This is a genomic window from Pseudoalteromonas sp. AOP31-A2-14 (genome assembly GCF_052378035.1).
Lineage (GTDB): Bacteria > Pseudomonadota > Gammaproteobacteria > Enterobacterales > Alteromonadaceae > Pseudoalteromonas.
Window position 1 is genome coordinate 1,312,462 of record NZ_JBQSXI010000001.1, and the last position, 230,686, is coordinate 1,543,147.

202 protein-coding genes and 11 tRNA genes (2 of these 213 running past the window's edge) are annotated in these 230,686 nt (G+C 39.0%); 149 read left to right on the forward strand and 64 right to left on the reverse strand.

All coding sequences use genetic code 11. From position 1 onward, the window contains the following. From nagA to ACT3S9_RS06160, 7 genes are all read left to right on the forward strand, one after another. Positions 1–372, forward strand: the final stretch of a protein-coding gene (gene nagA, locus ACT3S9_RS06130) for an N-acetylglucosamine-6-phosphate deacetylase (RefSeq protein WP_441834997.1). 747 nt of this gene lie to the left of the window's left edge; only the last 372 of its 1,119 coding nucleotides appear in the window; its start codon lies off the left edge, out of view; it ends in the stop codon at positions 370–372. A gap of 848 nt (positions 373–1,220) precedes the next feature. Next, on the forward strand, positions 1,221–2,015 hold the full coding sequence (gene nagB, locus ACT3S9_RS06135; protein WP_441834995.1) for a glucosamine-6-phosphate deaminase: 795 nt from the start codon (positions 1,221–1,223) through the stop codon (positions 2,013–2,015). Between the two features lie 128 nt (positions 2,016–2,143). Continuing rightward, on the forward strand, positions 2,144–3,067 hold the full coding sequence (gene nudC / locus ACT3S9_RS06140) for an NAD(+) diphosphatase (RefSeq protein ID WP_441834994.1): 924 nt from the start codon (positions 2,144–2,146) through the stop codon (positions 3,065–3,067). A 22-nt stretch (positions 3,068–3,089) separates the two neighbouring features. Further along, the gene (locus ACT3S9_RS06145) at positions 3,090–4,271 is read left to right on the forward strand and encodes a cystathionine beta-lyase (protein WP_441834993.1); all 1,182 of its coding nucleotides are present in this window, start codon (positions 3,090–3,092) and stop codon (positions 4,269–4,271) included. Positions 4,272–4,390: 119 nt separating this feature from the next. Continuing rightward, positions 4,391–5,209: an ABC transporter permease subunit gene (locus tag ACT3S9_RS06150; protein WP_441834992.1), complete on the forward strand. Its 819-nt coding sequence runs from the start codon at positions 4,391–4,393 to the stop codon at positions 5,207–5,209. Next, positions 5,206–6,120 carry an ABC transporter ATP-binding protein gene (locus ACT3S9_RS06155; RefSeq protein WP_441994566.1) on the forward strand — a complete coding sequence of 305 codons (915 nt, stop codon included), beginning with the start codon at positions 5,206–5,208 and terminating at the stop codon, positions 6,118–6,120. Before ACT3S9_RS06150 ends, ACT3S9_RS06155 begins: the two co-directional genes overlap by 4 nt. Positions 6,121–6,484: 364 nt before the next feature. Continuing rightward, entirely contained in the window at positions 6,485–7,273 is a 789-nt protein-coding gene (locus tag ACT3S9_RS06160) for a putative porin (protein ID WP_444750812.1), read from the forward strand. A gap of 102 nt (positions 7,274–7,375) precedes the next feature. Here the strand turns inward: ACT3S9_RS06160 and ACT3S9_RS06165 are convergent, their stop codons facing one another. From ACT3S9_RS06165 to ACT3S9_RS06180, 4 genes are read right to left on the reverse strand one after another with little or no spacing between them, the layout of a single operon-like run. Next, the gene (locus tag ACT3S9_RS06165) at positions 7,376–7,858 is read right to left on the reverse strand and encodes a glycine zipper 2TM domain-containing protein (RefSeq protein WP_444750813.1); all 483 of its coding nucleotides are present in this window, start codon (positions 7,856–7,858) and stop codon (positions 7,376–7,378) included. An 18-nt stretch (positions 7,859–7,876) separates the two neighbouring features. Further along, entirely contained in the window at positions 7,877–8,500 is a 624-nt protein-coding gene (gene lpoB / locus ACT3S9_RS06170) for a penicillin-binding protein activator LpoB (protein WP_441993280.1), read from the reverse strand. A 31-nt stretch (positions 8,501–8,531) separates the two neighbouring features. After that, positions 8,532–8,957: a YcfL family protein gene (locus ACT3S9_RS06175; RefSeq protein ID WP_444750814.1), complete on the reverse strand. Its 426-nt coding sequence runs from the start codon at positions 8,955–8,957 to the stop codon at positions 8,532–8,534. Between the two features lie 8 nt (positions 8,958–8,965). Continuing rightward, positions 8,966–10,339 (reverse strand): COG3014 family protein, encoded by a 1,374-nt coding sequence (locus ACT3S9_RS06180; RefSeq protein WP_444750815.1) that lies wholly within the window; start codon positions 10,337–10,339, stop codon positions 8,966–8,968. Between the two features lie 519 nt (positions 10,340–10,858). On the opposite strand from ACT3S9_RS06180, the gene ACT3S9_RS06185 reads away from it, so the two are divergent. Then, the gene (locus tag ACT3S9_RS06185; protein ID WP_444750816.1) at positions 10,859–11,725 is read left to right on the forward strand and encodes a DMT family transporter; all 867 of its coding nucleotides are present in this window, start codon (positions 10,859–10,861) and stop codon (positions 11,723–11,725) included. Here ACT3S9_RS06185 and ACT3S9_RS06190 read toward each other — a convergent pair whose 3' ends face one another. The 5 genes from ACT3S9_RS06190 to ACT3S9_RS06210 are packed head-to-tail and all read right to left on the reverse strand — an operon-like array spanning position 11,726 to position 14,616. Continuing rightward, on the reverse strand, positions 11,726–12,421 hold the full coding sequence (locus ACT3S9_RS06190) for a M15 family metallopeptidase (protein ID WP_441993272.1): 696 nt from the start codon (positions 12,419–12,421) through the stop codon (positions 11,726–11,728). Beyond that, complete coding sequence (gene dapE / locus ACT3S9_RS06195; protein WP_444750817.1) at positions 12,418–13,548, reverse strand: succinyl-diaminopimelate desuccinylase; 1,131 nt, start codon at positions 13,546–13,548, stop codon at positions 12,418–12,420. Before dapE ends, ACT3S9_RS06190 begins: the two co-directional genes overlap by 4 nt. After that, positions 13,545–13,892: an ArsC family reductase gene (locus tag ACT3S9_RS06200; RefSeq protein WP_444750818.1), complete on the reverse strand. Its 348-nt coding sequence runs from the start codon at positions 13,890–13,892 to the stop codon at positions 13,545–13,547. Before ACT3S9_RS06200 ends, dapE begins: the two co-directional genes overlap by 4 nt. Before the next feature lie 54 nt (positions 13,893–13,946). Continuing rightward, a complete protein-coding gene (locus tag ACT3S9_RS06205; RefSeq protein ID WP_444750819.1) occupies positions 13,947–14,246 on the reverse strand; it encodes a hypothetical protein in 300 nt (99 codons plus the stop codon). Then, positions 14,239–14,616, reverse strand: a complete 378-nt coding sequence (locus ACT3S9_RS06210; protein WP_444750820.1) for an ACT domain-containing protein — start codon at positions 14,614–14,616, stop codon at positions 14,239–14,241. The genes ACT3S9_RS06205 and ACT3S9_RS06210 overlap by 8 nt, the downstream gene beginning before the upstream one ends. Before the next feature lie 218 nt (positions 14,617–14,834). Here ACT3S9_RS06210 and ACT3S9_RS06215 point away from each other — a divergent pair, with 218 nt between their 5' ends. Then, on the forward strand, positions 14,835–17,321 hold the full coding sequence (locus ACT3S9_RS06215) for a putative bifunctional diguanylate cyclase/phosphodiesterase (protein WP_444750821.1): 2,487 nt from the start codon (positions 14,835–14,837) through the stop codon (positions 17,319–17,321). Positions 17,322–17,788: 467 nt separating this feature from the next. Continuing rightward, a complete protein-coding gene (gene yfbV / locus ACT3S9_RS06220; protein WP_444750822.1) occupies positions 17,789–18,235 on the forward strand; it encodes a terminus macrodomain insulation protein YfbV in 447 nt (148 codons plus the stop codon). Between the two features lie 8 nt (positions 18,236–18,243). Here yfbV and rlmA read toward each other — a convergent pair whose 3' ends face one another. Genes rlmA through xthA form a run of 3 tightly spaced genes read right to left on the reverse strand, consistent with a single transcriptional unit; the run spans position 18,244 to position 20,522 of the window. Then, positions 18,244–19,044 (reverse strand): 23S rRNA (guanine(745)-N(1))-methyltransferase, encoded by an 801-nt coding sequence (rlmA, locus tag ACT3S9_RS06225; protein WP_444750823.1) that lies wholly within the window; start codon positions 19,042–19,044, stop codon positions 18,244–18,246. Beyond that, a complete protein-coding gene (locus ACT3S9_RS06230) occupies positions 19,041–19,712 on the reverse strand; it encodes an energy-coupling factor ABC transporter permease (RefSeq protein ID WP_444750824.1) in 672 nt (223 codons plus the stop codon). The genes rlmA and ACT3S9_RS06230 overlap by 4 nt, the downstream gene beginning before the upstream one ends. A gap of 3 nt (positions 19,713–19,715) precedes the next feature. Then, the gene (gene xthA / locus ACT3S9_RS06235) at positions 19,716–20,522 is read right to left on the reverse strand and encodes an exodeoxyribonuclease III (RefSeq protein ID WP_441993394.1); all 807 of its coding nucleotides are present in this window, start codon (positions 20,520–20,522) and stop codon (positions 19,716–19,718) included. A gap of 581 nt (positions 20,523–21,103) precedes the next feature. Between xthA and ACT3S9_RS06240 the strand changes: the two genes are divergently transcribed. Continuing rightward, positions 21,104–21,625 (forward strand): EF-hand domain-containing protein, encoded by a 522-nt coding sequence (locus ACT3S9_RS06240; protein ID WP_444750825.1) that lies wholly within the window; start codon positions 21,104–21,106, stop codon positions 21,623–21,625. A 16-nt stretch (positions 21,626–21,641) separates the two neighbouring features. On the opposite strand, the gene ACT3S9_RS06245 is transcribed toward ACT3S9_RS06240, so the two are convergent. Next, positions 21,642–22,526 carry an IS982 family transposase gene (locus ACT3S9_RS06245; RefSeq protein ID WP_444750803.1) on the reverse strand — a complete coding sequence of 295 codons (885 nt, stop codon included), beginning with the start codon at positions 22,524–22,526 and terminating at the stop codon, positions 21,642–21,644. A 240-nt stretch (positions 22,527–22,766) separates the two neighbouring features. On the opposite strand from ACT3S9_RS06245, the gene scpB reads away from it, so the two are divergent. From scpB to ACT3S9_RS06265, 4 genes are all read left to right on the forward strand, one after another. Beyond that, positions 22,767–23,357 (forward strand): SMC-Scp complex subunit ScpB, encoded by a 591-nt coding sequence (gene scpB, locus ACT3S9_RS06250; protein ID WP_444750826.1) that lies wholly within the window; start codon positions 22,767–22,769, stop codon positions 23,355–23,357. Then, entirely contained in the window at positions 23,354–24,223 is an 870-nt protein-coding gene (gene rluB, locus ACT3S9_RS06255; protein ID WP_444750827.1) for a 23S rRNA pseudouridine(2605) synthase RluB, read from the forward strand. Before scpB ends, rluB begins: the two co-directional genes overlap by 4 nt. Before the next feature lie 90 nt (positions 24,224–24,313). Then, a complete protein-coding gene (locus tag ACT3S9_RS06260; protein ID WP_444750828.1) occupies positions 24,314–24,814 on the forward strand; it encodes a transposase in 501 nt (166 codons plus the stop codon). Then, the gene (locus tag ACT3S9_RS06265; protein WP_444511517.1) at positions 24,811–25,656 is read left to right on the forward strand and encodes an IS3 family transposase; all 846 of its coding nucleotides are present in this window, start codon (positions 24,811–24,813) and stop codon (positions 25,654–25,656) included. The genes ACT3S9_RS06260 and ACT3S9_RS06265 overlap by 4 nt, the downstream gene beginning before the upstream one ends. A 73-nt stretch (positions 25,657–25,729) precedes the next feature. Here ACT3S9_RS06265 and ACT3S9_RS06270 read toward each other — a convergent pair whose 3' ends face one another. Next, positions 25,730–26,473, reverse strand: a complete 744-nt coding sequence (locus ACT3S9_RS06270) for a YciK family oxidoreductase (RefSeq protein WP_444750829.1) — start codon at positions 26,471–26,473, stop codon at positions 25,730–25,732. 249 nt (positions 26,474–26,722) lie between these two features. Here ACT3S9_RS06270 and ACT3S9_RS06275 point away from each other — a divergent pair, with 249 nt between their 5' ends. Next, the gene (locus ACT3S9_RS06275) at positions 26,723–29,155 is read left to right on the forward strand and encodes a VolA/Pla-1 family phospholipase (RefSeq protein ID WP_444750830.1); all 2,433 of its coding nucleotides are present in this window, start codon (positions 26,723–26,725) and stop codon (positions 29,153–29,155) included. Between the two features lie 98 nt (positions 29,156–29,253). Next, positions 29,254–30,270, forward strand: coding sequence for a protease SohB (gene sohB, locus ACT3S9_RS06280; RefSeq protein ID WP_441995114.1), 1,017 nt, complete (start codon positions 29,254–29,256; stop codon positions 30,268–30,270). Between the two features lie 76 nt (positions 30,271–30,346). On the opposite strand, the gene ACT3S9_RS06285 is transcribed toward sohB, so the two are convergent. Beyond that, the gene (locus ACT3S9_RS06285; RefSeq protein WP_441995116.1) at positions 30,347–31,678 is read right to left on the reverse strand and encodes a dicarboxylate/amino acid:cation symporter; all 1,332 of its coding nucleotides are present in this window, start codon (positions 31,676–31,678) and stop codon (positions 30,347–30,349) included. Positions 31,679–31,891: 213 nt separating this feature from the next. On the opposite strand from ACT3S9_RS06285, the gene ACT3S9_RS06290 reads away from it, so the two are divergent. Together ACT3S9_RS06290 and topA are read left to right on the forward strand one after the other, a co-directional pair. Next, complete coding sequence (locus ACT3S9_RS06290) at positions 31,892–35,302, forward strand: hypothetical protein (protein ID WP_441995117.1); 3,411 nt, start codon at positions 31,892–31,894, stop codon at positions 35,300–35,302. A gap of 250 nt (positions 35,303–35,552) precedes the next feature. Then, positions 35,553–38,258 carry a type I DNA topoisomerase gene (topA, locus tag ACT3S9_RS06295; protein WP_441836513.1) on the forward strand — a complete coding sequence of 902 codons (2,706 nt, stop codon included), beginning with the start codon at positions 35,553–35,555 and terminating at the stop codon, positions 38,256–38,258. Between the two features lie 96 nt (positions 38,259–38,354). On the opposite strand, the gene ACT3S9_RS06300 is transcribed toward topA, so the two are convergent. Further along, positions 38,355–38,597, reverse strand: a complete 243-nt coding sequence (locus tag ACT3S9_RS06300; protein WP_441836512.1) for a hypothetical protein — start codon at positions 38,595–38,597, stop codon at positions 38,355–38,357. Between the two features lie 208 nt (positions 38,598–38,805). On the opposite strand from ACT3S9_RS06300, the gene ACT3S9_RS06305 reads away from it, so the two are divergent. Continuing rightward, entirely contained in the window at positions 38,806–39,354 is a 549-nt protein-coding gene (locus tag ACT3S9_RS06305; RefSeq protein WP_441836653.1) for a TIGR00645 family protein, read from the forward strand. On the opposite strand, the gene ACT3S9_RS06310 is transcribed toward ACT3S9_RS06305, so the two are convergent. Both ACT3S9_RS06310 and ACT3S9_RS06315 read right to left on the reverse strand, forming a co-directional pair. Then, positions 39,351–39,806 (reverse strand): hypothetical protein, encoded by a 456-nt coding sequence (locus tag ACT3S9_RS06310; protein WP_441836654.1) that lies wholly within the window; start codon positions 39,804–39,806, stop codon positions 39,351–39,353. The genes ACT3S9_RS06305 and ACT3S9_RS06310 overlap by 4 nt on opposite strands. Before the next feature lie 208 nt (positions 39,807–40,014). Further along, on the reverse strand, positions 40,015–40,920 hold the full coding sequence (locus ACT3S9_RS06315; RefSeq protein WP_441836655.1) for a M14 family metallopeptidase: 906 nt from the start codon (positions 40,918–40,920) through the stop codon (positions 40,015–40,017). Positions 40,921–41,398: 478 nt separating this feature from the next. On the opposite strand from ACT3S9_RS06315, the gene ACT3S9_RS06320 reads away from it, so the two are divergent. Together ACT3S9_RS06320 and ACT3S9_RS06325 are read left to right on the forward strand one after the other, a co-directional pair. Continuing rightward, the gene (locus tag ACT3S9_RS06320; protein ID WP_441993432.1) at positions 41,399–41,662 is read left to right on the forward strand and encodes an Arm DNA-binding domain-containing protein; all 264 of its coding nucleotides are present in this window, start codon (positions 41,399–41,401) and stop codon (positions 41,660–41,662) included. A gap of 47 nt (positions 41,663–41,709) precedes the next feature. Continuing rightward, positions 41,710–43,253 (forward strand): IS3 family transposase gene (locus ACT3S9_RS06325; protein WP_110957763.1). Its coding sequence is split into 2 segments (ribosomal slippage): positions 41,710–42,175 and positions 42,175–43,253, totalling 1,545 coding nucleotides; the frame shifts between segments, so codons are not numbered across the junction. 64 nt (positions 43,254–43,317) lie between these two features. On the opposite strand, the gene ACT3S9_RS06330 is transcribed toward ACT3S9_RS06325, so the two are convergent. From ACT3S9_RS06330 to ACT3S9_RS06360, 7 genes are all read right to left on the reverse strand, one after another. Beyond that, a complete protein-coding gene (locus tag ACT3S9_RS06330) occupies positions 43,318–43,803 on the reverse strand; it encodes a DUF305 domain-containing protein (RefSeq protein ID WP_441835638.1) in 486 nt (161 codons plus the stop codon). 159 nt (positions 43,804–43,962) lie between these two features. Beyond that, the gene (locus ACT3S9_RS06335; protein ID WP_024591412.1) at positions 43,963–44,481 is read right to left on the reverse strand and encodes a DUF411 domain-containing protein; all 519 of its coding nucleotides are present in this window, start codon (positions 44,479–44,481) and stop codon (positions 43,963–43,965) included. 10 nt (positions 44,482–44,491) lie between these two features. Beyond that, positions 44,492–44,980, reverse strand: coding sequence for a YybH family protein (locus ACT3S9_RS06340; RefSeq protein WP_165723891.1), 489 nt, complete (start codon positions 44,978–44,980; stop codon positions 44,492–44,494). A gap of 23 nt (positions 44,981–45,003) precedes the next feature. Then, positions 45,004–45,912, reverse strand: coding sequence for a copper resistance D family protein (locus ACT3S9_RS06345; RefSeq protein ID WP_441835639.1), 909 nt, complete (start codon positions 45,910–45,912; stop codon positions 45,004–45,006). Positions 45,913–45,923: 11 nt separating this feature from the next. Beyond that, the gene (locus ACT3S9_RS06350) at positions 45,924–46,331 is read right to left on the reverse strand and encodes a copper resistance CopC family protein (RefSeq protein ID WP_010558009.1); all 408 of its coding nucleotides are present in this window, start codon (positions 46,329–46,331) and stop codon (positions 45,924–45,926) included. Positions 46,332–46,353: 22 nt separating this feature from the next. Next, on the reverse strand, positions 46,354–47,217 hold the full coding sequence (locus ACT3S9_RS06355) for a copper resistance protein B (RefSeq protein WP_441835640.1): 864 nt from the start codon (positions 47,215–47,217) through the stop codon (positions 46,354–46,356). After that, positions 47,214–49,037: a copper resistance system multicopper oxidase gene (locus tag ACT3S9_RS06360; RefSeq protein WP_192540503.1), complete on the reverse strand. Its 1,824-nt coding sequence runs from the start codon at positions 49,035–49,037 to the stop codon at positions 47,214–47,216. The genes ACT3S9_RS06355 and ACT3S9_RS06360 overlap by 4 nt, the downstream gene beginning before the upstream one ends. 166 nt (positions 49,038–49,203) lie before the next feature. On the opposite strand from ACT3S9_RS06360, the gene ACT3S9_RS06365 reads away from it, so the two are divergent. Continuing rightward, complete coding sequence (locus ACT3S9_RS06365; RefSeq protein WP_002963239.1) at positions 49,204–49,890, forward strand: heavy metal response regulator transcription factor; 687 nt, start codon at positions 49,204–49,206, stop codon at positions 49,888–49,890. Beyond that, entirely contained in the window at positions 49,880–51,277 is a 1,398-nt protein-coding gene (locus tag ACT3S9_RS06370) for a heavy metal sensor histidine kinase (RefSeq protein ID WP_024594350.1), read from the forward strand. Before ACT3S9_RS06365 ends, ACT3S9_RS06370 begins: the two co-directional genes overlap by 11 nt. A gap of 942 nt (positions 51,278–52,219) precedes the next feature. Here ACT3S9_RS06370 and ACT3S9_RS06375 read toward each other — a convergent pair. Next, positions 52,220–52,296 (reverse strand) — tRNA-Pro (locus ACT3S9_RS06375). Between the two features lie 76 nt (positions 52,297–52,372). Next, positions 52,373–52,996, reverse strand: coding sequence for an arylesterase (locus tag ACT3S9_RS06380; RefSeq protein ID WP_441835647.1), 624 nt, complete (start codon positions 52,994–52,996; stop codon positions 52,373–52,375). On the opposite strand from ACT3S9_RS06380, the gene ACT3S9_RS06385 reads away from it, so the two are divergent. The 20 genes from ACT3S9_RS06385 to ACT3S9_RS06480 all read left to right on the forward strand — a co-directional run bounded on the left by ACT3S9_RS06385 (position 52,997) and on the right by ACT3S9_RS06480 (position 66,521). Then, positions 52,997–53,716 (forward strand): ABC transporter ATP-binding protein, encoded by a 720-nt coding sequence (locus ACT3S9_RS06385; protein WP_441835642.1) that lies wholly within the window; start codon positions 52,997–52,999, stop codon positions 53,714–53,716. Then, on the forward strand, positions 53,706–56,207 hold the full coding sequence (locus tag ACT3S9_RS06390) for an ABC transporter permease (RefSeq protein WP_441835643.1): 2,502 nt from the start codon (positions 53,706–53,708) through the stop codon (positions 56,205–56,207). Before ACT3S9_RS06385 ends, ACT3S9_RS06390 begins: the two co-directional genes overlap by 11 nt. 94 nt (positions 56,208–56,301) lie before the next feature. Then, the gene (gene ruvC / locus ACT3S9_RS06395; protein ID WP_441835644.1) at positions 56,302–56,826 is read left to right on the forward strand and encodes a crossover junction endodeoxyribonuclease RuvC; all 525 of its coding nucleotides are present in this window, start codon (positions 56,302–56,304) and stop codon (positions 56,824–56,826) included. A gap of 1 nt (position 56,827) precedes the next feature. Beyond that, complete coding sequence (ruvA, locus tag ACT3S9_RS06400; RefSeq protein WP_441835645.1) at positions 56,828–57,448, forward strand: Holliday junction branch migration protein RuvA; 621 nt, start codon at positions 56,828–56,830, stop codon at positions 57,446–57,448. 7 nt (positions 57,449–57,455) lie between these two features. Continuing rightward, positions 57,456–58,466 carry a Holliday junction branch migration DNA helicase RuvB gene (gene ruvB / locus ACT3S9_RS06405; RefSeq protein WP_441835646.1) on the forward strand — a complete coding sequence of 337 codons (1,011 nt, stop codon included), beginning with the start codon at positions 57,456–57,458 and terminating at the stop codon, positions 58,464–58,466. A gap of 811 nt (positions 58,467–59,277) precedes the next feature. Beyond that, the gene (gene tolQ / locus ACT3S9_RS06410; RefSeq protein WP_441836468.1) at positions 59,278–59,982 is read left to right on the forward strand and encodes a protein TolQ; all 705 of its coding nucleotides are present in this window, start codon (positions 59,278–59,280) and stop codon (positions 59,980–59,982) included. Beyond that, on the forward strand, positions 59,969–60,400 hold the full coding sequence (tolR, locus tag ACT3S9_RS06415; protein ID WP_441836467.1) for a protein TolR: 432 nt from the start codon (positions 59,969–59,971) through the stop codon (positions 60,398–60,400). Before tolQ ends, tolR begins: the two co-directional genes overlap by 14 nt. Positions 60,401–60,403: 3 nt before the next feature. Then, positions 60,404–61,309, forward strand: coding sequence for a cell envelope integrity protein TolA (gene tolA, locus ACT3S9_RS06420; protein ID WP_441836466.1), 906 nt, complete (start codon positions 60,404–60,406; stop codon positions 61,307–61,309). Positions 61,310–61,318: 9 nt separating this feature from the next. After that, positions 61,319–62,677, forward strand: a complete 1,359-nt coding sequence (gene tolB, locus ACT3S9_RS06425) for a Tol-Pal system beta propeller repeat protein TolB (RefSeq protein ID WP_441836465.1) — start codon at positions 61,319–61,321, stop codon at positions 62,675–62,677. A 35-nt stretch (positions 62,678–62,712) separates the two neighbouring features. Next, positions 62,713–63,252, forward strand: coding sequence for a peptidoglycan-associated lipoprotein Pal (gene pal / locus ACT3S9_RS06430; protein WP_441836464.1), 540 nt, complete (start codon positions 62,713–62,715; stop codon positions 63,250–63,252). A gap of 13 nt (positions 63,253–63,265) precedes the next feature. Continuing rightward, on the forward strand, positions 63,266–64,021 hold the full coding sequence (gene ybgF, locus ACT3S9_RS06435; protein ID WP_441836463.1) for a tol-pal system protein YbgF: 756 nt from the start codon (positions 63,266–63,268) through the stop codon (positions 64,019–64,021). A 168-nt stretch (positions 64,022–64,189) separates the two neighbouring features. After that, positions 64,190–64,265, forward strand: a tRNA-Lys gene (locus tag ACT3S9_RS06440). A 68-nt stretch (positions 64,266–64,333) separates the two neighbouring features. Next, positions 64,334–64,409 (forward strand) — tRNA-Lys (locus tag ACT3S9_RS06445). Positions 64,410–64,476: 67 nt separating this feature from the next. Then, a tRNA-Lys gene (locus tag ACT3S9_RS06450) sits at positions 64,477–64,552 on the forward strand. Between the two features lie 67 nt (positions 64,553–64,619). Further along, positions 64,620–64,695 (forward strand) — tRNA-Lys (locus ACT3S9_RS06455). Positions 64,696–64,759: 64 nt separating this feature from the next. After that, positions 64,760–64,835: transfer RNA gene (locus ACT3S9_RS06460), tRNA-Lys, on the forward strand. Positions 64,836–64,898: 63 nt separating this feature from the next. Continuing rightward, positions 64,899–64,974: transfer RNA gene (locus ACT3S9_RS06465), tRNA-Lys, on the forward strand. A 66-nt stretch (positions 64,975–65,040) separates the two neighbouring features. Further along, positions 65,041–65,116 (forward strand) — tRNA-Lys (locus tag ACT3S9_RS06470). Positions 65,117–65,240: 124 nt separating this feature from the next. After that, a complete protein-coding gene (gene nadA, locus ACT3S9_RS06475; RefSeq protein ID WP_444750831.1) occupies positions 65,241–66,281 on the forward strand; it encodes a quinolinate synthase NadA in 1,041 nt (346 codons plus the stop codon). A gap of 150 nt (positions 66,282–66,431) precedes the next feature. After that, positions 66,432–66,521 (forward strand) — tRNA-Ser (locus ACT3S9_RS06480). 19 nt (positions 66,522–66,540) lie between these two features. On the opposite strand, the gene ACT3S9_RS06485 is transcribed toward ACT3S9_RS06480, so the two are convergent. Beyond that, positions 66,541–66,927 carry a DUF2750 domain-containing protein gene (locus tag ACT3S9_RS06485; protein WP_444750832.1) on the reverse strand — a complete coding sequence of 129 codons (387 nt, stop codon included), beginning with the start codon at positions 66,925–66,927 and terminating at the stop codon, positions 66,541–66,543. Between the two features lie 208 nt (positions 66,928–67,135). On the opposite strand from ACT3S9_RS06485, the gene ACT3S9_RS06490 reads away from it, so the two are divergent. From ACT3S9_RS06490 to recD, 4 genes are all read left to right on the forward strand, one after another. Beyond that, positions 67,136–68,179: an alkene reductase gene (locus tag ACT3S9_RS06490; RefSeq protein ID WP_444751106.1), complete on the forward strand. Its 1,044-nt coding sequence runs from the start codon at positions 67,136–67,138 to the stop codon at positions 68,177–68,179. A 534-nt stretch (positions 68,180–68,713) separates the two neighbouring features. Beyond that, a complete protein-coding gene (gene recC, locus ACT3S9_RS06495; RefSeq protein ID WP_444750833.1) occupies positions 68,714–72,070 on the forward strand; it encodes an exodeoxyribonuclease V subunit gamma in 3,357 nt (1,118 codons plus the stop codon). Beyond that, on the forward strand, positions 72,057–75,662 hold the full coding sequence (gene recB, locus ACT3S9_RS06500) for an exodeoxyribonuclease V subunit beta (protein WP_441835864.1): 3,606 nt from the start codon (positions 72,057–72,059) through the stop codon (positions 75,660–75,662). The genes recC and recB overlap by 14 nt, the downstream gene beginning before the upstream one ends. Next, positions 75,659–77,653 carry an exodeoxyribonuclease V subunit alpha gene (recD, locus tag ACT3S9_RS06505; protein WP_441835863.1) on the forward strand — a complete coding sequence of 665 codons (1,995 nt, stop codon included), beginning with the start codon at positions 75,659–75,661 and terminating at the stop codon, positions 77,651–77,653. The genes recB and recD overlap by 4 nt, the downstream gene beginning before the upstream one ends. Positions 77,654–77,903: 250 nt before the next feature. Here the strand turns inward: recD and ACT3S9_RS06510 are convergent, their stop codons facing one another. After that, on the reverse strand, positions 77,904–78,530 hold the full coding sequence (locus ACT3S9_RS06510) for a trimeric intracellular cation channel family protein (RefSeq protein WP_441835862.1): 627 nt from the start codon (positions 78,528–78,530) through the stop codon (positions 77,904–77,906). 283 nt (positions 78,531–78,813) lie between these two features. Between ACT3S9_RS06510 and ACT3S9_RS06515 the strand changes: the two genes are divergently transcribed. From ACT3S9_RS06515 to ACT3S9_RS06540, 6 genes are all read left to right on the forward strand, one after another. Further along, complete coding sequence (locus ACT3S9_RS06515; protein WP_008466968.1) at positions 78,814–79,950, forward strand: ISAs1 family transposase; 1,137 nt, start codon at positions 78,814–78,816, stop codon at positions 79,948–79,950. A 2-nt stretch (positions 79,951–79,952) separates the two neighbouring features. After that, positions 79,953–80,099, forward strand: a complete 147-nt coding sequence (locus ACT3S9_RS06520; RefSeq protein WP_441836560.1) for a hypothetical protein — start codon at positions 79,953–79,955, stop codon at positions 80,097–80,099. Between the two features lie 115 nt (positions 80,100–80,214). Next, positions 80,215–80,718 carry an Mpo1 family 2-hydroxy fatty acid dioxygenase gene (locus ACT3S9_RS06525; RefSeq protein ID WP_441836559.1) on the forward strand — a complete coding sequence of 168 codons (504 nt, stop codon included), beginning with the start codon at positions 80,215–80,217 and terminating at the stop codon, positions 80,716–80,718. Between the two features lie 97 nt (positions 80,719–80,815). After that, positions 80,816–80,989: a hypothetical protein gene (locus tag ACT3S9_RS06530; protein ID WP_441836558.1), complete on the forward strand. Its 174-nt coding sequence runs from the start codon at positions 80,816–80,818 to the stop codon at positions 80,987–80,989. Positions 80,990–81,152: 163 nt separating this feature from the next. Beyond that, on the forward strand, positions 81,153–82,148 hold the full coding sequence (locus ACT3S9_RS06535; RefSeq protein WP_441836557.1) for a branched-chain amino acid aminotransferase: 996 nt from the start codon (positions 81,153–81,155) through the stop codon (positions 82,146–82,148). 443 nt (positions 82,149–82,591) lie between these two features. After that, complete coding sequence (locus tag ACT3S9_RS06540; RefSeq protein ID WP_444750834.1) at positions 82,592–84,766, forward strand: prolyl oligopeptidase family serine peptidase; 2,175 nt, start codon at positions 82,592–82,594, stop codon at positions 84,764–84,766. Between the two features lie 244 nt (positions 84,767–85,010). On the opposite strand, the gene ACT3S9_RS06545 is transcribed toward ACT3S9_RS06540, so the two are convergent. Further along, on the reverse strand, positions 85,011–86,306 hold the full coding sequence (locus ACT3S9_RS06545) for an anti-phage deoxyguanosine triphosphatase (RefSeq protein WP_441835333.1): 1,296 nt from the start codon (positions 86,304–86,306) through the stop codon (positions 85,011–85,013). A 157-nt stretch (positions 86,307–86,463) separates the two neighbouring features. Between ACT3S9_RS06545 and ACT3S9_RS06550 the strand changes: the two genes are divergently transcribed. The 3 genes from ACT3S9_RS06550 to ACT3S9_RS06560 all read left to right on the forward strand — a co-directional run bounded on the left by ACT3S9_RS06550 (position 86,464) and on the right by ACT3S9_RS06560 (position 88,471). Next, positions 86,464–87,273 (forward strand): glucosaminidase domain-containing protein, encoded by an 810-nt coding sequence (locus tag ACT3S9_RS06550; RefSeq protein ID WP_441835330.1) that lies wholly within the window; start codon positions 86,464–86,466, stop codon positions 87,271–87,273. Next, positions 87,266–87,931: a DUF2987 domain-containing protein gene (locus ACT3S9_RS06555; protein ID WP_444750835.1), complete on the forward strand. Its 666-nt coding sequence runs from the start codon at positions 87,266–87,268 to the stop codon at positions 87,929–87,931. Before ACT3S9_RS06550 ends, ACT3S9_RS06555 begins: the two co-directional genes overlap by 8 nt. A gap of 63 nt (positions 87,932–87,994) precedes the next feature. Beyond that, on the forward strand, positions 87,995–88,471 hold the full coding sequence (locus tag ACT3S9_RS06560; RefSeq protein ID WP_441835332.1) for a transcription elongation factor GreAB: 477 nt from the start codon (positions 87,995–87,997) through the stop codon (positions 88,469–88,471). Positions 88,472–88,574: 103 nt separating this feature from the next. On the opposite strand, the gene ACT3S9_RS06565 is transcribed toward ACT3S9_RS06560, so the two are convergent. Next, entirely contained in the window at positions 88,575–89,585 is a 1,011-nt protein-coding gene (locus ACT3S9_RS06565) for a GlxA family transcriptional regulator (protein WP_441835328.1), read from the reverse strand. Between the two features lie 127 nt (positions 89,586–89,712). On the opposite strand from ACT3S9_RS06565, the gene ACT3S9_RS06570 reads away from it, so the two are divergent. The 6 genes from ACT3S9_RS06570 to ACT3S9_RS06595 all read left to right on the forward strand — a co-directional run bounded on the left by ACT3S9_RS06570 (position 89,713) and on the right by ACT3S9_RS06595 (position 98,571). Beyond that, on the forward strand, positions 89,713–91,611 hold the full coding sequence (locus tag ACT3S9_RS06570; protein WP_441835327.1) for a beta-ketoacyl synthase: 1,899 nt from the start codon (positions 89,713–89,715) through the stop codon (positions 91,609–91,611). A gap of 170 nt (positions 91,612–91,781) precedes the next feature. Further along, on the forward strand, positions 91,782–93,626 hold the full coding sequence (locus ACT3S9_RS06575) for a M14 family metallopeptidase (protein ID WP_441835326.1): 1,845 nt from the start codon (positions 91,782–91,784) through the stop codon (positions 93,624–93,626). Between the two features lie 288 nt (positions 93,627–93,914). Continuing rightward, on the forward strand, positions 93,915–94,373 hold the full coding sequence (locus ACT3S9_RS06580; protein WP_441835325.1) for an Lrp/AsnC family transcriptional regulator: 459 nt from the start codon (positions 93,915–93,917) through the stop codon (positions 94,371–94,373). 143 nt (positions 94,374–94,516) lie between these two features. Further along, positions 94,517–96,073 carry a SulP family inorganic anion transporter gene (locus tag ACT3S9_RS06585; protein ID WP_441835324.1) on the forward strand — a complete coding sequence of 519 codons (1,557 nt, stop codon included), beginning with the start codon at positions 94,517–94,519 and terminating at the stop codon, positions 96,071–96,073. A gap of 140 nt (positions 96,074–96,213) precedes the next feature. Next, on the forward strand, positions 96,214–96,831 hold the full coding sequence (locus ACT3S9_RS06590) for an NUDIX hydrolase (RefSeq protein WP_441835323.1): 618 nt from the start codon (positions 96,214–96,216) through the stop codon (positions 96,829–96,831). Positions 96,832–96,957: 126 nt separating this feature from the next. After that, complete coding sequence (locus tag ACT3S9_RS06595; protein ID WP_441835322.1) at positions 96,958–98,571, forward strand: ABC-F family ATPase; 1,614 nt, start codon at positions 96,958–96,960, stop codon at positions 98,569–98,571. Positions 98,572–98,632: 61 nt separating this feature from the next. On the opposite strand, the gene ACT3S9_RS06600 is transcribed toward ACT3S9_RS06595, so the two are convergent. Next, positions 98,633–99,064, reverse strand: coding sequence for an MgtC/SapB family protein (locus ACT3S9_RS06600; RefSeq protein ID WP_441835321.1), 432 nt, complete (start codon positions 99,062–99,064; stop codon positions 98,633–98,635). A 555-nt stretch (positions 99,065–99,619) separates the two neighbouring features. On the opposite strand from ACT3S9_RS06600, the gene ACT3S9_RS06605 reads away from it, so the two are divergent. After that, positions 99,620–99,937, forward strand: coding sequence for a hypothetical protein (locus ACT3S9_RS06605; protein ID WP_444750836.1), 318 nt, complete (start codon positions 99,620–99,622; stop codon positions 99,935–99,937). Here the strand turns inward: ACT3S9_RS06605 and fghA are convergent. Both fghA and ACT3S9_RS06615 read right to left on the reverse strand, forming a co-directional pair. Then, on the reverse strand, positions 99,934–100,770 hold the full coding sequence (fghA, locus tag ACT3S9_RS06610; protein ID WP_441835319.1) for an S-formylglutathione hydrolase: 837 nt from the start codon (positions 100,768–100,770) through the stop codon (positions 99,934–99,936). The two genes, ACT3S9_RS06605 and fghA, sit on opposite strands and share 4 nt — an antisense overlap. Before the next feature lie 53 nt (positions 100,771–100,823). Further along, positions 100,824–101,945, reverse strand: a complete 1,122-nt coding sequence (locus ACT3S9_RS06615) for an S-(hydroxymethyl)glutathione dehydrogenase/class III alcohol dehydrogenase (protein ID WP_441835318.1) — start codon at positions 101,943–101,945, stop codon at positions 100,824–100,826. Positions 101,946–102,046: 101 nt separating this feature from the next. Here ACT3S9_RS06615 and ACT3S9_RS06620 point away from each other — a divergent pair, with 101 nt between their 5' ends. The 5 genes from ACT3S9_RS06620 (at position 102,047) to ACT3S9_RS06640 (ending at position 107,470) form a co-directional block, all read left to right on the forward strand. Continuing rightward, on the forward strand, positions 102,047–102,922 hold the full coding sequence (locus tag ACT3S9_RS06620) for a LysR family transcriptional regulator (protein WP_441835317.1): 876 nt from the start codon (positions 102,047–102,049) through the stop codon (positions 102,920–102,922). Positions 102,923–103,238: 316 nt separating this feature from the next. Beyond that, a complete protein-coding gene (locus ACT3S9_RS06625) occupies positions 103,239–104,456 on the forward strand; it encodes a lipoprotein-releasing ABC transporter permease subunit (protein ID WP_441835316.1) in 1,218 nt (405 codons plus the stop codon). Then, complete coding sequence (gene lolD, locus ACT3S9_RS06630) at positions 104,449–105,147, forward strand: lipoprotein-releasing ABC transporter ATP-binding protein LolD (protein WP_441835315.1); 699 nt, start codon at positions 104,449–104,451, stop codon at positions 105,145–105,147. The genes ACT3S9_RS06625 and lolD overlap by 8 nt, the downstream gene beginning before the upstream one ends. Then, positions 105,137–106,381, forward strand: coding sequence for a lipoprotein-releasing ABC transporter permease subunit (locus ACT3S9_RS06635; RefSeq protein WP_441993059.1), 1,245 nt, complete (start codon positions 105,137–105,139; stop codon positions 106,379–106,381). The genes lolD and ACT3S9_RS06635 overlap by 11 nt, the downstream gene beginning before the upstream one ends. A 645-nt stretch (positions 106,382–107,026) precedes the next feature. Then, positions 107,027–107,470: a DUF4826 family protein gene (locus tag ACT3S9_RS06640; RefSeq protein ID WP_444750837.1), complete on the forward strand. Its 444-nt coding sequence runs from the start codon at positions 107,027–107,029 to the stop codon at positions 107,468–107,470. Positions 107,471–107,547: 77 nt separating this feature from the next. On the opposite strand, the gene ACT3S9_RS06645 is transcribed toward ACT3S9_RS06640, so the two are convergent. From ACT3S9_RS06645 to ACT3S9_RS06695, 11 genes are all read right to left on the reverse strand, one after another. Next, positions 107,548–108,006, reverse strand: a complete 459-nt coding sequence (locus tag ACT3S9_RS06645; protein WP_441836125.1) for a GNAT family N-acetyltransferase — start codon at positions 108,004–108,006, stop codon at positions 107,548–107,550. Between the two features lie 10 nt (positions 108,007–108,016). After that, positions 108,017–109,162: a JmjC domain-containing protein gene (locus ACT3S9_RS06650; RefSeq protein ID WP_441836124.1), complete on the reverse strand. Its 1,146-nt coding sequence runs from the start codon at positions 109,160–109,162 to the stop codon at positions 108,017–108,019. Between the two features lie 77 nt (positions 109,163–109,239). Next, positions 109,240–110,610, reverse strand: a complete 1,371-nt coding sequence (gene purB, locus ACT3S9_RS06655) for an adenylosuccinate lyase (RefSeq protein WP_441836123.1) — start codon at positions 110,608–110,610, stop codon at positions 109,240–109,242. A gap of 35 nt (positions 110,611–110,645) precedes the next feature. Further along, positions 110,646–111,248: a high frequency lysogenization protein HflD gene (hflD, locus tag ACT3S9_RS06660; RefSeq protein ID WP_441836122.1), complete on the reverse strand. Its 603-nt coding sequence runs from the start codon at positions 111,246–111,248 to the stop codon at positions 110,646–110,648. Further along, the gene (gene mnmA, locus ACT3S9_RS06665) at positions 111,248–112,348 is read right to left on the reverse strand and encodes a tRNA 2-thiouridine(34) synthase MnmA (protein WP_441836121.1); all 1,101 of its coding nucleotides are present in this window, start codon (positions 112,346–112,348) and stop codon (positions 111,248–111,250) included. Before mnmA ends, hflD begins: the two co-directional genes overlap by 1 nt. A gap of 157 nt (positions 112,349–112,505) precedes the next feature. Next, positions 112,506–113,156 carry a pseudouridine synthase gene (locus ACT3S9_RS06670; protein WP_441836120.1) on the reverse strand — a complete coding sequence of 217 codons (651 nt, stop codon included), beginning with the start codon at positions 113,154–113,156 and terminating at the stop codon, positions 112,506–112,508. Further along, positions 113,157–113,486: a TusE/DsrC/DsvC family sulfur relay protein gene (locus ACT3S9_RS06675; protein ID WP_441836119.1), complete on the reverse strand. Its 330-nt coding sequence runs from the start codon at positions 113,484–113,486 to the stop codon at positions 113,157–113,159. It abuts the gene before it with no gap. Positions 113,487–113,489: 3 nt separating this feature from the next. Continuing rightward, positions 113,490–113,756: a DsrH/TusB family sulfur relay protein gene (locus ACT3S9_RS06680; RefSeq protein WP_441836118.1), complete on the reverse strand. Its 267-nt coding sequence runs from the start codon at positions 113,754–113,756 to the stop codon at positions 113,490–113,492. After that, positions 113,753–114,109, reverse strand: a complete 357-nt coding sequence (gene tusC / locus ACT3S9_RS06685; RefSeq protein WP_441836117.1) for a sulfurtransferase complex subunit TusC — start codon at positions 114,107–114,109, stop codon at positions 113,753–113,755. Before tusC ends, ACT3S9_RS06680 begins: the two co-directional genes overlap by 4 nt. Continuing rightward, entirely contained in the window at positions 114,106–114,459 is a 354-nt protein-coding gene (gene tusD / locus ACT3S9_RS06690; RefSeq protein ID WP_441836116.1) for a sulfurtransferase complex subunit TusD, read from the reverse strand. Before tusD ends, tusC begins: the two co-directional genes overlap by 4 nt. A 55-nt stretch (positions 114,460–114,514) precedes the next feature. Then, positions 114,515–115,180: a Bax inhibitor-1/YccA family protein gene (locus ACT3S9_RS06695; protein ID WP_441836115.1), complete on the reverse strand. Its 666-nt coding sequence runs from the start codon at positions 115,178–115,180 to the stop codon at positions 114,515–114,517. A gap of 210 nt (positions 115,181–115,390) precedes the next feature. On the opposite strand from ACT3S9_RS06695, the gene ACT3S9_RS06700 reads away from it, so the two are divergent. The 22 genes from ACT3S9_RS06700 to ACT3S9_RS06805 all read left to right on the forward strand — a co-directional run bounded on the left by ACT3S9_RS06700 (position 115,391) and on the right by ACT3S9_RS06805 (position 147,898). Further along, entirely contained in the window at positions 115,391–116,527 is a 1,137-nt protein-coding gene (locus tag ACT3S9_RS06700; protein WP_008466968.1) for an ISAs1 family transposase, read from the forward strand. Between the two features lie 153 nt (positions 116,528–116,680). Next, positions 116,681–116,771: transfer RNA gene (locus tag ACT3S9_RS06705), tRNA-Ser, on the forward strand. Positions 116,772–116,824: 53 nt separating this feature from the next. Next, a tRNA-Ser gene (locus ACT3S9_RS06710) sits at positions 116,825–116,915 on the forward strand. Positions 116,916–117,685: 770 nt separating this feature from the next. Next, positions 117,686–118,960, forward strand: a complete 1,275-nt coding sequence (gene ltrA, locus ACT3S9_RS06715; protein ID WP_086960535.1) for a group II intron reverse transcriptase/maturase — start codon at positions 117,686–117,688, stop codon at positions 118,958–118,960. A 223-nt stretch (positions 118,961–119,183) separates the two neighbouring features. After that, entirely contained in the window at positions 119,184–119,588 is a 405-nt protein-coding gene (locus ACT3S9_RS06720; protein ID WP_441833906.1) for a hypothetical protein, read from the forward strand. A 116-nt stretch (positions 119,589–119,704) separates the two neighbouring features. After that, positions 119,705–120,166, forward strand: coding sequence for a GAF domain-containing protein (locus tag ACT3S9_RS06725; RefSeq protein ID WP_441833905.1), 462 nt, complete (start codon positions 119,705–119,707; stop codon positions 120,164–120,166). Next, on the forward strand, positions 120,163–120,441 hold the full coding sequence (locus ACT3S9_RS06730) for a hypothetical protein (RefSeq protein ID WP_441833904.1): 279 nt from the start codon (positions 120,163–120,165) through the stop codon (positions 120,439–120,441). The genes ACT3S9_RS06725 and ACT3S9_RS06730 overlap by 4 nt, the downstream gene beginning before the upstream one ends. A gap of 15 nt (positions 120,442–120,456) precedes the next feature. Continuing rightward, complete coding sequence (gene proQ / locus ACT3S9_RS06735) at positions 120,457–121,107, forward strand: RNA chaperone ProQ (protein ID WP_441833903.1); 651 nt, start codon at positions 120,457–120,459, stop codon at positions 121,105–121,107. 26 nt (positions 121,108–121,133) lie between these two features. Then, entirely contained in the window at positions 121,134–123,191 is a 2,058-nt protein-coding gene (gene prc / locus ACT3S9_RS06740; protein WP_441833902.1) for a carboxy terminal-processing peptidase, read from the forward strand. Between the two features lie 177 nt (positions 123,192–123,368). Next, positions 123,369–124,832: a Na+/H+ antiporter NhaC gene (gene nhaC / locus ACT3S9_RS06745; RefSeq protein WP_441833901.1), complete on the forward strand. Its 1,464-nt coding sequence runs from the start codon at positions 123,369–123,371 to the stop codon at positions 124,830–124,832. A 75-nt stretch (positions 124,833–124,907) separates the two neighbouring features. After that, a complete protein-coding gene (gene pepN, locus ACT3S9_RS06750; RefSeq protein WP_441833907.1) occupies positions 124,908–127,526 on the forward strand; it encodes an aminopeptidase N in 2,619 nt (872 codons plus the stop codon). A gap of 475 nt (positions 127,527–128,001) precedes the next feature. Then, complete coding sequence (locus tag ACT3S9_RS06755; RefSeq protein ID WP_441833900.1) at positions 128,002–130,086, forward strand: DUF1302 domain-containing protein; 2,085 nt, start codon at positions 128,002–128,004, stop codon at positions 130,084–130,086. Between the two features lie 10 nt (positions 130,087–130,096). Continuing rightward, on the forward strand, positions 130,097–131,461 hold the full coding sequence (locus tag ACT3S9_RS06760) for a DUF1329 domain-containing protein (protein ID WP_441833899.1): 1,365 nt from the start codon (positions 130,097–130,099) through the stop codon (positions 131,459–131,461). A gap of 128 nt (positions 131,462–131,589) precedes the next feature. Further along, positions 131,590–132,600, forward strand: a complete 1,011-nt coding sequence (locus ACT3S9_RS06765) for a WD40/YVTN/BNR-like repeat-containing protein (protein ID WP_441833898.1) — start codon at positions 131,590–131,592, stop codon at positions 132,598–132,600. Then, a complete protein-coding gene (locus tag ACT3S9_RS06770) occupies positions 132,600–134,921 on the forward strand; it encodes an efflux RND transporter permease subunit (RefSeq protein ID WP_441833897.1) in 2,322 nt (773 codons plus the stop codon). Before ACT3S9_RS06765 ends, ACT3S9_RS06770 begins: the two co-directional genes overlap by 1 nt. 212 nt (positions 134,922–135,133) lie before the next feature. Continuing rightward, entirely contained in the window at positions 135,134–139,972 is a 4,839-nt protein-coding gene (locus tag ACT3S9_RS06775; protein ID WP_441833896.1) for an NAD-glutamate dehydrogenase, read from the forward strand. Positions 139,973–140,115: 143 nt separating this feature from the next. Beyond that, on the forward strand, positions 140,116–141,126 hold the full coding sequence (gene pyrD / locus ACT3S9_RS06780; RefSeq protein ID WP_441833895.1) for a quinone-dependent dihydroorotate dehydrogenase: 1,011 nt from the start codon (positions 140,116–140,118) through the stop codon (positions 141,124–141,126). Positions 141,127–141,247: 121 nt separating this feature from the next. Further along, positions 141,248–141,778, forward strand: a complete 531-nt coding sequence (locus ACT3S9_RS06785) for a cell division protein ZapC domain-containing protein (RefSeq protein ID WP_441833894.1) — start codon at positions 141,248–141,250, stop codon at positions 141,776–141,778. A gap of 87 nt (positions 141,779–141,865) precedes the next feature. Further along, positions 141,866–143,983, forward strand: coding sequence for a bifunctional 23S rRNA (guanine(2069)-N(7))-methyltransferase RlmK/23S rRNA (guanine(2445)-N(2))-methyltransferase RlmL (gene rlmKL / locus ACT3S9_RS06790; RefSeq protein WP_441833893.1), 2,118 nt, complete (start codon positions 141,866–141,868; stop codon positions 143,981–143,983). Next, entirely contained in the window at positions 143,976–144,221 is a 246-nt protein-coding gene (locus ACT3S9_RS06795) for a glutaredoxin family protein (protein ID WP_441833892.1), read from the forward strand. The genes rlmKL and ACT3S9_RS06795 overlap by 8 nt, the downstream gene beginning before the upstream one ends. 6 nt (positions 144,222–144,227) lie before the next feature. Then, positions 144,228–146,141, forward strand: coding sequence for an ATP-binding cassette ATPase Uup (gene uup / locus ACT3S9_RS06800; protein ID WP_441833891.1), 1,914 nt, complete (start codon positions 144,228–144,230; stop codon positions 146,139–146,141). Positions 146,142–146,155: 14 nt separating this feature from the next. Further along, positions 146,156–147,898, forward strand: a complete 1,743-nt coding sequence (locus ACT3S9_RS06805) for a DUF3466 family protein (RefSeq protein ID WP_441833890.1) — start codon at positions 146,156–146,158, stop codon at positions 147,896–147,898. Positions 147,899–147,983: 85 nt separating this feature from the next. Here ACT3S9_RS06805 and ACT3S9_RS06810 read toward each other — a convergent pair whose 3' ends face one another. Beyond that, a complete protein-coding gene (locus ACT3S9_RS06810) occupies positions 147,984–148,490 on the reverse strand; it encodes a DUF2062 domain-containing protein (RefSeq protein ID WP_441833889.1) in 507 nt (168 codons plus the stop codon). A gap of 225 nt (positions 148,491–148,715) precedes the next feature. Between ACT3S9_RS06810 and ACT3S9_RS06815 the strand changes: the two genes are divergently transcribed. From ACT3S9_RS06815 to tcdA, 7 genes are read left to right on the forward strand one after another with little or no spacing between them, the layout of a single operon-like run. Beyond that, positions 148,716–150,767 (forward strand): DNA internalization-related competence protein ComEC/Rec2, encoded by a 2,052-nt coding sequence (locus ACT3S9_RS06815; RefSeq protein ID WP_441833888.1) that lies wholly within the window; start codon positions 148,716–148,718, stop codon positions 150,765–150,767. 58 nt (positions 150,768–150,825) lie between these two features. Further along, a complete protein-coding gene (gene msbA, locus ACT3S9_RS06820) occupies positions 150,826–152,571 on the forward strand; it encodes a lipid A export permease/ATP-binding protein MsbA (RefSeq protein WP_441833887.1) in 1,746 nt (581 codons plus the stop codon). Continuing rightward, positions 152,568–153,548: a tetraacyldisaccharide 4'-kinase gene (gene lpxK / locus ACT3S9_RS06825; protein WP_441833886.1), complete on the forward strand. Its 981-nt coding sequence runs from the start codon at positions 152,568–152,570 to the stop codon at positions 153,546–153,548. The genes msbA and lpxK overlap by 4 nt, the downstream gene beginning before the upstream one ends. Then, positions 153,538–153,735 carry a Trm112 family protein gene (locus ACT3S9_RS06830; RefSeq protein WP_441833885.1) on the forward strand — a complete coding sequence of 66 codons (198 nt, stop codon included), beginning with the start codon at positions 153,538–153,540 and terminating at the stop codon, positions 153,733–153,735. Before lpxK ends, ACT3S9_RS06830 begins: the two co-directional genes overlap by 11 nt. Beyond that, positions 153,723–154,508 (forward strand): 3-deoxy-manno-octulosonate cytidylyltransferase, encoded by a 786-nt coding sequence (gene kdsB, locus ACT3S9_RS06835; protein ID WP_441833884.1) that lies wholly within the window; start codon positions 153,723–153,725, stop codon positions 154,506–154,508. Before ACT3S9_RS06830 ends, kdsB begins: the two co-directional genes overlap by 13 nt. Continuing rightward, positions 154,509–155,183, forward strand: coding sequence for a TIGR01621 family pseudouridine synthase (locus tag ACT3S9_RS06840; RefSeq protein ID WP_441833883.1), 675 nt, complete (start codon positions 154,509–154,511; stop codon positions 155,181–155,183). It abuts the gene before it with no gap. Continuing rightward, the gene (gene tcdA, locus ACT3S9_RS06845; protein WP_441833882.1) at positions 155,184–155,984 is read left to right on the forward strand and encodes a tRNA cyclic N6-threonylcarbamoyladenosine(37) synthase TcdA; all 801 of its coding nucleotides are present in this window, start codon (positions 155,184–155,186) and stop codon (positions 155,982–155,984) included. It abuts the gene before it with no gap. Here tcdA and ACT3S9_RS06850 read toward each other — a convergent pair. The 3 genes from ACT3S9_RS06850 to ACT3S9_RS06860 form a co-directional block, all read right to left on the reverse strand. Beyond that, positions 155,981–156,397 carry a SufE family protein gene (locus ACT3S9_RS06850; RefSeq protein ID WP_441833881.1) on the reverse strand — a complete coding sequence of 139 codons (417 nt, stop codon included), beginning with the start codon at positions 156,395–156,397 and terminating at the stop codon, positions 155,981–155,983. The two genes, tcdA and ACT3S9_RS06850, sit on opposite strands and share 4 nt — an antisense overlap. A 13-nt stretch (positions 156,398–156,410) precedes the next feature. Next, a complete protein-coding gene (locus tag ACT3S9_RS06855) occupies positions 156,411–157,625 on the reverse strand; it encodes an aminotransferase class V-fold PLP-dependent enzyme (RefSeq protein ID WP_441833880.1) in 1,215 nt (404 codons plus the stop codon). A 121-nt stretch (positions 157,626–157,746) separates the two neighbouring features. Further along, complete coding sequence (locus ACT3S9_RS06860) at positions 157,747–159,027, reverse strand: citrate synthase (RefSeq protein WP_441833879.1); 1,281 nt, start codon at positions 159,025–159,027, stop codon at positions 157,747–157,749. 407 nt (positions 159,028–159,434) lie between these two features. Here ACT3S9_RS06860 and sdhC point away from each other — a divergent pair, with 407 nt between their 5' ends. From sdhC to sucD, 8 genes are all read left to right on the forward strand, one after another. Next, positions 159,435–159,812 carry a succinate dehydrogenase, cytochrome b556 subunit gene (gene sdhC, locus ACT3S9_RS06865; protein WP_441833878.1) on the forward strand — a complete coding sequence of 126 codons (378 nt, stop codon included), beginning with the start codon at positions 159,435–159,437 and terminating at the stop codon, positions 159,810–159,812. Continuing rightward, positions 159,803–160,150: a succinate dehydrogenase, hydrophobic membrane anchor protein gene (gene sdhD, locus ACT3S9_RS06870; protein WP_441833877.1), complete on the forward strand. Its 348-nt coding sequence runs from the start codon at positions 159,803–159,805 to the stop codon at positions 160,148–160,150. The genes sdhC and sdhD overlap by 10 nt, the downstream gene beginning before the upstream one ends. Further along, positions 160,151–161,923: a succinate dehydrogenase flavoprotein subunit gene (sdhA, locus tag ACT3S9_RS06875; RefSeq protein WP_441833876.1), complete on the forward strand. Its 1,773-nt coding sequence runs from the start codon at positions 160,151–160,153 to the stop codon at positions 161,921–161,923. It abuts the gene before it with no gap. Positions 161,924–161,933: 10 nt separating this feature from the next. Then, on the forward strand, positions 161,934–162,650 hold the full coding sequence (locus ACT3S9_RS06880; RefSeq protein WP_441833875.1) for a succinate dehydrogenase iron-sulfur subunit: 717 nt from the start codon (positions 161,934–161,936) through the stop codon (positions 162,648–162,650). 88 nt (positions 162,651–162,738) lie between these two features. Then, positions 162,739–165,558 carry a 2-oxoglutarate dehydrogenase E1 component gene (sucA, locus tag ACT3S9_RS06885; RefSeq protein ID WP_441995875.1) on the forward strand — a complete coding sequence of 940 codons (2,820 nt, stop codon included), beginning with the start codon at positions 162,739–162,741 and terminating at the stop codon, positions 165,556–165,558. Positions 165,559–165,561: 3 nt separating this feature from the next. Further along, on the forward strand, positions 165,562–167,130 hold the full coding sequence (gene odhB / locus ACT3S9_RS06890) for a 2-oxoglutarate dehydrogenase complex dihydrolipoyllysine-residue succinyltransferase (RefSeq protein ID WP_441833872.1): 1,569 nt from the start codon (positions 165,562–165,564) through the stop codon (positions 167,128–167,130). A 174-nt stretch (positions 167,131–167,304) separates the two neighbouring features. Beyond that, positions 167,305–168,471: an ADP-forming succinate--CoA ligase subunit beta gene (gene sucC / locus ACT3S9_RS06895; RefSeq protein WP_441833871.1), complete on the forward strand. Its 1,167-nt coding sequence runs from the start codon at positions 167,305–167,307 to the stop codon at positions 168,469–168,471. Then, positions 168,471–169,343: a succinate--CoA ligase subunit alpha gene (sucD, locus tag ACT3S9_RS06900; RefSeq protein ID WP_441833870.1), complete on the forward strand. Its 873-nt coding sequence runs from the start codon at positions 168,471–168,473 to the stop codon at positions 169,341–169,343. The genes sucC and sucD overlap by 1 nt, the downstream gene beginning before the upstream one ends. A 562-nt stretch (positions 169,344–169,905) precedes the next feature. Here the strand turns inward: sucD and ACT3S9_RS06905 are convergent. After that, the gene (locus ACT3S9_RS06905; RefSeq protein ID WP_441833869.1) at positions 169,906–170,967 is read right to left on the reverse strand and encodes a DUF3083 family protein; all 1,062 of its coding nucleotides are present in this window, start codon (positions 170,965–170,967) and stop codon (positions 169,906–169,908) included. Between the two features lie 230 nt (positions 170,968–171,197). Between ACT3S9_RS06905 and glnS the strand changes: the two genes are divergently transcribed. Then, complete coding sequence (gene glnS / locus ACT3S9_RS06910) at positions 171,198–172,862, forward strand: glutamine--tRNA ligase (protein WP_441833868.1); 1,665 nt, start codon at positions 171,198–171,200, stop codon at positions 172,860–172,862. A 118-nt stretch (positions 172,863–172,980) separates the two neighbouring features. Here the strand turns inward: glnS and fur are convergent, their stop codons facing one another. The 5 genes from fur to ACT3S9_RS06935 all read right to left on the reverse strand — a co-directional run bounded on the left by fur (position 172,981) and on the right by ACT3S9_RS06935 (position 175,494). Further along, entirely contained in the window at positions 172,981–173,421 is a 441-nt protein-coding gene (fur, locus tag ACT3S9_RS06915; protein WP_441833867.1) for a ferric iron uptake transcriptional regulator, read from the reverse strand. 164 nt (positions 173,422–173,585) lie between these two features. Next, complete coding sequence (gene fldA, locus ACT3S9_RS06920) at positions 173,586–174,113, reverse strand: flavodoxin FldA (RefSeq protein ID WP_441833866.1); 528 nt, start codon at positions 174,111–174,113, stop codon at positions 173,586–173,588. A 14-nt stretch (positions 174,114–174,127) separates the two neighbouring features. Next, positions 174,128–174,406 carry a LexA regulated protein gene (gene ybfE, locus ACT3S9_RS06925; RefSeq protein WP_441833865.1) on the reverse strand — a complete coding sequence of 93 codons (279 nt, stop codon included), beginning with the start codon at positions 174,404–174,406 and terminating at the stop codon, positions 174,128–174,130. A gap of 2 nt (positions 174,407–174,408) precedes the next feature. Continuing rightward, positions 174,409–174,630, reverse strand: a complete 222-nt coding sequence (locus ACT3S9_RS06930) for a DUF2788 domain-containing protein (RefSeq protein ID WP_441833864.1) — start codon at positions 174,628–174,630, stop codon at positions 174,409–174,411. 99 nt (positions 174,631–174,729) lie between these two features. Further along, on the reverse strand, positions 174,730–175,494 hold the full coding sequence (locus tag ACT3S9_RS06935; RefSeq protein WP_441833863.1) for an alpha/beta fold hydrolase: 765 nt from the start codon (positions 175,492–175,494) through the stop codon (positions 174,730–174,732). Between the two features lie 130 nt (positions 175,495–175,624). Between ACT3S9_RS06935 and seqA the strand changes: the two genes are divergently transcribed. The 10 genes from seqA (at position 175,625) to ACT3S9_RS06985 (ending at position 187,922) form a co-directional block, all read left to right on the forward strand. Beyond that, positions 175,625–176,209: a replication initiation negative regulator SeqA gene (seqA, locus tag ACT3S9_RS06940; RefSeq protein WP_441833862.1), complete on the forward strand. Its 585-nt coding sequence runs from the start codon at positions 175,625–175,627 to the stop codon at positions 176,207–176,209. Between the two features lie 8 nt (positions 176,210–176,217). Continuing rightward, positions 176,218–177,855, forward strand: a complete 1,638-nt coding sequence (gene pgm, locus ACT3S9_RS06945; protein ID WP_441833861.1) for a phosphoglucomutase (alpha-D-glucose-1,6-bisphosphate-dependent) — start codon at positions 176,218–176,220, stop codon at positions 177,853–177,855. A gap of 92 nt (positions 177,856–177,947) precedes the next feature. After that, a complete protein-coding gene (astE, locus tag ACT3S9_RS06950) occupies positions 177,948–179,000 on the forward strand; it encodes a succinylglutamate desuccinylase (RefSeq protein ID WP_441833860.1) in 1,053 nt (350 codons plus the stop codon). A gap of 200 nt (positions 179,001–179,200) precedes the next feature. Beyond that, entirely contained in the window at positions 179,201–180,337 is a 1,137-nt protein-coding gene (locus ACT3S9_RS06955) for an ISAs1 family transposase (protein ID WP_008466968.1), read from the forward strand. 174 nt (positions 180,338–180,511) lie between these two features. Further along, positions 180,512–181,726: a thiamine pyrophosphate-dependent dehydrogenase E1 component subunit alpha gene (locus ACT3S9_RS06960; protein ID WP_441836586.1), complete on the forward strand. Its 1,215-nt coding sequence runs from the start codon at positions 180,512–180,514 to the stop codon at positions 181,724–181,726. Then, positions 181,726–182,703: an alpha-ketoacid dehydrogenase subunit beta gene (locus ACT3S9_RS06965; RefSeq protein ID WP_441836587.1), complete on the forward strand. Its 978-nt coding sequence runs from the start codon at positions 181,726–181,728 to the stop codon at positions 182,701–182,703. The genes ACT3S9_RS06960 and ACT3S9_RS06965 overlap by 1 nt, the downstream gene beginning before the upstream one ends. Before the next feature lie 8 nt (positions 182,704–182,711). Continuing rightward, positions 182,712–184,298 carry a dihydrolipoyllysine-residue acetyltransferase gene (locus tag ACT3S9_RS06970; RefSeq protein ID WP_441836588.1) on the forward strand — a complete coding sequence of 529 codons (1,587 nt, stop codon included), beginning with the start codon at positions 182,712–182,714 and terminating at the stop codon, positions 184,296–184,298. 790 nt (positions 184,299–185,088) lie between these two features. Beyond that, positions 185,089–186,363, forward strand: a complete 1,275-nt coding sequence (gene ltrA / locus ACT3S9_RS06975) for a group II intron reverse transcriptase/maturase (protein WP_086960535.1) — start codon at positions 185,089–185,091, stop codon at positions 186,361–186,363. A gap of 244 nt (positions 186,364–186,607) precedes the next feature. Further along, the gene (locus tag ACT3S9_RS06980) at positions 186,608–187,576 is read left to right on the forward strand and encodes an IS30 family transposase (protein WP_086959932.1); all 969 of its coding nucleotides are present in this window, start codon (positions 186,608–186,610) and stop codon (positions 187,574–187,576) included. A gap of 97 nt (positions 187,577–187,673) precedes the next feature. Continuing rightward, complete coding sequence (locus tag ACT3S9_RS06985) at positions 187,674–187,922, forward strand: DUF4282 domain-containing protein (RefSeq protein WP_441836296.1); 249 nt, start codon at positions 187,674–187,676, stop codon at positions 187,920–187,922. 66 nt (positions 187,923–187,988) lie between these two features. On the opposite strand, the gene ACT3S9_RS06990 is transcribed toward ACT3S9_RS06985, so the two are convergent. Then, positions 187,989–189,158: a putative manganese transporter gene (locus ACT3S9_RS06990; protein ID WP_441836295.1), complete on the reverse strand. Its 1,170-nt coding sequence runs from the start codon at positions 189,156–189,158 to the stop codon at positions 187,989–187,991. A 70-nt stretch (positions 189,159–189,228) separates the two neighbouring features. Next, a complete protein-coding gene (locus ACT3S9_RS06995) occupies positions 189,229–190,854 on the reverse strand; it encodes a M28 family peptidase (protein ID WP_441836294.1) in 1,626 nt (541 codons plus the stop codon). Between the two features lie 107 nt (positions 190,855–190,961). Here ACT3S9_RS06995 and ACT3S9_RS07000 point away from each other — a divergent pair, with 107 nt between their 5' ends. The 3 genes from ACT3S9_RS07000 to ACT3S9_RS07010 are packed head-to-tail and all read left to right on the forward strand — an operon-like array spanning position 190,962 to position 193,763. After that, positions 190,962–191,783: a DUF3025 domain-containing protein gene (locus ACT3S9_RS07000; RefSeq protein ID WP_441836293.1), complete on the forward strand. Its 822-nt coding sequence runs from the start codon at positions 190,962–190,964 to the stop codon at positions 191,781–191,783. After that, the gene (locus ACT3S9_RS07005) at positions 191,780–192,568 is read left to right on the forward strand and encodes an ABC transporter ATP-binding protein (protein WP_441836292.1); all 789 of its coding nucleotides are present in this window, start codon (positions 191,780–191,782) and stop codon (positions 192,566–192,568) included. Before ACT3S9_RS07000 ends, ACT3S9_RS07005 begins: the two co-directional genes overlap by 4 nt. Continuing rightward, a complete protein-coding gene (locus tag ACT3S9_RS07010; protein WP_441836291.1) occupies positions 192,561–193,763 on the forward strand; it encodes an ABC transporter permease in 1,203 nt (400 codons plus the stop codon). Before ACT3S9_RS07005 ends, ACT3S9_RS07010 begins: the two co-directional genes overlap by 8 nt. Positions 193,764–193,778: 15 nt before the next feature. Here the strand turns inward: ACT3S9_RS07010 and ACT3S9_RS07015 are convergent, their stop codons facing one another. Beyond that, complete coding sequence (locus ACT3S9_RS07015; RefSeq protein WP_441836290.1) at positions 193,779–194,615, reverse strand: OmpA family protein; 837 nt, start codon at positions 194,613–194,615, stop codon at positions 193,779–193,781. A 194-nt stretch (positions 194,616–194,809) separates the two neighbouring features. On the opposite strand from ACT3S9_RS07015, the gene ACT3S9_RS07020 reads away from it, so the two are divergent. The 20 genes from ACT3S9_RS07020 to ACT3S9_RS07115 all read left to right on the forward strand — a co-directional run bounded on the left by ACT3S9_RS07020 (position 194,810) and on the right by ACT3S9_RS07115 (position 215,224). Next, positions 194,810–195,322, forward strand: coding sequence for a response regulator transcription factor (locus tag ACT3S9_RS07020; protein WP_441836289.1), 513 nt, complete (start codon positions 194,810–194,812; stop codon positions 195,320–195,322). 88 nt (positions 195,323–195,410) lie between these two features. Then, a complete protein-coding gene (locus tag ACT3S9_RS07025; RefSeq protein ID WP_441836412.1) occupies positions 195,411–195,689 on the forward strand; it encodes a Flp family type IVb pilin in 279 nt (92 codons plus the stop codon). A gap of 19 nt (positions 195,690–195,708) precedes the next feature. After that, on the forward strand, positions 195,709–196,008 hold the full coding sequence (locus ACT3S9_RS07030; RefSeq protein WP_441836413.1) for a Flp family type IVb pilin: 300 nt from the start codon (positions 195,709–195,711) through the stop codon (positions 196,006–196,008). Positions 196,009–196,057: 49 nt separating this feature from the next. Then, positions 196,058–197,419, forward strand: a complete 1,362-nt coding sequence (locus ACT3S9_RS07035) for a Tad domain-containing protein (protein WP_441836414.1) — start codon at positions 196,058–196,060, stop codon at positions 197,417–197,419. Positions 197,420–197,426: 7 nt separating this feature from the next. Beyond that, positions 197,427–198,344 carry a hypothetical protein gene (locus tag ACT3S9_RS07040; RefSeq protein ID WP_441836415.1) on the forward strand — a complete coding sequence of 306 codons (918 nt, stop codon included), beginning with the start codon at positions 197,427–197,429 and terminating at the stop codon, positions 198,342–198,344. Then, positions 198,341–199,012, forward strand: a complete 672-nt coding sequence (locus ACT3S9_RS07045; protein WP_441836416.1) for a hypothetical protein — start codon at positions 198,341–198,343, stop codon at positions 199,010–199,012. The genes ACT3S9_RS07040 and ACT3S9_RS07045 overlap by 4 nt, the downstream gene beginning before the upstream one ends. Next, positions 199,002–199,241: a hypothetical protein gene (locus ACT3S9_RS07050; RefSeq protein WP_441836417.1), complete on the forward strand. Its 240-nt coding sequence runs from the start codon at positions 199,002–199,004 to the stop codon at positions 199,239–199,241. Before ACT3S9_RS07045 ends, ACT3S9_RS07050 begins: the two co-directional genes overlap by 11 nt. A 16-nt stretch (positions 199,242–199,257) precedes the next feature. Further along, positions 199,258–200,139: a Flp pilus assembly protein CpaB gene (gene cpaB / locus ACT3S9_RS07055; protein ID WP_441836418.1), complete on the forward strand. Its 882-nt coding sequence runs from the start codon at positions 199,258–199,260 to the stop codon at positions 200,137–200,139. 23 nt (positions 200,140–200,162) lie between these two features. After that, on the forward strand, positions 200,163–201,458 hold the full coding sequence (locus tag ACT3S9_RS07060) for a type II and III secretion system protein family protein (RefSeq protein ID WP_444750838.1): 1,296 nt from the start codon (positions 200,163–200,165) through the stop codon (positions 201,456–201,458). Positions 201,459–201,468: 10 nt separating this feature from the next. After that, positions 201,469–203,187: an ATPase, T2SS/T4P/T4SS family gene (locus ACT3S9_RS07065; protein ID WP_444750839.1), complete on the forward strand. Its 1,719-nt coding sequence runs from the start codon at positions 201,469–201,471 to the stop codon at positions 203,185–203,187. Continuing rightward, positions 203,180–204,028 (forward strand): type II secretion system F family protein, encoded by an 849-nt coding sequence (locus ACT3S9_RS07070; protein ID WP_444750840.1) that lies wholly within the window; start codon positions 203,180–203,182, stop codon positions 204,026–204,028. Before ACT3S9_RS07065 ends, ACT3S9_RS07070 begins: the two co-directional genes overlap by 8 nt. Positions 204,029–204,036: 8 nt before the next feature. Then, complete coding sequence (locus tag ACT3S9_RS07075; protein ID WP_444750841.1) at positions 204,037–204,897, forward strand: type II secretion system F family protein; 861 nt, start codon at positions 204,037–204,039, stop codon at positions 204,895–204,897. After that, on the forward strand, positions 204,887–205,237 hold the full coding sequence (locus tag ACT3S9_RS07080; protein WP_444750842.1) for a DUF192 domain-containing protein: 351 nt from the start codon (positions 204,887–204,889) through the stop codon (positions 205,235–205,237). Before ACT3S9_RS07075 ends, ACT3S9_RS07080 begins: the two co-directional genes overlap by 11 nt. A gap of 11 nt (positions 205,238–205,248) precedes the next feature. After that, entirely contained in the window at positions 205,249–205,698 is a 450-nt protein-coding gene (locus tag ACT3S9_RS07085) for a tetratricopeptide repeat protein (protein WP_256826006.1), read from the forward strand. A gap of 12 nt (positions 205,699–205,710) precedes the next feature. Further along, complete coding sequence (locus ACT3S9_RS07090) at positions 205,711–206,478, forward strand: TadE/TadG family type IV pilus assembly protein (RefSeq protein WP_444750843.1); 768 nt, start codon at positions 205,711–205,713, stop codon at positions 206,476–206,478. Positions 206,479–206,507: 29 nt separating this feature from the next. Next, entirely contained in the window at positions 206,508–210,743 is a 4,236-nt protein-coding gene (locus tag ACT3S9_RS07095; RefSeq protein ID WP_444750844.1) for an IPT/TIG domain-containing protein, read from the forward strand. A gap of 3 nt (positions 210,744–210,746) precedes the next feature. Next, positions 210,747–211,187: a hypothetical protein gene (locus ACT3S9_RS07100; RefSeq protein WP_441830632.1), complete on the forward strand. Its 441-nt coding sequence runs from the start codon at positions 210,747–210,749 to the stop codon at positions 211,185–211,187. A gap of 131 nt (positions 211,188–211,318) precedes the next feature. Next, entirely contained in the window at positions 211,319–212,458 is a 1,140-nt protein-coding gene (locus tag ACT3S9_RS07105; protein WP_441830633.1) for a hypothetical protein, read from the forward strand. A gap of 506 nt (positions 212,459–212,964) precedes the next feature. Next, positions 212,965–213,939, forward strand: a complete 975-nt coding sequence (locus ACT3S9_RS07110) for a transposase (protein ID WP_441835954.1) — start codon at positions 212,965–212,967, stop codon at positions 213,937–213,939. 238 nt (positions 213,940–214,177) lie between these two features. Next, the gene (locus tag ACT3S9_RS07115; RefSeq protein ID WP_444750845.1) at positions 214,178–215,224 is read left to right on the forward strand and encodes a hypothetical protein; all 1,047 of its coding nucleotides are present in this window, start codon (positions 214,178–214,180) and stop codon (positions 215,222–215,224) included. 9 nt (positions 215,225–215,233) lie between these two features. Here the strand turns inward: ACT3S9_RS07115 and ACT3S9_RS07120 are convergent, their stop codons facing one another. Then, positions 215,234–216,202 (reverse strand): IS30 family transposase, encoded by a 969-nt coding sequence (locus ACT3S9_RS07120; protein ID WP_086959932.1) that lies wholly within the window; start codon positions 216,200–216,202, stop codon positions 215,234–215,236. Positions 216,203–216,266: 64 nt separating this feature from the next. Between ACT3S9_RS07120 and ACT3S9_RS07125 the strand changes: the two genes are divergently transcribed. The 9 genes from ACT3S9_RS07125 to ACT3S9_RS07165 all read left to right on the forward strand — a co-directional run bounded on the left by ACT3S9_RS07125 (position 216,267) and on the right by ACT3S9_RS07165 (position 225,220). After that, on the forward strand, positions 216,267–217,235 hold the full coding sequence (locus tag ACT3S9_RS07125; RefSeq protein ID WP_444750846.1) for a hypothetical protein: 969 nt from the start codon (positions 216,267–216,269) through the stop codon (positions 217,233–217,235). A gap of 61 nt (positions 217,236–217,296) precedes the next feature. Continuing rightward, a complete protein-coding gene (locus tag ACT3S9_RS07130; protein ID WP_441830636.1) occupies positions 217,297–217,791 on the forward strand; it encodes a hypothetical protein in 495 nt (164 codons plus the stop codon). 98 nt (positions 217,792–217,889) lie between these two features. Beyond that, entirely contained in the window at positions 217,890–218,318 is a 429-nt protein-coding gene (locus ACT3S9_RS07135) for a hypothetical protein (RefSeq protein ID WP_441830637.1), read from the forward strand. 710 nt (positions 218,319–219,028) lie between these two features. Continuing rightward, complete coding sequence (locus tag ACT3S9_RS07140; protein WP_441830638.1) at positions 219,029–219,439, forward strand: hypothetical protein; 411 nt, start codon at positions 219,029–219,031, stop codon at positions 219,437–219,439. Between the two features lie 315 nt (positions 219,440–219,754). Beyond that, the gene (locus ACT3S9_RS07145) at positions 219,755–219,886 is read left to right on the forward strand and encodes a hypothetical protein (RefSeq protein WP_444750847.1); all 132 of its coding nucleotides are present in this window, start codon (positions 219,755–219,757) and stop codon (positions 219,884–219,886) included. Positions 219,887–220,000: 114 nt separating this feature from the next. Beyond that, positions 220,001–220,141, forward strand: a complete 141-nt coding sequence (locus tag ACT3S9_RS07150; protein ID WP_441830639.1) for a hypothetical protein — start codon at positions 220,001–220,003, stop codon at positions 220,139–220,141. A 262-nt stretch (positions 220,142–220,403) separates the two neighbouring features. Further along, positions 220,404–220,898: a hypothetical protein gene (locus ACT3S9_RS07155; RefSeq protein ID WP_441830640.1), complete on the forward strand. Its 495-nt coding sequence runs from the start codon at positions 220,404–220,406 to the stop codon at positions 220,896–220,898. A gap of 244 nt (positions 220,899–221,142) precedes the next feature. After that, entirely contained in the window at positions 221,143–221,922 is a 780-nt protein-coding gene (locus tag ACT3S9_RS07160; protein ID WP_441830641.1) for a hypothetical protein, read from the forward strand. A gap of 250 nt (positions 221,923–222,172) precedes the next feature. Next, positions 222,173–225,220: an ATP-binding protein gene (locus tag ACT3S9_RS07165; RefSeq protein ID WP_441830642.1), complete on the forward strand. Its 3,048-nt coding sequence runs from the start codon at positions 222,173–222,175 to the stop codon at positions 225,218–225,220. 270 nt (positions 225,221–225,490) lie between these two features. On the opposite strand, the gene ACT3S9_RS07170 is transcribed toward ACT3S9_RS07165, so the two are convergent. The 5 genes from ACT3S9_RS07170 to ACT3S9_RS07190 form a co-directional block, all read right to left on the reverse strand. Beyond that, positions 225,491–227,215 carry a proline--tRNA ligase gene (locus ACT3S9_RS07170; protein WP_444750848.1) on the reverse strand — a complete coding sequence of 575 codons (1,725 nt, stop codon included), beginning with the start codon at positions 227,213–227,215 and terminating at the stop codon, positions 225,491–225,493. A gap of 108 nt (positions 227,216–227,323) precedes the next feature. After that, positions 227,324–228,028, reverse strand: a complete 705-nt coding sequence (tsaA, locus tag ACT3S9_RS07175; RefSeq protein WP_441836662.1) for a tRNA (N6-threonylcarbamoyladenosine(37)-N6)-methyltransferase TrmO — start codon at positions 228,026–228,028, stop codon at positions 227,324–227,326. A gap of 91 nt (positions 228,029–228,119) precedes the next feature. Further along, entirely contained in the window at positions 228,120–228,692 is a 573-nt protein-coding gene (locus ACT3S9_RS07180) for an outer membrane beta-barrel protein (protein ID WP_441836661.1), read from the reverse strand. A 235-nt stretch (positions 228,693–228,927) separates the two neighbouring features. Then, positions 228,928–229,398 carry an acyl-CoA thioesterase gene (locus ACT3S9_RS07185; protein WP_441836660.1) on the reverse strand — a complete coding sequence of 157 codons (471 nt, stop codon included), beginning with the start codon at positions 229,396–229,398 and terminating at the stop codon, positions 228,928–228,930. Between the two features lie 100 nt (positions 229,399–229,498). After that, positions 229,499–230,686, reverse strand: partial view of an electron transfer flavoprotein-ubiquinone oxidoreductase gene (locus ACT3S9_RS07190; protein ID WP_444750849.1) — the 3' portion only. The gene runs 492 nt beyond the window's last position; only the last 1,188 of its 1,680 coding nucleotides appear in the window; its start codon lies beyond the right edge, outside the window; its stop codon occupies positions 229,499–229,501.

Below are 230,686 nucleotides of genomic sequence, written 5' to 3' on the forward strand. Positions count from 1 at the left end.
AAATTAGCTATTCGTACCAAGCAGCGCGGTAAAATTATGCTTGTAACGGATGCTATGCCACCAGTAGGCACTGATGACATGGAATTTGATTTTTTTGATGGCCGTAAAGTAATTCGTACTGGCGGTAGACTCAATTCGAGCACCGGAGAGCTTGCCGGTAGTGTACTTGATATGGCAAGTGCCGTACGCAATTCGGTAAACACCCTAGACATTAGTTTAGGTGAAAGCTTACGTATGGCTGCGCTTTATCCGGCACAATATTTAAGTTTGGTCAAAAAAGGTCGTTTAATCGACGGCTTTGACGCTGATTTTGTGGTGCTAGATGAGCATCAATATGTCACAAAAACGTATATTGGTGGGCTAGCAACTTAGCCTGTTCCTGAAAAACGTCGTGTATCGGATATGGCTATAGATCTTGCGCTTAAGTCGATAGATTGAACGCAAAATATATTATCGTAAAACACGTAAATTGCGACTGCTCTTGGGCTAGTTGTAGGTTATTAAGTTTTGCTGTGTTTATTGCGATACCGGCTGGTAGCACTGAGGATTTAAGTGCAACAGGAAGTTGGAAGGCATCGTTTGATTAATACTTTTTATCGGGTATTAGTTATAAAAATACACTGGTTTACCCAAAAGGTGTGATATCCATTTTACTCGCTATTATTAATGCTAGGATCGGTGCGTTTGCTGGTCAGTTAATACCCAGAGGAAACCAAATAGGTGGCGTAAAGGTTCGCTATAATATTTTCTTCAGGCGTTTTGAGAGTTTATTTTGGCTCGCTCTGGGATTTTCGGCTTCCAGTCAATAAAGAGCTGTGGACAAGTTATTTCGCGGTTGTCACCGTTGTTTGGAGCGCTAAAGTATTAGCAGTATGTGAGTTAGTCGATTGGGGATATATCAGCCTGAGCGTGTTTAGTGTTGTTATTGATGCAGTTGCAGTGCAATACAGTTATTACGCTGAATGTATAAAAGAAAAATATTCGTCAGTGTGTAATGGTTATATTGGTATAAAATAGATATACCCATTTATTAAAAAAGTGAAAGATAATTCACTTTTACTTTACAAGTACAATTAAATCGGAGATTATGACAGCGTTGTCATAATGGTGTTGACTAAACTTTCGTATCTGGTTTAGTTTGATCTAAGCTCCAATTCGATTGCACATGGAATTGGGCTTAGATCCCATTTTTAATCAACTATTAATGTGAGCGATTATATATGCAAATAGTTATTTTAAATGATGCAGCAGAAGTAGCATCATACGGCGCGAATATTTTCGCAACACAATTACAAAAAAAGCCAACCTCTGTATTAGGTTTAGCCACTGGCTCAACGCCTGTTGCGTTATATCAACAGCTCATTGCAAAGAGCAACGCAGGCGATATTACATTTAGCCAAGCTACTTCATTTAATTTAGATGAATATTTAGGTTTAACAGGCCAGCACCCACAAAGTTACCGCTATTTTATGAATAAGCAATTATTTGACTTTGTTGATATCAATAAAGATAACACCTTCGTACCGGAAGGTGACGCTAAAAACCCAGTTCAAGCATGCGAGCAATACGAACAAAAAATAGCTCAAGCGGGTGGCATTGACGTTCAACTATTAGGAATTGGGCGTAACGGTCATATTGGTTTTAATGAGCCATCTTCAGGTTTACGTTCGCGTACCCGTGTAAAAACGCTGACAAAAGCTACAATTGATGACAATGCGCGTTTTTTTAAAGCCGATGAATACCAGCCACACTTATCGATTACGATGGGGATTGGGACGATTTTAGAAGCAACAAAAGTGGTGTTACTGGCTACTGGCAAAAATAAAGCTGATGCAGTTCATGCCATGATTGAAGGCCCTCTAATGGCAGCTTGTCCTGCTTCCGCTTTACAATTACACCAGGATGCGGTCATTGTTATAGATAAAGCGGCTGCGAGCAAGCTTGCAGATATTGATTTTTATCAACATATTGAGTCAGAAAACCAAAAGTTACAGGCGTATTTAACTGACCGATAACGGTTTAAATTTATGATGTGATTAAAGCCCTTTGGGCTTTTTTTATGTCTGTTTTAATGTCAGTAATAAATTGGGTTTATGCTAGGCTTGTGGTAGTTTTAGCCATCTAGAAATAAAAGAGGATGTGCATGCTTCACTATAGCAATATGGCCTTAAACCGCGCCTCAAACCAACGCAAAGATGCTAATTGGTTAGCATCGCAAGTAAACGAGCAAAGTCGTTGGTTATTAATTAATAACAACCATACCTTATTTGATTTAAACAATTTTGCCATTTCGTTTTTAAAGTATAGTCAAATCAAGCATCTTGATTTAAGTAATGCTATTTTTTTAGGTTTAGATGAGCATCAGGTCAGTCACTTTTCATTAGATGTAAGTGAGCTTAATGATTATAGTTTAAAGCCACTGATTGCTGAGCGTGAATTTATTGATATTCGCCGCCATGGTGTGAATATTGAAATAAAACAAGGGTCAATGGCCGCATTAGCGCGCGGCTTATGTTATTGGCATGCAACTCACCGTTTCTGTGGCCGTTGCGGCGCCGAGAACCGCTTGATTGAGGCAGGCCACTCACGGTTATGTACAAACTCAATGTGCTTACATCAAACTTTTCCACGAACCGATCCTGCGGTTATCATGGTGGTAACTCGTACCTTTGCTGATGGCGTTGAACGTTGTTTATTGGGGCGCCAAGCAGCGTGGCCTGTTGGCATGTATTCTTCTTTAGCGGGTTTTGTTGATCCTGGTGAAACCCTTGAGCAGGCCGTAGCCCGTGAAGTAATGGAAGAAGCCGGTATTACGGTTGATAATGTGCAATATGTAGCCTCCCAACCATGGCCGTTTCCCTCATCGATTATGTTAGGCTTTTTTGCAAACGCCACTACAGATCATATTCAAGTCGATAAAGATGAAATAGATGACGCCCTTTGGTTTAGCCGTGAAGATCTTAATAAAAGTGGTGACTGGCATGATGAAGGCGAGCACTTAAAGTTACCCAGAACAGATTCTATTTCACGCTATTTAATTGATCATTGGCGTAACTTACAAGATTAATGAACGATTTTAAGGATTAATAATGACGAGCAACAGTAAAAAAAATACGCAGTTAGTGAGCGCAGGGCGCAGTAAAAAGTATACCCATGGCGTTGTTAACCCGGTTGTGCAACGCGCATCGACAATTGTATTTGATTCCGTCGCTGAACTAAAAGAAGCCGGAAAAACGCGTGGTGATAAAACACTTTTTTATGGTCGTCGCGGCACAACGACACACTTTGCACTACAAGAAGCGATTACTGAATTAGAAGGCGGTGAAGGCTGTGCGCTTTACCCTTGTGGTGCGGCCGCTATTAGTAGTGCCTTATTATGTTTTTTAAAAGCCGGCGATCATCTATTAATGGTTGATAACGTCTATGAACCGACCCGCGAGTTTTGCAACAAAATTTTAGCCGGACTTGGCATTGAAACCACCTATTACCCGCCAAGTATCGGCGCTGATATTAGCGATTATATAAAGGACAACACACGGGTATTGTTTTTAGAATCTCCAGGCTCTATTACCATGGAAGTTCAAGATGTGCCGGCTATGGTTAATGCGGTAAAAGAGCAAAGTGTGATAACCATGCTTGATAACACTTACGGCAATGGTTTACATTTTCGCCCACTTGAACACGGTGTAGATATCAGCATTCAAGCAGCAACCAAATACATCGTCGGTCATTCAGATGTCATGATGGGAGCGGCTGTAGCTAATAAAAAATATTGGCCAGTGCTTCGTGAAAATTCATATTTACTAGGGCAGTGTACGTCTGCTGATGATGCGTATTTAGCGCTTCGAGGCCTACGCACTATGGCTGTACGCTTAAATCAACATGAAAAAGCGGCGATCGAAGTCGCTAAGTGGCTTGAACAGCATCCATTGGTTGATCATATTCGCCATCCTGCATTTGAGACTTGCCCAGGACATGAGTTTTTTAAACGTGACTTCGATGGTAGTAATGGCTTATTTTCATTTGTAATGAAAGAAGGCAACCAGCAAGCCATTGATGCCTTTTTAGATGGCTTAACGCACTTTAAAATGGGCTTCTCATGGGGTGGTTTCGAGAGCTTAGTAACTGCGAATCTGACAATGAAAGGGCAGCGCCCAACTACCGGTTGGCAGCTAGGACCGGTGATCCGTTTACATATCGGTCTTGAAGATGTTGAAGACTTAATTGCCGATTTAAGCCAAGCGTTAAGTACCTATAAACAATATTTATAAATAGCAATTACTGCTGGCTAAATCATTTAATAAACTGTTTCTATGTAGGTTTTTTGCTAGTAATTCAAGGCGTTTGCACTTAGTGTAAGAAGATGAAATGTATTTTTTAAGGAACAGCTATGACACAACTAAATCCACAGCGATTATTGAGTATTATTCAGTTTGAGCTGTCACGGTTATTTTTAACTAAACGCGGTTTACTTGCCGTTGCTGCATTTACGCTGTGTTGGCTATTAATTTTACGTTACCCCATTGGTGAAGCTGTCAACTTTATGAGTTCACCAGATTTGGCGGAATTAGCGCATAATTTATTAGGGGCTATTGGGCTTAGTAAGCTTTTTGATTGGCCTGAAGCCGAACTTGCCATGTATTGGTTAATCGCTTTATATAGTTTTCCTAGTTTTTGTTTATTTTTATGTAGTGATCAAATAGTGGGTGACAAAGTCCGCGGTACGCTGAGATTTTTATCACTTAGAGCAACACGTAGTGAAATTCTATTCGGGCGTTTTCTTGGGCAGGTATTAATTCTTGCGTTGTTATTAATTATCACTTTAGTGGCAACCTTAGCAGTATTAGGCTTTCGTGATCCGACCTTACTCGGCAGTGGTATTAGTCGTAGTGTGATGGTGTTCTTTTATTTATTAATTGCTGTATTACCGTTTATTGCTTTAATGACGCTATTTAATACCTTCGCACGCTCAGCGCGTTTATGTGTTGTCTTAGCGGTGTTGTTTTTTACCGCAGGGGGAATTATTGCCAGTATCTTGAGTTGGCAAATACCCGCCTTAGTGGTACTTGATTATATATTTCCGGGCGTACAATTTGAACAAATGGCAGGACAAAATGCAGGATTATTTAAAAGTATAGGTGTGCCTCTATTACAAACTGCAGTGATGCTAACTGTTGCAAAGCAGATATTTGCCAGGAGTTCATTATGAGCACATTAATAAAAGCCCATGGTTTAAGTAAATACTATGGCAGTAAGTTAGCACTTGACCAAGTCAACTTTGAAATATACAAAGGAGCGCCTGTTGCGCTTGTTGGTCCCAACGGGGCGGGTAAAACCACACTATTTAGTTTGTTGTGTGGCTACCTATTACCGAGTAAGGGGGAGTTAAGCATAATGGGTAAGAGGGCAGGCCATAGCGCATTATTTGGTAAGCTCAGTGCATTACCACAAGATGCGCAACTTGATCCACGTTTTAGTATTGCCCACCAATTAGGTTTTTACGGACAACTGCAAGGACTTTCAACAAAGCAGAGTCAAATAGAAGCATTTAGGGTGTTAGAGCTAGTTGGTTTACGAGATGTTGCCAGTCAGCGATCGGATGATTTATCTCATGGTATGCGCAAGCGTGCGACAATCGCACAAGCCTTAATCGGTCAGCCTGAAATTGTCATGCTTGATGAGGCAACCGCGGGGCTAGATCCTATTCATGCACGGGAAGTACGCCAATTAGTGTCGAACTTAAGTAATGAAGCAACATTCATTCTTAGCTCTCATGATTTAACTGAACTTGAACGATTATGTGGCCAAGTTCTTCACTTAAACAAAGGTAAGCTGACTGAGCATGCCACGCAGAGTAATAGTACAGCCACAAATATGCATTATATGACGCTGCTATTAAGTGAAGAATATTCAAATGTTGAACAAAGCTTACAAGGTATTACTGGCGTAAGTAAGGTGTATAAAAGCCAAGCGAAAGAATATGTTATTGAGTATACGCACAGTACAACTGTTTTTGATATATCCCTATTACAGCACTGCCATCGAGAAGGTTGGCGTTACCGCCAATTAGTAAATGGCCATACATTGGAAAACCAAATATTTAAACAGGAAGTAACCTAGTTAGGATGTTTATTAGGTTAAAGGGCTGTGTAAATGAAGGCTGTAAGTACTAATTATTAGGAGCCTTAGCTGATTTAGTAATTAGAAGCTTAGGTTAAAAAAAGGATTCTACCCAACCGTATAGAAGAGGGAATAAGCAAGTGACAGTATTAAAGAGGTGTATTGTATATAAAGAACATATTCAATTTAGAGGCTTCTCTTTTAAGTTTCACAATTAAGTTGCATGGTTTTTACAATTTATCACAAAATAGTAATAAAATACATGCACTTAGTTAAGTTTTCATTCAGTTTGATCAGAGTAGCATGTGCGCGTCCTAGTCAATCGGCTATGGCGATGAAACAATGTAAATAGGGAAATCTAATTATGAAAAAGTTAGCAGTTATAATTTCGAGTATTCTTCTTTCTGGCGCCGCGACTGCTGCGGATAGCTATAACTCTATCAGCCACGTAGGATACAGTGATACTGATGGCAATGACACGGCAAGTGTTGATTCAAAATATTACTTTTCGCCTAAATCAACACTAGGTCCTTATGACCAGTTTGAATACATAAACAAACAAACAAATGTATATGGTTCTTATGCTGATGATGATTTCGGTGATACAACGGCCGTTGGCGGTGAGTATTTTGTTAAAGATTTCGTTGTAGGCGCTGAATACACTAATTCAGACTACGGTACTAATAACGAAGCTTATAAAATTTCAGCAGGTTACTTCTTCAACCCTGACCTATTAATGAAAGCAACATTAGTTGAAAATAAAGATGGCGAAGACTTTGCGTTATTTGACCTTGCGTACAACCATAAGTTAAACAGCACAGATTATATCGGTTTTACAGTAACATCAGACGATGATTTTGATTACCGTGCAGTAAACGCTAAATATTTCATGGATCTTAAGCAAGGCAACTACTTAACGGTAGAAGGTACTATTTCAGATACTGACGATTTTGGTAGTTCTTGGGAGCTAGGTTCTAATTACTACTTTACAAAAGCAACTTCAGCATTCGTTACTTTTGATAAAGAAGATAACTACAGCTTTGGTGCACAACATTACTTTAACCGCAATGTTGGTTTAAAAGCAGGTTACGGAAACAACTGGGATGACTCTGGTTCTGACGCATACTTTGCAAATGTAAGCTTACAGTTTTAATTAAACTGGGTATGAAATAAGTTTTATCAATATAAAAAGCGGGCTGACTTAAAAAAGTGAGCCCGCTTTTTTGTGGCTTAAATATACGATAATTAATAAAAGTTAATAAGCCGTATCCACACGCACTGTGTTATCTGATAAATAGACTAATCGTACATTATCCCCTGTACTAAAGCGCATTTTGTTATCGCGTTCCTGAACCACCATAAACTGATCACCGTTTTCAACTTCAATCATTAGTTCTACTAAATAATATTCATTATAATATTGCTCTTGCTGACGATTATATGCAATGCTGCCACCTAGCACTGAGCCTAAAATAGTGGCAGCTGTACGCCCACTGCCGCCGCCAAACTGATTACCGATAACACCGCCAAGTAAGGCGCCACCGAAGGTTTTCCATCCGCTGTTTTTGTCTTCTACAAGTTCTTGTTCAGTAATGTCGCGTACTGATTTTATTTCACCAAACAAGACTTGTTGCACAGGAACTGCTTTATTTCGCTCATAAGCCGCAAAGCTTGGACTGGCAAAAAGTAGGGTGGTACACATTCCTAAAGTAAGCAGCCCTAAAGTAAGTAATTTCATTGTAACCTCCCTAGCTGATTACCAACCAAAGGTTGATTTTTCACGGGTTTTGCGAATTTCAGTTTCGTCAGCCCACTCAACTAAGCCGCTTTTTAAATCCATTAAACGCATGGTAAATTTATAATAAACATCGGCTTTATCTGTATTGGATTTGACAATGCTTGATAGGTTCCCATACAGCATATACTGCGCGCCGATTTGATTACCGAATGCAACAGCTGTTGAGGGATCTACGAGTGCATCAGTGTTTTGAAAGTTAAGTTGTTCACGAACGGCTTCCACTCGGCTCATATCAACAAAACGAAATTTACCGCTGCGTAATAACTGAGTTGAAATTGAATCAGTAATTGATTCAGTATCAATATGCTCACTGGTTTTATTCTTAATGCGCTCTACAAATACTACAGGGCGAGAATTGGCTGTCATAGTGCCAACCACAGGAGAAGAAAGTAACGAGTCTGTCATTTGACTGGCTACTTTTTGTAGGTCGGTAGAGCCAAAATTTATATCGGTGGTTTCAACTGCTTGCGCATCGCCATAACTCACTACGGCTTTATTAGCACAACCGCTTAACGCGAGTGCACTTAAGCCGACGAGTGCGTAGCTTGTAAGTTTTTTTACTGTTAATGTTTTATTTATCATAGTGTTCATAGCGATTCCTTAAATTAGTTCTTTAATCTTCAAACTCTTGTGCTTCTGTCGATACTTCTCTTACCGCCAGTGAAAAAGTGACTGCCTCTGAGGTGGGAGCAAGACCTGGTAATTGGGTTTTAGCAAAGCCGAATAGAGTAATTGCTTGCCACGGTGAGTGATTTCCTTTTATCACAAAGCCTTCGCTGTCATACCAAGTAAATTGGTACTGTAAGTATTGTGACTTTTTGTATTCGCTTGCAAGGGTCACGACAACATCAGTGAGTTGATTTCTTTGACGAGTCTTAACATCAGTAATTGCTAAGCGCTCACCTAATTTGGGGTTATCAACACGTAGTTGTTGATTATATTGACTGCTATTTTGTTCAACCGCGACACCTGAAGTTGTTGGTCTTCCTGCACATGCGGATAAAACTATAACGGATATTATTGGCACTAAGTATTTCATAGCGGCTCCTAAAGCTGAACTACATGAGAGTTAAAGTAGTTGTTAATAGAGGTTAGGTAAATTAAGGTTAACCCTTGCTTACTAACCGTAAAATCGACGCTATGCTTGGCATCGAGTGTTAATGAGTGCGCCCCTTCGCTTACAAAGCTACGAGCAACGCTTATTTGATTTGGTAGCGTGAGCCAACTACGAGTATCAGCTTGCTCTGAGGCAAGGTTATAAAGGTTGGCTAAAATATTCCCCACATCACCACCGCTTCGAGCCAGTTCAGCGCGTACTTTTTCTTTAGCTACTAAGCGCAATACTTGACGCGATACGCGTGCAGGGGTTTGTTCTTCTAAAGTTTTTGCTGCTAGTGCCTCTATGTGTACTAGCGGTTTTAACGGCAGTGCTTGTTCGGCTAGCTCTATTTTGTCAAACTTTTCAGCGTACGGGGTATTTTTATAAACAGGTAAGGCTACGCTGTAAAAACGGGCATCGCCTTTGGATGTAAATATAGGTAAGCGAAGGGTAAATTCTTCTTTTTTTGGCACTAAGCCTTGCTCAACTAATACGATAACCTCTCCTTGACCATTTACCGTATTTTTTAACTTACCAAAACGCTTTTCAAATTGTGCATAATCATCGTCAAAGCCTTGGCGTTTGGCTAAACGTAAAATTGTTTGTTGCAGATAACTGTTTTCTGGATTGATTTCAAGAGCTTTCTTATAGTCTATATAGGCGTCATCATACTGTTTACTGCTTTCATACAATAAGCCAGAAAGGTAAAATGTGAATGCATTTTGAAAGCCATTTTTAACGTCTTTCATTAATGCGCCCATATCTGGGTATTGCTGTTGGGCGGCTTTTAACGCGTCATCAATAGTTCCTTGGTTTTCATTAAGAGCGTCAGTTTGCACTTTATTTGCACGACGTACCTCAACCAAAGCTCCTTCTATATCGTTTTGATAAACATAGTTCAATGCTTTGTAGCTGTGTAGCATACTCATTTCGTAAGGTGCAGGCGTATAAGCAATGACAGAGTCATTCGTGAGTAGCGCATTGCTTTGCTCTAGACTGCTACCAAGTTGTACCTTTGCTTTCTGACGCTTAACCTGCATCTGTTGATAAACCGACTCAAATTGACTTTGTGCATTTTTATCGCCATTAAGGTCGTTAACTCGCGCATGCTCAAGCTGATTGAGTAAATAGTTACTGTGTGATTCACTATTCGTCGGTAAAGATTGCTTTGCCGTATTTAGCTGATTATTCGTAATAGCTTGGCGGACAGGGGTAAGCTGGCTGGCATAATTAGTAAATAAATCGCTAAAGCCTACGGTGCTGCAACCGCTTAAGTTACTTAATAATAGTAAACAAAACCCAAAAACAACACGCTTTCGCACTTAAAACTCCTTATAGTTTATTTTTAAATAATAGCATAGCCTGATTAATGCACGCTGATAAAGATTGTAAAAAAACGTAGCAACATGATGGGAGTTATTGGCTAATTAGTAGTCTATCCGACTAACTCATTAGGCTAATATCACTACAACTAATGAGTCGTGTAAATATGTGGCTTTGATAAAGTGATGTAACAATATTGTTAACTAGTCAAGTGGGGAGCATGATAAAAGTTTACAGAGCACTTAATAACGTTCAAAAGAGTAGGTTGTAATGGTTAAAAAAGCCTTTACCATGATAAGTTTAGTGAAATAAATGCATAACGACTTTTTGTATTGATATGATGTAGATGGTAGTTGCATAATTCTTTAAAATAGCCGGTGACTTTTCACCGTTGTATCAACCTTGCTTGTGAGGCTATTGGCTGAAAAAAAACATTGGTTTTTACTGAAAGGTAAGCGGCGGCTCGAAGCTAGGGCCGGCAGTTAAGTAATACTAACAATCTTGAATAAGGTTATATATTGAAAGCTTTTTTATATACAACGCTCGCTTTGGTTGCATTTGCTGCAAATTCATTGTTATGTCGGATGGCATTAGCGCAAGGCTATATTGATGCGTGGAATTTTACTGCCATAAGGTTACTCAGCGCAGCTGTTTGTCTTGCTGTTATTTTATTGGTTAGAGCTAAAAAAGTACCGGTTGCAGTAGCGCATTCACAAATTGATAGGGGAAGTTGGTTTAGTAGTATCAGCTTAGTGGTATATGCTTTGTGTTTTTCAATTGCTTATGTGGAGTTAGATACAGGAACGGGCGCACTGATCTTGTTCTGCGCTGTTCAGCTAACCATGATTGGCTGGGGGATTGTTAATAAAGAACGTTTATCTACACTACAATGGACTGCGTTTATTATTGCTTTGTTAGGGTTTATTTATTTAATGCTACCGTCGGCTGCTGTGCCATCATTTATTCCGGCTATATTAATGTCTGTAAGCGGTGTCGCATGGGGAGTATATAGTATCCGGGGGAAAGTTTGTGACTCACCACTTAGAACCACATCTTTTAACTTTTTTAGAAGTTTGTTGATCTTACCTTTATTACTAATTATTGGTTTTAGCAGCATTGAACAGCTTAATTGGCAAGGTATATTATTAGCATGTGCCTCTGGGGCGCTAGCATCTGGAGTTGGTTATAGTATTTGGTATATTGCATTACCACTTTTAAAAAGTAGTCAAGCAGCGATAGTACAGCTGTGTGTACCGGTACTTGCTGCACTTGCTGGCGTTTTGTTTTTAGGCGAGCAATTAACCATACGCTTTGTTATTGCCAGTGTGGTTATTCTTGGCGCGGTGTTGGTTTTTTTACTCGCTAAGCAACCGAAAAAACGTTGATTATGCGGGGCTAAGGTTTACGACATAACGCTGATAAAGCGCCGGTAAATGTTCTAAAATACTCTCTTTACCGCACAGTTCACTGTCAGAAATAGCACACTTTAATGCCTCTATAGTTAATAGCTTTGCGAGCTTTTCCGACTCTGTAATATGGCTGATATGCCAAGGCTCTGGGGCAACCCCACCGAGGTCATGTTGGTAAGGGCGATAAAAACCAAACTGAGTAAGGTTATCATCAAGCCATTTAGTTAGCGGTGCAAAAGGGCCGCTTTTTTGGTATTCGTCAGCTTCTAGCTTTAGCTTATAATCATCAGGCACGGCGCCCGCGTCGAAGATATCTAAGTCAGTACCAAAATGATGACGACTCGCGCCAGGCAGAGCGGAGTACAGCATGATCGCGTGACATTTTTCAATGTCGCTTAAAGCTGCTAAATCAACGGCTTTATTCTGCTTATCAAGCACTGCACGCTTAGCATTAAACTTGTTATTCCAAATAAGTGATTGGCGATTAAAACCCCTAAAGCTTGATGCGATCGCGATATGAAATCCGGCTTCGCGGGCGGCATTTTGTAGCAAGTTAAAATCACTAATAATATCTTTATGTAACTTATGACCTTGGTACGGGGCGAGCAGTCGCTCGCTTTTCCCGCAAGCACATGCTACTAATTGTTTTAATGTTAAGGGCGTTACATTCACGTTAAAAGGCGCTCTAAAATTAGTTCATAAATTTCAGCAAGGGCAACTAGATCATCACAACTTACGCATTCATTAACTTTATGAATAGTATCGTTGCGCGGGCCAAGCTCAATTACTTTTGCACCTGTTTGCGCTATAAATCGGCCGTCTGAAGTCCCTCCGGTGGTTTCAAGCGCGGTATCGCGTCCTGTTACGGCTTTGATCGCTTCAACCGTGGCATCAATAAGTGGACCACCTTCGGTAATAAATGGCTGGCCATTGACTATCCAATCAAGACTATAGTCAAAATCATACTTAGCTAGAATGTCGTTCACTCTTTTTTGCAACTGTGCATGGGTAACTTCGGTACTAAAGCGAAAATTAAACTGTACTTCAAGTTCACCAGGTATCACATTACTTGCACCAGTTCCGCCATTGATATTTGATATTTGAAAGCTGGTGGCGGGGAAAAAGTCATTGCCATTATCCCAACTTGTTTGGCTAAGCTCGGTCAGTGCTGGCGTGGCTGAATGAATCGGGTTTTTAGCTAAATGCGGATAAGCAACGTGGCCTTGTATACCGTTAACTTTTAAAAAGCCGGTTAATGAACCGCGGCGACCATTTTTAACTACATCGGCGAGCACATCACGTGAAGAAGGTTCGCCTACTAAGCACATATCAATTTTTTCGTCGCGTGCTTCAAGTGTATCAATTACCCGCGTGGTACCATTTATAAAAGGGCCTTCTTCATCTGAAGTGATCAAAAATGAAATAGAGCCTTTATGATCTGGATTTTTGTCCACAAAGCGCTCTGCTGCGATTAACATGGCGGCTAATGAGCCTTTCATATCTGCGGCGCCGCGTCCATGTAACATGCCATCTTTAATAAGACCCGAAAATGGCGGATGCTGCCAGTTGGCCTCTGGGCCGGTAGGCACCACATCGGTGTGGCCTGCAAAACAAAAATGCGGCGAACTATCACCTTTACGGGCCCAAGTGTTAAGGGTGTCGGTAAAAAAAAGTGATTCTATATTAAAGCCTTTTTTTGCAAGTCGTTGATTTATCAATTCTTGGCAACCTGCGTCTTCTGGCGTTATTGAGCGACGTTGAATTAATGCTTGAGCAAGTTCAATAACAGGGTCTTTCATAAGGCAAAAATCTCATCGTATTGGTCTGCTTTAAAGCCTAAATGATAGCTATTATTATAAACTAGCACAGGACGTTTTATCATCGCAGGTTGCTCAGTTAATAGTGCTAATGCACTATCTTTATCTAAGTTTTTCTTTTGCTCATCACAAAGCTTGCGATAAGTGGTGCCGCGTTTATTAATAAGCTCTTGCCAATCAATATGCTCTGCAAAATCTAAAAGTAGTTTTGAGGTAATGCCATCTTTTCGATAATCATGAAAGTTAAAAGCAAGGTTCTTACCAGTTAAGTACTTCTTGGCTTTTTTTATGGTGTCGCAATTGCTAATGCCGTATAGAGTAATCATAAATTTACTTCTTGGTTAACGTTAATAAAATATCTTCACCCGCATCAACATAATTTAGTGAATAAAAACATTGTTGCTTTTTAGGGCATTTAAAATAGTGAGGCTTGCCAGTAACGGCCGTTTAAATTGTCGAAGATCAAAATAGGCTAGTTGTTGGCCGTGCGTTATTTTGCTGGTATTAATTTGCGCTAAGTAAGTGTGTTCCGGGAGCGCGAGACTTTGCTTAACATAGAGGTTAAAAAGTACTTTTAAGCCATTATTGGCTTGTAAAATAAACTCGGTACTAGCATTTTTTACTTGGACGAGTTTACCGTCAAACGGCACTAGGATTTTATGCTTATTCAATTTAACCATAATACCGAAACCTAAGATACCAAATTGAATAATCAAGTAAATGGCAGCATTCATTGTTAAGTATTTTTGTAGCTTTAGTTATGGCATTTTTTTTGATTAAGCTATAGCCTCTCTCATAAGTAGGTAAGATAAAAATAGTTATGCTTAATTGAGCTAATACTCTAGCTATATTGGACATAACCCCAGCAAGCGAAAAGCTTAATGATTCGACAGATTCAAGCGTTTCGGTGCTAATAGTTGAAAGTTCATCAGTTGTTTTATCAGTAGAAATATTTTTTTGTGTAAACATCGACTTGGGTATTTCTGAACTAGCAACTAAGCTATGGTGCGCAAAGGTTGTTGCGCTCAGTTGTAATGTTGGCTTTGCCATAAGCACCTACTTAATAGCTCGTTGTTTCATAGTATAAAAAATAAGCTTTGCGTTGATGATAAAGCTTAATCTAACTAATACTATAGGTAATCTTTGTTAAGTGAAAGTTTTACCCAGCCAATTTCATTAATCAAGACTAAGAAATAAAAGTACATTGCATAAACGGCATTACTTACTAATTATTGGGGACTCTATTGGAAGTTTACTATACAACAGTTATGACCTTGAATCTTATGTGTGCAGTACTGATTTTTTTATCAGGTGTGCATCAACGACAAGTTTATCTGTTTAGCTTAGTTGTATTAAATATTGTTATATTTTTCTTTCATTTAATCAGTTGGAAGTTACATACTGCAATTAATTTAGCTGAAGCAATGACTTACAGCGATATCCATAGTGGTTTAGTCTTGCTAGCAATTCCAATTATATTTTTTACTTTTAGTCGTTGGTGTGAGTTTAAATACAGCAATTCACTTACCATTTTATTAATAGTGATAGTGGCAACCTTATTGGCTGTAAGTAGCTTCACTTCTTATTCAATTCGTTACGATGAATCGATAAAATTAGTAAATTATAAAAGTATTTTTAACGATAATGTGGCGTTACTCAGTGGTGTTAAAAGTAATATTTCAATGCTTTTCTATGGTATTACTTTTGTTACTTGGGGGTGTCTATTACTATTTGCCATTAAGTTTTATAAGCAACAGCAAAGCGTTGTAGCGAGTGCATTAGTGCTGCTTTTAATCACACAAGGCAGTGTGAGTTATGTAGGCTATAAAATAGATCAGTTAGAGTTAGCACTGTTTTACATCGGGGGGTTACCGTTAACTGTATTTTCTGTGTTCTATACATTATTTATTTTTTCTTCTTATAAGCAAAAAAGCGCTTCCCTTATCTATGAAAAGCAAAGTAATTTACACCTTCAACAAGCGATTACAAAGCTTGCAGAAGGCCTTTCTGGTATAGACAGTAGACACTTTTATGAAGAGATTGCAAAAATACTTTATGATTTTTCTAAAGCAAATTACATCTTAATTAGTACGATTAAGCAACGAGAGCAACGCTGTATCGATACTTTAGTGGCGTTAAAAGATGGCCAGATAATTAATAATTTTTCATATGCTTTATGTGGCTCCCCCTGTGAAATAGTCGCCTCAAATGAAATATGTATTTACTCTGATAACGTTGCGAGCTTATTCCCTGAAGATAAAATGCTTAATGATGAATCCATAGTCTCTTACATAGGATCTCCGCTACTTGATGAAAGTAATAACGCCGTTGGTGTACTTGCATTGCTTTATAATCATGCTTATAAGCCAAACAGTGATGTGCTAAACGCAATGAAAGTATTTTCATCACGTGCGGGTTCTGAGATCCGTCGGAGTAACTTACAAAAACGCCTCGAAAGAATGGCTTATTTCGATTATGAGTCTAAATTGCCGAATCGCGCTCGGTTACTTGAAGTGATTAATGAAAAGTATATTGAATGCAAAAAAAATAACACTAACGCTATGTTTATGTTGATTGACTTAGATTGCTTCGGTGATATTAATCGAAAGTATGGCGATGATGTTGGGGATCAAGTGATTAGGCAGCTAGGGCTCAGGTTGGGCCATTATTCGTCGAAAGATAAGTTTATTGCTCGTAATTCAGGTGACGAATTTGCGATGGTGTTGTCTAATGTAAAAGGCGAAACATCATCAGTGCTCAATGTTCATTGGCAAGCCATTAAAGCTATTTTGAGCGAACCGTGCATTGTTGGTGAAAGGCAAATCAAAATAAAATGTAGTATGGGAGCTGTCTTGTTTCCGGCGCAAATAGACAATCGTTTTGATGTAATAAGTTCAGCTGAACATGCTATTTTTCGCGCTAAAGAAAGTGGCAGAAATCAATGCGCACTGTTTGATCCAGACATACTCGCCAAAATTGATTTTCAAAAAGAACTAGCAGCTGACTTAGCGCAAGCATTAAACTCTGATGGTCAGTTAAGTATTGCTTATCAAGCTAAAGTAACTGCGCAAGGTGAAGTAATTGGCTCAGAGGCTTTAATAAGATGGCAGCATCCGCAAAAGGGTAATATTCTGCCTAGTGAGTTTATTGATATTGCTGAGGACTGTGGTCTTATTCACGCTTTGGGGCGATGGGTTACTAATGAAGTGTGTAAGCAGATAAGGCAGTGGATCAATGATGATAAACCGGTATATAAAGTGTCTATTAATATTGCGGCGATGCAGTTTGATAATCCTGATTTTATAGCTTTTATTTGCCGCACGCTTGAACAGTACCAATTGGCATCGAAATACATAGAAATTGAATTAACCGAATCAGGTTTACTGACCGATATTACTCGTGCTGTCAGTAATTTAAATAAGCTCAGAAATATAGGTATTAGTATTGCGCTTGATGATTTCGGCACTGGGTATTCGTCACTATCTTACTTACAGGACTTACCGTTAGATGTACTAAAAATTGATAAGTCATTTATTGATAACTTATCACAAGCACGCAGTGCTGAATTAGTGCGTTCAATAATTTCAATTGGAAGTCATATGAATCTAGTAACAGTGGCAGAAGGAACTGAAAATATTGAACAAGTTAATGCGCTAAAAGCAATGGGGTGTGATTATTTTCAAGGCTTCTACTTTTGTAAACCCTTGTCTGCGGATGAATTTATGAATTATTGCATTAATATTAAAAAGCGATAATTTTTACTTTACTATTTTGTCCACAATTTCTGTGGATAAGTGTGGGAGTTATCGGGTATTGAAAATATAAGTTATTAAATTTAATGATGAAAATCACCATAGTTCAAATTGTTCATTTTTGGTTCAGTATATTTCTAGTTTGCATTATCTTGCTCCGCCTAGTTAGAGGATAAAGCTGAGTAATAGGCTTGAAGAATCTTCACGAGGCAATAAGTATTACTTTTAATACCTGCTGAACTACGGGCATTTAGCCGACAAATGCCCAAGCGATAGTAACGTGTGGTTTACCCTATATGTTTTAGCTTACCTTTGCTTAATGGTTATTAAATTACTTGATTTAATAAAGTGTATGAACGTAAAAAGGCGTGTGAAATTTAAAGTGATTGTTACTTGAAGGTATAATATCCTCAAGATAAGATATGTTATAATCAACGGGTCATAATAACCCAGCCATATTAGGAGCTATGATGCAAAAAAGTGTGATATCACAAGTTCAAATTGGTCGTGAATATGCAAAAAAATGGCCAATGCGTAAAGAATTAGCACCGCTGTTTGCTGAATTTAGGGTAATAAAAGCAACCGAATTGGCTATTACTATCATGCCTATTTTGGCTATGTTAACGCTGTTTATGCAAATAAACTATTTAGGTAGCGATTTTTTACCGCAAGCAATTGCTATGGCGCTGTTTTTTCTATCGTTGCCTCTACAAGGTTTATTGTGGCTTGGTAAACGCGCTGAAACTAAGTTAGATCCTGCTATGGAACATTGGTATAAAGAACTTTACAACAAAATGATTGCTAATGGTTACCAAGGCAAAGCAGCTAAAAACAAACCTAAATATGTAGAGCTTGCCCATTTACTCAAAGATATGTTTGATAAAATGGACCGCGCTTTCACCAAAGAAAACCTTTAACTTTTGTATTAAGTACTGCGTTTAAATTGGCTGATATAAAAGGACAGGGTGACATGCTGCTCGCCTTGCTCTTTTAATGCTTGCCAATGTTCAGGGCGAAACTTCCACGCGAACGGAGTCATGGTAATAAGGTTCTTAAGTTCATCAAATCCTAAGCTCACCTGTCGCTCTAATAAATCCTGCTCTATCGGCTCAAACCGATTAGGCGCTGCAATTGGCGTATGGGCTTTGACATCACGGTAAATTTTTTGTTTTAACTCTTTCAAATGCCAAGGCCCTGGGCTAGCTATGATTAAAACACCATCACTTTTTGCTAAGCGCGCTAACTCATTCTCAAATAGTGGGGCGAAAATACTTACTAATGCATCAGCCATTCCTTTTTGAAAAGGGGCTTGGCTAATAGAAGCAACACTAAAATGGCATTGTGGGTAGCGTTTTGCTGCGTATTTTATTGCTGACTTTGAAATATCAACACCATAGACGTTTGCATTACTAAGTTTTGCGATTTCTTGCGTGTAAAAACCTTCACCGCAACCTAAATCGATAATGGTTCTTGGTGTATGTTTTTGTACAATTTTGGCTATTGCCGATTGCAAAAATTGATAGTGTCCGGTGCTTAAAAAAGCGCGGCGAGCCTGCACCATATCAAGGTTGTCACCGGGTTGTTTAGAGTTTTTTTGCTGTACTGGTAATAAGTTAACATAATTTTCTTTCGCAAAATCAAAGCTATGGTTATTGCTACACTTTAAGCTGTTGTTTGTTAAGTTAAGCGTTTGTTGGCACAACGGGCATTGATAATTCAGACTCATGAGTCTAGGTAGTCCTTGTCATAAAAAGTTTTTACCCAATGAGGGCGATAGGTAATCAATACGGTAATAGCCATACCGTTTAGCATGGCTTCTGGAAACCAAATAATGGCGCATAAATAAAGATAATTTTCAGTTAGCTCAAAGCCAGTGTAGTTACCTGTTAAATAATAAAAAGCGGATATAAGTACAATTTTAAAACACGCTATTAAGGCCGCACATAAAAAAGCACAAACAAAAATATAAATGAAAAAATGCCGAGGTAAAAAATGATAGCAGAGCACAAATATCCCATAGCTAAGCAGAATAGGTAAATAAGCCCCAAGTAAAAGTGAAGCGGGCAGCGAGTTGACTGATATTTGTGAAAAAGCCGTGAGCAACAAGCCTGCAAGCGTTGCGCTCACTAAAGCAAAGCGCCAACCCAAGGTTAAAGTAACCGCAGTAATTCCCAGAATATGTAGATCGAGGCCAGGTAAAATCCCAGCCTTGATACGCCATAAAATTGTAAATACTAAGGCGCATGCAAGTAAACCTGTTTGGCGTTCAGGGGTTGTAATAAGCCCCTGATACTGTACTTTACTAAAGCTTAAATACAACACCACAGCAATGCTAAACCACAACATTAACTGTATTGGCATCGATATTAATGGCTGTGCTGCTAGATCGCTCATAAACTAGTTAAAAGTAGACCAAATGGGTGCATGATCAGAGGGCTTCTCAATGCCACGTAATTCATAATCAATGCCTGCATCAATACAGCGCTTAGCAAGTTCTTCGGTTGCTAATACGACATCGATACGTAAGCCTCGGTTATCAACAAAACCTTTTGAGCGGTAGTCAAACCATGAATATTGCTCAGTTGTTTTAGGATGAAGCTCACGAAATGTGTCTTTAAAGCCCCAATCGAGTAAGTTTGCTAGCCATTGACGCTCTTCAGGCTGAAATGAACACTTACCGGTTTTTAACCAGCGCTTGCGATTTGGTTCACCGATACCAATATCTAAATCTGAGGGGGATATATTTATGTCGCCCATAACAATAACGTCATCACAAGGTTCATAATTAGTGTTTAAATGCGTCATTAAGTCTTGATAAAATTGACGTTTGTAAGGAAATTTAGTTTCATGAGCAATATTATCCCCTTGCGGAAAGTAACCATTCATAATGGTTAAATCACGACCGCTTTGTTGTGGGATAGTAACGCTGATCATCCGTTTTTGTGATTCTTCGGTATCGCTGACAAAGCCCTTAAAAACCGACTTAGGCTCACTTTTACAGAGTATTGCTACGCCGTAATGCGCTTTTTGGCCATGAAAATAAACGTGATAACCCATTTTTTGCACATCTTCTAGAGGGAAAGCCTCATCATGTACTTTTATCTCTTGTAAACCGATAACATCTGGCTTGTGCTTATCAATAATAGCTTGTAATTGGTGAAGGCGAGCGCGCAGCCCATTTATGTTAAATGAAATAACTTTCATACAGTGGCCTTAAGTGGTTATGTTTTTCTGTCTGTGTTGGGCAAATTCTACCATTAAATAACGCTGGGTACAGGACGATATTTATAAAATAGTGATGCATTCATGTCGAACAAGTGATGAGCAATTGTTAGGTGTTGATCATTTGATATGCAACAAGTTTATAAATAAAAAATCTAGTACTTTGCCTTCTCTGAGATATATAGCTCGAGCCATTCGGTAAATAATGTACTTACCTTGGACTTTCATGAAAACTAAAATATTAGCACTTTTGATAATTACTGCGTCATGAACCCAAGCTCTGAGTGCAGCGCGGCGGTGAAAGGTCAAACTTGTGGCTTGAGTTTACTTGAGTGTAATGACGAAAAGATAACTGAGTTTGTTCAGTGGTACACAATAGAGCCATTTAGCTGAAATCGGATAGATCGCTTGAAAAATTTACGAACAGCCCTGCAAGGCGTGCAATAAAAGAGGCATCCTGAGGTGTTTTAAGTTTAAATGAACTTTAAATTCAAAAGCTTATGTTTTTGGCATTTTATTTGTATATTAAACGTTGAAACTAATATACTACAAGGAAACGTCTTATGAACAAGTTAACTTTAGCATCAACAATTTTAGCTGCTTTAAGCCTATCAGCATGTTCTGCAAATCCGTCTATCGATAATATCGACAGTGATTTTGGCAGTCTAGATAATGATAGTGATGGCTATATTTCAAAAGTAGAAGCTGATGACGATAGCATTTGGCAACACTTTTCAAATATTGATACCAATATGGATGAGCAAATAAGCCAAACCGAGTTTAATGCCTACATGCAATTAAATACAGGTAAAGTGGCTGATGGGAGTGATGTAACAGATTCCGCCTTTAAAGCTGGAATAGCTAAATTTGAACCGATTGAAAATAGTTTTAAATCGTTAGATAACGATAATAACGGTTATATTTCTGTAAAAGAAGCCAATGATGACGATATCTCAAAGCACTTTGGTTATATAGATAACAATAAAGATAAGCGTATCAGCCGCGATGAATTTGTTAACTATATTCAAACTCACGGTAAAGATGTCGCTGAAGATGAGGCTCTTGAAATGATTAAAAAGAGCTAATTAACCTGAGATCTGCTTAAGCGATAACTAATGCATTGCGCTCTACATCAGTTAAATTAAGGTGTGGTTTATTTTCTTTCAAGCAATAAGCCACCAATCCAGCGACTAAATTTAACATAAAGCCGTTCATACTCCGATGCCTCGAATGTTCAATGAAGGATATATTCTTGAGTTGGTCATTAATTGTTTCAATTATAAAGCGCTTTGAAAGCATCGCTCTATCCCATAGTGACATCGCTTTTGCCTTCATGTTTTTGCGAGCCGTCGTAATGAGCTTTACCCCTTTATCGAGTAAATCGGCTTCTAAAGCTTTACTTAAATACCCTTTGTCACCATATAATTTATCCGTCAGACAGCTCGCTAATTCACGCACTGGCTGTGTATCATGCACATTACCTGTTGTCACCTTTGCAGCAACAATTTCACCGTGATGATTAACAATTAAATGCAACTTGAAGCCATAAAACCAACCCATTGTTCCTTTGCCTCGCTGGGCTATTCCATCAAAGGTTTTGTGCCTGGGAATACGAATGTTATGGCATACCTTAATACATGTAGAATCAATGAATTCAACACCTGTAGGCTTTCCTTTAAGCGAAGTGAAATAGGCGCACATCGGCACAAGTACCCTCGGCATAACGGCTAAAAATCGGGTATAACTGAGCAAGTTAGGAAATTCACTTTTGTACATAAGTGAAACATAACCAAGATAGTAATTTTTAAAATCACGGTGATGCGACATATGGAAACTGATGACAATAGTCATAATTTCACTGGTCGTCATACGTCCTGCTCGCTGACGTTTTTGGGTACCATCTTCGAGTAATTGTTGTTCCCATTGAGGTATAAATACTTTGCAAAAATCATCGACATCGCAAAACAATTCAACTAATTTAATCATGCCTGTTCCTTGTCTATCCAATCGTTCTTGGTCGAAAGATCGGATCTCGGAACAGGCATTTAGTTCAATTTCTTAAACGAGATTCAGGTTAATTATTAATCAAAGCTCATATATACTTAATACCAGCAGTGCTACTGCTGGTATTTTTAGTTTTTACATATAATAAATTTTCCAACCTTCATCTTGATCTGTCATAATGACTCGTTAATTATAGTTTTTTTCAATGTGCGGTTAAATGACATGGCGACAAAGCGTGTAAGTGATGAACAACTTATTGAAATCATTGAAGCTGCGATTTTTGTGGCGGGTAAGCCCCTATCTAAACGCCACTTGAAAGACATTGTATTAACTGATTTAAACGTGTCTATGGTGAGATTAAATCAAGCGATTGAACAAATCCAAACACATTATATGACTCGTGGTATTCGTTTAGTTGAAGTAGGCAGTGGTTATCGCTTTCAAGCGTGTGCAAGTTTGGCACCTTGGCTTAATAATTTATGGCAAGAACGAGCCCCTAAATATTCTCGGGCCTTGTTAGAAACCTTGTCGTTAATTGCCTATCGACAGCCAATCACTCGCGGCGAGATTGAGCAAGTACGAGGAGTCGCAGTGGGCTCAGGTATTATTAAAACCTTGCTTGAGCGTGAGTGGATAAAAGTAGTAGGACATAAAGAAGTGCCAGGGCGACCTGCCTTGTATGTAACCACTAAACAATTTTTAGATTATTTTTCGTTAGCTGCCCTTGATAATTTACCGGCGCTGCCTGAACAGCAACAAAGTAAAATAGATCAGCTATTGAGTGATCCTTCTGTGAGAGAACTATCAACATGAGTATACAAGGTGAAAAGTTACAAAAAGTCTTAGCCCGCGCAGGCGTAGGTTCAAGACGTGAAATGGAAAAACAAATTGATGCAAACCGTGTTAGTGTCAATGGTAAAGTGGCTAAATTAGGTGACCGGGTTGAAGAAACTGACAAAATTCGCATCGATGGTCATATCGTAAAAATTGAAGAAAAAGCGGATCGTATTTGTCGCGTGATAATGTACAACAAACCTGAAGGGGAGTTGTCAACACGTAAAGATCCAGAAGGGCGTAGAACCGTGTTTGATCGCCTTCCGCGTATTGACGGTGAACGTTGGATCGCTGTAGGGCGCTTAGATGTTAATACTGCTGGCTTGATGTTATTTACTAATGACGGAGAGATGGCGAACCGCTTGATGCATCCAAGTTATGAAGTTGAGCGCGAATACTCTGCTCGGGTGTTTGGAGAAGTAACAAACGAAACAATAAAAAATTTAACCAAAGGTGTTGAGCTTGAAGATGGCCCTGCCAAATTTTTAAGTGTTAAACCAATGGGCGGTGAAGGGATTAACCGTTGGTATAATGTAACGTTGACTGAAGGGCGTAATCGTGAGGTACGTCGTTTATGGCAATCACAAGAAGTAGAAGTATCACGTTTAATACGTATTCGTTACGGTAAGCTTGAACTTGATAAACGCCTGCCACAAGGTGGGTGGGTGGAACTTGATTTAGAAACTGTTAACTACTTACGTAAAACAGTTAAATTAGGTCGTGAAACACAAACTAAGTTATCGGTGATGCCAGAGAAGCGTAAAGATAAGCGAGCTAAAATAAATCAGATACGTAAAGCGGTTAAAAAGCACAATACCCGTGTGAAACAAACTAAGCGTCGTTAATATCACCTCTCATAACATATAAATATAAAAAAGCCGCAACATTGAAGTGACCCCCAATAGTTGGACAGTCCAATTACTGGGGGTCTTTTTATGTCCAAACATCATCGAGCTTTTAAGCTCAAAGTAGCTGAGTTCGCTTTATCTGAAAGCTCTCTGGCGATAGGTAATAGATTTAATGTTACACAAAGGCAGGTCCGATATTGGACCGCTGTTTATCGAATTCATGGCGCTGAAAGCTTCAGGTCTGTTCACAAACCTTATTCTCAAGCATTTAAGATAGAAGTGTTAAAATCGATGGCAGCTAACAGTTGGTCACTCAGCTATACCAGTGCGTTCTTCGATTTATCGTCCCCAGGTATTCTTTTTCAATGGCAAAAGCTTTATGCTCGCGATGGTATATCCCGTCTCCAACCACAGAAAAAAGGTAGGCCAACCATGACAAATAATTCTTCTTCATCAAAACCAGTAGAGCAAATGACTGAGGAGGAGTTACGAGAAGAGTTAGCATACTTACGAGCAGAGAATGATGTGCTAAAAAAGTTAGAAGCCTTGGCTCAAGCCAGAAAGAAAAAAGCAAAGACAAGACGATAGTCGTCGAAGAGTTCAAGGCAAAACATAGCTTACGACATCTATTAAAGGCCACGGGGTTGGCGAAGAGTGTCTACTATTATCATCGAACTACATGTGAGCAGCCCTGCGCCAACAGTGATTTACTCGTAAAAATACGTGATATCTATCACACGCATAAAGGGCGATATGGCTATCGCAGAATTACGAGTGCCCTAAGAAAAATGGGGGTACTCGTTAATCATAAGCGCGTTCAACGTCTAATGAATGAGTTAGGCCTTAAGTCAAAAGTAAGGCCTAAGCGCTATAAATCTTACAAAGGTGAAGTGGGTAAAATCGCAGAAAATACGCTTAACCGCGAGTTTACTGCGCAGAAGCCTAATCAAAAATGGGTAACGGATGTGACGGAGTTTAAAGTGGATAATGAGAAGGTATATCTATCGCCTATGATTGACTTATTCAACCAAGAGATAATCAGTTACGAAGTAAGAAAATCCGTTGCGCTTCCCTTGGTAACTGACATGCTTAAAACCGCAACGGCTAAGTTGAAGCCGAACGAGAAGCCGATAGTACACTCAGACCAAGGATGGCAATATCAAAACAAGCAATATCAAAAGCACCTTAAAGAAAAAGGGTTAAAACAAAGTATGTCTAGAAAAGGAAACTGTTTAGATAACGCTGTTGCTGAAAATTTCTTTGCCATACTGAAAAGCGAGATGTATCACAACGAAACGTTCAAGGACGCGAATGAACTCATTGAAAACATCAAAGAATATATCCACTATTATAACAATGAGCGTATTAAGCTGAAACTAAAAGGCCTGAGTCCGATACAATATCGAAATCAGGCCTTGGCTGCCGCTTAGAAATGAGTCCAACTTTATGGGGTCACTTCACATTAACGTTAGCGGCTTTTTTGCATTTTTATAGACAAAAAAGTTACTTTGTTTGTGCGTCGAGAGATTGACCATTTACATCAACGGAGTCATCACTCATTAGGTATAAATAGGTAGCCATTAAATCTTCAGGTGTGGCTAGTTTATCTCTATCTTCACCTGGGTATGCACTTGCACGCATTGAGGTACGCGTTGCGCCTGGATTAATACAGTTAACACGAATATTGGTTTTACCCACTTCACATGCCCACGTTTGCATCATGCCCTCTACGGCAAATTTTGATATTGCATAAGCGCCCCAAAATTCACGGCCTTTACGGCCCACACCAGATGAAGTAAAAATAATTGACGCATTAGGCGATTTACGTAGTGCTGGGAATAAATATTTGGTGATCATTGCTTGTGCAGTAACATTCACTTTCATGATGTTATCAAAGGTCGAGGCGCAAAAGTGTTCAAGTGGGCCGAGTGAACCTAATATACCTGCATTATTTAATAAGCCGTCAAGCTTACCAAATTGCTGTTCTATAGTTGCGCCTAAATCACGGTAATTTTGTTTTGTCGCGCCTTTTAAATCCATGGGGACAATGGCGGGCTTTGGGCCGCCTAATGCAATGATTTCGTCATAAACTGCTTCTAGTTTACTCGTAGTTCTTCCCAATAAAATAACCGTAGCGCCATGTTCTGCATAGGTTAGCGCCGCAACGCGACCAATTCCATCACCGGCTCCGGTGATCAAAATAACTTTATCGTTAAGTGCATTTTTTGTTGCTTGATAAGTGTTCATAAAAATACCAATTTAAACAATTTTTTGGATTTTAACATAGCAAAACGTCAAGTTATCGAATTTATTGCGAAATAAGGTGGCGAAAATGAAAACTTTACGTTAAATTTAACTGGTCTAATGTCTCATTAATATTCTGGTTACATAAAATTAACTGGTTTTTGAGCCGTGAAATTAATAGATTATGCTATTTTTAATCTTAATTCGTCATCAACACACAATAAAAAGAAGATTCTGCGCGGAGCAATTAATATGAAAAAAATGCTACTCTCACTTGCAGTTACAGCAGGCCTTACTGGTTGCGGCGGCGGTGAAACCTTAGAAGATGTCAAAGAAGATTCTACTCCAGTAGTACCGGCTGCAACGGTTAAGTTTGACCCGGCACAAGGGATATTATCTGTCCCTAATGATCTACTGATGCAAGGTACTAAAGATGGCACACTGAATATTCCAGATGAGCTTGACGAAGAAACTGGTGAGTCTATTACTCGTGCAGAATATGCAGATCCACAGTTTGCATTAGGTGCTCTTGATGGCTGGTCCTCACAAGCTCCTTATGCTATCGATTTAGTTTTCCCGCCGAATATAACGCTTGATGAAACGTCCGCAGGTACACCCGGTGCCGTGCGCATTTTTGAAGTGGTAATGGGCGCAAGTTTAACTGATGCTGACTGCTCAAGTGTACCTGCAGGTATCGCTTGTAAAGGTTTAAGTGAACTTACCTTTGGTATTGATTTTATAACTAAAGCTAGCGGCGATGCTGTAGCGGTAATTCCGCTCAAACCATTTAAAGCCGGTAGTTCATATATTAATGTGTTAACTACAAGCTTAATGGATTCTCAAGGACGTTCTATTGAACCTTCTGCTACTTATGGTTCAGTAAGCGCAGAAATACCGCTTATTACTGATGAACAAAAATCATTACAGGCTGTTGTAAACAGTTATGAAAATGTAGTGACAAGTTTAGGTGATATCACTAAAGACGATATTATCTTTTCCGGGGCAATGACTATTCAGTCTGCAGGAACTACACTCGATACGATTAAAAAATTATTGGCGGCAAGCTTAACTGAAGACAGCATTCCTACCCCGACAGTACAAGTGCCTGAGCAACCAATGCTGACGGTAAGAGAGGTTCTTGGTTTGCCTGATGCACCAAGTACAGCAGCATTTGCAGGCGTACAGTACGAAAAAGGTAGCATTATGCTACCAATGTACTTATCAACACCCGCGGGGAAAGAAATTTCAGATTTAGCTGATCTATACTGGCAAGGCATGTGTGATAGCGCAGTTGCTGTACTTGGTTATAAAGCACAAGCGGGAGATGCTTTCCCAGAAGACCCAATAAGTGCTAATGATGCTACCTGCGCAGCTCTTAGTGACGGTCAACAACGTGATTTAGGCCTAGATAGCACAAAGCATTTAACTAAATATAATAGAATCCCAAAAACACAAAGTGTCGCTAATATTCCAGTGCAGCTTACTAAACCAATTTTACCGGTTATTAATGGTGTACGCACAGAGCTTGGATTAGCTGAAATAGCGATGCCAGATACGGGTTGGCCGGTGGTTATTTTACAGCACGGTATAACCTCTAAAAAAGAAGATATGCTGGCCTTAACAGCAAGCTTGTCTATTCAAGGTTTTGCCACCGTTGCTATTGATCACCCCGTTCATGGCGAGCGCGGCATAGATGTTGATGCAGATGGGGAGGATGACTTTAATGCTTCTACTGGTTCGGTACTTGCGTATATGAACTTGCAATCATTATTGGTTGCGCGTGATAATTTACGCCAATCAGCAGCTGACTTATTAGGATTACGCTTTGGCTTAAATTTTACTAATGATACCAGCTTAAATACGCAAGATGTAACATATGTTGGTCATTCACTAGGCGCTATTGTTGCTCCTGCATTTTTAGCAACCACTAATACTGGGCTTGATCCACAAATAGATGCACTGTTTAATGTTAATACAGCAGCGCTTGCTAATGGTGGTGGCGGTATTGCAAGTTTCTTGCTTGAGTCAGCTACGTTTGGCCCATTTGTACAGGGCTCAGTATTATCAGCTGCAGAAACGTCTGAGTCTGATGAGTTTAATGCCTACTTAAGTGGTGGTGCAGTATCTAATTGTGGCCAGTTTAGTGAAAATCAGCAAGCGTATGTTACATGTGCTTATAATGAGTTCACAGCCTCACTAACAATGGCGGGCGAAACGCAAAAACTTACCAATATCCAAAGTGTAATGACGCAGTTTGCTTTTGCAGCACAAACTGCACTTGATGGCGGCGATCCCACTAACTATGCAAGCACGGTTAATGCACTAGGCACACCTGTTTACATGAGTGCAGTAGTAGGGGATGGTGAAAATAACAAAGCTGATCAAGTCATCCCACCTGCAACCATGAATAATCCAATCTCTGGTACGCTGCCATTGGCAAACTTAATGGGAACAACAACAGTAAGTGAATCTCAAGGTCCAACAGTTGATGGTATGAACTATTTAGTGAAATTTACTACGGGCCATCATGGTTCAATATTAACGCCGGCACAAGATGAAGGTAAAAGCTCAACCATTGAAGGAAGCGCCGCAGCAAATACTGAAATGCAGTTACAAATAGCGACTTATTTAGCGAGTCGCGGGAAAATGTTAGTTATTACTAATGCAGACATTGTGACTGATTAAACAATAATTTCCACCAATAACCGAAAAGCCACTGCAAAGTGGCTTTTTTTTGTTTGAAAGCATGTTAAATTGTGGCAAATTTATTTAGGAGCAAACCGTTGGAATTTATCTACGACTATGGCTTATTTTTTGCCAAAACTATTACCTTTGTAGCCGCATTTGCAGTTATTGTTGCGCTTATTGTTGGCACTGCTGTTAAACCAAAAGCAAAGAAAGGTGAAATTGAAATAGACGACTTATCGGCGCAATTAACCTCACTTAAAGATGATTTTCTTGAAAATACCTTATCTAAAAAAGAGTTGAAAACGCACCAAAAACAGCAAAAGCAATTAGCCAAAAAAGAGGATGATAAAACACCTAAGTCTAAGCTCTATGTAATTGATTTTACCGGTAGCATGGATGCACATGAAGTGGATAGTTTACGTGAAGAAATAACCGCTATCTTACTCATTGCTAATAAAGAGCAAGACGAAGTACTCGTGCGCCTAGAAAGTGGTGGTGGTGTTGTGCATGGGTATGGGTTGGCTGCATCGCAATTACAGCGTTTAAAAGATGCTGGAATTAATCTAACGGTAGCTATAGATAAAGTAGCTGCGAGCGGCGGTTACATGATGGCCTGTGTTGCAGATAAGATTATTGCTGCCCCGTTTGCAATTGTAGGCTCGATTGGTGTAATTGCACAAATCCCTAACTTTAATAAAGTTCTTAAAAAGAATGATGTTGATTTTGAACAAATAACAGCAGGTGAATTTAAGCGAACGCTAACTCTGTTCGGTGAAAATTCAGAGAAGGCTCGTGAAAAATTTCGTGATGAAATTGAACAAACGCATGATCTATTTAAAACCTTTGTTAGTACCCAAAGACCGACTTTAGATATAAATAGTGTTGCTACAGGGGAGCACTGGTTTGCTACACAAGCTATTGAAAAAGGGTTAGTTGATAGCATTCAAACCAGCGATGACGCATTATTAGCAAGCCGTAATGAGCGTCAAATATATAAAGTTCATTATAAAATTAAAAAGGGCTTGAGTGATAAATTTGCACTTGGTATGAGCTCAGGTTTAAACCGCGCTGGTGTAAATTTAATATCACGTTTTAAATCCTTACAACCGTAATTAAACAGTTTTAATTACGAGTTTATAAAAAACCCGCGATTTACGCGGGTTTTTTATTAATATTATTTAGCAACTATTACTCAGTTGATTTGTGATAATCTTCTAAGTCTTTTGCCGCGTCAGGATCGTTAAAGATTTGCTCATCAAGCTGACCTTCTGACTTTGCGACTACACAGGTAACCATACAATCACCTGTCACGTTAACTGCGGTTCGGATCATATCTAGTAGTCTATCGACACCGATGATAATTGAAATCCCTTCAACAGGTAAGCCAACTTGGTTTAGCACCATGGCCAGCATTATTAAGCCAACACCAGGTACACCCGCAGTCCCAACAGAAGCAAGTGTCGCAGTGAGAACAACCATTAGGTAATCTGACAAAGCCAAGTCGACATTATACACTTGTGCAATGAAGACCGTCGCCACACCTTGCATAATTGCGGTGCCGTCCATATTGATTGTTGCACCTAAAGGAATCGTAAATGATGCAACTGAGTTATTTACACCTAACTTTTTGGTTGCCGTTTCAAGTGTAATTGGCATTGTCGCACTTGAACTTGATGTACTAAATCCAAATAAGCAGGTGTGCTTCATTTTCTTTAAAAAGATAACAGGGTTTAAGCCAGTAAATAGTTTTAATAAAATGCTGTAATTTACAAAGGCATGAATAGCTAGCGCGGCAACAACAACAGCAAAGTATTTTGCTAAGCTTAGTATTAACTCAACTTGTATGGTGGTGAATAATTTTGCCATTAAACAAAAAACACCATACGGTGCCACGTTCATTAGTAGTGTAACTAGCTTTAAAATAATCGTGTTAAGATCTTCAAAAACGGCTGCTACTCGATTACCTGCTTTCCCACTTAATGCCATTGCAATACCAAACAAGAGCGAAAAAACAATTACTTGTAGCATATTGCCACTTGCCATTGCATCAATAGGGTTAGTGGGGAACATATTAATAATAACTTGGGCTAAAGTCGGCGCTTCTTTTGCGTCGAAACTAGCATTGGTTGGAAGCTCAACGCCATCACCAGGGCTAATTAGTATAGCTAAAGTCATCGCTACGGTGATCGCAACCCCAGTTGTAATTAGGTATAGGCCAATCGATTTCCCACCTAAACTCCCTAATTTTTTAGGGTCACTTAAACTGCAGGTACCAGAAACAAGTGACACAAATACTAACGGCACAACTAGCATTTTCAAACTGGCAATAAATATTTGCCCACCGATATGAAATAAGCCATCAACTAGAAAGCTCTTAATAGGTATAGATAATAACCCGGGAGGAATGATGAACTTTTCTTCACCTATTACGATAGCTTGAAATAAAAAGCCCACGGCAACACCTAGAATCATACCAATCATGATCCGAGTGGTTAAACTCATTGAACGGATTTTTGACATACTAATAATCTATTTTTTATAAATTTGTCATAGCCTAACAGCATGCAGATTTTTATACACAAAAAATCGATAAATTTTTTAATTTATCTCGTTAAAAAACATCGAAATAATACGATGGTGCGCCAAAAAATATGATTTTAGTATTGGTTATAGGTTAATATAAGGTTAAGGTTTACATATGTTATTAAACAATAAAATTACAGGGAGAGGTCAATGCCTTTAATGCGCTGGCTCAATATTGTGTTATTTAGTTTTTTTCTCGCGGCATGCGGCGGCGGTGGTTCACTTGAAAAAGAGGGTGGCTCACTTGATGGTGGAGATGACGGTACTATTGATGAACCTATTTATACTCTATCTGCTCAAGGTTATGTAAAAGAAAGCGACGAAACTAGTAATGCAGTAACCGAGATTGATCCGATAGATATTAAAGTCACTCTATTAAAAAATGATGAACCAGTTGATGGGCAAAGAATTACTTTTACTTTGGCTGATGATATCGGCGCTGTAAATGTAAATTCTGCTCTTACTAATAGCGAAGGGATTGCGACTGTTGAGCTTTCAGCAGGAGTACAAGCCGGTGCTGGCGAAATAACTGCGACCTTTGTGGGCGGTGACGGTGACATCAATGTTACCGAACGCTTTGCTTTTACATCATCAGGTGGGCAAGGGGGTAATGCAGGGATTATTGGTAGTATTACCCTTGAGCTAAGTGTTGTAGACCAAAATAATCAAAGATTTACTGAAACAAATCCGGTAAGTAAAGATAATAAAGGTCAAGTAATTGCAACACTAAAAGATGATGGTGAGCCACTGAGCGAGCAACTAATTAGCTTTAATACTAATTTTACTGGCAAAATCATCCCAGAACTTGGTACGGCGTTAACAAATGAAAATGGTTTAGCGAGCGTGACTTTAAGCAGCGGTGACTTAAAAGGCGCAGGCCAAGTTATTGCCAGTTACCAAGCAGAAAGTGGTGAAACTATTACTAAAATAGCGGGTTTTATTTCAAGTGGTGATGATGCTTCTGTTGAAACTGCGCTCGCTAATATCGACATTAAACTATTAAAAGATTGTACAGATGGTTGGGATGCAAATAGGAATAATACATCCCTAGAACAATCATTAGCTTCATCTGGTTGTGAAATTGTAAATCAGTTCTCATCAGATGAATTGATAGATGTGCTTGTTAAAGTGACCGATAATAGCTCAGGAGATGGTTTTTCTGGGATTATCAGTGAAGTTTCCACAGATCTTGGGCGACTTTTACCTGACTCAGGCAAAGCATTAACAGATAACTTTGGTTTTGCACTATTAAAATTACAACCCGGTGCGAATAGCGGGGCGGGTGAAATAACGGCGGCTTCTAAATCGGCTTCGAGCCAAAAAGCATTTGAAATTTCCACAGCAGAACTAAACATTGATATTAGTAATGGCTTATTTAATAAATTAGATGCAAGTGGTAATCCTATTGAGGATGAATACTTACCACTTGCAGCAGGTGCTACGACAGTCATAACAATTGAAATATTTGATACAGAAGGTAATTCGGTTGTTTCGCCTTTAGATGTTGAATTTACATCAGGTTGTGTACAAGCCGGTTTATCCGTCATGGATCAAACAGCCACCAGTATTAGTGGTATAGCGACGACGACTTATCGTACAAATGGTTGTAGTGCGGCTCAAGGCGATACCGTAACAGCAACAGTATTAACTGGTGGTGCACCAATTGTTAAATCAATAAACATTCCTGTTTCAACAGCACCTATTGAATCGATAGAATTTATTGATGCCACAGAGTCAGTTATCGCATTAAAGGGCACTGGTGGACAGGCACGCGATGATATTTCTGAAATTACTTTTAAGCTTAAAGATAAAATAGGTCAAGATGTTAAAAGTAGTCGTATAGATTTTCGTTTAAGCTCAACTAACGGTGCAATTAGTTTATCACACCCAAGTGTAGTTACAGACGGTGATGGACTTGCGCGCGTGCAAGTAATCGCAGGCTACATTCCAATGGCTGTTAGGGTGCAAGCATGCTTTGTTCCTGACGATCAAATTCCCGAAAATCAAAATGATAACGTAACTTGTTGGCAAAATGTTTATGCTGAATGTCAAAAGTCAGCCGAAGAGCGCGATGAAAATGTTGCTTGTCCTGCAGGTGAGTTATCGTTACTAGCACTTGATGAACAAGTTATTACGGTATCGGATCTCGTGTCAATTAGCTCTGGTTTGCCTGATGGTAATAGCTTTACCGCAGGCGCTGAAACTATCAATATTGAAGGGCTTGATTCTATCGGTGATATTAACGAGGTATCAGTTTATTTAGCCGATCATTTTAATAACCCTGTGCCAGATGGTACTGCTGTATATTTAACCACTGAAGGCGGAGCAATTGGTACGTTAAACGGCAGTGCATTTGACCCACAATTAGAGTGCCGCACTATTGATGGCCAGTGTAATGCGCAGTGGCGAAATCAAAATCCAAAACCATTTACCGATAGCATGTGGAATAATCGCATAGATTCTACTAATCCTAGGACTAACCAGATAAACTGTGACTCATATTTTGGTGTTGCCGCACCTTGTATAAATGGTATTAACAATGCGGCGGAAAATACAGATGGAGTACCTTTAGGTGGTCGTATTACGGTACTGGCTACAGCAAAAGGACAAGAGTCGTTCATAGATATTAATGGTAACGGACGTTTTGATACAAATGAGTATTTTAGTGGTTATGATTTAACTGAGGCCTATGTTGATCATAATGAAAATGGCAAGTATGACGGGTTAGCCGCAATTTATGATCCCGTAACCGCTCAAATTACTAAAGAAGCTGACTTTTGCCGCGAAGGTGATACAGGTGACCCATGTAGCCCTGTAAATACAAATGGTGGCCACTTTGAAGAAAGCTTCGATATTGATTTAAATGAAATGCACACTTTAGCAGATGGAAAATATAATGGCTTATTGTGTACTGAGCAGGCAACAAACCCGCCAGCTGATGCAACGTTTGCAAGTTTATGTGAGAAAGATCTAGTTGATATCAGAGAGTCATTTCAAATTATATTATCAGGTAGCACAGTTTATAGTCGTTTTGTTGTATCAAAGGAAGATCTTAACAGTGAATATGCTACACAATTAGCTGCAACAGGTGATGAAGTTAAAACTGACAATGCAGAAGGTTTGAAGTCAAATATAGAAAATTGCAAGAATATTTACACAGAACACAAAAAAGATGGTGACAAAGCTGATGATGCTACGACTGTTCTACGCATAGAGCTTTCTAGTGATGATAATTTTTGTGATGTAAGTTTGGTTGATCTAAGTACGGGTGGTGTTAATGCACTGGAAAGTCTGCGTTTAAGTACTTATTACTCTGATAGGTACAACAACCCAATCCCTGAAGGAACTTCTGTTTCAATTGCCACAACTAATGGTAAGTATGATGGCCGCGATAGTTTTAACATGCTTGAAACTAGTCGAACAACGGCTGCTTCTGAAAGCTTTACAATTAGCCGTGAAACAGATCCGAATGATGCATCAACGGGTTTATTAACAGTCACATTTGATACACCCAAAGGTGTGCAAACGGTGGCTTCTTTAACGATTAATGATGATGGTTGATAATTAATATTTTAATTAAATGCCAACCTCAAGGTTGGCATTTTTGTATCTATTCTATATATTCCACCACAAAATGAATAAAACAGGCTTATTGATTAATTTAACGACAGAAATTGTTCAATTAATCAATAAAAGCTAAAAAGTTTGTATTAAAAGCTTGTAACAATAGGTGTTTGTAGATATACCTATAAATATTCGCGCCCAAAAAGGGCTAAACACATTTAAAATATTTGGTTAGAAATAGGCAACTATGGGTAAATCGCTAGTAATTGTAGAGTCTCCTGCTAAGGCTAAAACAATTAATAAATATTTAGGAAAAGACTTCATTGTTAAGTCCAGTGTTGGACATGTACGTGATCTTCCTACCTCAGGCTCTGGCAAAAGTAAAAGTGCGGCGACTAAAACACCTGCCGAAGTCCGTAAAATGGCGCCTGAAGATAAAGCTGCTTATAAAAAACAGCGAGATTATACTAACTTAGTTACGCGTATGGGTATAGATCCTGAAAAGGGTTGGGAGCCGCATTACGAAATTCTGCCAGGTAAAGAAAAAGTAGTTCAAGAGCTAAAAAAATTAGCTGAAAACGCTGACCAAATCTATCTTGCAACGGATTTGGACAGAGAAGGGGAAGCCATTGCATGGCACCTCGAACAAATTATTGGTGGTGATCCACAAAAATACAAACGTGTGGTTTTTAACGAAATCACTAAAAACGCGATTCAAGCGGCTTTTAAAACACCGGGTGAACTTAATACCGATATGGTATATGCCCAACAAGCACGCCGATTTTTAGACCGTGTGGTCGGCTTTATGGTGTCTCCTCTATTGTGGGCTAAAGTTGCGCGTGGTTTATCAGCAGGACGTGTACAGTCTGTAGCCGTTCGCTTACTGGTTGAGCGTGAGCGAGAAATTAAAGCATTTATTCCAGAAGAGTTTTGGGATATTCATGCAGATGTTAAAAATTCTGAATCTGATTTGCGCCTTGAAGTCACTAAATATAACGATAAAGCCTTTAAACCGGTCAATGAATCTCAAGCGATGGCTGCGGTTTCAACCCTTGAAAGTGCTGAGTATAAAGTTGTTAGCGTTGAAGAGAAGCCGAGTAAAAGTCGTCCAAGTGCACCATTTATAACGTCGACTATGCAACAATCGGCAAGTACGCGCTTAGGCTATGGCGTTAAAAAGACCATGATGCTAGCACAGCGGTTATACGAAGCGGGTTACATAACGTATATGCGTACTGACTCAACAAACTTGTCAAAAGACGCTGTATCGATGTGTCGTGATTATGTCACTGAGCAGTTTGGCAATAAATATTTACCTAAAGAGCCGGTTAACTATAGTTCAAAGGGCAATGCGCAAGAAGCGCATGAGGCGATTCGTCCATCGAGTGTAACTGTGTTATCTGGACACCTAGAAGGGGTAGACCCTGATGCTAAGAAGCTCTATGAGCTAATCTGGCGTCAATTTGTGGCTTGTCAGATGGTAGCAGCAGAATATGACTTAACTACGCTTACAGTAGCTGCCAGCGACTATCATTTAAAAGCAAAAGGGCGTGTATTGCGCTTTGATGGTTGGACTAAAGTACAGCCGTCAGTTCGTAAGAAAAATGAAGAAGACCAATCACTGCCAGCGGTTAAAGAAGGTGAAATACTTACCTTGGTTGAGCTTGATCCTAAGCAGCACTTCACTAAGCCGCCAGCGCGCTTTAGTGAAGCGAGTTTAGTTAAAGAATTAGAAAAACGTGGTATTGGTCGTCCATCGACATACGCGTCAATTATTTCAACTATTCAAGACCGTGGTTACGTACGAGTAGAAAGCCGTCGTTTCTTCGCTGAGAAAATGGGCGAAATCGTTACCGACCGTTTAGTTGAGAATTTTGATGATCTAATGAACTTTGATTTTACTGCAAAAATGGAAGGCCGTTTAGATGACATTGCTGAAGGGCAACGCGTTTGGACTCAAGTGCTTGATAAGTTTTATGCTGGGTTTTCAGAAAAGCTAACTAAAGCAGCTGGTGAAGAAGCTGATGGTGGAATGCGTTTGAACCAGATGGTTGAAACCGATATTGATTGCCCAACCTGTGGTCGTAAGATGGGCATTCGTACGGCCTCGACTGGGGTATTCTTAGGTTGTACAGGTTATAACTTACCACCAAAAGAACGTTGTACAACAACGATGAACTTGGTATCTGGCGATGAAGCAGTTGCCGCCGATGTGGAAGATGTTGAAACAGAAACCTTAATGCAAATGAAGCGTTGTCCAATTTGCGAAACGGCGATGGATTCATACCTCATTGATGAAACGCGTAAATTGCATGTCTGTGGTAATAACCCCGGCTGTAAAGGTCACGTAGTTGAGCAGGGTACCTTCAAAATAAAAGGGTATGACGGGCCTATTATCGAATGTGATAAATGCGGTGAAGACATGCAGCTAAAGTCAGGCCGTTTTGGTAAATATTTTGGTTGTAGTAGCGATGAGTGTAAAAATACCCGTAAGCTACTTAGAAGCGGCGAAGCTGCGCCACCAAAAGAAGATCCAGTGCAATTACCTGAACTTGAGTGTGAAAAGTCAGACGCATACTTTGTATTGCGTGATGGCGCCGCAGGTATTTTCTTAGCGGCAAATACATTTCCTAAATCACGGGAAACGCGCGCACCTAAAGTAGAGGAGTTACAACGCTTTAGAGACCGTATTTCACCTAAGTTTTACTACCTTGCAGATGCACCTGTAAAAGATCCAGATGGCAACTTAGCCGTGGTACGTTACAGCCGTAAAAATAAAGAACAGTATGTGATGACTGAGGTAGAAGGCAAAGCAACTGGTTGGACTGCACATTATCATGCAGGAAAATGGGCTGAAGAGGCGAAGAAAAAAGCCACCCCTAAAAAGAAAGCCACTGCTAAAAAAGCCCCCGCTAAAAAAGCTGAGACTAAGTCGAAAAAACCGGCTGAATAAATTAGCACAAGTTGACTAAAACTAAAAACCGGAGTGCACATCGTTGTGTCACTCCGGTTTTTTAATCTAACTTGCCTCGCAATGGCACATTCGAAATTAGATTTTTACGTTGTCTACTTTTTTGTAACCTTCAGACTCAAGCTCATCATTAACGCATTTTAAAACATACGGTTTTAAATCATCGTTGCTAATGTCGTCGTCTTTAGCCCAATCTAAACACATTTCTGTATATTCTTGGATAGTTTCAGCCGAAGCTTCTTTTGCTTCGTCTGCGATTGCATACGTTGCAGTTAGCGCAAATAATGGAGCTGCAATAAGTGTTAGCAATGCTTTGTTCATTTTTTTATTCCTAAAAGTTTATAACTATTAAAAACTAGGGTTAACCAAAACAGCCTTTATGCTGTTGGTATGGTGATTTATAAACGAATTTGAAATAAAAGATAACGAAAAATTTTTATCGTAAAGATAAATAAAAATTTCCATTAAATGCGGGTGCAACGCATTTAAAGTGTTATCTTAGCGGTAGAATATTTATTAAGGTTTGATTATGTCTAAAAATAAAGTTTTTACCACCACACCGCGTACACCATCAAAGCTCGAGCAGGTTGTTGAGAGCTGTATTTTTAAAGCGCGCTGGTTACTTGCACCATTTTTTATTGGCTTACTTGTCGCTATTGTGATCTTACTCTTAAAATTTTGTAAGTACCTTTACAGTATGGCGCTAACGACCTTTACCTCGACCAATGAACAGCTATTAGTAAAAATATTAACTCTAGTCGATACCGCACTACTCGCTGGGTTGTTATTGATTATTATATTTAGTGGTTATGAAAACTTTGTTTCTAAACTTAATATTGAGAACCATGAAGATAGACCTGCATGGATGGGAAAGGTTGGTTTTTCTGGTTTAAAAATGAAGTTGATCAGTGCCATTGTCGCCATTTCAGCGGTTGAGTTACTCAAGGTGTTTATTAGTTCAAATAGTCATACTAGTGATGAGCTTTTATGGAAGATGCTGATCCACATCACATTTGTAGTATCAGGCGTGTTGTTTGCATTGACAGACTTTATTAACAGTAAAACACAAAGTCACTAAAGTGCTTGATAAGTGTTATTGGTGTTTTCAAGTATTTTATTAGATTGCTGGTTAGCATTTAATGCCTGAGAAACATAATCTATTGCGGTAGGTAAGTCAGAAAACAAAATGTCAGTGATGTTTTGGCCGCTACTTGCTTTATCTAACACGCGTTGCATTTGGTTAATTGCTAAATTTGAGGCAAATATGAAAGCACTGGCAATACAGTTGTTTGCTCTAGCCAATTCAGTCATCATGACCAGCTTTTTTTCTGCTTGTGGTGTTGCGGCAATTACCATTTTGGCGTTACAAATATAGCTCCAAGGTTTACCGTGAAAGTTTTTAATTAAAGAGCATAAACCAGCAGTGTATGAATCAACTAAACGTTCATTTAAACTACCGCTAAATGAGCAAATTATAATATTACTTTGTTGTTTTATATTTACTTGACCATATTGGTTTATAAATTCCATTAAACACGCCTTTAAAAATTAAGAGCGCGATTTTTATACAAAGCAATCCTTTTGTCTAGCTATTATTTGAACAATTTTAAATTTTGATAAAATAAGCTGGTTTAATGTTATGTAAGGGTTGTTTATTTGTAATTTTATCGATGCAGGGTGAGTTTATCCAACACACCCATAATTATAAATAAATCAATACATAACTTATATCTAGAATTTAAACGTAGTTAAATGCACCGTGGATAGCAGCTACTTGTGCAAGAATGCATTCTTCGTCGCTTGCCGTCGGGCTATCTGGATAAACCTCTGTGGTCGTCACAAATTGCGCATCAGTAAAACCCATGCATAAGCCTAGCTCACGGGCTGCATAATTGATCACTCCAAACTGACTTTGAGGCACACCGATTAGCTGGTTGTTTTCATCGCTAGGCGCAATATGAGTTACCTTTTTGACTGAGTCGATAATCGCTTTTTGAAATTCAGGTTCAGGTTTTACAGAATCAGCAACTAAATAAAACCCATCAGGGATATTCCAGTTCGTATTTATTTTTCCATCACGAGCAGCTAGTGCAGGACGGAATTCACTGTTATCAGTATCGGTTGTTTCGTGTAAATCGATATGGGCGAGTAAATTGATGCCAATTGAATCTATATATTCAATAATGGCGCGAGATTCTTGTGCTGGGCTGTTTTTATAAAATGAACGATTAGGGTCAACCGCATCAGGGTTCCAACGGTTGATTGTTTCATAACCCCAAGGACTAATACATGGCGCTATAATAATATTAAATTTATCTTTATAGGCCGCTGGTAAGGTTTCGGCAAAGCGAAGTGCACCATGTACACCACTGGTTTCATAGCCATGAACACCGCCAGTGACTAGTATTGTTGGCTTAGCTTCTGAAAATGCTTTTGTTCTAATTACAAATAAAGGGAAGTCATGCTCTGGGTAAGTTAGCGATGCATATTGCTCTACATCAAACTCATTTTCTAACGCCTTTATTTTACTTACAACATCATCAATATAGCTACGCTTTTTACTTTGTTTTGACAGCCATAATTGTTTGTCTTGTGAATTCCATGGTGTATTTTTAGTACCAATTGGATAAGGAGAGTGACTCATAAAGACCTTAGTGTATTGTAAAACCTAAAGAGTAACGCTGGTAATGTGCGATAGCAAATTAATGCGCTAAAGCTGGGTGTTTTATAGCTAGTTGCACGTTATTATTTCTTTGGTTTAAATGTAGGATCTCTGGCTTTCTTTAAAACTAAGTTTTACCACGATATTACCACAGGGTAATTGTGATATATTTTAAAGTTGGATTAGGATGTTGTTTTTGCGAGGTTTAAATGGTCGGTATGGAGAGATTCGAACTCTCGACCCCTGCCACCCCATAAAAATCACCTGTGCTTTATCGTGTACAAAAGTGGCTAAAAGTGTTCTACAGTGAAGTGTTTGAAGTAATTGTAAGTTATTGCTATTGAAAGGATTAAGCTTTTAAATTATACCTAGTGAATAAACGTGAAGTTTAGTGAACTCAAATCAGCTCGTGCGATAAGTGTGCGACAAAAGTTTTGACTTAACTCTAGGTGTGCGAAAAATGGCGTCAATCAAAGTAAAACTAACTGAATCTGTACTCAAAAATATCCCTCTGGAAATTACCAAAATCAATGACACTGAGATCTCCGGTTTCTATCTAAATATTGGTAAGGCGAATAAAGAAGGAAAGCGCTCACAGGTATATTATCTGTATTACCGTCTAGGAGGCCGAGGTTCGAAAGAAAGAAGGTTAGCCTTAGGTAATTCATCGGTAATCACAGTAAGTGAAGCTAGACAGCTTGCTAAGCCCTCTCTGTCAGACTAGTTGTCGCGCTTAATATTCAACCATTAAACAGAGGGCGTGGAGTAACAATGAAACATTATTCAGCGCAAAGCAAAGAGTCGGCTCTTCAGAAGATGATGCCTCCAAATAATATAGCAATAGCCCAATTATCAATCGAGATGGGGATTGGTGAATCAACCTTGTATAATTGGCGAAAACAAGCAATTGATAAGGGGCATTTAGTGCCAGGTGATGGAAAGAATGCTGAGCAGTGGTCATCAGCAAATAAATTCTCAGTCGTGTTGGAAACAGCCTCTTTAAATCAAGCTGAGTTAGCGGAATATTGCCGAGGCAAAGGTCTTTATGTGGAACAAGTATCGGCTTGGCGAAATGCGTGTATAGATGCAAACGCTAACGTTAAAGAGCAAGAAAAAGCCTTCTCCACCGAAACAAAGAAAGATAAAAAACAGATCAATCAATTAGAAAAGGAGCTACGTCGAAAAGATAAGGCACTCGCTGAAACCGCAGCACTATTGGTGTTAAGAAAAAAAGCAAATGCGATCTGGGGGGAAGCCGAGGACGAATGATCCTCGACTCAGCTCGCATTCAAGCAGTTAAACTAGTTAATGAAGCTGTGAGTTCTGGTGCGCCAAAGTTTAAAGCTTGCCGTGAACTTGGGATCAGTGTCCGGACGTATCAACGTTGGACTGTTGACGGGAACATAAAAACAGATGGTAGACCAATATCTCAGCGCCCTGAGCCAAAAAATAAGCTATCAAAAGCAGAGAGAGATAACATATTAGCCATCGTTAATAGCGATGATTTTAAGAGCTTACCACCAAGCCAAATCGTCCCTACATTAGCAGATGAGGGTATTTATCTTGCTTCTGAATCAACATATTATCGTGTTCTTCATGAAGAAAAACAGCAAAACGCTCGCGGACGTAGTCAGATAAAAGAGAGAAAAGTACCGACGACACACTGTGCTACAGGGCCAAACCAAGTGTGGTGTTGGGATATTACTTGGTTACCAGGCCCCGCTAAAGGGCTGCATTTTTATTTATATTTGATACTCGATATATTTAGTCGAAAGATTGTTGGATGGGAAATTCATGATGACGAATCAGCAGAAAATGCATCAATATTAATTAAGAAAGCTCATTTAAAAGAAGGAGTTAAAGATAATCCTCTGGTACTGCATTCGGATAATGGAAGCCCAATGAAAGGCTCATCAATGCTTGAAACACTTTATAGTTTAGGTGTCGTGTCGTCTTTTAATCGTCCTAGGGTGAGCAATGATAATGCTTATGCTGAGTCGATATTTAAAACGTGTAAATATCGCCCTGACTATCCGTATAAAGGGTTTTCAACAATTGATGAGGCGCGTAGTTGGGTGTTGAAATTTAGCCACTGGTATAATTTTAACCACAAACATAGTGGCATCAAATACGTCAGCCCACATCAAAGGCATTCAGGATTAGCGGGTGACATATTGGCTAATAGAAAAGAAGTTTATCAAGGTGCTAAAGATGCTCACCCTGAGCGCTGGAGCGGTAATATCCGTAATTGGGATTTACCAAAAGAAGTGTACTTAAACCCTGAACAAAATAGTGTCAAGGCTGAGAGTGCATAACGTAGTGATCGCGACAACTAGTTTGACAAACACCGCTCATGCTTTACTCCTTATGTTATGCGGTTTATTTATTTGAATTGAAATCTGGAACAGCTCTTAATTGTGCTTGAGCATTGGTTTGTGCAATGCCGTTTTGCTCTATATCTTTTAGGAGCCATTGCATTTCTTTTATTTCTCGCTCTTGGGCTTCAATTATATTTGTAGCTAGCTTTTGAACGCGTTTATCTTTGATTTTTGCCCTGTCACTGGTGAGTATGGCAATTGAATGATGTGGGATCATCGCCGACATCCATGAGCTATCATCAACAGTCGCTTGTGAGCGAACTAAAAATAAACTTCCTGCAAATACGGCAACACTAGCAATGAGTACTGTTATATTTTTCTTTTTATCTTTATACATATTGAGCATGAAAAGTAGCATTATCACTGCCATCGTGGCTCCCATATAAAGCGCCATATAAGTACGAGTTTCACTAAAATAAACATGACTAAGTTGGTAGGTGTTCAAATACATCAATACAAACATGGTTATTGTAGATGTTGCTATCATTAAAAAAATTTTGAATAGTGTGACATTGTATTGATCCTTAAAAGTTTTGTATTTTGTTTTTACATATGAGTAATCTTTACACTATCAAGCTCACAAATCAGTGTTTCCTGTTGTGTAAAATGGGTATTTAACAATTAACTCAAGAATTATGCCGTTAGGCTAAAATTGCTCGCTGGATTTACTTATGTATCTGTAGGTTTCTTCATTTGAGTTGTCAGTGAGTAGTTCAATATTATATTTGTGAAATATACCCTCCATTTCCATTCCGGGAGTGCCAATAGGCATGGCTGGTACACTTAAGCCTGTAATGTGCGGAGCGTGTTGCCCAGATAAAAACTGTTTTATATGTTTAGCGGGAACATGACCTTCAAATACAAATCCATCGGCTGACACGGCTGTATGGCATGAGCGCATATTAGGTTTTATTTGATACTGAGATTTAATCGACCCCATGTCATTAACGTTAATTGCTTTTGTTTGAATATTGTTTTCACTCAAATGAGCAATCCACTTATTACAACATCCACAATTTTTACTTTTATAAACGGTAAGCTCAATTTCAGGTTTTTCTGAATTTTCATAGATTATTGATGTTTTATGCTGTTTTTCGATACTCATTGCCGAAAATGACATAGTTAATGATAAAAAAAACGCTGAGGTAATGTAGATTACTCGCATTGTTAACTCCTTAATTAGACCAGTGAATATGAGTGATTTTCCAACCTTTATCGGTGTTTTTTAATGTGATTGATTCCATTCCCGTAGACTTAATATCTTTCCCTTTATACTTTCCTTGAGTTTTACTTCTTGAAATTGAGTAAGCTATGTCTCCATTTGTGTGAACTTGATGCTCTAGCAGTTCACTATCAACTGCACTTAAGAATTTCATATCCGCTATCATATGATGGTTCGCGTATTCATCTGCAGAACGCTCAACAATTCCGCCTTCAAAAATGACGACATCGTCGGCCAGTAATTTACGGGCACCTTTGGCATCGCCTTGTTTTAGGGATGCATGAAATAAGCTAACTGCCTTTGCAGCTTCGCTATCAACATTAACAAAGACCCAGCCTTTTTTTGTGTGCTCTTCATGGGTGTGTGCGTTCACAGCAAAAGAACTAACAGCGCTAAAAATTAGTAGCAATAAAATTTTTAAATTAGAGGATTTAATTAACATACATTTTCCTTTTTTATTAATCGTTAAATAGGCGGACCAACAAGTGTTGTAAATACACTTGTTGTAATAAGTACAAATAGGGCAATTAATATTTCAACAATGATCGAGCGTTTTAATATACTTATATGGTGTTGTTGAGTGATTTGCGGGACTAAAAAAAGCTTATGCCATGCACCTAGTAACAGCATCGCGCAGACGAGTAACAGCTTTAATAAAATTAGTTGCCCATAATTTGATGTAAACAATGCAGAAAATGACTCTAGGTACTGCAGGAGCAGAGTTAAGCCCGAAATAAGTAGTACAAATACAATAACAATAGCGAGTTGACCAAAGTAATGCATTAACCGCTTTACTTCACTGGTAGGTAGTAAAGTGCAGCTTTTGTAAAGCGGCCACAATGACCCTAACCAGCTCGCAATGGCAATAAGGTGAAAGGTTAAAATACTTTTCACTAACCCATTTTCATTTGCACTGTGCCCAGTAAAAGTGAAGCTATAAGCGATAAACCCAAGCATGATTAGTATAACGGCACCGTTTTTATAACCTGCTACGTTATCATCTGATTCCACACTCCACATACATGCGCTAATTAGAGCAATAATAAGCGCTGGTATTCTAAACGTTGCTTGGTCACCTATGACTGATTGCCAAACAATTTCAAGCATAAAGGGGTCAAACATTCCCATAAAGCCTGATTCAGCCATTGCTCCAGCTTCTATTGGTACTTGTAAAAGTGCAGCAATACTACCTGTAACTACACACGTAATTTGCCAACGTTTTAAGAACTGATAAAAGCTAATTAAGTGATGCCCTGCAACATTGCTGTTGCCACACATAAAGCGCATTAATAAAGTGCCCGCAAGCCCTGCAATTGCGATATAGCTTGCTAGTTTTAATAATAGTAAGAGTACTGACCATTCACTTAATTGCATTATGTTGCTACTTAATGATTATGTTTGCTGTGGGTATTAGATTGTTCTTGCATCATCTTATGCGATTCACTTTTGTGTACCATAAATCTAAACGTGTCGGTCATTTTATGTCCATCACCACCCAGTGCTGTCCATTTAACCGTGTAAGTCCCTTGGACTAAGCTCGGCAATGACCAACTAAAGTCTGTGCTTGGGGTAGAGCTTGGTTTGAAATCAAAGTTTATTGATTTATTTTTTTCATCTTTGATGATGACTTTTGCTAGCCTTACTTCACCACCAAAAGTTAACGAAAGTTGCTCTGGGCTTTTCATTAACATGGCTTCTTGCGCAGGTGTTGATTGCTTGAGTGATATATGCGCTGATGCGGAAAATGTAAGTACTAAACCTAAAATAGCTACTGCAGAATTAAAAAACTTCATAATTACCTCTTATTTAAAATGATTAAAACCAAAATTTAATACCCGCAACAAATGCGGTGTTGTTGCTACTTTGTCCACTTGATGTGGCATAGTCGGCGGTATTGCCAAATTTATTGCTCCATTCAACGCCAATATAGGGCGCAAACTGGCGTGTAAATTCATAACGAACCCTAAAGCCAATCGCGCTGCTTGATAGGCCACTTCCAAGTTCGTTTTGTTTATCGTTTTTGCCATAAAGTGTAATTTCGGCTCGCGGTTGTATAATTAGCTTTTGCGTGAGTAATAGTTCGTACTCTGCCTCTAACGTAAATGCGGTATTGCCTCGCTCACCTACGTATGCTGTCATATCAAGTTCAAACCAATAAGGGGCTAAACCTTGTAAGCCAAAAGCCAACCATTGCCGATTTTCACCTTCTTTATTGTAATCAAGACGAACACCTGCTTGAGTATCCCAATATGCTGATACGGCGTGACCCCATAAAATATCGGTTTGGTTTTCTTCAATACTTCCTTCGCTGAAATCACCCTCGGTTTTAATTACCAATCGATCAAAGGTAGTGCCGTACCATGCTTGTAAGTCAAATACACCTGCGTTTGCTTGCTCGTTATATTCAAGACGATCGCCTAGTAATGCATAAAATGGATGCTCATCAGCGAGTGTTAATCGTTCATTGCCCTCAAGCGCATATGGGCCTTCTGTTAAAGTTGTTCCCGCAGAGTAAGCATGTGAGTCTCTTGCATCTTTAGGTGCACTTCCTCCTTGTGGTTGCATCTTAGCGCTATTCATTTGTGCCATTTCACTTTGCGCTAATAAAGGGAAACTAATTAATGAAGCCCCAGTTAACATTAATAAACCGAATGATTTAGATAGTTTTAATTGTTTCATGATACGACTACCTCTCTAAACATACCGGCATCCATATGGAATAATAAATGGCAATGCCAAGCCCAGCGACCTACATCATGAGGGGTGGTTAAAAAGCTGATTCTTTGTGCGGGTTGAACAGGAATCGTATGACGTCGTACTTGCACATCACCTTGCTCGTTTTCTAAATCACTCCACATACCATGCAAATGCATAGGGTGTGTCATCATGGTATCGTTTTGTAAAATAACTCTTAAACGTTGGTTATGCTTCATATGCACTGGCGTGCTTTTACCAAATTCTAAGCCATCAAATGACCAGCTATAACGCTCCATGTTTCCGGTTAAATGCAGCTCAATTTCAGCTTCTGGCTCTTGCTGGTTAGTGATCCCTTCAAGTGAGTGTAAATCTGCAAGTGTTAAAACACGACGACCATTTTTACGTAAACCAATACCAGGATCATCAAGATTTGTTCTAGGCATATCAACGCGCATATCAACTGAAGCTCCATACTCCGTTTTTGCATGACGCACTTTAGAGCTGGCAACCGCTAATGGGTTTTCAGACATACCATGTTTGCTATGATCCATTGCCATTGCACCGTGGTCCATAGCGCTATGATCCATTTCTTTAGAGTTCATACCTGACATGCCTGCCATACCAGCCATTGCAGAGTGCTCACCGCCGTGGGTCATATTGCCCATCATATCGGTCATCGTTAACCATTCAACAGGGTCAAGTGCAGGTACTGGCGCATCAATATTAGGCGAGCTTGATAAAGTTCCTTTTGCGTAACCAGAGCGATCCATACTTTGAGCAAAAATCGTATAGGCATCATTTTTAGGCTCAACAATTACGTCGTAGGTTTCACCAGGGCCGAATCTAAATTCATCAACTGTCACTGGTTCAACGTTTTGCCCATCTGCTTGTACAACCGTTAGTTTTAACTCGGGGATACGCACGTCAAAAAAGCTATTACTAGAGCCATTAATAAACCTTAACCTAAGCTTTTCACCGACTTTAAATAATCCACGCCAGTTTGCCATTGGAGTACTACCGTTCATTAAAAAAGTCATTGCTGATGCAGATAAATCAGCTAAATCTGTAGGATTCATTCGCATCTGATTCCACATTTTTCGGCGCTGTAGAGCATTTGAAATACTGCTGCTTGAAACGTCATCGAAAAACTCTGGGACAGTGGGTTGATTGAAGTTAAATACATCACTCTGTACTTTTAATTTACGGAACAGCGCCATTGGGTCATCATCAGTCCAATCAGATAATTGAATAACATGCTCGTTATCTGCACTAATAATATCGTTTTCTCGCGGTTCAATAATTAATGCACCGTACATGCCTGTCATTTCTTGAAAGCCACTATGTGAGTGATACCAATATGTACCGCTTTGTTGCAGTTTAAATTTATAAACAAAGGTTTCGCCCGGCATAATGCCTTTAAAGCTGATACCTGGTACGCCATCCATTTGATACGGTAAAATAATGCCATGCCAATGAATTGAACTCGGTACTGATAACTTATTTGTTACTCTAATAGTAACGTCATCGCCTTCTTTGAGGCGCAAGGTAGGAGCGGGTATAGATCCATTGATAGTTGTCGCCATACGTACTACGCCAGTAAAGTTAACCGGCGATTCATCTATAACCAGATCAATTACTTCGCCGCTAAGTTCGGGTACAGTGCCTGTTATTGTTCCTGCTACTAAAGATGATGCAGCATGTAATACACTCGGAAAAGCAGCAAGTACACCTCCTGCAATTAAGCCTTGAACAAATCGTCTTCGTGGTGTGCTAACCTGTTGTGATGACTTTTTAAACCCCATTTCCTTACTCCTTCATAGCAGAATATGTATTGAGTATAGAAAATAGACCTGTCTTCAACATGACGCGAACATTACAAAGTTGTAATCTTGGTGTCATGTTGCTGTAGTGACAGATACTGCATAATATTTGCAGAGGTAGTTGTTAGGACTTTAATGAAGGAATTGTATGCGCTTATTAGTTGTTGAAGATGAAGCAAAAACGGGAGATTATTTAAAACAGGGACTAAGTGAAGCTGGTTTTCAGGTTTCTTTGGCGCGCAATGGTCTTGACGGCCATCACCTAGCAATGACCGAATTATTTGATGTAATAATACTTGATGTCATGTTACCTGACGTATCCGGTTGGAAAATTTTACAGTCGCTACGTGAAGCAGATAACAAAACCCCAGTACTATTTTTATCTGCTCGCGATAGCATAGACGATAGAGTAAAGGGGCTCGAACTTGGTGCTGATGACTATTTAATAAAGCCTTTTGCTTTTGCTGAAGTTTTAGCAAGAGTACGCACTCTTATTCGCCGTGGTGCAGTACAAACAGTTGACGATATACTGATCGTTGCTGATTTAGAAATGGATATTCCAAAGCGAAAAATACAACGTGCAGGCAAGCGTATTTTATTGAGTAATAAAGAGTTTAGCTTACTTGAACTATTGTTACGGCGCGAAGGTGAAGTACTGCCACGTTCGTTAATTGCTTCTCAAGTATGGGATATGAATTTTGATAGCGACACCAATGTGATTGATGTTGCCATTCGTAGGCTAAGAGCAAAAGTTGATGATGACTTTACTGTTAAATTAATTCATACAGTTCGTGGTATGGGCTATAAATTAGAGGTTGAAACTGATGGCTATTAAGTCACGGCCTTTATCACTTACGATGCGTGTTGTGTTGTTTGTGGCTGTAACCGTTATTGCGTGCTTAACTTTAGTTGCCACCTTAATAAATAGTTCGATAAAACATCATTTTTTCCAGCAAGATAGTAGTGAACTGCATGTTATTAATCAATCTATTGAATTAGTTTTAACACAACACTATAAATCAAACCTGAAACTTAAAAATGAATTATCTAACGCTGTAGCGGGTCATCACGGTGTTTACTATCAGGTAAATACCGCAAAAGGAGATCTCATTTTTCAAAGCTCTGAACGAGATTTTAGTGATTTTGTAATGAGTGCTAAGGCTTCAACTGGCTTTAACCGTAACAACATTACCTCATGGCAAAATGATACCCACACCTACCGAGCTCTGGTGAGTAATTTAAGTACTGGGCAACAGCAATACAAAATTACTACAGCGATAGACATGAGCTTTCATTTACACTTTCTCAATCAATTTCAGCAAAGCCTTTGGGCCATTATGTTTGGCTCAGCGGTACTCATTTTATTGGTGGCTTGGTTTGCTATACATCAAGGATTAAACCCTTTACGAGGTTTAAGTCAGAAAATACACGATATCCAAACTAATAAAATGGATGTAAGGCTCGATGAAAATAAAGTGCCTATTGAGCTTGTTAATATGGTGCAGTCGTTTAACTCAATGCTCGACAGGCTCCAGGGTGAATTTATTCGCTTATCAAATTTTTCTAGTGATATTGCTCATGAACTACGAACTCCACTAACAAATATAATTACTCAAACACAGGTTGGATTATCTAAAAAAAGGCAGTTGGAAGAGTATCAAGAATTATTGTTTTCTAACTTAGAAGAACTTGAGCGATTAACTAAAATGGTTAGTGATATGCTTTGGCTCGCAAAAACTCAAAATGGGCTAATTAAACCCGTTCAAAACACTCTAAAAAGCCATGATGAAATTGAAGTGTTATTTGAGTATTTTGACGCATTGGCTGAAGACTCATTGATTGCATTTAATAAAAAAGGTCAAAACCTTTGTTTTTATTGTGACAAATTACACTTTCGCCAATTATTATCAAACTTACTATCCAATGCAATTAGATACGCCCCAAAAGGCTCATCAATCACTGTAAACAGTGAAATGACCACCGCTGAAAAAATATGCATTTCAGTGATTAATACAGGGGAGAGAATACCTTCTGAGCATTTACCTTATTTATTTGACCGCTTTTATCGACCTGATAAGTCGCGGCAACGACACAGCGACGGAGCAGGTTTAGGGCTTGCAATAGTTAAAGCTCTAGCGCAAGCAAACGGTGGAGATATAGAGGTCAGTTCAAATAATCAAACTACCAGCTTTAAAGTTTATTTAAATTTAGTTAAAAGCTAATTATTAAAATCGATTAACTCAATGTTTGCTTGTAGCTCTTTGGCGAAGTTCAGCTAAGTGCTGTGAGTTCAACCACTCAAAGCTGCCTATCTTCTTTTAATTTCCAATTCACAGGTGTCCGGCATTTTTCAAGTTAGTTGTTGCCTTAAGTTTCAAACTTTTTGTTCGCTTAAGCATAAATCAAAACTCTTTAATTCTTGGTGCGGTCTTTTGCTGCCAATATGTTAGCCAGTAGGCGACTAGTAAACTAGCAATTGAAAATAAAAGCATAAATATAGCTTTAAGGGTGCTATCTCTTGTCGAATCATAAATTAATATAGGTATTGCAATGAAAGGGAGTGAACCTGCTATAGCTCGATAAAAACCTACTAGATTAAAACCAATTTGGTATGAAAGTGTATGTAATCTGTATTTTAATGTTCTACTAGAATCAGATAAAGAAAGACTGTATTTAGAAATAGCCCACACAATACTATGTAAAAGAGTTAGTAAACTAAAATAGTATATTAGATGGTCTGGTGGCGTAATTCCTTCGAAAAAGCTAACTAGGCCTTCTACACCCGAAAATTGTAATACTAAAAGGCAGGGTATTGAGCCAAACACAATTGCACAAATAATTTCATCAAATAATAAGGGTGAAGTGGTTTTTTTTGATCGATCTGCATAACATCCTCTATTGTACTTTTAGACTCAAATTACAATTTGAAAAACATGGAGACAAGTTAAATGTGTTTATTCTTTAAAATAATGATAAAGACGGTTTAGAAGGGTGCCATTAGCTGTCTTCCTATATATCCCCCCCTTTTATACCTTAAAATTATAAAATAATTTAAGGCAAGTATCGTGCGATAAATGTGCGACATATATTTAAAAATACTAATTTAATTGTGCGATAAAGAAGAGAGTTTAATTTATAACGAGTTGAAATAAAGAGGAATTAATTGGTCGGTATGGAGAGATTCGAACTCTCGACCCCTGCCACCCCATGACAGTGCGCTACCAAGCTGCGCCACATACCGACGTTGAAATGCAATAGTACGGCTTTTTTTCTAAAAATCAATAAGCTTTTGTTTGTTTGCATGTTTATTGAACGAACTAATCATTTTTAAGCCAGTCATTGATCGTTTTATACATGATATCGCGTATAAGTGGCTGGGCTTTTAGGTTGGGATGAATCCTATCGTTCTGCATTAGGTTGGCGTCAGGGGCAATATTTAGCATGAAAAAGGGCATAAGGTAGCTATTCGTTTCATCTGCTAGCGTTTCAAATGTATCGGTAAATAATTTGGTGTAACGTGGGCCATAGTTAGGTGGGATTTGAATTTTCATAATGGCAGTGGTGCTTCCAGCTTTTTGGCTTTTTGATGTTAATTCGCGTAGATTGGACGCTAAACGCGTAACAGGAAAACCGCGTAGGCCATCGTTACCACCAAGTTCAATAAGTACATGGGTCGGTTGAAATTCATCAAGAAGGCCATCAAGTCTTCTAAGTGCGCCGCCGGTGGTTTCACCGCTAATACTGGCATTGATTAGTTGCACGGGGGCTTGTTCAGAGTCGTATTTATCTTGTAATAACTTAACCCAGCCTTGTTCTTGTTTTAGACCGTAGGCGGCACTTAAACTATCACCTAAAATTAAAATTGTGTTGTCAGCGGCCGCGCTAAGTGGTTTGATAACTAAAAGTAAAACGAATATAAAACGTAGGATTGGATGCATAATATGTCAGCGCTTTCTCAATTAAATATTATTCAAGTTGAAGGACTTTCTAAAACCGTTACCACCGTTGAAGGTGACTTGCCTATCCTCATTGACATCAGCTTTAAAGTCAAGTCTGGTAATTCAGTGGCCGTGGTTGGTACATCGGGATCGGGTAAATCTACTTTACTTAGCTTACTCGCGGGGCTTGATCAATCTACACAAGGTTCAATTATTTTAGATGGTGAGCCACTTCATCAACTCGATGAAGAGGCAAGAGCTGCTTTACGGGCTGAAAAAGTTGGTTTTGTGTTTCAATCTTTTATGTTGGTACAAAGTTTAACCGCCCTTGAAAATGTAATGCTTCCCGCTGAGCTTGCCGGTAGTCAAAGTGCTAAAGAACAAGCGTTAGCTTTACTTGATAAAGTCGGTTTAAGTCATCGTGTTGGTCATTATCCTTCGCAGTTGTCTGGAGGTGAGCAGCAACGTGTTGCTATTGCTCGTGCATTTATCGGTACGCCAAAGATACTATTTGCCGATGAACCTTCCGCTAATTTAGACAGTAAAAATGGTAAAATGATTGAGTCTTTATTATTTGAATTAAATAAAGAGCATGGCACAACACTGATTTTAGTGACTCATGATGAAGCCTTAGCAGATAAGTGCCAACAGGTATTACATATTGAAGCTGGTCAACTGGTTGAATCACAAACCAGTGAGGGAGCAAAGACGAATGTGGGCTAAATTAGCATTAAAACTTTTTTCTCGTGAGTTTAGACGTGGCGAACTTACGGTTATTAGTGCTGCCATTGCGCTTGCTGTATTAACAGTTTTGACTCTATCTATGGTGACTGACCGGATAAGCCAAAGTATTGAGCAAAAAAGCAGTGCTTTTATCGCAGCTGACAGGGTGCTTGCTAGTAGTCATGTTTTACCGGATAAATACATTACAAAAGCACAAGAAAGTAATTTGCAAACAGCGCAAATTACTTATTTTGATACCATGTTATTTGCCAATGATGAAATGCAATTAGGTTCGGTAAAAGCAGTATCTGAAGGGTACCCATTGAAGGGTGAACTAAAAGTTAAAACAACTTTGTTGGGTAAAACTGAAGTTGCGGAGCAAGGCCCAACCCCAGGTTACGTGTGGCTTAGTGAATCTGTATTTTATGCCTTAAATGTTGATATAGGTGATACTATTGAGCTGGGCGCCGCTAATTTCACAATAGAAAAAGTGTTGGTTGAAGAGCCTGATGCGCCGTTTAATGTTTTTTCAAGCAGCCGAAGAGTATTATTAAATCGCTTAGATGTTGAAAAAACAAACGTAATTCAGCCGGGGAGTCGCTCCTATTACAGGCAGCTTTATGCGGGTGAACAATCCCAAGTTGACTCATTTTATGAATGGCTAAAGCCACAAATAAAAGAAAATCAGGAGTGGTATGGTGTTAAAGACCGTCAATCTCCAATTGCTAATAGTTTAAACCGAGCAGAAAGCTTTTTACTGCTGGCTGGGTTGTTAGGCATCATATTAGCTGCAGTGGCGATTGCTGTTTCGTCTAAACGTTACTGTGAACGCCAATACGATCCCGTTGCGATGATGAAAACACTTGGTGGTAGTCGCACAACAATTCGTAAAATATACTTACTGCATTTATCGCTAGTGTGCTCTATGTCGGTAACACTAGGGTTACTGGTAGGTTACGGTTTACAAGCCATAGCAACCAGCTACTTAGCTGAAAGTATGGGTACAGCGTTACCTGCGGCAAGTTATCAACCTTGGTTAATCGCGATTAGCACGGGTGTTATTTGCGCGGTTATGTTTTCAATAAAGCCATTACTTGACCTATTCGATATTCCACCACTTCGTGTTTTACGCCGTAATTTAGGCGATCGCCTATTAGTTAGTAAAGTTCATCTAGGAATGTCGGCAGTTACTGTATTTATGTTGATGTGGTTATTTAGTAATAATTTAAAAATCACTGCTATTTTATTTTTGTCGACTTTATTGTTAATCGGATTGTTATTTGGCCTATCTAAAGTTATTTTTGGTGGCGGTCGTAAACTTGGCCTACGCCCAGGGAACAGTTGGTCTTTGGCCATTGCCTCGATTCAAAAACGCTCGAATGCGAATGCGGTGCAATTGATAAGTTTTGCATTAGCAATTAAGTTATTACTGTTTTTAATTGTGCTTAAAAACGACATGATATCGGATTGGCAGTCGCAGTTACCCAATGATGCGCCGAATGCTTTTTTAGTTAATATCACAGATAGTGAATTAACCCCGGTTAATGACTATTTGGCGCAAAATGATATTCAAGTTTCTGAGTTCTACCCGACTATTCGTGGCCGTGTAAATGCTGTTAATGGTGAGCTTGTGGCGCGTGAAGTGTCATTACAAGACAACGAGAAAAAAGATGAAGAAGCTCGTTCAGGCATTGGGCGAGAGCTTAATTTAACTTGGCGTGATACACCGCCTAGCCATAATGAAGTAATTAATGGTCAGTGGTTCTCGTCTGATGCAACAGGTGAAGTATCTATTGAAGAGTCAATGCTCGAACGACTTGAAGTAGAGCTTGGTGATACCCTAACTTTTTTAATTGGTGCGCAATCATTTGATGCCAAGATAACCAGTGTGAGAAAAGTTAACTGGGCGACCCTTAAACCTAACTTTTTTATGATTTTAAGTCCTGATGTAATGGCGGACTTTCCGGCCACCTATATTTCATCTGTACGTATAGAGCCTGAGCAGAAAAAAGCGTTTAGTGAGTTGTTAAGGGCTTACCCTACAATTAATGCTATTGATGTCGAGAGCTTTGTAAAACAAATTCAATCAACTATTGCACAGGTATCGTTAGCTATTGGCTTTGTACTTGCGATTGTAGTGGTATGCGGCGCCTTAGTATTGATTTCACAAGTACAAGCAAGCCTGGGTGAGCGAATGCAGGAAATTGTGATTTTACGAACCTTGGGTGCAAAAGGACGGTTGATTAAAAATGCGACTCTATATGAGTTTTTACTATTAGGTATCAGTGCTGGCTTTGTTGCGGCAGTTGTCAGTGATGCTGCATTATTTATTGTGCAAAGACAAATGTTTGACTTAGCTGGAAAGCTACATCCACATATTTGGCTGATTGGTCCATTGGCTGGTGGGATTTTTGTCGCAAGTTTAGGGTATTTAATGATTGCCCAAATATTACGTAAAAATACTCAAGGCTTATTGCGTACCTTAGGGTAACCATATTAACTCGGATGCACATTATTTACTGGTAATTTATACAGTGCTCTGGCATTATTACTTCTATGATATGTATTAAGACTAGGGCACTGAGTTGGCAATAATTTTGGGGATAGATCCGGGTTCACGATTAACCGGCTATGGCGTTATTGAACTTAAAGGCGCTAAGTTTACATATTTAGGCAGTGGCTGTATTAAGCTTGCAGAGCATGATTTTCCAGTGCGCTTAAAAATGATTTACCAAGGTGTGAGCCAATTAATAGAACAATTCTCTCCTGATAACTTTGCTATAGAAAAAGTATTTATGGCCCACAACCCTGATTCAGCGCTAAAGCTTGGCCAAGCACGAGGAGCGGCTATTGTTTCTGCTGCGATGGCACAGCTTAATGTATTTGAATATTCAGCAAGGCAAATTAAGCAAGCGGTTGTTGGCAATGGCGGGGCAGATAAATCGCAAGTACAACATATGGTTAAAAATATTTTAAAGCTACCAGGTACTCCTCAAGCCGATGCGGCCGATGCATTAGCAATTGCCATTTGCCATGCTCACTCTGAACAAAACCTTATTAAACTTGCCGGTAGCGCATCAAAAACTGTAAGAGGAAGGCTTAGAAAATAATATGATAGGGCGTTTAAACGGTATTTTAGTTGAAAAACAAGCTCCAGAAATTTTACTCGAGGTGAGCGGTATTGGTTACGAAGTGCAAATGCCAATGACGTGCTTTTATGACTTACCAGTAATTGGTGAGCAAGCAGTTGTATACACTCACTTTGTTGTTCGTGAAGATGCACAATTATTATTTGGTTTTAATAATAAAATTGAACGCGCTTTATTTAGAGAGTTATTAAAAGCTAATGGAGTAGGACCCAAATTAGGACTGGCTATTTTGTCGGGCATGTCTGCGCAGCAGTTTGTTAGCTGCGTTAATAATGAAGATGCCACAAGCTTAGTTAAGTTACCGGGGGTGGGTAAAAAAACCGCAGAGCGTTTAGTGCTTGAAATGAAAGACAGGTTAAAAGATTGGGGTAATGACTTATTTACGCCGTTTAGCGATAATGCAGTTATAGCCCCAAGTAGTAATGATACGTTAGTTGCTAATAATGCCGCTGATGATGCTGTTTCGGCGTTAGTATCACTGGGTTATAAATTAGCGCAAGCACAAAAATCGGTTAAAGCTGTGAGCAAGCCTGATATGTCGACAGAGAATCTGATCAAAGAATCTCTTAAATCAATGTTGTGAGTAAACTATGATTGAAGCGGATCGTTTAATAGACGCCAACGAACAAAGTAATGAAGATTTAGTTGATCGTGCTATTCGGCCAAAACTACTTGTTGATTACACCGGTCAGCCGCATGTTAAAAAGCAAATGGAAATTTTTATTAAGGCTGCACGTAGCCGGGGTGAAGCGCTTGATCACTTATTAATATTTGGTCCGCCAGGGCTTGGGAAAACGACACTCGCTAATATTGTTGCCAACGAGCTTAATGCCAATATTAAAACCACTTCAGGACCCGTGCTTGAAAAAGCTGGTGACTTAGCTGCATTATTAACTAATCTTGAAGAGGGAGATGTCTTATTTATTGATGAAATACATCGCTTAAGCCCTCAAGTTGAAGAAATACTGTACCCCGCGATGGAAGATTACCAACTTGACTTAATGATAGGTGAAGGCCCCGCAGCGCGTTCTATTAAGCTTGATTTACCTGCTTTTACATTAATTGGCGCAACAACTCGGGCGGGCTCATTAACGTCACCACTACGAGATAGGTTTGGTATAGTTCAACGTTTAGAATTTTATTCAGTTGCCGATTTATCGACTATTGTGGCTCGCTCAGCACACTACCTAGAGCTTGAAATGTGTGACGATGGCGCTACAGAAATAGCTAAACGTTCCCGTGGCACGCCCCGTATAGCGAATAGATTGTTACGCCGTGTACGTGATTACACTCAAGTAAAATCAGACGGAACCGTTAATGCCGAGGTTGCAGAGCTTGCACTGAACATGATTGATGTAGATAAAAGTGGCTTTGATTTCATGGATAGAAAGTATTTATTAGCCATTATTGAAAAGTTTATGGGCGGCCCTGTCGGTTTAGATAATTTAGCGGCGGCAATTGGGGAAGAAAAAGAAACCATTGAAGATGTAATTGAACCTTTTCTGATCCAGCAAGGTTTTATACAGCGTACACCTCGAGGCCGCATTGCTTCTAATACTGCTTATCAGCACTTTGGTTTAACGCCAAGCGAGACTACGTAAAGTTATCAATAAGAAGTTTTAGTTACTTTGGTTATTAAAAATAGTTAGATAAAGCAATAACATTCGTTGTTGCTCCTTCCTCTACCAATAATTCACATGCTGTTAAGCTGTTAACCGCTATTGTTCTCAGGCAAAAAAAAGCCCGCACAGAGTGCGGGCAAACAACAAGTTGAAGGAAGTAATCTGGGGTATCTGTGTTTAAGCCTATTACGCTAACTTGCGTAATAGGCTTAAACGAGCAATACAAAAAATCATACTGCTAAAATACAAAGTCATTATGAAAAGTTTAATACTAATCATCTTGGCATAAGTGAATGATACGGTTTAGTTGGTTATATTTCAAACTAGAAAAATTATATTTTTAGATTAGAAAAACTAATGTCAGATTGTATTTTTATTTTACTTAAAATGCTTACTGTGTCTATTGTTACCAATATAGTATTGAATATAATAAGGTTGATATTTTATTAAGCTTTTTAGTTGGATTAGAAAATTTGTTATTTAGTGGGTGGTTTTGGGTTTTTATGCCATTAAAGTGAATAAAAGTTCTGCTTTGTGTTCTTTAAAGAAATAAATAAGCACTGTTCGCTGCTTTTGTTTAAGGTTTAATTAAATAAATCTGCTTGCCATCAATAATTAATTATTAGATATTCGTGTTTTAACTTTTTTGCTGGTAATTCACAGCAATGTCGTTGTCAGCAATGCGTTGACTATATACACTAGATAAAATTTGCAACTGTAGGCATGATACGTATTTACGTAACTGCAGTTTTATACATTATGATTTATAAAATCAAATTAGGAGTTTAATGTGGGAGCAGGGCTTAATTTTTTAGATTTAATTCTAGAAGCCAGTTTATTGGTTCAGTTGGTGATGTTGGCACTTGTGGCAATGTCGGTAATGTCTTGGGCAATTATTTTCCAACGTAAAAAAGCCGTTACTGAAGCATTTGCAAATGCCAAAAAATTTGAACAAAAATTTTGGTCTGGGACTGATCTCAGTAAACTTTATAATGAAATTTCATCTCGTGGTAGTAGTTCAAATGGTCTTGAGTCTATGTTTGTTGCAGGATTCAAAGAATTTGCACGCCATAAAAAAACCTCATTTCAAAGTGCTTCAATTGTAATGGATGGCGCTCATCGTTCTATGCGTGTGGCCTTATCTCGTGAGATCGAAAAACTAGAAAATAGTTTATCGTTTTTAGCGACCGTTGGCTCAATTAGTCCGTATATTGGTCTGTTTGGTACGGTGTGGGGGATCATGAATGCTTTTATCGCCTTAGGTGAGGTTAAACAAGCAACCTTACAAATGGTAGCGCCAGGCATCGCAGAAGCACTAATTGCTACGGCTATGGGCTTATTTGCAGCTATTCCAGCGGTTATTGCTTACAATCGCTTTGCTAATAAAGTTGAAAAGTTAGAGTCAAACTACATAAACTTTATGGAGGAATTCGCCAATATTTTACACCGTCAAGCAGCTACTCAAATAGAGGCAAAAGCGAATGTATCAGCGTAAGAAACGTCGTCCCGTTGCGGAAATAAATGTGGTACCTTACATTGACGTGATGTTGGTGTTGTTGATCATCTTTATGGCAACCGCGCCGCTTATTACTCACGGTGTAAAGGTAGACCTACCTAAAATGGAAGAGTCTGATCTGGTGGATACCAAAGATACTCCCCCAATCATTGCTTCTATAGATGCTCAAGGCAAATATTATGTGAGCGTTGGTACTGACCCTGAAGAACCAATGGAAGCTCTTGATGTTGCCGCAGTAATTAAATTGCAGTTAACGAAGGATCCAGATATTCCAGTAATGATCAAAGGCTCAGGTAAAGTGTCTTACCAAGAAGTATTACTGTTGATGGACTTTTTGAAAAATGCGGGTGTACCTTCAGTAGGTCTAATGACCGAGTCTTTTGAAGGGAATGGTTAGTTTATGCAAGCGTCGTTAATAAAATCAATATTATTGCATCTAGCGATTGGTGGCTTACTATATGCAACGGCTAATTTTCATATGCCTTCACCGAAGGTTATGGAAGTAAAACTTAATTCAGCCATTCCTGATACTGAAAAAGCGGTATCTGCGGTTACTGTGGATCAAAAGCTAGTTGAAGAAAAAATAACAGCTTTAAAAAAGAAGGAAGCAGATAAGAAAAGTGCTGAAGATAAACGTATTCGCGACTTAGAACGAAGAGCAAAGCAAGCTCGTGAGGAACGTGAGTCTGAAAATCGCCAGATTAAAAAGCTTGAACAACAACGCCGTGCAAAGGAAAAAGAAAAAGCACAAGCAGAGGCTCAAGCAAAGAAAGCGCATGAAATTGAACAAAAAGAACGCGAAAGAGCAAAACAAGCAGAAAAGCAAAAGCAAGCAGCTGAACAAGCAGCAAAAGATGCAGCAGCTAAACGTCAAGCTGAAGAAGATGCTTTGAAAAAAGCGGAAGAGGCGCGTAAGAAACGTGAAGCTGAAGCCAAACGAAAACGCCAGCAAGCAATGCAAGAGCAAATGCTACAAGAGCAACTTGCCAAAGAGCAAACGGCACGTGATAAAGTGCGTCAGCAGCAGGTAGTTAGTGAGGTTGATAAATATAAAGCGTTAATTATGCAGCGTATTCAGCAAAACTTATTGATTGATCAGAAAATGAAAGGTCAGCAGTGCCGTGTAAATATTCGCTTGGGCTTTAATGGCTTAGTAACACAAGTTAAATCGCTAGGCGGTGATAAACTAGTATGCGAGGCGGCGCTTCGTGCGGTTCGTATGGCAGATACATTACCGGTTTCTAAAGATAAAGATGTGTTTGAGCAATTGAAAAATATTAATCTAACAATCAAACCACAATTTTAAAGGAATGATATGTTCAACCAGTTAAAAACAATGTGTTTTATTTTATTATTAGGTTTTACTGGTGCTGCATCTGCAGCCCTTGAAATCGTGATAACAGAAGGGGTCGACGGCGCAAGACCAATCGCCATTGTGCCATTTAAATATAATGGTGTTGGGCCTAAGCCGAGTAACATTAGCGATGTCGTTGCTGCTGACTTAATGCGCAGTGGTAAGTTTAAACCGATTGAAGTTAATCAAATGCCACAACAGCCAAGCAAAGATAGTGAAATAGACTACGCTGCGTGGGTAAATAAAGGTGTTGAAGCGATACTTGTTGGCCAGGTTGAACAACAAACTGATGGGCGTTATTTAGTCAAATATCAGCTGGTTGATGTCATTCGCGGTCAAATCACTGGCGGCGATACACAGATGATGAGTAATGGTAAACTAGTTAAAAGCGAAGACCATATTCAAGATGCGCGTGAAAGTGTGATTAGTGAATCGGGCTTTCGTCGTTATTCTCACCGTATTAGTGACGTGGTATATGAAGCGTTAACGGGCGAAAAAGGTGCGTTTTTAACCAAAATAGCCTACGTTATAGTACGTGATAATGATGATAAACCATATCAACTAGTTGTAGCAGATTATGATGGGTTTAACGAACAAGTGTTATTACGCTCTAAAGAACCACTAATGTCACCAGCATGGTCGCCTGATGGAACTAAACTTGCGTATGTAACTTTTGAAAATCGTCAAAGTCAGATTTATATGCAAGACTTATATACAGGTAAGCGTGAATTACTCAGCAGTCACTCAGGTATTAACGGTGCGCCGCAGTTTTCACCAGATGGTAAAAAGTTATTGCAGGTATTGTCAAAAGATAAAACTGGGGCAACAGAAATCTACGTTTTAGATTTAGCAACCCGAAAAGAAACGCGTTTAACACGCCATCGTAGCATAGATACTGAGCCATCATGGTTTCCAAATAGTAAGGAAATTGTGTTTACGTCTGAAAGGGGTGGTAATGCTCAGATTTATAAGTTAAATTTACAAACCGGTAGGTCAAATCGGATGACTTTTGACGGTGATATGAATCTTGCAGGATCAGTTTCACCAGATGGAAAAGAATTAGTGATGGTAAACCGTACTAACGGACAATATCATTTAGCTAAGAAAGAGTTGGCTACAGGCGCGTTTCAAGTATTAACAAGAACACGCCTAGATGAATCACCGAGCATAGCGCCGAATGGTTCGATGATTATTTATAGCACGCTTCATAATAATAAACAGGTACTTGCGCTAGTATCGATGGATGGTCGCTTTAAAGCACGTTTACCTGTGCTAGACGGACAAGTAAAGGCACCGGCTTGGTCGCCTTATTTACAGTAATATTTGCTGGTTTACTCAATATAGGAATCTACTTAATGCAACTTAATAAAATACTAAAGGGCCTGCTAATTGCTGTGCCAGTGATGACATTAGCAGCTTGTAGCTCATCTTCAGATATCGATGAAGGTATGGCTAATCAATCTAACCAGGGAACTGAACAGGCCAACCAAAACAATAATGTTGAAGTAGCTACGTTGACACCTGAGCAAAAAGCTGAAGAAGCACTTCGTGAAAAATATGAAGCTCTTCGTCAAGAGCAAATTATTTACTTCGATTTCGATAAAGCGACAGTTGAGGGTAAATATGCTGAATTACTACAAGCACATGCTGAGTTTTTAGTACAAAACTCTTCAGTTAAAGTATTAATTGAAGGTCATGCTGATGAACGTGGTACGCCAGAGTATAACATTGCGCTTGGTGAGTATCGTGGGCAAGCTGTGGAAAAATACCTACAAAGTTTAGGTGTTTCTGCAAGCCAAATGTCTGTAGTGAGCTATGGTGAAGAAAAACCAATGGTTAAGTCACGTACAGAATCAGCTTTCGCTAAAAATCGTCGTGCGGTATTAGTTTACTAAGATAAGAGATATTATGAAGCCGAAAATTATTTTGGCAGCCATGGTATTGAGCGGGAGCACCCAACTATGGGCTGCTCCCGCTCCTGTTTCAGAGGCTGCAAGTTCACAATCAAGTATCGAAAAACGTTTAACTGCGCTAGAAAACATGATGCAGTCGCGTAACTTATTGCAGGCAGAACTGCAACAACAGCTAAACTCATTACAAAACGAAGTAAGTCAGGTACGAGGTGTTACTGAAGAGCAAAGTTATAAGCTCGAAAAAGTACTACAGCGTCAACGTGAGTTGTATCAAGAAATTGAGAACCGTGTTAGTCAAGCATACACACAACCTGAAAATACAGCGCCTAGTGATGATTACAGTGATGCTAACTCAACACAAACATATAGTTCTGACTTGTCTGAGAACGAAGCTTACGAGCGTGCTGTGGCACTCATAATGAAAGATAAGCGCTATGATCAAGCAATTCCTGAATTTAAAACGTTCTTAACTACGTATCCAGACTCGGTGTATACACCTAATGCACATTATTGGTTAGGACAACTGCTAACGATTAAAAATGATCCTGCACAAGCCTCTGATCATTTTAAAGTAGTGGTAAATGAGTTTCCTAATTCAAATAAACGACCAGATGCTATGTTAAAATTAGGTACGCTGCTTTCAGAGCAAAGTTTAACTGATGAAGCATCAAAAACCTTTAATGACTTAATAAACCAATACCCAAGTACCACCGCTGCAAAATTAGCCACAGAACGCTTATCAAATATGTAAAATGACCTTGATTAGACTGCTTTTTAGCATAAGCGGTCTAAAATTGGTCAACTAGACATAAAAACTTAAAAAAAGAGACGTTTTCTGTTGCACTCATTTTTTAAATAAGTATTATAAGCGCCCGCAGCAAACGAATGGTTACCCCAATCGAAATGCGGAAAAAAGAGCGGGTTATTAGCTCAGTTGGTAGAGCAGTTGACTTTTAATCAATTGGTCGATGGTTCGAATCCATCATAACCCACCATTTATTATTTAAGTATAATGAATGGTTTTAATCGGCGGATTTACGCAAGCTTTAATAAGCATCAGAGCGGGTCATTAGCTCAGTTGGTAGAGCAGTTGACTTTTAATCAATTGGTCGATGGTTCGAATCCATCATGACCCACCATTTATTCTTTAGTGTAATGAATGGTTTTAATCGGCGGATTTACGCAAGCTTTAATAAGCATCAGAGCGGGTCATTAGCTCAGTTGGTAGAGCAGTTGACTTTTAATCAATTGGTCGATGGTTCGAATCCATCATGACCCACCATTTATTATTTAAGTATAATGAATGGTTTTAATCGGCGGATTTACGCAAGTATAATAAGCACCAGAGCGGGTCATTAGCTCAGTTGGTAGAGCAGTTGACTTTTAATCAATTGGTCGATGGTTCGAATCCATCATGACCCACCATTTATTTTGTGTAATGAATGGTTTTAATCGGCGGATTTACGCAAGCTTTAATAAGCACCAGAGCGGGTCATTAGCTCAGTTGGTAGAGCAGTTGACTTTTAATCAATTGGTCGATGGTTCGAATCCATCATGACCCACCATTTATTTTAGTATAATGAATGGTTTTAATCGGCGGGTTTACGCAGTTCAATAAGTATCAGAGCGGGTCATTAGCTCAGTTGGTAGAGCAGTTGACTTTTAATCAATTGGTCGATGGTTCGAATCCATCATGACCCACCATTTATTTAAGTATAATGAATGGTTTCAATCGGCGGATTTACGTAAGCTTTAACAAGCAATCAGAGCGGGTCATTAGCTCAGTTGGTAGAGCAGTTGACTTTTAATCAATTGGTCGATGGTTCGAATCCATCATGACCCACCATTCTTGATATTATTCAGTTTTATATCTTTATTTCCCGCAGAGTTCACTACCACCACTGTTATTTAGTTTTATATTCTCGTATAATTCACCCTATATATGCACTGTAGATTTAAGTGGTCGAGAAATGAGTTTAGCTCAAACTATTATGCCAGAAGGTTATATCTTTCCTCCTAAGCCAGCTCCATTAAATATTGAAGAGCAAGCGCAATATAAAGCACGTATCAAACAATTATTAACGGATAAAAATGCGGTACTTGTTGCCCATTATTATACGGATCCTGAAATCCAAGCGCTTGCTGAAGAAACGGGCGGTTGCGTTGCTGATTCACTTGAGATGGCTCGCTTTGGCGCTAGGCACGATGCAGATATGATCGTCGTAGCTGGGGTTCGTTTTATGGGTGAAACTGCAAAAATTTTGACTCCCAATAAAACGGTAGTTATGCCAACGCTTGAGGCAACCTGTTCACTTGATATTGGCTGTCCGATTGATGAGTTTTCAACATTTTGTGACCAGCACCCAGATCGTAAAGTAGTAGTGTATGCAAATACATCTACTGCCGTAAAAGCGCGTGCAGATTGGATCGTTACCTCATCGTGTGCGCTTGAAATTGTAGAGCATCTTGATGAAATGGGTGAAAAGATAATTTGGGGTCCAGATAAACACCTAGGCGCATATATTCAAAAAAATACCGGCGCAGATATGATCATGTGGAATGGCGCCTGTATTGTTCACGATGAGTTTAAAACCAAAGCCTTAAAAGACATGAAAGCACTTCACGCAGATGCTGGCGTATTAGTGCATCCAGAGTCACCCGCTGAAATTGTTGCACTGGCTGATGCCGTTGGCTCAACTAGTCAGTTAATCAAAGCCGCACAAACGATGGATAATCAAAAGTTTATTGTTGCAACTGATCGCGGTATTTTTTATAAGATGCAACAGTTGTGTCCTGAGAAAGAGTTTTTTGCAGCCCCGACAGCAGGTGATGGAGCAACATGTAAAAGTTGTGCACATTGTCCGTGGATGGCAATGAACGGCCTTAAAGCAATTGAGGAAGCATTACTTGATGTAACCGGCAAAGAAGTGTTTGTAGATATGGATCTACGTGAAGGCGCACTCAAGTCGCTTAATCGCATGCTTGATTTCTCAGCATCATTACAACGCTAAGTTCGATTACAAAGAAAAGGCCGTTAATTTAATGATTAACGGCCTTTTTTGTTTGTTTACTAGGCAGTTAAAAAGCAATAATGAAAAACACCTTGCACCTAAGAGCGCTATTTCATACTATTATGCCGAGTTACCAAATGGTAACCCTGCGGAGGGATGGCTGAGTGGCTGAAGGCGCACGCCTGGAAAGTGTGTTTAGGTTTATCCCTAACGAGGGTTCGAATCCCTCTCCCTCCGCCATTATTTTGCCTAGCAGTATTTAGTAACGCTTTTTAGTTGCGTTTAACTGTGTATCAAATTCATCAGGAAATAATATAGTACCGTCGTCGTCTTCGGTAGGGAATACGGCGATAAGTAAATCATCTTGTTCAAGTCCTCTGGTCCAACGACTTTGCCAGTCTTTTACTGGAATTGCCTTAGCAGTACAATTTTCCCACTCATCGGTTGCCCATGTTTCGGCATAAATGCGCTCAGGCCAAACAGGCACGCAGTCGTCGTCTTCATTTACCAGCATAACGCAGCCGTCGTCATCATTTAAAATCCACACTTGCTTATATTCTTGTACGGTTTCAAACATAAAAGCGAGTCGTTTTTTTGCCCCTAGCGATAAAATAGCATCATCATTTTTTTTAATTGCAGTCGTCATAATTGGCTCACTCTTTACTATTTAATTAGTTCCTTAATAGTATATCGAGTTATATGACACTATGTTGAAAGTTTTGCATTTAATTTTATATCTAGTATAGCAAAATTATTATTTTGAAAAATAAATTGAGCGATCATTCAAAATAGGGCTTGAATATTTACCAAGGTGACTATATCTAACAGTTATACAAAATAAAGGATCGATTATGATGACTACTGATTTACTAGCACCGTTTAAATTAAATAACAGTATTGAGCTACAAAACCGTGTATTAATGGCACCCTTAACCCGCTGTATGGCAGATGATAATTTAGTACCAACTCAAGCTATGGTTGAGTATTATGCACGCCGTGCAGATGCGGGCTTAATTATTAGTGAAGCGACAATCATTCGCCCAGACGCACAAGGTTATCCTAATGTACCGGGGTTATTTAGTGATGAACAAATTCAAGGTTGGAAAAAAGTCACCGATGCGGTACATGCAAATGGCGGTAAAATGTTTGCTCAACTTTGGCATGTCGGCCGCGTTGCACATCCGCATTTTTTTGACGGGGAAGTGCTCGCACCTTCTGCAATTGGTATTGAAGGCTCAGTTCCAAGAATGCGTGAACTGACATATCAAACGCCTAAAGCTGCCACTACTGAAGATATTAAAGGGTTAGTCGCTGATTACGTAAAAGCAGCAGAGAACGCGATTGAGGCAGGCTTCGATGGTATTGAAATTCATGGCGCTAATGGTTACTTGCTTGACCAATTTTTACATTTTGCGTCTAATCAACGTGGTGATGAATACGGACAAACTCCTGAAAACATGTCGCGCTTTCCCCTTGAAGTAGTTGATGCAGTGATAGCTGCAATCGGCGCTGAAAAAACGGGCCTTCGTTTATCTCCAGGGGCTTATTTTAATATGGATGAAGACAACCGTGATAAAGCTGTATTTGATTACCTTTTAAGTGAGTTAAATACACGCGAGTTAGCGTATATTCATGGTGGTATTTTTGACGATAGCATGCGTTTTGAAAGCCTAGATAATCAAACTATTTCTGAGTATTTACGTACTAACTACACAGGAACTTTAGTGGGGGTAGGTAGCTATGATTTTGACAGTGCCAAACAAGCTATTAGTAACAATAAGTTTGATTTAATTGCCATAGGCCGTGCCTTTATCGCTAATCCTGATTACATAGAGAAACTAAAGCAGGGGCAAGAGCTTACCGCCTATAGCGATGAAATGCTTGCTGAACTGGTGTAGTTATTACTGAACGCATATTGATTTACTAACTATAAAGGGCTTGTAATAAAACAAGCCTTTTTATTTAGCTATAAATGAAAATGACAAGCATGCTGATATAAAATTATTGCTGTGATAGATTCGAAGTTTTAATAAAATAACAGTTAAAAGGTAATATATTTTTCATAGATAGCTTTTAGCCTGCCATTTTCTGCAATTTTTTATTAGGTACGTTAGACGAAGCGCTGCTTAATATTTACATACAAGTCTAAATCATAATAATCAAACCGTCCGCAAACTCACCTTTCATGCGTATCTAAAATTGTTAGGCTTGATGAATCTATAGATCGTCCTGTTTGGTTAGGCAAAATTGCTAACTGTCTGCATAAACTAGCTTTGTAATTAAAGCGCAATAACCATAAGGAACATTTTATAAAAACTCAATCAGTAATTTCATCTACAGTTTAGATCTAAGCAACATAAATTACCTGTCGCTCATTATTAAAATATCTTACACTAGGTCAACTAGTTAGTTTCAAGCAAGGACTGTGTTAAATGCTGAATATCATCCAATCTAACCGTATGGAAACACTGCAAGCGCAGTTCCATAAGCTTTTAATGGTTGACCCGCTACAAAGCCTGTTTGATAAAGAAGTCGTGCTGGTGCAATCGCCCGGTATGTCGCAGTGGTTAAAAATTGGTTTGAGCGAACAGCTTGGTATTGCCGCACAGGTAGATTTTCCATTGCCATCAAGCTTTATTTGGCAGTTATATCAGCAACTATTACCTAATGTGCCTAAAGAGTCCGCATTTAATAAACCTAACCTTGCATGGAAGCTCTTTGCTATTTTGCCTGATTGCATTGACGAGCCCTTGTATTCGCCGCTTAAAAGCTATTTAGCAGGCGATATTGACGGCCAAAAAACCTTTGCCTTATGTGAAAAAATAGCCGACGTGTACGATCAGTACTTGATGTATCGCCCGCATTGGATAGCAACATGGGATAGCGGTAAAGATGAGCTTGATGATGTCGATATTGCGGTTTCGCCTTGGCAACCGGATTTATGGCGGCGCATTGTTGCGTTAAGTGTTGAACTTGGGCAAAGCCAATTCCACCGCGCCAATATGCAAGGAAAATTAATTGCCGCTCTTGAAAACATGGACGAAAGCCAATTACCTAAGCGTATTAGTCTGTTTGGTATATCAGCTATTGCAAGTTCCCAGCTTGAAATATTTAATGCACTGAGTAAAAAAACACAGGTGTTCTTATTCTTTTTTAACCCCAGTGAGCATTATTGGGGTGATGTAGTTGATGAAAAAACCGCTGCTAAAATTAAAGCAAAATATGCCAAAACGCCATTACTTGATGCCTGCGAAAATAGCCAAAATAATCCCGATGATGAATACTATTTTATTGGTAACCCACTGTTATCATCATGGGGGAAATTAGGGCGTGATTATTTTGAGCAACTAGTACAACTTGATGCCCGTTGGATTGATGGCTTTACAGCAAGCTTTGATGATTCATTACTTGGCAAGATACAAAGTGAAATTTATCAGTTGGCCTTTAAAGGCGAATCACTTACTTTAGATAAAGAGTGGTTTATTAACGACGAAGGCAAGTTGCCAGTAAAGCAAAATGATAACAGTATCATGCTTAGCGATTGCTATACGCCGCTCAGAGAAGTTGAACGCTTGCATGATTACTTACTTAATTTATTTCATCAAAATCCAGCGCTTACCCCAAAAGATATTATTGTTATGATGCCCGATGTAGGCACATACAGCCCGTATATCGAGGCCGTTTTTGGTGGGGCACAAGGTAAGCGTCACATCCCATATGCGTTGGCTGATTTAGCTATTGAGCAAGAAAAGCCTGTACTTAGTTCGTTTGCAAGTTTAGCTAATTTGCCGTTTTCACGTTTTGGTGTCTCGGATATTTTAGATTTACTACAGGTCACTCAAATTGCCGAAAAATTCAGTCTTGAGTCCCATGAATACGAGCAAATTCAATATTGGCTTGAGCGAGTAGGCGTTAAGTGGGGCATAGATGCTGAGCATAAAAGTAGCTTCGACTTACCCACTATTGACTTAAATACGTGGAAGCATGGGTTAAATCGTTTACTTTTAGGGATTGCTCAGCGCGATGAGCAAAATCCATTTAATGGCATTTACAGTGCGGATGAAGTTGAAGGGATGGCTCTTGATACCCTTAATAAACTAGTGCACTTTATTGATGTACTGCAAACGTTTAAAGAGCGCCTAACTCCCGATGACACACTAACAAATAAAGCCGATATTCTTGATGAGCTGTTGGCGGCTATATACGAAAGTGATAGCGATGATAGTTGGGATCTGTTGGTGCTTAAAAAAGTACTCGATGATGTTAATAAACACCATCAAAACGGTGATTATACTCAAGTTGTATCACAACGTATTGTTAGTTACTTAATCAAACAAGGTATTCAAGAAAATGGCGTAGGCCAGCGCTTTTTGGTCGGCCAAGTTAATTTTTGTACTTTAATGCCAATGCGCGCTGTGCCATTTAAAGTGGTATGTATGCTGGGCCTTAACGATGCTGATTATCCTCGTACTGTACAGCCGATAGGCTTTGACTTAGTGCCGTATTCGAAAAAGCAAAAAGGTGATAGATCACGAAAACTTGATGATCACTACCTGTTTTTGGAAGCGTTACTCAGTGCCCGCGAAAATTTGTACATGAGTTACATTGGTCGTTCGTGTTTTGACAACCAACCGCGTATGCCATCAACGCTTGTCAGTGAATTACTAGAATATATTGGCCGCAGTTTTTCATTAGTTGAAAAAGATGAGCAAAGTGCACAAAAATTACCTGACTGTTTGATTAGCAAGCAGTATTTGCAGCCGTTTAATAGCCATTATTATCTACCAACAGAGCAGTCAGAAGACCAAACAGCATTTAATGAACACAGCTATAATCCCGTTTGGCTGCCTGCAGAAGCAATAGCGCCACAATCACTCACTAAACTTGCTGTAATAATGCCAGAAAGCTTAGATTTAGATGTATTTATTCGTAGTGTTTGTAATCCACAAGAGAGTTTTTATCAACAAACATTAGGTCTGCGCTTACCTGAATTTAATGACATAACCAAAGATGAAGAACCCTTTAGTGTAGATGCACTAAAGCGTTACTTTTATTTAGATGAAATACTCGAAGCTACTATTTTAGAAAAACCACTTAGCCGGGAGCAAATATTGCAACGAGGTGAGCTGCCCCAAGCGCACGTTGGCGATTTAATTTTTGAAAGCATGGAACATCGTGTTGATGCACTCGCAGGCCAAGTAAAAGAGCAAATTAAGCAAAGCAAAAATGAACCCGCAGAGGTGAGCTTACTCCTTAAAAGTGACGGCGTAGATGCAGAACCCCAAAGTATGAAAATTGAAGGATGGTTAAATCATCTTTACTTACAAAAACAGTCACAGCAAAAACAAGTGTTTTACCGAAGTGCCAGTATTAAAGCGAAAGACTTGATTAAAGGCTTTATCTACCATTTAAGTGCGCAAGTTATGGAGCACAGTGTAGAAACATTAATTCTCGGCCTTGATCAAAAAATAGTGTTTGCCCCAATAGATAAAAACCAAGCTGAGGCACTGTTAAATCAGTGGTTTAGTTTATATGTTGCGCTTAGGCAATCGCCAGTAGCGTTTTTTCCGGTAAGTGGGTATGAATACGTAAAAACCGGTGGCGACATCACAAAAGCAATCAATAAATTTAGCCCACAATATATTGGCCGCGGCGAGGGCGAAAATCCGTACATTCGCTTAACCACGCAATCACTATTAGATTGCCAAGAAGAATTTACAGTGTGGAGCAATAAGTTGCTCGCCCCGTTAGCTGCTAACGCAAAGGAGAGTGACTATGCAAGCGCTTGATCCACTTACAATGCCACTGACTGGGCAAAGTTTGATAGAAGCTAGTGCAGGCACAGGTAAAACCTATACTATTACCGGTTTATATTTACGTTATTTATTAGGAATGCAAATAGCGGATGAACCAGGCTCAGAGCTAAATAAGCCTTTAAGTGTAGAGCAAATATTGGTAGTGACCTTTACCGATGCCGCCACCCAAGAAATTAAAGATCGCGTACGCACACGTATTATCGCCGCCCGTGACGGTTTATTAGGCCTTGAAACAAAAGATCAGCTAATTAACGATATTATAAGCACGATTGACGACAAACATCGTGCCTTTGACTTACTCGATGCTGCTGCAAAATCAATGGACGAAGCGGCTATTTTTACTATTCACGGTTTTTGTCAGCGCATGCTAAAACAGCATGCGTTTGAATCAGGAGTGGCGTTTAATTTAGAATTTATTTTAGATGAGCGAGAAATACTACTCGAGACCATAAAAGATTTTTGGCGCACTTTTGTATACCCGCTAAATAAAGAAAAAACCGATGCCATACTCGACGTTTTTCAAGCCCCGGAAGCGTTATTTAGTAAAGTGTTTAGCTTACTGAATAAAGGCAACGCAAAAGTTACTCCGCAAATTAATTTAGAAGATGTATGGCAAGCCCGTGAGCAATACATTGCAAAAGTACCCGGTTTTAAAAAAAGCTGTTTAGAAAGCGAATTTGTTGCAGCGGTTAAAGCCTCTGGGCTCAGTGGTTCGAAGACTCCTGCGCGTAAAGGAAGCTTAAAAGCGCTTGAAGAGTTCTGTTTAAGTGACGAGCTGTTTTTTCAGTTTGGTACCAATAAATATTCATTCGAAGTGTGGAGTACTGAAAGCCTAAGTGATGCGGGTAACTATAAAAAAAACCAGCCATTATTTACTCATGCACTACAAAGCCAATTTGATGAACTTGCAGCGCTTAGCAACACTATAAATCAAGGGCTCGCTATAGCAATAGTACAACATGCAGCTACGTGGGTTAAAAAAGCTATTGCAAAACGCAAGCAAGAACAAAGCGTGATCACTCCGGATGACTTATTGAGTAACTTACATAATGCACTGACCAGTGAGCAGGGCGAAACACTTGCACAAAAAATAGCGCACTTATTCCCCGTTGCCATGATTGACGAATTCCAAGATACCGATCCAACCCAATACGGTATTTTTAGTAAGATTTATACGCAAGCACATACTACTCTTTCCATGATTGGGGACCCTAAACAAGCTATTTATGGTTTTAGGGGCGCAGATATTTTTACTTACATAGGCGCAAAACATGCTGTTGAGCAAAGCCAGCAATTTACCTTGGACACCAATTTTCGCTCAAGTACTGATATAGTTGAAAGTGTTAACCAATTATTTGCTAAGCATGATAACAGCTTTATATATAACGATGTCATTCCTTTTAACCAAGTTAAGGCCAAAGGTAAGGAAGCGGATGAATCATTTTTGATAAATGGTAAGCCGGCCAAGGCCTTTGAGTTTTGTGTATTTACAGATACCGAGGCTGATGATAAAAACAAACCAACCAAAAAAGGGATTAGCCAGCAGCATTTAGCCGCCCACTTTACTAATAAAATAGTAGCGTTGCTTGTACAGGCGTCAGAGGGACGCGCGTGTATAGGCAGTGAGCCCGTAACCGCTGCTGATATTTGTATTTTGGTGCGTGATCGGGGTGAAGCGCAGGTTATCAAAAAAGCACTCAGTGATGCTAAAATTGCCAGTGTGTATTTATCTCGCGACAGTGTATTTAGCCAAGAGTTGAGCCATCATTTACTGAACTTTTTAACAGCATTACATGGCCAATATAACGAATCATTACTGCGCGGGGTACTTGCTGGCCCATTATTTTGTTTAAGTTATAACGACATTTATGCGCTTGCAGATGATGAAGCAAAATGGCAAGTACACCTTAACTTTTTTGCTTACTTAAGCTCAGTCTGGCACAAGCAAGGTGCCATGGCGATGCTTGAATATTTATTAAGCCACAATAAATTAAGCGCTAAATGGCAAGGTTTAGGCTATAACGTAGAGCGCTGGCTTACAGATTTACGACATCTCAGTGAAATACTCCAGCAAAAACAAATTGAGCTTGAGGGCACACAACGGTTATTACGTTGGTTTGCACAAAAAGTGAGTCAACAAGACGGTGAAGCTGTCCAAGTACGCCTTGAAAGTGATGCTAACTTAGTACGAATTGTTACCATGCATGCATCAAAAGGGCTTGAGTTTCCGTTAGTGTTTATGCCATTTGCTAGTGGGTATCGTGAAACCAAAGAGGCCTTGTATCATAAAGACGGGCAGCTTATTTATGATTTAAGTAAAAGTGACGATGCACTGCAAAAAGCCGAGCAAGAACGTCTAGCTGAAGATTTACGTTTATTGTACGTGGCACTAACACGCGCTATTCATTACTGCGCCATTGGTATGTACAACATAGGGCAAGGGCAAAGTAGTCGTTTAGCTATTCAAAGCAGCTCGCTTGGACATGTATTATTTGCAAACCTTGATATAACCAGTAGCGTAATTTGGCGTAATCATTTAAAAGAGTTTTGTCAGCAAAACTCAGCGATGGAATATAGCGAATTTACTAAGGATGAGTTAGTCGAGCAGGAGCCATTACAACTTTTACCAGCGCAAAATACAGAGCAAAAGCTTAGTGTTAATAGTGTAACCGTTGAGATAGAAAAAGATTGGCGCGCAACCAGTTTTAGTGCCTTGAGCTTTAAAAAACAGTCTGATCACATACAACCAGGACGTACTGATGAAGATCACAACAAAGATGAATTTGCCGCCAAGCAAGATAATAGTCAATCCCCGTATAGTTTCCCCAAAGGAGCAAAACCAGGTAGTTGTTTACACGAAATTTTTGAGCAAATTGATTTTACTAATCCAGAGCAACACTTAACTGAGCAGCCTCAAGGTAGTAATGAGAATAACTTAGCTGAGGTGATTAAAAAAAGTTTAAAAAAGTATCACATAGACGAGCAGTGGCAAGAGACCACTGAACAATGGATACTCAGCGCCTTAGAGTGCCCTTTTGATAACACTGGCTTGAGCTTAAGCGTATTACCCCCAAGTGACTGTTTAGTTGAGATGGAATTTAATTTACCACTGCAAAGCTTAAATGCTAAACAGTTAAACTCAGTACTAATTAAACACTTTGGTTTTAATCAAAGCAATCTTGATTTTTTTGATGTACAAGGACTACTTAAAGGATTTGTAGATTTAATATTTTACTACCAAGGTAAATATTATATTTTGGATTATAAATCCAATTACTTAGGCAACAAGCCTAGTGATTACGAGCAAGACTCACTCGAGCAAGCTATGACTAGCCATCAGTATCATTTGCAGTATCTAATATACACAGTTGCGCTAAATCGCTTGTTAAAACAACGTATTAAAAATTACAGTATAGAGCAACATTTAGGTGGCATTTACTACACCTTTTTGCGGGGGATGGGTGATGGCAAAGGTATTTACTTTAAAAAGCTCAGCAGCGAGCAAGTTGAGATTTTAGATGGGTTATTTACTAAAGCGACAATGAGCGAAGGAGAGCCATCATGAGCAACGGGCCTACAATAAACACAACGCCTACAGTAGGCGAAACATCGACAATAAATACTGAACTAAATCGAACAGTAAAAAAAGTCCCGTTGCTTGACTATTTACTTAATGAAAATCGCCTACGTATGGTGGATATAAAGTTGGCTGATTTACTCTGTCAACAAAATAAAAACACCGATAAAAGTGATGTTTACAATATTATTTTATTACTGTGCCTCGCAGGGCAAAGCCAACATAGTTGTTTAAACCTAGACGAGGTAAACTGGATAAACCCGTTTAATTTACGCCAATCTGACTTTACAAAGGCTGATGGCACAGTGCCAGATAAGCTCAGCCCATTTATTGAAGACTTTGACACCCAGTGTGCCATTAACTGCTTACAAGCACACCCAAGTGTTGGCGAACAGCAGCCTTTACAACTATTTGGAAGCCGCCTCTATTTTTCCCGTCTTGCCGGGTATGAGCAAACTCTGGCATCGCGACTATTAGTTATGAGTGAGCGAAAAATAACGATAGACAATACCAAGCTCAGTGATTTATTAGATTATTATTTTCCTGCCTGCAAAGCACCTAAAAAGGGTCTTGATTGGCAAAAAGTCGCCTGCGCTATGGCTGCCACAAAAGGTTTTAGTGTGATCACCGGTGGTCCCGGCACCGGTAAAACCACCACCGTCACGAAGCTGCTTGCTATTTTGCAATCACTTTATCAAAGTGCGCCGCTCAGTATTAAGCTGGTAGCTCCTACAGGAAAAGCGGCAGCAAGATTAAGTGAGTCTATATTAGGCGCAAAAGCGCAATTAAAAGCATCTATTCCAGTTGAGGTAGAGCCATTAATTCCTCAAAGTGCAGAAACTATTCATCGTTTATTGGGGGTTAAACCCTTTACCAATAAGTTTAAACATAACAGTGGCAACCTACTGCATTTAGATATATTGATTATCGACGAAGCCTCCATGGTTGATTTATCACTGATGGCAAAGCTAATAGAAGCACTGCCAGCTCACGCGAGGCTAATACTACTTGGTGATAAAGACCAACTTGCTTCGGTAGATACCGGTAGTGTTATGAGTGATTTATGCCAAGGTTTAATGTTTGGTGAAACGCCCAGTTATTCAAAAGCACGCTGCGATGAACTAAATCAGCTTTGCTTTAACGGCGAACAAAAACTCGAAGTAAAACCAAGTAAATTTAAACTTGCCGATTGCATCGCGTTTTTACAACATAGCTATCGGTTTACCGCAGAAAGTGGCATCGGCCAACTAGCATTGGCTGTTAATACTAATCATAGAGGCAAACTAAATTTTGTAGAGCAAGAGGTAAATAGCGGCGTATTTAACGACGTGATTCTTGATTTCGACCTAGTGACTAAACCGGTTGAAAAATTAGTGCAAAATGCAGCTAGCCATTATGCAAAGTATCTAAATCTAATTAAGCAACATGCAACAACTGCAGAGGTTCATAAAGCCTTTGCTAAGTATCAATTACTTGCTGCAGTGCGCGAGGGTGATTACGGCGTAAATAGCCTAAATCAGCGAATTGAAAAACAACTGCACAACCAAGGGCTTATCAATACCACTGCAAATCCACTGCACTATTTAGGCATGCCGATCATGATTGCACAAAACGATTATCAACTTAAGCTCTTTAATGGCGATATTGGTATTTTAATGCATGATGAAAACAAGAAACTTAAAGCGATATTTATAGATGAGCAAGGTAATGAACGTGCTTTTTCACCAGCCAGAATGCCACCCCACGATAAAGTGTATGTAATGACTATACACAAATCACAAGGCTCTGAATTCGCTTATACTGCGATGGTATTGCCACCGGCAAACCAGGCAACTGCTGGCATAAACCGCCAAATAGTCTACACCGGCATCACCCGTGCAAAAAATACCTTCGAGCTGGTAGCCGACAAAAACGTGCTACTAACGGCAATGAATAGATCGGTAAGTAGAGCGTCAGGGTTGTACGAGCGGTTAAAATGAGGCATGCAAACTAGGAGTTAAAAATATTAGTTCCTAGTTTGTTTTATTATGTGAAAAGAAGGCTTCAGTCATATTTTAAAGTTAATAACCCTGCGTGGTTTTGTGAAGGTGCTATTGTTAGTTGTTTTGGGGCGTAATAACAGGGCTAAGTAATTACCAATTTTTTAGCTTTTAAGCGAAGAGCAAAAAAGTAACTTTGCTCTTTATACTCATCATTTTATTATTTCCTTTGTATTATTCTCACAATGCTCTAATTACGCACGGTTCTTTTTCTAAATACATTAGGACGCCAGCCGAAGTGCAGGGCGCCGAGTCTGAGGAATACTGTAACTAAAAATGAGCCAATAATGCACCACAAATATGACACCTCTAATAAGAATAAAGTAGCGTAAGTGATACCACCGCAAAAACAGGCGGTAGAGTAGAGCTCTTCACGCATGACTAGAGGCATTTCGCGGCAGATTACATCGCGCATTAAACCGCCAAATATACCGGTGGTCATGCCCATAGTGATAGCAACTATCATGGTTGTGCCTTCAATTAATGCTTTTTCAATGCCGACTATATTAAAAATGGCCATGCCGATGGCATCAACGAGTAGCATGTAATAGCTTGATACATCAGGCAAATAGCGTATAAACATGACTGCGACAAATATCGCGCTATAAGTGGCATATAAATAGTTTGGCTCTGAAATCCAAAATACCGGCTGGTTTAGCAGTACATCGCGCAACGTGCCACCACCAAGAGCGGTTACTGATCCTACGACAACAATACCAAAACCACCGATATCTTTATCATGACCAAGCAAAGTTCCTGATATTGCAAAAAAAGCAACACCAATTAAGCTTAACAATTCAAAATATTCTGTTGTCATATAGGCCTTCCTGCTGGCGTGTTAGTGCTTGGGACATATTAAGCGTAAAGAGTAACGTATTTAGAGTTTATTATTACTGAATATAGCCAGAAAATAAAATAAGACCATCTATTTAGACTCGATATGGATACAGACAGTTAGATAAATTAGACATAATTGGAAGTAAAAATACTACATATAAATCACTCGATTCTAAAAGCGGCACGGCAAGATCATTATAAATTGAACTTATAGAGCAAGTAGTGATCAGATCAAGGCATAATAATTACTTGGTCGCATAAATATGAGCACTACTTTTCTGAAACATTTTAATTCAATTACAGATCCTCGCATTGAACGTTGTAAAAAGCATGAACTTATCGATATTCTTCTCCTTGCTATTAGCGCTGTACTCTCTGGTGCAGAAGGATGGGAAGATATTGAAGACTTTGGGCACCTAAAGCTTGATTGGTTAAAAAAATACGGCACGTTCAACGCAGGAATTCCAAAACATGACACGATTGCTCGCGTCATGTGTCGGTTAAAAGCAAATGAAATAGAAAGGGCATTTCAATCTTGGATATCATCACTGATTGAAACTACAGGTGCAGATATCATCGCTATCGATGGCAAAACCGCACGGCGTTCATTTACCACAAAAGACAGAAAAAGTGCCTTACACACGGTCAGTGCATGGAGTTGCCAACACCAGTTAGTGCTTGGGCAGACGGCTGTTGATAATAAAACAAATGAAATCACCGCAATACCAGAATTACTCACCCTGCTCGATATTGAAAACAGTATCATTACGTTAGATGCGATGGGATGCCAACAAGAAATAGCAAAACAAATCATCCAACAAAAAGCAGATTATATTCTTGCACTTAAAGGTAATCATTCAGGCATGCAAAAGGAACTAGAAGCGTGGTGGCACAAGTGCGAGCGTGAAAGGTTAACTAAGCATAATTGTGATGAACATACCGAAATAAGCTCAGGACATGGGCGTGTTGAAACACGTACATGCCAGCAGTTACTTATAGATAAAAGCTGGCTAGGCAAGGATTATCGTTGGCCTGGCTTAACGAGTATTATTAAGGTCAGGGCTGAAGTTCATGATAAGTCGGCAGGGTCGGATACCACTGAAACACGCTGGTATATAAGTTCATTAGACTTAAATGCAGCGCAAGCACTCAATGCAGTACGCAGTCACTGGCAGGTTGAAAGCATGCATTGGATGCTTGATATGAACTTCAGAGAAGATGAATCGAGAATACGCAAACTTCAAGGGCCATTAATGTTTAATGTAATGCGAAAGATAGCCATGGCGCTTTTTAAACAAGATGCATCTAAGTCAGCAAGTATGGCGAGGAAAAAGAAAATGGCAGGGCTAGACGATGATTACCGCTCAACCCTGCTAGAGTCTGGGATTAAAATGCGCTAGCCGTGCTAAAAGCGGCGCAAAAGGCACTATTTTATCAGTGTATAGGTGTTGATAAAGAAAAAACTGATGAGCTAGAGTCAATGCTCACTCAAGAGTATCAAAAAGGTCGTGAGCAGTTAGATGCAGAGGCTAAGCATGACAAAGGTTAAACTATAAGTGCATTTTTAGTGTGTACTTATCTTTTGGAGAAAACTCAAAGCTGGATGTTCTATTCGGTGTTTTATCTGCTAAAGTTGAAGGTGGCAATTTAATTAGGCAGATAAAATGAAAACGCTCGAACAACAATTAATAAACTATGCCCTTTACCATCGTTCAAAACGCAATGTTTTAACTCACTTTATTGGCATACCACTGATTGTGTATGCAATTCTATGCCTTTTAGAGCGTATAACTCTTTTTGATGGGATCATTCAGGTAACGGGTGCTTCGCTCGTTGTGACCGTTACATCACTTTATTATTTAAGATTGAGCCTATCATTGGGTGTCATAATGGCCTTGTTACTCAGCTTATTGACGATAGCGGCCGCTCCAGTGGCAAGTTTAAGTCATTCAAACTGGCTAATAGTCAGTGTTGCAACGCTTGCTGTGGGCTGGGGCTTACAGTTCATCGGCCATTATTTTGAAGGCAAAAAGCCGGCATTTGTAGATGACTTAATGGGATTGATTATAGGCCCATTATTTGTAGTTGTAGAAGCCTTGTTTTCACTGGGTTTTTATAAAAAGCTCGAGCAACAAATTACAGCGCAAGCGGGTTCAACGCGGGTATAAGTAACATAAGATGCTTTTAACGATAAAGTAATCTGGACACGGGTGTTTCATCAGGTATTAGTAAAGCCTTACCTGAGCAGTTAGCAGCTAAAGGTGCATGCTTATTTTGTTTGTACGTAATGAAGCGACGTTCAATGGATTAAATAGTTGGTTCGGTTATAAGCATCATATTGTAACCCTTGGCTTAGCAAATACAGAGCCGATTTTAGCCTCTACGCCAGAAATATTAAGTACCTTAAACGGTTTTTGCCGACGTTACTTAACCGCATGACAGCAAAAAATAACTATCGGTAGGAGTTCCTTTTATCGGGTCTGTCATATAACAGTACAAAATTATCTAGCGCTTAATTGAAAAAGCCTTGTTTTAACTATGGTTAAAATGCCCTTGAATGTCATACAATGGGGTAAAGTAGTCTACATAAGAGAGAACAAATATGGCCGCATTTGGTACTGTGTTTATGCCGCAGATGATACAAGCACGTTTTGAGAATAAAGCGTGGGGTGAGTTGACAACGGTTGCGTCAGATAAATTAGAATTTCATGGTGGTGCACATGTTTTACATTATTCAAGTACATGTTTTGAAGGCTTAAAAGCATTTCGCCATGAAGATGGAGCAGTGTATGTCTTTAGAATGGATGCGAATATCAAGCGTATGAAGCAAAGCTCAAAGTTTTTGAGCCTACCTGACTTTGATGAGTCAATGCTTGAAAAAATGATTATCGATAGTGTTAAAATGTATAGTCATGAAACACCACTACCGCCAGGCTCAATGTATATTCGTCCCACACATATTGGTACTGAAGCAGCCATTGGCAAAGCCGCTGCGCCTTCAATGAGTTCGTTACTCTATGTTTTACTTTCTCCGGTGGGCGATTACTTCTCTGCTGGCGCTACTGCATTACGTGTATTACTTGAAGAAGATGGTATGCGCTGCGCCCCGCATATGGGTATGGTTAAAAGTGGTGGCAACTATGCAAGTGCATTAGGACCTATTTCAGCGGCACGTGAAAAGTATAAAGCTGATCAAATATTATTTTGCCCAGGTGGTGACGTACAAGAGACCGGCGCTGCTAACTTTATTTTAATCGATGGCAATGAAATCATCACTAAAGCGCTCGATAGCAGTTTTTTACATGGTGTTACTCGTAATAGTATTTTAACCATTGCAAAAGACTTAGGTATGACGGTTTCTGAGCGCAATTTTACAGTAACAGAGTTACTTGAGCGTGCAGAAAAACCGGGTACTGAAGCTGCGCTTTCTGGTACTGCGGCGGTATTAACCTCAGTCGGCACATTTATCCATAACGATAAAGAATACAAAGTAGGTAATGGTGAGCCAGGCCCGCAAGCGGCACGTTTACGCCAAGCGCTTAATGATATTCAATGGGGAAAAGCAGACGATAAGCACGGTTGGTTAACTAAAGTATAACAGCATACGCTGCATGCCTATTATAGCCACGGCGTTTGCCGTGGTTATAAAACTTATCTTTCCTATATTAATATCTTTAAACATCACCAACCTCCCTACAAATATAAAATAGATGCTTATAATGTTGCCTGCCTATTTTTTCAAAAAATGATGAACCCACGCAAAACCATAACCAATCATCGATCATAACCAAAATAGCTAAGCTTTAGTGTTATTAATACAAATACGCTGGGTACTAAACAGTTGCCGACAAAATGCAGTCTGCGGTAAGTTGGATTTCGGGGAACTAAATAATAAGGGTAAAATGTTTCAAGTTTGTAAAGCTGTGTTGATGTGGATTCATTAACAGTTGTTTACAAACAGGTGGATATTGTAACGCGAACAGCTAGACAACACCTACAAAGAACCATATTCTTGGAAGTTAATTATTTTACATAACAAGAATGAAAACGATGATAAAAAATATTTTAGCATGTGGTGTATTACTCGCATTAACTGGTTGCTCAGAGTCACCGAGTTCATCTATAGCGGTAACTAAAGAAAGAGTATCAACTACGTCTATAGAAAAAGTAAATTTAAGCTACCCTAAAACAGCAGAAGGACAAGTTGTAGAGAGTTATTTTGGTGAAGAGGTAGCTGACCCTTATCGCTGGTTAGAAGATGATATGAGCGATGAAACTGCTAATTGGGTTAAGACACAAAATCAAACAACCTTTGCTTATTTAGACCAAATTCCTTATCGCGATAAACTCAAAGAGAGTCTTGAAAAGCTGTTTAATTATGAAAAAATATCAGCACCTTTTACAGAAGGCGACTATACCTATTTTTATAAAAATGATGGTTTACAAAATCAGTATGTATTGTATAGAACAAAAGGCGATGCAGAAGCTGAAATATTTTTAGACCCTAATACCTTTAGTGAAGATGGCACGACCTCTATGTCAGGGTTAACATTTTCAGATGACGGCTCATTAGCAGCTTATCAAATTTCTGAAGGGGGCAGTGATTGGCGAAAAATCATTATTTTGGATACTGAATCTAAAGAACCGATTGAGCAGGCACTAGTTGATGTGAAATTTAGTGGTATCTCATGGTTTGGTAATCAAGGGTTCTACTATTCAAGCTACGATAAGCCTAAAGGCAGCGAGCTTTCCGCTAAAACTGATCAACATAAAGTATATTATCATCAGTTAGGCACCAGCCAAACGAAAGATAAACTGGTATTTGGTGGTACCGATGAACAAAAGCATCGTTATATTGGTGCAAATGTGAGCCGTGATAATCGATTTTTAGTGATTTCAGCAAGTGTATCAACCTCGGGCAATAAATTATTTATTAAAGATTTAACTGATCCTGATAGCAAATTAGTAACTATCTTGGACAATACAGACTCAGATACTTATGTGATTGACACTAAAGGGAGCACTTTATTTTTAGTGACTAACCTCAATGCGCCGAACAAAAAATTAGTGCGAGTTGATGCAAGCAAACCACAACCTGAAAATTGGCAAGATGTGATCCCAGAAACTAAAAATGTACTGGGCTTATCAAAAGGAGGCGATTACTTTTTTGCTAAGTATATGGCTGATGCAATCTCCCAAGTTAAACAATACGATAAAGCAGGTAAGTTAGTACGAGAAATTAATTTGCCTGGTGTAGGGACTGCCCGTGGCTTTGTTGGTAAGAAAGAGCAAACTACACTTTATTATTCATTTGCTAACTATATAACGCCAGGTAATACATACTCTTTTGATGTTCAAACGGGTGAATCTTCGGTTTATCGTAAATCAGGTGCACAATTCGATAGTGATAAGTATAAAACTGAGCAGGTTTTTTATACATCTAAGGATGGTACTAAAGTGCCGATGATTATTTCGTATAAAAAGGGCTTAAAGCTAGATAGTAAAAACCCGACTATTTTGTATGGCTATGGTGGTTTCAATGTAAGTTTAACACCTAGTTTTAGTTCAACTATAGCTGCTTGGCTTGAGCAAGGAGGTGTTTACGCAGTACCAAATATTCGTGGAGGTGGTGAATACGGTAAACAGTGGCATAAAGCGGGTACACAATTACAAAAACAAAATGTATTTGATGACTTTATCGCAGCCGCAGAATACCTAAACGAGGAAAAATACACCTCAAGTGATTACTTAGCTGTGCGTGGTGGATCAAATGGTGGCTTATTAGTTGGTGCGGTTATGACGCAGCGTCCAGAGTTATTTAAAGTTGCATTACCAGCAGTAGGTGTACTTGATATGCTTCGTTATCATACATTCACCGCAGGGGCTGGTTGGGCGTATGATTACGGCACCAGTGAGCAAAGTAAAGAAATGTACACTTACCTAAAGGGATATTCGCCAGTCCACAATGTTAAAGAAGGGATAAGCTACCCTGCAACACTTATCACCACCGGAGACCATGATGATAGAGTTGTACCTGCGCATTCATATAAATTTGCGGCAGAGCTGCAAGCCAAAGGGGCAAGCAATAAACCTTATTTGATTCGTATTGAAACTAATGCGGGACATGGTGCAGGGACACCCACCAGCAAGACGATCGAGCAATATGCTGATATATATGGTTTTACACTTTACAATATGGGCATAGAGTCACTGTAACTTTGTACTTTAAATAGAGCGTCGAGCATATGTTCGACGTTCTATTCATATAAGATTTTTTTAAATGCAGTCAATTACTAATCGGGGAGAAGATTGTTACCTGCTTTATCTAGTTTAAGTAAGAGCATGGCTGTAGATAACTTTCTGTCGTTATACCCATGAAACTCGAAAGTTCGATCAGCCCCTTTAATTACCTAATTCCCCCATAAATGAAGGCATAATAGCCCTCACTAAATTTTTTGTGTTAACTTGCGGGGAGAAATAATCGCTGATAGGTTTTATAAGCATATTCATCGCTCATTCCACTTAGGTAATCACATAGTATACGGTGAGTATTACCTTTATTCTCGGCCGCATGCTGCCATGCTATTTGAGTTGTTTCGGGCAGTAGCCGAAGAGGATCGGCAGCAAAGGCAGAAAACAAGTCAATCAATAAATTTTGCCCCTTAAATTCAATTTGTTGCATTTTAGGTTCGCGAATTAAGCGGCTAAATACAAAGCTTTTTAACACGTGTAATACCGCTTCATATTCATCATCTAATACAACACTATTTTGTAAAATAGGGCAGTCGAATTGCTTATTTTGTATCACCAACTTGGCATTGATAATAAAAGTATTTACAAGCTCACCAATGGCATCTTTTCGCTCATAATCAAACGTAGAGAATAGCCGCGCAGTAAGCGACGGTAAAATCTTGATTAACCAAGGCAATGATAATTCTTTAAGCATTGGTATGGCGTGGCTTTGCCAATCTTCCAAGGTCAACACTTCGGTGGCAATAGCATCTTCTAAATCATGAACGGCATAAGCGATATCGTCAGCAAGTTCCATAATAGCCGAATCTAAAGATTTATAACGGGTTTTAGCACGGTATTGATCAACCGATTGTTGTTGCACTAAAAGTTGTTGGTCATTATGACTTAACGGCTTAATAATCCACGAGAAAATTTCTGCATCATCCTGATATAATCCTTTGGCTGGGCGCCAATCATCGGCTTTGATAAAACGCTGGCTATTTGGGTGAACTGGAATGTTATGCCACAAGTCATTTATAAAACCAGGGTATTTGATAAAGCCAAGTAATGTACGCCGGGTTAGATTCATACCGTAGCCATTACTATAGGGTTCAAGTTTCGCGACAATTCTTAGTGTTTGCGCGTTGCCCTCAAACCCACCGTGGTCGCGCATCATATAGTTAAGGGCTATTTCGCCGCCATGGCCAAAAGGAGGGTGGCCAATATCATGAGCCAAGCATAAGGTTTCGAGCAAACTGGTTGAAGGGAAGTGGTTAAATTCAGGGTGCTGGGATTTTAAATGACGTAATAAGCCACTGCCAATTTGTGCCACTTCTAATGAATGAGTAAGGCGAGTACGGTAAAAGTCATTTAAACCAATGCCCATTATTTGAGTTTTCGCTTGCAAACGCCTAAATGCGGCTGCGTGGATTATTCTTGAGCGATCAATTTGCCACGCACTGCGGTTATCATTAGGGCGGTGTTTTTGTTGATCTATCAGCCGAGCTTGCCAGAGTTTATCCATTACTTCCCCTGCATTAATTACATTCATTAATAACCCATTGTAACTCAATTATTTAGATTGTTATCGTTATTCGCGTTCTTTGTTTTGCTTCGGTATAATAGTTACTAATGTGCTTGTGTCACTACCAAGTATAAAGATTAATCAATAGAGAGAATACATGCTTAAGTTTGTTTTGCGATTTATTACTGCGCTGTTTTTTATATGGGCGTTAAGTTATCCGTTTTTAGAGCAAGTTCGTTTTGACTCAGTTAAACAATCTGAACAAGTACAAAACGAGAAAGTTAAGAAAAAAGAAAAACCATTACATAATGTAGCACTACCAAACTTTAATGATTTTACTGATGTAAAAGAAAAAAAGCATGCCTTTTTTGACTATATAGGTGTACATGTTGATGCTGAAAATAAAAAAATACTCAAGCAACGTGCAGTATTAGAAATGGCTCGTATGATGGTCGAATTTAATGAGCCGCTTAATCAAAAGCAAACCAACGATGTCAAAGTTATTTTAAATAGTTATAAGCTGCCTTCCACTATAAATAGCTTATCGTTAACACAAGCACTTAGACGCGTGGATGTTATTCCCAGAGAGTTAGCCTTAATTCAGGCTGCAAAAGAGTCAGCATGGGGTACCTCTCGTTTTGCACGCATTGGGTTAAACTTTTTTGGCCAATGGTGTTATAAAAAAGGCTGCGGTATGGTGCCAAATCTTCGAAACAGTGATGCCGGTCACGAAGTGGCTGCATTTAAATCAGTACGAGCGGCAGTCAATTCGTATTTTAAAAATATTAACACGCATAACGCGTATAAAGACTTGCGCAGTATTCGTGAAAACTTACGTCGCCAAAATCAACCTATTGAAGCAACTAAGCTGACTGAAGGTTTACTCTCTTATTCAGAGCGTCGCGAAGCGTATGTTGAGGATTTAAACACCATGATCAGCCAAAATAGAGTTTACTTTAATGAGTAATTCCATGTTAATAAGTCGTTTGTTTTTATTTTGTGTATTAATAATAAGTACCTTTACGGTAAGCGCGAAAGATTTTATGGTTTCGTATGATGGTTTTTATGACCGTTTAAAGGTGGTTAATAAAGGCGATTTTCAATATGCCCAAGTTAATTTTTATGTTACGGACATTGCCTCTGGTAAACCTTGCTTAATTGACAGCGGTAAAATTGTTACCGAAACTCGCGAATTAGCGCTTAGTTATACTGAACAAGCACAATTGCAACTCCCTTTTGATAAGCAACTAGATACTGATAAAGCAGTGGTTGTATTAACCCCCGAAAACAGTACCTATGATTGCCAGTTAAAAATGCAAATAGAAGCGCAAGAGTTCAATCCAAAGCCACTTACTAGAGCCAAGTTATTGACTATGCATAATGAGTTTGATGAGCTACTTTATGATTTGTCAGGTTTTTTTGTTAGTAAATTAATGAGCTTCCTACTCCCAGAGCAACAAGGCGTTGTGCTTACATTTGCAGAGCCTGTAACAATTAACGATGCCGCCTTTATGTGTGATGGTGCAGTCTGTAATGTCAAAGTGGATGATAGCTGGGAGGACGATATAGCCTCATTGAATATATCCACACCAGTATTAAAAGTAACCCCGTGGATTGTTAAGTAGTATATAAAAGTGCTGTAGAAACAGCGCTTTTATGCGAAATATAAATTGATTTTGTTGAGTATGATGAATAAAACCCATGTTGTAGAGCATTTACGCTTTGCCTTAGAAGCCCAATTAACGAATGTAAAGCAAGCAGCCCAAGCTGCTCACGATGATGCAACTCATGAAGAGAGTGTTGCTGAAACCCAATACGATACCCTTGGACTTGAAGCTGGTTATCTTGCTCAAGGACAAGCTGAGCGCGTTAATGATTGCTATAAAGATATTAAAGCTTTTGAAAATGTATTTAACGAACCTAAAAAAGGGCAAGTTTCTCTGGGCGCATTAGTGTGTCTACTTGATGAAAGTGATACAGAGTCGTGGTTTTATTTTGGTCCATCCGCAGGTGGTTTAATTGTTCAAGTGAACAATATAAAAGTACAAGTGGTTACACCGCAGGCGCCACTCGGAAAACAATTAGAAAATAAGCAAGTGGATGATGAAGTAAGCTTAAAAGTTGCGTCAAAATCATTGTTATTTACTATCGATAAAGTACTTTAATCTGCTGTTGCTTAAAAGCATACCTGATTAGTCATTTGTATAAATACTGCCTTTTGGTTAGCTGTCATTTATGTACTATTGTTAAAGCTCTTACAAAAAATATTTAACCAAATAATTTTCTTCTTACTACGCTGCGATATTGGCTAGGAGTTTGTGAGAGTACTTTCTTAAATACCCTTGTTAAATGACCTTGATCGTTATAACCCACTTCAAGTGCTACTTCCTGAATCGATAAGTTTGATGAAGCGAGTAACTCTTTGGCGGTTTGTACTCGTAGTTGTTGCCAATATTCAACTGGAGTTTGGTTGGTTGCTTGGCGAAAGCGACGTGTAAAAGTACGGTAACTTAAACTAAATTGTGCTGCGATTTCCTGTAAGCTTAACTCTGAAGTTAAATTGTGTTTTAACCAAAATTGAATCTGTGCGATTAGCTCGTCAGGGTGTTTGTCAACTGCGCCTTCAAGGTAGCGTTGCTCTTCGTAAGGTTTACGAATTTCGTGAGAGAAGTTACGTTCGACATGTTGAGCGGCATTTCGGCCATAGTATTGGCTAATAACATGTACAATAACATCAGCAAGGGCGTTTAGGCTTGCTACTGTGTACATACGCTCTGATTGGGTGATAAAAAAGTCAGGCTTCAATTGTACATTTGGATAGTCATGCTTAAACTGCGCCGCATAATGCCAATGTGTGGTGGCGGGGTGCCCATCTAATAGTCCAGCCTCAGCGATTAAGCAATTACCTGTACCCACGCCAATAATATGGCTACCTTTTTGCCATGAAGCAGCTAACCAATTAACTAATGATAAATTGCTGCGTACTACAGGGCGAGGGTTACGCCAAATTCCAGGGACGATAATTAAATCACTTTTAGGGGCTTTACTTATCTCACAATCAGGGACAACCGTAAGGCCCGTTTTGTTGAATATAGGTTTAGTATTTGCGGCTACTAAATTTATATTAAGGGCATGAAAAGTGTCTTCATCATAATGGCTTTTAGCAAACGCTTCACCGGCTTGGAGCATCTCAATAGGTAGGGTTAGGCTGGTGGTCAATAAGTGTGGATATACCAATACAGTTATTTCAATAGGTGTTGCTTTAATAGAATTAGACATTTAAACTCCTCCGACCAGCTATTTTTGTCCTGTTATACGTGTTATTTGGCTATTAAAGCATAAAGAGCTTCAGTTATTCCAATTAAACTTAATTAAATTCTTATAACACGTTTTCTCAAGGTAAATTATGACAGCATTACCCGTTATTGTAGGTATGGGCGGAATAAACGCCGCAGGCCGTACATCTTTTCATCAAGGTTATCGTCGTATCGTGTTAAACAGTTTGGATGCAGCTGCGCGTCAAGAAACCTTTTTAGGGCTTGCTACACTAATGAATTTAGTAAGCTTAAATGAAGGCCAGCTTGTAGATAGTGATGGTAATCGTATTAATCAGGCTGATATCGAAGCTAAATTTGGTGAGCAAATTATTGCCGGTACGCTGATTCGCAAGATTGAAAAAAATCATTTTGATGTTGATGCTACTCCATGGCAACAAAAAATGACCTTAAATGTATCAGATGACGAAAAAATCGTATTTGAAACACGCCAGCGTGATTTACCCAAGCCAGTACCAAGTTGTTGGGAAGTTGAAGAGTTGGGTGAGAAAAGAGTAAAAGTAACTATTGCTGCTGATTTAGCCATTAAGCATGATAGTACCCGCGATAATCCGATTAAAGCAGCTGGACAATTACCAACGGGGTTTGATCCGTCGACAATGTACAATAGCCGCTATCAGCCGCGTGGCTTACAAGCCACTATTTTTGCAGCGACAGATGCCATACGTTCTACCGGTCTTGATTGGCAGTACATCATGAATAGCGTTGAACCTGATCAAATAGGGACTTATTCAGCATCGGTAATTGGGCAAATTGACGACCGAGGTTTAGGCGGCTTAATTAAAGCACGTCAACAGGGCGAAAGAGTAAGCACAAAGCAGTTAGCGCTTGGTTTGAACACCATGTCGACAGATTTTATTAATGCTTATGTAACTGGCAATGTGGGTACTACTTTTACAAGCTCAGGCGCGTGTGCCACGTTTTTATATAACCTACGAGCGGCGGTTAATGACATTCAAGCAGGGCGTACCCGTGTGGCGGTTGTGGCTTCTGTAGAATGCGCCCTTACTCCGGAAGTTATAGAAGGTTTTGGTAATATGAATGCCCTTGCTAATGAAGAGGGATTAAAACGTTTAGATGCTACTGAAACAGTTGATCACCGTCGCACCAGTCGCCCGTTTGGGGAAAACTGTGGTTTCACTATTGGTGAGGGCGCACAAGTGGTTATATTAATGGATGATGCTTTGGCACTTGAGCTCGGCGCTGACATTATGGGCTCTGTGGCTGATGTATTTGTTAATGCGGATGGTGTGAAAAAGTCAATTACTGCGCCAGGTCCTGGTAATTATATCACCATGGCAAAATCTGTGGCGCTTGCATCAAGCATGGTAGGGCGAGAATCTGTACAACAGCGCAGTTTTATTTTAGCCCATGGCTCAAGTACGCCACAAAACCGTGTTACTGAATCATTTATTTATCATAAAGTGGCTGAAACGTTTGCTATTGATAACTGGAAAGTAGCCGCACCAAAAGCTTATGTTGGCCACACAATTGCACCTGCAAGTGGTGATCAACTTGCGATGGCGCTTGGCGTATTTACGCACAATATTATGCCGGGTATTACCACTATTGATAAAGTAGCCGATGACGTGCATGCAAAATACTTAGATATTCGCACAGAACATTATGAGTGCGGTGATATGGATGTGGCATTTATTAATTCCAAAGGCTTTGGTGGCAATAACGCAACAGCTACGGTGTTATCACCAAAAATAACACTGCAAATGCTTGAAAAACGCCATGGCAGCACAGCACTGAAAAAATACACAGATACCAATAAAGCCGTCAAAAACGCGCAGATAAAGTATCAGCAACAAGCTGATCTAGGCCAGTATGCGCTAATTTATCGCTTTGGCGATGGCATGATTGATGAAAGTGATATTACTATTTCTACTTCATCTATAACTATTCCTGGCTTTGATAAAGCCATTAAGCTCAATACAACGAACCTGTATCAAGATATGTTTTAAGCACATTGTTCTTGATTGGCAAGGCGCTATTACGGCGCCTTTTTTCGTTGTAGTCATTGAGTAGTTCGCGGTTGGCTGTCTTTTTTTGTTGAATCACCGCAGTTTACGCGATCTCTGTCTATTCCTTGTTATAATTTATAGCAACAAAATGATTACATTTAGAGCACGCAATGATCGCCAGCTTATTACTTCTCAGCGCAAGTGTTACCGTCGATAGCCATTTACCACCTTTATTGCCTTGGCATGGACAAAGTACATCGCTATTACAAAATGAGGGTCCACTGACCACCGACTTTGAACTCAGTGGTGGATTAGTATCCCCGAACTACAAAAATACTAAAGCATTTGTTAATCGTTTAGTCGCAGCAAACCCAACTCAGTTTAAAGTAAATACTATTGCGAAAAGTAATGCCGGACGCGACATTCAATTATTGGTCGCAAGCGAAGATGGTGAGTTTGATGCCGAGCAAATAAGCTTAAGCGCTAAGCCAACGATACTTGTACAATCGGGCATTCATGCCGGTGAAATTGATGGCAAAGATGCTATGTTTATGTTGCTTCGCGATATTGCAACGGGTAAGCGCCGAGATATTTTAAGCAAGGTTAATATTTTATTTATCCCTATTTTAAATGTCGATGGCCATGAGCGTAGCAGTGCTTATAACCGCATAAATCAACGTGGCCCCGCAAATATGGGCTTTCGTACCAATGCGAATAATCTTAATTTGAATCGTGATTACACTAAGCTTGATACCCCTGAAGTGCGCGGAGTACTTTCAACTATTAAGCGTTTCGCGCCTGATTTATATATTGATGTACACGTTACGGACGGCGCTGATTATCAATACGATGTAACCTATGGTTATAACCCGGTGTTTTCGAGTGAATCACCAAGTGTATCAGAGGCGCTTGATAATTACTTTAAACCGGTAATTGATGCCAAATTAGCCGAACAAGGACATATACCTGGGCCTTTAGTGTTTGTGATGGATAAACGTGAATTTAAAAAAGGCTTAGCGGGTTGGGTCGCAACACCACGCTACTCCAATGGCTGGGGGGACTTACGTTCTTTACCGACCATTTTAGTTGAAAATCATTCCCTTAAACCTTATAAACAGCGGGTTCTTGGCACTTATGTATTTATTGTCGGCGCTATTGATGCACTGAGTGAGCATCAGCAGCAATTAGCTAATGCAGTTAAAAAAGAGAAAGCCTTTGTACCAAGCGAATTAATCGTTGAGCGCAGCTATGCCAAAGAGCCCAATACACTGGCGTTTAAAGGTATAAAATATAAACGTTATCAAAGTGCGTTATCAGGGCAGATTGAGGTTAAATACCTTGGTGAAAAGCAAGCGTATGATGCATTGCCTATTTACTGGCAAAAAAAGGTAAAAACGAGCGTTAAAGTACCCAGCGCTTTTTATATTCCTGCTGCGTATCCAAAAATCGTCGAAAAGTTAAAGCTTCATGGCGTAAATGTTGAGCGTGTTACTACTACAAAGCCGATTCCAGAATTACAGGTTGCCAGTGTTGATAGCTATGAGTTTGATAAAGTACCATTTGAAGGGCGCTTTAGAGTTAAAGCATCCTTTAGTTTTTCAAAAGTGGTAAATAATAACCTTGTGGATTGGTATAAAGTTAGCACCCAGCAGCCACTAGGTGAATTAGCAACACATTTGCTGCACCCACAAGCACCAGACTCGTTTTTTGCTTGGGGAGAGTTTAATACGATTTTCCAGCGCACTGAGTATATGGAAAATTACGCATTAGCACCTTTTGCACGTCAAATGCTAAAGGATCAGCCCGCTTTGGCTCTTGAATTTGATAAGAAGCTGCGTGATGACAGTGTATTCGCAGAGGATGCACAAGCACGCTTAGATTGGCTGTATGAACGCTCACCATTTTACGATAAAGCGTACTTGAAGTACCCGATATTAATGACGTTTAACAAAAAAACACAGCAATCAAAAGTAACGTCAAAAAAACTAAATATGCAAAACGAAACTACTGAGTGAGTATTGCTGTGTTGCGACAATTAACCCGCATCAGGTAAGTTAATTGTCTTTAATTAATGCATTGCCAAAAAATGCAGGTGTTTATTAAAGTCTTTACCTTCACTGTTGGTAAGCTATTGTGAAATGCTGAGCCCTACGTATTGGGTGTTTTGGTGCTTTTTAGGTGCATCGGTGGTCGGTTTTGTTAATAAACTTGTAAGCTATGCATAAAAAATGCGTAAAAATACAAGACGAACTTACTAAAGCAATGTATAATTTAATCAATTTAGTAATCAATAAAGAAATAAAATGTCTCTAAATCACGTTGATCGCCAAATTTTGGCATTATTACAACAAGATGCGAGCCTATCAACGGCTGAAATTGCCGATAAAGTAGGTTTATCACAATCACCTTGTTGGCGCCGTATTGCTAAGCTAGAGCAAGATGGTTTTATCAAAGGTAAAGTTGCTTTACTTGATGAAAAGAAACTTGGCTTTGATATGCTTGTGTACGCCCATGTTCGATTATCAAATCATGGCCGCACAAATTTAGCTGAATTTGAGAGGTTGATCTTAAGCTATGATGAAGTCACCGAATGCTACAGCATGGCGGGTACTATGGACTTTATGCTGCGTATTATATCTAAAGGTATTGAGGGGTATGAGCAATTTGTACGTGACAACCTCTTGAGCCTTGAGTTTGTACAAGAAGTTCACTCAAATGTGACTATGACCTGTGTAAAACGCAGTACTTCATTACCACTATAAAGTAGTCACTCTTCATTAAAGCTAATGCGAAGCAGATAATTGCTTCGCATGTTCCTATTTTTATTAATTGTTAACTTTTGCTTAATTTGCTGAAATTCAGCGCTTTTTTTTTTTTGACATACCACTCATCCAAGAGGAACTCAATGTTTAACTTACTCAGCAAAGCACCAAGCTCTGCTAAAAATGATGTCTTATCGGGCATTACAGTTGCGCTTGCGCTTGTGCCTGAAGCGGTTGCTTTCGCGTTTGTTGCGAATGTTGATCCATTAGTGGGCTTATATGCAGCATTTATTGTAGGGCTTATCACCGCAATTTTTGGTGGCCGCCCAGGTATGATTTCTGGTGCAACCGGTGCACTTGCCGTAGTTATGGTAAGTTTGGTGTTAGATCATGGTGTAGAGTACCTATTTGCAACGGTGTTATTAATGGGCATACTGCAAATACTGGCCGGGATATTTAAGCTCGGTAAGTTCATTCGCATGGTGCCACACCCCGTAATGCTTGGTTTTGTGAACGGTTTGGCTATTATTATCTTTTTAGCGCAACTGAGGCAGTTTAAAGTACCAGACGGTGATGGTGGTTTAACTTGGATGAGTGGTCAGCCGATGATGATTATGCTTGGGCTTGTGGCACTTACCATGGCAATTATCCATTTTTTACCTAAGTTAACAACCGCTGTGCCTTCAACACTTGTTGCCATTGTAACTGTTACGTTGTTAGTTATGGGGTTTGATTTAGAAGCCCGTACTGTAATTGATTTCTTAAAGGATATGAGCGGAAACAGCGCCGCTACAATTGCCGGAGGTTTACCTGAGTTTCATATTCCTATGGTGCCATTTACCGTTGAAACCTTACAGATTATTTTCCCTTATGCGCTTATTTTAGCGGCGATTGGTTTAATTGAATCGCTACTGACATTAAGCCTGATTGATGAGCTTACAGACACTCGCGGGCACAGTAACAAAGAGTGTATCGGTCAAGGTGCTGCTAACTTAACATGCGGTTTCTTTGGTGCTATGGGTGGTTGCGCGATGATTGGTCAGTCGATGATCAATATTAATTCGGGAGGTCGCTCTCGCTTATCGGGAATTACAGCTGCTGTTATGTTACTTGCATTTATTATATTCGCTTCTGGCTTGATTGAAATGATCCCACTTGCAGCACTCGTTGGTGTAATGTTTATGGTGGTATTAGGCACTTTTGAGTGGGCAAGCTTTAAAATGATGAAACGCATACCAAAATCAGATGCCTTCGTGATTTTGCTTGTATCAGGTGTAACCGTCATTACTGATTTAGCAATTGCAGTGTGTGTAGGGGTGATTGTTTCAGCATTGGTATTTGCTTGGCAACATGCTAAACATATTTATACTACTAATTATATTGATGACCAAGGCGCTAAAGTGTACGAGCTTCACGGGCCATTATTTTTTGGTTCAGTTAAAAACTTCATAGAGTTATTTGATATTAAAAATGATCCGAAAGACGTAATCATCGAATTTAAACATAGCCGCGTTGCTGATCACAGTGCGATTGAAGCAATTGATGGACTTGCTGAAAAATACACTAAAGCAGGTAAAAAACTACACTTACGTCATTTAAGTCAAGACTGTACTCAGTTATTGCATAGAGCACGTGATTTAGTTGAAGTAGACGTAATTGAAGATCCTACATACAAAGTAGCTTCTGATAAATTAGCTTAAATAATAAATAGTGGGTAATTTATCATTATTAGATAATTGCTAATTAACAAAAACTAAAAAAGCGAAGGGTGCCACTCTTCGCTTTTTTAGTTTTAATTGATAATGTGGCAATAGATTAAATAAAATAACAGAGCGCCATAATGCAAAACTGGTTACATTGGACTAAACAAATTAAAGCGATTAGCCAAGCAGGAAAAACCTATGGTAAAGACGGCTACGATTTAGAACGCTATCAACAATTAGAAGAAATTAGCCATCAAATGTTGGCCTCCTTAGCTGAGCAGCCCGTAAGTAAAGTTGATAACTTATTTATTGATGAGTGCGGTTATCCTACCCCTAAAGTTGATTTACGTGCTGGTGTTATCAACGACAACAAAATACTTCTTGTCCGTGAGCGTACTGACAACCGTTGGTCATTACCAGGTGGCTGGGCCGATGTAAATGAAGCACCAAAAGAGGGGATTATTCGCGAAGTACTTGAAGAGTCGGGTTATCATGTTAGCAATCCGCAATTTATCGCCTTAAAAGATCGTGCATTGCACCCATATAAGCCGGTTTCGGTACAGCATATTTATAAGCTTTTCTTTATATGTGATTTTGTGGGTGGGGAGCCAACAGTTAATCTAGAAGTGTCTGAAATTGGCTTTTTTTCGTTAGATAATTTACCTGAGTTATCAACTGGGCGAGTATTAGCAGAAGATATCGCCATGTTATTTGAGTATCAACAAAATCCGGGTAAGCCCACCTATATAGATTAGCTTTCGTTGTAAGACAAAGCTCGACTGTTTACAACTTGGCCTGTATAATTCCCGGCCTCTTTATACCTTGTTATATGCTTGTTTGTTGTGTTTACAAACTTGCCTGTCTTTGCTTAGGAATTCATCTTGATCTCTACCGCTAATATCACCATGCAGTTTGGTGCAGAACCGTTATTTGAAAATATCTCCGCTAAATTTGGTAACGGTAATCGTTATGGCCTTATTGGTGCAAATGGCTGTGGTAAATCAACCTTTATGAAAATCCTTAATGGTTCATTGGTACCTACCTCAGGCAATGTTTCAATTGAGCCAGGCTTAAAGGTAGGTAACCTAAGCCAAGATCAATTCGCTTTTGAGCAATATTCGGTCGTTGATACCGTTATTATGGGCGACGTTGAGCTTTGGAAAGTAAAACAAGAGCGCGACCGTATTTATTCATTACCTGAAATGAGTGAAGATGAGGGGATGAAAGTCGCTGAACTTGAAAGCTTGTTTGCTGAAATGGATGGCTATAGTGCAGAAAGCCGAGCCGGTGATATTTTATTAAAAGCGGGAATTGAAGAAGAGTATCATTTTGGCTTAATGTCACAAGTCGCGCCAGGTTGGAAATTGCGAGTACTACTGGCACAAGCATTGTTTGCAAATCCTGATATTTTGCTACTTGATGAGCCGACCAATAACCTCGATTTGCATACTATTAGCTGGTTAGAGGATGAATTGAATCAAAGAAAGTGCACCATGATCATTATTTCTCATGACCGTTACTTTTTAAATGCGGTATGTACACACATGGCCGATATTGATTACGGTGAGCTGAGAATCTACCCGGGTAATTACGAAAAATATATTGAAGCTTCAAGCCTAATTCGCGAACAGCTTTTAGCAGGTAACGCTAAGAAACAATCAGAAATGGAAGAGCTACAAGATTTCGTAAACCGTTTTGGCGCTAACGCTTCAAAAGCAAAACAAGCCAGTTCGCGTGCTAAACGTATGGATAAAATTTCTTTAGATGAAGTTAAATCATCAAGCCGTATGGCACCCTCATTATTTTTTGATGAAGGTAAAAGAATGCATCGCCAAGCACTTATATTGGAAGAATTTGGCCATGGCTTTGATGGCGAAGTCTTATTTGAAAAAGGCGAATTAATTCTTGAAGCTGGCTCTAAGCTAGCTATTGTTGGTGAAAATGGTGTGGGTAAGTCAACCTTTGTTCGTTGCTTAGTTGGCGAATTACAAGCGAATGATGGCATAGTAAAGTGGTCAGAAAACGCAACAATTGGTTATTGCCCACAAGATAGCAGTAAAGACTTTGAAAACGACTTAACATTGTTTGATTGGATGTCACAGTGGCGTACAGCAAAACACAATGACTTAATGGTTCGAGGTATGCTTGGGCGATTATTATTTACCGCAGATGATGCTAATAAAAAAGCTAAAAATTGTTCAGGTGGTGAGAAAAATCGCCTATTATTTGGTAAGTTAATGATGCAAGACGTTAACGTATTGGTGATGGATGAACCAACAAACCACATGGATATGGAAGCCATTGAAGCATTGAATAATGCGCTAAAAGGGTTTGAAGGCACGCTTATTTTTGTAAGCCATGACCGTGAGTTTGTATCATCACTGGCAACCAGTATTATCGAAATTAAAGATAAAGAAGTAATTAACTTCCATGGTACGTTTAATGAATTTATGGCCAAGCAAAGAGAGCAGGCCGCTTTATTAGGTGTGCGATAAAATACAGGTACAGGGCTTGCTCGATGGCTAAACCTATTTAGCCAACGAGCAAGCCTAAGTGCTATTCTTTGGGTCGGACTTTAAAACGCTTAATATAACGTAGTGTTATAAAGTTAATAATGGCCATTAAAATGGCAATTTCATAACGGCTAAATGCCACAGCAATACCTATCAATCCCATATTCCAAATACTTGCTGCGGTTGCTGTACCGTAAGTCGAGTTTTTATTTTTTAATATAGCCCCACCGCCAATAAAACCAATCCCGGTAATTATCCCTTCGAGTACTTTTGCTTCTGCTTCTGATGTGGTCAAAACAGACATCCCTACTAGTGCATAACCACATGAAGCAACAGCGACTAAGGGAAATGTTCTTAGTCCTGCGCCATGGCTAGTACGCTCGCGGTCAAACGCCATTGGCAGCGCAAGTAAATAGGCAATACCTAAATGAATTAGGTTGTCGATTATTTCATTCCACTGTAAATCTAGTTCCATAATTGCAGGCCATATAAATTTTCTTTGTGTTATAAAGCAGCAATTATAGTACCAAGTAATTTTTTATAATTACTTCATGCGTTTAGAGTTTTAATTTGACGGTTTTAGGGGGTTAAAGTGACAACGTTAGTTATTTTTACGTAGTTTAGGGCTGTTTTTTCAGTATATTGTTTGAAGTTGACATTTAGTAGAGCTAAGTATCTTTCACGATTGATAATTTACAGATATTAATTTGAAGCGCTTCTTCACACCACGTGAAAAAATAACACTAAATTATGCTGGGTTATGTCTGTTTTAACCATTACCTTGCAGCTATTTTACAAGTTATGTAGCAAACTAGCCTCCATTAACAAATGGGGGGATTACCATTGCTAACACTGTATAATAGCTGCCTTACATTTTTAGTTATTTTATTTTGCAGTTACTGGGATTTATAAAAGAATACGTTGAGGAGTTGTGTCAATAGTTTACAGTTTTTTACAGTTAAATTTTAATTTTGCTATAGACTTATTTTGTTGTGATTCAACAGCTCTTAAAATTTATGGATAAGATAAGATGTTTAGATTTTGTTTTTTATTTTGTGTTTTGATAGGAGCATCAGGTTGCACTGTGGTCGGGGTAATAGCAGATAATAGCGCCGGGAATAAAGTGTCTATAGGCTCTACTGTCAATCCTGACAACCTTCAAAGTAAGGGGATGTTTAGAAAAAGTGAAAGTGAATTTTCATTTTCTCAATTAGGAAATGAAATCGATCAGGCTATTATTGAGTTTGTTAAAGAAGGTACTGAACCTAAATCAACGCTGGTTTGCCGCCAAATAACTCGCACGACGAAAGAGTGTGAGGAAGTAGCTCCCCCACATAAAGATTTTTAGCCTTTCAAATGTGCCTCATGAAATATTAAATGTTCATCAATAAAGCTGCTAATAAAAAAGTAACTATGATCGTAACCTGCATGCATATTAATTTCAGCAGGATAATCTTTTTCGTTAACCACTTTAAATAAGTTTGGAGTTTTTAACTGCTCTACTAAAAAGTTATCCGCTTCACCCTGATCAACACGCATAGGTACAAAATCATGCTGCTGTGTTTGTAGCATAAGCTCACACGTATCGTACTGCGCCCACGATTTTTTATCATCACCTAAGTAATTGCTAAAGGCTTTTTCACCCCATGGGCACTCTATTGGGTTGGTTATAGGGCTGAAAGCACTGGTACTGGTATAGGCTTTGGGATTACGAAGGGCTATCATTAATGCACCGTGGCCGCCCATAGAGTGCCCGCTAATCGCTTTTTTATCAGTAACAGGAAAGTGCTGCTCAATGAGTGCGGGTAATTCAGTCACTACATAATCATACATATTGTAATGAGTGTTATATGGGGCTTGTGTAGCATTGACATAAAATCCTGCGCCTTTAGCAAAGTCAAAGCTGTCTTGGTCAGGTATGTCATCGCCACGAGGGCTCGTATCAGGCGCTACTATTGCAATACCAAGCTCGGCCGCTTTTTTAAACGCGCCCGCTTTTTGCATGAAATTTTCATCAGTACAAGTTAATCCTGACAGCCAATAAAGTACCGGTACTTTATTACTTTCACCTGGCGGTAAATAAATTGCAAAACGCATTTTACAATGTGTGCTGCTTGCTTGATGAGTATATTGTTTATGCCAACCGCCGCTGACTTTAGTTGAACTGATATTATCTAACATATCGATCCCTTTTAATTACAGCAGAGCCAATGGCAAGCTCTGCTGAGGTAATTTTAATAATGAATAACAGAACGAATACTTTTCCCTTCGTGCATTAAGTCAAAAGCGTCGTTAATCTCTTCAAGCTTCATGGTGTGGGTAATAAAATCATTTAATGCAAACTCACCAGCCATATAACGCTCAACAATTTCAGGTAATTCAGAGCGACCTTTAACGCCACCAAATGCACTCCCACGCCATACGCGACCAGTCACTAGTTGAAATGGACGCGTTGAAATTTCTTGTCCTGCACCAGCTACGCCTATAATAACGGATTCTCCCCAACCTTTATGACAACACTCAAGAGCTGAGCGCATTACATCAACGTTACCAATACATTCAAACGAGTAATCAACGCCACCGTCGGTAAGCTCTACAATAACTTCTTGAATTGGCTTGTCATAATCTTTCGGGTTAATTAAATCAGTTGCGCCCAGCTTAGTTGCTAGTTCAAACTTGTTGGTGTTTATATCTATACCGATAATACGGCTTGCTCCAGCCATGCGAGCCCCAATTATTGCTGATAAACCTATACCACCTAAGCCAAAAATAGCAACGGTATCGCCATTTTGAACGTTAGCTGTTTTAGTCACTGCGCCCATACCGGTGGTTACACCACAGCCTAACAAGCAAATTTCTTCAAGAGGGGCTTCTTTACTTACTTTAGCTAATGATATTTCTGGTAATACGGTGTACTCAGAAAAAGTAGAGCAACCCATATAATGGTAAATTGGCTCACCGTCTTTATAAAAACGCGTGGTCCCATCAGGCATTAAGCCTTTACCTTGGGTTTCACGTACTGCAGAGCACAAGTTAGTTTTACCCGAAGTACACATTTTACATACACCACACTCAGCAGTGTAAAGTGGGATAACATGATCCCCTACCTCAACACTTGAAACGCCTTCGCCAACAGCCTCCACGATACCGCCGCCTTCGTGACCTAAAATGGCAGGGAAAATACCTTCTGGATCTTCGCCAGATAATGTAAATGCATCAGTATGACAAACACCCGTTGCCGTTATTTTTACCAAAACTTCGCCTTTTTTAGGCATCATTACATCCACTTCTTCTATCGATAATGGCTGATTTGGGCCCCAAGCGATGGCTGCTTTTGATTTTATAAATTCAGACATGGTATTTCCTTGCTAGTTTAATTGCGTAAATGTTTATTTTATTTGTTTCTCAGAGAATGTTAATCTTCAATTTAATAAAACACTTTTACAGTATGGTAATAATGAATCGTTGGTTAGGCATAGATGAATTTATCGCGGTGGGTGAGCAAGGTAGTTTCACCCGCGCAGCCACACAGCTTAATGTTTCGGTTGCACACATTAGCCGACAAGTTACAGGGCTTGAGCAACGCTTAAACACCCAGCTTTTAACGCGAACTACACGTAAGGTGGTATTAACCAAAGAGGGGGAGGCTTTTTTACATCAAACCAAGCATTTACAACATGCTATGGATGAAGCAACTGCATTATTAGCAGAGCAGCAAAGTACCCCTAAAGGTAAAATAAAGCTGACAGCACCAGTAATGTATGGCGAAAATTTTGTGATGCCAGCGGTGCATGATTTTATGCAGCAGCATAACGATATAGAAGTTGAAATGGCACTTAGTAACGAACAAGAAAACTTACTAGAAGGCGGCTTTGACTTAGCAATTCGCTTAGGCCATTTAAAAGATTCTAGTCTTAAAGCACGAAGACTCAGTAGTAGGCACTTTGTAATGTGTTGTTCAACGAGCTATTTATCACGCTTTGGTCAGCCACATACCTTGGCAGAGCTCAGTGAGCACCATTGTTTAGTGGGTAATAGTCATTATTGGCGAGTGAACGAACAAGGACGTGATAAGCATATCAAAATTGCTGGAAGGCTTAACTGTAACAGTGGTTGGGCGCTTGCTGACGCAGCAAAAAAAGGCCTAGGTATTGTGCAATTACCTAATTATTATATTGAAGGTGATTTAAAGGAGGGTTGCTTAGTGCCTATTTTAACGCGTTACCAGCCTAAGCCTGAGGGAGTGTGGGGGGTTTACCCGCCAAGGCAATTTGTTGCGACTAATGTAAAAGCCCTACTTGATCATATGGTCTCAGCGCTTAGTCAATACTAGCTTTATTAAAGCATGACTACTTTAGCGTACAAATAACTCATTATTTTATTTTAAATCAATTGGGTATGACTAATTAGGTACAAAAGATAAAATAATACATGAGCAATTTCCGAGAAAAACTATACCTTATAATTTTACTTTGTTATTGAGCGATTTTTATCAAATGAATAGCTCGATAACTAAATACCATTGGTATTTGTAGTCGATACAAGTATCAGATTTGACATTAATTTTTACATCTTTTTGCTTACCCTCAAGACTCACTTTTATGCTAGTATGCGCATATAATTAGTATTTAATATGACAATTAATAATTATGTTTCAACCAGCTAGCCTATTCATAGGGCTGAGATATAGTCGCTCTTCTAAAGGTAATGCCTTTATTTCCTTTATTTCGTTCTTCTCTATTGCGGGTATCGCTATTGGTTTAATGGCTTTATTTACAGTGAGTGCTGTTATGAATGGTTTTGAAAACAGCCTTAAAACAAATATGCTAGGTTTGATCCCTCACGTTGAAGTATCTTCGTCGAAGCAATCAATTAAACAAATGCAAAAACTTAAAGCTGATTTAAGTAGCTCTGAGTTAGTTAAGCACACTAGTTTGTATCGCCATGCAGAAGCGATTCTACAGACGAATAAAGATCTCAATGGTGTCCTACTGCAAGGACTATATGATGACAATGCATCATTATATAAAGTAAGCGATAAGATAGTCGAAGGTAATTGGGAAAATGTTATGGCAGACCGTTATCAGTTAGCGGTTAGCCGCTACTTATCGCGTATGCTTAATATTCGTTTAGGCGAGAAGGTGCGTGTTATTTTACCTAACACAAGTACGTATACGCCGTTAGGGCGCATTCCAAGCCAACGTTTATTTACTGTTGCTGCAATATACGAGACAGGATCTGATATCGATAAAGCGCTTGCCATTACCAGTGGTGAGTCTTTGCAACGGGTGTTGAAACTTCCACAAGACAATGCACCAAATTTAAGTATTTCCCTTAACGATCCATTTTTGCTAGATGATTTCTTTGCGTCTGTTTCTCCATTACTAGATACTCAAAATTATAGTGATTGGCGACAATCAAGAGGGACATTGTTTGCTGCTGTTGCAATGGAAAAACGTATTATGTCGATGCTACTTGCGCTTATTGTACTCGTTGCTGCTTTTAATATCGTGTCAGCATTAACCATGATGGTGAGTGAAAAACAAAGTGAAGTTGCGATTTTACAAACGTTAGGTCTAACACCTAAACAAGTGCAACAAGTTTTTATGATCCAAGGTTTATATAACGGTTTAATTGGTACCAGTATTGGTGCCGCTTTAGGCTTTTTACTAAGTGCGAATATTAATGAAATACAAAGTTTACTAGGTATTAACCTATTGTCAGGTGCTTTATTACCCGTAAAATATGATGCGGTTAGCCTAATTGTAATTGTATTAGGCAGTATTATTATGAGCTTTTTAGCAACCTTATACCCGGCCCGTAAAGCGGCCAAAGTTAGTCCTGCAGAGGTATTGCGCTATGAATGATTTAGTTATCGACTGTGAACAATTACGTAAAGTTTATCAAGACGGCACAAATGAAGTAGAAGTATTAAAAGGCGTTGATTTAAGCCTCACACAAGGTGAAATGCTTGCAATCGTTGGTAGTTCAGGTTCAGGAAAAAGCACCTTGCTACATATTTTAGGGACCTTAGATAGTCAAACCGATGGGATAGCTAAAATTAAAGGTCAACAAGTTGCAAAACTTAGCCGGGCTGAGCAAGCTAAATTCAGAAATGATAACTTGGGGTTTATTTACCAGTTTCATCATCTGTTAATGGAATTTAATGCACTTGAAAATGTTGCGATGCCCTTATTGATAAAAGGGCTCAGTGCTAAAGATGCTGAACAAAAAGCAAAAGGAATGCTTGATAAAGTAGGATTGGCCCATCGCTTTGAACATAAACCATCAGCGTTATCTGGTGGCGAGCGTCAACGTGTTGCAATTGCTAGAGCCTTAGTGACTGAGCCTGCTTTAGTGCTTGCTGATGAACCTACAGGTAATTTAGATAAACAAAATGCGATTAAAATTTATGATTTAATTAAACAACTTAACGAGAGTCTCAATACCAGTTTTGTTGTTGTTACCCATGATTTAGAGTTAGCTGACAAGTTGGGTAAAATTGCTTATCTAGACAATGGTAAAATAGCGATTAAAGAGAGCGGTCATGTTGCTTAGTGCTTTTTTAAGTAAACGTTTTCGAGCTCACTCAGGGAATAAAGAAGGACAAAATGGGTTTGTCAGCTTTATTGCTAAAGCATCGACGATAGGCATATTGCTAGGTGTTGCTGTGCTGATTGTTGCATTGTCTGTTATTAATGGTTTTGAGCAACAACTAGCGCATCGGTTGTTAAGTGTTGTTCCGCAAGTTGAATATGTCGCCCCAGATAAACCTATTGAAAATTGGCCAAGTAAAGTACAAAGTCTAAGTAATCAAAACCATGTTACTGGCGCTGCTCCATTTATTGCTGTTAATGGTATGGCGCAGTTTAAAAATGAGATTAAAGCCGTTGAAATTAGAGGTGTTAGCCCTGAACTCGAGAAAAATGTTTCCGCAGTTAATCAATTTACTAAAGGTAAATTAGTAAATCAATTAGGTACTGATGAACTAATTTTAGGTCGGTTAGTTGTTAAGCAGTTAGGTTTGGAAATGGGGGATGCGGTGACATTATTAATTCCGCAAATTAATAATACCTCTAGCCAAATTTTACCGCCAAAGCGTCTTACAGTTACCCTAGCTGGTGTTATTAATATGGGAGGGCCAATAGATAATTCAGCCGCCTTCATCCATTTAAATAAAGCACAGTCAGTATTGGGCTATAGTGACGAGCAGGTGACGGGGTTACGTTTAGCTGTCGATGATATTTTTCAAGCTCACAATATCGCACTTAAAGTAGGGCAAACAATAGATGATTATGTGTATATCTCTAGTTGGTTTAGAACTCAAGGAAGCTTATACCAAGATATACAGATGGTGCGAACGATTGTTTATATTGTGGTATTTTTAATTATTGCGGTGGCTAGTTTTAATATTGTTTCATCATTAGTAATGGAAGTGAGAGAGAAGCAGTCTAATATTGCAATATTAAAAACCATGGGAGCACAGGATAGTACAATCGTCGCTACTTTTGTTATGCAAGGTCTTACTCAAGCATTCATAGGTGTTGTATTAGGTACGTTTATCGGTGTTGTACTGGCGCTCAATATCAGTGAGTTGTTTATTTGGATAAGCCAACTAATGTCAAAAAACCCACTTGAGGGAGTATATTTTATTGAGTTCCTACCGAGTCGGCTGGTGTGGAAAGATATTGTAATAACCGTTATTGTAACATTTATTTTAGCAGTACTTGCAACAATCTATCCTGCATGGCAGGCGACTCGGGTTGATCCGGCGAAGGTGTTAGGTAACTAAAGGTAGCCTCCAGTCATAAGTGGTTTGATGAAATTGATCAGAAAGTGGTAAAGACTGGTAAAAATCGGCGCATATTAGTGACGTGTTTTTGCAGTAGCCTAAGGTAAATGCGCTTACTGGCGTATTTACACGTATGCTTGTTGACAGGAAATTAAAGGGTCTATTTATCTTTCAACATTAAGTTTGCAGCAGTGAGTTTTTATTTTTAGGCAAGGCAAAGCCTATATAATGCGGGGATTTCCTACATCCCAGACTCAATAAATATAGGGATAATGCAGAATAAATGATAAATACCCGAAAGCTTTTCTACTAAGTACGATTCTTGATTAGCCTGCATGTTTTTGTTTTTAAAGGTTAGGCTATTAACCGTTATTCATAGGTTCTCAAACGTATTAAAATTATAGTCAGTAAATGATTTGATAAAGCAGCGTAAGAGTCGCAGAAGCATTTAGATTCCTTTGCAAAATGGAGCAAAGCTGATACGCCAACAACCATTAAGGGTGTTTTAAGGGCTAAGTAATAAAACTATGAGCTTGTACATGATAGCCGTCTTTGTAAACAAGCATGGTATTACGCGGCATTTATACTTGCGGCCTGTATTATTAGCCCTTACAGTATCTATAATGTCATAAAAGAGTAAATATAATGGAACAAGAACAAGCAAATAAAGCAACCCAAGAACAACAAGAAGCAAATAAACAAAGTGTTTTATGGCAACGTGAGTGTTTTCAAAATGCACAAAAACATCTTGCTGAAAAAGGTGTAATGCCAAAATCCTTAAATGAAAAAGAAAGCCGCTTTATTGCGCCACTTGTAGCACTTTGGAAGTTTAAAGCGCAGGATGGTAAAAGTTATTGGGTGATCACTGGCCGTTTACCAACAGATTCAGCGCCGGCCAATGTGTCTGAGAATGCCCGTGACACACTGCGTTACTTTTCATTACAGTGGCAGTTAAAAGCTGATCAAATTATGCAGACGGGTGCTGGTGATAAAACCAAGGTTGATTTTGCCAATTTGCTGATTAATAGAGCACAAGGTATTTATGAGCTATATGAAAAAGAAGAAATGTGGGTTAACGAGCCGTCTTAATAGTTGATTTACAGTAAACGTAATTTATTTATGAGCGAGCCAAAGGGTTCGCTTTTTTATACTTTATGTATGGCGTATCAGTGGACTAAGGTAAATGGTTTAGTAACAAATTGATTTATAGGGCATTGCATACGCTGCCTTGCGATGCCAGCCTCCATAAAAACATGTCCTTCGGTAGCAAAGCCATTGCTTTTAAAGCGTTCAACTTCATTTAAAATACAATTGATACTAACTGAATCACAGCCTTGTTGTTGAGCTAGTTGCACGATAAACGTTAATAGTGATTTATAAACACTGCGGTTACGGTGTTCGGGTAATACAGCAATACGACCTATCAATCCATCATTGCATAAACGCCCAGTGGCGACTGGGCATTGAGTATCATCAGTAACTAAAATATGTTGGGCGGTGTTATCAAGTGCATCAAACTCAATATGTTTGGGAATGTGTAACTCACAAACAAAAACTCGCTCTCTTATTTGTTGTAGCAATTCTTTATTGATCTTCCATTCAACTTTGTCAATTCGATAGCCCATAATTGCACTCCTAACAAAACCAAATACCCTCATTTAATAATATAGTGAAGGTTTTTAAAAATGTATGGTTGTTTTTTGAACTATTTATTTCGCTTGCTGCAATAGTGTTATTATCGCTAAGTAATTTAATATCTGCTAAACACGTTAAGTCATGTAAATAATTAGTGCCATTAATACTTAGTAATACTGAATCGTCTAATACTTGATAAACCGCACGAGTCCCACCTAGGCGTTCAAATACGATATCGTCATCAACTAATAAGTCTTTCAAATCGGCTAAGGTGTAAGGCTGCTCAGGTGGTGCTAAGTCCATGTCATGCTTTGGTTGGCTAATACTATTGCCAAGCCAGGTTTTAAACACAGTTTCGTCTTCTATTGCTGCTATCATTAATTGTTTAATTTGCTGTGCTTCATCGTTACTTAACTCTCCTTTAGACTCTCTCAGTGCCAATGCAGGATCGTTATAACGCTTATTGCCAAGTTCTGTATCAATCAAATGATCGGCAAATTGCGAGATTAAATCACGTTGATTAGGGGCTCTAAAACCGACAGAGTAATTTAATGCATTTTCAACTGCATAACCTTCGTGCGGGCAACCTGGCGGAATATATAAGATATCACCTGGTTCTAAAATACAGTCAATTACTGCGTCAAACTGTTCTACTTGCAGCAAACTTTTGTTTTTTACAAATTGTCTAAGGTTGTTATCGGGTAAGCCTACGCGCCAATGACGTTTTCCTTCACCTTGAATGATAAATACATCGTATTGGTCAAGGTGTGGACCAACACCACCTCCTGGAGTGGAAAAGCTGATCATTAAATCATCAATTCGCCAGTTAGGAATAAACCGAAATGGCTCGAGCAATTGTGCGGCATCGCCATGCCAGTGATCAACAGCTTGCACAAGTAGGGTGGAGTGCTGCTCGCTAAGTTGCTCAAAATCTTCAAATGGTCCGTGATAGGCATGCCATTGGTTATCATGATTAGTGATAATACGCGACTCGATACTTTCTTCCATAGCTAAGCCTGCAAGCTCATTGGCATCAAGTGGGTCAACAAAGTGCTTAAAGCCTTGCTTTATCAATAGCGGCTTTTTTTGCCAGTATTGGCTTAAAAATTCTTGCTTAGATAAATCGTTAATTGCTAATTGATACATGCTATACACCTAAAGTGGCGAGATAAAAAAAGCGAAAGGAGAGCTTTTCGCTTTTTAAATACTGCTCGAATAAATAGTTACGCTAGGTTATCGATAAACTCAACAGCACGGCCAATATAGTTTGCCGGTGTTAGTTTTTTCATTTCTACTTTAGCTTCTTCTGGTAAATCAAGACCGTCAATAAACTCAGCCATAATAACTTGATTAACGCGCTTACCACGGGTTAAATCTTTAAGCTTTTCATATGGTTTTTCAATACTATATTTACGCATTACTGTTTGGATTGGCTCTGCAAGCAGTTCCCAGTTTTGATCTAACTCATCCAGTAGGCGTTGTTCGTTTACTTCTAATTTACTAACACCTTTTAAGGTTGATTGATAAGCAATTAGCGTATAGCCCATACCAACACCTAGGTTACGCAGAACCGTTGAGTCGGTAAGGTCACGTTGCCAGCGAGAAACAGGCAGCTTTTGCGCAAGGTGAGAAAAAATAGCGTTAGCAAGCCCTAAATTACCTTCCGAGTTTTCAAAATCAATTGGGTTTACTTTATGCGGCATGGTTGATGAACCAATTTCACCAGCAATGGTTTTTTGCTTAAAGTGGCTAAGGGCAATATAACCCCAAATGTCACGGTTAAAATCAAGCAAAATTGTATTAAAACGCGCAATCGCATCAAACAATTCAGCAATGTAATCATGCGGTTCAATTTGCGTTGTAAATGGATTAAAACTAAGATCAAGGCTTGTTACAAATTGCTCTGCATGGTTATGCCAGTCGTAATTAGGGTAAGCGCTTAAGTGTGCATTGTAGTTACCTACAGCACCATTGATTTTACCGAGTATTTCAACGTTAGCGATTTGGTCACGTTGGCGCTTTAAACGCATATATACGTTGGCAAACTCTTTACCCATTGTAGAAGGTGTAGCAGGTTGGCCGTGAGTACGGGTCATCATGGGTACATTTTTATATTCTACGGCTTTGTCTTTAATTGCAGTTAGGAGCTTATCGCAATAAGGCAGTAATACTGTTTTACGTGCTTCTGTTAACATTAAACCATGAGATAGATTGTTGATGTCTTCTGAAGTACATGCAAAGTGAATAAATTCGTTAACAGCATGAAGCTCAGCGTTATCAGCTACTTTTTCTTTTAATAAATATTCAACGGCTTTAACATCATGGTTAGTGGTGCTTTCTATGTCTTTAACACGCTGTGCATCCGCTTCACTGAAGTTATCAACAATGGCATTAAGTAGGGCATTGGCCTGGTCGCTAAATTCTGGTACTTCATTAATTTCGCTTGCGCGCGATAAGGCTTGTAACCAACGAACCTCAACATTAACGCGGTATTTGATTAAGCCAAATTCGCTGAAAATACTGCGTAGTTCAGTGGTTTTGTTGCCGTAGCGACCATCCACCGGAGAGATAGCGGTTAACGCTGAAAGCTCCATAATAACTCCTAAATTTTAGTTTTGAACGATAATAATTAAATATGGTTTTTAGCAATAGCGAGTATTTTTCTTTTTGCAAAGAAAAAATTACGGCGTTTACCGCCCATTTGTCGCCATAACACAGCACTACGAACTCCGGCTAATAATAATGCGCGGATTTTGTTTTGCGTGAGTTGTTGTTTTAATAACTCTGGCTTGCCATATACCTGAATACGATGCCCAAGGGGGCTTAGCACCGTAGAATAAATATCAGCAAGGCCTGCAATTACGGTGTCATCCGTAATTGAAAAGTGTTCGAGGCGACGATGAATATCATCGATGCGTCGACCTAATTCTTTTAAACTGTCTGGTTTAGAGTTTAATGCGCGCTCTAGCTGCATTAAACCACCTACATATTTGACGATCTCAACGTCCTTTTGGGCACCAGCACTAAGTTGATTTATTAGCGCTTTGTAACCTTCGCGTAGATTATCTTTGCCTCGGTAAACATCTTCAGGAGAATCTGGCGATGTTTGAATAATACTGTTTAATAACTTTTCTAGTTCAAAATCGTTACTTGAACCATATTGCGCTATTTTTTGTACTTGCTTAGCAACTTGGCACATTGCAGCCAAGGCCATAACTTGGTGTTCATTCATTATTTGATCACCGAATCAATAATACCGCCGCCTAAACATATTTCATTCTCATAAAAAACTGCAGACTGTCCGGGAGTAACCGCTTTTTGCGGCTCATCAAATAGCACTCGGGCTAATCCATCATCACCGACCAATAAAGTACACGGAAGGTCTTCTTGGCGGTAACGAGTTTTTACAGTGCATCGTGTTGTGCCTTTAGGCCCTATACGATCAACCCAGTGTAGTTGGTCTGCGTTTAAGCCATTACTGAATAGGCGAGGGTGATCTTTACCTTGGCCAACAATTAATACGTTACGGGCAATGTCTTTATCAACCACGTACCAAGGTTCACCTGAGCCCTCTTTCAGACCACCTATTAACAGACCTTTACGTTGGCCAAGTGTGTGGTACATCAAGCCTTCATGTTCACCGACACTATTTCCGTCGGTATCTTCAATGATGCCAGGTTGTGCTGGTAAGAACTTTTGTAAAAAATCTTTAAACTTACGCTCACCGATAAAACAAATGCCTGTGCTGTCTTTTTTATCGTAGGTAATTAAGTCTTGCTCTTCTGCTATGCGGCGTACGTCAGGCTTTGCGATATCACCAACGGGAAATAATGTTTGGGCAATATGCTCATGGCTTAGTGTATATAAGAAATAGCTTTGATCTTTGTTGTCATCAAGACCGCGACACATAACATATTTATCACCCCGTAGCTCACGGCGTACGTAGTGTCCTGTGGCAATGAAGTCAGCACCTAAGGCGCCGGCTGCAAATTCTAAGAATGCTTTGAATTTGATTTCTTTATTACACATGACATCAGGGTTAGGTGTGCGGCCTACTTTGTACTCTTCTAAAAAGTACTCAAACACATTATCCCAATATTCAGCAGCGAAATTAATTGTGTGCAATTCAATATCGAGCTTTTCACACACGGCTTGCGCGTCTTTTAAATCATCAGCGGCAGCACAATATTCATCATTGTCATCTTCTTCCCAGTTCTTCATAAACAGGCCTTCAACTTGATAGCCTTGTTGCTTTAATAAATACGCTGATACAGAAGAATCAACACCGCCGGACATACCAACGATGACTTTAATGTGATTATTTTCGCTCATAATACTCGCTGTTACTTTTTAACTGCCTTGGAAAGGCCGGGATTATAGCATGATTTTGAGTGCTCAAACCAGCCAAAATCGCGGCACTTTTAAACACTAATTGAAACGCTAAAAATGGCTGAATTAATTAGTCATTTAGCAAACTAAAAGAAGCCAGCTAAATACTTGGCTTATTTATAACGTTAAGTTCGCCATTGGCAATACCATGTAATGTGTACTTACCAATGCTGTAGCGAATTAACCGTAAAGTTGGGTGGCCAATATGAGCAGTCATACGTCTAACTTGACGGTTACGTCCTTCTGTTATGGTTATTTCAATCCAGCTTGTTGGGATTGACTTTCGCTCTCGAACGGGTGGGTTGCGTGGCCAAATATCGGGGGCTTGCATAACCTTTACATTAGCGGGTTTTGTTAGGCCATCTTTTAGTTCAACACCTTTACACAGTGCATTAATAGATGCTTGAGTGGGCTCTCCCTCAACTTGCACCCAATAAGTTTTAGCCGTTTTTTTATTCGGTTCTGTAAGAGTGTGTTGTAGTTTTCCGCAATTTGTTAGTAGCAGTAAGCCTTCGCTGTCTTTATCAAGACGACCTGCGGCGTAAACGTTTTTTATCTTTATAAAGTCAGCTAGGGTTTGCCGGTCTTGATCGTCAGTAAACTGGCAAAGTACATCAAAGGGTTTATTGAATAACACGACTTTACGTTCATCGGGGCTAATAGGCGGTTTAGTTTCGCGCTTTACAGGTTTACGCGTATAAGTTCGTCCGCTATTACGACTCAATGATTTATATGGCTTTTTAGCAGGCATTTATATACACCGTGCCGGCTTGGGTAAACCTGCTATTTTAGTGGCTTGTTTAGCGGGGCCTTTAGGGAATAGTTTATATAAATAAATACTGTTACCTTTGTCCTCTCCTAGCGCTTTAGCCATTGCTTTTACCAACATACGAATGGCAGGGCTGGTGTTATATTCAAGGTAAAAATCTCGCACAAAATGAATAACCTCCCAATGAGATTCACTGAGTGTAATATTCTCTTGTTCGGCAATAACGGGTGCAAGCGCCTCAGACCAATCGTTACTGTCGAGTAAATAGCCTTGTTTGTCAGTTGTTATGTGTTGATTGTTAAATTTGAGCATCTGTTACCAGCTAATTGTATTATCGGTATTTAAGGTTAAATCAACAAATGCGGCATAATCTATTGCTGCATCGTTTTCATTAAAAGTGGTGTTTCGAGCGAATGCATCTTCTTTTAAAATATATAATTGATTTGAAAGCTGCTTAAATTGCTCTGTGCTATAACAGGCATCACTGACAAGTATTACGCTGTCATCTTTACTTATCCGTTTTTCTAACTCATGGCCGATATAGTGAGAGGCCGGTTTTGCAAAAATATGTAATGTGCTCATAGAGTAACAACCTGCTGCTGTTGTTTAAGTAATTGTCGTTGTTGTTCAAAGCTCACGACTTTTACGGGTAACAGTAATTCTGACTGCTTCAAGTTGTGATCAATCATTGACTTCTCGCATATATAAACGTTTTCTACATCATATAGTTCCAGTGTTTTAATCGTTTTGAAGTGATTTTTTAAACCTATGGTTTGTGGTTGTTGTGCAGCTTTTAAAGCAAGGACTGCTGAGCCACTAAAAAGCCAGCTAATGTTTTGTTCAATAGCGGCGAATATCAAGGTGGTATCAAGGGCTTCACGAATATGCTGATCGTCAAATGGACTGTGCTGACTGAGAACTAAAATATTTTTCATTTAAATTGCACCCACTTGTCTGATTCACTGGCAAGCATGGCAAACTCAGCGAGGCCCGCGACAGTGAATGGGGCTGTATTAGTGATATCTACGCCGCGCTTCTCTGCTGCGGTGACACATAATAATAAGGGAATATTAAGTGCGCTAACTGATTGCCATAAAGCAGGGACATTAAGCTCATCAGAGGCAAGTTCAAGGTGGTTACTAGCATGATAAACGCCTGCTTGGTATAAAAATACTGCGGCAATAGTATGCTGTTTATCAACACATGCGTTGATAAATTTAATCAGCCGCTGAACCGTGTCATGATCAGTTGGTGCAGTATGAAGAGAAAGAACAAATTTTGCCAAAATAAATCCAAAAAAAAAGCCCCTAGAAAGGAGCTATTTTAACAGAACTTTTTAATTAGTCATTATTTGCGCCGAGTAAAGCAAGTAATGAAGTAAATAAGTTATATACGCTTAAGTATAAAGATACCGTAGCGCGGATATAGTTGGTTTCACCACCGTTGATAATACGGCTTGTATCAAACAAGATTAAACCTGACATGATTAATACCACCGCAGCGTTTAACACCATAAACATTAGCGAGCTGCCGATGAAGATGTTAACGATACTGGCAACGATAACGACTAACAATCCAACCGTTAAAAAACCGCCCATAAATGAGAAATCTTTTTTAGTATTAAGTGCATAAGCAGATAAACCAAAGAAAATTAATGCAGTAGAGCCTAATGCTTGCATAATTAACATTGCTCCATTAGGCATTGCTGCATAGTAGTTTAGAAGCGGCCCAAGACCTGCGCCCATCAAACCTGTAAAAGCAAAAACCCAAGCTACGCCTGATGCGCTTTCTGCTTTTTTATTGACTACAAAAAGTAAGCCAAACGAAATTAAAGTAAAAACCAAACCCATAAAGTAAGGTAGGTTTAAGGCCATTGAAATACCGGCTGTCACTGCACTAAATGCTAATGTCATGGCCAGTAAGAAATAAGTATTCTTTAATACTTTGTTTGTTTCAACGGTCGACATAACCGGGTTAGCGGTATTGTACGAGTGATTAAATGCCATTGTAGAGCTCCTTTAAATGAAACCTGTTTATTAAGTTGTAATAACCAACTAGATTTTATAACTTAAGTTAGATTACCAAGACTTATATATTTGGGCAAACCTTTGTAGTTCAATAGAGAGATAAATAAACACGGCAAGATCATTATAAATTGAACTTATAGAGCAAGTAGTGATCAGATCAAGGCATAATAATTACTTGGTCGCATAAATATGAGCACTACTTTTCTGAAACATTTTAATTCAATTACAGATCCTCGCATTGAACGTTGTAAAAAGCATGAACTTATCGATATTCTTCTCCTTGCTATTAGCGCTGTACTCTCTGGTGCAGAAGGATGGGAAGATATTGAAGACTTTGGGCACCTAAAGCTTGATTGGTTAAAAAAATACGGCACGTTCAACGCAGGAATTCCAAAACATGACACGATTGCTCGCGTCATGTGTCGGTTAAAAGCAAATGAAATAGAAAGGGCATTTCAATCTTGGATATCATCACTGATTGAAACTACAGGTGCAGATATCATCGCTATCGATGGCAAAACCGCACGGCGTTCATTTACCACAAAAGACAGAAAAAGTGCCTTACACACGGTCAGTGCATGGAGTTGCCAACACCAGTTAGTGCTTGGGCAGACGGCTGTTGATAATAAAACAAATGAAATCACCGCAATACCAGAATTACTCACCCTGCTCGATATTGAAAACAGTATCATTACGTTAGATGCGATGGGATGCCAACAAGAAATAGCAAAACAAATCATCCAACAAAAAGCAGATTATATTCTTGCACTTAAAGGTAATCATTCAGGCATGCAAAAGGAACTAGAAGCGTGGTGGCACAAGTGCGAGCGTGAAAGGTTAACTAAGCATAATTGTGATGAACATACCGAAATAAGCTCAGGACATGGGCGTGTTGAAACACGTACATGCCAGCAGTTACTTATAGATAAAAGCTGGCTAGGCAAGGATTATCGTTGGCCTGGCTTAACGAGTATTATTAAGGTCAGGGCTGAAGTTCATGATAAGTCGGCAGGGTCGGATACCACTGAAACACGCTGGTATATAAGTTCATTAGACTTAAATGCAGCGCAAGCACTCAATGCAGTACGCAGTCACTGGCAGGTTGAAAGCATGCATTGGATGCTTGATATGAACTTCAGAGAAGATGAATCGAGAATACGCAAACTTCAAGGGCCATTAATGTTTAATGTAATGCGAAAGATAGCCATGGCGCTTTTTAAACAAGATGCATCTAAGTCAGCAAGTATGGCGAGGAAAAAGAAAATGGCAGGGCTAGACGATGATTACCGCTCAACCCTGCTAGAGTCTGGGATTAAAATGCGCTAGCCGTGGATAAATAAAAAGAAAAGTTCATTGCTGCAGGTTTTTTATACACTATGCACTGTAAATGAGCAATTTAATGTTTTTTTAATCACTTAAACAACTTTTTTAAAAAAAAGCTTCACAAACACAGTAACCTTCACTATTATGCACGCCGTCGGAGAGATGGCAGAGTGGTCGAATGCACCGGTCTTGAAAACCGGCAGGGGTTTATAGCCCCTCTAGGGTTCAAATCCCTATCTCTCCACCACCTAATTTAAAATAGTTATGAGTACACTCTTACTCGTGACTTATAGCAGTTTCGGAGAGATGGCAGAGTGGCCGAATGCACCGGTCTTGAAAACCGGCAGGGGTTTGTAGCCCCTCTAGGGTTCAAATCCCTATCTCTCCACCACTACAAGTAAGCCCGCTAAATAGCGGGCTTTTTTGTTTGCCCAGCGAAGCTGGCAAACCCGATAGGCTGAAAGATGCCTTATCACCCTGACTAAGGGGAAGATAATCTGAATGGCAAGGGCGTCACTGGCCAACGGTGGGGTCTGAAGGAAGCCATAAGAAGTTAGAGGTACACAACTAACCGTAACCTGTTTCGGCAGTATTGGTGGGTCAGCGTGCAAAATAGCGCAACGCCCTATACTTAGTCAGACCAATACTGTGCTTGAGGGTGGGATTTCTAACAGGGAGCCAGTGCAGTAACTGGGGAAGCCTGGCATCTAAACTTAATGAGAGTAAGTGGCCTAAATTCAAGGTGAAAGCCAAGATTTAGTGTCGGTGTGAGGTGGCAGATGAACCCGTAGTAGTGAGTAAGGCTAGGCCGATGAAAGCCAGTAATGGTGTGGAGGGGAAAACCAAGCCGACCATCAACATTATGTTTGATGGGGTCAACTTTAGCCAAAAGCTTTAATTGATTGCGAAGGGGGGAAGTATTCTTTAAGCGTATGAAAGACGGGAACTTTTGTTTATCGGCTCACAAGTATTTCGACGGAAATAGCCAAAATATGACGGCCAAACAGGAATGTAGACGCTGAGAATTGAAGGGCGAGCAATGGAGTAATGACTGACCACTTAGGCAGATTGCCAAAAAAGGCTAGCACACCTAATGTCATCATGAAGAATCAGCGATAAGTAGAGTGACACGAGCAGACATACCGCAAGCAAAGGCAGAAAATGACAGTTTACTACAGCTTGTACGGACAATTATTAGACATTAATAACCTGTACAAGGGATTCAAAAAAGTGAAAGCAGCTAAAGGAGCGGCCGGAATAGATAGGCAGACCGTAGGCGCATTCGCCCTGAATTTAGAAGCAAACTTAAAACAACTGCAACTTGAGCTGCAAACCAAGCAATATAGGGCACAACCTGTCAAACGGGTGGAAATACCCAAAGATGATGGCGGTGTCAGAATGCTAGGTATCCCCGCAGTTCGAGACCGAATAGTGCAACAAACACTATTGAACATACTCCAACCGATATTCGACATCGACTTTCACCCATCGAGTTATGGGTATAGGCCGAAACGAAGCTGTCATGACGCTATCAGTAAAGCAAGTGTATTTATCCGTAAATACCATCGCGACTGGGTCGTAGACATGGATTTGTCGAAGTGTTTTGACCTGCTTGATCATGCTTTGATAATTAGGAGTGTTAGACGCAAAGTGACGGACGGTAGTATTTTAAAACTGATTAATCAGTTCTTAAAAAGCGGAGTAATGATAGGTGAACACTGGGAGGCTAGTACGATAGGAAGCCCACAAGGTGGCGTAATTAGCCCGTTATTGGCCAATATCTACCTAGATGCTTTCGATCAAGAAATGAAAAAGCGTAATCACCGAATAGTGAGGTATGCAGATGATATCTTGATTTTGTGCAGCACAGAAAAAGCAGCGCAAGAAGCACTTAAGGCATCCACCCAGATACTAGAGCGAGACTTGAAATTAACCGTGAACCAAAATAAAACCCATATTGCTCATAGCAGCAAAGGAGTGAAGTTTTTGGGAGTAGAGATAGGTAGCCAGTGGACACGGATACAAGCATCAAAACTCATCGGGTTTAAACAAAAAGTGAAGCAATTAACAAAACGTAACGGCGGCATAAATTTAGCAGAAGTAATAAAACGGCTAAATCCAGTTGTGCGCGGTTTTGTAAATTATTTTAGTATAGCCAATTGTAAACGAGAGCTAAAAGCCTTGGCAGGTTGGATCAGACGAAGACTAAGGGCAATACAGCTGAGGTTGTGGAAGAAGCCATCAAGGCTACATCGACGACTAAAGCAGTTAGGAAAAAAGCCACCGTTTAAGTTCATTAAGATGAACTCGTGGCGTAACTCACTAAGCCCTTTATCTTGTGTATCGATGCCAAACCAATGGTTTGAGGAGCTTGGTTTATATCCAATAGAAAAAGTGAATACGGGATGGCTTGCTTTATCGGCGTTTAGGAAATAAGTTGATAAAATGTGAAGGGTACAGGAGCCGTATACGAGGTCCGTACGTACGGTTCTGTGAGAGGGATGAGGCATAAGCCTCACCCTACTCGATGTGTTTTAACGCATACCTTTATTTGTATATTTAATCTTCTCAATACAAAAATACGACCTATGTCTCTATTTATCTCCTTAAAAACTTAATGCATGCTTTATTTTTAATAGTCTCCCTGCGAGGAAAATTAATGAAACATCGTTTAGCTAAAAGTGTAGGGCTTTCATTACTATCACCTATAATTATTGGTTGCTGTTTAGGTGCTTATTACGCACTGACATTAAATGGTAATCCTATGAGTATTTTTTTTAATTTACTGATGAGTGCAATTGCCAATGGCCATATTGTAGGTTTAACGATGGCGGCGTTTGTGGTGCCAGGTTATCTGCTAATGCTTAAGTATGCCAAAGTCAATTATTCAGGTGTGCTTACGCTTGGGTTATTAGGTGGGGCTATTTTTAGTTACTTATTGAGTGCGACCTCTGGAATGGTGTTTTTAATAAATACGTTGATGTCAGCATTAGCTGCAGGGTTATTTTTATATGGCTTACGCTTAGGAGCCATTAAACAAGACAACCCACAATCGCAGAAATAATAGCCAAGCTCACTGAAACTTGAGGAAATTTAGTTTTTTTTGCCTGTAAAAGGTTCCAATTATTCTTCACAAAGAGTACCTTTACCTACTGTATGTTTAATAAGAAGTAGTTTGGTATGCAAAAGCAAGCGTTTTACCAGTCATTAGTTAAACAAACTGAATCACTGATTGCAGGTGAATCAAACATTATTGCCAATATGGCAAACATTAGCGCGCTGTTATTTACCTCTTTAGATGATGTAAATTGGGCGGGCTTTTATTTAATGGATTCACCTCAAGAATTAGTGCTTGGGCCTTTTCAAGGCAATCCTGCATGTATACGTATTCCTGTTGGAAAGGGTGTCTGCGGAACCGCTGCACAAACAGCGCAAACACAACTTATTGAAGATGTTCATGCATTTGCGGGCCACATAGCTTGTGATGCAGCGTCAAATTCAGAAGTAGTTATTCCTATTATGAAAGAAGGAAAGCTGTTTGCGGTGCTTGATATAGACAGCCCGAGTATTGCTCGGTTTGATATTGATGACCAACAAGGTCTTGAAGCGCTTATTGCGGTTTTTGAGGCTAATTTAGTATGAAAGATCTACTAAATGTACAAGATTATCTTTTTGGCAACACCGATGTTGGTGATTGGGAAGGAGATGAAGAACACGTAGCGGAAACGCTCAACGATTTAATTCATATTGCTTGGGATCGTCTTCCTGACGATCTTGGGACAGAGTTAATCGATGAAATTATTAATGGTATTTGGGAACACCTTCGTGGCGATATGGCGCTTGTAGAGGCTGAGTTCGAAGAGTTGACCGACTGGGTAACACACTATGTCGATTCGTCACTTGATGAAAAGATGTAATAAAAGGTTCTAAGAATGGAAACCACAAACAAGCTAAAAGATATTAATGAAGTGCTAGAATTTTTATATCAAGAATTCCCGCAATGTTTTAAACAAAAAGACGGTATCAAGCCGCTTAAAGTCGGTATCTTTAAAGATATCGCTGAGCGCATTGAAGGCTCAGAAAAGGTTAGTAAAACGCAAGTTCGTCAAGCGCTTAGGAAATACACCTCAAATTGGCGCTATTTAGAAGCGGTCACCAAATCAGAGTTTCGTATTGATCTTGATGGCAACCAAGCTGAAAAAGTTGAGCAAGAACATATCGATCATGCTCAAAAAGCCCTTGAAGAAAGTCGTGCGAAAATGGCTAAACGCAAAAAACAGCAGCGTCCACGTCAAGATTCCGATAGCAAGTCCTTCAAAAAGAAACCAACTCAATTTGCTAAAAATGGCGAAAAGAATGCTAAGCCAAATAGCAAACCAGCTAAAGCTGCACCGGTTAAACGTTCAGGAAAAATTGAACCTTTACCAGCCAGTGAGGTCAAGGTTAATAACAAAGTAAAAGTTAAACTAGGCCAAGCACTTGTTAATGCAACAATCACTGAAGTGAACAAAGAAGATGTTCATGTTGAATTAGTGACTGGCATGCAAGTTAAAACTAAAGCAGACAGCTTATACATTATATAAGCTGTAGATAAATTAAGGAGTTGTGTATGAGTCAGAAGTTTACGCTCATTCCGTTAGTTGCGGCCCTATTTTCAGGTTCATTATTTGCAGCGACAGAGGTTGCTACAGAGGTTGCTACAGAGGTTGCTGATGTATTGACGGCAAATGACTTGCCTGTATTAGAGCAAGAAAGTCAACATAGTACGGTTAGCAAAAGAGTGACAAACTTATTTACTCGCGCTCATTACAAACCTATTCGATTTGACGATGCTTTAGCAGAAAAAATATTTGAACGTTATATCGAATCCCTTGATTTTAATAAAAGTGTATTCTTGGCTGCGGATGTTGCGTCATTTCAGCAATACCGCGATCAATTTGATAATGCACTGTCTACTGGTAAATTAGATTTTGCCTACAATATTTTTAATATTAGTATGCAACGCCGCTTTGAACGTTATGATTATTCACTTTCTTTGCTTGAAAAGGAAATGACTTTTGATAAAGAAGATGAGTATCTTTATGACCGTGAAGACGCTAAATGGGCTGAAACTCAAGCTGAGCTAGATGAACTTTGGCGTGAGCGTGTTAAATATGATGCACTACGTTTAAAAATGACGGGCAAAGATTGGGCTGGTATAAAAGAAGTGCTAGTTAAACGCTATCACAACGCACAAAAACGTTTAGTACAAACGAATAGTGAAGATGCTTTTCAAATAATGATGAATTCATTTGCGCGAAGTATTGAAGCGCACACTTCTTATTTATCTCCTCGGCGTGCTGAACAATTTAAAATGGATATGGACCTAGAGCTGGAAGGCATTGGGGCTGTATTAACTTTTGACGAAGATTATACGGTTATTCGTAGTCTTGTACCGGGTGGTCCGGCTGATAAGTCTGAGCAAATCAAAGCAGATGATAAAATTATTGGTGTTGCGCAAGAAGGCGAGGAGTTTGTAGATGTAATTGGTTGGCGCTTAGATGATGTGGTTGATTTAATTAAAGGACCAAAAGGCACAACGGTACGTTTACAATACTTAAAAGGCTCTGACGCACACGGCACACCAAAAGAAGTGAAAATTGTTCGTGATAAAATTCGCCTCGAAGACAGAGCTGCTAAATCAGAAGTATTTGAAGCTAATTACTCTGATTTAACCAGCAAGATTGGCGTAATTGAAATCCCTGGCTTTTATAATAACTTGTCTAAAGACGTTAAAGTTGAATTAACGAAATTAAGAGATGAGAAAGTAGACGGTATCATTATTGATCTTCGCCAAAATGGCGGCGGGTCATTATACGAAGCAACACAACTTACTGGCTTATTTATCGATCAAGGCCCTGTGGTACAAATTCATACATTGAACAATCGTATTGAAGAGCAAAAAGACCGTGATGGCATCACTTTTTATGATGGTCCATTAACAGTTTTGGTTGACCGTTATAGTGCATCAGCTTCTGAAATATTTGCCGCAGCATTACAAGATTATGGTCGTGCAGTAATTATTGGTGAGCAAACATTTGGTAAGGGTACTGTACAACAACATAAAGGCCTTGAGCGTGCATATGACTTATACGACAACCCTATTGGCAGCGTACAATACACTATCGCTAAGTTTTATCGTATCAACGGTGGTAGTACGCAGCACAAAGGTGTGATTCCAGATATTTCATTCCCTTCAGCAATTGATCCTGATGAATGGGGTGAAAGTGAGCAAGACAATGCCTTGCCGTGGGATAGTATTATTCGTGCTAAATATACACCTGTTAATAACTTAAAACCTGCTATTAATTATTTAGCTAAACTTCATGATACGCGAATTAAATCTGAACCTGAATTTGGTTATGTATTTGAAGATATTACTCGCTATAATGAAGAGAAAGATAAAAAGACCATCACGTTAGTTGAGGCTAAGCGTGAAAATGAGGAAGAAGAAGGTAAAGCTCGTGCCTTAACACGTACTAATGAAAGGTTAAAACGCTTAGGCGAAAAGCCAGTTGAAAATCTTGATGATGTACCTGAGGTGTTAGATGAACTAGATCCATTCTTAGAAGAAGCGGCACTGATCACGCAAGATTACATAAAATATGGTCGTTTAGCTAAAAAATAGTTGCTTTCCCATCCAATAAAAAAGGCGCATTCGCGCCTTTTTTGCTGCCTAAAACAAATACACTTGGTATACTCATCCTCTAACTTAGATGAAGCAAAATGCCTTAATACTATGACAACAACATATATTAAAAAAATAATAATTACACGTTATTAAAAACGTGTTGGAGACGCTATTTTGCAGCAACAACAAGATAAATCCATTAAACAATCAAGCTTCTTCGATGCTTTAGTTCCTATCTCAGTGCTGATTTGTTTACTTGGCGCAGCTGTCTATTTATTTGGTGACAGCTCCTCGTCAGGACCAAACCAAATTGCCCTATTGTTTGCTACTTTCACTGCGGCTTTAATCGGCTTAAAAAATGGGTATACCTGGAAAAAGCTGGAAGATGCAATGATTGAAGGCATCACTTTATCGCTAGGTGCTATCTTGATCTTACTTATGGTCGGCGCTTTGATTGGTACTTGGCTACTTTCAGGTACCGTGCCTACGTTAATTTACTATGGTTTACAAGTAATCAACCCAAGCTGGTTTTATGCAGCTAGCTGCTTAATTTGCGGCGTTGTGGCAATGAGTATTGGGAGTTCATGGACAACCGCAGCTACAATTGGTGTTGCTTTACTTGGTGTGGCTTCAGGCCTTGGGTTAGAGCAAGTCGTGACGGCAGGCGCGGTTATATCTGGCGCTTACTTTGGAGATAAGCTAAGCCCACTATCAGAAACTACTAATTTAGCGCCTGCAGTTGTTGGCGCTGATTTATTTGAACATATCCAGCATATGCTTTGGACCACCGTTCCAAGCTTTGTAATTGCATTAATCATTTTTATATTTATGGGTTTTAATGCTACAGCGTCAGGTGAAGCAGGGCGCATTGATGACATTACCGCTATTTTAGAGCAGAATTTTAATATTGGCCTTGAAATGTTGGTACCGCTTTTAGTTTTGCTTGTGTTAGCAATGAAAAAAATGCCGGCATTCCCTGCTATTTCTATTGGTGCGGTGATGGGGGCTGTTTGGGCTATGTTATTTCAGTCAGACTTAATTGCCAGTCAAATTGATCTTTCTCAAGGTCAATTGGTTGGATATTTTAAGCTAGTTTGGACGACCTTTTTTGATGGTTTTAGCATTGTAACGGGTGATGACAAAATGGACTCATTACTCAGCGGTGGTGGCATGTCTGGAATGCTGACAACCACATGGTTAATCATGACGGCGTTGATGTTTGGCGCGATTATGGAAAAAACAGGCTTACTTGATGTGTTTGTAAAAAGTATTTTGCGCATTGCAAAAAGTACCGGTTCATTAATTACAGCAACGATTGCTACTTGTATTGGTACTAATGTGATTGCCGCAGACCAATATATTGCTATTGTAGTACCTGGACGCATGTATAAAGAAGAATACGAAAAGCGTGGCCTGAAGCCTGTTAACTTATCACGTACCTTAGAAGACGGCGGCACTATTACCAGCCCGCTTATTCCATGGAATACTTGTGGCGCCTATATGCAAAGCGTATTACTGATCAATCCGTTTGATTATGCATTGTATGCCTTTTTTAATCTAATAAACCCTTTCTTAGCTGTTATTTATGCCTACTTAGGCATCAAAATTCTTCGTATCAAACCTAAGCAACAAGCTTAAAACTGATTGCTCCTTTTTACTAAGGGGCATGTTAGGAGCACTACTATGTCTGAAAACGAAACGTCTGAAACTAAAATGTCTGAAAATAAAAAGCCTCAAGCGCAATATTTAAAAGATTATCAAGCGCCGAATTTTAGTATTAAGCATGTAAAACTAAATGTTGATCTTAAGCCTACAAATACCCGTGTGACAGCCAAACTTAGCTTAACGCGGATGAGTGAGGATAACACTTCACTGGTCCTTGATGGCATTGACTTAACGCTTATCAATTTAATCGTTGATGGTAAACCTTACGATGATTATGTATTAAGCGATGATCAATTAATCGTGCATAATTTACCTAAGGTGTGTGAGCTGACAATTTGTAATGAAATCTCACCGCAAACAAATACCTCTTTAGAAGGGCTATACTTATCGGGAGGTGCGTATTGCACACAATGTGAGGCACAAGGGTTTAGAAAAATAACGTATTATCTTGATAGACCCGATATATTAGCGACCTTTGAAGTCACTATTATTGCTGATAAAAAGTACCCGCATTTATTGTCTAATGGTAATAAAATTGCAGATGGTACGCTTGAAGATGGCCGCCACTTTGCCACATGGCAAGATCCGTTTAAAAAGCCAAGTTATTTATTTGCTTTGGTTGCAGGTGACTTTGATGTAGTAGAAGATACTTTTATTACTAAAAGCGGTAGAACTATTGACTTAGCTTTATTTGTTGATAAAGGTAATTTAGCAAAAACACCGCATGCAATGACGTCCTTAAAAAAGTCGATGCAGTGGGATGAAGAGCGCTTTAATCTTGAATATGACTTAGATATATATATGATTGTCGCCGTTGATTTTTTCAACATGGGCGCTATGGAAAATAAAGGCTTAAACATTTTTAATAGTAAATGTGTATTAGCCAATCAAGAGACCGCAACGGATAAAGACTTTCATACTATTGAGTCGATTGTCGGACACGAATATTTTCATAACTGGACAGGAAACCGGGTAACTTGCCGTGATTGGTTTCAATTATCGTTAAAAGAAGGTTTAACGGTGTTCCGCGATCAAGAGTTTAGCAGTGATCTTGGCTCTAGAGCACTTAACCGTATTGATGCCGTGAAAGTAATGCGTACTCATCAATTTAGTGAAGACGCAGGGCCTATGGCGCATCCAATTCGTCCTGAAAAAGTAATTGAAATGAATAATTTTTATACGGTAACCGTCTACGATAAAGGCGCTGAGGTTATTCGTATGATGCATACTTTGTTAGGCGAAACCAACTTTCAAAAAGGTATGGCACTATATATTGATCGCCATGATGGACAAGCGGTTACCTGTGATGATTTTGTTGCAGCTATGAATGATGCATCAGGTGTTGATTTAAGCCAGTTTAAGCGTTGGTATAATCAAGCAGGTACACCACGTTTAGTCGTTGATCAGCATTATGATCCGGTTAAACAAACATTCATGTTACATGTTTCACAGCATGCACCATTAAATCAACCGAATAATAAACCACAGCATATTCCGTTTGCAATTGAATTACTTGATAGTGAAGGGCAAAGTATTGCACTTAGTTTTGAAGGAAAATCAATTAATCACGTACTTGATGTAACACAGAGTGAGCACGAGTTTATTTTTGAAAATATTGATGCTCAACCGGTTGCCGTGCTACTCGAAGATTTTTCAGCACCGTGCATTGTAGAGCAAGATAATAGTGAACATGATTTATTACACATTATGCGCTTTGCTCGTAGTGACTTTTCTCGTTGGGATGCGCAGCAACGGTTATTTATAGGCGCAGTAAAACAAGCCATCAACGAAAACCAAACTCAGCCAATACTTAGTGATGCGATTATTAATGCGTTAAATGTACTTATATCTGAACGTGAAGGTGATTTAGCCCTTATCGCCGAGCTGTTAAAGCTTCCAAGCTTTGATACTTTAGCGGGCGAGTTTGAAGTGATCCCTGTTGATCAGTTAATTTCTATTAGCAAACAGTTTGAGCAACAAATTGCGGTACAACTTAACGAGCAGCTTCTTAGCTGTTACCAAGCACTTGACGATGACGGCTCGTTAAATGAAGCTGCTGTTGCAGCTAGAGCACTAAAAGGAATCTGTTTATATTATTTGGCGAAGCAAAACACGGCCTTAGATGCATCCATGCAAGCAAATATAGATGCTTTACTTAAAGCACAAGCTTTATCAAGTAATATGACGAATGTGCTTGGCGCCTTAGGGAGTGTTGTAAAAGCCCAGCACCCATTAAGTGATGAACTATTGGCGCATTTTGATAGCCAATGGCGCCATGATGTACTGGTTATGGATAAGTGGTTTGCGCTACAAGCAATGCAAAATGGTGACAATGCGATTACCAACATAACGCGCTTGTATGAACACCCATGTTTTGATTTAGGTAATCCAAACCGTGTACGAGCCTTAGTAGGCAGTTTTAGTCACTTTAATATAGAGCAATTCCATCGTGCTGATGGTGAAGGTTATAAGTTATTAGGTGATTTACTCGTTAAGCTTAATGCTATTAATCCACAGAACGCCTCGAGAATGCTCACGCCGTTTATGTCATGGCGCCGTTATGATGAAAGCCGCTCACTGGCAATGAAAGCTCAGTTGCAGCGATTGTCTAAACTTGATGACTTAAGTCATGATTTGTACGAGAAAGTGGACAAAGCACTGCAATAAATCATGACAGAACTCTATTTCTCATTAAATATGAGTTATCAGGAGTGTATCGACTATTACGATGGAAAATATACATCAGTGTAAATTATTTAAGATAGCGGCAAAACAGTATGTTTTGCCGCTAAACACCTACGGCCATTTATCTGAAGTATTGGTATCCGTGACCGCGTGAACGATTTACACTATTACTTACCCCAGAACATCAGCTTATACGTTTAGAGAAAGTGGCGTAGCCTCTGCGCCTTTCTAGATAAAAAACATTATTATTTTGTTAAATAAATTTGTCCTATTGTTAATTTGCGTGTATATATTAACTGGTAGGATGTCTTTCCAGTGGTTAGATGTTAATAAATGTTAAAAATATATAACCGATTGAAGCGCACTATTTGTAATTTCTCTATTTCGCTTCTATCGTTATGATTAGACTAAAAACAATAACTTGATAACAAAATTACCCGCAACGGGAGAACACACAATGTTAAAAGACGCTTTTTTTGTTAAAAACAAAATTGCACTTGCTCTAGCTGCTGCAACACTAGGCTTAACTTCAGCGACTTCAAATTCAGCAACATTTGAAGTTGGTGATTTTGACGTGCGGTTTGACTCGACCTTTTCTTACGGGCAAAGCATTCGCGTAGAAGATCGTGATTTTGCACTGATTGGTAAGAGTAATAATCCTGCACTTAATTGGACGGGCTACAATGCAGCACTTAATCCAATTTACACAGCGCAGGACGTTTGGGCACAGCCTGGTGCTTATTCAAACAATGGTGATGCGGGTGATTTAAACTTTAATAGCGGTGAGTCGTTTTCAAAACTGTTAAAAGGCACCCATGATTTATCAATAAGCAAAGATAATTTTGGTCTATTTACTCGTTTTATGTATTTCTATGATTTTGAGTTAATGGATGGTGACCGAGCTTATGTTAACCCAACCTCCGGTGGCGGCGTAGATCCATGTGATGACGATGACACAAAAGAGCAAGTATGTAGAGATCTGCGTTTACTCGACGCATATGTGTGGGCTAATTTTGATTTAAACGATGGTAATAATCCACTATCTATTCGATTAGGGCAACAAGTGGTCAATTGGGGTGAAAGTACCCTGATTTCTCATGGTATTAATGTTAATCCAGTCGATATTGACCGCCTTAAAGCTCCAGGCGCTGAATTAAAAGAGGCTTTTATCCCAGTGGGGATGTTATGGGCTTCATTAGGCATTAATGAAAATATGACTCTTGAAGGTTTTTATCAATACCAATGGCATGAAACACGCTTGCCAGCAGCAGGAAGTTACTTTTCTACCAATGATTTTGCCTCTGAAAATGGTTATCAACAGAACATTCAGCTCGGTTTTACCTCAAGCCCCGATATTGATTTAGCTTCTCTTACTACAAGCCTTAATAACTTAGATGACATTGTTCGTGCTCAAGGTGTGGATCCTTTATCAGCTCAAGGTCAAGCTATGATGAGCCAAATGTATCTAGCCTATCCAACTAAGGTTGCATTAAAAGGTAAAGGCTATGACGGTAAAACAGACCCCGATGATGGTGGTCAGTATGGTTTACGTTTTGGTATGTTTTTACCAGAGTTAAATGATACTGAAGTCGCACTTTATCACATTAATTATCATAGTCGTCGCCCCGTGATCTCAGGGCAAGTATCAAACTTCACGTCAGAGGCGATTGGTGCTGATATTGGTATGTTACTAAGTGAAGAAATTACTGAAGATAATGTTACTCAGTTGCAAGCATTTACTAAAGGGCGTTTAGAATACCCAGAAGATATAAAGCTTTATGGTTTAAGTTTTAATACTTCATTAGGCGAAACTGCGTTTGCCGGTGAATTTGCGTTTCGTGAAGATGAACCGTTGCAAATTGATGACGTAGAATTACTGTATGCCGGTATGCCAGAGCAATTAGCGGTTGCCGGTATTCGTCCTGATTTTGCAGGTATTTCACAAATGAGCCCCGGTGATGCTACAAGCGTTGTAGGGCCTGGCGAACTAGCTCAAGGATTTATTTTACGTAATACCGCACAGTTGCAATTTACAGCAACACACTTATTCGGCCCATCACTAGGCGCTGATAGTTGGGCCGTCGTGGGTGAAGTGGGTGGCGTGCGAATTAATGATATGCCTGAATATGACGAGCTGCGTTTAAATGTAGCGGGTACAGGGCGTAGTGGTGTTATTCAGGGGCCACTTAGTGATGATTACTCAACCTTGCATATGGGGCTTTCAAATGGTCCAGAGACGAATCCTTTTCCTAGTGCTTCGGCGTGGGGTTATCGTTTAATTGCTAAAGGAGATTACTTTAATTTTTTCAAAGGAGTTAACTTTTCACCACGGTTTGTATTTTCTCATGATGTGAATGGGATTACGCCAGATCCGATGTTCTTATTTGTTGAAGACCGTAAATCATTAGGAGTAACAGCCAACTTTAACTATCAAAATGCATGGTCATTTGACTTTAGCTATAACTCATTTTGGGGTGGTGGCGAGACAAATACTTTCTCTGACCGTGACTTTGTTTCTTTTAATATTAAATATTCAATATAAGGGTATCATGATGATAAAAAAACCTACCCTCATCGCGATTGCACTTTGTGGACTTTTTAGTGGTTCTGCTGCAGTTGCAAAAATGAGTAGTGAAGAAGTTGCCCGTTTAGGTAACGATTTAACGCTATTAGGCGCTGAAAAAGCAGCAAATACTGATGGCTCTATTCCTGCTTGGAAAGGTGGTATCACTGAAGCACCTGCAGGCTACAGCCCAGGCATGCATCATCCTGATCCGTTTGCCGATGATAAAGTATTATTTACTATTGATAAATCAAATGTTGATAAATACAAAGATAATCTAAGCCCAGGACAAGTGGCATTATTTGCAGCATACCCAGAGACATTTAAAATGAATGTGTATAAAACGCGTCGAAGCGCTTCTTATCCTCAGTTTGTCTATGATGCAACTAAGAAATATGCTCCCACTGCAGAACTTATTGAAGGCGGTAATGGAATTAAAAATACTGCTATCGGAATTCCATTCCCAATGCCAAAAGATGGCTTAGAAGCTATTTGGAATCACCTATTACGTTATCGTGGTTTATCAATTCAGCGTTATGGTGGTCAAGCTGCGCCAACTGCATCAGGTTCTTACAACATGGTTGGCTTTGATGAGCAACTGTTAGTTAAATACTCAGATCCAAAAGCAACACCAGAAGAGCTTAAAGAATCAAATATTTTATTTAAGTTCAAGCAAAAAGTCACCGAGCCTGCTCGTCTTGCAGGTACTGCGTTATTAGTTCATGAAACCATGGATCAGATATTAACACCACGCCAAGCATGGACATACAACTCAGGTCAACGTCGCGTGCGTCGTGCGCCAAACGTAGCGTATGATGCACCAGGTACAGCAGCTGATAGTTTACGTACAACTGACGATTTTGATATGTTTAATGGTTCTCCAAATCGTTATAACTGGACTCTTAAGGGCAAAAAAGAGCTTTATATCCCGTATAATAGCTACAAGTTACACAGTGATAAGCTAGAATATGATGATATTTTAATGCCCGGTCATATTAATCCTGAAGTGGTGCGTTATGAAAAGCACCGTGTATGGGTAGTTGAAGCTGACTTAAAAGCCGATACGCGTCATATTTATAAAAAACGTGTGTTTTATATTGATGAAGATAGCTGGCAAGTACATGTAACGGATATTTATGATAACCGTGATCAAATGTACCGAGTGGCCATGGCTCATGGTTTAAATTACTATGATGCGATGACGCATTGGAGTACGTTAGATGTATATCATGATTTAAACTCGCGTCGTTATTTAGCAATTGGTCTTGATAACCAAGAGAAAATGTATGATTTCTCGCAGTCGTTCAATGACAACGAATTCACATCAAGCGCGCTGCGTCGCGCGGGACGTTAAAATACATAGGCACCTGCTTTTGCAGGTGCCTTTTCTCTTTTCGCGTTTGTCATCTTCATTCGCAACGGGATAACCCACCTGCAAAATATAATGACAATGCCACAAATCTATCAAGGTGATTAATATTTATGAAGTATTTGCTTTATGCTTGTCTTGCTTATAGTGCTTCATGCTGTGCACAAGACGCACCAAGTACATCTAGTGCGATCGTCGCACCTAATGCTGAAAAAACATTATTAACGGATATTGAATACACAGGTCAAAACCTGATAGCCGTAGGCAAGCATGGTGTTGTAATTTCAAGTTCAGATGCTAAAAGTTGGCAACAAGCGAGCGTACCAACTCAAGTTTTATTAACCGCGATAGACTTTGTTGATAATAAAAATGGCTGGGCGTGTGGTCATGACGCTACCATTATTAATAGCCAAGATGGCGGGCAAAATTGGCAACTACAGCAATCCCTTCCAGGACTTGATAAACCGTGTTTAGATATTTTATTTACAGATAACCAAAACGGTTTTGCTGTAGGCGCTTACGGCATGTTTTATAAAACTAGTGATGGTGGTGAAAGCTGGGAAAAACGTTTTTTAGATAGTTTGTTATTTCCAGAAGACCGCGATTACCTAAATGATTTGAAAACGGATTATCCTGAGGAATACGAGGCTGAAACCGCATCAATTCTTCCACATTTTAATCGTATTATTAGTACTAATGAGCGTTTAATGTTGGTTGGTGAAATGGGGCTTTTGGCACAAAGTGACGACCAAGGCCAAACTTGGCAGCGCTTGGATGAAATTTATGTAGGTTCATTTTTTGCGTTTGCATCATCACTTAACCAACTTAAAGGTGAAGAAATAGTTGCAGGGCTTCGCGGTAATATTTTTGTTCGTGATGGGCAACAGGCCTCATGGCAAAAAATCGAAAATGATATTCACGCAACTGTTAATAGCATTATCAAATATAACAATAAGCAATGGCTATTATTGGCTAACAGCGGTGTTATCTACCACCTCAAAGATAACCAATTGAGTGTTGAGCAATTAGCCGACGGTAAAGCATTACTTGATGGTGTGTTATTTGAAGGTAAATTAGTTATGGCCTCTGAAGATGGCATTAAAGTGAAGGAGTTGAACCCTTGATGCGTGGTTTATTAGACTTTATTGAAAAGTCGGTTTTTCGTTATCGCTTAGTGGCAGTCGTCACTTTTGTCATTGTTACTTGTATGCTGCTTTTTAAAGCCGCAGATATTCAGCTAGATGCTTCATTTAATAAAAATATACCGCTTAACCATGAGTATATGAAGGTATACACCAAACATGAAAAACAATTTGGTGGAGCAAATAGTATTTTAATCTCGGTGTGTGATGCCGATGGCGATATTTTTAATCCCGAATTTTTTACTCAGCTTAAAGCCGTACACGACCAGCTCTATTTTATTCCCGGCGTTAACCGTACTTTAGTTAATTCAATTTTTTCACCCAGCGCACGCTTTGTTGAAGTTGTTGAGGATGGCTTTGCTGGTGGGCCAGTTATACCTGCTAGTTTTACTGCGGATAAGCGTGGTCTTGCAGTAGTAAAAGAGAATATTGAAAAAGCAAAAGTAGTTGGTCGTATGATTGCCAGCGATTACTCTTGCGCTATGGTGACTGCAGAACTACTTGAAATTGAACCGCAAACTCAGGAAAAGCTTGATACGTTAGCATTTGCAGAAAAACTTGAGAGCGAAATACGTGAGCCCCTAAGCACTGAGAAAGTGAGTATCCATATTATTGGATTCGCCAAAATGGCCGGTGACATTGCTGATGGTGCAAAAGGGGTGGTGTTGTTTTTTGCCATTGCGATTGCCTTTACTTTTGCCATGGTGTGGATTTTTTGCGGTAGCTTAAAGCTCACTGTACTACCCATTGCATGCTCTATTATTGCAGTCGTTTGGCAACTAGGGTTGTTATCGAGTTTAGGGTTTGGTCTCGATCCGATGTCTATTTTGGTACCATTTCTAGTCTTTGCAATTGGTGTTAGCCATGGCGTACAAATGATCAATGCCATTGGTAAAAAAGTAGTTGAAGGAGGTACTACACGTGCGTGCTGCCAAGCAAGTTTTAGGGCTTTATTAATACCTGGTGGTATTGCTTTATTATCCGATACTGTGGGCTTTTTAACTCTGTTAACTATAGATATTGGTATTATCCGTGAACTTGCTATTACTGCTAGCTTAGGTGTAGCAATGATTATATTTACCAACTTAATCTTATTGCCGGTATGGGCGTCGTACTTACATTTTGAAAAATCTTTGAAAATTCAGTCAGGTAATAGCAACAAACCGAATTTGCTCGATTCAATGAGAGAGTTACTGGTTAAGGCGACCGACCCGAAATTTGCTAAACTGATTATTGGTTTTACATTGGTATTATTTGCTTTAGGTTATTGGCAAGCAGATAAAATGCGTATTGGTGATTTACAAGCAGGTGCACCATCACTACACCAAGACGCACGCTATAACCAAGATACTTTTTTAATATCGGATAAATACACTATATCGTCTGATATTTTAAAAGTCATAGTGGAAGCGTATCCGGCGGCATGTACTGAACATAATGTAATGGAGCGCATTAGTCATTTTCAGTGGAAAGTTGAAAACCTATCAGGTGTGCAATCAGTGATAAGTTTAAGCTCTGTGGCGCAATCGGTTAATGTAGGTTATAACGAAGGCAATTTAAAATGGCAAAGCTTACCGCGAAATACAGCCAGTTTAGTGCAATCGACTGCACGGGTTGAGACCAGTACCGGCTTATTAAATGGTGATTGTTCGGTGATGCCGGTGATCATCTTTTTGGACGATCACAAAGCAGAGACTATTGATTCAGTAATCGCGAGCATCAAGGCATTTGCTAAGCAAGAGCAAACCGATAAATTGGCCTTTAAATTAGCCTCCGGCCCGGTTGGGGTTATGGCTGCAACGAACGAGTCGGTATCGGCGGCGCAGTTGCCGATGATGCTCTACGTTTATGGTGCGGTTATTCTGTTATGCTTAATTAGTTTTAGAAGTGTAAAAGCAACCGTTGCAGTGGTGTTACCGCTGTATATAGTATCGACGCTTGCACAGGCTTTAATGGTACAGTTGGAAATAGGCTTAACTGTTTCTACTTTGCCAGTAATAGCGTTAGGTGTCGGGATTGGCGTTGACTACGGTATTTATATTTTGTCATCGATGATGGGGCAATTAAAACAAGGTGTGGCATTACCTGTTGCTTATCGCAACGCATTAGTTGAGCGCGGTAGTGCAGTGTTGTTTACCGGTATTACTTTAGCGATTGGTGTTAGTACGTGGATTTTCTCAGATCTAAAGTTTCAAGTAGATATGGGGATCCTATTAACCTTTATGTTTTTAGTGAATATGTTAGGTGCAGTGCTACTTTTACCTGCAATAGGGAGTTTACTCTGGACTGACCAGAAAAAATAATGTGAATAGTTGTGCTCCAAAATGGCCGTAATGGCCATTTATATCTACATTTTGTGAATAGATGACCAAATAGCTGAAATGCTTAAAATGTTTTCATCGAAAGGGCTGTTTATTAATTTTAAAAGCGTTAGAATTTACCTGACTCCACGTTAATTAAACGGCTGTACAAATATCCCATCTGTGTTAGATGGTATAGATTTAAGGAACATACAATGACACGAAATGAAGGGCAAGCCTCGGTTATCTTAGATAATGTCTGCAAGCTGATCCAGAAAAAAGTTCACGCTGATAATGTGTTACTCGTTGAGAAATTTGCCAAAGCCTTGTACAGCAATATGTCTAAAGAGGATTTGGCTCATCGCAACGATAGTGACTTATATGGCGCTGCACTTAGCCTATGGAACTCGCTAGAAAAAAACACCTCTGATAACGCGGTGATCCGCGTTTTCAATCCTGAAGTAGCAAAAGATGGCTGGCAGTCATCGCACACGATTATAGAAATCATCGCTAAAGATATGCCATTTTTAGTTGATTCTGTGCGTATGGCCATGAACCGCGCAAATATCGCTTCTCACTTACTACTGCATAGCCCGTTAAAGATTAAGCGCGATAAAGCCTCTAAAATTACTGCTTTATCTAATTTAAAAGCGGATCAAGAATCAACATCAACAAAAACAGTTTTCTTTATCGAAATAGACCGTCAAACCGATTCAGCTGTAATTGATTCGTTCAAAGCTGAACTTGAGTCAGTACTAGTTGATGTATCGACTGCTGTTGAAGATTGGCAGCCAATTCGCGATAAACTGATAGCTGTAAGTAAAGACTTACCTAAACGTAAGCACAACAATAATAAAAATAATGTTGCAGAAACTGTCGAGTTTTTGGATTGGCTAGTTAAAGACAACTTTACTTTGATGGGCTATCGTCAATATGAGTTGTCGCCAGTACAAGGTGATTATCAGCTTAAGGGCTTAATGGATACCAGTCTTGGCTTGATGAAAAATTCAACAGAAGAACATACACGATTACTATCAGACTTGCCTGAAGTGGCGCGACAAGAAGCACGCAGCAACAATCTATTGATTTTAACCAAAACTAATTCAGTTTCACGGGTACACCGCCCAGCCTATATTGATTATGTTGGCATCAAACGTTTTGATGACAAAGGCAATGTAGTGGGAGAGGACCGTTTTATTGGCTTATTCTCATCAAGTTTTTATAACAATAGTGCTTCAGATGTACCCGTTTTAGAAAGTAAAATTAATCGTATTATGGCTATGTGTGATTTTGCTCAAGGTACTCATGCCTATAAAGCGGTATTAAATATTCTTGAAACCTACCCACGGGATGAACTTGTTCAAGCGCGTGAGGCGGAGTTACTTGAAGTTGCTATGGGTGTTTTACAAGTGCAAGAACGTGATATGTGCCGCATATTTGTGCGTAAAGATGCTTATGGTCGTTTCTTCTCCTGTATGGTTTATGTACCTCGTGAACGTTACAACACAGCACTTCGCTATGAAACACAAAGTATATTAGCTAATGCATTTAATTCTGACGATAAAGTCGAATTTACCACTTTCTTCTCTGAGTCAACACTTGCGCGCACTCATTACATCGTTCGTGCGACTCACAAAAATATTGAATATGACGTGAAAGATATTGAAAATAATTTAATCGAAGCGGCCCGTACTTGGGAAGATAAACTACAATCTGCATTACTTGAATCTGTGGGTGAAGCGCGTGGTAACGATTTAAATCGTAAATATGCACAAGGTTTTGCACGCTCATATAAAGATCAAGTATTACCAAGTGCTGCGGTTGTCGATATCGAAAAACTTGAGCTACTAAACGATGATAACAAGCTAGAAATGCTGTTTTACCGTCCGCAAGAAGAAGCAAACAGCAATATCGTACGTTTAAGCTTATTCCACAAAGATGAACCAATCCATTTATCTGACGTTATGCCAATGCTTGAAAATTTTGGTCTGCGCGTAGTGGGTGAGACCCCATACTCGGTCAAAACAAGTGACGGTCGTATCAATTGGATCATGGACTTCTCAATGCTTATTGATAGCCAAGGTATGGCTGATTTTGACAAAGTGTCGGCGCGTTTTCGTGCAGCGCTGACTAATGTTTGGGGTAATCGATTAGAAAATGATGGTTTTAACCGCTTAGTGTTAATGGGTGGCCTTACGGGCCGTGAAGCATCTATTTTGCGTGCGTACGCTAAATATATGCGTCAAATAGGCGTGACTTTCTCGCAAACTTATATTGAAAGCACGTTTGCTAATTATCCTGCGATTGCTGCTAAAATCGTTAATTTATTTGCTAAAAAGTTCTCTATTAAAAATCCTGCTAGCGAAAAAGCTTTAGAAAAGCTAGTTGTGCAAATTCATCAAGAGCTTGAAAATGTAGCTAACTTAGACGATGACCGTATTATTCGTTTATACGTGGATATGATTGTTGCTACATTGCGCACTAACTTTTTCCAAAAAAATGAAGCCGGCCAGTTTAAGTCTTACGTTTCATTTAAAATCAAACCAAGCTTAATTGCAGATGTACCGCTACCTTTACCTGCGTTTGAGATATTTGTTTACTCGCCTCGTGTTGAAGGTGTGCATTTACGTTATGGCAGCGTTGCACGTGGAGGTCTTCGTTGGTCTGACCGTCGTGAAGATTTTCGTACTGAAGTTTTAGGTTTAGTTAAAGCGCAACAAGTTAAGAATGCAGTAATTGTTCCTGTTGGTTCAAAAGGTGGTTTTGTTTGTAAACAACTACCAACTGAGCGCGAAGCGTTTTTCAAAGAAGGCCAAGAGTGCTACAAAATATTTATTCGGGGTTTATTAGATATCACCGATAACATTGTAAAAGGTGACATTGTAGCGCCGCGCGACGTAACTCGTCATGATGGTGATGATGCATATTTAGTTGTAGCAGCCGATAAAGGCACTGCGACATTCTCTGACACCGCGAATGGCATTGCTAAAGAATATAACTTCTGGCTAGGTGATGCATTTGCATCAGGTGGCTCTGTGGGTTACGACCATAAGAAAATGGGCATTACAGCTCGTGGTGCGTGGGAGTCAGTTAAAAGACACTTCCGTGAAATGGATATTGATTGTCAAGCTACTGATTTCACAGTCGTTGCAATTGGCGATATGGCAGGAGATGTATTTGGTAACGGCATGTTGTTATCTAAGCATATTCGCTTGCAAGTTGCCTTTAACCATATGCATATATTTGTTGATCCAACACCGGATGCTGCTAAATCATACCCTGAGCGTGAGCGTTTATTTAAGCTACCTCGCTCTTCGTGGGAAGATTATAATAAAGATCTTATCTCTGCAGGTGGTGGTGTCTTCTCACGTGCCGCTAAGTCTATTAGCTTAAGTCCTGAAATGAAAAAAATGCTTGGCACTAAAAAAGCCAGCATGACCCCTAACGAATTGATCAAAGCCGTATTAATGATGGAATTTGATTTACTTTGGAATGGCGGTATTGGCACTTACATTAAGAGCAGTAAAGAAACTGACGCTGATGTTGGAGACCGTGCCAACGATGCATTGCGAATTAATGGCGGTGAACTTGGTGCCAAAGTACTTGGTGAAGGTGGCAACTTAGGCGCTACTCAACTTGGCCGCATTGAATTTGCAGCAAACGGTGGTCGTGTAAATACCGACTTCATTGATAATGTGGGTGGTGTGGCGTGTTCAGATAACGAAGTAAATATTAAAATTTTACTTAATGGTCTGGTTGCATCGGGTGACTTAACGCGTAAACAACGTGATGAGCTTCTTTATTCGATGACTGAAGAGGTTGCTGAGTTAGTGCTAAAAGATTGTTATCGTCAAACGCACACGTTATCAATTACGCAATCTAAAGGAACGTCAACGCTAAAAGAGAAAGTACGCTTTATTAATGCTCTTGAAAAAGACGGTAAGCTTAATCGTGCAATTGAGTTTATTCCAACTGATGAAGAGCTTGCAGAGCGTGCGGCGGCGGGTAAAGACTTAACTCGTCCTGAGCTTTCAGTGTTAGTTTCGTACGCGAAAATGGTTCTGAAAGAATCATTAGTTAGCGAAGAAATTACTGAAAACCCATATTATCGTCAGTTACTGGTGCACTCTTTCCCTGTGCCACTGCGTGAGAAGTTTAATGATGCGATGGATAACCATCCACTACGCAAAGAGATTATTGCCACTAAACTTGCCAATAATATCGTAAATGACATGGGCTTAAACTTCATGGTACGTATGCATGAAGAAACTGGCGCAAGTGAAGCTGAAATTGCGGTTTGCTATTCAATCGCTAAAGAAGTATTCCAAATGCGTGATACATGGGTGTCTATTGTAGCGCTTGATAATAAAATTCCAGCAGCAGTGCAAACTGAAATGCTGTATCAATTACGCCGTACTGTTCGTCGAGCAACACGTTGGTTCTTACGCCATCGCAATAAAGGACAAACTATTACGCAAGCCATTGATTTCTATACACCAACATTTGCAGATTTAAGTAAAAACTTGGATGTATACACAGTCGATAAAGAAAGTGAGCGCTTAGCAAAAGCGTCAGGTAAATTAATTGATAACGGTGTACCAAAAGCATTGGCAACCCGTGTCTCATCTTTATCTAGCTTATTCTCAGTTATGGATTTAGCTGAAATTGCTAATAAATCAAATCGTAGTATTGATATGGTTTCTCACACTTACTTCAAGCTAGGCGCTCGTATGGGCTTACATTGGTTCTTAGAGCAAATTACTAATCAACCAGTGTCAAACCACTGGCAAGCATTGGCACGCGCTTCGTACCGAGAAGAGCTTGATTGGCAGCAACGCCTACTGTCAGCGGTAGTTATTAATAGCTTCGAGGGCAAAAATAAAGACGTTGATGCACAGATTGATCAATGGATGGATAGCAAAGAGCTGTTATTGCAACGTTGGCAGCAAATGCTCTCTGAATTCAAAACATCACAAAGCCATGATTTTGCTAAGTTTTCTGTGGCATTGCGGGAGCTAATGTTACTAGGACACAATTGCGACACTTCCATATAGTTGAAAAGTCGTTAAAATACCTACCCCAGCTTAGCTTCTAAGTTGGGGTATTTTTTTGCCTAGTTATAAATTAGACCAGATAATCAGTATTATTTGGGGGTTAGTTTATGGCTGCGCTTTTTGTTAGATAAGAGGAACCTTCCATGTTTTATGATCTTGCTCGCCGTTTTATGTTCACCCGTGATGCGGAATGGGCTCATGAATTTGCACTCAACAATTTGCGTCGTTTTGCTAACACGCCAATCAGTGCTGCTTGGTCGCAATCACTTGCAGATAAGCCTGTAGATTTTCTCGGTTTAACATTTAAAAATCCAGTCGGCTTAGCCGCAGGCCTTGATAAAAATGCAGAGTGTATCGATGCATTTGGTCAAATGGGTTTTGGCTTTATTGAAGTGGGTACCGTTACGCCGCGCGCGCAAGCAGGTAACGACAAGCCACGCATGTTTCGTTTACCTGAGTCGAACGCGATTATTAACCGTATGGGTTTTAACAATAAAGGCGTGGAAAATTTAGTTAATAACGTAAAAGCCGCCAAGTATGATGGTATTTTAGGTATTAATATTGGTAAAAATAAAGACACCCCTAATGAGCAGGGTAAAGATGATTATATTCACTGTATGCGTAAAGTTTTTGAGTATGCCTCGTATATCACCGTTAATATCTCATCACCTAATACGCCAGGTCTACGTGATTTACAATACGGTGAAGCATTAGATGATTTATTACAAAGCTTAAAATCTGAGCAGTTAGATTTAAGTGCTAAACACGGTAAACCGGTACCGATGCTGGTTAAGATCGCCCCTGATCTAGATAAAGTGCAAATTGCTCAAGTAAGTGATTCATTGATCAATAATAAAATAGATGGTGTGATTGCCACAAATACCACTTTAGAACGCGCTGCTGTACAAGGTCAACAATATGCTGATGAAGCAGGAGGCTTGTCGGGTCAGCCTGTGCGTGAGCGTGCAACCCACGTGGTTAGTGAGTTGAAACGTTTAACACAAGGTAAGTTACCCATTATTGGTGTAGGTGGTATTGATGATGCGAGCTCTGCTAAAGAAAAGTTCGATGTCGGTGCTGGTTTGATTCAAGTTTACTCTGGGTTTATTTATAAAGGTCCACAATTGGTAAAAACGATCGTTAACGACTTATAAGGATCAGTTATCTAAGCTTCTGATCATTAATTAAATGTTCTAACAGAGTGTTTTAAAAATGGTCAAAAGTAGCTATAATTATATAACTTGTAAATATTATTTTTTAGGGAGGCCGCAAATTATGTTTCAAGCATCAAGACAATGGAAGTGGGTAGCTTGTACTAAGCGTAATCGCTTATTGGTCGATTTAGACCAAGATATGCAATTATGTACTCCCTATAAATTGCGCCAGCTTACCGACTCAATTAAGCAGCAAAGTCATTTTAGTTTAGATGATGCCGCTTTTTATCAGCAGGTTTATCAGTATCTTGATAGTTTTAAAATATACAGCAGTGCTGAGTTATGCCAAATTTCGCTTAATGCCACTGCTGCTAAGCTTTATTTAAAACCTGTACTGGCTAAAAGTTGGTTTTTTAAAGAATATACCGGCTCAGAACCAAGTGTTGAAGCTATTGTTAAGCTTTCTTCAGTTGTACAAACGGGTGAGTTTTTAATTGTAGAACACACCCAAGATGCATCTTTATGTATTAACTTAAGTGAACACTTTAAACTTGATGAAAACCTGCATTTAAACCAATTTGAAGTGATACGTGTATTAAACAACCGCGTACATCCAATTTTGAACAAAATATCTCACACACAAACCGCTTAATTACCTTCTAAACTACGCGCTTTAAGGCGTAATTGTCGGCGAACCTATGTTATAATCCTGCGTAATTAGCTATTAAGGGTTATTACTTTGCAATTTATCGCACTTACTTCTATCGGAATCGAAAATTTATTGGTTGATGAGCTTACAGCGCTAGGTGCGCAAGTAACCAAACAAACTGTGGGCTCTGTTCGCTTTGAGGCGGATTCAACATTGGCTCAAAAGGTATGTTTAGCTAGCCGACTAGCCACTCGAATTTTAATGTTGATTGAAGAAAAAGAAGGCGTAAAAGACAAAGGTAGTCTTTACAATTTTGCACGTTCACAGCCTTGGCAAGAATGGTTTGGTCCAACTCAAACGTTTGCTGTTGATTTTAATGGTACTAATGACTCTCTTAAAAACACGCAGTTTTCAGGACTAGTTATAAAAGATGCCATTGTTGATTATTTTAATGATCTATTTGAACAGCGTCCCAATGTTGATAAACAAGATGCCAATGTCCGTGTAGTAGCAAGGCTCAGTCGTCAAGGCGTTGCACTTTATATTGATTATTCAGGTCCTCGTTTATCTGAACGCGGTTATCGTCAAGGCCAAGGTAAAGCACCGATTAAAGAACATTTAGCGGCTGCGCTTATTATTCGTAGTGGGTGGCTTGAAAATATACAACAACCGTTGTTTGACCCATGTTGTGGTGCGGGCACTATTTTGATTGAAGCGGCTGGGATGGCTCGCAATGAAGCGCCTGGTCTATTCCGCGAAGGTTTTGCCTTTGAGCGTTTGCCTAGTTTTAGAGCGGCTAAATTTAAAGAGTTAAAAGAGCAGTTAGCAGAAGAAATCGTTGATCCGAAACTATGGCTCATCGGCCATGATTTTGATGAAAACGTGCTACGAAAGGCGCAAGAAAATGCTGAGCGAGCTGACCTTACAAGTATTATTAAATTTAAACACAGCGATGCGACAAAATTAACCAGTGTTGCAAAATTGCCTGGTGTAGTTATTTCTAATCTACCTTATGGTGAACGTATCGGCTCAATGGCTGAGTTGGTTGATTTACACAGCAATTTAGGTGTGGGCTTCAAAAAGCACTTTAACCATTGGAAACTTGCGTTATTGGGGATGGATGAAAGCTTATTTAAGTTATTAAAACTGGTTAAGCTGAAACGTTACAAATTTAAAAATGGTCCACTGGATGTGGTACTTAACTTATATCAACTCGATGATAAGCAAGTAAGCCAAACGAGCGAAGACAAGCCAGCATTGAATTTTGAAGGTTCAATGTCGTTTGCCAACCGAATGAAAAAGAATAAACAGGGTTTAAAAAATTGGCTCAAGCAAAATAATGTGCAAGCGTATCGCGTATACGATGCTGATATTCCTGAGTACAATGTAGCCGTTGATATTTATGGAGATTCAGCGGTAATATTTGAGTATGCCGCACCTAAAGAAATTGACGATGACACTGCCCATAAACGTTTGCAAGATGTTATTTCGCTAACCTCGCAACAGCTCAATATTGCGCCGGGAAACATAGCTGTCAAAGTGCGTAAAAAGCAAAAAGGCGAAGAGCAATATACGCCTATGGCAAAACAAAACCGTACTCAAATTGTTGAAGAGTTTGGGGCTAAATTTAAAGTTAACTTATTTGATTATCTAGATACTGGGTTGTTTTTAGATCATCGTTTAGCACGGCGTTATATTCAACAAAATGCTAAAGATAAGCGCTTTTTAAATTTATTTGCTTATACGGGCACAGCCTCAGTGCATGCTGCTATTGGTGGGGCTAAAGCGATTACTACCATCGACTTATCAAAAACCTACTTAAAGTGGGGGCAAGATAATTTTGAGCTGAACAATATTAGTAATACCCGCTATCGTTTTGAACAAGCTGATTGTTTGAAGTGGCTTGAGCATGCAACGAGCCAATATGATTTGATCTTTTTAGATCCGCCAACATTTTCTAATTCAAAACGCATGAAAGATGCATTTGATGTTCAAAATGATCATATTAAATTATTAACGTGGGTTAAAAAAATCCTCAGCCCATCAGGGACGTTGATTTTCTCAAATAATATGCGTGGTTTTACGATGGATGAAGTTGGTTTGATTGGCTTAGGGTTAAAAGCTGTTAATATTTCAGAGCAGACAATCTCACCTGACTTTAAACGTAATAAAAAAATTCATAATAGCTGGTTGATCACCCATGGCTAATTGGGTGTTATACCACACAGATGGCTGTCATTTATGTGAACAGGCTGCAGAGTTAGTGCAGCCTTTACTGGCAAATGATAGTTTGCAATTAATTGATATTATGAGCGATGAAACTTTAATCGTCGAATATCAAGTATTGATACCTGTGTTAAAAAGCCCAAAGGGGAGGCGTTTATTTTGGCCCTTTAGCCAAAAAGATGTTGACCAGTTGATTAATGACAATGATAAACAACAGTAGAGAAGTATGGACTTAATTAGAATTTCTAAAGCGCAACTTGCTTACGGTACACATCCTTTATTAGATAACGCTGATGCAGTGATAGAGTCGGGTGAGCGGGTATGTGTAGTTGGCCGCAATGGCGCAGGTAAATCAACACTTTTAAAAGTATTAGATGGTCAAGTAATTCTCGATGATGGTGAAACTAACCAAATTAGTAGCCTTAAAATATCGCGCCTTGAACAAGATCCACCTAAGGGTGCTAATGGTACCGTGTTTGATTATGTAGCCCAAGGCATGCCTGATATTGCTAACCTATTAATTGATTTCCATCATGTTAGTACTCAGCTGCAAACAGAGTGTACTGATAAGCTATTAAATAAATTAGAACGCTTATCGACTAAGTTAGAAGCAGCAGATGGTTGGCGTTTTGATAGTCGTATTCAATTAGTGTTAACCCGTCTTGAGCTATCGCCCGAGGCTAAGCTTGAGTCACTTTCTGGTGGTTGGTTACGTAAAGTAGCCCTAGCACGAGCACTTGTTAGTGAGCCTGATTTATTATTACTTGATGAACCAACTAACCACTTAGATATGGCAAGTGTTATCTGGCTTGAAGAGTTTTTAAAGGAATTTAAAGGCGGCATTGTATTTATCTCACATGACCGTGCTTTTATTCGCGCTGTGGCTACACGTATTTTAGATTTAGATCGAGGTAAGTTAATTTCTTACCCTGGCGATTACGCAACTTACCTTGAGCAAAAAGCCCATGACTTGAAAGTTGAAGAGTCGCAAAATGCACTTTTTGATAAGCGTTTAGCTGAAGAAGAAACGTGGATACGCCAAGGTGTTAAGGCGCGTCGTACGCGTAACGAAGGGCGCGTACGAGAGCTTAAGCAATTACGTAATGAGCGTAAGCAACGTGTTGATCAAGTTGGTAAAACAGACTTTAATATCGAAACGGCTGACCGCTCAGGTAAGTTAGTATTTGAAGCTAAGCACCTTAACCATGCTTTTAAAGATAAAGTGATCGCCAATGATTTCTCTACTTTAGTTATGCGCGGCGACCGTATTGGACTAGTTGGTCCAAATGGTATTGGTAAAACGACTTTATTAAAACTGTTATTTGGTGATTTAGCAGCCGATAGCGGTGATATAAAGCAAGGCGTAAACTTAGAATTTGCTTATTTTGACCAATATCGTCAAAAGCTTGATGAAGAAGCCACAGTGCAAGATAATGTTGCAGAAGGTAAGCAAGAAGTGATGATGGGGGGGCGTTCACGCCATGTGCTTGGTTATTTACAAGACTTTTTGTTTCCACCTGCACGCGCACGCACGCCGGTTAAAGCCTTATCCGGAGGGGAAAAGAATCGCTTATTATTAGCTAAGTTATTTTTAAAGCCATCTAATATTTTAGTGCTCGATGAGCCAACTAATGACTTGGATATTGAAACCCTTGAATTGCTAGAAGATATAATTAATCAATATCAAGGTACTGTGCTAATTGTAAGTCATGACCGTGAGTTTATTGATAATACCTGTAGCAGTGTTTGGGCATTTGAAGGTGATGGCGTTATTACTGATATCGTCGGTGGTTATACCGATTACGAGCAATTTGTTAGCTATCAAGCAGAACAAGCTAAAAAACAGCAAGTAGCCCCCAAAAAAACTGAAAAAGCGGCTCCTGTAACACCTGTTAAAGCCCAAAACAAAAGCAATAAATTTTCTTACAAATTAAAGCTTGAATTAGAACAACTACCCAGTAAAGTGGAACAACTTGAAATAGCCCTTGAGGCACAACAGGTTGTTGTAAATGATCCCGACTTTTTTAAACAAGATGCTGATAGCACAACGAAGGCATTGAACCATTTAGCACAACTTGAGTCTGACCTAGAAGCCGCATTTGAGCGCTGGGAAGAACTTGAAGAATTAAAGAATCAGTAGTTAGAAGGATAAAAATGAAATATAAATTACTCGTTGCTAGCATATTAACGACGCTGAGCACACCTGCATTGAGCGCAGCGTATACACTTGAAGAGTTAGGTACCTTAGAAGGGGCTAAACTGAGCTATGTTTCAGATGTGAGTGAAAGTGGTTATGTTATTGGCTCTGCTAACGGCCTTTATAACTTACCCATTGATGTAAGTTACATTGATTTTGAGGATAGCCTTATTGAAAGTGCCTATCAAACAGAAGAAAACGCCTTTGAGGTCATAAATAAAGAAATTACCTTTACCCTTGACGACATTGATAATAATAACGCAGTGGCAACAAATCCGGATGCCCATGCATTTATGATCGACTTTTTAACTTTGGGCAATTATGCAGGTAACAACCCAAGTTATCAAAAAATCGCTAGCCTCGTTGGTGTTCAGTCCGATAGAGGAGAAGTAACCGAGCAAGTTATATTTGATGTTGAATCACCTGATTATGACGGTTTAACGCGTTCAGTTTCTAATTTATATAATGCTATTAGCGAAGATGGCGTAGTTGCCGCTTGGGGTAGTTCGCCTTATGTGAAAACACAATTTACACCAGATAACGAAGATGAAGAAGAAACCTTTTTTGTGCGTGACTTTATCTCTCGTGCTATGGTGATTTCTAATACCGGTATTAAAGTACCTCTTGCACCTGATTTTGCAGATTTTGGCGGGATAAGTACTGCCACTGATATTAAATTAGCGCCAAATGGCGACTATATTGTAGTCGGTAGTGTATCTACGGGTATACCGCTTGATCGTCAAGAAGAAATAGATGACAACTGTGATGGTCTAGATGAGCCGATTTCAGTTTGTGTAGAAAGACAAAACCGCACCAGTAGTCGTGGCACTTTCGATACACGTGCTGTTAAGTGGACATTAGATGCTGATTTGAATGTTAAATCGACAGAAATTCTTGGTTTAGGGTTAACGCCAGAGGATGATGATGACTTTGCATTTGCAAGTAATGCATTAGCCGTAAATAGTAATGGCGTTGTTGCAGGGCACTCTAATGTCCGTTATTTTGACAATGATAGTACTATATTAACCATGCCTGTGTATTATCAAGACGGAAAAGTGGTTGAGTTTATTAATCAAGAAGATGATTGGTATGCTGGTAAGTCACTTGCAATAAATGAAAATAATATCATTGTCGGCTATGCACAGCGTCGTATTGAAAGTACTCCAAGATTTAAGTTCTTCTATCATGATATAGCCAGTAACAGTACGGTATTTCCAAGTGATTACTTTAGTAGCTCAAGTTCATTCGCAAATGATATAAACGATAATGGCTTTATTGTTGGTGAAGGTGAAACAGATGTTACTAATGGTCAGCGTCGTCGTGAAGGTTTCTTATATCAAATAGGTGATGACAGCATCGTTAATATAAATGATCTTTTACCGTGCTATGAATCTGATGGTGAAACACGCTTTAAGTATGTAGTAGCTGAAGCTAGACAGATTAATAATGATAATGAGATATTTGGTGTTGCTACTAAAACCGTTGAAAAACGTGACACATTAGGTGATATAGTTACAGATATTGAGGGCAATACTGAGTATGAAAGTGTTGCCGTGGCAGTAAAGCTTACACCAACCGGTGGAGAAGCCGACTCATGTACTGAGCCTGAAACAGAAGCATATGAGCGTCAATCAGGCAGCTTTTCTTGGTTGAGTTTATTATTAATACCCCTTGTCGGCTTACGTCGGCGATTTAAATAATATCGAAATTAATTTATTCATAAAAAACCAGCTTAAAGCTGGTTTTTTTGTCTATACTTTCTTCACAAACTTTTAAGTTTCTACTTTATTTATGACGGTTTATCCATGTTTTTTTGACTGATCGTCGCCATAAAAGGTCAACTGTAAAGTAGCCTATTATCGAGGCTAAAGCGCCGCATATAATGGAGCCAACTAAAAATGCAGGGCCTATAGTGGTTAGGCTGTTAATAAACCATTGCCAAGTTGGTTCAAAAGCAAAGTGTTGTTGCTTATGCCCAAGCGCAAAAGTACCGACTAAGTAAGAGCCGTAAAATATGGGTGGCATAGTAAGAGGGTTGGTAAGCCACACGACTGCAACAGAAATGGGTAGATTAACTCTTAAAGGAATAGCAATCGCGGCGGCAAGAACCATTTGAAAAGGAACAGGGATGAATGCGAAAAACAAACCTACTGCAAATGCTCCACGAGCAGAGCGTCTATTTAGATGCCACAAGTTTGCGTCATGCAAAAGTCGGCCAAAAATCTTTAACAATTTATGATTCTTTATCTTGTTATGATCGGGTAAAAACCGTTGAATCGTTTTTTTAGCCATTTAAAGCAACCATTTACATCTGTGTGGATTAGCCTTGGGTTTGTTATTGGCTGTATTACAGCCGTTTTTTATTATCAGACCCACGAATTTATTGCCATCAGCATTGTCATATTAATAGCGAGCCTTTATTTTAAGCCGTTTCTACCTCTATTGTTAGGCTTTATTTGTGCATTTTTCATAGTTTTAATACATTTCACTCTGTTTTACTCTTTCGAGCTACCCGTGGTGGATAAAAAACAACCATATCAGCTCACTGTAAAAATTGAAAAAATCATAAACCAACAGCAAAATTATTATTTACAGGCGAAAATTCTTAGTATTAATCAGAGCTATTACTCTAGTTTAACAGCTCCCTCGGCATTATTGAGTATAAATACGCATAATCCTTTACTTGTTAATGATCAACTTCAGCTAGCTGCTCATTTGAAACCCTACCGTAGTAATAAAAACATCGCAGTATTTGATAAAGAGCGTTTTGCTTTTTCTAAGCGAATATTTTTTAAAGGAAAGCAAGTCGGGGAGTTAATTCACCATCAACCCGCTATGCAATCACCTATCCGTAGTGCTTATCAAAAAAGGGTATTTGAGCTGTATAAACAAAGTGAGTTTAATTGGCTTTATTACGCTTTATTAACGGGTGATAAGCGACTAATGTCATTTGAGAAAAAACAGCAATTACAACATTTGGGGTTAAGCCACCTTCTCGCTATCTCTGGGTTACATATAGGTCTTATTTTCGCGATCGGATTTTATTGTAGTCGCTTCATACACACGTATATTGTACTTAAATACCTAACTGAGCAAGCAAGACAAGATTATAACTTGCGTACTATTTATAGTTTAAGTGGCTTTGTTTTAGCCTTCATATATGTGTATTTAAGTGATTTTTTAGTTTCAGCTACTCGTGCACTTATTATGCTTGGTTGTTTTATTGTGCTGTATTTTTCTACTAAGCAGGGGTTACGCTGGCGAAGTTTATTATATGCGTTAGTCGCCGTTTTATTTCTCGATCCATTTAGTCTACTCAACCCTGGTTTGTATTTTTCATTTACAGCGGTTGTTATTATTTTCTTGGTATTTATCAATAAAGGAACACAAACTAAGAGCCGTATTACTAAATTCAGCCAAAACTTGAAAATGCTGTTGATTATTCAGCTCGCACTTTTTATAGGTTTATTGCCTTTATCTTTATATTTTTTTAATGGTGTTAGCCTCATTGGCGTTGTGATTAACATTCTTGCTATCCCATTACTGAGCTTTGTAATTATGCCTATGTTATTGGCATTTACCTTACTCGGTTTTTTATTTGATATTAATCATTTAGTCGCTCTGCTTGATCTACTTTTGAAGTTCGCTTTTTTGGGTTTGGCTAAAATTCCAGTCGATATTCAGTGGTTGGATTATGGTCGGTTTTTAAAAGCAGAGCTGTTATTTTGTTATATAACATTGGCAGTATTGTATTTTTCACCCGTTAAACGCCTGTGCCTTATTCCTTTACTGATTTATAGTTTAGAGCATTTTATTAAGCCTTCTGCAAATTGGTGTTTAGATGTTTTTGATGTAGGTCATGGCTTAATGGTGTTGATAAGTAAAGATAATCAAGGTTTGTTATATGATACCGGGCCAATTTATTTTGACCGATATAGTAAGATACAAGGTGTGCTTCTGTCTTATACTAAAAAACAGGGGATCACAATTAAGCACAGTATAATTAGCCACCTAGATAAAGACCATGCAGGTGGGGTCAGTCACTTAAAAGCCGCCGGATTTAACGCAACCTTTAATCAGTTTCATCCAAATGGAATTGATCAGGGCTGTAAAGCAGGAAGTTATCAATTTAATGGTTTAGCGGTGAGACTATTGCCCGTTGATGCGAAGTTTACCTCAAATAATGATCGATCGTGTGTGGTTGCCATTAGCGATGGTCACTTTAACGTACTATTAACGGGTGACATTTCAGAAAAAAGAGAACAGTCGTTAATTAAAAAAGGGTTACTGACACCGAGTACTATATTAGTGAGCCCACACCATGGTAGTAACACATCCTCGAGTGAGTTGTTTATACAATCAGTTAAGCCAAAAGTCGTCATTCATTCTTCGCGTTATAAAGGGCAGTGGAACTTACCAAATGAACATGTTATCGCCAGATATAAGCAAAATAGTGTACAGCAATACAATACAGCGCTTACAGGCCAAGTTCAGGTGGTGTTTTACCATGATGACTATCAAGTAAATACCGCCAGAGCGCTTGAAAGTTATTGGTTTCTCAAAGATTGAGTTTAGTTTTTATGTCGCTGAGGATACAATAGGCGCATAAGATAATAATGAGAACGTTATGAGTCAAACAACAATCCAAATCTATAAACGCCTAATGAGTTATGTGGGGGAATTTAAAACCGTCGCGATAGTCGCTATCGTAGGTATGATTGGTTACTCAGCAATGGATGCGTTGTTTATTCAGTTAATGAAACCATTTATTGACCAAGGTTTAAACCAACGCAATGCCGAGGTATTAAAATATGCGCCATTTGTGGTTATTGCATTAGTGCTTGGTCGTGGCTTGTTTAATTTTATGTCCTCGTACTGTTTAAGCTATGTTGGGTCGCAGGTTGTGCGTTCGCTGCGTCAGCAACTATTTGAGCATATTTTGCATTTGCCGGTCTCATTTCATGATAAAAACTCTACCGGTGATTTAATCTCTAAAATTACCTTTGATACAGAGCAGGTTCAACAAGCTATTACAAAAGCACTACTTATTGTGGTAAGAGAAGGGGCTTTTGTGGTGTTTTTATTAGCTGTTATGTTTTACACCAGTTGGAAGCTATCTCTTGTTTTTTTAGTGATTATTCCTCTGGTCGCGATTATTGTCAGCGTTGTATCTAAGCGCTTTCGTCATATTTCTAAAAGTATCCAATCTGCAATGGGACAAGTTACTAAAAGTTCTGAGCAAATGCTGTCGGGCCATAAAGTTATTCACGGCTTTGGTGGGCAGCAACAAGAAATTGACCAGTTTGCTAAAATAAATAATCACAATCGTCAGCAGCGTATCAAAATGGATGCAACTAAGGCGCTCAGTGTATCGGTTATTCAAGTTCTAGCTGCTAGTGCTATGGCTGTTATTTTATGGATGGTTTCTATGCCATCAATGATCGATGCAATTAGCTCTGGTGATTTTGTGGTGTTAATTTCATCAATGATGATGCTACTTAGACCTCTCAAGCAGCTCGCGAATGTAAATAGTGATTTGCAGCGAGGTATATCGGCTGCGCAAAGTATCTTTGAGGTGCTTGACCAAGAAGTAGAAAAGGATTTGGGTACTGTTGGAATTGATAAAGTGAATGGCTTAATTGAAATTCAACATGTAACTTTTAATTACCCAACCAAAGATGAACCCGTACTTAAAGATTTATCGATGACTATCCAGGCAGGCGAAAGTGTAGCATTGGTTGGTCGTTCTGGTTCAGGTAAATCAACAATTTCGAATCTGTTACCCCGTTATTATGATTTAGCCCCTGGTAGTGAAATTTTACTTGATGGAATTAAACTTGCCGATTACAAGCTGGCTGATTTAAGACGTCAATTTGCTTTGGTTTCTCAGCAAGTGGTGCTCTTTAATGACACAATAGCTAATAATATTGCTTATGCAATTGATCGTCAGCTGTCTGACGATGAATTAATGCAAGTCGTTAAGCAGGCTCATGTATGGGAGTTTGTTAAAAACTTACCAGAAGGTTTAGATACTATGGTAGGTGAAAACGGTGTAATGTTATCTGGAGGACAGCGACAACGTATCGCTATTGCACGCGCTATTTTAAAAGATGCGCCTATATTAATTTTAGACGAGGCGACTTCAGCCCTTGATACTGAGTCTGAAAAGCTAATTCAGCAGGCACTGGATGTATTAATGAAAGATAAAACATCCATTGTTATTGCTCATCGTTTATCTACAATCGAAAACAGCGATCGCATCTATGTTATTGATAACGGTGCTGTGATTGAAAGTGGTGCTCACCAGCAGTTACTCGCTAATGAAGGCATGTATAGTGCCCTGTGTAAAATGCAATTTGGCGAACAGGGATGAGTAAGATAGAGCAAAGTTGGTATAAAAAGCCCCGTTTGATAACATTTTTACTCTTGCCGTTAAGTGGTTTGTTTTGGTTAATTGCAACACTAAGAAAGTTTCTCTATAGCTGTGATGTTTTAAGGAGATTCAAAAGTGATGTGCCTATCATTGTGGTAGGTAATATTAGTGTCGGTGGCAATGGAAAAACCCCATTTGTTATATGGCTAGGCAATTACCTCGCGTCGCAGGGGTTAAATGTGGGTGTTATAAGCCGTGGTTACGGCGGAAAAAGTGACAGCTACCCACTTGTTGTTAAAAGTACAAGTTGTACCACGCAGACCGGCGATGAGCCTGTTTTGATCAAGCAGCGTTTAGGTTGCCCGGTAGTGGTAGGCCCCAACCGCGAAGACAATATTAAATTACTCAGTGAGCAATATAGTTTGCATGTGATTATCTCTGATGATGGCATGCAGCATTATAAAATGCCACGAGTTATCGAATGTTGTATTGTTGACAGCGTGCGGCGTTTTGGAAATGGCTTTTTAATACCCGCAGGCCCTTTACGTGAAAGTACTCGGCGCTTAAATAGTGTTGATTTAGTTATTGAAAATGGCGGTTTTGCTGAATATAACTACCAACTTCAGGCTAGTAATTTATTATCGGTGGTTGATAACCAGCCGCCTACAGAGCCAATAGTGCAAGGCCATGCAGTTAGTGCTATCGGTAATCCTACACGTTTTGAAGAAAGTCTTCAGTTACAAGGTATTAAATTACTCAGTTACCAGCATTTTCGTGATCATCATGCTTATACGCCGCATGATTTTGCACATTTTAATAATGATATCGTCATTATGACGGAAAAAGATGCGGTAAAATGTCGCTCTTTTGCTAAACAAAATTGGTATTATTTACCGGTTGATGCCAAGCCCTCAACAGCGGTTATTAATAAATTAAACGTATTACTTAAAGAAAAAGGGATCCTCCATGGCTTTTGATACTAAATTACTCGAAGTAATTGCCTGTCCAGTGGGCAAAGGCAAGCTACGTTTTGATAAAGAAAATAGCGAATTAATTAGTACTGCCGCAAAGCTTGCTTATCCGGTTGTTGATGATATTCCGGTGCTGCTGGAAAACGAAGCGCGTGAATTATCACAAGCTGAGGTTGAAAAGTGGAATTCGTAGTTGTTATACCTGCGCGATACGCATCAAGTCGTCTACCGGGTAAGCCGCTTGCCGATATATGCGGAAAACCAATGATCGAGCATGTATATCAAAAGGCTTGCCAATCAGGGGCGAGTAAAGTGGTGATTGCCACTGATCATCAAGCTGTATTTGATGTCGTCTCTTCCTTTACTGACGATGTATTAATGACGCGTGATGATCATCAATCAGGTACTGAACGGCTTGGCGAGGTTATGGCTTTATTAAACCTAGATGACGAAACTATTGTCGTTAATGTTCAAGGGGATGAGCCATTACTTGCCAGCAAAAATGTTTCGCAGGTAGCTGCATTATTGGCTGATTCAACCGCTCCGATGGCTACCTTAAGTACGGTACTAGATAACCGTGATGATATTTTAAATCCTAATTGCGTCAAAGTCGTCAGTGATATAAATAAAAATGCGCTGTACTTTTCGCGCTCGGCGATTCCGTATCACCGCGATGCGCTGATGGGTAATAACCTTGATAAAATTAATGTAGGTGATTATCAACGTCACATTGGTATTTACGCTTATCGCGCAGGATTCATTAAGCAATACATTGCATTAGCTGCATCACCGCTGGAGCAGTTAGAGTCACTTGAGCAATTACGCGTGCTATATCACGGTTATGCTATAAAAATAGAGCCGGCACTGATAACACCACAAGCAGGGGTTGATACACCAGAAGACTTAGCCCGTGTCGTGGCTGAAGTAAAACGACAAAGCTCTAGTCAGGAAGAATCAAGCAATTAAATGACGGATTATAAAGAGCTTACAGTTATCGCCAGTGAACCTGACTACTATGTTTTTAATAAACCTGCGGGTATGAGTTTTCATAGTGAAGAAGGTCCTGGCTTTGTTGTAATTGCGGAACAACAGCTAAATGAAAAACTTTATCCGGTGCATCGCTTAGATAAAGTCACTTCAGGTTTGATAATTCTGGCGCGTAATAAGTCTGCTGCATCATTATTTACTTCGCTTTTTAGTGATCACCAAGTTAGTAAATTCTATTTGGCACTAAGTACGCAAAAGCCTAAAAAAAAGCAAGGTTGGATCAAAGGCGATATGGCTAAAAGTCGCCGTGGCAGTTTTAAGCTTTTAAAAAGCCAAGAAAACCCTGCGATAACTCGCTTTTACTCGTTTAGTGTAAAAGAAAATTTGCGTGCTTTTTTATTAAAACCGTATTCGGGGAAAACTCATCAACTGCGGGTAGCGATGAAAAGTGTATCAGCTCCTATTTTAGGTGATGTGCTTTACAGCGGCGAATTACACCCGCGGACATGCTTGCATGCTTTTGCTCTTCGTTTTAGATGGCAAGGTGAGGATATGCATTATCAGCTTACTCATATAGATGATGCTGTTTTTAAGAGTATTTTTGAACATGAACTATTTCAAGGTTGGCAATCACCTTGGCAGTTGGACTGGTAAATGACACAAACAACACAAGACATTCGCTTTGGTGGTATTAAACGTTTATATGGAGCGCAGCAATTTGCATGGCTGCAAGAAGCTCACTTTTGCATTATTGGTATAGGCGGTGTTGGCAGCTGGGCTGCTGAAGCGTTGGCTCGTTCAGGTGTCGGGAAATTAACGCTAATTGATCTAGATGATATTTGTGCTACTAATATTAATAGGCAAATACATGCGCTTACAGGGACTGTTGGTAACGCAAAAGTAGATGCAATGAAAGCACGTTGCGAGCTTATTAATCCTGACTGCAAAATTGATGTTATTGACGATTTTATTACGTTAGATAATATACCTGAGCATATTCAAGGCTTTGATTACGTTATTGACTGCATAGACGCGGTAAAAGAAAAAGCAGCATTAATAGCTTACTGCAAGCGTAATAAATTGCCAATTATTACCACGGGTGGTGCAGGCGGGCAAACTGATCCGAGTCAAATAGCGTTTGGTGACGTCGCAAAAACAACGCAGGACCCATTACTTGCAAAAGTGCGTTATATTCTACGTAAACAGTACAACTTTAGTAGCAATCCTAAGCGAAAGTTTAATATTGATTGTGTTTACTCAACCGAGCAATTAGTTTATCCCGGTAGTGACGGTCTAGTTTGTCATGCCAAGCAAAGCGCTGATGGGACAATGAATATGGACTGTAATAACGGCTTTGGATCGGTGACTATGATAACCGGTAGTTTTGGTTTTTTTGTTGCAGCTAAAGCAGTTAAAAAGTACTTAGCTAAACGAGAGCGTTTAGCAACGAGCTAAACGCTTTTCTCTAATGCAATTTTTTGAATTTTATCAACAATAGCCTTAATACCATTTCCCCTAGATGGACTTAAATGATTAATTAAGCCCATCTTATTAAACTGCTCATAAGCATCAACTTCACTTGCTTGCTCAGGGGTTAAGCCATTATATAGTGCTAAAATAAGCGCTAATAAACCTTTTACTATACGAGTATCAGAGTCACCAGCCAATACTAAATGCTTTTCTGAAAGATCAAAATCAATATAGAGCCAAACGTTGCTTTCGCACCCTTTTACAAGTGCATCATCGACCTTCATTGGCGCTGGAAAAGTAGGAAGCTGCTTACCTAAAAGCATAATTTGGCGATATTTTTGCTGCCAACCTGTTGCTTGCTGAATGTTTGAAGTGATTTCTTTAAATGAATTTGTCATTAAGTATCCTAAATTAATCTAACAGCGCTATACATTCACGCAATGCAGCAATAAATAAGTCAACATCTTGATAAGTATTATAAAAGGCCAAGCTTACACGTACGGTGCCTGTTACTGCTAACTTATCCATTAGTGGTTGTGCACAGTGGTGACCGCTGCGTACTGCAATACCATAGCCGTCAAGTAATGTGGCTACATCAAAGGAGTGCTCATTGGCATAATTAAAGCTAATATTACCAATGTTTTTCTGGTGTTGGCTGTAAATTTTAATTCCGTCGATACTTGTTAACTTTGCAATAGCGTAATTAAATAATGACAGCTCATACTCTTGTAAATCATGTTGATTAAGTGAATTTAGATAATTAATCGCAGAGCCAAAGCTTACAACACCAGCAATATTAGGGGTGCCGCTTTCAAATTTATGGGGAGCTTCACGAAATGTACTGCTAAAAAGCGTTACGCGTTCGATCATTTCTCCGCCTGTTTGGTAAACCGCTAATTCATTTAAGCGGGAGTAACGGCCATATAAACCACCTAACCCGGTTGGCCCAAGCATTTTATGGGCCGAGAAAACATAGAAGTCGCAATCAAGCGATGTTAAATCAGGCCTTAAATGCATTGCTGCTTGTGCGCCATCAATTACTGAAATAGCGCTTACCTGCTTACAGGCTGCAATAATAGGTGATAATTCTGTGATATTGCCGAGCGCATTAGAGGCGTGTGTAACAGCAACTATTTTAGGCTTATGCAATTTAATAAATTCACTACATGCTTGGGCATCTAAAGTGTGATTATCAGTTATTGGCAGAACGATTAACTCGCAACCCGAGCGCTTTGCAAGTTGTTGCCAAGGCACTAAATTGGCATGGTGTTCTAAATAGGAAACCGCAATCTTGTCACCTGTTTTTAAGCCGCTATCTAGGCCATTCGCAATCAAATTAACGGATTCAGTTGCGCCTTTGGTCCAGACAATTTCAGAGGCTTTTACAGCAAAAAAGTCAGCCATTGTTTGTCGCGTTTGCTCGTATTTTTGTGTTGCATTTTCACTTAGTGTGTGGCGACCTCTATGTACGTTAGCATTCTCTTTAGTATAAAATTTATTAGTAGCATCAATGACGCAATTAGGTTTTTGGCTTGTTGCTGCTGAGTCTAAATAAACTAAAGGTTGAGCGTTAATTTGCAGGCTTAGCAAGGGGAAATCTAAACGTACTTTATCAATATCAAACATTGGCTTGCCACATAATTACAAATTTGCAGAGGATTTTAATTACTTTGAGATTTTTAACAATAGATAAGCAATAAAAAAGGCCGCGGTGCGGCCTTTTTTTATTACAAAACTTATTTAAAAGTTATGATTTCGCTTTGTAGTCACGGTGTGTTTCACCAGTGTACAGTTGACGTGGACGACTTATCTTGTGACCAGATTGAGATAACATCTCATCCCAGTGAGAAATCCAACCTACGGTACGTGCCATAGCAAAAATAACTGTAAACATACTTGTTGGAATACCAATCGCTTTTAAGATGATACCTGAATAGAAATCTACGTTCGGGTAAAGTTTCTTCTCAACAAAGTATGGGTCTTCAAGGGCTATTTGCTCAAGTTTCATTGCGATATCAAGCAATGGATCTTGAATATTAAGCTCTTCTAAAACTTCATGACATGTTTGACGCATTACTGTTGCACGTGGATCGAAGTTTTTGTAGACACGGTGACCAAAGCCCATAAGACGGAACGGGTCCGATTTATCTTTTGCTTTAGCAACGTATTCATCAATACGGTCAACTGAACCAATTTCTTCAAGCATATTTAAGCATGCTTCATTTGCGCCGCCGTGAGCAGGGCCCCAAAGTGATGCAATACCAGCAGCAATACATGCATAAGGGTTAGCACCTGAAGAACCGGCTAAACGTACTGTTGACGTTGATGCGTTTTGCTCGTGATCAGCATGAAGCATGAATATTTTATCCATTGCTTTAGCCGTTACAGGGTTAACTTTATACTCTTCAGCTGGGACAGAGAACATCATGTGCAAGAAGTTTTCAGCGTAGCTTAACTCGTTACGTGGGTAAACAAATGGTTGACCAATGTTTGTTTTATAAGCCATCGCAGCAATAGTCGGTAACTTAGCTACTAGCTTAATTGCACTGGTTTTACGTTGGTTTGAGTCAGTTATATCAAGATCTTCATGGTAGAAAGATGATAATGCGCCAACCACACCACAAAGCATTGCCATTGGGTGTGCATCAAAGCGAAAACCTTGGAAGAAAGTAGCGATTTTCTCATCAAGCATAGTGCTGCGAGTAATTTCTAGTTCAAAATTCTCATATTGTTCTTTAGAAGGAAGTTCACCATTAAGAAGCAAGTAACAAAGCTCAATGTAGTTTGAGTTATCTGCTAATTGTTCGATTGGATAACCGCGGTGCAATAATACACCTTTGCCGCCATCGATGTATGTGATTGTCGATTCACAAGAACCTGTTGACATAAAACCTGGGTCATACGTGAAGTGACCGTGTGAACCTAGCGTACGGACGTCTATAACGTCTTGGCCAGCAGTGCCTTGGTAAATTGGAAGTTCGATTGGATCTAGACCATCAATATGGACTGTGGCTTTCTTATCCGCCATCTATTTATCTCCTATTAAGATAACAACTCTGATTGTTATGTTCTGAATCTGTTTAAGCACATCATCTTCATTTTAACGTGAAAGAGGGGGCTAAAGTCAATTTTTATAAACATTATGCACATATAGATAATAAATATTCTTCAGCAGTAAAATATTATACCATTGGCTAATTCGCAAACGACTATAAATAAACAAGAATTGTAAAAAGGGCTTCGGCTATATATACTATCATAGGTTTTATACCGTATTGTCTGTAGGTAAATGGAATTTACATTCAAATTTTGCGTAACTGTAAACTTTTTATGTATAACGATGTTTATTTAGATAGTTCCATCAAAAAATTATTTTTGGTGGGTTAAGAAAAACAAGTAGATGAGCTCCACTGTGAGCAAGATGGGCAAGTAACTGTGAAAAAGCAAAGACCTGTAAATCTAGATCTAACAACTATATCTATGCCGGCATCAGCTAAAGCATCAATTTTACACCGCGTCACCGGTGTTGCATTATTTTTTGCTTTAACGTTTGTCATTTGGGCGTGGTCTGAGTCTCTTTCTTCTGCTGAAGGTTTTGAATTTGTCAAGGGTCTGTTTAGCGGATTCATTGCTAAATTTATAGCTTGGGGCACTATTTCTGTATTGGCGTACCATATTATTGGTGGTTTACGTCATATTATTATGGATTTGGGCCATTGGGAAGAACTTGAGTCAGGTAACCTTAGCGCTAATATCTCGATGGCACTTGGTGTTATCGCTGCAATTCTAGCAGGGGTGTGGATATGGTTTTAAATCAAGCAACTCTAAAACGTGACGGTGTACAAGATTTCGTATCTTTACGTACCACGGCTTTAGTAATTACCGCATATGCGATTTTTATTATTGGCTACTTCTTATGTACTCCAGAAGTCACCTATCAAGCCTGGCAAGGCCTGTTCTCTAACCTAGCAATGAAAGGGTTTACGTTAATTACCCTCGTTTGCATTATGGTTCATACCCGTATTGGCCTTTGGCAAGTATTAACTGACTATGTTAAATGCGCTAAGCTTCGTGCTGTATTAGGCTTTGTCTTAAACTTAATGGCCATTGCGTACGTAGCTATTGGTCTAATCGTTTTATGGGGTGTTTAAGTGAATCATTCTGTTCGAGAATTTGACGCCGTTGTGATTGGCGCAGGTGGTGCGGGTATGCGCGCAGCACTAGCAATCACTGAATCAGGTAAAACCTGTGCACTTATCTCTAAAGTTTTCCCAACCCGTTCTCACACTGTTTCAGCACAGGGTGGTATTACGGTAGCGCTGGGTAACACTCATGAAGATAACTGGGAATGGCATATGTACGATACAGTTAAGGGTTCTGATTTTATCGGAGACCAAGACGCTATCGAATATATGTGTCAAACAGGCCCAGAAGCTATTACTGAATTAGAAAATATGGGCTTACCATTTTCGCGTACTGAAAAAGGTCGTGTTTATCAGCGTCCTTTCGGTGGTCAGTCGAAAAACTTTGGTGGTGAGCAAGCCGCGCGTACAGCCGCTGCAGCTGACCGTACTGGTCATGCTCTATTGCATCTGCTTTACCAACAAAACGTTAAAAATAAAACTAATGTGTTCTCTGAGTGGTATGCGTTAGATTTAGTTAAAAACGATAATGGCGACGTAGTAGGTTGTACTGCGATTGATATTGAAACCGGTGAAATCACTTTCTTCAAGTCAAAAGCGGTTGTGTTAGCTACCGGTGGTGCAGGCCGAATCTTCGCATCAACAACCAATGCTCACATTAATACGGGTGATGGTGTTGGTATGGCAACACGTGCTGGAATTTCTATGCAAGACATGGAAATGTGGCAATTCCACCCAACGGGTATTGCAGGCGCAGGTACGTTAGTAACTGAAGGTTGTCGTGGTGAAGGTGGTTATCTTTTAAATAAAGATGGCGAACGTTTCATGGAACGTTATGCACCAAATGCGAAAGACTTAGCGTCTCGCGATGTGGTAGCACGTTCAATGATGACTGAAATACGCGAAGGTCGTGGCTGTGATGGTCCTTGGGGTCCTCACCTTAAGCTTAAACTAGACCATTTAGGTGCAGAAACATTAAACTTGCGTTTGCCAGGTGTAATGGACTTAGCGAAAACCTTTGCTCACGTTGATGCATCAAAAGAGCCTATTCCGGTTATCCCTACTTGTCATTATATGATGGGTGGTGTGCCTACAAACGTAAATGGTCAGGCGCTACAAATCGATGCTCAAGGCAACGAAAAAGTAGTTGAAGGTTTATTTGCAGTGGGTGAGATTGCTTGTGTATCAGTACACGGCGCTAACCGTTTAGGTGGTAACTCACTTCTTGATTTAGTGGTGTTTGGCCGTGCAGCGGGTAACTTCTTAGGTAAATACCTTAATGATGTAGAAATTTCCAAAGCAGCGTCAGAATCTGACCTTGAAGCGTCATTAGCGCGTTTCAATCGCTGGGAAAGTTCAACTACTGGTCAAGGCGAAGATCCGTTCCAAATCAAAAAAGACCTACAGCAATGTATGCAGCTTAATTTCTCGGTATTCCGTGAAGGTGACACAATGGCTAGCGGTCTTAAAGAACTTAAAGAAATTCGTGAACGTTTACAGTTTGCACGTCTTGATGACAAGTCGTCAGACTTCAATACGCAACGTATCGAATGTCTTGAGTTAGATAATTTAATGGAAACAGCTTACTCAACTGCAGTAGCTGCAAACTTCCGTACTGAAAGCCGTGGTGCACATTCACGCTTTGACTTCCCAGATCGTGATGACGATAACTGGTTATGTCACTCAATCTTTAATCCAACTACGGATGAGATGAGCAAGCGCGATGTAAACTATGCGCCGAAAACACGTGAAGCATTTCCACCTAAAGCACGTACCTACTAGGAGCGAGACGATGGCACAAGTACAATTTTCTGTTTATCGTTACAATCCAGATGTTGATAACGCCCCACGTATGCAAGAATACACCTTGCAAACTGAGGAAGGCCAAGACATGATGGTATTGGACGCACTTTTATTATTAAAAGAGCAAGATCCAACACTTTCATTTCGTCGTTCATGTCGTGAAGGCGTGTGTGGTTCTGACGGTGTTAACATGAATGGTAAAAATGGTCTGGCTTGTATTACCCCTTTATCTACGCTACAAAAAAATGGCAAAGGTAAAATCGTAGTACGTCCATTACCGGGCTTACCTGTGGTACGTGACCTTGTTATTGATATGAGTCAGTTCTACACTCAATACGAAAAAGTAAAACCGTTTTTAATTAACGACACGCCAGCGGCGGGTGAACGTCTTCAGTCTATCGAAGAACGTGACAAATTAGATGGGCTTTATGAGTGTATTCTGTGCGCATGTTGTTCAACATCGTGTCCTTCGTTCTGGTGGAATCCAGACAAGTTCATTGGTCCAGCAGGTCTTCTTCATGCATATCGTTTCTTGGCAGATAGCCGAGATACCGCTACAGAAGAACGTTTAGCTGACTTGGACGATGCGTTCAGTGTGTTCCGTTGTCACAGTATCATGAACTGTGTTAGCGTTTGTCCTAAAGGTCTTAATCCGACCAAGGCAATTGGACAAATCAAATCAATGCTTTTAAACCGTTCGGTTTAATTTGTTGACAAACAGTTAGATGGCTAATTACGGTTAGCCATCTTGTTATATAACAATTAATTTCTGCGCTAAAAAAAAGGGCTTATAAATGCACGAAGGTGTGATGAAGGCATGGCTAGAATCTTCACATTTAAACGGCGGTAACGTTGCTTATGTAGAAGAGCTTTATGAAGCGTATTTAGATGATGCGACTTCGGTGCCAGAAGAATGGCGAGAAGTGTTCGAACAATTACCGAAAGTTGACGGTGTGGATGTTGAAGTTAAACATTCAGAAGTTCGTGCACAATTTGCGGCGCTTGCTAAAAACAAGCATAGAGAAGTAGTGGTAGCAGAAGGTGGAGGCGGTGACCTTAAACAAGTCAAAGTGCTTCAGCTTATAAATGCTTTCCGTTTCCGTGGTCACCAAAATGCCAATCTAGATCCACTAGGAATTTGGCAGCGTGAACGCGTTCGAGACTTAGCACTTGAATTCCACGATTTATCTGAAGCTGATTTTGACCGCGAGTTTAATGTAGGATCGTTTGCTGTAGGCCGCGACACTATGCCTTTAGGTGAGTTATACCAAGCCTTAAAAACCACCTACTGTGGTTCCATAGGTGCTGAGTATATGCACATCACATCGACTGAGGAAAAACGCTGGTTACAACAACGTTTGGAATCAGTACAGTCACATCCCAAATTCAATAAAGATGAAAAGCTACGTATCCTAAAAGGATTGACGGCAGCAGATGGTCTTGAAAAATATTTAGGGTCTAAATTCCCTGGAGCAAAACGCTTCTCACTCGAAGGTGGTGATGCGCTTGTTCCTATGCTTAAAGAGCTTATTCACCGGGCAGGTGAAAGTGGCCAGCAAGAAGCTGTTATTGGAATGGCTCACCGTGGCCGCTTAAACGTACTTGTAAACGTACTCGGCAAAAATCCGTCTGAGCTTTTTGATGAATTTGCCGGTAAACATAAAGAAACATTAGGCTCAGGTGATGTTAAATATCACATGGGTTACTCATCTGACTTTGCTACTAAAGGCGGAAAAGTGCATATGGCACTTGCTTTTAACCCATCTCATTTGGAAATTGTTAATCCAGTAGTAATGGGTTCAGTGCGCGCACGTCTAGACCGTTTAGGTGATACATCGGGTATTAAAGCATTGCCTATCACCATTCATGGTGATTCAGCTGTGGCTGGTCAAGGTGTAGTACAAGAAACATTTAACTTGTCGCAAACTAATGGCTTTAGCTGTGGTGGTAGTATCCGCATCATAGTTAATAATCAGGTTGGCTTTACTACTTCTAAGAAAGCAGATGTTCGCTCTACAGATTACTGTACTGACATTGCTAAAATGGTTCAGTCACCTATTTTCCACGTTAATTCAGATGATCCTGAGGCTGTTGCATTCGTAACGCAACTCGCGCTTGATTTTAGAAATCAGTTTAAACGTGATGTAGTGATTGACTTGGTTTGCTATCGTCGTCATGGCCATAACGAAGCAGATGAGCCAAATGCGACTCAACCAGTCATGTATCAAAAAATTAAAAAGCACCCAGTTCCTCGTGCAATCTATGCTGATCAACTTATAAGTGAAGGCTCGTTAAGTGAAGACGACGTAAAAGCTATCGCGAATGATTACCGAGATGGTTTAGATGGTGGAGATTGTGTGGTTGAGGAAATTCAACCAGAAACTTCTCATTCTTCTGATTGGGCTAAGTTTGTTGGTCATGAATGGAGTGTCGACTACGATGCCAGTGTTTCAGTTCAAAAATTAAAAGAGCTGGGCGAAAAGATAGCCAGCTACCCTGAAGGGTACAATGCACAATCGCGCGTTAAGAAAATTTACGACGACCGCAAGCTTATGGCTGCTGGCGAAAAAGCACTTGATTGGGGTATGGCAGAAACGCTTGCTTATGCAACAATCGCAACAGAAGGCACTGATATTCGTCTGACTGGACAAGATACCGGGCGTGGTACTTTCTTCCATCGTCATTCGGTTATTCATAGTCAAGATGATGGTGCAACGTATACGCCTTTACAGAACTTAAGTGAAGACCAAGGCGCATTTCAAGTATTTGACTCGGTGCTTTCTGAAGAAGCCGTTGTGGCTTTTGAATACGGTTATGCGACAGCAGAGCCTACGTCACTTGTTATTTGGGAAGCACAGTTTGGTGATTTCGCAAATGGTGCACAAGTTGTATTTGACCAATTTTTAAGTTCTGGTGAACAAAAGTGGGGACGTTTATGCGGCCTAACAATTTTGTTACCACATGGTTATGAAGGTCAAGGCCCTGAACATAGCTCTGCACGTCTTGAGCGTTTCTTGCAACTTTGTGCTGATCACAACATGCAAGTATGTGTGCCTTCAACTCCTGCACAAGTTTACGCTATGCTACGTCGCCAATCAGTTCGACCACTGCGTCGTCCTCTGATTGTTATGACACCTAAGTCACTACTTCGTCATCCACTTGCAACATCATCATTAGAAGAACTTTCTGAAGGTGTTTTCTACAATATGATTGATGAAATTGATGATATTGCGGCTGATAAAGTTGAGCGTGTTGTGTTTTGTAGCGGTAAAGTTTACTACGAACTATTACAAGAGCGTCGTAAGCAAGAAATCGATAATATTGCCATTGTCCGTGTCGAGCAGTTATATCCGTTCCCACACGACGAAATGGAAGCGATAATGCAAAACTACCAGCATGTTAAAGACTTTGTTTGGTGCCAGGAAGAACCACAAAACCAAGGTGCTTGGTATTGTTCTCAACATCATTTTGTTGAAGCTCTTCCAGAAGCTGCTAAGTTAAAATACGCAGGGCGTAAAGCATCAGCATCACCAGCATGTGGTTATATGTCAGTGCATACTAAAGAACAACAAGCGCTCGTTGCCGATGCGCTTACTATACAAAAGAAAGGATAAGCAATGAGTACAGAAATTAAAGTTCCTGTTCTTCCTGAGTCGGTTGCTGATGCGACTGTTGCAACATGGCACGTAAATGTTGGCGACAAAGTAAGCCGTGACCAAAACTTAGTTGATATTGAAACAGATAAAGTAGTTTTAGAAGTGGTTGCCCAAGATGATGGTGTGCTTACTGAGATTTCAGAAGAATCCGGTGCGACTGTACTTGGTGACCAAGTAATTGGTTTAATCGGCGAAGCCGATGAATCTTCTTCAACAAAAGATGAAGCGTCACCAGAGGCTGAGTCTAAATCTGAAGAGAACGAAGATAAACCAGAAAAATCAGAAGACGCTCCAGCGGCTCAAGAAGCTCCAGCATCAGAAGGTAAAAAAGTGGATATTAAAGTACCCGTACTTCCAGAATCAGTTGCTGATGCAACAATTGCTACTTGGCATGTACAGCCAGGTGACGAAGTAACGCGAGACCAAAATCTAGTTGATATCGAAACAGATAAAGTTGTGCTAGAAGTGGTCGCCCAAGAAGATGGTGTAATGGGTGATATCATCAATGATGAAGGTGATACTGTACTCGGTGAGCAAGTCATTGGCTCAGTTAAAGCTGGCGGCGCTCCTGCTAGTAAGTCTAAATCAGATACAAAATCAGATGCTAAAGCTGAAAAGTCATCTTCAGATTCAAGTGATTCGAGTGAAAGCTCAGATGTTCTAACACCTTCTGTACGTCGTTTAATCGCCGAGAAAGGACTAGATGCATCAAAAATTAAAGGCTCGGGTAAAAATGGCCGTGTGACTAAAGAAGATGTAGATAAATTCTTAAAAGCACCAGCCTCAGAAGCTAAAGCTGAGTCATCTACCGCTGCAGCACCTATGGGTGACCGTTCACAAAAACGAGTACCAATGACACGCTTGCGTAAAACCATTGCTAATCGTTTACTTGAAGCGAAAAATTCAACAGCGATGCTAACTACATTTAATGAAGTGAACATGAAGCCAATCATGGATCTTCGTAAACAGTACCAAGAAGTGTTTGAAAAGCGTCACGGTATTCGTTTAGGCTTCATGTCTTTTTATGTTAAAGCTATTACTGAAGCACTTAAGCGTTTCCCTGGTGTAAATGCATCTATTGATGGCGATGATATTGTTTATCACAATTATTTTGATATCAGTATTGCAGTATCTACTCCTCGAGGCTTAGTAACTCCAGTACTTAAAGATTGCGACAAGCTTTCAGTTGCTGAAATTGAAAAAGGCATTCGTGAATTAGCACTTAAAGGCCGTGATGGTAAGCTTACACTTGACGAAATGACCGGCGGTAACTTCACTGTTACTAATGGCGGAGTGTTCGGTTCATTACTTTCAACACCTATTATTAACTTACCGCAGTCTTCTATCTTGGGTATGCACAAAATTCAAGACCGTCCAATGGCTGTAAATGGTAAGGTAGAAATTCTACCAATGATGTACTTGGCGTTATCATATGATCATCGCCAAATTGATGGTAAAGAATCAGTTGGTTTCTTGGTAACTATTAAAGAGTTATTAGAAGATCCAACTCGCTTATTACTGGATGTTTAATTCAGTAGTATAAAACCTAAGCTGCGGATATATTTCGCAGCTTTTTTTTGCGCCTTTGGTCGTACTGGGGTTTTCATGTTAAGCCTTGGGATCTATACTAGGAGCGCAATTTGGGATAGCTGTTTATTGCATAAGTATTCAGCTCTTTTAGTATAAAAATTTGGATAAAGCATCATGAATTTGCATGAGTATCAGGCAAAACAACTTTTTGCCGAATATGGTTTACCAGTTTCTCAAGGTTTCGCTTGCGATACACCTGAAGAAGCTGCAGCAGCTGCCGAAAAAATTGGCGGTGATGTATGGGTTGTTAAAACTCAGGTTCACGCCGGTGGCCGTGGTAAAGCTGGCGGTGTTAAGCTAGTTAAAACAATCGATGAAGTTAAAGAATTCGCTGCTAACTGGTTAGGTAAAAACTTAGTTACTTACCAAACAGACGAAAATGGTCAGCCAGTAGCTAAAATCTTGGTTGAAAGCTGTACAGATATCGCAAACGAACTGTACCTAGGTGCGGTAGTTGATCGTGCTTCTCGTAAAGTTGTTTTCATGGCGTCTACTGAAGGCGGTGTTGAAATTGAGACAGTTGCAGAAGAAACGCCAGAACTTATTCACAAAGCTGAGATCGACCCATTAGTAGGTCCTCAAGCTTATCAAGCACGTGAACTAGGTTTCAAGTTGGGTCTTAACCCTACACAAATGAAACAGTTCGTTAAGATCTTTATGGGTCTTGGCAACATGTTCAACGACTTCGATTTTGCACTACTTGAAATCAATCCGTTAGTTATCACAGATGAAGGTAACCTTCATTGTCTTGATGGCAAAATTGGTATCGATGGTAATGCGCTTTTCCGTCAACCTAAAATTCGTGAATTCCACGATCCATCTCAAGAAGATGCACGTGAAGCACATGCAGCAAGCTATGAACTTAACTATGTAGCATTAGACGGTAACGTTGGTTGTATGGTTAACGGTGCAGGCCTTGCGATGGGTACTATGGACATCGTGAACCTACATGGCGGAAAACCTGCTAACTTCCTAGATGTTGGTGGCGGCGCGACTAAAGAGCGTGTTTCTGAAGCGTTTAAAATTATCCTTTCTGACGATAATGTTAAAGCTGTTTTAGTTAACATTTTTGGCGGTATCGTACGTTGTGACATGATTGCTGAAGGTATCATTGGCGCAGTTAAAGAAGTTGGCGTAAATGTACCTGTAGTTGTACGTTTAGAAGGTACTAATGCCGAATTAGGTCGTGACGTTCTTAAGAGCTCAGATCTTGACATCATTGCTGCTGAATCACTAACAGACGCGGCTGAAAAAGTTGTTGCTGCTGCGGAGGGCAAATAATGTCTGTATTAATCAATAAAGATACAAAAGTTATCTGTCAAGGTTTCACTGGTGGTCAAGGTACTTTCCACTCAGAACAAGCACTTGAGTACGGTACACAAATGGTTGGTGGCGTAAGCCCAGGTAAGGGCGGTCAAACGCACCTTGGTCTTCCTGTATTCAACACTGTCCGTGATGCAGTACAAGAAACTGGTGCAACAGCTTCAGTTATCTATGTACCAGCACCTTTTTGTAAAGATGCAATCTTAGAAGCTATCGATGCTGGCATTGAGCTTATTGTTTGTATCACTGAAGGTATCCCAACGCTTGATATGGTTGACGTTAAAGTTAAGCTTGACGAAACAGGTACTCGAATGATTGGTCCTAACTGCCCAGGTGTTATTACACCAGGTGAGACTAAGATTGGTATCATGCCTGGTCATATCCACAAGCCGGGTAAAGTAGGTATTGTTTCTCGCTCTGGTACTTTAACGTACGAAGCTGTTAAACAAACTACAGACGCTGGTTTCGGTCAGTCTACGTGTGTTGGTATTGGTGGTGACCCAATTCCAGGTACTAACTTTATCGACGTTTTAGAAATGTTCGAAAAAGATCCACAAACAGAAGCAATCGTAATGATTGGTGAAATTGGTGGTACTGCAGAAGAAGAAGCTGCAGAGTACATCAAAGCTAACGTTACTAAACCTGTTGTTTCTTACATTGCTGGTGTTACTGCACCAGAAGGTAAGCGTATGGGTCACGCTGGCGCAATCATCGCGGGCGGTAAAGGTACTGCTGATGAAAAATTTGCTGCATTAGAATCTGCGGGCGTTAAAACTGTACGTTCGTTAGCTGAAATCGGTAATGCACTTAAAGAAAAAACAGGCTGGTAAGCTCGTTTTACTTTAAATTGAGGCTCGCTTAGGCGGGCCTTTTCCTTAAGAGCTAAGTCTCTTTTACTTTATACTTTCTTTACACGATTTATACCCAGCCTAAAGAAAATAAATTAATCCCCCTTGGCCTCTTACATTTGATAAGTCTTTCAAACAATAGTTATTTGTTAATAACAGCTGCTAATATAAAATTTGATTTTGGTATGTCCATAGCTAACGAAGTGCTACCTTAAGAGCAGTAAATTCTCGCTATTTATTATGATTTTAATTTTGAAGTAACCACACCCAAATATCACTATAATGGTACTGCTGATGCTTGTAGAAGTGACGAGTAGTAACGCTCGCCACTATTGATATAAAAGTTGCAAATTAGGACGTATTTAGCCTTTATACTCAGTACTGTACAAGCTATTTAGCGTTCTACCAATAAACAGTAGCTGCCGGGAATACTGCAATATATCCTCTACTTAACCTAAAACACGTTAAAGTAACCTCGAAAGATATAAATGCGATTAAACGCTACCAAGAACCACAGCGAGAGATTAAGTGTACAGCTCAGTGTTTAGTAACTAATATGCTGGAAAAAACGCACTGTTAAATCTTGTCGTTTTGCATTTATAGCAAGGTCAGCGGTAATGCCGTTAATTACCGATTCAACCTGATTCATAAAACGACCAAACCCCATATCGTGTTGGTCTAGTTGATTTGCGACAATAATAAAGTGTAAATTTTCAACTAACATATTATCTTCCCAATAATGACTAAATTGCTCCTTTTGCGAGTTTTGGTTGAAGCTGAGTTTCTGCCACTCATTATTACCATCAGTATTATCTATTTTACTATTTCTGACTATCGGCATTGTGCCATTTGCTATCATAGCACCAAGAGTAAGCTCTTTTGAGCGGCACTGCTGGAGAAATTGCGTGTAAAAAAACTCATAAAATACAGTGTACTGATGAATATTCAATAAGTGTTGGAACTGGGTCTTTAAACTACGCGTAATGGGTAATGAAAAAGTGGCGTAGGTCATTTCATTGTGCTCATCTGGTATTAAGCACTGTCTACTTTTATAACGGGGATACAAGCTGCGTAGCTTATAACCGTAACTTTGTTTATGACCTTTTGCTTTCGCAAATAAATCATAAGTTAGGTGCTGATGGTCGCGTAATTTTACTGGAGTGTCGTTGAATATTGATGATTGCAGTTCATCAATCACTTTTTTAACTTGGTTATGAAATATCGCTGCGTTGGCACGTAAATCATCGCCGGTGGCTAAAAATAACAATCTTACTTTTTTACTTTGCTTATGTTTATCTATAAAGCAGCGATGTGCCTCATGGTATTGCGGATTATAAAAAAACAGTATTTGTTTATCAGTTTCTAAGCAGTATGCTTCTTCATGGAAGCGTACTACAGGCAATTTATCGTTAGCTATAACATGCACATTATGAAGTTCATACTCATCACATAAGGCGAATAATTGGCGTGAGATGCGATCATAGCAGCTATTTAAATCGCTAAACTGTGCATAAAAAGTATCATTAGGTTTAAATTCTGCGAGTAAATAATGATTCGCTCGCGCTATAGTTGGTATATATACTCTATGTTGAGATGAAAGTGCCATTTTTAATCCTTAAAATTGGTTATTAAATCTTCACAATGGTAACGACTTTGAATGACCCTTTTATTGCGTTGGCGCAATACTTTTATTGTTTTATCGTATTTATTTGGTTTGTATTGTATTGGTTCGCCATAATATCTAATAAACCCGTATCTATTGCTGTATGTTAACGCTTGTTTTTGTAATAATGTATTCGTTTTGTCACCATGCAATATTCAGAGGATTATACTCCTATGGCGGAAATTGAGAATCGCCCAAGTAACTTTATTCGAACCCGAATTGATGAAGATTTAGCAAGCGGGAAGCACCCAAGAACGCATACCCGTTTTCCACCTGAACCCAATGGTTTTTTACATATTGGCCATGCAAAATCAATTTGCCTTAATTTTGGTATTGCCAAAGATTATGACGGTCTTTGTAACCTACGTTTTGATGATACCAACCCAGAAAAAGAAGATATCAATTACGTAAACTCAATCAAAGAAGACGTAAAGTGGTTAGGTTATAACTGGGATGGAGAAATCCAATACTCATCAAATTACTTTGATGAGTTATACAACTATGCCGTTGAATTAATCGAAAAGGGGCTGGCATATGTTTGTTTTTTAACTGCCGAGCAAGCACGCGAATATCGTGGTACGTTAAAAGAGCCTGGAAAAAATAGCCCAACTCGCGATACTAGCCCTTCTGAAAACCTAGCGTTATTTGAAAAAATGCGCGGAGGTGAATTCAAAGAAGGTGAATGTGTACTGCGTGCAAAAATTGATATGGCAAGTTCGTTTATGGTTCTTCGTGACCCGACTTTATACCGTGTCCGTTTTGCTAATCACCATCAAACATTAGATAAGTGGTGCATTTATCCAATGTATGATTTCACTCATTGTATCTCTGATGCACTGGAAGGGATCACCCATTCATTATGTACATTAGAGTTTCAAGATAATCGTCGTTTGTATGATTGGGTATTAGATAATATCAGTATTGAATGTCATCCTCAGCAAATCGAGTTCTCTCGTTTAAATCTCGAATACACCATAATGTCAAAGCGCAAGCTTAATGACTTGGTCATAAATGAACATGTTGAAGGTTGGGACGATCCTCGCATGCCTACGGTTGCGGGTTTACGGCGTCGTGGTTACACGCCTGCATCAGTACGTGAATTCTGTGCGCGTATAGGTGTCACCAAGCAAGAAAATATGGTTGAAATGGGCATGTTAGAAGCTTGTATTCGTGAAGACTTAAATGAACACGCGCCGCGAGCAATGGCTGTACTTGACCCTGTCAAAGTTGTAATTGAAAATTATGACGCTGATAAAGTTGAAGTTCTGTCTGTAGCAAATCATCCAAATGATGAAAGCATGGGTCGCCGTGAAGTCCCGTTCACTAAAGAACTTTACATTGAACGTGAAGATTTCCGTGAGGAAGCCAACAACAAATTCAAGCGTTTAGTTACTGATAAAGAAGTTCGCCTACGCGGGGCTTATGTTATAAAAGCTAATCGTGTCGAAAAAGATAAAAATGGTGAAATCACCACAATTTACTGTAGTTATGATGATGAAACTCTGGGTAAAAACCCAAGTGATGGTCGTAAAGTTAAAGGGGTTATACATTGGGTATCGGTAAGCGAATGTATCAGTGCAGAAGTGCGTTTGTACGACCGCTTGTTTAATATACCGAACCCGGCTGCAGCTGAGGATTTTACAGCAACATTAAATCCAAATTCATTGGTAGTACTAAATAACGCCAAACTTGAACATTCATTGGCAAGTGCTGCACCAGCACAAGCTTTCCAGTTTGAACGTACTGGGTATTTTTGTCGTGATACTAAAGCTGAAAATCTAGTATTTAACCAAACGGTTGGCCTTAGAGATTCATGGGCTAAAATGGATCAAAAGTAATCCTGCTATATTCCTACCTCATAAAGTTGGGGTAGGTAACGACCTATACTTTTAGGTGCAATAAAATACAAACATAAAAAAACCTGCAATTTGCAGGTTTTTTTATTATCGATAGTAATTATTGACTATCGGCGTAGGCTTTACAGGCCGCAGTATCATAGCATTCACCGTATAAATACAACGAATGATTTGTTAGTTTGATACCACTTTCATCAGCAATTTCAACTTGACGTCGCTCAATCATATCGTCTTCAAACTCTACAACCTTACCACATTTTAAGCAAACTAGGTGGTCATGGTGAGTGCTGCCAGAAAGTTCAAATACTGATTTACCACCTTCAAAGTGATGACGGCTTACAATTCCAGCATCATCAAATTGGTTTAAAACACGATAAACTGTCGCTAGACCAATCTCTTCGCCTAGGTCTAAAAGAATTTTGTAGACATCTTCAGCGCTGATGTGTTGGTTATCTGGAGATTGTAAAATCTCTAAAATTTTAATACGCGGTAAAGTAACTTTTAAACCGGCTTTCTTTAATTCCAAGTTGTGATCAGTCATTAATCTGTCTCAATGTTTATTTGGTTATACTAGACACCTTACAAAGATGTGCACGACACATTAGCATCGATTAGAATAACGCGCCTGTGAAATAAGTGCAAAGAACAATTCGTTAATTATCAAAAAAGGCTAACTATTTGATAGTTCTTTAAACACTTATCAGCTTAATCTGCTAATTCGCTTAAACACATTTCTTCATATACTTGAGCTGACCATTCTTTAACTCGTTGCTCAGTGAGTTCTGGTTGACGGTCTTCATCAATGCCTAATCCAACAAAGTGGTTTTCATCAGCCATCCCTTTTGAGGCCTCAAAGTCATAGCTTTCGCTTGGCCAATGGCCAACAACAATCGCACCACGTTCAGTGACAATATCATTAATCATGCCCATCGCATCAAGGAAATACTCTGCGTAATCTTCTTGATCGCCACAGCCGAATATAGCTACCAACTTACCGTCAAAATCAACTTCTTCAAGTTCTGGGAAAAAGTCATCCCAATCACATTGTGCTTCGCCGTAGTACCATGTTGGAATGCCGAATAAGATCAAATCAAATTCCGCTATTTCTTCTTTAGAACTTTTTGCAATGTCATGCACTGCCACTAGCTTTTTACCTAATTCTTTTTGAATCATCTTTGCTATATGTTCTGTATTGCCTGTATCACTGCCGAAAAAAATACCTACGCTTGCCATGAAATTAAAACCTTCTATGTATCAATAGCCAATCTTTCTTGTAAAATTGTTTCGATCAATGCGCTGCGGCTAATATCTTGCGCATCAGCCATATCACTAAGAGCCTGATATAGCTGAGATGAAACCTTAAATTCTACACGCTTTAAACCGCGTGCTTTATCTCTTTTTATTTGATTACGCTTATTTACCTTTAACTGCATCTCCCTTGTTAGGGGATTAGTCTTTGGTCTGCCTGGGCGTTTTTCGTAATCAAATAAATCGAGAGTTGTACGATCTGTTTCTGATTTGGCCATGGTTAAACCACACCCGCACCTTGCCAAAAGACTTGAATAAGCCCCTTTGCAATAAAGCCTGAACAGCCTAAAAATAGCACTAGCCAGACGATATAGCGGCCAAATTTTGGCACATCACCGCGCTTAAGCACATCTTGAATGGCCATACCGATAAAAAAGAACACACCGGCTAAGCCAAAATACAACCCTAAGGTATCAAATTCGTTAATTAACTGACTGACCATCAACGTATAACCTTTAAATTAAACGGCGCGTACTATAGCACACAAAATTGTAATAATTTAGGGTGTGATATCAAAAAAACATGATTAAATTCTTGCCATTTAAGAATTTAAAAAATCTTTAATCACCTTATTTACTGCTTCGGGTTTTTGCGCGTGCAACCAGTGTCCAGCGCCATTTATAACCTTAGCTTGTGCTTTTGGAAATAAGTTCATAATGGCACTGCGGTGAGATGCCAAAATATAGTCAGAATCATTTCCTTTGACAAAGAGTGTATCACATAAATAAGAATCATTTGCTTTAATCCCTGATAAAATATGTTTATATTCTTGCTCCAGCACAGGTAAATTAAAACGCCAAACAAATCGACCAGTATCGTCTTTGGCAAAGCTTTTTAATAAAAATTGTCTGACACCCAATTCATTAATATGTTCCTGCATTAAAGTATCAGCTGCTTTACGCTCATTAAGTTCATGCTTGGCTACTTTATTTAACGCCTTAAAAATCTCATCATGGCTAGAGTTATAAGAAACCGGGGCTATATCAAGCACCACTAACCGAGAGACAATCTCAGGGGCATTAAGTGCAACTTGCATGGCTACTTTTCCACCCATTGAATGACCTATAATATGGGCTTTCGCTATATTTAAATGACTCATTAATGCTTGTACATCATTGGCCATATCAGTATAAGTCATAGTTTGCGAATGAAATGACTTGCCGTGATTGCGTAAGTCAATGTTGGTAACTGTAAAGTTTTCAGATAATGGTTTAGCAATACTATTTAAATTTTCAAGGGAACCAAACAAACCATGAATAAGAATAACATGAGGACCTTGGCCAGATTGTACATAGTTTAATAACATGGTTGTCTCCTAAATATAGTCGCTGTATTTTGCCTCGCGAAATAACAAATTGCAAAACATAGAGAATTAAATCAGGTTTGGGTATAATCAAACACGAAGAAAAAATGTGACCCGTAATGACAGGAATAACATGAAAAAAATTGACATAGACGACGAGTTATATCAATACATTGCTAGTAATACACAAAGTATCGGCGAAAGTGCTTCTACCATTTTACGTCGTTTATTAAATCTCAGTGGCGAAACAATCGCCCCTGTATCAAGTGATTCTTCAGTAAGTTTGAGTAAAGAACCTGAACAGGAAAATATTACCAACGCTGAAGAGGCGGCTACTCAAACCAGCCTACCAGCACCTGTCACCGCAGTGACACAAAAAAATGCTAATGTATTTAACATACTAAATAAAGAAGAGCTTGCCATGCAAAAGGGCGTGGTAGGGCGTTTCTTATTTATCCTATCGGCATTTTATAGAACACATAAAACTGATTTTGCAAACGTACTTGAGATCAAAGGGCGTGATCGTGTTTATTTTGCCACCACAAAAAAAGCATTATTAGAAAGTGGTAGCAGTATGAATCCTAAAAACATCCCTGATACAGAATATTGGGTGATGACTAACTCAAATACAACGCGTAAAAAAATGATGTTACATGAAGTTGCACTGTGTCTTGATTACAGTGCCACTGACGCTGAAAAAATTCGTGACTACTTATAAGGAATATTATGGCAATTCATCCAAACGCGGGTAAAACTGCATCGCAATCATGCTTAGTTAATGTTCCTAAGCTTGTGTCGGCGTATTATTTAAATGAACCTGATTTAGAGCAAAACCCTGAGCATTCAGTCGCCTTTGGCACATCGGGTCACCGAGGTTGCTCGTACGATGTTAAGTTTAATGAATCACATATTTTGGCTATTACCCAAGCAATTTGTGACTATCGTAAACACAATGATATTTTTGGACCATTATTCTTAGGCAAAGACACCCATGCGTTAAGTGAAGCGGCTTTTAACTCTGCAATAGAAGTATTGGTAGCAAATGAAGTACAAGTGATCACCCAAGAAAATGATGAATTCACCCCCACTCCGGTGATTAGTCATGCAGTGGTTTGCCATAATAAAAAAAATCCTAACGAATTAGCTGATGGCATTGTTGTTACTCCATCACATAATCCACCCGAAGATGGTGGCTTTAAATATAACCCACCTAATGGCGGTCCTGCAGATACAGATGTAACTAAATGGATTGAAGACAGAGCGAATCAACTATTAATTGAAGACTTAGTGGAAGTTGAATTGTTTCCATTTGCTAAAGCCTCTCGTTCGGGATTTATTAAGTACCAAGATTTAATGACCCCGTATATTGATGACTTAAGTAATGTTATTAACTTACAAGCTATTAGTGATGCAAAAATAAAAGTAGGTATTGATCCTCTAGGTGGTTCAGGCATAAACTTCTGGCCTGTTATTGCCAAAAAATACAACTTAGACCTGACAGTCGTAAATGATCAGATTGATCCGCGTTTTGGTTTTATGCCGCTTGATAAAGACGGCAAAATTCGCATGGATTGCTCATCACCTTATGCAATGACAAGCTTAATTGCCTTAAAAGATGATTTTGATATTGGCATCGGTAATGACCCTGATTACGACCGTCATGGCATTGTTACTCCAGATGGGTTAATGAACCCGAATCACTTTTTAGCTGTGGCGATTGATTACTTGCTTAATCATCGTGATTGGTCAGCTAGTGTTGAAATTGGGAAAACCCTCGTTTCTAGTGGCATGATTGATAAGGTCACTGAGCGTAATGACCGCAAAGTGAGAGAAGTGCCAGTCGGCTTTAAATGGTTTGTTGATGGGCTAAGCAAAGGCACGCTTGCCTTTGGCGGGGAAGAAAGTGCTGGTGCGGCATTTTTACGCTTTGACGGCACGGTCTGGTGTACAGATAAAGATGGCTTCATTATGGGCCTATTAGCTGCAGAAATCCTGGCTGTAACAGGTAAAACACCTTCACAGTTATATAATGAGCTTAAACAAGAGTTTGGTGCACCGTTTTATAAACGTATTGATGCACCGGCTAGCACAGCACAAAAAAATCGCTTAAAGGCGTTGTCGGCGGACGATGTAAAAGCTCAAGAACTTGCCGGAGAGCCTATTTTACAAAAGCTCACTCATGCCCCTGGTAATAATGCGGCTATTGGTGGCTTAAAAGTTGTCACAGAGAATGGCTGGTTTGCTGCGCGTCCTTCAGGTACAGAAGATATTTATAAAATATACCTCGAATCGTTCAAAGGTGAAGCGCATTTAGCACTACTTGAAAAAGAAGCTAAAGAGTTAGTCGACTCTGTTATTAGTTAACAGGGTTTAAACTAGTTTAAAAACGGCTGATTTAATCAGCCGTTTTTGTATTTACTCTCACAAATTAATTTGCACATAAGGGCGTCCATATTATGTCAGCCACCCCAAGCTATATCGATGAATTAAAAAAAACAGGTGATTTCTTAACGCTTAGCCGTAATAACGAATGGCACTTAGATGCTGGACATTTTGTACTAGCAAATGGTACTCAGGTAGCAGTGCACGATACTGGTGTTATTGAATTCCAACCCAGTGTTACAACAACGAAAGATGTAGTGCTTTCAAGCGCAGTGCATGGTAACGAAACTGCGCCAATAGAGATTTGCGATGAGTTAATAAAGCATATAATCAGTGGTGAGCTTAAATTAGCGCAGCGAGTGTTATTTATATATGGTAATCCTAAATCTATAAATATTGGTTTACGTTTCGTTGAAGAAAACCTTAATAGACTATTTAATGGGCATCATACTGAAGAGGGTATTGCTATGAATGACGAGCGCGTCCGCGCTTGTAAACTAGAGCAATACGTTACTAACTTTTATAGTCGTGGTGAGCAAGGCAGCGCACGTTGTCATTATGATTTACATACAGCTATTCGTGGTTCAAAAAATGATAAGTTTGCTGTATATCCGTTTTTAAATGGTAAGCCATGGAAAAAGTCGCAGCTACAATTTTTGTTAAGTTGCGGTGTTAATACCGTCTTAATGATGAAATCTGCAGCCACTACATTTAGTTATTACTCATCGTTTGTTCACGGTGCAGACTCATTTACAATAGAGCTTGGACAAGTTAAACCATTTGGTGAAAACGATATGTCGCGATTTGAGAAAACTAAACAAGCACTCACTGCATTAATTAGCCAAAAAAATGTAGAATATAAAGAATTTAATGCTAGTGATTTTGAGTTGTTTTCGGTTTATCGAACGATAAATCGTAGTCATGAACATTTTTCGTTCACGTTTTCGGATGATGCAGAAAACTTTACAGGCTTTGCTAAGGGGGAATTACTCGCTACAGATGGTGATACGCAGTACTTTGCAGAGGTTGAAGGTGAAGCGATTATTTTTCCCAATGCAGATGTTGCCTTAGGTCAACGCGCTTTACTAACTGTTATCCCATTGAGTGTTGATAAAAACTTTGTTTGATTTGTTAAAATAATACACCATTGTAGCCCTGTTTTAAGGTTAACTATACTGATTACTGTTAGTGAAAATCATGTATAGTTAACTTTCCACTTGTACTTATCGATTTCTTTTCCTTTCGCCACGGCAAGATCATTATAAATTGAACTTATAGAGCAAGTAGTGATCAGATCAAGGCATAATAATTACTTGGTCGCATAAATATGAGCACTACTTTTCTGAAACATTTTAATTCAATTACAGATCCTCGCATTGAACGTTGTAAAAAGCATGAACTTATCGATATTCTTCTCCTTGCTATTAGCGCTGTACTCTCTGGTGCAGAAGGATGGGAAGATATTGAAGACTTTGGGCACCTAAAGCTTGATTGGTTAAAAAAATACGGCACGTTCAACGCAGGAATTCCAAAACATGACACGATTGCTCGCGTCATGTGTCGGTTAAAAGCAAATGAAATAGAAAGGGCATTTCAATCTTGGATATCATCACTGATTGAAACTACAGGTGCAGATATCATCGCTATCGATGGCAAAACCGCACGGCGTTCATTTACCACAAAAGACAGAAAAAGTGCCTTACACACGGTCAGTGCATGGAGTTGCCAACACCAGTTAGTGCTTGGGCAGACGGCTGTTGATAATAAAACAAATGAAATCACCGCAATACCAGAATTACTCACCCTGCTCGATATTGAAAACAGTATCATTACGTTAGATGCGATGGGATGCCAACAAGAAATAGCAAAACAAATCATCCAACAAAAAGCAGATTATATTCTTGCACTTAAAGGTAATCATTCAGGCATGCAAAAGGAACTAGAAGCGTGGTGGCACAAGTGCGAGCGTGAAAGGTTAACTAAGCATAATTGTGATGAACATACCGAAATAAGCTCAGGACATGGGCGTGTTGAAACACGTACATGCCAGCAGTTACTTATAGATAAAAGCTGGCTAGGCAAGGATTATCGTTGGCCTGGCTTAACGAGTATTATTAAGGTCAGGGCTGAAGTTCATGATAAGTCGGCAGGGTCGGATACCACTGAAACACGCTGGTATATAAGTTCATTAGACTTAAATGCAGCGCAAGCACTCAATGCAGTACGCAGTCACTGGCAGGTTGAAAGCATGCATTGGATGCTTGATATGAACTTCAGAGAAGATGAATCGAGAATACGCAAACTTCAAGGGCCATTAATGTTTAATGTAATGCGAAAGATAGCCATGGCGCTTTTTAAACAAGATGCATCTAAGTCAGCAAGTATGGCGAGGAAAAAGAAAATGGCAGGGCTAGACGATGATTACCGCTCAACCCTGTTAGAGTCTGGGATTAAAATGCGCTAGCCGTGTTCCTTTCGCCTATGATTAGTTGAATAACTATTTACCTTAACGTAAGCTGGCAGAAGCTTTAATTTAAATACTGTGGTTAAATTGCAAAGTTTATTCAGGTTTCTGGCAATCGTTTCACATAATAAAAACCGAAACACCCAGTTTATAGACAACAACAAAAGGTAGGTTATGACTAATCCCAATAACGTATCGCTGAATATTAATCATGATCTGTCATTTATTGACGGACACGCATTAACTATTCCTACACTTAGTATTCTTACTGAGGACGGCGACATTCACTCAGGCGCAACGGCGCCAGATATAGATAAAGCAACAGCAGTGCGTATGTACGAAACGATGCGCTTTATACGCGCTTTAGATGAACGTATGCAATCGGCGCAGCGCCAAGGTCGTGTAAGCTTTTATATGCAATGTTTAGGTGAAGAAGCCGCCGTTACAGCTTCAGCTGCAGCGCTTGATCAAGATGATATGATCATGGCGCAGTATCGCGAACAAGCGGCATTACATTATCGTGGCTTTACCCTCGATCAGTTTATGAACCAAATGTTTTCAAATGAGTTGGATCTAGGGAAAGGCCGCCAAATGCCAATCCATTATGGTTCTAAAGAACTAAATTATATGACTATTTCATCACCATTGGGAACACAAATTCCGCAAGCAACAGGTTATGCGTATGGTCAAAAAGTAAAGCATATTGAAGCTGCAAACGGCGAACTTGCAAGCACTATCGACAATATTACAATTTGTTACTTTGGTGAAGGCGCAGCCTCTGAGGGTGACTTCCATGCTGGTTTAAATATGGCCGCAGTGCATAAAGCACCCGTAATATTTTTTGCCCGTAATAATGGCTATGCGATATCAACGCCGGCTGATGAACAGTTTAAAGGCGATGGTATAGCTTCGCGTGGTGTTGGTTATGGTATTAAAACCATTCGTGTTGACGGCGCAGATGCATTAGCGGTTTATGCGGCAACTAAAAAAGCCCGTGAAATTTCGACTAGCACCGGTGAACCTGTGCTGATTGAATCGATAGCTTACCGTTTAGGTGCACACTCAACTTCAGATGATCCAAGCGGTTACCGTTCTAAAGACGAAGAAACGAAACACCAAGGCTGCCCAATAGAGCGTTATCGTAAGTGGTTAGTAAAGCAAGGTTGGTTAAATGAAGATGATGACAACAAAGCCAAAGATGCTATTCGAGAAGAAATTTTAGCGGCACTTAAGCGGGCTGAGAAAGTCGAAAAGCCAGCACTTGAAGAGCTAATTTCAGATGTTTATGATACGCCGATCCCATCATTACAAAAACAATATGATGAGTTAAAAAAACATATACTCAATAACCCAGATGCGTACCCAACCACTGCAGGGAGATTAAAATAATGGCTAAAATGAACATGCTTCATGCAATTAACTCTGCACTTGATATCACTATGGGTGAGCATGCTAATGCGTGCATTTTCGGTGAAGATGTTGGTTACTTTGGTGGTGTATTCCGTGCTACTTCAGGCCTACAAGAAAAGTACGGTAAACATCGTGTTTTTAATACGCCACTAACGGAGCAGGGCATTTTAGGCTTTGCTAATGGTTTAGCGGCGTTTGGTGCTCCGGCTCTCGCTGAAATTCAGTTCGCGGATTATATATTTCCGGCCTTTGACCAAATTGTAAATGAGTCAGCTAAATTTCGTTATCGCAGTGGTAATGAGTTCAATGTAGGTAATTTAACAGTACGTACACCGTACGGCGGTGGTATTGCGGGCGGTTTATATCACTCCCAATCACCAGAAGCTTACTTTGCTCATACACCGGGCTTGAAAATAATCGTGCCTCGTAATCCGTATCAAGCAAAAGGTTTATTGCGCGCAGCCATTAAAGACGATAATCCGGTTATCTTCTTTGAACCAAAACGTTTATACCGTGCTTCAACCGGTGAAGTGCCAGAAGACGATTACAGCATCGAACTTGGCAAAGCCGAAGTAGTACAAGAAGGGTCTGATGTGACCGTGCTTGCTTGGGGCGCGCAGATGGAAATCGTTGAAGATGCCGCTAAAAAGGCAAACGAACAAGGCATTAGTTGTGAAGTGATTGATTTACGCAGTATTGTGCCTTGGGATATGGAAACAATTGCAAAATCAGTAACTAAAACAGGGCGCTTAATAGTCAGTCATGAAGCGCCGATAACAAACGGTTTTGGTGCAGAGATTGTAGCGACAATCCAGCAAGAATGTTTTTTACATTTAGAATCACCAATCAGCCGTGTTTGTGGCCTTGATACACCTTACCCGCTAGCGCTTGAAAAAGAGTACGTGCCAGATGCATTAAAAGTATTAGCGGCTATTAAGCAGTCTATTGAGTTTTAGGAGTCATTATGTCTAAAGATTTTATATTACCGGATATCGGCGAAGGCATTGTAGAATGCGAAATTGTTGAGTGGCTTGTTGGCGAAGGTGATACGGTAAAAGAAGATCAGCCCATCTGTGATGTAATGACAGATAAAGCATTAGTACAAATCCCAGCGGTTCACGATGGTGTTATTACTAAATTGTATTACGCAAAAGGCGATATTGCTAAAGTACATGGTCCATTATTTTCAATGGATGTAAGCGGCAGCGAACCGAGTGATACAGAGGAAATACAAGCAGCGAGCCCAGCTCAAGAACCAACTAGCACTACGCAGCTTGAAGATTTTATTTTACCTGATATCGGCGAAGGTATCGTTGAGTGTGAAATTGTTGAGTGGCTTGTAAGCGAAGGTGACGAAATACAAGAAGATCAAGCTGTTTGCGATGTGATGACTGACAAAGCATTAGTGCAAATTCCGGCAAAATACACAGGTAAAGTTGAAAAGCTATATTATCAAAAAGGTGATATAGCGGCGGTACACAGCCCATTATTTCAAATGAGCATAGCTGGTAGCAGCTGCGCACCTGATGTAAATTCAAAGGTTGTAAAGGCACAAAGTAACGCGACAGAGCAAACACCTGAAAAAACAGCCATAGCTGGTAAAAGTAGCAATGAAAAGCAGATCAACAAAAAAGCAGTCGCTTCGCCGGCAGTTCGTCGTAAAGCGCGTGAGCACGATGTTGATTTATCTGAAGTACCAGGCTCTGGTAAAGCAGGCCGTATTTATAAAGAAGACATTGAGGACTTTTTAAGTAATGGTACTGCTGCGACAAATGTACAGTCACAGGGCAGCTCGCTTCAAGCTACTAATACCCCGGCAACACCGCCTGAAAAAGCATCATCGAATGGTAAACGAGTTGAGCCTATTAAAGGCATCAAAGCAGCGATGGCTAAACAAATGGTCGCGTCAGTGTCAACTATCCCGCACTTTACCTTTAGTGATGAAATTAATTTAACCAAATTGATTGCTATGCGCAGTGAGCTTAAAGAGCAATACAAAAATCAAGGTGTTAAGTTAACCATGATGCCGTTTTTCATAAAGGCATTATCGCTTGCTATGAAGCAATTTCCAGTGCTTAACTCACAAGTGAATGATGAATGCACAGAGGTCACTTATTTTGATGACCATAATATAGGTATGGCGGTTGACTCAAAAATTGGTTTATTAGTGCCTAATATTAAAAGTTGTCAGCATAAAAGCATTGTCGATGTTGCTAACGAAGTAACTCGCTTAACCGATGGCGCACGTGAAGGTCGGGTTTCGCCTGATGATTTGAAAGCAGGCACAATTAGCATTTCAAACATCGGTGCGATAGGTGGCACAATTGCAACACCGATTATTAATAAACCCGAGGTGGCAATTGTTGCATTAGGTAAATTACAACACTTACCGCGCTTTAATGACAAAGGTGAGGTGGAATCTGCTGCAATTATGCAAGTGAGCTGGTCTGGCGATCACCGAGTTATTGATGGAGGCACCATTGCACGCTTTAATAATCTGTGGAAATCCTATCTTGAAGATCCGGCTAAAATGATGATGGCAATGAGTTAAAATAGCCTTTATTCATACAGGATTCATAAAAAACCAGCTTAATGCTGGTTTTTTGTTTGCCCAGCGAAGCTGGCAAACCCGATAGGCTGAAAGATGCCTTATCACCCTGACTAAGGGGAAGATAATCTGAATGGCAAGGGCGTCACTGGCCAACGGTGGGGTCTGAAGGAAGCCATAAGAAGTTAGAGGTACACAACTAACCGTAACCTGTTTCGGCAGTATTGGTGGGTCAGCGTGCAAAATAGCGCAACGCCCTATACTTAGTCAGACCAATACTGTGCTTGAGGGTGGGATTTCTAACAGGGAGCCAGTGCAGTAACTGGGGAAGCCTGGCATCTAAACTTAATGAGAGTAAGTGGCCTAAATTCAAGGTGAAAGCCAAGATTTAGTGTCGGTGTGAGGTGGCAGATGAACCCGTAGTAGTGAGTAAGGCTAGGCCGATGAAAGCCAGTAATGGTGTGGAGGGGAAAACCAAGCCGACCATCAACATTATGTTTGATGGGGTCAACTTTAGCCAAAAGCTTTAATTGATTGCGAAGGGGGGAAGTATTCTTTAAGCGTATGAAAGACGGGAACTTTTGTTTATCGGCTCACAAGTATTTCGACGGAAATAGCCAAAATATGACGGCCAAACAGGAATGTAGACGCTGAGAATTGAAGGGCGAGCAATGGAGTAATGACTGACCACTTAGGCAGATTGCCAAAAAAGGCTAGCACACCTAATGTCATCATGAAGAATCAGCGATAAGTAGAGTGACACGAGCAGACATACCGCAAGCAAAGGCAGAAAATGACAGTTTACTACAGCTTGTACGGACAATTATTAGACATTAATAACCTGTACAAGGGATTCAAAAAAGTGAAAGCAGCTAAAGGAGCGGCCGGAATAGATAGGCAGACCGTAGGCGCATTCGCCCTGAATTTAGAAGCAAACTTAAAACAACTGCAACTTGAGCTGCAAACCAAGCAATATAGGGCACAACCTGTCAAACGGGTGGAAATACCCAAAGATGATGGCGGTGTCAGAATGCTAGGTATCCCCGCAGTTCGAGACCGAATAGTGCAACAAACACTATTGAACATACTCCAACCGATATTCGACATCGACTTTCACCCATCGAGTTATGGGTATAGGCCGAAACGAAGCTGTCATGACGCTATCAGTAAAGCAAGTGTATTTATCCGTAAATACCATCGCGACTGGGTCGTAGACATGGATTTGTCGAAGTGTTTTGACCTGCTTGATCATGCTTTGATAATTAGGAGTGTTAGACGCAAAGTGACGGACGGTAGTATTTTAAAACTGATTAATCAGTTCTTAAAAAGCGGAGTAATGATAGGTGAACACTGGGAGGCTAGTACGATAGGAAGCCCACAAGGTGGCGTAATTAGCCCGTTATTGGCCAATATCTACCTAGATGCTTTCGATCAAGAAATGAAAAAGCGTAATCACCGAATAGTGAGGTATGCAGATGATATCTTGATTTTGTGCAGCACAGAAAAAGCAGCGCAAGAAGCACTTAAGGCATCCACCCAGATACTAGAGCGAGACTTGAAATTAACCGTGAACCAAAATAAAACCCATATTGCTCATAGCAGCAAAGGAGTGAAGTTTTTGGGAGTAGAGATAGGTAGCCAGTGGACACGGATACAAGCATCAAAACTCATCGGGTTTAAACAAAAAGTGAAGCAATTAACAAAACGTAACGGCGGCATAAATTTAGCAGAAGTAATAAAACGGCTAAATCCAGTTGTGCGCGGTTTTGTAAATTATTTTAGTATAGCCAATTGTAAACGAGAGCTAAAAGCCTTGGCAGGTTGGATCAGACGAAGACTAAGGGCAATACAGCTGAGGTTGTGGAAGAAGCCATCAAGGCTACATCGACGACTAAAGCAGTTAGGAAAAAAGCCACCGTTTAAGTTCATTAAGATGAACTCGTGGCGTAACTCACTAAGCCCTTTATCTTGTGTATCGATGCCAAACCAATGGTTTGAGGAGCTTGGTTTATATCCAATAGAAAAAGTGAATACGGGATGGCTTGCTTTATCGGCGTTTAGGAAATAAGTTGATAAAATGTGAAGGGTACAGGAGCCGTATACGAGGTCCGTACGTACGGTTCTGTGAGAGGGATGAGGCATAAGCCTCACCCTACTCGATGTTTTAAATTCAGCTTGTTTATATTAATATCTAACTGTTTATTAAAGATAATAAATACTTAATCCTAAATTCGGATAATAAGTGCAATTTCTCAGATTAGATGGCCAGCTGTTATAATTCGGCCATTTTCTCGCCAAAGGAAATTGCTTTAATGAAATATAAACAGCTGACACAAGAAGAAAGATACCAGATTTACGCGTTAATAAAAGCAGGAAATAACCAAAAGCAGATAGCTGAAGAACTAACTCGTTCACCGTCATCTATTTCTAGAGAGCTAAAACGCAATAAAGGACTTAAAGGCTATCGGCCTAACCAAGCCAATAACTTTGCTGAACAAAGACGTAAGTCATCTTTCAAAGCAAGTAAGTTAACAGAGGACGTCACTCACTGGATTAATAAATTGTTGCATGACGGACTTTCCCCTGAGCAAGTGGCAGGCCGCTTAGCTTTAGAGAAACAGGTCGTTTTACATCATGAAACAATTTATCAATATATTTACAGAGACAAGGCTCGTGGTGGCAAGCTACATAAGACACTCACTCGTGCATGTAAAAAGTATAAAAAACGCTATGGAAGCTATGATAAACGTGGACAGATAGTTAATCGAGTCAGCATTGATGAACGCCCAAGTATTGTGGATTCAAAGTCTAGGATTGGTGATTGGGAGGGCGATACAGTGATAGGTAAAGGGCGTAAAAATGCGCTTGTCACAATGGTTGAACGTAAAACGTTATATACAGTCGTTCACAGAATTGAAAGCAAGCATGCGAAAATAACAGCCGATGCGCTGATCACGTGTATGACACCATATAAAGGTAAGGTTATTACCGTGACGTTAGATAATGGAAAAGAGTTTGCTCACCATGAGCATGTTGCACAAAAATTAGAAGCTGATGTGTATTTCGCTCATCCCTATTCATCATGGGAGCGGGGCATAAATGAGAATACCAACGGCTTACTTAGACGCTTCTTCCCCAAGGGAACTGACTTTATGGCGCTAAGTGAAGCAGAGATACAGGCGGCAGTTGATAAGCTCAACCATCGGCCAAGAAAAACAAGAGGGTATAAAACCCCTCATGAATTATTTACGGGGCAATCAGAAGTTCTGGTGGCTGCATAATGATTGCACTTAATACTTGAATTCAAGAATGGATTTTATTTGTTGCTTTACATTAATACAAATAAATAAACTACTCATAAAAATAATAGGGACTTAAATGAAAGATCTTTTCTTTTTTAATTCAATGATTACACCTAAAATAATTACTTTTATATATTGGCTTATGCTGCTAGGTACTCTTATTTCAGGTATCGCTACAATGTTTACTCAATATGGCGGTGGCTTTATTGCTGGATTAGGGATTATTATTTTTGGTGTAATTGGCTCTCGAATTTGGTGTGAATTTGTTATTGTATTATTTAAGATACATGGCAATTTACAAAAAATAGCAGATAAAGAAGATTAAGTACTACTTATAAAAGCTCATATATTGAGCTTTTTATCATTTATATTAACTGGCTTTATATTAAAGTTAACTAAAAAAATATAATCCGTATCCAACTAAAATAGCCGGTATTGCTGAATAAATAGTAGCGACGAGAGCAGCTTTAGGTGCCATTGCAATCGCAGGAAATAATGCATCTCCATCGTTAGATATTGCATTAGCAGCAAGCGCACTAAAAGGGATGATCCCCTGTATATATAAGGTTGTAACAATAATTTGAGGGCCACAACCGGGTAAGAAGCCAATTAGTACCGCTATCAGCGGCGCTAAATAAACATAATGGCTAAACCAGAGCTTAAGATCAAAACCAAAGAAATTAACCAATATCTCAAATAACATAAACGAGACAACTACCCAAGCTGTTACAAAATGAGTATCTTGAAGTACTTTATACAAAGTCGATGGGGGGCTTGGGCACTCTTCTTCTGAAGCGACATCTTGATAGCTTTTTCCTTTTGAAGAAAAAGCCCACGTTGTTACTGCGAGCATGGCCATTAGTGCACCAAAGAAGGTTATCATTTGCGTAAGCTTTGGCGAAAAAGCATTAAAGTCAGTATTTAAGGCAATTAATATAGCGACTATTAGACTTGGGATAATCGCCACTTTCCATACTGACTTACTCAATCTTACTGCTTTGGTCGGTTGTGTTACGCAATCGGCTAACTGGTCACTGGCATTAGGGCGTAGGTAATCTTTTTTATGAATAATATTGACTAAAACACCACTGGTAACTCCGACAACTAAACCAATAGCCATAATTATGAGTCCTTCAATAGGCTTTGTTGCCAACAGTAAAAATGCGGCATCGCCCATAGTCGCGGTTAATACTCCAACAATAGCACCAAAACTGGCTTGGCCTTTGGTAAATTGCGTTACTACGATGATTGCGCCCCCGCAGCCAGGTAATGCACCTAACAATGCTGCAAAAAATATTTCTAAAGTAGGGGATTTATTTGCTAAATAACTAAGTTCTAGCTGAGGTATGCGCTCAATTAGGTGGTAATAGATATATAAGGTTGCTGCTACAAATACACTTACTTGAAAAAAAGCATCTTGCAAAGCCGTAAGCGTTATATCCCTAAGGGGCGGATAAACTAAACAGCATAAAAGTAATAGTGGCAATAATAAACGTTTATTAGAAAGCATAAATAATGTGGAGTTGGCTTGATGGGTTTTATAGTGCGAGAGAAAAAACATGAGTGCAACCTAAAAAGTAGTTAGGTTGCACTATAATATGGTCTTAATTGATAATCAATATCATTTGCATTTATTTGCGTTGGAACTCAGAACTACTATTCCATGTCGGCCAGTCTTGTTGCTCTGATATATCAAAACCTACTTGATAAAATAACTGTAAGTCTTGTACCGCACCCGATAAATCCCATTCATCACGGTATCTATCACAAGGTTGGTGGTAGCAACCGCGCAGCACTAAGCTCATACGTTTACGGTAGTTAGCGGTTTCTTTATCCAGCGCTTCACTACCACCTCCAGCATACATTGCTGGTATGCCCATATTAGCAAATGCAAAGTGATCTGAGCGGTAGTAACCCCCTGATGATGGCTTAGGATCGCCTGAAACAACGCGACCTTGGGCTTTAGCGGCAGTTTCTAACAGTGTGTCCATTTCAGATTTACCAATGCCTACAACACTAATATCCTTTACTTTACCCAGTAAGTTTAAGCTATCCATATTGATGTTAGCAACGGTTTTGTTTGCTGGGATCACAGGGTCTGCCGCATAATATTTAGAGCCTAATAAACCTTGTTCTTCGGCCGTAACGGCTAAGAATGTCATTGAACGGCTTGGGTTTTTTGGTAGTTTTGTAAAGGCTTCGGCGACTTCAATCAAACCACCCGTACCTGTTGCGTTATCATGAGCCCCATTATAGATTTGGTCGCCTTTACGGTTTTTATCTGTGCCTAGGTGATCCCAGTGTGCTGAGTAAATGACATGCTCATCAGGTTTTTCACTGCCTGGTAAAGTGGCGATAAAATTATATGAGATTGATTTTTTAATGGTATTTTTAACCGCAACCGACGCTGTTAAATCGCCCATATCAACATGGTATGCGCCTTTTGCTGCATTTTCTTTCATGGTTGCAAAATCAAGCCCGGCTTTATCGAATAGCTCTTTAGCTACATCGGTAGTTACCCAGCCTTCAACAGCAACGCGATCCATATTGTTATTTTCTTTTTGAAAACCAAATTGCTCACCGCTCCATGAGTTTTCAACTACTGACCACGGATAAGATGCTGGGGCTGTTTCATGAATAATAATGGCACCAGCGGCACCTTGACGGCTCGCTTCTTCATACTTATAAGTCCAGCGGCCATAATAAGTCATTGCATCGCCAGTAAATAAAGCAGGATCTTTGGTAGCAAACCCAGGATCGTTAACCAGCATAACAACGGTTTTGCCTTTAACGTCTAAACCTTCGTAATCATTCCAATTATACTCAGGGGCGTTTACGCCGTATCCCACAAATACAAGTTCTGAATCTTTAATACTTTCTTCAGCACTGATACGGCTACTGCCCATTACCATATCTTTTTTATACTGGTAATCTTTGCCACCAATAGTTAATGCCATGTCTGAATCAGCTTCAAGGGACACTAAAGGTACTTCTTGCAAGAAGCTGTCACCATTACCTGGCTCATAGCCAATTGCTTTAAATTGCTCAGTTAAATAAGCAAGAGTGAGTTCTTCCCCTTTAGATGATGGGGCGCGTCCGCCAAATTCATCAGAAGCGAGTACTTTTACATGTTCAGCAAGTTGCTCTGCATTAATTGACTGATAACCGTTGCTAACATCTTCATTAGTAATACTTGTTGTAGCGCAACCAGCTAGTACGGCACTTGCTAGTAGCGTAAGAGAAAAATAACGTTTCATAACGACTCTTTTATAGTTTTATGTAAGTGCATTATAAGAAGTTCTATTAAATAGAACCAGTTTTTGCGGTAAACTAATGCTATTAATACGTTAACTAATGAGTACACATGAAGCGTTTTATCCCTCATGAAAAGTGGCACGCTCAAAGCGTAACCAGTGGTGCATTTGCACATTTAAATACACTGTTTGGTTTAAGTAGATTAACCGATTGGCCAGATTATGATTGGTTTACTCCTTTTTTAGATGCACATACGGGCAGCGATAAAAAAGTAACTTTTGTAGCGGATTCAGTATGCGAAGGGGATGAACGTTATTATGAGCAAATTATTTATGAAACCGGCCAAGTACCTACGCGTGAAAAAAGCTGGCATGACTTATTTGGTGGCTTTATTTGGTGTTTATTTCCAAAAACTAAAGCATTGATAAACCAGCGCCATATTGAAGAAATTAACCGACATGGTTTACAAAAGCGAAGTAAACACCGAAATGCGCTCACTTTATTTGATGAATGCGGTGTGATACTTGCCGTAAATGAACAAAGTGATGAATGTTGGCCTGAGTTATTACGTGATCATCAATGGAAACACGCATTTTTTGTGAAGCGCCAGCAGTGGGGTGAAACCATCAAGCCTTTTATGTTTGGTCATGCTAATTATGAAATGATGACTAAGCCTTATATAGGACTGACCGGAAAAGCATTATTTATAAAAGTACCTGCTGAGATATTCTGTAAAGATTTAAGAACACAATATCAGTATCTAGATAATAAACTTTATGAGATGATTAATTTAAATAACTATTTAAGGGACAACCGCCAACTTTCACCTTTACCATTACTAGGTGTGCCAGGTTGGTGTGATGATAATAAAAATCCTGAATACTACAGTAATACAGATTACTTTAGGGCTAAACGTAGGACGCGAACATGATAGAAGTATCTGGGCTTAAAAAGAAGTTTAAGTTAACTAAAGATCATAAAAAAAATAAATTAGAAAAAACCGACCCCCGTGAAGATAAAGATTATTTTCACTCAGTACGTGATGTCAGCTTTCATTGTAATGAAGGCGAAGTGCTCGGTTTACTTGGCCCTAATGGTGCGGGTAAAACCACCACTTTAAGAATGTTATCTACCGCACTAGTACCCGATGAAGGAAGTATTACTATTGCTGGGCAAGATATTGTGAAAAAGCCATTATATGGGCGAAAGTCAATTGGTTTTTTATCAGGCAGTACAGGTTTATACGGACGCTTAACCGTAAAAGAAAATATTGAATATTTTGCTAAGTTACACGCAATGGATAAAATATTAATCAAAGAGCGTACCCAAGAGCTTTACGATTTACTTGATATGCACAGCTTTATAGATAAACGTGCAGAAACGCTATCAACGGGAATGAAACAAAAAGCGAATATAGCAAGAGCTGTCGTACATCAACCGGCAGTTGTTGTTTTAGATGAACCTACAACTGGACTTGATATAATGACAACTCAAACCGTTATTGAGTTTATTAAGGGCTTAAAAGCAAAAGGTACACCGGTTATATTTTCTACACATCATTTAGACGAAGTTGCATTACTTTGTGATCGTGTAGCTGTCATTAACGAAGGTCTAAGTTGTTTTGATGGGACAATTGATGCCTTCAAATCACAAGGACGTAGTGAGACACTTAACCGAGCATTTATGACTATTTTGACGGAGAAAAATAATGTTTGAGGTATTTAAAAAGGAATTAAAAGAGCTGCTTCGAGACAAAAAAACATTAATGTTTATTATCGCATTACCGCTAATTATCTTTCCGCTTATTTTTGGTGTTTTAGGTTATTTTATGGTGCAAGCTCAAATTGATGCTGACCAAGAAGTACATAATTACGCAATTATTGGTGCAGAAAAAGCGAATGAATTTAGTGAAAATGTTTTTTACCACAAAAATTTTACTCTAACTAAGTCAACATTTAATGATCGAGAAGAGTTAATTCAAGGTGTAAAGGATGAAGTGATTGATGTGGGGGTTTATATTAGTGAAAACACATATCGTGATGTAAATAAAAACACTATAAAAGTCGAAGTGATTTTTAATAATGCATCAAGTATCAATTATATATCCCAAAAGCTAACTGATCTTTATGATCAGTTTAAAAATAAAAAACAACTAGAGAAACTTAGTTTATATGGCATAAAAAATGATGAAGTTAAAAATATAGTCCTAGAACCTGTAATATTAGTTGAAACTGATACGGCCGATGCAAGAGAAAGTATTGGTGAAAAGCTTGGGATGTTATTGCCATATTTGTTAATACCATTAGTATTAACAGGTGCAAGTTATCCTGCAATTGACTTAGGTGCTGGTGAGAAAGAGCGGGGAACTCTTGAAACATTATTACTAACACCCATAACAAGAACTCAAATAGTCTTAGGTAAATTTCTCACCGTATTCTCAACATCCGTAGCGACATCGCTATTTACCGTTTTTAGTATGGGATTGTGGATTTTTATAGCTAAAAGCTTATTTTCTTCTGAAGAAATAATTGAAGCTATTACTGTAATAGGTGCGTTCGATTTATTACTTATATTGTTTTTATTACTCCCTTTAGCATGTATATTTTCTAGTATTGTTTTAGCAATATCAATTTATGCACGCTCATTCAAAGAGGCCCAAAATTATATGGGGCCCCTTACTATGATTATATTTGTACCTTTAGCTATATCAATGATGCCAAATATGGAATTAACGTTTAAAACATCATTAATTCCTATTGTTAATATATCCCTAGCTATTCAAGAGTTATTAAAAGGGACGGTTGATTATAATTTTGTATATATAATTATAATATCAACCGTTGCAATCGCGGTTATGACCTTAATGTTTTGTATCAACTGGTTCAAAAAGGAACAAGTACTGTTTCGATAATCTACAATTCGGAGCTTATATCGTTGTAAACGCAATAAGCTCCACTCTTCTATTTTCAGCCTGTCCTTGCTTCGTGCTATTTGTAGACAAAGGTGCTTTTTCTCCCGCTGACTCTACAGTTAACTTATCTTTTTCGACTCCATTACTTACAAGGTATCTATAGATTGCGTCGGCTCTTTGCTTTGCCAATGTATAGTTATATTGCTGACTTCCTGTGTTGTCGGTATGACCAATAATATAATAGGGTACAGGGCTCTTTTTTATCGCTGGAATGTATGATTTTAGTTTTTCTATAGTACTAGATGATAGTGAATAATTATCTTTTTCAAATGAAAGGCGTTGTAGAGGCGGCTCAAGATTTTTTTCATTAATAAAGCGAATAGATAAAAAGTTTTTTTCCTCATAAGCGCTAATGTGCAATGAAACCCAATTATAATTATTATATAAAAGTGTATGCTTTTGTTTATCTTTTTCACTTAAGAAATTATTTGAGTCAATACGGCTTGCTAACTCTAACGAATTACCACATTTTAAACCTGCACAACTCGATAATGTCTTATAACCTTGCTTTATATATAAATCGGAAATCTCATTTAATGAATTGTTTGCCTTAGTATACTTTTTAAATTGTGTATTTATATAATTAGAATAAAACTCGATATTTGTTTTTTCGTTAGTTACTTTATCTGTCAGAGGTGACTTAAAGTTTTCTGTATGTTGGCGTTCGATAACTTTAGCATTCATTTGAAGGTATTGTTCAAAGTTAATATTGCCAGTGGTGGCAGTTGATGCTGAGTAACTGTTGAAACTGCAAATAACCAGCCCTAATACTGGCATGTAGAAGCGATTCACGAGATTGGGTTCCTTTGTGTAGTTGTGCTTTCCTATAAAAACTCTATCTTGATAAACTCAGCAATTCAAGTGTTTCTTAAAATGAATAAAAATCCAGGGTTACAACTATAAAGCTTTGTGATTCATAATCTATTAAGTTTAATGTTGTTAATTTGAATAAAAAATTATAGTGAAACTACTCTGCGGGTGAGAAAGTGACTCAAGGACAACTTGAAAAAAAGTTATCAGAAAATAACATAAATTATTTAGTTCTTGATGGTGAGAAATTAAAAAATGTAATAATAAAAGATAAATCTTTAGTTATTATCCACTCATCAAAAAATTTAAAATTTGAATCTCAAATGCTGGATCAAGGGGCTCTTGGAGTTTTTTGGTGCCCGGGAGATGCTGCATTGATTGATAATTTGATATCAACTTTAAACCATGGTGGTTTATGGTTTGATAGAGTGACACTAACAAACAAAATAAAACACTACGATAACCATGGCATTAAATTAAATCTTAAGGTTGATGATAAAAAGCTTATAAAATCATTAACTAAAAGGGAAGTCGAAATTGCCAAGCTCGTTATTTTGGGACTTTCGAATAAAGAAATTGCTGAAATGAAATTCATTTCTGAAACTACCGTAAAATCTCATTTAAAAAATATTTTATCGAAGGCAGACGTAAAAAACCGTACCTCATTAGGAAATAAATTAAAATTATGACAAATAAAATACCCTCCTTTTTGAGGGTTTTTTAGTTTTTATTATTCGTTATCATTCACTCTCCATTAATAAAGAAGGAAATAGGGACATGAAAAAAAGACAACTTGGACAAGGCATGACGGAGTATATAATTATTGTTGCCTTGATCGCAGTTTCGGCAATTGGCGTATACAGCTTTTTTGGTAAAACTATCCGTAACCAAGTGTCAGCACTTGCAACAGAAGTGTCAGGTGTAGATTCAGGAACCAATATTGAAGCTGCTCAAACATCTGCAGAAGCGGCAACAACTAATGCAGATGAAGACTACAACTTAGGTAATTTCAACGACGGTGCTGCACAAGGTGGTTCTGGCGCGGGTGGAAACTAAGTAAAAGGAAACCTCGATTATGACTAAATATCAAAAAGGCCAAGGCCAAACTGAATATATAATCATTGTTGCGCTAATAGCTGTAGCTGCAATTGGTGTTTATAGCTTCTTTGGTAAAACAGTACGTAATCAAGTTTCTGCTTTATCTACCGAAGTATCAGGGCAGGATTCGCAAGCAAATATTGCTAATGCAGAATCTTCAGCTGAAGCTGCAACGTCCAACGCCAATAACGACTATAACCTCGGCAATTTTAACGATGGTGCAGGTCAAGGTGAAGGTAGTGGTGGCTCTGGTGGCGGTTCAGACACTGTAGATTAAAATTCAAGCCATAATTCATTATGAGTTATGGCTTTTTTAAAGGTTTATTATGCACAAGGAACGTGGACAGTCATTAGTACTGGGAACAGTCTTTTTGGCCTCAATAGTGATGTCAGTACTTTATTTATTTAATGTTTCTCAACAAAATTTAAATAAAACTCAACTACAAAATAGCGCTGATGCAACGGTTATCAGTGGAGCTCATCTGCTTGCTAGAGACTTAAATTTTAAGGCGTATACTAATCGTGCAATGGTTGCAAACCATGTTGCTGTTGCTCAATATGTGGGTTTATCGTCTTGGGGAAATATGTCCCAAAAAACAGGTGAAAACTTACGAACTGTTCTTGGTGCAATTCCTATAATTGGCCAAATAGCAGCTGGTGTAGAATCACTTCTTAGAGTTATGAATCAAATAATCCAGCCTACGATGTATGGAGCTGTATTTGCTACAGATGTTGTTAATCGTGCATTGTCCCTTTCACAAAGTTTAATGAATGCAGCCACAATGGCTTCAATGGTTGATACTTCAAATAAAGTATTAAAAGCTAATGATGAGGATGCCTATGTTGATTTTGCTTCTGCCGTAAATATAGGAGATTTCATCTTATATGAATGGACTGACTTTCAAGGCAGTTTTGATAGAAGTGATAATACCGGGCGTTACCAAGAGCACTTTGATTTAATAACAAATTCAGTCGATCCATTTACTGAAAATCGTAGTTTTAATTGGGGGTTTCCGTTCTCACTTACTCTTTTCCCTAATAGAGTTAAAACTAAACAAGCCGGTGGAACAGACTTATTTAAAAATGGTAGCCAACCTGAAGTGTGGAGTGCAATGGATACGTTAGGTTTTCATGTACATACTTACAAATATAGTTGGTCAGGTGGTGAAATTCCCACTGGTTGGGGGGCGAGCCACGCAGGCAGCAATAAAAATGTTACCAATTATCGAAATAGTAGCGATCATGGTGGTTCAAGAAATATTAATAGAAGCGCTTCAGGTTTAGCTTCCTACAATGAAACAGATATTAACTCTGTTTACTCTGGACTACAGTCTTTCTATGAAATAAGAAAAACGGAAAATGTCAACGTAGCACCTATGTTGACAGTCGCAATCTCTAAAGATAAAAACGATATAACAACATCAAGCTCACTTAATATTGGCACAGAAAATCAAGATGGAACCCGTTTAGCCGATATTAATATCGAAGAAGAAGTTGAGCTTCCTCGCGATAAAATGACCGTGTTAAGTAAAGCAAAAGTTTATTATTTTCGTGATAAAACGTTATTCGGTAGTTCAAGTTCAAAATGGGAATATGGAAATCTTTATAACCCTTATTGGCAAGTTACGTTAAACGAAACATCTAATAACGAGCGACGTATATATTCAGCTCTTGCGTTATTATTATGAGTTTATTATGAGATATCAACAAGGACAGTCTTTGGTTGAATTAAGTGTATTTATTACATTTATTATTGCTCCATTAATGTTATTAATGCCTTATTTTACTAAAATTATTGAAACTAAACATTATTCAGATATGTCGTCAAGGTATATTGCTTGGGAACGTACCGCATGGCTAGAGCAAGAGCCAGGTAACTGGAGCGGCGATGATAGTATTCTCGCAATAAAAGATTCTAATACAGTGCATGGCGAAGTTAAACGTAGAATATTACAAGGCCATAATTCTATTATTTCCTCTGAAGAGCCTTCAGAAGAGTGGAGTAGTGATGATGCTGCGGTATTTCTTAAATTTAACCAGTCATCACAATTTGAGAAAGAGTTTTTACTTGCTGCATTTAATCCAACCGAAGAAAACGAAGAGCAACTTAATTATTTTCAACCAAATACTGACAACAGAAGTGTGCCAGGTAGTGTTTCTTCTTTATTAACTGCTGCATTATCTGTTTTAGAAGTAGGTAATTTTGATGTTGAAACTAAAGGCTACTATAAAGCCACTTATAAAACGCAGTTAACGAGTCATAAATTACTTGAATTTATAAACGAAGATAATGAAGCCGATCCTGCAAATGAAAATGCAGACGAAGAAAATAAACGCTCGCACCAGTTTGAAATACCACTTGAGTCGACAACTTATATTGTGGCTAATGGTTGGAATGTAGGGGGCGAAAGTCACAATGAAAAAAGAGTTAAATCATTAGTTCCATCAAATTTATTAGACAATGGTTTTATCGATTTTATACGAAACGGAATTTCAGCAATCCCAATTGCTAAAAAATTATCTCCAGACTCATTAAAGTTTGGTCATGTTGAGCTTGGGGAACTCCCTGACTCACGTAAAGGTGAATCGAGTACACAAGGAAATGAAAAATGAGTCGTTATTTTTTCTCAATTCTATTTTTATTTTTTATCAGTAACAAAGTATATGCAGCGATGGAGTTTCCAGATGAGGCTACCGTCGTTTTAGTATCTGACTCTATGTTAGTAGATGGAATGCAAATAAAAGCATGGGAATTCAAAAGTGAAAGTTCAGTTAGTCAAAATATTAAATTTTTTACCGAGAGTTGGGAGCCACAAAGTCAGTATTTTTCTCAAGATAAACTTGAAGAATGGGAAGTATTGAATGCATTGATTGATGATCAAGTGTATACGGCTAAACTGCGCTCTACGCCAGGCAAGTCAACATTTGGTTATATGGCAATATCAAAAGAGCCTGACTCAAAACTGAGTAAGTTAAATAAAACACTACAGAACTTCCCAATGCCAAGCGGAACAGACGTCATTCGTGATATTAAAGCGAGTGATGGTCCTAAAACTTCAAATACGATGATTCTAAAAAATAATTTATCAGTGAAGCGTAATTTAAGTTTCTACCATGACTATTTTACCCAATATAACTGGGCAATTGATAAAGCAGCCTATACCAAAGGATTAAATAATGGAGTTTTTATAGCTAGAAATGGACCTAATAATATCAACATTACTTTTAGTCGAAATAAAGGTGCAACCTTAATAACAGCGGTGCGTGAAGATGTTCGTTAACAAACAGCGAGGTCAGTCCTCAGTAGAATATTTAGTAATATCTGCAGCATTGGTTTTCGCATTGCTAATGCCATTACCCGATAATGAGTTAACAGCTAATAGTTGGTTATCAGATTATGGGGGGAAGAATGTAATGGAGATTTTAGCTGACAAATTTAAAAAGGCTTATAACAACTACAGTTACGCTAAAGCATTACCGCCTCTCCCACAAGATTTTGAAAGTTTATAGTGCAAGGAAGTAAAAAGTGAAAGTTAGACATTTATTAGATAAAAATTGGGTTTTGTTACTAGTTTCTCTATTGCTTGGTGGTATTGCCGCTTGGTCTGTAGGTCAATATATAGATAATAAAGAGAATGAAATCAGAACTCAATATGCAAAGACAGACGTCGTTAAAGTTCCTGTTATTGTATTAACAAGGCCTGTAAAGCAGGGGAGCATAATTGACAAATCAGTAGTTGCTGTTCGTGAAATACCATCGAACTATTTACCAGCAGGTACATTAAACCCAAGTGAGTTTGGTGAAGTTGATGGCCAAATGCTACTTGAGTCAGTCAATACAGGTCAGCCTTTATTAAGATCATATTTACCGGGAAAAGGCTTGCAACAATTTTCTGATATTTTATCAGATGGTCGCCGCGCAGTAACAATAAAAATTGACGAAACTAACTCCACTGCAGGCTTGTTAGTTGCCGGCGACAAGGTTGATTTATATTTATTATCTGAAAAGCAAGAAGGGAAATCACAACTTAATCTCCTTATTGAAAAAGTAGATATCTTAGCAACGGGACAAATTACAATTGATAAAAATAAAAAAGTAGTTGATGAAGTCTATTCAGATCCAACCAATTACAGCACAGTAACTTTGGATGTTTCAGTCCTTAATGCAGCCAGAGTGAGTCTTGCTAAAGAGCAAGGTAAATTTGTTGCTTTACTTAGAAACCGAGAAGATAAACAGGAAGTAACTGACCGCCTTGTTAAATCTTCATCACTATTTGGTGATTCTACCGACGAAGATGAAGTTGAAATGATTTTTGGGGGCTCTGGGGGCATTGCTCAATCAGTTAACACATTTATTAATAAAACAAACATCGCTGAACTTAATTCAGAATCAAATAATAACTTATAAAATAGTAGTAAGGGAATACATTTATGCGCCGTATTATTCAGCTTTTTATCATAACTATGATATTAACCTCAGCAAACTCATATGGGTTAATGTCTAGTGATATAAACATGAAAGTTGGGACTTTAAATTTACTACCCATTGAAAATGTTAAACGGATAGCTGTCGCTAAAACAGGAGTTGTAAGCGCCAAAGTAATTGATAACGAGAGTGTTTTACTTATTGCAGAAGCCCCCGGTGAAACGCAATTACAAGTGTGGGATAAAAACAATAATAAAGTAAAGCTCAATGTAATAGTAAACCTAATAGATAACTCTGCTTTAGTCGATAAAGTAAAAGGATTGATTGGCGATTTACCTGGCTTATCAGTCCGTGAAGTTGGTGGGCTAGTAGTTCTAGAAGGCAATGTTGATGAAGATACGTTTGCTAGAACCCAAAGCATAGCTCAGTTAGTTCCTAATGTAACTTCTTTGGTAACGACCAAAAGTGTTGAGATTAAACAAATGATCCGTATGGATGTGAATATTGTAGAAATCGGCAAACAAACACTTAAAAATTTAGGTGTAAACTGGGGGACAACTGCTGCTGGGCCGGCTTTTGGTGCCGTAAGTAACTGGACCAGTAATGATCTTTTTTCTGTATATTCGCCGGATACGGTTTCTGACTCTATTGCAGAGCAAATAGGCGGTAGGATACTTGGCAATAATAACTTCTCTCACTTTGGCATTGTTACTGGACTCACATCGCAAATACAACTCTTATCTCAGCAGGGTGATGCACGAACACTTGCACAGCCAACATTGAGTACACGTAGTGGTGAAAAAGCACGCTTTTTAGCCGGTGGCGAAATACCTATCCCTCTGCTTTCGGCTGATGGAGCACCTAATGTTGAATTTAAAGAATATGGCATAAAACTAGAAATTGAACCTGTATCAGACAGTGAAGGTAATATCGTTTCTTATGTAAGCGCTGAAGTTAGTTCAGTCGATACATCTGTTGAAGTATTAGGTATTCCTGGCTTTAAAACACGTGAAACCGAATCTGTTGTAAATGTACGTAACGGCGATACGATTGTTATATCAGGACTTGTTTCAAGTGAAATGTCTAAGTCAGTAAGTAAAGTTCCATTTTTGGGTTCTATCCCAATTCTAGGTGAGTTATTCAAATCAAGAGATTTTGCTGACAACAAAACAGAACTGGTTATTTTAGTGACGCCACATATTGTTTCTTTGCAAGGTGAAAGCCATAAAAATAGGCTTAAACGCGCTCGCGATATGATAGATGAAGCCCAAGAACTTGAAGCTTTCTACATCTTAGACTAAGGACAGTTAAATGTTTGATGTAATAGTTAATACAGCCAAAGGTACTGCTGTAAATAGAATTAAATGTAACGAAAAAACCTGTGTAATTGGTAAAGACAAACAATACAAAGTTAATTTACATGGTTTTAAAGTATCTAAAGAGCATGCCAAACTTTACTTAAATGATGATGGCATTTTTTTAGAAGATAGAGCCAGCCTTACGGGTACAAAAGTTAACGGTAAAAAAATTGACTCTGCGGGGCCTTTAGCGCCTACAGATGTTATAGAAATCGGCGGCTATCATATTCGAGTGGAACTTAACGATAATTTTGATTCACTAAAAAATCGAGATGTTCAAAAACCTAAACCAGATGTGGCAAGTGAAAAAACTTACGATGATTTGATCCCTACATCTAATGCGGTAGAAGTAAAAAGTGAAGCAACAGATGATGAATTGAAAACTCGTCGTAGAATAAAAAAACGTAACGAATTAAGAAAGCAGGTTCATAAAGAGCTGATTAAACAAATTGACCTTCGTCGCGTTAATGTCTCAGAAATGTCCGATGAGGAGTTACGTAAACAAAGTAAAGGGTTGATTGAATCAATCGTTTTAAAGCTTCAAATTCCAGAAAATGTTGATTTTGACGAGCTATGTAAAGAAGTACTAGATGAAACTATTGGCTTAGGCCCACTTGAAAATATTATTAGTGACGAAGATGTTTCAGAGATCATGGTTAATTCTCACGATGCAATATTTTATGAAAAAGCCGGTAAGCTTTTCTTATCAGACGTTGCATTTACAGACGACCAAGCTGTTTTAAGTGCTATCGAGCGAATAGTAACCCCATTAGGTCGTCGTATAGACGAAGGCCAACCTATGGTCGATGCGAGGTTAAAAGATGGTTCTCGTGTAAATGCGATTATCCCTCCTTTGGCGCTAAAAGGGCCATGTATCACTATCCGTAAGTTTATGTCTCGAAAGCTGGAAGCCGAAGATTTGATTAACTTTGGCTCTATGTCTCAAGCGATGGTCGACTTTTTAAAAATGACGGTGGTTAATAAAAGAAACATCGTGATTTCTGGGGGAACGGGGTCAGGTAAAACAACATTATTAAATGTATTATCAAACTTTATCCCCGATGACGAACGCATTATAACGGTTGAAGATGCCGCTGAGCTTAAACTATACCAGCCTAACTTAGTTTCACTTGAAGCTAGACCCCCCAATCAAGAAGGTAAAGGGGCTGTGGAAATTCGTGATTTAGTAAAAAACTGTTTACGTATGAGACCCGACCGTATTGTTGTTGGTGAGTGTCGTGGTGGCGAAGCACTTGATATGCTTCAAGCGATGAATACAGGTCATGATGGTTCACTAACAACAGCTCATGCCAACACCCCGCGAGACTGTATATCCCGTCTAGAAGTTATGGTGATGATGGCTGGCATGGATTTACCTATCCAAGCAATACGGGAACAAATTGGTTCAGCAGTTAATATGATTGTTCAGCAATCACGCTTTAGTGATGGCTCTCGGCGGGTTACTTCTATTTGTGAAGTAACAGGTGTTGAAGGTAATGTACTTCAGCTTTCTGAAATATTTAAATTTAAGCAAACAGGCTATAACACAAACGGTAAAGTACAAGGCGACTACGTGCCAACAGGTATGATCCCTGAATTTTACGAAAAGCTTCGCGAAAGAGGTGTTGATGTTGACCTAGGTATTTTTAAAACAGGTTCAGATCATGAGTAGCATAATAATAATGACGCTGGTTGGGTTAACCGTAACCTTACTTATTTATGGTGGCAACTTTGTTTCCCGAGAACTTGCGCAAAAATACCGAGAAACATTTACTCATGCTGCCAAAGTAAACCTATCAGATATGTTTTTATTTATAGAGCCACAAAAACTCTTTATTTTAAACATGGTAGGCATGCTTGTATTTTTCTTAGTGGTTTGGGCTTACTCAGGTGCGGTTGTATTGGCCATTATATTGGTGAGCATAGTTGCTTTTTTACCGCCTTATTTTTATAAATATTTACAAAAGCGTAGACGTAAATTGTTTATAAAGCAGTTGCCTGATGCATTAAATATGGTGTGTGCCTCGATGCGCTCAGGATCAAGTCTAACCAATGCCTTAGAAGCCATGGCACAGGAGCAAGCTGCGCCAATTAGCCAAGAGTTTTCGTTGTTTTTAAGAGAGCAGCGCCTAGGTGTAGATTTTAATGATGGCTTAAATAACATGCTAACGCGTATACCTGAGCTTGACTTCAAATTAGTGGTTTCTGGCATGCAAATTTCTAAGGAAATTGGGGGGAATCTTGCAGAAACCCTTGAAAGGCTGGCGGACACACTCAGACGAAAATTAGAAATGGAAGGCAAAATAGATGCATTAACAGGCCAAGGTAAAATGCAAGGCATAGTGATGACCGCCTTACCCATATTTATAGGCTTTATTTTGTACCACATGGAGCCTATACACATGATGCGACTTTTTACAGAGCCAATGGGGTGGGCTGTTTGCGCAGTGACCGCAATAATGCTTTATGTTGGCTATATATTTATTCGTAAAATCGTAAATATAGATGTATAGGTGAATAGATGCTTTTAATATTATTAACCGCAGGCTTGTCACTATTTTTACTTTTTTATAGTGCTTATAAAATTAAACAAGGGCTCCCTGAAGATACTCGTGACTTTATGGATCCATTGCCGCCATCATTAAAATTAATATGGCCATTTGTACGTTTAGCTGCATTTTACATTGGCGAACGCTTACCTATTGACTACCTAGAGAAAACAGGAAAAAAACTACAAATTTCAGGGCTCTCTTATGTATTAACTGCTGAAGAGTATTTTGGTGTAAGGATTATCTCTGCGCTGAGTTGTACCGTGTTTACGCTTTTAGTGTGTGCCATGCTTGATGCAGTTACGTTTATGGCTTTAGTTTACGGTGCTATATTTGGCTACTTTTTACCGCTGTTAACACTTAACGACCTTAAAAAGAAGCGTCAACTGGCAATAGTAAAGTCACTCCCTGTTTACCTGGATTTTATAACCATGTCGGTAGAGGCCGGATTAAACTTAACAGGTGGTCTTAGCCAAGCGGTTGACAAAGGACCTGAAGGGCCTTTAAAAGTCGAATTTGGTAAAGTGCTTAGAGACTTAAGAGCCGGCGTTAATAAAGTAGACGCGTTTAGAGCAATGGCAGAACGAGTGCAAACCTCCGAAGTAAACAACCTTGTTAGTGCTCTAGCACAAGCCGAAAAAACGGGGGCAAGCCTAGGGTCAACATTAAGAATACAATCTGATCAACGCCGTGTAGAGCGTTTTCAACGAGCAGAGAAAAAGGCACTTGAAGCGCCAGTAAAACTGGTTTTTCCACTGATCATGTTTATTTTCCCTGTTACGTTTATGATTCTGTTTTTCCCAATAGTAATGAAGTTTATGTATGACCTGTAGCGTATTTAATCATCAACTAAAAACAACAGCAGGGTACACGGTATGTAATTTATCTATTGCAAATACCTGGTGGTTACGTTTAAGAGGACTGTTGGGCAGAACGCTTAGTGAAAATGATGGATTACTGATTACACCGTGTAACTCAGTGCATATGTTGGGTATGCGATACGCCATAGACGTTATTTATTTAAATAAGCAAAACACGATTATAAAAATTGTAAAAAATTTACGCCCCTGGCAATTTAGTGCGTGCGGTAAAGCATGCAAAGTCATTGAGTTATCAATAAAAAATGGTAATACAAAAACACTCAAAGTTGGCGACAACTTAATAATAGAATAACTGAGAAGTACATGAAAACTATATATATCGCATTGCTCATTTTACTTTTTTCTGGTTGTAGTAGCTCACCACAACAAGAACCAGAATCAAAAGTAAACCTGGTTGAAATTGAAAATAGAGCTGAAGCTGCCTATTTGGCAGGGCACTTAGATATGGCAGAAGGCTTATATAGGCAATTAATTAAATTAAAAGATAACTACCCCCCAGCGTGGTTTAGGCTCGGTAATATTTATACCCGAACTAACCGTTTAGACGCTGCAATTAGTGCCTATCAACGCTGCATTCAATTAGATGTAGAGCACGATAAAGCTTGGTATAACTTGGCTATTGCAAGAATGCGACAAGCAACAGAGGTTTTAATAGAAGCGCAAAAACACCTTGAAGAGAACTCAGCTGGTAAAGCACAAATGGATGAGCTTTTTATTCAATTAATGCGCCTACAAACCGGTAAAAAAGAGTAGGGAATAGTGAGTGTGAGTAAGCAAAAAAGGAGTTTACAAAAGCAGCAAGGGCAATCAATGGTTGAGTTTTCAATAACCCTGCCATTTTTAGCGCCGTTGGTGTTAGTGCTTATCATGTTGCTTATACAATGGGTATTGATATACAAAGATAAAATAACCCTAAATGCCGCAACATTTGATGCAGCGCGTGCTGGGGCACTAAACCATGGCAGCATGTCTAAAATGCAAAGTGCACTTGCACAAGGGATGATGCCACTATTTATGGTTGACTCAGGCGATGATCCAAATGGACTTGATGTAGCTGCCGCTTTTGCAAAATCTAAAGCACATACCGCAACCGCCTCTAACATCACGGTGCTTAATCCTACAAGTGATGTGTTTAATAAGTTTAAACAACGTAGGCGCTATAAAGACGGACCCACAGTTTACGAAATACCGAACGACAACTTGATGTACAGAAACCCACAGGTTGAAACGATATCAACGGACAAAAAACTTAATATACAAGATGCCAACTTACTACAAATAGAAGTTGATTGGTGTAAACGCCTAGAGGTGCCATTAGCTAATTGGTTAATAGGTAAAATTATAACCTTAACGGACGTTGACCCCGATCCAACCTCAGATAAATTTGTAAATTATGTACCAAACCAAGAGCAACTAACGTGCTCTGCACTAGGCGCCGCCACATCATCGACCGGTGAAACACGTTACAGCGGTTATTATATTACTATTAAATCTTATGCATTAATCCGAATGCAAACGCCATATCGGATGTAAAGGATAGAACACAGTTAAAGGAAAAGGATATGAAAGCAAAGCAACTTTTAATACTGCTTCTAACAGGCACATTAAGCTTTACGCTCGTCGGGTGTAACGAGCCACTAGAAGACAACACAATCGAAAACCCAGTCGAACCAGATAATGGCGGTGGTGATGGTGGCGGAGACGACGGTTCAGGCGATGGTGGAGACGACGGTTCAGGCGATGGTGGAGACGACGGCTCAGGCGATGGTGGAGACGACGGCGAACCTATTGAATACGTGGGTACCTGGGAAAACAAAGACGAAGATGGCGATGGCGTGCCTGATGAACAAGATGATTATCCGTTTGATGCGGAAAAAAGCACAATAACGGTTGTCCAAGAAGAAGAGTTTAATAATAACGTTGCCGAAGCAAACCCAGTTGGTACAGTACCTTTCTCTGTTGAAGGCGCGCTGTCGTTATCAGCTGATATAGATGACTTCAAGTTCACTGTTACTGAAGCTGATGTGCAAAGCGGTAAATCAATCAGTTTTATTATATTAGAGCAGTCTTCTCGATTTCACCCGCAGCTTGGTATTTTCAAAAATAATGGTCAAGTTGTTGAACACATCGAATTAGCTATTGATAGAGTTGCTCCATTAAGCGCAGCTATTGCATTTACTCCCACACAAAGTGGTGAATATAACCTTTCAGTATTGGATCGTAATGGTAATCATGCTGATGATTTTAAATATCAAGCATTCGGTTTTATTGATGCAGATAAAGATGCAATCCCCGATAACAAAGAGCAAGCACAGGGATTAAATTATAAAATTCAGGATTCAGATCGAGACGGTATCGCTGATGGTAATGAATATTGGGTATTTAGCAGTAAAAATGTATTTGCTTATGATGTTGATGGTGATTCAGTGCCTAATTGGTCAGATGACGATTCCGATGGTGATGGTATACCCGATACTTTAGAGGGTACTGCTGATCATGATAATGACCAATTACCGGCGTTTGTTGACTTAGACAGCGATAATAACACTATTAGCGATAAGGACGAACAAGCCCAGAGCAGTGGTACTTTAATTGATACAAATAGAAATGGAATCCCAGATTATATTGATATAGACGATGATGGTGATGCAGTTTTTGATGTGAATGACACAGAGCCAAAAACAGTACTTGCCTACACTAGCGCAGAAAGTGATTCAGCAATAACGTTAGCGTCTGTCTACTATGAACTTTCAGATTCAATATCTCTTCCCAATAAAGGAAGAGTTTTTAGACCACTGAATATTATAGGCGAAAATTTTCCAGAGCAAGATGGTTTTGTTGTAATAACAAAGGGGGATGAGCGCCTTCCCATTGTTAATATGCCCATTACACAAGCCACAAACACTTCAATAAGTATCGTAATTCCTAATTATGAGAAAGTTGCTTTGGAGGGGGAAGAGCTTTCATTATTTATTGTCAAAGATAATGTACGTAGTAATGACTTAACATTCCAACTTTTGCATCCTAAAACGCCTCTAATAAAGTCGATATCGACATCTCAAGCAGTACCTGGAGAACAAATTCAAATTGAAGGTGAAAGTATTAACGATTTGGCTAAAGTTGTAATGGGAGAAGGTAGGTATGAAGCCGACTGGTTATCAAACAACCTAGCAACATTTGTGATCCCAAATGAAGCAGCAAGTGGTTTATTTTATTTACAAAATGTTTATGGCAAAAGTAATTCCATGTACATCAATATTGATAACCAAAGAGAAGTAACTCTCGACCTAAACCTCCCAGCCGCATACCGCGATTTGCAAGGGGAAGTAACCGTAATACCGAAAGGGACGAAGTACTCCCAATTAGCGTTGGTTGATGGGCAAGCGTTTAGCTTTAATAAAGAAGACTCTACAGTCTCAATCTGGTATGACGGGATTGCTATTTTATCAGCTGGTGTTGTGGGCAATGAAAGCGCGTTAACGCTAAGTTTGCAAAGTACAGCTGAAGAGTATGTTTTAAAACCTTTTTTTGTTTCAGCGAGTCAATCTAAACGATTGGAGGCATTGAGTAACTTACGTTCATTAGAAGAGTATGATGACTATTTAGCGTATTTTAAAGAAGGCGCAGAGGAGGATTTTAGAGCGTTTTTTTCTCCACAAAACTACGAGCTATCTATGAAAATGTTGAAACTTAGAGATAAAGTCAAAACATTATCTTACGCAGAGCAAACGTCTACTAATCTATCTAAAAAATCAAACTTTCTTTACTCACAACAGAAAGATGTATCTATACAACAAGTTTCTAGTTTATCTTCTCAAAGTGCTAGTTCCGATTCGGATCAAAAGCCTAAAATATCGCCTGAAGATAGGCAAGACGGAATCAAAATAGAGGCAACTAGGAAAGGTATTACAGATTTATTTGATTATGACGGTTATACTGAGTTACAAAACAGCACGCCAATGTATTTAAGTGCAGCAGTTTATGAACTTGACGACCAATTAGACCCAATGGCTACTCCTGCTGTTGGGCTTGACCCTTCTAAAGCTGGCGATAAACCAAAAACATACAGTCATATAACATCGTTGCTCGATCGTGACATGTTAAGCCCTGTAAATTATAGAGCTTTTGCAGTTGCTTTATGGTCTAAAGATTCGATGTTAAAAGTCTGCCAATACAAAAATTGTCTAATTGAAGTTTTAACGCCTGGTTACGAAGGAGCTCCCGTCCTTGATTCAGAAAAACTAAAGGTAAGCAGAGACTTATTTATTCGAAATGCGATAGATCATGTCATTTTACCCTCATTCGAGTATATTACTGACTTGATTGCGAAGCGAGTAGAAATCAAGAAACCAATAGATGATGAAGGTTTTTTGGTTGAACCAGGAGGGGGGCAAGCGAAACATATTACATATATCATTATTCAGCACATGCCTGGTGTTATAGATGCTATTGATGATGGTTATTCCGACGGTGATATGTCTACATCTGATCAACAAGATGTTATAGCAGAAATAAAAAAAGTTTTAGAAAAAGAATCTAAGGCGCTCTTGTTGGCAAAGCCTGGACCAATTGTTAAAGCTATTTTTGATGCTGCTGGGTTTGACATTGAAAAATATTTAAAAGTAGCAGTAAAAGATCAATTAGAAGAATATTCAGCATACTTTATTCCATACCTTAATATTATACTTTTTATTTATGACACATTATCAACAGTTAGCGAAGGTGTTAACTTAGCAGAAAACTGGTACGATTTATTTAATTTAAAAACAAAGTATGAGTTCAGGGTTAATTGGGGCTTAAAAATACTAAAAATGACTCCTGAATATTTGCAAAACGAACCAACCTTCTTACCAATTACAATAACGGGTATTGGTCTATGCCCTCAACATGATTGGGCCAACGATCCTATTTACCCAGAGATTAGATACACAGATATTACAAGCGGGTTTTCTAAGCTTATTCCTATAAAAAACCGAGGATCACTTGATGATTCATATTCAGTTAACAGTAAGTGCACAGAAGCCACGGTATATGTGAGTGGTGACGTAATGGCTCAGGTAACTGAGGCGTCAGAGATAGAAGTAGAAATTATACTTGGGGATGAAATTGCAAATTCTCAAGTACAAAATAGCAGCCCACCATTGTTGAAAATAGGCAGTGGATTAGCCATCAGTAGCATTGAGCCAGATAAAATTTATCAGGGCAACGAAATTACAATAAATGGTTTTGGGTTTTCTGAAGAAGCGTCAAAAAATATCGTTAAGCTAAAAAATAGTGACAATGAATTAATAACAGTAAATGTAATTTCTGCGACTAATACTTCACTTAAAATTAAGGTACCGCAAGGGGCTGTATCAGGAGAGCTTACTGTAACAGTAGGTGATGATACTGTATCAACGAATATATTGATCCAGAGTACTAAGATGAAGCTCACCTTTGGTGATAATGGCAATATACAAGATGACAGTTTTCAATTAAAAATTGACGGGACACTTATTGACCAAACTGTAGCAGGACAAAGACAATTAACAAAACTATTATCTACTGAACCCGGTGAAAAAAGTGTAGAGCTTACTGGTATCACAGTTCCTGATAATAGAGCAACTTACTTTATTTGCTTTTCTAGCAATGTTGAGGTTTTATCAGGTGATTTACACTCAAAAGTAGACTTTGCAGATGGCGAACAATTTAAAGCTGAGTTCAACATTAACGTTATGAGTGCTCCTGTATCTGAACCAGTTGGTTGTAAATTTGCAGATACTAGTTCAAAAAATAATATGTCAATCATGGTGGATTAAATAATGTTTAAAAAAATGCTCATCTCTTTGCCCTTGTTATTTAGCTGCGCACATGCGTTAGCAGCTGAGCCCAATGTTGAGTTTAATGCTAAAAATAACCAAGCAGATATTTTTATAGAAAAATGCCAGTTATGGCGAAATGCAATGCGCGACAATGATAAGGATGTTATGTGGAGCTTTGTAGAGGAAAAATATAAAGGTACACTTAAACCTAAAATGGCTAAAAAAATGGAAAAAGTGGCTTCTAGACATCGCGCTCGATTAAGCCAAGCTGGGGCTTATATTAAACGTGATGAATATTTATCGACTGAAGTACCAAAAGACGTAGCTCAAGTTTTTATAAAATGGGATAACGACGGTAAAGGTGGTCACACCAAGGGGGTGTTAGATAGCTGTGTGTTTGAGCTGTTGCCTGGCACTACAAAATGGGTGTTAGATATATAGCTAACTAAGTATTAATTAAAAGTTGACTTTGTCATATTAAACCAGCGATATGCATCGCTGGTTTATTTTTTGAGTATTAAGCAAGACTCATGCAATGAATAATAAATATAGCAATAAAATAAGGAGTGTTCGTGCAAGTAAAATTAATGAGCGAGTGGGTTACCAATTTTTTGGCTGTCATTTTTTCAATGACAATTATATTAAGTGTACTCAGTGAAGATACACAGTCAGTAGTAACTAACACTATTTTTGTTGCTGTGTTGTTTGCTTTTCAACGGCGACTTATACTAAATAACAACGCATTAGAAACAAAAAGCCAATTTGTATTGCTGGGTAAAACTATTCACGTATTTAATAGACAATCGATTGACCTTTCTACGATAACAGAGGCGGTACTTACACAAAGACGCTATAAATATGATCTCAACATTACCTATGAGCAAGGTGGAGGTCATAAAATCAGCCACTTTTCGTTTTGGCGGCAGGGAGAGCTAGTTAAAAAGTTACTTGCTATGAGTAGTGTAAACTACGTTTTTAAGACGAGCGCAAAGCAGCATACCCAGAGTATAAATAAAAGCGAAAGAGGGAATGCAACTAAAGAAACGGTATCAGACATTTTCCATCTGAATAGCTTTCGCCCCACAGATATAAAAACACATCACAGTATCTTACGATTTGCTTTGCCGTTGCCAGATAATAAAAAAAAGGTTGTGTTTAGTGTTGTTGGGGTATGTTTATTTTGTGCTATTACAGTTGTTGTATCAGCACAAAATTGGATGGCTGGTTGTGTGTTTTTATCAGTAGCTTATCTAAGTTATTGGTTAACAAGAGCCTATTTGTGTAACCAATATTACTTTATTGCTCAATCACCGCAAAGTGACATCATAGTCAACTCTGATAGCTTATCGTTACCGGCTTTATTATTCGAAGATAGGCAAGCACGTGAACTTAAGAGGGAGCAAGTAAGTGATGTTAAGGTGAAATGGAATTATTATGTTGCAGGTTCGCTAACTGATAATTGGACTCACGATAAAGTTAAACGCCCTCATATTGTAGAATTAACTTTTGTTACCGAGAAGGGTCTTACTTTACCCCTTAATGATATGGGGGTTAACGGTCAATCGCTATTATTAGCGCTAACCCATAATCAATACACAGTATCCATTGAAAGGACTAGTAAGCAGGCATTACCTATATTGACTCATGTTCGTATTGCGGTGATATTTGCCATAGTAGGGATTATCATATTTTCTATGGCCCGCTTTATTTAAAGCTAAATAAATCGAGTGATTATTGAAGTTACATCTATTTTGACTTTGGTACATTCTGAAATTGAAGGTAAAATTTCATTTATTTAAAAAGTAGTTTATAAGTGCAATTAACTAACCAAGAAAATGTGGAATAGACTATTAAGTATGTATGGCTTAATAGCACTGTCTTATAAAGGACTTACTAAAAGCTCATATTAGTTATTACGCAGCCTTCAATAAGCTCAAGCTTTATATATATGATACATTGCAGTAAAAAATGCGAATGTGAGCAGCCGATGCGATGACAGCTCATCTCAATAAATAAAAAGGACATTTTATGAAAAATAAATTAATCACACTATTAATTGCGGGGCCTTTAGTCAGCTTATCTTTTTTATCAATGGCTAGCGAAGTGCCAGCTAAAGAGTATTTTAACAAAGGAATAAACTAGACACCCATTTTAATTTTGTACTTTATGAAATTAAAGGCTACGTTTTAATTAGTTTAAAAAACAGTCGGGGTGTTATATGGCAGTCGCAAGAAAGCGTCAAATAAGCTTGATTGATACAAAGTACTACCACTGTATTTCACGGTGTGTTCGCCGTGCATTTTTATGTGGTGCAGACCGCTTTACGGGTAAGTCTTACGAACACCGTAGAGGGTGGGTTGAAGATAAGCTACTTAAATTAGCGAAGATATTTTGTATTGATGTATGTGCGTATGCGGTAATGAGTAATCATACTCACCTAGTACTTTACGTAGATGATAAAAAAGCAAACCGTTTGAATGATAAAGCAATTATTATTCGTTGGCATAAATTGTGTAAAGGCACGTTATTAACACAAAAGTATCTTCATGGTGCAAAGCTCACTAAAGCAGAGCTTATCTTTTTTAATCAAACATTAAAACAATACCGAGAACGGTTATCCAGTATAAGCTGGTTTATGCGTTTGTTAAATGAAGACATTGCACGAAGAGCAAATAAAGAAGATAAGTGTACAGGCCGGTTTTGGGAAGGTCGCTTTAAATCACAAGCCTTGTTAGATGAAGCGGCACTTGCAGCGTGTATGGCGTATGTAGATTTAAACCCGATTAGAGCTAAAATGGCAAAAACACCAGAAGAGTCTGACCACACAAGTGTACAAAAGAGAGTAGACAGCGCGACGATAGGTAAGCAACCCAAACAGCTATTACGCTTTGCTGGGATACCACGTCAAATTATGCCAAAAGGACTTCCGTTTGAGCTTAAGTCGTACCTTGAACTCGTTGAGCTTACAGGACGTTGTATTCGCGAAGGCAAACGCGGGCATGTAGAAAAGTCTATTTTACCGTTATTAAAACGTGTAAATATCTCTCCCGAAAATTGGTTAAAATTAACCACGCAATTTACGCGTGTGTTCCATGGCGCAGTAGGGAAAGTAAGCTCACAAGCGAGTTATAGTGAACACTTAGGCAGAAAGCGACGAGCGAATATCAGTAATAGTGAAAAGCTATTCGCATAGAGATTAACAATTAAATAAAGACATGCTGCGACTGTGCAGACATTATCATGCATGGAATTTGGGTTTTGCTGTGGTAACTATATATTTACTGAATAAAAAGAAAGCGGCAAGATAATAAAAGTTGAATTTTAGCCTAAATAGTAAATTTAAAAATGTATTATAGGCTTACTAAATTAGAGTGGGTGTCTAGTTTGTTTTCTTAAATAACCAAAGTACAAATAAGGTTACTGCTACTAAAATGGGTGTATGGAAGCAGTCTGAGCAGGTAAATAAAGCGGTATCAAATGTATCTATACAGTCTGCACAGGTAAATAAATCGCTAGCAAGTGCATCTGTTCAGTCTCAACAAGTAAACAAAACGATATCAAGCTCATCGGTTCAGGTGCAAGCCGTAGATGCTACATCACCAGAGAATGGCCCTGCGATCACCTCTTCTTGGGCTGAAAGTAATAATACTTTAGAAATTTATGCTACTGATAAATGGCATAGTTTTGAGAATTTTAAAGTTTACTCTGGTAATTTTGGTATCGAAAACGATACGGCACTACTGTTGAGTCCTGAATTTAGTTTACTAAACTCAACAGCAGCAGAGCCGCTTGAAAAACATGCCTCAGAATGGTTTTCACCTAATATTGTTGGTGCTCAAGGATGGGGGATACTGAATATTGCCTCAAAAAAGGAGTTTAACCATTGTTCTTACTATGATTGTAAAGTAAGTATTATAACACCAGGTTATAGCGGCCCGCAGCTAAGTGACGTTGAAAGGACCGCACAATTATACCTACTTGGTAGAACAATGGTTGAACAGTTTCTGTTGCCAGTAATGGATAAATTCCTTTCTTCTACTTCACTTTTAGAAGACAAAGAATTTATTCGTGACTTATTAAAAGTGCTTTATCCGTATGTTGGTGCTGCCTATGATATGGCTTATGCAACGAGTAACTGGGATCGCTTAAAAAAGTTTTCTGAATTAGTCTATCAAGATTTAACAAGTGACGGATATGAAGCGCCACTTAGAAACTTTTTAGCAACACGGTTAGGAGAGAAAATATTACAAACTTTGGGTACAAATGTCTCTCAATGGATTGTGGTTAAGTTCATTCCAGTTGTTGGTCAAGTTGATCTTGTTTTAGAAGCGCTACAAGGTGTAAACATGGCTAATACAATGGGCCAAACCATTGGTGACTTTGTAACGGTGCCGAGTAAAGTTGAGTTTGAAGCTGTATGGCCAAGTAGTATTATTTCTGTTACTCCAAACTTATTGATTCTTGAATTCAAGTATTAAGTGCAATCATTATGCAGCCACCAGAACTTCTGATTGCCCCGTAAATAATTCATGAGGGGTTTTATACCCTCTTGTTTTTCTTGGCCGATGGTTGAGCTTATCAACTGCCGCCTGTATCTCTGCTTCACTTAGCGCCATAAAGTCAGTTCCCTTGGGGAAGAAGCGTCTAAGTAAGCCGTTGGTATTCTCATTTATGCCCCGCTCCCATGATGAATAGGGATGAGCGAAATACACATCAGCTTCTAATTTTTGTGCAACATGCTCATGGTGAGCAAACTCTTTTCCATTATCTAACGTCACGGTAATAACCTTACCTTTATATGGTGTCATACACGTGATCAGCGCATCGGCTGTTATTTTCGCATGCTTGCTTTCAATTCTGTGAACGACTGTATATAACGTTTTACGTTCAACCATTGTGACAAGCGCATTTTTACGCCCTTTACCTATCACTGTATCGCCCTCCCAATCACCAATCCTAGACTTTGAATCCACAATACTTGGGCGTTCATCAATGCTGACTCGATTAACTATCTGTCCACGTTTATCATAGCTTCCATAGCGTTTTTTATACTTTTTACATGCACGAGTGAGTGTCTTATGTAGCTTGCCACCACGAGCCTTGTCTCTGTAAATATATTGATAAATTGTTTCATGATGTAAAACGACCTGTTTCTCTAAAGCTAAGCGGCCTGCCACTTGCTCAGGGGAAAGTCCGTCATGCAACAATTTATTAATCCAGTGAGTGACGTCCTCTGTTAACTTACTTGCTTTGAAAGATGACTTACGTCTTTGTTCAGCAAAGTTATTGGCTTGGTTAGGCCGATAGCCTTTAAGTCCTTTATTGCGTTTTAGCTCTCTAGAAATAGATGACGGTGAACGAGTTAGTTCTTCAGCTATCTGCTTTTGGTTATTTCCTGCTTTTATTAACGCGTAAATCTGGTATCTTTCTTCTTGTGTCAGCTGTTTATATTTCATTAAAGCAATTTCCTTTGGCGAGAAAATGGCCGAATTATAACAGCTGGCCATCTAATCTGAGAAATTGCACTTATTATCCGAATTTAGGATTAAAGACCAATTACCAGATGTAGTCAGCTTTACGATTGAAGGTTATGGCTTAGGTTATGAGTCATGTAATGTGTTTAATACTTGTACTTTTAATAAACCACAAATAGAGTTAATTGACACGGAAGGTGATTATACAGTCGATATAGTAGAAGATAACATTCTGCTTGACGATACCGCAACTGAGGTGACTTTTACTGTGCCTCGTGATCAAGTTGATGCATTTACAGCTGAAATTAAGTTGGAGTTAGAAATTGCCGATATTGTGATTAACGCGCCAGAAAATATTAAGTTTATCGATAAGGTAACCCTAACTAAATTAGCATCTGAAAAAGCTTACTCTGGTGAGAAAGTTACAGTACATGGTATTGGCTTTATAGAAGGTGATACAATTATCACCGTTGCTAGTAAAACAGGCAGAACAAAAGCAAATATTGTGAGTATTGATGGTGAAACTGTCGATATAATTGTACCTGAAGATGCGGTTACAGGTCCCTTACTTGCGGAAGTTGATGGTGTAAAATCAAATGAACTTACACTAACTATTCCTCCTAGTGGAATATCAGTTCTGTTTGGCGATAATGGTAACCTATTAGATGACCGTTTTTCAGTTAGTGTTGCTGGCGACTCTGGCATTAGCCTAGACACTGTTGGACAACGTGCAAAGCAACTTTCAAAGTTATTATCGCCAGGAAAGTATAATATTGCACTGACAGCTAACGAAATCCCTGATGAGCGCGGTACATTTTATATCTGTTTCTCCGATAATATCGATATTATTAGCGGCCCAAGCCAATCTTCTAAAGATCAACTAACAGCTGTCGACCAAGTCTTATCTTGGGAGGTTAATGTTAATGAGGGTGAGGGAAAAACTATTTCAACATGTGATTATTCAACGAATACAAATAACGACGTTGAAGTTAATATCCTTTGGAATGAACTATAATATTTGACCATAACGAGCAAGGTTTTTAACTTTGCTCGTTTTATCAATTAAAGGAAAGTTAATGAAAAAAAATACTTTAGGGATATTTGTTGCTGTCCCATTAATGATGGCCTCTTACACCTCAACAGCTACAGAAGTACCGGAACAAAGTTATTTTGAAAATAGATGTATGGCCGCCTGGGAAAGTATTAAAGCGGGTGATAAGCAAGCTTTGTTCGACCAGTTACCACCGAAACTACAGAATTGGAAAGAGGGTAAAGCTGCATGGGAAGAGATAGATCGCGAACTAAAAGACTATGAAAGCGATTGGACCGAAAGTATGCTTGATGACCTCGATATCACTATGATGCCAACTTATGGTAGAGGGCCTGATGGAACTGAAACAAAAACAGGCATTCGACAATCAATTAATAAAAATATTGTTGCTTATTACCCTAAAGCAACACGTCAATATAGTGTTTTATACGAGTTTAAAACCGGGAGCAGTGTTATAGGGAAATCTTGTGCATTTTTAGAACTTGATGGGAAGTGGTATATGCATCACACCTTCTTATAATATTTGATTAAATAGCTTAATGTTGTAATTTAAGTCATATGTTGCTATCTGTACTCAATATTCAAATAACTATTAAATAATTTAATAAAAGGACCTAAATGAAATATAAATATCTATTACCGGCTTTATTACTACCTGTACTAACAGGTTGTGGAACTGAGTATGCAACAATAACAAAAATAACACATTTTGAACCATCAAAGCCTATGAGAGAAAATGCAGTCACCATGCCTCGTCTTGATCTTGATATTCAGGGTGAAGGTAAAGCAGGAACGTGCTATATAAAAATTCCTGTTGGTGTACTCGCTGAGCAAAAAGCAATTAGAGGGCACGAGTTAGTAATTAGTTGTAACTACGATAATGAAACCAGTATTGGTAGTCATTACGAGAAAGAGATCTATAATGCGCAGCTTGATTACGCAGATGACAATAAGGTGTCGTTGTCATTGCATGCACTGATAAAAACAAGGAATGATGATTATCAGCTTGAAATTAAATCAGAATCCCCGCTTGAATTTAAGTACTAATTTTATTGGGAGAATTAAGGTGGGTGTCTAGCTTTTGTTATGTTTTTACTTGGCTCATTAAGTTACATACAAACCCCATGCTGCGATTAAGCCGCCCCTAAATTGAACAAATTTTAATTCTAAAAGTTCAAAATGCTCTAAGGTGTTTAGTTATGTATCTTGTTGTCAAAAATAATATTTTGATTTATTGGTGATACATGAAAAAAGCCGCTATCAACCTTTGGTTTAGAAAGTATTATTGTTTACTATCCGATAACCACACACAAATAGAGTGTTTCATTAAGTGTGATGAATTGTCTCGTTAATCATGTTCATTTACAGATAAAAAACTACAAGACAATATTCAATATTGTTTGGCACATAAACGTATAATTGCTTATACATCGATTAAAGCATTCTTATGCATGTTACTTGTTGCATTTATATTTTTTATTAATGGTAAACTTAGTTATATATTGCAGGGGTCTACTTTAACAATCATGTTTATATTAACCCCATTCGTTTTTTTGGCTGGTATTATTTCACTCGTCATTACAAAAAACGCACTACAATGGCGATGTAACCCTTTGAGGTTTCAGTAAATAACACACCAAATTCCAATCCTATCGGCTGAAATTTTTTGATGATTCAGCTGATGCTCAACAGTCATATTCGAGCATAGATTAATATACGAGTGAGCTTCGGCTCTCTTTTAAATTACAAGGATAAGTATGTTAAAAAAAATAGGACTAATAATCTCTACAGTGTTGTTGTTACAAGGTTGTACTGATTCAAAACAAGTTGTCGGTGTAGTGCAGGGTTCTGTGAACGCTGACTTTCAATCAGACTTATTCCGCGTTGATCTCATAATTGAAGATATGAATGATACGTGTACCATTTTATTGTCTTTAGCTGGTCAAGATTTATATAACCCTACCAATGAAAAAGAACTCCTTAAGGGGGTTACCTGTCTACGCAATGATGGCGTACTGTTAGCCGGCGTTCCACAGGTTGAAAGCTTTACTTGGTCACCGGTTGAAGGAGGGGTTGAATTTACTATCGATGCAACGGCTCAAAGTAATGATTATGATAATTTAAATATTACAACTAATTCTCCCTTATTTATAAAGTACAGGAAGTAAAATAATGAAAATTAAAATAGTTACGCTGCTGGTAAGTTCTTCATTAAGTCTTTTTGTTGCTGCGGATGAATCTAATGTAAATATTGTGGCCGAAAATAATTCTGATCCAGTTTTTATCTAAAGTTGTAAGCTTTTTCGTAAAGCCAAAGCTGATAAAGATATTGATACGCTAATGAGTTTTGTGCACTTAGAGTTTAAAAATACCGAGCAACGAAAGGCAAGAGCGATTAGCACATTAACAAAATATGCAGATAGTTACCAACAGTACTCTCAGAACCCGAACTATGAAGTTATTAGCATGGAGCTTTCTAAAAAATGAAAGAGGGTTACGCTGCGGTAAATATCAAAGCGAAATATGGCGAAAAAAAATTCGTTTCCACAAAATGTGTATTTGAAAATGTGGGTACTAATAAAATGGAACATTTTGCTTTCATCAAGCTGACTTAAACCATGTAGTATAAATAATACATTTCTAAAATTATATTTTTTACATTATTTGCACCGTTGTCGTATAGTGCGATTGCAAACACTCCTAAACAAAGTTACTTTGAAAACAGAGGTATGTCTGCATGGGAGAGTTTGCAATCAGGAGATAAACAGGCTTTATTTGACCATTTTTCGCCTAAATTACAAAGCTGGAAAGATGGCAAACCTGCATTGGAAGAAATTGACCGTATCTTAAAAGGTTATAACGGTGATTAGACTCAAAGTAAGCTTGATGATCTTAATATAACCTTGATAAGTAGTAATGGTATAGGACCTGATGGTACTGAAACAAAGACCGGCCTTCAAAACTCGGTTTACCATAATTAAGTTTATTTTTAGTGGTTATCTGGACTCAATATTTATTTAAAAGTAGTTGATTATAATGAATTTCATAGAAAAAAAATTACAGCACAACGTGCAGTACTGCCTAGCACATAAGCGAACTATACCTTATACATCGATTAAAGCATTCTTATGCATGTTATTTGCTGCATTTATATTTACATTTTTCATTGATGGTAAACCTAGATATGTAATGCAGGGGTCGAGCTTAACGAGTATGTTTATATTAACGCCATTTGTATTTTTTGCGTTGGTACTTTTACAATCTTCATTACAAAGAACGTATTATAATGGTGATGTTTTCTTAACTCGTAAAGGCATTTTGATGCCTGACTTTAAAGGTAAGCGTGAAGCTTTTACAGCTTATAATAATATTGACTCAATAGTCCTTTATTACTTTCCTCTCACTCCATTATTTTCAAAAGGGCCTTACCTTAGTACCCACTTTGCAGTAAAAGATAAATCTGGTAATGAACTGGGTGTACATACTTTTAACTTAAACGACTATCAGCTAGTAATAGAATATCTAACCTCTACTCACAAGGTATCAATTAATCATCGTTTTTCATGGTGGGTTTTGAGTTATTTATTACTCATCCCAATGGGATTATTGCTTGGGTTTATTGTGTAGGTTTTTATCCTACATGAATCCAGGCTTGGGCTTGAACAAACTTTGCTCAGCAAGATCAATAGCTATTTAAGAAACAAAATGAATTTTTAAATATCTATTTTATTAGCAAATAATTTCACTTCGTTAACGTTAACTTAAGTTACATTGTTTTAATCTTAACTGATTGATAAGTACGTTTGCTGAACCTTTTAAAAACAGACAAACAAACGTTTTGATAAACATAAATATGAAGGAAAGGTAGGTTATGCATAACGGATTTAAATTAGCAGGTTTTGTCTCTCTAATCGTGTTTAATACTCAAGTGTTAGCAAAAGCGCATAACATGACTTTAAAATACGAAATAACAAAAGATAATGGGCATTACGCTGATATAACTGTAAGAGTTAACGATACCTATTTAAGAACTGATTATAAGTTAGCCAATAAAAATTTGACCGAAATGACAGTGAAGTGGGATGGTCAATATATACTTGATCACAATAAAAAATCAGCTTATTTTTTAGACTATAATACCACTAATAAAAAAGCAGAAACAGCATTAAACAAAATGGCATCGCAAGCGCCAAATTTTACTGCTGAGCAAATTTTTTCAATGAGTATTGATCCAGCTAACGATGAGGACGAATATATTGAATACTCTAAGTCTGGAGATAACAAATTAAAAGGTGAACGGTATTCAAACTTTATTCACGAGATTGGCTATTTAGAAGTACCAAATAAGTATGTTACTCAACAGCAATATGATTGGTTACTATCGAGAACGCTTGAAGATCGTAAATTTGGTCAAGGCTTTGTGATGGTTCTTGAGCAACCTATAACAGAAGTGATGCGTAGGTTAAACTACCAGTATCCTGTGTTTCCCGTTTATTTAAAAACTAATAATTTTATATTGCAGCTTAAATCTGTTGATACTGACCCTCTATCAGGCGAAGCGCTTGCGGTTGATGCTGGGTTAGTTAAAAAAGATGTTACCTTAGGCTCTATGAAATTTGTTGAACAGCTATCTGAGGGCATCGCTCAATAGAGGTTCACAATTGAACAGTATGTAAATTATGTGCTGTAACCTTTGTACGAGGTTACAGATATATATTTAAGTTTTAGTCTTTATTGGACGCTACTCAAACTTTATTTCTTAATACAGTTTTGAGTAGCGAACTTTGTATTTTGACAAGGCTATAAATCAATCATCAAAACATTAGTATAATGATTTTAAAAAGGGCTGCTTTTGCCGATCTTATACTGTCCCTTTTTTAAATATTAATTTGGCTTGGTAAATGCGTTATTCTTTTTCGGTGTTAAGCTTACTATTTAGAAGTAATAAAATATTTTTATTAACCATCCTCGTTTTTGCAATTCTAGCGGTTCCGACGTTATATACATTCGAAAAAAAAGTTCGTCATGATGTTTTTAATAGTGAAAAAATTAATTTAGAACATGAGCTAGATAATAAAGCGCAGGCATTTAAAGGACGCCTACAAGATAGTGTCAATGCTATTCGTTTTTTAAATGTTACGCCTTCTATTGTTGGTATTAGCCGTACTATCCACAATAACAACATTGATCCTTTATATGGCATCAATGTTGATGTTTGGCAGGAGCGTCTTGCTACAACATTTATGGGCTTTATGCATACCGATGAACACCTTTCACAAGCACGTTATATTACTCTTGCAAATAAGGGTAAAGAGTTGGTTAGGGTAGACCGAGTAGGCCAAACAATTTCACGTGTGCTAGGGGAGCAATTACAACAAAAGGGTCAACGCGATTATATAGTAAAATCCGCTGTTCTTGATGACCAATCCGTTTATATCTCGCCTATTAATTATAATCGTGAAAATGGTGAAATTCAGGTTCCTTATGTTAGCACCTACCGCCTAGCTAAGCCTGTATTTGATGCACAAGGTAATGTATTTGCAGTTCTAGTTACTAATTATTTTGCTGAAGAATTACTACAAAGTCTAAAGGTTGACTTACCTGTAGGTGTAAACACTTATTTATTAAATAATAATAATCAGTTTTTATCCCATCCTAATACAAAACTGCCTTTTGCTTTTGAATTTGATGAAACGGCTAATTGGTCAAGTGAATTTAATCGTAATCAGGATATGAACGATAAAAATACACTTTCACTGACTAATTTCCCCGAACAATATTATCTGAAACATCAAATTACACTTGACGATAATGTCACCATGCTACCATTAACGCTGGCCGTTTCGATTGATACGCAGGTTTTATTAGATGAAGTTGCTGATCGTCGTTATAACTTTATACTCATGCTTTTTTCGTTGTTTGCTACTTTACTTTTATTAGTTTGGTTGTATCAGCGCTATATAAATCGTCAATTAGAATTAGATTCTCTTAAAGAGCAAAATACTAAGATCATCGAAGGTTCTCTTGACCCGATTATGTTAGTCGATGACCATGGTGTGATCAGTCATGGAAACCAAGCTGCACAAACAAGTTTTAATTTAGTAAAAAACAAAACAAGTTTTATATCTTTGTTTGCTTTAGATGAACAGGATAAAAATTGCTTGGATGAAACCTTAACGCAAGGAAAGAAGTTACCTTTTGAAGCTATTTATTATGATCAACAAAACACCCCATGTTATTACTCAATTACATTAACTCGGGTATTTGACGTTTTTACTCAACGTAACCAAGTTGCGGTTATTTTACGTAATATTAAATTTTTAAAACAAACTCAACAAGCGCTTGAGAAATTAAACGGAACACTTGAATTAAAAGTTTCTCAACGCACTAATGAGCTACAAGCTGCGACCGCACAAGCATTAGCTGCAAGCCAAGCAAAAAGTGATTTTGTTGCAAATATTTCTCATGAAATACGCACACCAATGAATGGTGTTTTGGGCATGCTCGAGATGCTCAAAAAAGATCCGCTAACGAGTGAACAATTACGATTTTTGGGTTTAGCTGCTAAAAGCGCTAACTCGTTAATGACATTAATTAACGACATTCTTGATTTTTCAAAAATTGAAGCGGGTAAGTTAGATATAGACCATCATAGTTTCGATGTTGTGACGGTTTGTAGTGATATGGTGACTTCGATGGCGCTTCAAGCGCAGCGTAAACGGTTAGAGGTAATAGTTAACACCGACAAAATAGTCGATCGTCAACTAATAGGTGATAGTCACCGATTAAAACAAATTTTAATTAATCTATTTAACAATGCAATTAAATTTACTCATCACGGAGAGGTTAGCTTAACTTTAGATTTCGAAACACTTGAAAGTAATGAAATCATGATGAATTTTGCAATTAAAGATACTGGAATAGGTATAGCTCAAGAAAATATTGATAAGTTATTTAATGTATTTACACAAGAAGATAACAGTACAACGCGCCACTTTGGCGGAACTGGTTTGGGGTTATCAATTTGTCGTAAATTAGCTCGCTTAATGGATGGCGATATCATTGTAAGCAGTGAAAAAGGCAAGGGCAGTTGTTTCACTGCTAAAATAAAAATGCAAATTGATCCGCAAAGAAAAATAGCAAGGCCGGTTCTACTTGATAAGCCAATTAACGTTTTAGTAATGATCAAAAATGATCGTGTTTATGCTAATACCGTTAACCTCTTGCGGGCCAGTGGTGATATTCAAAGTGATGCTATTGTGCGTCTTAATGATAATGAGCAATTTGAAGAGATTACAGCTGATCTCGTTTTAATCGATGAAACTGAACCACGTTTAACAAAGGTGCTTTACCTTTGCGATGAATCACGCCAGCATATCTTTATTTTAACTGACTTTTTAAATAATAAGCCTAAAATAATAGATAATAAGCCTAACGTTCATCGTATAACTAAACCATTCACTCAAGATCAACTTACTTTTAATTTAGCGAGTATTTGGGCTGAGAATAGGTTAGAAAAATTACCGAAAGTTAAGAGTCAAATAAAAGAAGAAATCCAAGATCTGTCGGCCTTTAGTGTTTTATTAGTCGACGACAATATGATTAATACAGTGGTAGCAAAGGCAATTTTACAAGAAACAAACATTAAAGTGACTATTGCAAATGATGGCGTTGATGCATTAGAGCAGTTGGCTAAAGCCAAAAATAGTTTCGATATCGTTCTAATGGATTGCCAAATGCCTAATATGAATGGTTACGACGCAACATCAGCTATTCGTCACGGTAAATCTGGTGAAACGTATAGAACTATTCCAATTATTGCAATGACTGCTAGTGCAATGGCGGGGGATAAAGAGCGCTGTATTGCAGCTGGAATGAGCGATTACATAACCAAACCGATTAACTCAGCCACCTTGAAAGAAAAGCTAACAAGGTGGCTAAAAGTATAAATAGTTATGGTGGAGCTAGGTATTTAGGTAGGGATATTAGAGTTTAGTTTGGCTGGTGTTAATGACAATTACACAACGCTTTTACGATCAATCTATGATCCACCTAGTATGGTTTGGGAATAATTTAAGAGTTATTTTATTATTGAAATCATGGCCACTTTATAAAGAGGTTATAAATTTAAGACGCCCATAATAAAAAACCGCTTTCGCGGTTTTTTATTATCTAAACTCAAAGAGGTATAAGTAAGTATTATACCTTAAGTAGGTTATTTAAGCCGTTATCGCTTCTTTGATATACGTGACAGCATCACCTAGATCAATCATTTTCTTTTCCCCTGTGCGACGGTTTTTAAGCTCAACTTTATTTTCATCAAGGTTGCGCTCACCAATAACTAATGTGAATGGCACACCAATTAACTCCATGTCGTTAAACATCACGCCAGGTCGCTCTTTACGATCATCAAATAACACATCAAGGCCGGCAGATTTTAAACCATCGTAAAGGTCATTGGCAATATCTGGAATGCGATGCGATTTATGCATATTCATTGGCACAATGGCTAAATCAAATGGCGCGATAGGTTGTGGCCAAATTATCCCGTATAGATCGTTATTTTGCTCTATTGCCGCAGCAACGATGCGGGATACTCCAATACCATAACAACCCATGGTCATTATTTGGTTTTTACCTGTTTCGCTTAATACGCCGGCTTTCATTGCTTCTGAATACTTAGTGCCAAGTTGGAAAATATGGCCAACTTCAATACCACGTTTAACCTGTAAAACGCCTTGACCACAAGGACTTGCATCACCTTCAACAATATTACGGATATCTGCAATTTGATATTCAGTTACATCACGATCCCAGTTAATGCCGCTCAAGTGCTCGCCGTCTTTATTTGCGCCCGCTACAAAGTCAGCCATTACATTAGCTGTACGATCAACAATAATCGGCATGGTTAAACCAACAGGGCCTAGTGAGCCTGCTTTTGCACCAATGGCTGAAATGATGTCTTCTTCTCTCGCTATTTCAAGAGGAGCAGCAACCAACGGGTGTTTTTCAGCTTTTAACTCATTCAATTCGTGGTCGCCTCGTAATATAAGCGCAACAAGACCACGTTTACCGTCTTCGTCAGGAGCACCATATACAATCAAGGTTTTAACACAGCGATGTGGCTTAACACCATAATGCTTTTTAAGTTCGCAAATAGTTTTCGCGTCAGGTGTAGGAAATGCCTTTAGTTCTTTTGCCGCTTCAGGGCGTGAGTGATTTGGAGCAAGCGCTTCTGCTTTTTCGATATTCGCAGCGTAATCACTGCTATCACTAAAGGCAATTGCGTCTTCGCCAGATTCAGCCAAAACATGAAACTCATGAGAAACACTGCCCCCAATTGAACCAGTATCAGCAATGACAGGACGGTAGTCTAGGTTTAAGCGCTCAAAAATATTGCAATACGCTTTATGCATTGCTTGATAAGTCGCATCTAAGCATTCATCACTTAAATGGAACGAATAAGCGTCTTTCATGGTGAATTCACGAGCGCGCATCACACCAAAACGAGGGCGTCGTTCGTCCCGGACTTTAGTTTGTACTTGATAAAGTGTAGTAGGAAGCTGTTTATATGAATTTATTTCTTTACGAACAAAGTCAGTGATCACTTCTTCGTGAGTTGGGCCAAGTGCAAAAGGGCGGTTGTGGCGGTCGTTAAAACGTACTAATTCATCACCAAATTGGTCCCATCGCCCTGATTCTTCCCATAAGTCAGCTGGTTGTATAACGGGCATAAGCATTTCAATCGCGCCTGCTTTATCCATTTCATCGCGAACGATTGATTCTACTTTACGTAAAACTTTTAAGCCTGAAGGCAACCAAGTGTATAAGCCAGAGGCAACGCGGCGGATCATACCAGCGCGTAGCATTAGTTGATGCGATACAATTTCAGCATCAGAGGGCGTTTCTTTGAGTGTTGCGAGTATATATTGACTGGTACGCATGGTTATTCCGATAGTTGTAAAGTTTTTATTTCAATAAGCCTCAGTTTACCAGCGGTTGCATTGACACTAAAGCGATAAGTTTAAGTTTAGAGGTATTAGAGGTAATTCCTATGTGTTATCAATATGGCTAACATAGTTATGTTCGCCGTTAACTTGCCAACGTATATTAAAATCATATAAGTTCATGCCGTAGCTTTGTTCACCAGTTTTTTGCTTTTTATAAGCAGGGCGTGGATCTTGCTTTAATACATTAGCAATAAATGCTTTAAGTTCAGGGTGCTCTTTTTGTAAAGAAATAAAGCTTAGTGCTTGTGGGCTAAACTCTACACTCATTAATGTTTCAGGACGAGTATCAGCAAAGCCAGCACTGGCCCCTTCCATAGAGTCTGAATAAGGTAAATAGGGTTTAATATCTAAAATAGGTGTGCCATCAAGTAAATCAATACCAGATAATAATAATGCGAACTGGTTATTTTTATGTTCAATACCTTCGAGTTTTACTGCGCTCATACCAATTGCGTTTGGCCTAAATGTAGCGCGGGTGGCAAATACACCTTTACGTTCATTTCCACCTAGGCGAGGCGGGCGCACCATGGCTGAGTAGCCTTTATCGGCGGTTTCATGGAACCTAAATAATAGCCAAATATGGCTAAATTCATCAATACCTCTTATGAATTCTTCACGATTAAAGTCTTTGGAGAATAGTAACTTGGCTTTAGCTTCTGGCACTAAGCGGGGTTGACGTGGAATGGCAAATTTTTGTTTATAAGGTGAGTGAATATGACCAATGGCCGATAATTGATAATCGCTCATGTTGCGCCGTAAAATAATTAAATTAAGCGCATTATACACAAAAAAAGACAGCATGAGCTGTCTTTAGTATTTAGACTTATTGGTCTAAAGGTTAGAACATGTACTGGAATGAGACTGATGCTACGTCCATTTCTGGGTCAATATCATCTTCTAATTCATAGCGCTCATACTCTAAACGTACTTGCATGTTATCAGTAAATGCATATTCAATACCCGCGCCGTAAAATACATCGCCGCCGTCTTGATCTGCACTGACACTACCTAGTTCGCCCAAGCCTTGTGTTACTTCTGCATCCCATTCGAACCAACCCCCTTTACCATAAATAGAGAAGTTATCAGTAATTGGTGCGCCAAGACGGGCTGCTAATGACACACCGTCGATTTCTGCTTTGCTATCTATATCACTTACTTCATCAAAGTTTTGATATGCAAGTTCAAGGCTTAGGTATTCATTAAACTGAGTACCGACATACCCTTTTAGCATTTGTGCATCATCATCAAAATCAGTGTCATTTTCACTGTCTTCAAACTGAAAAGAATACTGGCCATAACCAATACCAGTATAGATACGTGGTGAGTCCATATCTGTGATATCTGCGTGGGCTGCGTTACCAAAACCTAGTAGTGCCAAAGAAAGTGCAGAGAGTGAAATTGTTTTGATCATTTAATAACTCCTTTACAAAATAAAATAGGCAGAAATTTCTGCTTTGGTTTTAACTTTCGTTTTGTATATTGCATTACACATGCCAATTACAAACAGGGCTAATTTAGTGTCTTTATGAGGTGGAATGGTTGCTTATTGAGCTGAATGAGCGTGATTTATTCGCTCATTCAGTTTCATCGAAGAAAAAATTTCAGGGAGTTGGAAGGTTTTACAAAGTAGATATGGTCCAGAATTATTATGGTTCAGTCTTATTTAGTAATGTTTCGGTTTCGATAGCTATTTCTTTCATTTTAATAGCGTAGTTTTCTATTTTCTTTTCATCTGCGGTATTGGCTTTATAAGATGGCACCGCAATAGGATAGCCAGCTTCATCCATGGCTATAAAACTTATTATGCAGTGATTAGTTTCGACCAAATTTTGTGTTTTAGGATCGCCACAACGCACTTGTATAAATATTTGCATACTGGTTTTACCTGTATGGGCGATTCGAGCCTCTACTTCAACGATTTGACCAACCAGAATAGGGCGCTGAAACTTCACCCCAGCAACTGATACCGTTACACAATAGTGACCGCTCCAACCGGCGGCACAAGCATAACCGGCTTGGTCAATCCATTTCATAACTACACCACCATGGACTTTACCACCAAAATTTACATCGGTAGGCTCAGCTAAAAAACGAAAGGTAACACTTGACGACGGCATAAACTTACTCTTAATAATTAAACAGTTATTTTTAGCATAGCGTAAAAAAGGGGCCGAAGCCCCCTGCAATTTAGGATTTATTTATAAAAACAGTATAAAGCTACATATTAGGGTAGTTTGGACCACCAGCCCCCTCGGGCGTGACCCACGTTATATTCTGGCTAGGGTCTTTGATATCGCAAGTTTTGCAGTGCACGCAGTTTTGCGCATTGATCACAAATTCATCTTTGCCTTCAACCTGCTGTACTTCATAAACACCTGCGGGACAATATCGCTGCGCTGGTTCATCAAACTTGGCTAAATTGACCTTGATGGGTATTGAGACATCTTTAAGTTGTAAATGACATGGCTGGGAATCTTCATGGTTAGTATTTGATAAAAATACTGACGAGAGCTTATCAAAACTTAGCTTGCCATCAGGTTTTGAGTATTTGAGCCTCTCAACAGAGGCTGCATCCACTAAAGTTGCGTGGTCTGATACATTGTCTTTAAAGGTAAAAGGTAAGCCACCATTAAACAGGTTTTGATCAAGCGTGTTATACGCACCACCAATAAACTTACCGAGTTTGTGCATCACCGGGCCAAAGTTACGTGATTGATGTAACTCTTTATAGGCCCACGATGTTTCAAATGCAGATTTGAATTCGCTTAAATCAGTGTGCTCTTTACCTTGCGTTATTGCATCAAAAATAACATCGGCGGCTACCATGCCTGACTTCATGGCAGTATGGTTTCCTTTTATTTTGGCAAAATTTAATGTGCCCGCATCACAACCGACGAGTAAACCACCGGGAAAATGCATTTTAGGTAATGAGTGTAAGCCGCCTTTAGTAATAGCGCGCGCGCCATAAGCTATGCGTTCACCGCCTTCAAGAACATCTTTAAAGGTAGGGTGGTGTTTCATTCGCTGAAACTCATCAAACGGACTTAAGTGTGGATTACTATAATTTAAGTCAACAATTAAACCAACGACGACTTGATTGTCTTCGATGTGATACATAAAAGCACCACCACTGGTATCATTTTTCAGTGGCCAACCAGTGCCATGCATAACTTTACCTTGCTGATGTTTGCTTGAATCCACTTGCCAAATTTCTTTAAACCCTAAACCATAATGTTGAGGTGATACATGCTCGTCGAGCGCAAACTGGTTGACTAGCTGCTTACCTAAATGGCCGCGACAACCTTCTGCAAATACGGTGTATTTGGCTTTAAGTTCCATGCCTGGCATGTAGCCATCTTTTTCTTTGCCGTTTTTATCAATACCCATATCACCGGTAATAATACC

What these genes read in the sequence shown, in the direction of transcription:
- nagB (WP_441834995.1), top strand. Translation starts at nt 1,221, where the DNA reads ATGCAAATAGTTATTTTAAATGATGCAGCAGAAGTAGCATCATACGGC.
- nudC (WP_441834994.1), top strand. Translation starts at nt 2,144, where the DNA reads ATGCTTCACTATAGCAATATGGCCTTAAACCGCGCCTCAAACCAACGC.
- ACT3S9_RS06145 (WP_441834993.1), top strand. Translation starts at nt 3,090, where the DNA reads ATGACGAGCAACAGTAAAAAAAATACGCAGTTAGTGAGCGCAGGGCGC.
- ACT3S9_RS06150 (WP_441834992.1), top strand. Translation starts at nt 4,391, where the DNA reads ATGACACAACTAAATCCACAGCGATTATTGAGTATTATTCAGTTTGAG.
- ACT3S9_RS06155 (WP_441994566.1), top strand. Translation starts at nt 5,206, where the DNA reads ATGAGCACATTAATAAAAGCCCATGGTTTAAGTAAATACTATGGCAGT.
- ACT3S9_RS06160 (WP_444750812.1), top strand. Translation starts at nt 6,485, where the DNA reads ATGAAAAAGTTAGCAGTTATAATTTCGAGTATTCTTCTTTCTGGCGCC.
- ACT3S9_RS06165 (WP_444750813.1), bottom strand. Translation starts at nt 7,858, where the DNA reads ATGAAATTACTTACTTTAGGGCTGCTTACTTTAGGAATGTGTACCACC.
- lpoB (WP_441993280.1), bottom strand. Translation starts at nt 8,500, where the DNA reads ATGATAAATAAAACATTAACAGTAAAAAAACTTACAAGCTACGCACTC.
- ACT3S9_RS06175 (WP_444750814.1), bottom strand. Translation starts at nt 8,957, where the DNA reads ATGAAATACTTAGTGCCAATAATATCCGTTATAGTTTTATCCGCATGT.
- dapE (WP_444750817.1), bottom strand. Translation starts at nt 13,548, where the DNA reads ATGAAAGACCCTGTTATTGAACTTGCTCAAGCATTAATTCAACGTCGC.
- ACT3S9_RS06200 (WP_444750818.1), bottom strand. Translation starts at nt 13,892, where the DNA reads ATGATTACTCTATACGGCATTAGCAATTGCGACACCATAAAAAAAGCC.
- ACT3S9_RS06205 (WP_444750819.1), bottom strand. Translation starts at nt 14,246, where the DNA reads ATGGTTAAATTGAATAAGCATAAAATCCTAGTGCCGTTTGACGGTAAA.
- ACT3S9_RS06210 (WP_444750820.1), bottom strand. Translation starts at nt 14,616, where the DNA reads ATGGCAAAGCCAACATTACAACTGAGCGCAACAACCTTTGCGCACCAT.
- ACT3S9_RS06215 (WP_444750821.1), top strand. Translation starts at nt 14,835, where the DNA reads ATGACCTTGAATCTTATGTGTGCAGTACTGATTTTTTTATCAGGTGTG.
- yfbV (WP_444750822.1), top strand. Translation starts at nt 17,789, where the DNA reads ATGCAAAAAAGTGTGATATCACAAGTTCAAATTGGTCGTGAATATGCA.
- rlmA (WP_444750823.1), bottom strand. Translation starts at nt 19,044, where the DNA reads ATGAGTCTGAATTATCAATGCCCGTTGTGCCAACAAACGCTTAACTTA.
- ACT3S9_RS06230 (WP_444750824.1), bottom strand. Translation starts at nt 19,712, where the DNA reads ATGAGCGATCTAGCAGCACAGCCATTAATATCGATGCCAATACAGTTA.
- xthA (WP_441993394.1), bottom strand. Translation starts at nt 20,522, where the DNA reads ATGAAAGTTATTTCATTTAACATAAATGGGCTGCGCGCTCGCCTTCAC.
- ACT3S9_RS06240 (WP_444750825.1), top strand. Translation starts at nt 21,104, where the DNA reads ATGAACAAGTTAACTTTAGCATCAACAATTTTAGCTGCTTTAAGCCTA.
- ACT3S9_RS06245 (WP_444750803.1), bottom strand. Translation starts at nt 22,526, where the DNA reads ATGATTAAATTAGTTGAATTGTTTTGCGATGTCGATGATTTTTGCAAA.
- scpB (WP_444750826.1), top strand. Translation starts at nt 22,767, where the DNA reads ATGGCGACAAAGCGTGTAAGTGATGAACAACTTATTGAAATCATTGAA.
- rluB (WP_444750827.1), top strand. Translation starts at nt 23,354, where the DNA reads ATGAGTATACAAGGTGAAAAGTTACAAAAAGTCTTAGCCCGCGCAGGC.
- ACT3S9_RS06260 (WP_444750828.1), top strand. Translation starts at nt 24,314, where the DNA reads ATGTCCAAACATCATCGAGCTTTTAAGCTCAAAGTAGCTGAGTTCGCT.
- ACT3S9_RS06270 (WP_444750829.1), bottom strand. Translation starts at nt 26,473, where the DNA reads ATGAACACTTATCAAGCAACAAAAAATGCACTTAACGATAAAGTTATT.
- ACT3S9_RS06275 (WP_444750830.1), top strand. Translation starts at nt 26,723, where the DNA reads ATGAAAAAAATGCTACTCTCACTTGCAGTTACAGCAGGCCTTACTGGT.
- ACT3S9_RS06285 (WP_441995116.1), bottom strand. Translation starts at nt 31,678, where the DNA reads ATGTCAAAAATCCGTTCAATGAGTTTAACCACTCGGATCATGATTGGT.
- ACT3S9_RS06290 (WP_441995117.1), top strand. Translation starts at nt 31,892, where the DNA reads ATGCCTTTAATGCGCTGGCTCAATATTGTGTTATTTAGTTTTTTTCTC.
- topA (WP_441836513.1), top strand. Translation starts at nt 35,553, where the DNA reads ATGGGTAAATCGCTAGTAATTGTAGAGTCTCCTGCTAAGGCTAAAACA.
- ACT3S9_RS06300 (WP_441836512.1), bottom strand. Translation starts at nt 38,597, where the DNA reads ATGAACAAAGCATTGCTAACACTTATTGCAGCTCCATTATTTGCGCTA.
- ACT3S9_RS06305 (WP_441836653.1), top strand. Translation starts at nt 38,806, where the DNA reads ATGTCTAAAAATAAAGTTTTTACCACCACACCGCGTACACCATCAAAG.
- ACT3S9_RS06310 (WP_441836654.1), bottom strand. Translation starts at nt 39,806, where the DNA reads ATGGAATTTATAAACCAATATGGTCAAGTAAATATAAAACAACAAAGT.
- ACT3S9_RS06315 (WP_441836655.1), bottom strand. Translation starts at nt 40,920, where the DNA reads ATGAGTCACTCTCCTTATCCAATTGGTACTAAAAATACACCATGGAAT.
- ACT3S9_RS06320 (WP_441993432.1), top strand. Translation starts at nt 41,399, where the DNA reads ATGGCGTCAATCAAAGTAAAACTAACTGAATCTGTACTCAAAAATATC.
- ACT3S9_RS06330 (WP_441835638.1), bottom strand. Translation starts at nt 43,803, where the DNA reads ATGATAGCAACATCTACAATAACCATGTTTGTATTGATGTATTTGAAC.
- ACT3S9_RS06335 (WP_024591412.1), bottom strand. Translation starts at nt 44,481, where the DNA reads ATGCGAGTAATCTACATTACCTCAGCGTTTTTTTTATCATTAACTATG.
- ACT3S9_RS06340 (WP_165723891.1), bottom strand. Translation starts at nt 44,980, where the DNA reads ATGTTAATTAAATCCTCTAATTTAAAAATTTTATTGCTACTAATTTTT.
- ACT3S9_RS06345 (WP_441835639.1), bottom strand. Translation starts at nt 45,912, where the DNA reads ATGCAATTAAGTGAATGGTCAGTACTCTTACTATTATTAAAACTAGCA.
- ACT3S9_RS06350 (WP_010558009.1), bottom strand. Translation starts at nt 46,331, where the DNA reads ATGAAGTTTTTTAATTCTGCAGTAGCTATTTTAGGTTTAGTACTTACA.
- ACT3S9_RS06355 (WP_441835640.1), bottom strand. Translation starts at nt 47,217, where the DNA reads ATGAAACAATTAAAACTATCTAAATCATTCGGTTTATTAATGTTAACT.
- ACT3S9_RS06360 (WP_192540503.1), bottom strand. Translation starts at nt 49,037, where the DNA reads ATGGGGTTTAAAAAGTCATCACAACAGGTTAGCACACCACGAAGACGA.
- ACT3S9_RS06365 (WP_002963239.1), top strand. Translation starts at nt 49,204, where the DNA reads ATGCGCTTATTAGTTGTTGAAGATGAAGCAAAAACGGGAGATTATTTA.
- ACT3S9_RS06370 (WP_024594350.1), top strand. Translation starts at nt 49,880, where the DNA reads ATGGCTATTAAGTCACGGCCTTTATCACTTACGATGCGTGTTGTGTTG.
- ACT3S9_RS06385 (WP_441835642.1), top strand. Translation starts at nt 52,997, where the DNA reads ATGTCAGCGCTTTCTCAATTAAATATTATTCAAGTTGAAGGACTTTCT.
- ACT3S9_RS06390 (WP_441835643.1), top strand. Translation starts at nt 53,706, where the DNA reads ATGTGGGCTAAATTAGCATTAAAACTTTTTTCTCGTGAGTTTAGACGT.
- ruvA (WP_441835645.1), top strand. Translation starts at nt 56,828, where the DNA reads ATGATAGGGCGTTTAAACGGTATTTTAGTTGAAAAACAAGCTCCAGAA.
- ruvB (WP_441835646.1), top strand. Translation starts at nt 57,456, where the DNA reads ATGATTGAAGCGGATCGTTTAATAGACGCCAACGAACAAAGTAATGAA.
- tolR (WP_441836467.1), top strand. Translation starts at nt 59,969, where the DNA reads ATGTATCAGCGTAAGAAACGTCGTCCCGTTGCGGAAATAAATGTGGTA.
- tolA (WP_441836466.1), top strand. Translation starts at nt 60,404, where the DNA reads ATGCAAGCGTCGTTAATAAAATCAATATTATTGCATCTAGCGATTGGT.
- tolB (WP_441836465.1), top strand. Translation starts at nt 61,319, where the DNA reads ATGTTCAACCAGTTAAAAACAATGTGTTTTATTTTATTATTAGGTTTT.
- pal (WP_441836464.1), top strand. Translation starts at nt 62,713, where the DNA reads ATGCAACTTAATAAAATACTAAAGGGCCTGCTAATTGCTGTGCCAGTG.
- ybgF (WP_441836463.1), top strand. Translation starts at nt 63,266, where the DNA reads ATGAAGCCGAAAATTATTTTGGCAGCCATGGTATTGAGCGGGAGCACC.
- nadA (WP_444750831.1), top strand. Translation starts at nt 65,241, where the DNA reads ATGAGTTTAGCTCAAACTATTATGCCAGAAGGTTATATCTTTCCTCCT.
- ACT3S9_RS06485 (WP_444750832.1), bottom strand. Translation starts at nt 66,927, where the DNA reads ATGACGACTGCAATTAAAAAAAATGATGATGCTATTTTATCGCTAGGG.
- ACT3S9_RS06490 (WP_444751106.1), top strand. Translation starts at nt 67,136, where the DNA reads ATGACTACTGATTTACTAGCACCGTTTAAATTAAATAACAGTATTGAG.
- recC (WP_444750833.1), top strand. Translation starts at nt 68,714, where the DNA reads ATGCTGAATATCATCCAATCTAACCGTATGGAAACACTGCAAGCGCAG.
- recB (WP_441835864.1), top strand. Translation starts at nt 72,057, where the DNA reads ATGCAAGCGCTTGATCCACTTACAATGCCACTGACTGGGCAAAGTTTG.
- recD (WP_441835863.1), top strand. Translation starts at nt 75,659, where the DNA reads ATGAGCAACGGGCCTACAATAAACACAACGCCTACAGTAGGCGAAACA.
- ACT3S9_RS06510 (WP_441835862.1), bottom strand. Translation starts at nt 78,530, where the DNA reads ATGACAACAGAATATTTTGAATTGTTAAGCTTAATTGGTGTTGCTTTT.
- ACT3S9_RS06515 (WP_008466968.1), top strand. Translation starts at nt 78,814, where the DNA reads ATGAGCACTACTTTTCTGAAACATTTTAATTCAATTACAGATCCTCGC.
- ACT3S9_RS06525 (WP_441836559.1), top strand. Translation starts at nt 80,215, where the DNA reads ATGAAAACGCTCGAACAACAATTAATAAACTATGCCCTTTACCATCGT.
- ACT3S9_RS06530 (WP_441836558.1), top strand. Translation starts at nt 80,816, where the DNA reads ATGCTTATTTTGTTTGTACGTAATGAAGCGACGTTCAATGGATTAAAT.
- ACT3S9_RS06535 (WP_441836557.1), top strand. Translation starts at nt 81,153, where the DNA reads ATGGCCGCATTTGGTACTGTGTTTATGCCGCAGATGATACAAGCACGT.
- ACT3S9_RS06540 (WP_444750834.1), top strand. Translation starts at nt 82,592, where the DNA reads ATGAAAACGATGATAAAAAATATTTTAGCATGTGGTGTATTACTCGCA.
- ACT3S9_RS06545 (WP_441835333.1), bottom strand. Translation starts at nt 86,306, where the DNA reads ATGGATAAACTCTGGCAAGCTCGGCTGATAGATCAACAAAAACACCGC.
- ACT3S9_RS06550 (WP_441835330.1), top strand. Translation starts at nt 86,464, where the DNA reads ATGCTTAAGTTTGTTTTGCGATTTATTACTGCGCTGTTTTTTATATGG.
- ACT3S9_RS06555 (WP_444750835.1), top strand. Translation starts at nt 87,266, where the DNA reads ATGAGTAATTCCATGTTAATAAGTCGTTTGTTTTTATTTTGTGTATTA.
- ACT3S9_RS06560 (WP_441835332.1), top strand. Translation starts at nt 87,995, where the DNA reads ATGAATAAAACCCATGTTGTAGAGCATTTACGCTTTGCCTTAGAAGCC.
- ACT3S9_RS06565 (WP_441835328.1), bottom strand. Translation starts at nt 89,585, where the DNA reads ATGTCTAATTCTATTAAAGCAACACCTATTGAAATAACTGTATTGGTA.
- ACT3S9_RS06570 (WP_441835327.1), top strand. Translation starts at nt 89,713, where the DNA reads ATGACAGCATTACCCGTTATTGTAGGTATGGGCGGAATAAACGCCGCA.
- ACT3S9_RS06575 (WP_441835326.1), top strand. Translation starts at nt 91,782, where the DNA reads ATGATCGCCAGCTTATTACTTCTCAGCGCAAGTGTTACCGTCGATAGC.
- ACT3S9_RS06580 (WP_441835325.1), top strand. Translation starts at nt 93,915, where the DNA reads ATGTCTCTAAATCACGTTGATCGCCAAATTTTGGCATTATTACAACAA.
- ACT3S9_RS06585 (WP_441835324.1), top strand. Translation starts at nt 94,517, where the DNA reads ATGTTTAACTTACTCAGCAAAGCACCAAGCTCTGCTAAAAATGATGTC.
- ACT3S9_RS06590 (WP_441835323.1), top strand. Translation starts at nt 96,214, where the DNA reads ATGCAAAACTGGTTACATTGGACTAAACAAATTAAAGCGATTAGCCAA.
- ACT3S9_RS06600 (WP_441835321.1), bottom strand. Translation starts at nt 99,064, where the DNA reads ATGGAACTAGATTTACAGTGGAATGAAATAATCGACAACCTAATTCAT.
- ACT3S9_RS06605 (WP_444750836.1), top strand. Translation starts at nt 99,620, where the DNA reads ATGTTTAGATTTTGTTTTTTATTTTGTGTTTTGATAGGAGCATCAGGT.
- fghA (WP_441835319.1), bottom strand. Translation starts at nt 100,770, where the DNA reads ATGTTAGATAATATCAGTTCAACTAAAGTCAGCGGCGGTTGGCATAAA.
- ACT3S9_RS06615 (WP_441835318.1), bottom strand. Translation starts at nt 101,945, where the DNA reads ATGTCTGAATTTATAAAATCAAAAGCAGCCATCGCTTGGGGCCCAAAT.
- ACT3S9_RS06620 (WP_441835317.1), top strand. Translation starts at nt 102,047, where the DNA reads ATGAATCGTTGGTTAGGCATAGATGAATTTATCGCGGTGGGTGAGCAA.
- ACT3S9_RS06625 (WP_441835316.1), top strand. Translation starts at nt 103,239, where the DNA reads ATGTTTCAACCAGCTAGCCTATTCATAGGGCTGAGATATAGTCGCTCT.
- lolD (WP_441835315.1), top strand. Translation starts at nt 104,449, where the DNA reads ATGAATGATTTAGTTATCGACTGTGAACAATTACGTAAAGTTTATCAA.
- ACT3S9_RS06635 (WP_441993059.1), top strand. Translation starts at nt 105,137, where the DNA reads ATGTTGCTTAGTGCTTTTTTAAGTAAACGTTTTCGAGCTCACTCAGGG.
- ACT3S9_RS06640 (WP_444750837.1), top strand. Translation starts at nt 107,027, where the DNA reads ATGGAACAAGAACAAGCAAATAAAGCAACCCAAGAACAACAAGAAGCA.
- ACT3S9_RS06645 (WP_441836125.1), bottom strand. Translation starts at nt 108,006, where the DNA reads ATGGGCTATCGAATTGACAAAGTTGAATGGAAGATCAATAAAGAATTG.
- ACT3S9_RS06650 (WP_441836124.1), bottom strand. Translation starts at nt 109,162, where the DNA reads ATGTATCAATTAGCAATTAACGATTTATCTAAGCAAGAATTTTTAAGC.
- purB (WP_441836123.1), bottom strand. Translation starts at nt 110,610, where the DNA reads ATGGAGCTTTCAGCGTTAACCGCTATCTCTCCGGTGGATGGTCGCTAC.
- hflD (WP_441836122.1), bottom strand. Translation starts at nt 111,248, where the DNA reads ATGAATGAACACCAAGTTATGGCCTTGGCTGCAATGTGCCAAGTTGCT.
- mnmA (WP_441836121.1), bottom strand. Translation starts at nt 112,348, where the DNA reads ATGAGCGAAAATAATCACATTAAAGTCATCGTTGGTATGTCCGGCGGT.
- ACT3S9_RS06670 (WP_441836120.1), bottom strand. Translation starts at nt 113,156, where the DNA reads ATGCCTGCTAAAAAGCCATATAAATCATTGAGTCGTAATAGCGGACGA.
- ACT3S9_RS06675 (WP_441836119.1), bottom strand. Translation starts at nt 113,486, where the DNA reads ATGCTCAAATTTAACAATCAACACATAACAACTGACAAACAAGGCTAT.
- ACT3S9_RS06680 (WP_441836118.1), bottom strand. Translation starts at nt 113,756, where the DNA reads ATGAGCACATTACATATTTTTGCAAAACCGGCCTCTCACTATATCGGC.
- tusC (WP_441836117.1), bottom strand. Translation starts at nt 114,109, where the DNA reads ATGAAAAATATTTTAGTTCTCAGTCAGCACAGTCCATTTGACGATCAG.
- ACT3S9_RS06695 (WP_441836115.1), bottom strand. Translation starts at nt 115,180, where the DNA reads ATGGCATTTAATCACTCGTACAATACCGCTAACCCGGTTATGTCGACC.
- ACT3S9_RS06700 (WP_008466968.1), top strand. Translation starts at nt 115,391, where the DNA reads ATGAGCACTACTTTTCTGAAACATTTTAATTCAATTACAGATCCTCGC.
- ltrA (WP_086960535.1), top strand. Translation starts at nt 117,686, where the DNA reads ATGACAGTTTACTACAGCTTGTACGGACAATTATTAGACATTAATAAC.
- ACT3S9_RS06720 (WP_441833906.1), top strand. Translation starts at nt 119,184, where the DNA reads ATGAAACATCGTTTAGCTAAAAGTGTAGGGCTTTCATTACTATCACCT.
- ACT3S9_RS06725 (WP_441833905.1), top strand. Translation starts at nt 119,705, where the DNA reads ATGCAAAAGCAAGCGTTTTACCAGTCATTAGTTAAACAAACTGAATCA.
- ACT3S9_RS06730 (WP_441833904.1), top strand. Translation starts at nt 120,163, where the DNA reads ATGAAAGATCTACTAAATGTACAAGATTATCTTTTTGGCAACACCGAT.
- proQ (WP_441833903.1), top strand. Translation starts at nt 120,457, where the DNA reads ATGGAAACCACAAACAAGCTAAAAGATATTAATGAAGTGCTAGAATTT.
- prc (WP_441833902.1), top strand. Translation starts at nt 121,134, where the DNA reads ATGAGTCAGAAGTTTACGCTCATTCCGTTAGTTGCGGCCCTATTTTCA.
- pepN (WP_441833907.1), top strand. Translation starts at nt 124,908, where the DNA reads ATGTCTGAAAATAAAAAGCCTCAAGCGCAATATTTAAAAGATTATCAA.
- ACT3S9_RS06755 (WP_441833900.1), top strand. Translation starts at nt 128,002, where the DNA reads ATGTTAAAAGACGCTTTTTTTGTTAAAAACAAAATTGCACTTGCTCTA.
- ACT3S9_RS06760 (WP_441833899.1), top strand. Translation starts at nt 130,097, where the DNA reads ATGATAAAAAAACCTACCCTCATCGCGATTGCACTTTGTGGACTTTTT.
- ACT3S9_RS06765 (WP_441833898.1), top strand. Translation starts at nt 131,590, where the DNA reads ATGAAGTATTTGCTTTATGCTTGTCTTGCTTATAGTGCTTCATGCTGT.
- ACT3S9_RS06770 (WP_441833897.1), top strand. Translation starts at nt 132,600, where the DNA reads ATGCGTGGTTTATTAGACTTTATTGAAAAGTCGGTTTTTCGTTATCGC.
- ACT3S9_RS06775 (WP_441833896.1), top strand. Translation starts at nt 135,134, where the DNA reads ATGACACGAAATGAAGGGCAAGCCTCGGTTATCTTAGATAATGTCTGC.
- pyrD (WP_441833895.1), top strand. Translation starts at nt 140,116, where the DNA reads ATGTTTTATGATCTTGCTCGCCGTTTTATGTTCACCCGTGATGCGGAA.
- ACT3S9_RS06785 (WP_441833894.1), top strand. Translation starts at nt 141,248, where the DNA reads ATGTTTCAAGCATCAAGACAATGGAAGTGGGTAGCTTGTACTAAGCGT.
- ACT3S9_RS06795 (WP_441833892.1), top strand. Translation starts at nt 143,976, where the DNA reads ATGGCTAATTGGGTGTTATACCACACAGATGGCTGTCATTTATGTGAA.
- uup (WP_441833891.1), top strand. Translation starts at nt 144,228, where the DNA reads ATGGACTTAATTAGAATTTCTAAAGCGCAACTTGCTTACGGTACACAT.
- ACT3S9_RS06805 (WP_441833890.1), top strand. Translation starts at nt 146,156, where the DNA reads ATGAAATATAAATTACTCGTTGCTAGCATATTAACGACGCTGAGCACA.
- ACT3S9_RS06810 (WP_441833889.1), bottom strand. Translation starts at nt 148,490, where the DNA reads ATGGCTAAAAAAACGATTCAACGGTTTTTACCCGATCATAACAAGATA.
- msbA (WP_441833887.1), top strand. Translation starts at nt 150,826, where the DNA reads ATGAGTCAAACAACAATCCAAATCTATAAACGCCTAATGAGTTATGTG.
- lpxK (WP_441833886.1), top strand. Translation starts at nt 152,568, where the DNA reads ATGAGTAAGATAGAGCAAAGTTGGTATAAAAAGCCCCGTTTGATAACA.
- ACT3S9_RS06830 (WP_441833885.1), top strand. Translation starts at nt 153,538, where the DNA reads ATGGCTTTTGATACTAAATTACTCGAAGTAATTGCCTGTCCAGTGGGC.
- ACT3S9_RS06840 (WP_441833883.1), top strand. Translation starts at nt 154,509, where the DNA reads ATGACGGATTATAAAGAGCTTACAGTTATCGCCAGTGAACCTGACTAC.
- tcdA (WP_441833882.1), top strand. Translation starts at nt 155,184, where the DNA reads ATGACACAAACAACACAAGACATTCGCTTTGGTGGTATTAAACGTTTA.
- ACT3S9_RS06850 (WP_441833881.1), bottom strand. Translation starts at nt 156,397, where the DNA reads ATGACAAATTCATTTAAAGAAATCACTTCAAACATTCAGCAAGCAACA.
- ACT3S9_RS06855 (WP_441833880.1), bottom strand. Translation starts at nt 157,625, where the DNA reads ATGTTTGATATTGATAAAGTACGTTTAGATTTCCCCTTGCTAAGCCTG.
- ACT3S9_RS06860 (WP_441833879.1), bottom strand. Translation starts at nt 159,027, where the DNA reads ATGGCGGATAAGAAAGCCACAGTCCATATTGATGGTCTAGATCCAATC.
- sdhD (WP_441833877.1), top strand. Translation starts at nt 159,803, where the DNA reads ATGGTTTTAAATCAAGCAACTCTAAAACGTGACGGTGTACAAGATTTC.
- ACT3S9_RS06880 (WP_441833875.1), top strand. Translation starts at nt 161,934, where the DNA reads ATGGCACAAGTACAATTTTCTGTTTATCGTTACAATCCAGATGTTGAT.
- sucA (WP_441995875.1), top strand. Translation starts at nt 162,739, where the DNA reads ATGCACGAAGGTGTGATGAAGGCATGGCTAGAATCTTCACATTTAAAC.
- odhB (WP_441833872.1), top strand. Translation starts at nt 165,562, where the DNA reads ATGAGTACAGAAATTAAAGTTCCTGTTCTTCCTGAGTCGGTTGCTGAT.
- sucC (WP_441833871.1), top strand. Translation starts at nt 167,305, where the DNA reads ATGAATTTGCATGAGTATCAGGCAAAACAACTTTTTGCCGAATATGGT.
- sucD (WP_441833870.1), top strand. Translation starts at nt 168,471, where the DNA reads ATGTCTGTATTAATCAATAAAGATACAAAAGTTATCTGTCAAGGTTTC.
- ACT3S9_RS06905 (WP_441833869.1), bottom strand. Translation starts at nt 170,967, where the DNA reads ATGGCACTTTCATCTCAACATAGAGTATATATACCAACTATAGCGCGA.
- glnS (WP_441833868.1), top strand. Translation starts at nt 171,198, where the DNA reads ATGGCGGAAATTGAGAATCGCCCAAGTAACTTTATTCGAACCCGAATT.
- fur (WP_441833867.1), bottom strand. Translation starts at nt 173,421, where the DNA reads ATGACTGATCACAACTTGGAATTAAAGAAAGCCGGTTTAAAAGTTACT.
- fldA (WP_441833866.1), bottom strand. Translation starts at nt 174,113, where the DNA reads ATGGCAAGCGTAGGTATTTTTTTCGGCAGTGATACAGGCAATACAGAA.
- ybfE (WP_441833865.1), bottom strand. Translation starts at nt 174,406, where the DNA reads ATGGCCAAATCAGAAACAGATCGTACAACTCTCGATTTATTTGATTAC.
- ACT3S9_RS06930 (WP_441833864.1), bottom strand. Translation starts at nt 174,630, where the DNA reads ATGGTCAGTCAGTTAATTAACGAATTTGATACCTTAGGGTTGTATTTT.
- ACT3S9_RS06935 (WP_441833863.1), bottom strand. Translation starts at nt 175,494, where the DNA reads ATGTTATTAAACTATGTACAATCTGGCCAAGGTCCTCATGTTATTCTT.
- seqA (WP_441833862.1), top strand. Translation starts at nt 175,625, where the DNA reads ATGAAAAAAATTGACATAGACGACGAGTTATATCAATACATTGCTAGT.
- pgm (WP_441833861.1), top strand. Translation starts at nt 176,218, where the DNA reads ATGGCAATTCATCCAAACGCGGGTAAAACTGCATCGCAATCATGCTTA.
- astE (WP_441833860.1), top strand. Translation starts at nt 177,948, where the DNA reads ATGTCAGCCACCCCAAGCTATATCGATGAATTAAAAAAAACAGGTGAT.
- ACT3S9_RS06955 (WP_008466968.1), top strand. Translation starts at nt 179,201, where the DNA reads ATGAGCACTACTTTTCTGAAACATTTTAATTCAATTACAGATCCTCGC.
- ACT3S9_RS06960 (WP_441836586.1), top strand. Translation starts at nt 180,512, where the DNA reads ATGACTAATCCCAATAACGTATCGCTGAATATTAATCATGATCTGTCA.
- ACT3S9_RS06965 (WP_441836587.1), top strand. Translation starts at nt 181,726, where the DNA reads ATGGCTAAAATGAACATGCTTCATGCAATTAACTCTGCACTTGATATC.
- ACT3S9_RS06970 (WP_441836588.1), top strand. Translation starts at nt 182,712, where the DNA reads ATGTCTAAAGATTTTATATTACCGGATATCGGCGAAGGCATTGTAGAA.
- ltrA (WP_086960535.1), top strand. Translation starts at nt 185,089, where the DNA reads ATGACAGTTTACTACAGCTTGTACGGACAATTATTAGACATTAATAAC.
- ACT3S9_RS06980 (WP_086959932.1), top strand. Translation starts at nt 186,608, where the DNA reads ATGAAATATAAACAGCTGACACAAGAAGAAAGATACCAGATTTACGCG.
- ACT3S9_RS06985 (WP_441836296.1), top strand. Translation starts at nt 187,674, where the DNA reads ATGAAAGATCTTTTCTTTTTTAATTCAATGATTACACCTAAAATAATT.
- ACT3S9_RS06990 (WP_441836295.1), bottom strand. Translation starts at nt 189,158, where the DNA reads ATGTTTTTTCTCTCGCACTATAAAACCCATCAAGCCAACTCCACATTA.
- ACT3S9_RS06995 (WP_441836294.1), bottom strand. Translation starts at nt 190,854, where the DNA reads ATGAAACGTTATTTTTCTCTTACGCTACTAGCAAGTGCCGTACTAGCT.
- ACT3S9_RS07000 (WP_441836293.1), top strand. Translation starts at nt 190,962, where the DNA reads ATGAAGCGTTTTATCCCTCATGAAAAGTGGCACGCTCAAAGCGTAACC.
- ACT3S9_RS07005 (WP_441836292.1), top strand. Translation starts at nt 191,780, where the DNA reads ATGATAGAAGTATCTGGGCTTAAAAAGAAGTTTAAGTTAACTAAAGAT.
- ACT3S9_RS07010 (WP_441836291.1), top strand. Translation starts at nt 192,561, where the DNA reads ATGTTTGAGGTATTTAAAAAGGAATTAAAAGAGCTGCTTCGAGACAAA.
- ACT3S9_RS07025 (WP_441836412.1), top strand. Translation starts at nt 195,411, where the DNA reads ATGAAAAAAAGACAACTTGGACAAGGCATGACGGAGTATATAATTATT.
- ACT3S9_RS07030 (WP_441836413.1), top strand. Translation starts at nt 195,709, where the DNA reads ATGACTAAATATCAAAAAGGCCAAGGCCAAACTGAATATATAATCATT.
- ACT3S9_RS07035 (WP_441836414.1), top strand. Translation starts at nt 196,058, where the DNA reads ATGCACAAGGAACGTGGACAGTCATTAGTACTGGGAACAGTCTTTTTG.
- ACT3S9_RS07040 (WP_441836415.1), top strand. Translation starts at nt 197,427, where the DNA reads ATGAGATATCAACAAGGACAGTCTTTGGTTGAATTAAGTGTATTTATT.
- ACT3S9_RS07045 (WP_441836416.1), top strand. Translation starts at nt 198,341, where the DNA reads ATGAGTCGTTATTTTTTCTCAATTCTATTTTTATTTTTTATCAGTAAC.
- ACT3S9_RS07050 (WP_441836417.1), top strand. Translation starts at nt 199,002, where the DNA reads ATGTTCGTTAACAAACAGCGAGGTCAGTCCTCAGTAGAATATTTAGTA.
- ACT3S9_RS07060 (WP_444750838.1), top strand. Translation starts at nt 200,163, where the DNA reads ATGCGCCGTATTATTCAGCTTTTTATCATAACTATGATATTAACCTCA.
- ACT3S9_RS07065 (WP_444750839.1), top strand. Translation starts at nt 201,469, where the DNA reads ATGTTTGATGTAATAGTTAATACAGCCAAAGGTACTGCTGTAAATAGA.
- ACT3S9_RS07070 (WP_444750840.1), top strand. Translation starts at nt 203,180, where the DNA reads ATGAGTAGCATAATAATAATGACGCTGGTTGGGTTAACCGTAACCTTA.
- ACT3S9_RS07075 (WP_444750841.1), top strand. Translation starts at nt 204,037, where the DNA reads ATGCTTTTAATATTATTAACCGCAGGCTTGTCACTATTTTTACTTTTT.
- ACT3S9_RS07080 (WP_444750842.1), top strand. Translation starts at nt 204,887, where the DNA reads ATGACCTGTAGCGTATTTAATCATCAACTAAAAACAACAGCAGGGTAC.
- ACT3S9_RS07085 (WP_256826006.1), top strand. Translation starts at nt 205,249, where the DNA reads ATGAAAACTATATATATCGCATTGCTCATTTTACTTTTTTCTGGTTGT.
- ACT3S9_RS07095 (WP_444750844.1), top strand. Translation starts at nt 206,508, where the DNA reads ATGAAAGCAAAGCAACTTTTAATACTGCTTCTAACAGGCACATTAAGC.
- ACT3S9_RS07100 (WP_441830632.1), top strand. Translation starts at nt 210,747, where the DNA reads ATGTTTAAAAAAATGCTCATCTCTTTGCCCTTGTTATTTAGCTGCGCA.
- ACT3S9_RS07110 (WP_441835954.1), top strand. Translation starts at nt 212,965, where the DNA reads ATGGCAGTCGCAAGAAAGCGTCAAATAAGCTTGATTGATACAAAGTAC.
- ACT3S9_RS07115 (WP_444750845.1), top strand. Translation starts at nt 214,178, where the DNA reads ATGGGTGTATGGAAGCAGTCTGAGCAGGTAAATAAAGCGGTATCAAAT.
- ACT3S9_RS07120 (WP_086959932.1), bottom strand. Translation starts at nt 216,202, where the DNA reads ATGAAATATAAACAGCTGACACAAGAAGAAAGATACCAGATTTACGCG.
- ACT3S9_RS07130 (WP_441830636.1), top strand. Translation starts at nt 217,297, where the DNA reads ATGAAAAAAAATACTTTAGGGATATTTGTTGCTGTCCCATTAATGATG.
- ACT3S9_RS07135 (WP_441830637.1), top strand. Translation starts at nt 217,890, where the DNA reads ATGAAATATAAATATCTATTACCGGCTTTATTACTACCTGTACTAACA.
- ACT3S9_RS07140 (WP_441830638.1), top strand. Translation starts at nt 219,029, where the DNA reads ATGTTAAAAAAAATAGGACTAATAATCTCTACAGTGTTGTTGTTACAA.
- ACT3S9_RS07145 (WP_444750847.1), top strand. Translation starts at nt 219,755, where the DNA reads ATGAAAGAGGGTTACGCTGCGGTAAATATCAAAGCGAAATATGGCGAA.
- ACT3S9_RS07150 (WP_441830639.1), top strand. Translation starts at nt 220,001, where the DNA reads ATGTCTGCATGGGAGAGTTTGCAATCAGGAGATAAACAGGCTTTATTT.
- ACT3S9_RS07155 (WP_441830640.1), top strand. Translation starts at nt 220,404, where the DNA reads ATGTTATTTGCTGCATTTATATTTACATTTTTCATTGATGGTAAACCT.
- ACT3S9_RS07160 (WP_441830641.1), top strand. Translation starts at nt 221,143, where the DNA reads ATGCATAACGGATTTAAATTAGCAGGTTTTGTCTCTCTAATCGTGTTT.
- ACT3S9_RS07165 (WP_441830642.1), top strand. Translation starts at nt 222,173, where the DNA reads ATGCGTTATTCTTTTTCGGTGTTAAGCTTACTATTTAGAAGTAATAAA.
- ACT3S9_RS07170 (WP_444750848.1), bottom strand. Translation starts at nt 227,215, where the DNA reads ATGCGTACCAGTCAATATATACTCGCAACACTCAAAGAAACGCCCTCT.
- tsaA (WP_441836662.1), bottom strand. Translation starts at nt 228,028, where the DNA reads ATGAGCGATTATCAATTATCGGCCATTGGTCATATTCACTCACCTTAT.
- ACT3S9_RS07180 (WP_441836661.1), bottom strand. Translation starts at nt 228,692, where the DNA reads ATGATCAAAACAATTTCACTCTCTGCACTTTCTTTGGCACTACTAGGT.
- ACT3S9_RS07185 (WP_441836660.1), bottom strand. Translation starts at nt 229,398, where the DNA reads ATGCCGTCGTCAAGTGTTACCTTTCGTTTTTTAGCTGAGCCTACCGAT.